Here is a 230,686-nt window from a genome sequence, read left to right on the forward strand (position 1 = left end):
GGCGACCTCCTCCTGGGGCAGGCACACGCCCACCACGCGCATGCCGTGGTAGACCTCGCCGCGGAACCGGCGGACCAGGTCGCGGACGGCCACGCGATAGCCGACGACCACGACCCCGCTCATGCACTGGCCCGAACCGCGGCGCCGGTGCAGGGCCTTGCGGCGCGCGTACCTCAGGCCGAGGGTGAGCAGGAGGATGAGCGGCAGGGTGACGAGCGCGTAGCCGCGGGCGAGGTCGAAGCGCAGGGCGTAGGCGCCGACGGCGACGGCGGCGGCGAGGGCGATCCCGGCCGTGGCGACGCGGCGGTACTCCTCCGTGCCCACGCCCAGGAAGCGGCGGGCGTAGCCGCCGCCCAGGTAGACGAAGAGGACCCACACGGGGGGCAGCAGGAGGGAGAGGGCCAGGTAGGGCAGGGTGGTGACGGTTCCGAGGGCGGAGGGGAAGCGGACCGCCGTGCCGCTGAGGGCGGCCGTCAGGGCGGCGGCCAGGTCCAGGCCGACCAGGCTGACGACATAGGGACGCACCCAGGCGCCGTTGGTTCCGCCGCCGGAGGGGACCGCCGCGCGCCGCCCGGTGGCGCCCGTGGTTCCTGGGATTCCCGGGACCCCTGGGGCACCGGGGTCGACCACGATCCGCGTCGACTGTTCGTGGACGGTCTTCGTCCGGCTGGTTGTGACCACGTACACTCCCCCAAGACCCACGACTCTTGCAGCTCACACGGCATAGCTCCGCGCGCCGTGGGAGAGCACTCTGAGGACGTGAGCGGGGCAGGTGCGCCGGGCGCGGAGACCAACGCCCCGAACATTAACCAAAAGTAGTGGAAAAGTCGCGCAGTGTTGCGGCTTGTTGGGTAAGGAGGCCTGTTCAACACAAGAATGTGTCTGTGCCGAGGTCCGTGCGGTCACGCAGGGGTGACCTGATGGGGACACCGGTGGGCGCGCAGACGGCACGTGCGCCGGTTCAGACGTACCCGGGGACCATGGCACCGGCCAGGCGCAGGTGCGGCTCGGCCAGTCCCCTCTCCCCCTGCCGCTGGAGCGTGCGGCCCAGGAGCAAGCGCGCGTACGCGTCGTCCGGGCTCCGCGCCACCAGCACCTCCAGCGTTCGGCGGGCGCGGCCCAGCTGCGCGGAACGGTAGTAGGCGCGGGCCGCGAGCAGGCGCACGTTCCGGTCCGCCGCGTGCTCGTCGAGCATCGGCCGGAGCAGGGTGAGCGCGCCGAGGGGGTCACCCCGCTCCAGCAGGGACTCCGCCTGGCGGAAGCGCTCGACCTCCTCTGGGAGTCGGCGCGGGGCGCGCCCGGAGGCTCCGGCCAGGAAGTCGCGGATCGCGTCGGGGTGCTGGGCGCCCTCCAGGGCCCGGCCGTCGACCACGAGGGTCGGGGAGGTGCGCACGCCCACGGCCCTGCCCCGCAGGAGGAGTTCGCGGACCGCCTCCTCCCCGGCGCCCGCGGCCAGGAGTCGGCCGCCGTCGGGGAACCCGGCCTCGCGGGCGACACGGTCCAGGACGTCGGCGGAACCGATGTCCTCAGCCACCGTGAAGTGGGCGCGCAGGACGCCCTCGGCTGCGGCGTCCTGGAGTCCGGGGCCGCCGACCTCCAGGGCCAGGGCCAGGAGACGGTGGGAGTCGTGGCTGCTGACCCTCCATGCCGCGCCCCAGCGGGGACCGAGCCCCTCGGCCGCGGCGACCTCGGCCACGCGGACGCGGTTCCGAGCCGGGGTGAGGTCCGGCGCGCAGGCCCGCAGAGCCGTGTCCACGAGGGGATCGCGCAGCAGGGGCTCCAGGGGCTCGGCCACGGCCGGGGCGGCGGGGTCGATCCGGTAGGGGCGCCAGACCACCTCGACCTCCTCGCGGAGCGCGTCGTCGAGCCCGGCGAGCGCCCGCTCCAGGCGCCGCTTGCCGATGTACGTCCAGGGGCAGACCGTGTCGGCCCAGATCTCGATCCTCATGGGGACAACATAAACGACATTCGTTGCTTAAACAACAGGTGTCCGTGAAAGACAGGTGTCGTATACTGCCTCCGTGAACCCCGACGACCCCCGCGTCCAGCGCACCCGCGAGCGCCTGCGCGCCGCCCTGCTGTCCCTGACCGCGGAGAGCCCGTCCGGCCCGGTCACGATCTCCACCGTGGCCAGGCGGGCCGGGGTCAACCGCGCGACCGTCTACCAGCACTACGCCGACCTGGACGCGCTGGTCGCCGACGCCATGGAGAGCGCCGTCGCTCACGTGGCACGCTGCGCGGCGCTGTGCCCGCTGGACGCGCCCCGCGACCGGGCGCCGCGGCCGCTGGTGGACCTGTTCGGACACGTGGCGGACAGCGCGGTGCTCTACCGCCGGATGCTGTCGGACCACGGCAGCGCCCGCTTCACGAACCGGCTGCGGGGACGGCTCGCCGAGGAGCTGGCCGCGCGGTTCGCGCGGGGGGCGCGGCCGCCCGGGTTCGACGACGTGCCGGTGCGCACGCACGCCGCCTACGTGGCGGGGGCTCTGGTCGGTGTGATCGCCGACTGGGTCGGCGTCGGGGGGCCCGCAGAGGCGGACGGGACGGACAGGGCCGCCGCGCCGCAGGAGGCCGCGCTGGCCTTCTGGCGCCTGGTACGCGGTTGAGGCGGGCCCCCTCCCGGTCCGGTCACCCCTGCCGGTCCGGACGGAAGAGCCGGGCCGGTACGGCGTCGGCCATGGCGGCCATGCCGGCGTCGTTGGGGTGCAGGCCGTCGCCGCTGTCGTAGGCGGGCAGCAGGCTCAGCGGGTCGGCCGGGTCGCGCATGACCTCGTCGAAGTCGATGACCGCGTCGTACTCCCCGCTCATGCGGATCCACGCGTTGACCGCCTGGCGCTTGGCCTCGTTCTCCTGTGTGTGGAAACCGAGGGTGTCGCCCTTGAACGGCAGGATCGTGCCCCCGTAGACCCGCAGCCCGGCCGCGCGGGCGCGGGCGATGATCCGGCGGTGGGCGCCGATGACCTCCTCGGCCGTGACGGTCTCCGACACCGGGGCCACGGTGCCGGGGTGGCCCAGGTCGTTGACCCCCAGCAGGACGACGACGTGGCCCACGCCCGGGTGCGCCAGCACGTCCCGGTCGAAGCGGCGCAGGGCGCTCTGCCCGAAGAAGGCCGCGAAGTCCTCGGCGTCGCTGCCCTCGGGCGGGTTGGGGTCGTGGAGCAGGCGGTTGCCCCCGATCCCGGCGTTGAGCACGCCGGTGTGCGGCAGGCGCCGGGCGAGCAGGTCCGGCCACCGGTGGTTGGCGTTGACCTCGGTCTCGGAGCCGTCGGTGATGGAGTCGCCCAGGGCCACGACCGCGTCGGCGAGCCGCGTGCGCGAGCGCACGCTGACCCCCGACAGGAAGTGCCACTGGGTGAGCGTGCGGGTGGCCTCGACGGACGTGTCGCCGGTGACGTCGCCCGCGGCCACCACGTTCTCCTGGAAGGAGGAGGCGTGCAGGGTGGTCACCGGCGTCTCCTCCGGCAGGTGGACGCTCACGACCAGGTCGGAGCGGGCGGGCAGTTCCAGCGGCACCGGGTCGCTGACCACGGGGGCGCCCGCCGGGACGGTCACCGACGTACGTCCGCCGAAGGTGACCGTGCGGTCGGTGGCCGGGTCGATGTCGGTGCCCGAGTCGCCCGCGCGCAGGGCCACGTGCACCTCGCCCACGCGCAGCGCGCTCTCCCCGAACTCGTTGGTCAGGCGCAGCCGCAGCCGGTCGCCGCCGACGCTGGTGCGCACGACCTGCCGGACGGTCTCGTCGTGCAGGACCGGGGTGGCGGTGGCGGGCGCGGCGGTCGGCGCGGCCGCCCAGGTGCCGACCCAGTTCCCGGCGTCGGGCTCCGGATCGGCGGCGGCGGTGGCGTTCCAGCCGCCGAGCAGGAGCAGTGTGCCGGCCATGGCGACGGCCATGCCTCTCCGGGCGCGGGTGGGGGACATGGTCTTCTCCTCGGAGGTGGGGGGCGTGCGCGCCGGGCGGGCGGCCTCGGGAGCCGCGGCGCCCCGGGCGCGACCGAGGGCGGGTAGGACGGAGAGGACACGGCCGCGCGTCCGTCGGGGGCGGTGGTCACACCGGCCCCTTGGGCGCGGAGCCCGTAAAACTTCCGGAAGATTCCGGTTAAATCAGCCTAAGGAGCGCCGCGCCGGGGTGTCAACGCCCTCCCCCGGACGCGCTCACGGCGGCGGGGCGGTGCTGTCGCGCACGACGAGTTCGGTGGCCAGCTCGACCCGCGGGCTCTCGATGGTCTCGCGCTGCACCAGGCGGTGCACGGTGCGCACCGCGAGCCTGCCCATGTCCGACAGCGGCTGGCGCACGGTGGTCAGGGACGGCGAGGACCAGCGCGCCTCGGGCAGGTCGTCGAAGCCGACCACGCTGACGTCGGCGGGCACCCGCAGGCCGCGGCGGCGCAGCGCCTCGTAGACGCCCAGCGCCATCTGGTCGCTGGCCGCGAACACGGCCGTGGGCGGATCGGCGAGGTCGAACAGCCGCTCCCCCGCCCGGAAGCCGGACTCGTAGCCGAACTCCCCCGGCACGACCAGCTCGTCGTCGACCGCGAGCCCGGCCGTCTCCAGGCCCGCCCGGTAGCCGTCGAGCCGGGCCCGGCTGCACCACAGCTCGGGGCGCCCGGCGACGAAGGCGATGCGCCGGTGGCCGAGGTGGATCAGGTGCTCGGTCGCGCTCAGGCCCCCGGCCCAGTTGGTGACGCCGACCGTGGGGGTGTCCAGGTCCGGGACGCCGACCGGGTCGACGACCACGGCGGGCACGTGGAGCTCCCGCAGCTCCTCGCGCAGCTCGGGGTCCAGGTCCGTGGTCACGAGGATCGCCCCGTCGGTGGCGCGCGAGCGCACGTTCTCCAGCCACTGGCGGGTGGAGCTGACCCGGCGGTGGATGGCCGACACCACGATGCCGGTGCCGCTCTCGTGCGCGGCGTCCTCCACCCCGCGGATGATCTCGACCGCCCACGGGCTGTCCAGGTCGTTGAAGACGAGGTCGAGCAGGCCGACGCGCTCCCGGGGCCGACCTCCGCGGCGCCGGTAGCCGTGGGCGCGGATCAGGCTCTCCACGCGCTCGCGCGTGGCGGGGGCGACGTCGCCCCTGCCGTTGAGCACGCGCGAGACCGTCGGCGCGGAGACGCCCGCCTCCTCGGCGATGGCGGAGATCGTGACGTCTCGGGACGGGGTGTCGGGCATGGTCCTCCTTCGTGCCCACCCAGAGTACGAGCACAGCTGGCGGGGCGACAGCGCCGAGACGGGATCTTGACGCTGCGCCCGGCGGCGACCTAGGGTCCATTGACCCTCACATGTTACGGAACTTTCCGGAAGTTCCGTCGGTCGCCAGATCGGAGATCCCCCCATGAAGCCGCTCCGCCTCGTCACCGCCGTCCTCGCCGCGACGGCGCTGGCGGTCCCCCTGGCCGCACCCGCGGCCGCCGCCCCCGGGCACGACCACGGCGACGGCCACCGGTCGCCGCACCACCCCCGCCACGCCAAGCCGGGCACGCTGCGCTGGGCCGCGCCCGAGGGCCTGGTCATCGGCACCGCCGTCGCGGGCGGCGGGCACCACGTGGACCAGGACTACCCCGACCCCTTCACCTCGGACCGGCGGTACCGCCGGATCCTGGCCCGGGAGTTCAGCTCGGTCTCCCCCGAGAACCAGATGAAGTGGGAGTACATCCACCCCGAGCGGGGCGAGTACGCCTTCGGGATGGCCGACAGGATCGTGGACTTCGCCGAGCGCCACGGCCAGGACGTGCGCGGGCACACCCTGCTGTGGCACAGCCAGAACCCCGACTGGCTGGAGGAGGGCGACTTCACCGACGAGGAGCTGCGCGAGATCCTGCACGACCACATCACCACCGTCGTCGGCCGCTACGAGGGCCGGATCTCGCAGTGGGACGTGGCCAACGAGATCTTCGACGAGTCGGGGCGGCTGCGCACCGAGGACAACATCTGGATCCGCGAGCTCGGGCCGGGGATCATCGCCGACGCCTTCCGCTGGGCGCACGAGGCCGACCCGTCGGCGGAGCTGTACTTCAACGACTACGGCGTCGAGGACGTCAACGCCAAGAGCGACGCCTACCACGCGCTGGTCCAGGAGCTGCTGGCGGACGGCGTGCCGGTGCACGGGTTCTCCGCCCAGGTGCACCTGAGCATGCGGTACGGATTCCCGTCCGGTCTGGAGGAGAACCTCCAGCGCTTCGACGACCTCGGCCTGGGCACGGCGCTGACCGAGGTGGACGTGCGCATGGAGGTGCCCGGGGGCGGGGAGCCGACCGGGGAGCAGCTGGAGCGGCAGGCCGACTACTACGGCCGGGCGCTGGAGGCCTGCCTCGGGGTGGAGGGCTGCGACTCCTTCACCATCTGGGGCTTCACCGACAAGTACTCGTGGGTGCCGGTGTTCTTCGAGGGTGAGGGAGCGGCGACCGTCATGGACGGCGACTTCGACCGCAAGCCCGCCTACTTCACCCTGAGGTCACTCCTGGGGGAGGCCGGGGACGACGGGCGGGGACGCCCGCCCTGGGCAGGCGGCGGCCGGTAGCCGGGTACCGCGCCCCCGCCGCCGCGCCCGTCGGCGTTCCCGCGCCGGCGGGCGGGGTGCCGCAGCCTGACCCCCCGGGGGGTCAGGCTGCGGTGTGGTAGATGTTCTGCGCCCGGCCCAGGCCGTCGGTGAGCACCGTGCGCACCGCGTCGGCGGCGCGCTCGACGTTGAGGTCCAGCTCGGCGCGCTCGGTGGAGGAGAAGTCCTTGAGCACGTACGCGGCCGGGTCCATCCGGCCCGGCGGGCGGCCCACCCCGAAGCGCACGCGGATGTAGTCCGGGCTGGACAGGGACGCGGTCATCGACTTCAGGCCGTTGTGCCCGCCCGGCCCGCCGCCCTTCTTGAGCTTGAGCGCGCCGAAGTCGATGTCCATCTCGTCGTGCACCACGACGATCCGCTCGACCGGGACCTTGTAGAAGCGGGCCAGGCCGGAGACCGGGCCGCCCGACAGGTTCATGAAGCTCCGCGGCTTGGCCAGCACCACGGGGACGCCGTCCAGGCGGGTCTCCACCACCTCGGCGTGCGCCTTGTGCGCCTTCCAGCGCTCGCCGCCCGCGAGCGCCTCCACCACCAGGAACCCGGCGTTGTGCCTGTTCCCGGCGTACTTGGGCCCGGGATTGCCCAGCCCCACGACGAGCCAGCGCTCGGTATCGGCCATGTCCTCGTTCTCTCCGCCGACGCTTGTGCCCCCGGCGCTCCGCGCGCCGGGGCCCCTGCCGCCGAACAGCCTGCCCCACCAGTTGCCCATGGGGCACGACCCTACCGGGACGGCGGCTGACACGACGGACGCGCGGCCCCTGTCGGGAGACCGCGCGTCGTCGTGTGTGGCCTGCGGCCGCCTACTCGGCGGCGGCCTCCTGGGCGCCCTCGTCGCCCTCGGCGGCCTGGGAGGCCTCCTCGCTGGTCTCCGGCTCCTCCTCCACGCGCGGGGCGGAGACGGTGAGCAGGATGGCCTCGGGGTCGGTGGCCAGGGTGACGCCGGAGGGCAGCTTGATGTCGGCGGCGGTCGGGTTGGCGCCGATCTCCAGGTCCTCGATGACGAACTCGACGCCCTCGGGGATGTGGGTGGCCTCGGCCTCGACGGCCACGGTGACGAGCTCCTGGTTGAGCACACCCGGGGCCTTGACCTCACCGATCAGGTTGACCGGGATCTCGACCTCGACCTTCTCGCCCTTGGAGACGACCAGCAGGTCGATGTGCTCCAGGAAGCCCTTGATGGCGTCGCGCTGCACGCTCTTGGGCAGGGCGAGGTTGTCCTTGTCCAGGCCGTCGAGGCGGATCAGGACGTTGGGGGTCTTCAGGGCGAGCATGAGCTCGTGGCCCGGCAGGTTCAGGTGGCGGGGCTCGGTGCCGTGGCCGTAGAGGACGGCCGGCACCTTACCCGCGCGGCGGGCGCGACGAGAGGCGCCCTTGCCGAATTCCGTGCGGGGCTCGGCAGCGATACGTACCTCGGACACGACAAAACTCCTCGGGTTCAACCCCGCAGAACGGGGAACACGGCTCCAGTAGCACGAACGATTCCCGCCCTCGGCGGGGAATGCGGCGGGGACTGCCCTCAGGCAGGGACGCGACCGCCCTGGTTCCAGGCGTGCCCGGCGAGCCGCCACCGGACCCGCCCGGCCCGGGAACGCTCGTCGCGCACCCCTGCCCGCCTTCCGAACGCAGCCTTCTTAGGGCTCCGCCTGGGCACGGGGACACTCGGTCAAGTCTAATGGCTTCGCCGACGACTCCGAACATGGCCCGCGATTCCCGCCCCGGTCCGGACAAGCCCCCAGAGAAACCCGCTGGCCGGGCTGCCTCGGCGCGGACGCCGACGAGGGGTCCGCCCCGGCGGCGGGGCGCCCGTCCGGCCCTCCAGACCGCCCTCGGGGGCCCGGGGGCACGGATCCGGACGCCGACCCCGGAAAGCGCCGGTCAGCGCACTGGAGACCGCCTGCGCCGCCTCGCGCCGCACCGCCCCCGCCGGCCGCGGCCCCGGAGGCGGTCCGGAAACGACGCGGACCTCCCGCGGCGGCCCGCGGGGGCGGCCGCGGGAGGTCCGGGCGAAGGGGCGCGAGCCCCGCTTACTCGAACAGGCTCGTGACCGAGCCGTCGGTGAAGACCTCGCTGATGGCGCGGGCCACCAGCGGCGCGATCGAGAGCTGGGTCAGCTTCTCGAAGGAGCGCTCCTGCGGAACGGGCAGCGAGTTGGTGATGACCACCTCGGAGATCCGCGAGTTCTGGAGGCGCTCGGCCGCCGGACCGGACAGCACGCCGTGCGTGGCGGCCACCAGGACCTTGGCCGCGCCCTGCTCGAACAGGGCCTCGGAGGCCTTGACGATGGTGCCGCCGGTGTCGATCATGTCGTCCACCAGCACGCAGACGCGGCCCTTGACCTCACCGACGACCTCGTGCACCCGGACCTGGTTGGCCACGTCCGGGTCGCGGCGCTTGTGGATGATCGCCAGCGGGGCGCCGAGGCGGTCCGCCCAGCGGTCGGCGGTGCGCACCCGGCCCGCGTCCGGGGAGACCACGGTGATCTCGGACTGGTCGACCCGGCCGGCGATGTGGTCGGCCAGTATCGGCAGCGCGAACAGGTGGTCCACCGGGCCGTCGAAGAAGCCCTGGATCTGGTCCGTGTGCAGGTCGACGGCCATCATCCGGTCCGCGCCCGCGGTGCGGAACAGGTCGGTCATGAGGCGGGCCGAGATGGGCTCGCGGCCGCGGTGCTTCTTGTCCTGCCGGGCGTAGCCGAAGAACGGGGTCACCACGGTGATCCTCTTGGCGGACGCGCGCTTGAGCGCGTCCACCATGATCAGCTGCTCCATGATGGACTCGTTGATCGGGTCGGAGTGGCACTGGATGACGAACGCGTCCGAGCCGCGCACCGACTCCAGGTAACGGACGAAGATCTCACCGTTGGCGAAGGTGTCGAACCGGGTGGGGACCACGTCGATCCCCAGTTCCTTCGCGACCTCCTCGGCCAGGCTCGGGTGCGTGCGCCCCGAGAAGAGCATCAGGTTCTTCTGGCCGGTGGCCTTCATCCCGGTCACGTGTTTCTCCCCCACAGTCACTGCTTGTCGTCGGCTCTGTGCCGATCGGCCTGCTCCGCCGCCTCGGCGGAGGGCGTGCCCGGGCGCTTGCGCCGGGTCCAGCCCTCGACGTTGCGCTGGCGGTGCCCCTCGGAAACGGCGAGGGCACCGGGCGGCACGTCGTCGCGGACCACGGTCCCCGCCCCGGAGTAGGCGCCGTCGCCCACGCGGACCGGGGCGACGATGGTGTTGTCGCTGCCGATCCTGACGTGGTCGCCGATGACGCTCCGGGACTTGTTGACCCCGTCGTAGTTGACGAACACCGAGGAGCAGCCGATGTTGCTGCCCACGCCGATGTCCGCGTCGCCCACGTAGGTCAGGTGCGGGATCTTGGACTCGGCGCCGACGTTCGAGTTCTTGACCTCGACGAAGGCTCCGGCCTTGGACCGCTCGGCCAGGCGGGTGCCCGGCCGCAGGTAGGTGTAGGGGCCGACGGAGGCCCCGGGGCCGATCTCGGCCCGGTCCGCCGTGGTCTCGCGCACCGCGGCGCCCGCGCCGACGACCGTGTCCCTCAGGTCCGCGCGGGGGCCGACCACGGCGTCCTCGCCGACGGAGGTGGCGCCCAGCAGCCGGGTCCCCGGTTCGATCACGGTGTCGCGGCCGATGGTGACCTGGGCGTCGATCCAGGTGGTGGCGGGGTCCACGACGGTGACCCCGGCGAGCATGTGCTCGTTGACCAGCCGGTCGTTGAGGACGCGGCGGGCCTCGGAGAGCTGGACGCGGTTGTTGACGCCCTGGACCTCGTGCCAGTCGTCCGCCGCCCAGGCGCCGACCCGGTGGCCGTCGCCGCGCAGCAGGGAGACCGCGTCGGTCACGTACTCCTCGCCCTTGGCGTTGTCGGTGGACAGGCGCTGGACGACCTCGGACAGCAGGGCGCCGTCGAAGGCGTACATGCCCGAGTTGATCTCGTCGATCGCGTGCTGCTCGGGGGTGGCGTCGGCGTGCTCGACGATGCCGGTGAAGTCGCCGTCGGCGTCGCGGACGATGCGGCCGTAACCGTGGGGGTCGGGTACCCGCGCGGAGAGCACCGTGACGGCGTTGCCCTCCTCGTCGTGGGCCGCGACGAGCTCCGCGAGCGTGGAACCGCGCAGGAGGGGGGTGTCGCCGCAGGTCAGGACCACGGTGCCGCTGAGCTTGACGCCCTTGGCGGCCAGGTCCTCGATCGCCGTGCGCACGGCGTGGCCGGTGCCGTTCTGCTCCTCCTGGACCGCGGTGGCGGCCTGGGGGGCGATCTCCTCCAGATGGGATCTGACCTGCTCACGCGCGTGGCCGACGACCACGACCGCGTGCTGGGGGTCGAGTTCCCGCGCCGCCGCGAGCACGTGGCCGAGCATGCTGCGGCCGTTGAGCTCGTGGAGGACCTTGGGAAGCTTCGACTTCATTCGGGTGCCCTCGCCCGCCGCGAGGACGATGACGGCAGCCGGACGGTTCACGCTCACTGAGGAGTCCCTCGTGGTAGCTGGTGGCTGAGATGTCGGCTCACCCTCGGCGGCGCGACCCGCATGCCGCACGGGCGGCCGTCGGATGACCAGCGGCCGACATGGGAAGGATACATGCGCGTCACCGGCGCCCCACGGGCGCGTGACGCGGGGGTGAGCGGCCGTTGGCCGCGCCGCGCCTGTGGCGGCGGTTTCCGGGGGTTCGGTGTGAGATGCACCGCTCGGCGGGGGTCCGCAGGGGTGCGTCCGTCGCGCGGGGACGCTCGGCGCCCCGCGCGTGTGCGCGCGCGACACCGGGGTAGCTCCCGGACCAGGGCTCGAACCTGGACGATGGGGACCAAAACCCCACATGCTGCCGATTACATCATCCGGGAACGCGCGGGGCGGAGCACACCGCCCGTACGCCAGCCACCAACATAGCGCCTTCGACGGAGGGCTTGCCAAACCTACGGCATCGTAGGTTACGGTTACGTAGGAATAGGTTGGGTCGTCGCGGCGGTCACTCAGGTGCCGTTCGGACGCCGTCCTGACCGCGACGACGTTGCCTGACCGCCTGACAGCGAGGAAGAACCCATGACCGCTGCTCCCGAGCTACCGACCAAGACGACAGAGCCAAAGCGCGAGGCGATCCCCGAGTACGAGCCCGAACTGCGCGGCAAGGCCGAGCGCTACACGGTCTTCGCGTTCGTGTTCGTGCCGCTGATCGCCCTGCTGGCCTCGCTGCCCTTCTTCTGGGGCTGGGGCCTGACCCTGACCGACATCGCCATCGCCTCGGTCTTCTACCTGATCAGCGGTCTGGGCATCACGGTCGGCTTCCACCGCCACTTCACGCACGGCTCCTTCAAGGCCAAGCGCCCGCTGCGCATCGCGCTCGCGATCGCCGGTTCGATGGCCATCGAGGGCAGCGTCATCAAGTGGGTGGCCGACCACCGCCGCCACCACAAGTACGCCGACGCCGAGGGCGACCCGCACTCGCCGTGGCGCTTCGGCGACGACTGGAAGTCGGTCGCCAAGGGCCTGTACTACGCGCACATGGCGTGGATGTACCTGGACGACAAGAAGACCTCGCCGCGCCGCTTCGCCCCCGACCTGCTCAAGGACAAGGACATCGTCCTGGTCGACAAGCTCTTCGGGCTGATCGTGGTCTTCTCCCTGGGCGCCCCGGCGCTCATCGGCGGCCTGGTCACCATGTCCTGGTGGGGCGCGTTCACCGCCTTCTTCTGGGCCAGCCTGGTGCGCATGGCCCTGCTGCACCACGTCACCTGGTCGATCAACTCCATCTGCCACACCATCGGCGAGGAGAACTTCGAGGTGCGCGACCGCTCCCGCAACGTGTGGTGGCTGGCCATCCCGTCCTTCGGCGAGTCCTGGCACAACCTGCACCACGCCGACCCCACCTGCGCCCGCCACGGCGTGCTCAAGGGTCAGATCGACATCTCCGCCCGCGTCATCTGGGTCTTCGAGAAGCTCGGCTGGGCCTCCAAGGTCCGCTGGCCCAACAACGAGCGACTCGCCGCCAAACGGGTCAGCGTCTAGGATCGGTAGCCATCATGGGATCAGCCGACAGCGGTCAGAAGATCCGTGTGCGCCGCAAGCGCATGACGGGCAAGGAGCGTCGGCAACAGCTGTTGGAGATCGGCCGGGAGCTGTTCGCCGAGCGCGGGTTCGACGCGGCCTCCGTCGAGGAGATCGCCGCGCGGGCCGGTGTGTCCAAGCCCGTGGTGTACGAGCACTTCGGCGGCAAGGAGGGCATCTACGCGGTCGTGGTCGACCGTGAGATGCGCACCCTCCTGGCGATGATGGGCGAGGCCCTCTCCGCCGACGGCGCCCGGAGCAAGATCGAGAACGCGGCCCTGGCCCTGCTGCGGTACGTGGAGGAGAACACCGTGGGGTTCCGGGTGCTGACCCGGGACTCGCACGCGGCCTCCGGCACGGGGAGTTTCGCCAGCCTGCTCAACGACATCGCCAGCCAGGTCGAGCACATCATGGTCGACGAGTTCGCCGAACGGGGTTACGACCCGGCGCTCGCCCCCATGTACGCCCAGGCCCTGGTGGGGATGTGGGCCCTGACCGGCCAGTGGTGGCTGGAGGTGCGCAGGCCCAAGCGCGAGGTGGTCGCCGCGCACCTGGTCAACCTGGCCTGGAACGGACTGTCGAGCCTGGAGCCGAAGCCGAAGCTGAGCCCGGGCAAGCGCAGAACGGGCTGACGCGGGGCGGTCCCGGTGACCTGTGGGGCGGGTGTGCACGGCATACCCGCCCCACTATCTTGATGTCAAGAGATAAGCTGTCCCCATGCGCGATGAGGTGGATGGGCTGATCGAGGCGTGGCGCTCCGAACGCCCCGACGTGGACGTGACGCCGTTGGAGGTGTTCAGCCGGGTATCGCGGCTCGCGCGCCACCTGGACCGTGCCCGGCGCACCGTCTTCACCGAGCACGACCTGGAGCCCTGGGAGTTCGACGTGCTCGCCGAGCTGCGCCGCTCCGGCCCCCCGTACGAGCTGAGCCCCGGACGGCTGCTGCGCGCCACCCTGGTGACCTCGGGCACCATGACCAACCGGGTGGACCGGCTGGCCGCGGCCGGGCTCGTGCGGCGCCGACCCGACCCCGCCGACAAGCGCGGGGTCCTGGTCCGGCTGACCGAGCGGGGCGCCGAGCGCATCGACGCGGCCCTCAGATCGCTCCTGAGCTACGAGGAGACCCTGCTGGCGCCGATGGCCGACGGCGACCGCGAACAGCTGGCATCGTTACTCAGACGCCTCCTGGCGCCCCTCGACCGGGGCCCCGAGGGCCAGCAGGGCTAGACCGGGCGGTGCCCGCCCCCCGGGGGCCGGGCGTCCACACGAACAGGGCGGGCGGCGGACCCGCCGTCCTCGCCGAACGGGCCCGCTGACCGGCGCGTACTCCCCCGCGCCCCCGAAGAGGCGTCCGCCGCCGTGTGTCGGACGCCGCACGGCCGTACCGCGTGAGAACCGCGCGTGCCGGGGTAGTCCAGCCCCGGTACGCGCAGTCGATCGTTCGGGGGAAACACGTGCGGGTCCGTTGGATGGCCGTGGCGGCCGCGGCCGTGCTGGTCGCGGGGTGCTCGGGCAGCGGTGGCGGGAGCGGTGACGGCGGAGGCTCCGGCGGCGGAGAAGGCGGCGGGGCGGACTCCGGCGGCCGCTACCTGTCCCTGGGCGACTCGATCAGCGTGGGCGTGCAGCCCGACGGGAACGGCCGACCGGTGGAGACCTCCGAGGGCTACACCGACGTCCTGTACCGCACCCTGAAGGAGGAGCGCCCGGAGCTGCGGCACGAGCGGATGGGGTGCGCGGGAGAGGACACCACCACCTTCATGGAGGGCGGGCTGCCCGGCTGCGACCCGCGCTACGAGCACGGCTCGCAGCTGGAGGAGGCCGAGGCCTTCCTGGCCGACCACCGGGGCGAGGTGGACCTGGTCACCCTGACCATCGGCGCCAACAACTTCACCCGTTGCGTGCGGGGGATCAACACCCCCGAGGGGCAGGCCCCCGACTCCGGGGACGTGGACATCGACCGCGCGTGCGTGGAGGAGGGCCTGGACCGGCTCCGGGAGGAGACCCCCGAGATCGCCGAGCGGCTGCGCGAGGCGGCGGGGCCGGACACGCAGATCATCGGGATGACCTACTACAACCCGTTCCTGGCCTTCCTGCTGCTGGACGGGGACCCCGCCCAGCAGGCGACCGCGTCGGCGGAGGAGGCCGAGGAGCTCTTCCCCGAGACCGAGGCGCGCGGGGGCCTGGCCGAGGAGGCGGTGGACATCCTGCTGGAGGTCAACGGGACGATCGCCGACGCCTACCGGGCGGAGGGGATCGACGTGGCGGAGGTGGACGCGGTCTTCGAGTCCACCAACCAGGAGGTGCCCCGGGGCAGTGAGACCGGGCTGCCCGCCAACCTCCAGAACGTCTGCGACCTGACGTGGATGTGCCACGGCGAGCGGGGCCCGGACATCCACCCCAACGAGGAGGGCGCGCGCGAGATCGCCGCCGTCTTCGCCCGGCAGGTCGGCTGAGGCGGCCGGAACGGCCGACCGGCGGGTCCGGCGGCCGCGTTCGGGGGCGGGCCGCCGGGGGACGGGCGGGAGCGGCTTGGGCTATCCCGCGCCGCCGGGGAGCGCCTTCTCGATGAGCGCGGTGATCCTGGGGTCGTCGGGCTCGGTCGAGGTGCGGAAGCGGTGCACGGCGCCGTCGGGGAGGACGAGGAACTTCTCGAAGTTCCACTTCACCTTCCCGGCCTTGCCGTCCTCGTCCGCGGCCGAGGAGAGCGCCGCGTAGAGCGGGTGCTGCTGCCTGCCGTTGACCCTGGCCTTGGCCGTCATGGGGAAGGTGACGCCCCAGGTGGCCGAGCAGTACTCGGCGATCCTCTCCTCGCTGCCGAGCTCCTGGAGGAACTGGTTGCTGGGGACGCCGAGCACGGTGAACCCCCGGTCGCCGTACTGGTTCTGGAGCTTCTCCAGCCGCTCGTACTGCGGGGTGTAGCCGCAGCGCGAGGCGACGTTGACCACCAGCCTCACCTTGCCGGACCACTCGCCGAACGTCGTCTCACGTCCGTCGATCAGGGTCACCGGGATCTCGTCCAGGTCGCTCATGCGTGTTCGTCTCCTTGCTTGCCGGGGCGCCGACGCCCACCGCGCGGCGCGGTGCTTCACGGCGTATTCGGAGCACACGCCGCCGTGGTTCGGATTCTTTCTCAGGAAGGGGTCCCGGTCCAGCGGTACCGTCGGCGCACCGCCCTCGCGGCGACCCGTTCCGGACGCGTCGGGGGCGGCATTACCTCCAGTCCGGTTCCGCGCTCTCCGTGGGGCGCCTGATCCGCTATGCCCCGTTCTGCTGGCCGTCGCTGCCCGACGCCCTGACGGGCCCTCGGCGTTTCTCCCGCCGGACGCCCTCCGGCGTCGGATGCTTGCTCCTGCACGCAGCACAATCCGCCCCGACTGGCGGACAGCGGTGGAGGCCGCCGTCTCCGGTACGGACATCGAGGGAGAGACACCGTGGCCCAGACCGCCTACTTCGCGTTCAACGGCTTCCACGACGGAAGCCCCGAGTTCGTCTTCGAGCTCATCGACGAGAAGAAGATCGCCCACGCGCGCCGCATCCTCTCCGGGGAGGAGGAGCACGAGGTGCATGTCATGGGCAGGCTCAGGAAGAACACCAAACCCTACAACCCCAAGTACAGCTTCCACCTCGACCCCCAGACCGTCGAGTTCTTCGAGGTGGCGATCGAGGTGTGCGATGCCAGTCCCATCTACGTCGAGGACCACCTGGACGAGGCGGGCGGCGCCTTCCTGCCCGGCCTGCACTGGTGCCCGTGGGCGTCGAGGCTGACCCGCGAGGTCAAGCCGTAGGTCCGACACCGCGCGTCCTCTCCTGGCCCCCGGGGCCGCGAGAAGGGACACGGTGGGAACCGGCGAACCGCGGTGGCCCACGAGACCGAACGCCCGGCCGGAATGCTCCGGCCGGGCGTCCTTCGCGGTACGCCGTACTACGGCCTCACTCGCCGACGAGTTCGGCCTGCTCCAGCCAGACCTCCTCCAGCTCCCCGCGCTCGACGGCCAGGGCCTTGGCCTCCGCGTCGAGTTCGGCGAGCCGGGTGTAGTCCTCGGCCGCGGCGGCCATCAGCTCGTGCAGCTCCGCCTCGCGCTTGGCGATGCGGTCCATGCGCCGCTCGACGCGCTGCATCTCCTTCTGCGCGGCGCGCCGCTCGGCCGCCGACACCGCGGGCTGCTCCGCCGGGGCCTGGGCCGCGGCGGCCTCGGAGGCGCCCAGCGGCACGGTGGCCTCGCCCGCGCTGGCCGCGCGGCGCTGGAGGTACTCGTCCACGCCCCCGGGCAGGAAGGCCAGGCCGCCGTCGCCCATCAGGGCCAGCACGCGGTCGGTGATGCGCTCCAGGAAGTAGCGGTCGTGGCTGACCAGCACCAGGGAGCCGGGCCAGCCGTCGAGCAGGTCCTCCAGCTCGGTGAGCGTCTCGATGTCCAGGTCGTTGGTGGGCTCGTCCAGCAGCAGCACGTTGGGCTCGTCCATGAGCAGGCGCAGCAGCTGGAGGCGGCGGCGCTCACCGCCGGACAGGTCGCCGATCGGGGTCCACTGGCGCTCCCCGCGGAACCCGAACCGCTCCAGCATCTGGCTGGCGGTGTAGTCGCGCTTGCCGATGGTGATGTGCTCGCGCACGTCCATGACCGCCTGGAGGGGGCGGGCGGCGGGGTCGAGTTCGGCGACGTTCTGGGACAGGTGGGCGAGCTTGACGGTCCGGCCGGTGCGCACGGTGCCGGAGTCGGGCTCGCGCTCCTCCGCCAGGACCTTGAGCAGGGTGGACTTGCCCGCGCCGTTGACCCCGACCAGGCCGACCCGGTCGCCGGGGCCCAGCTGCCAGGTGAGGTGGTCGAGCAGGGTCCGGTCGGGGACGGCCACCGACACGTTCTTGAGGTCGATGACGGTCTTGCCGAGCCGGGAGCTGGCGAACTTGACCAGTTCGACGGTGTCGCGGGGCGGCGGCTCGTCGGCGATGAGCTGGTTGGCCGCCTCGATGCGGAACTTGGGCTTGGAGGTGCGGGCCGGGGCGCCGCGGCGCAGCCAGGCCAGCTCCTTGCGCATGAGGTTCTGGCGGCGCTCCTCGGACGCGGCGGCCTGGCGCTCGCGCTCGGCCTTGGCCAGGACGTAGGCGGCGTAACCGCCCTCGTAGCGCTCGACCGCGCCGCGTCCGACCTCCCAGGTGCGGGTGGTGACGGCGTCCAGGAACCAGCGGTCGTGGGTGACGACCACGAGCGCCTCGGGACGGGCGCGCAGGTGCTCGGCGAGCCAGGCGATGCCCTCGATGTCGAGGTGGTTGGTGGGCTCGTCGAGCACGATGAGGTCGTGGTCGCCGACCAGGAGCCGGGCCAGGCCGGAGCGGCGCCGCTCGCCGCCGGACAGGCCGCTCATGGGGGTGTCGAGGGCCCAGCCGCCGAGGAGTCCGCGCAGGATGTCGCGGACGCGGGCGTCGCCCGCCCACTCGTGCTCGGCCCGGTCGCCCAAGACGAACTCCCCGACCGTGGAGTCGGGGAAGGTGTCGCGCTGGTGCAGGAAGCCGATGCGCAGCCCGCGGTTGTGCACCACCCGGCCGGAGTCGGGCTGGGTGATGCCCGAGAGCACGGAGATGAGCGTGGACTTGCCGCCGCCGTTGCGGCCGACGACGCCGATGCGCTCACCCTCGTCGACGCCGAGCGACACCTTGTCGAGGAGTACGAGCGGCCCGTAGGCCAGGGACACGTCCTGAAGATTGACCAGATTCATCGCTCTCCATTGTGGCGGCAGTGCCGTGGTGCGCTGACCGCCGCCGCTCCCCCGGGGCGGCGACCGGACCCCTCACTCCCGTTCCGCCGGCTCCCCGTCGAGCAGCAGCCGGGCCACGGCGTCGTCCGTCACCAGCGTGGACACCAGGCCGCTGCGCAGCGCGGCGCCGATCGCCCTGGCCTTGGCCTCGTCCCCGGCGCCGGCGACCGCCACCACCTCGGGCACCCGGCGCAGCTGGTCGGCCCGGACGCTGATGACCCTCTCGTCCAGGTCGGAGTGCACCTGCTGGCCGTCGGCGTCGAACAGCTGGGCGGACATCTCCGCGCACACGCCCAGCGCGGTGTACCTGGCCCGCGAGTCCGGGTCCAGCGCCTGGAAGACGGTCGAGTTGCGCTCGTCCCAGCCCCCGATGGCCACCACGGCCGTCGTGAGGCGGTCGAAGTGCGCGAACGCGGAGGCGATGCCCGGGTCGGCCCGCAGCGTCGCCGCCGTCGCGGCGTCCGGCAGGATGAGCGGCGCGTAGATCGGGTACGCCGGTCCGCCCGAGAGCGCGGCCGCCCGGCGCACCGTCTCGACCGACCCGCCGCCCTCCGCGTGCTCGGACAGCACGCCGTTGAGCTGCACCACCGTGCAGCGCGGCAGGTCCACCATGTCCAGGCCCATCAGCTGGAGCGACCTGCTCCAGGCCAGCCCCAGCACCTCGTCGGGCCGCACGATCTCCGACAGCAGCCGCGCCGCCACCGACCCCAGGGCCCGGCGCGTGTCCCGCGGGTCGTCCAGGGCGTCCACGACGATCGCCCGGCGCAGGCCGAAGGCCGCGCGCATGCGCTCGGACAGCTCCCCGTCCAGCCGGGCGGGCAGGCGGATGTCGATGCGCACGATCCCGCTGCTGCGGGCGGTCTCCAGGTCGCGGGCGACCTTGAACCTGCTCAGGCCGAACTCCTCGGCGATCTCCACCTTGGACCGCCCGTCCAGGTAGAACCTGCGGGCGATGGCGGCGAGCCGCACCATCTCCGCGGGGCCGCTGGGGGCCGCCTCCTGAACCTCACCACGCTGATCGCTCATACGTGCAGGAGTGTACTCGAATGTGCCCGATCCATTGACAGCGCGTTTCCGATGGGCGTTCAATGTTCGAAACATCTGTGACTCATGTCGCTCACATGAGCGCTCTACGGGAGGTCCCAACCGTGCGTGCCGCCATCATCACCGAACCGGGCTCCGTCACCGTGGGGGACCGCCCCGACCCGCACCCCGCCGCCGACGGCGTGGTGGTCCGGGTCGGCGCCTGCGGGATCTGCGGAACGGACCTGCACATCGCCGACGGGGAGTTCCCGCCCAGCCCCTACCCGCTGGTGCCCGGGCACGAGTTCGCCGGAACCGTCACGGCCGTCGGCGAGAACGCCCCGGGGGACCTGCGCCCCGGCGACCGGGTGGCCGTGGACCCCTCCCTGTTCTGCGGGCACTGCGAGTACTGCCGCGCCGGACGGGGCAACCTGTGCGCCAACTGGGGCGCGATCGGCGACACCGTGGACGGCGCGTTCGCCGAGTACGTGGCCGTCCCCGCCGCCAACTGCTACCGCCTGCCCGACTCGGTGAGCATGCGCGAGGGCGCCCTGGTCGAGCCGCTCTCGTGCGCCGTCCACGGCGTCCGGCGCATCGGGGTGGAGACCGGCGAGCGCTTCCTGGTGGTGGGCGCCGGGACCATGGGCCTGCTCCTCCAGCAGCTGTTGCAGAACTCCGGCGCCCGCGTGACCGTGGTGGACCGCAACACCCGCCGCCTGGCCATCGCGACCGACCTCGGCGCCGCCGCCACCGCGACGGACACGTCCGAGCTGGGCGACGAGCGCTTCGACGCCGCGGTGGACGTCACGGGCGCTCCCTCCGCCATCGAGGCGGCCTTCGACTCGCTGCGGCGGGGAGGGCGCCTGCTGGTCTTCGGGGTCGCCGACGAGGCGGCCCGCGTGGCGTTGTCGCCGTTCCGGATCTACAACGACGAGATCACCGTCGTGGGCTCCATGGCCGTGCTCAACAGCTACGGGGCGGCCGTGGACCTCATCAGCAGCGGCGCGGTGCGCACGGCGCCGCTGCTCACCGACGCCCTGCCGCTGGAGAAGTTCCCCGAGGCGCTGGCCATGATGCGCGCGGGCACCGGGGTGAAGGTCCAGGTCGTCCCCGACGAGACCGCCTGACCCGGGAAGGCAGCGAAGTGCACACCACCTACGCCGTCCGGGCGACCGCCGTCGCCGCCTGCGGACTGCTGCTCACCGGGTGCGCCGGGATGGGCGCCCTCCCCTCCGGGGACGGCTCCGTCCGGCTGACCGTCGCGATCGTGTCCAACCCGCAGATGCAGGACGCGATCTCCCTGGAGTCGCGGTTCCGCGCGGAGCACCCCGGCATCGGGCTCGACTTCGTGTCCCTGCCCGAGAACGAGGCCCGCGCCAAGATCACCACCTCCGTGGCCACCGGCGGGGGCGAGTTCGACGTCGTCATGATCAGCAACTACGAGACCCGCCAGTGGGCCGAGTACGGCTGGCTGGAGAACCTGCAACCCTCCATCGACGCCGCCGAGGGCTACGACCACGAGGACTTCATCCCCTCCATCAGGGAGGACCTGTCCCACGAGGGCGACATGTACTCGGTGCCCTTCTACGGAGAGTCCTCCTTCCTCGCCTACCGCGAGGACCTGTTCGAGCAGGCCGGGGTGGAGATGCCGCCCAACCCCACCTGGGAGGAGGTGGCCGACCTGGCCGCCGAGCTCGACGGCGTGGAGCCGGGGGTCTCGGGGATCTGCCTGCGCGGCCTCGCGGGCTGGGGCGAGGTGCTGAGCCCCTTCAACAGCGTCCTGAACACCTTCGGCGGGCGCTGGTACGACGAGGACTGGAACGCCGAGATCGACTCCCCCGAGTTCCGGCGCGCGGCCGAGTTCTACGTGGACCTGGCGCGCGAGCACGGCCAGCCGGGCGCCGCCAACAGCGGGTTCGGGGACTGCCTGAACCGCTACTCCCAGGGCCGGGCGGCCATGTTCTACGACTCCACCTCCATGGTCAGCACCATCGAGGACCCGGACTCGGCGACCGTGGCCGGGCTCAACGGCTACGCCGCGGCGCCGGTGGCCGAGACCGACTACGGCGGCTGGCTCTACACCTGGGCGCTGGGCATCCCCTCCACCTCCGAGCACAAGGAGGAGGCGTGGGCGTTCCTGGAGTGGATGACCGACGAGGACTACGTGCGCACCGTCGCCGAGGAGTACGGCTGGCAGCGGGTGCCGCCCGGCAACCGGCTCTCCACGTTCGAGGTCCCCGAGTACCAGGAGGTCGCCCGGGCCTACGCCGAGCCCATGCTCCAGGGCATCCAGGAGGCCGACCCCGAGGACCCGGGCACGCGCCCGGTCCCCTACGAGGGCATCGGCTTCCTCGCCATCCCCGAGTTCCAGGACCTGGGCACCCGGGTCAGCCAGCAGCTGAGCGCGGCCATAGCCGGGCGGATCACCGTCGAGCAGGCGCTCGAACAGAGCCAGGAGTACGCCGAGGTCGTCGGTGGGACCTACAGGGAGGACGACCGATGAGCGCTGTGACCGCGCCCGTGCGCGAGGCGCCCGCGGCGGCGACGCCGCCCGAGCGGCCGAGGCGCAGCCGCGGCGGGGGCGGATGGGCCCGCCGTGCCCCGCTCCTGCCCGCCCTGGTGTTCATGCTGGTCGTCACGCAGCTGCCGTTCCTGGCGACGGTCGTGTACTCGCTGCGCTCGTGGAACCTGCTGCGGCCCGACTCCCAGGCGTGGGTGGGCCTGGCCAACTACGCGGCGGTCTTCACCGACCGGCAGTTCCTGGGCGCGGCGGCGAACACGGTGCTGATCACCGCCTCCTGCGTGGTGGTGGCGATGCTGCTGGGCATCGGGCTGGCGCTGCTGCTGGACCGCAGGTTCCGGGGGCGCGGCGTGGTGCGCACGCTCGTCATCACCCCGTTCCTGATCCTGCCCGTGGCCACGGCGCTGCTGTGGAAGCACATCATGCTGGAGCCGGTGTTCGGCCTGGTGAACTTCGTGCTGTCGCCGTTCGGGGTCGAGTCGTTCGACTGGGTCTCCCAGGCGCCCGTGCTGTCGGTGGTGGCCGCGCTGGTCTGGCAGTGGACGCCGTTCATGATGCTGCTGGTGCTGGCGGGACTCCAGAGCCAGGGCTCCGACGTACTGGAGGCGGGCCAGGTCGACGGCGCGTCCCGGTGGCAGATGTTCGCCTGGATCACCCTGCCGCACCTGCGCCGCTACATCGAGCTGGGCGTGCTGCTGGGGTCGGTCTACGTGGTCAACACCTTCGACACGATCTACATGATGACCCAGGGCGGGCCGGGCACCGCCAGCTCCAACCTGCCCTTCTACGTCTACCAGCGGACCTTCCTCGGGTTCGACATCGGCCAGTCCGCGGCCATGGGCGTCGTGGTGGTGGTCGGCACCATCATCGTGGCCACGCTGGCCCTGCGGCTGATCTTCCGCACGTTCATGAACGCACAGGAGGCGACATCGTGACCGCCCGAGCCCCCGAACGACCCGCGGGCGCCGCGGGCGGCGCCGTCGCCGCACGCGCGCCGCGCGGGGCCGGCCGCTCCCGGGCCCGGCTGGGGAGCGCCGCCCTGACCGTGTTCACGTGGGCCGTGGGACTGCTGTTCGTGTTCCCGGTGCTGTGGCTGGTGCTGACCGCGTTCAAGGAGGAGAACCAGGCCGCGACCGACCCGCCGACCCTCTTCTTCCAGCCGACCCTGGACCGGTTCACCACCGTCCTGGGCGCGGACTTCCTGCCGTACCTGGGCAACTCGGCGATCGCCACCCTGGCGTCCACGCTCCTGGTGCTGATCCTCGGGCTGCCCGCCGCCTACGCGCTGTCGGTGGCCCCGGTCAAGCGGACCCAGGACGTGCTGTTCTTCTTCATCTCGACGAAGATGCTGCCGGTGGTGGCGGTCGTGGTGCCGATCTACGTCGCCGCCGCGCACCTGTCCATGCTGGACAACGTGTGGACCCTGGTGGTGCTGTACACGGCGATGAACCTGCCCATCGCGGTGTGGATGCTGCGGTCGTTCTTCCTGGAGGTGCCCAAGGCGATCGTGGAGGCGGCCCGGGTGGAGGGCGCCGGGCTGGCGCGCGTGCTGTGGTCGGTGATGATGCCGGTGATGGCCCCGGGCATCGCGGCGACCGCGTTGATCTGCATGATCTTCGCCTGGAACGAGTTCTTCTTCGCCGTCAACCTGACCGCCGCCCGGGCCGCGACCGTCCCGGTGTTCCTGACCGGCTTCATCACGAGCGAGGGACTGTTCGTGGCGCAGCTGGCGGCGGCCGCCGTCATGGCGTCGCTGCCCATCGTGGTGGTGGGCTGGGCGGCCCAGCGCCAGCTGGTGCGCGGCCTGTCGATGGGCGCCGTCAAGTAGAGGAGGCGCCCGGGGCCGCACCACGCAGGGCCCCGGGCGGGTCCGGGTGATCGTCCCGCCCGCCGTGGAGGCGGGAGCCGGGACGCGGGGCCCGCGCCGTCGGGCGGGCCGGAGGCGTGGACCGCCGGCCCGCGCGCGCCGGTGGTCCGCGCCTTCGTGCGCGCGGGCCCGACGCCGGGAGGCCGGTCACACCGGCAAGCGGGTCACACGAGGAAGAAGGCCCGGGCGGACTTGGCGATGCCCTCGGTGTCCAGTCCGTGCGCCTGGGCGTGCTGCGCCGGGGTTCCGTAGGCGCGCACCTCTCGGTCCCGTGCCACGCCCAGGCCCAGGTGGCGGTGGCGCCGGTCGGCCAGCGCCGCAGCGACCTCGTGCGCCGAGGTCCCGCTCAGGTAGGGCTCCACCACCAGCACGTCGGCGTTGCCCGCCGCGCCGACGAGCGTGCTCAGCCCCTCGCGGTCGAAGGGGCGCACGGTGGCCGTGTAGGCGACCGTCACGTCCAGGTCGGCGGTGGCCTCCAGCACCCGGTCCAGCATCGGCCCGACCGCCACCACCACCCCGGCCGAGCGCGGAGAGCCCGTGCGCACCACGCCGAGGCGTCCGTCCAACGGCATCGCCGCGCGGTTGGAGGTCCCCGACAGGCGCACGTACACGCGGTCCTCGCCGGGCAGGGCGGCCTCCAGGGCGGCGCGCGCCTCGTCGGGGTGCCCCGGCGCGTACACGGTCCATCCCGGCAGGGTGTCCAGCAGCGCCACGTCGCCGGGGGCCTGGTGGGTGCGCCCCTCCTCCGCGGCGTCGTAGGAGCCGCCGATGCTCACCAGGACGGCGCCCACGCCCTGGTGGCCCAGGTCCAGTTTGAGCTGTTCGAAGGGCCGCTCCACCAGGAACGGCGCGTAGCTGTGCACGACCGGGCGCATCCCGGTCAGGGCCAGCCCCCCGGCCACGCCGATCATGGCCTGCTCCCGGATGCCCATGTCGATCACGCGGCCGGGGTGGCGGGCGGCGGCTCCGCGGAACATGCCCGTGGAGATGGCGGCCAGGACGACGGCCAGGCGGGGGTCGGTGTCCATGGCGCGGTTGACGGTGGCGGCGAAGGTGTCACGCATGGGGCTCTCCTAGGAACGGACGCGGGCGACGACGGCCAGCGGCCGTCCGGGGTGGGGCCGGGTGAGCGCCCCGTACAGGGCGTCGTGGTCGCGGCCGGAGACGTCGCGGGCCTCCCAGCCCTCGATCGCGAAGCGGGCGCCGATCCCGCCCGGCCACCCGTGGCTGGCGGAGGCGTTGTCCACGGCGACGACGGTGAGGTTGTCCACGCCGAGCCGTCCGGCGACCGCGATGGCCTCGTGGTTGCTGCCCTCGTCGAGTTCGCCGTCGCCGACGAGCACCACGACGCGGGGTTCGGTCCCGTCGGAGCGGCGGACCCTCTGGGCGCGCAGGCCGAGCGCGCTGCCCAGGCCCAGGGGCAGCCCGTGGCCGAGCGACCCGCTGCCGATCTCCGCGCCCGGCACGAGCAGCCGGTCCGGGTGGTGGCCGAGCGGTGAGTCGAAGGCGGTCCAGCCGCGCAGCGTCGGCACGTCCAGGAAGCCCTTGGCCGCGAGCACGGCGTAGAAGGCGGCGGGACCGTGCCCCTTGGAGAGCAGGAACCGGTCCCGTGCGGGGTCGTCGGCGGTCTCGGGGGTGACGGACAGCACACGGTCGTAGAGCACCCACACGATGTCGAGTGTCGAGTGGGCCGCTCCGTTGTGCTTCTCGTCACCCTCCATGAGTCCGATGAGGGCCGGCAGATCGGCGTAGCGCGAGAGAGCGGTTGCGGTGGTCATGTCCACCAGTGTTGAACCTCAACAATGATTGAGGTCAACTGGCGCGGGCCCCCTCCCGCCAGGAAAGTCAGAAGTGATTTAGGTCACAGGACGGTGGCTCCGGGGACGTCCCCGTACGCCGTCACGACCTGTTCGCACAGCCCGCTGCCCTCCAGCGCCGCCACCACCGCGGCCTCCCGCTCCGCGACGACCGACTCCCGCTCGTCACCGCCGCCGACCAGGAAGGCGCAGGTCGGACCGGACCCCGACACCAGGGAGCCCAGCGCCCCCGCACCGGCGCCGGTCTTGAGGGTGCGCTCCAGCTCGGGCAGCAGCGAGAGCGCGGCCTCCTGGAGGTCGTTGGTCAGCGCGGCGCCCAGGGCCGCCGGATCGCCGCCGACGAGCGCGTCGGCCAGCACCCGGTCCAGCAGGGGCTCGGGGGCGTCCGGGCGGATGCGGTCGTACTCGGCGAACACGCTGGCCGTGGACAGGCCGTGCGGCGACAGGGCGAAGACCCAGCGGAACCTTCCCGGACTGGTCATCGGCCGCAGGATCTCCCCGCGCCCCATGCCCACCGCGGTGGCGCCCAGCAGCGCGAAGGGGACGTCGCTGCCCAGGTCGGCCGCGTATCCGAGCAGTTCCTCCAGCGGCAGGCCGCATCCCCACAGGCGGTCGCAGGCCAGCAGGGCGGCCGCGGCGTCCGCGCTGCCCCCGGCCATGCCGCCCGCCACCGGGATGCTCTTGTCCAGGTGGACCGTGACAGGCAGGCCCCGGCCGGTCCGCTCCGCCAGCAGGGTCACCGCGCGCGCGGCCAGGTTGGAGCCGTCCAGGGGCACCCGGGACAGGTGGGATCCCAGCGCGCCGCCCGCGGTCAGTCCGGCGAAGGCCCCGGCCGCCGATCCGACACCGCCGGGCGGGCTCGGTCGGCGCGAGGAAGCCGCCTGGACGGTAACCTCATCGAACAGCGAGACGGCGTGGAACACGTTGACGAGGTCGTGGAACCCGTCCTCACGTCTGGGCCCCACCGCCAACTGGAGGTTCACCTTCGCGGGGACCCGCACGGTTACGGTGGTATTAACGGTCACGAGTCCCCAATCGTAAAGGAACCCCCACCTTGCGTGAACACAGTGCCCTCCGGGGGCTCCGGTGTGTTCACCGCCTCCCGTCGGCGCGTACGCCGTCAGAGGAAAACGGGAACCTCGGACGCGGTTCGGGGATCGTCACCACTGTCATGTCAGTTTCCGCCCGCCCCCAGAACGGCCCAATCAGGCCCGTGAGTGGGAATCCGGGCACAAACACCGCTACCTTGGGGCAAGGCGGAGTTTGGACACCGTCGGGGAGGGTCGCTTGCCGTCGGATGGGCTCCCGAAGAACCTGGAACCGCTGGCCGCCGGGGATCCGGCCACCATCGGTCCCTACGTGCTGTCCGGGAAACTGGGTAGCGGCGGCATGGGAACCGTCTACCTGGGCAGCACTCCCGAGCGCAACAACCAGGTAGCCATCAAGGTCATCCGCCCGGAGCTCGCCTTCGACGAGGCGACGCGGGCGCGCTTTCGCGACGAGATGGAGAACGCCCGCAAGGTCGCCTCCTTCTGCACCGCCAAGGTGCTCGACCACGGGACGTTCGAGAACCGCCCCTACATGGTCACCGAGTACATCGCGGGCACCGCCCTGGCCGAGCACATCGCCGAGAACGGTCCGCTGGACTCCTCGACGCTGCACGGCTTCGCGCTGGGCGTGGCGGCCGCCCTGGCCGCCATCCACCGCACCGGGCTGGTCCACCGCGACCTCAAGCCCGCCAACGTGCTGCTGTCGCTCTCGGGGCCCCGGGTGATCGACTTCGGCATCGCCCGCGCGATGAACACCGCCACCAACCACACCCAGACCGGCATCGTCATGGGCAGCCCCGGCTGGATGGCGCCCGAGCAGCTGCTGGAGGAGAAGGTCACCACCTCGGCGGACATCTTCGCCTGGGGCTGCCTGGTGGCCTTCGCCGGGAACGGCACCCACCCCTTCGGCAACGGCGACGCCATGACGCTGGGCAAGCGGGTGCTGTTCGCCGAACCCCAGATCGGCAACCTGATCAGCCCCCTGGACCGCCTGGTGACGCGCGCGCTGGCCAAGGAGCCGGGCCGCCGCCCCACCGCCCAGGACCTGCTGCTGGAGCTGGCGGGCGGCGAGGACAACAGCAACCCCAACGACATGGTGTCCCACGCGCTGCACCAGTCGTGGCGGCCCAACCTGCCCCCGATGCCCCCGCACGGCATGCCCCGCCCCCAGCAGGGGCCGCACCAGACCATGGCGGGCATGCGGCACCCGGCGCCCGGCCAGTACCAGGGCTCACCGCCCGCTCCCATGCCCCCGCCCGCGCACCAGACGGGCAACTACCCGCGCCCGCAGGGGCCGCCGCCGGGCCATCCGGCCGGTCCCCCGCCGGGGGGCCAGGCGCAGCAGGTGCACCAGGCCCCCGGGGTCCAGGCCCCGGGCGGGCAGCCCCAGGGCGGCCCGGTGCAGCAGTCCCGGCCCGTGCCCGGCCCCGCCCAGGCGCCGCACCCGGCCTCGACCGGGCCGATCCCGATGGTCCCCCCGGCCGACCAGCAGGCGGGCCGCCGGGGTCCGCAGCCCTACGTTCCGCCGGTGCCGCCGCCACCGCACCAGCCCGCCGCGCCCAACCGGCGCAAGGGGACGGTCGTGGCCCTGGTGCTGGGCGCCGTGGCGCTGCTGGCGGCCCTGATCGTCATGGCGACCGTGCTGACCAACCTCAGCGACTGGTCGCTCTTCGGGGACGGCGACTCCCAGGGGGACTCCTCCGGGCAGACCGGCTCCGCCCAGGAACCGCAGGAGCCCGCGCCCGGCGACGAGTCCCCCGGCGGCGCCGACGAGGAGGAGGCGCCCGGCGAGGTGCCCAGCGGGATGTCGGGCGCCTCGGCCGACCGCATGGTCGAGTACCGGATCCGCGGGGTCAGCTGCGGCCTGACCGAGCACAACATCCGCTCGGAGCTGCCCTCGACCGGCCAGTACTGCGTGGTGGACCTGGAGCTGTTCAACGTCAGCGACGAACTGGTGAGGTTCGAGCACACGGCGCAGCAGATGACGACCAGCGGGGAGCCCGTCAACGCCCAGGCGCCGTCCGTGCGCGAGGTCGAGGCCCCGCTGTGGGACCCGGCCGGGATCAGTCCCGGGGTCGCCGCCGGGGGCGAGCTGGTGTTCATACTCCGCGACGACATGGACCCGCGCACGCTGGTGCTCAACCACCGGACGGGCGCGGAGGCCACGGAGATCAACATCGAGCACATCGTGGACTGAGCCCCGGACCGGGGTCGGGCCGCGCCTGTCGCAGGGCAGCACCGTGCCGCCGGGGTGGGGAGCCCCCCTGTATCCAGGACACCGCGTCGGCGCCCCGCTCCGCCACCCCCGGTTCGCGCCTGTGGACGACCGGTGCCCGGGACGGCGCCGCGAAGACGAACGGACGGGCCCGGGGTGACGACGCGTCGTCACCCCGGGCCCGTCCGTCTCCTCGGGGGGCCCGCCCTCCGGGTTCACTCCCCCAAGGGGGCTACTCCCACTCGATGGTGCCCGGGGGCTTGCTGGTCACGTCCAGCACCACCCGGTTGATCTCACGCACCTCGTTGGTGATGCGGTTGGAGATCCTGGCCAGCACGTCGTAGGGCACGCGCGACCAGTCGGCGGTCATGGCGTCCTCGCTGCTGACCGGGCGCAGCACGACCGGGTGGCCGTAGGTGCGCCCGTCGCCCTGCACGCCCACCGACCGCACGTCGGCGAGCAGCACCACCGGGCACTGCCAGATGTCGCGGTCGAGTCCGGCGCGGGTCAGCTCCTCGCGGGCGATCGCGTCGGCCTCGCGCAGGATCTCCAGGCGCTCGCGGGTGACCTCGCCGATGATGCGGATGCCCAGGCCGGGGCCGGGGAAGGGCTGGCGCCAGACCATCTCGGCGGGCAGGCCCAGCTCCTCGCCGACCTTGCGCACCTCGTCCTTGAACAGCTCGCGCAGCGGTTCCACCAGCGTGAACTGGAGGTCGTCGGGCAGGCCGCCCACGTTGTGGTGGGACTTGATGTTGGCGGTCCCGGTACCGCCGCCGGACTCCACCACGTCGGGGTAGAGGGTGCCCTGCACCAGGAACTCGACCTCGGCGCCGGTCTCGCCGCTCTCGGCGACGACCTCGCGGGCCGCCTGCTCGAACACGCGGATGAACTCGCGGCCGATGATCTTGCGCTTCTCCTCGGGGTCGGAGACCCCCGCGAGGGCGGACAGGAACCGCTCCTCGGCGTCCACGACCTTGAGCTTGGCGCCCGTGATCGCGACGAAGTCCTTCTCCACCTGCTCGGCCTCGCCCTTGCGCAGCAGGCCGTGGTCCACGAAGACGCAGGTCAGCTGGTCGCCGACGGCGCGCTGCACCAGCGCGCCGGCCACCGCGGAGTCCACGCCGCCGCTCAGCGCGCAGATGACGCGCTTGTCGCCGATGTCCTCGCGGATGCGCTCCAGCTGCTCCTCGACGATGTTGACCATCGTCCAGGTGGGGCGGCACCCGGCGCCCTCGTACAGGAAGCGGCGCAGCACCTCCTGGCCGTGCTCGGTGTGCAGGACCTCGGGGTGGAACTGGACGCCGAAGAGGTTGCGGCCGGTGTGCTCGAACGCGGCGACCGGGGCCCCCGCGGTGCTGGCGGTCGTGGCGAAGCCCTCGGGGGCCTCCACCACCGAGTCGCCGTGCGACATCCACACCAGCTGCTCGGCGGGCATCCCGGCGAACAGCAGGGAGTCGGTGACCGCCGACAGCTCGGTGCGGCCGAACTCACTGAGGTCGGTCCTGGCGACGGTGCCGCCCAGGGCCCGGGTCATCGCCTGGAAGCCGTAGCAGATGCCGAAGGTGGGCACCCCGGTCTCGAACAGCTCGGGGCCCAGGTTCGGGGCCCCCTCGGCGTAGACCGACGACGGTCCGCCGGAGAGGATGATGGCCTTGGGTTTCTTGGCGAGCATCTCCTCGACGGGCATGGTCGAGGGCACGATCTCACTGTGCACGTGGCATTCGCGGACCCGGCGTGCGATCAGCTGCGCGTACTGCGCGCCGAAGTCGACGACGAGAACGGTGTCGAACGTGCTCTCAGCACCAACGGACACGACGGAGGACCTTCCGCAGGAAGTACAGGGATGTCCGCCCAGTCTAGGGCGTTGCACACGTCCGGAAGGCCCCCCGCCCGTGTGCGGTCCGGCTCAGCACGCGCGGCGGGGCCGCCGGGGGCTCCCTCCGGGGCTCAGGCCGTGAAGCCCGCGGGGTTGGCCGACTGCCAGCGCCACGCGTCGCGGCAGGCGTCGTCCACCGTGCGCACGGCCTTCCAGCCCAGGTCGCGGGCGGCAGCCGAGGGGTCGGCGTAGCACACGGCGATGTCGCCGGGGCGGCGGCCGACCACGGCGTACGGAACCGCGACGCCCGTGGCGCGCTCGAAGGCGCGCAGGCCCTCCAGGACGGAGGTGCCCTGCCCGGTGCCCAGGTTGTACACGCGGTACCCGGGCGCGTCGGCGAGGTGCTCCACGGCGGCCATGTGCCCCTGGGCCAGGTCCACCACGTGCAGGTAGTCGCGCACGCCGGTGCCGTCGGGGGTGTCGTAGTCGTCGCCGAACACGTTCAGCCGCCCGCGGCGGCCCGCGGCGACCTGCGCGACGTAGGGGAAGAGGTTGTTGGGGACGCCCTGGGGGTCCTCGCCGATCAGGCCGCTGGGGTGGGCGCCGATGGGGTTGAAGTAGCGCAGGGCGGTGATCCGCCAGCGCGGGTCGGCGGCGGCCGTGTCCTGGAGGACGCGCTCGGCGAACAGCTTGGTGGCGCCGTAGGGGTTGGTGGCGGACAGGGCGCTGTCCTCGGTGATCGGCACCTGCTCGGGGTCGCCGTAGACGGTGGCCGAGGAGCTGAACACCAGGTCGCGCACGCCGTGCTCGTCCATGACCTCGATGAGCGTGAACAGGGCGTCCATGTTGTTGCGGTAGTAGCGCAGCGGCTGCTCCACCGACTCCCCCACGGCCTTGAGCCCGGCCATGTGGACGACGGCGTCGACGCGGTGCTCGGCGAAGACCCGGCGCATCGCCCCGGGGTCGGCGCAGTCGGCCCGGTGGAAGGCGACGGTGCGCCCGGTGATGCGCTCGACACGGCGCAGGGCCTCCTCGTGGCTGTTGGAGAGGAGGTCCACGACCACGACCTCGTGCCCGGCTTCGAGGAGTTCGACCGCCGTGTGGGAGCCGATGTACCCGGCACCGCCGGTGAGCAGTACGTTCATGTCTCGCTTCCCTGGGTGGAGTGCGCCCGCCGCGTCGCGGGCGCTCCCCAGGATAGGCGCCCTCCGGGAGCGGGCCCGTGGACACGCCATACCCCCTGACCTGCCCTTCGACGACATCCGGGGGCCACGGGACCGCCTTTCGGACGCCCCGGTCTCATGCCGTGGCACGAGGCCCGGCGGCCTCCGCGTCCCTATCGTGGAGGGATGACCGACCTGTCCCCGCGCTCCCTGCTGGACCGCGCCGCGCTCTGGGCGCGCGGGCACGCTCTCGCCGTGGACGCGTTCTGCGCGGCGGTCTGGTTCGGCCTGTCGGCGGTGTCCCTGCCGGTGTCGGGGTGGCACACCGCGGAGTCGTGGGCCTACCTCGGTATGACCGCCGGGTGCTGCGCCGCCCTGGCCCTGCGCCGCTTCCGCCCGCTCCCGGCCCTGGCCGCCCTGGCGGTGCTGCTGGCGTGCCACATCCTGTGGCTGGAGCACCTGACCGCGGCGACGTTGATCAGCGCCCTGGTCGCCGCCTACACGGTGCAGGCCGAACTCCCGCGCCCGTGGCGGGTGGCCGGGTTCGTCCTGCTCCTGGCCGGGGCGGCGTGGGGGGTGCTCGGCGTTCCGGCCGAGGCTCTGTCGACGGACCCGGGGATGCGCCTCAACAGCGTCTTCTCGGCGTGGACGGCGGTCGCGCTGTTCTCCCTGCTCGGAGCGTTCCGCAGGCGCAACCGCGAGGAGTTCGCCCGCGTCGTGGAGCACGCCCGGCTGCTGGAGACCCAGCGGGAGCAGGAGGTGCGCCTGGCCGCGCTCGACGAGCGGACGCGCATCGCCCGGGAGATGCACGACATCCTCGCGCACTCGCTGAACGTCATCGTCGCCCAGGCCGACGGCGGCCGCTACGCCGCGAAGGCCGCCCCGGAGCGCGCGGTGGCCGCCCTGGCCACCGTCGCCCAGGTGGGGCGCGAGTCGGCGGCGGAACTGCACCAGCTCCTGGGCGTCCTGCGCGACGGCGAGGAGCGCGGGGCCGCCCCGGCCCCCGGGGTCGGCGACCTGCCCGGCCTCGTGGAGGAGTACCGCCGCGCCGGTCTGCGGATCCGCCTGGTCCAGCACGGGTCCCCGGCCGCCCCGCGCGGCGGCCGGGCGGACGCCGGCGCCCCGGCGACCCTGCCCGCGACCGCGTCCCTGACGGTCTACCGCGTGGTGCAGGAGTCGCTGGCCAACGCGCTCAAGCACGGGGGACCCGCCGCCGTGCGGGTCGAGCTGACGTGGTCGCCCGGACGGGTCGGGATCGACGTGGCCAACTCCGTCCGCGAGGCCGTACCCGCGGCCCTCACCACGCCTGCGGGCCCCTCAATCCCCGCGGGTTCCTCCGGCACCGAAAGACGCGCCGTCATCGGGAGGCACGTCGGCACCGCAAGCCCCTCCGGCACCGGAACACCCCCTCCCGTCGGAGGCTCCTCCCCGGCGGGGGAGCCCTCCGCCGCCGGGGCGGTCCCGGACGGCGCTCGGCGGGGCCCCGGCCACGGCCTGGTCGGCATGCGCGAGCGCGTGGGCCTGCACGGCGGCACCCTGGAGGTCGGCGCCGACGACGCCACCGGCACCTGGCGGGTGCGCGCGGTGGTCCCCTGGGAGGAGGCGTGATCCGCGTGGGGCTGGCCGACGACCAGGTGCTGTTCACGGCGGGCATGGCGATGGTCATCGACTCCCAGCCGGACCTGACCGTGGCCTGGGAGGCGGGCGACGGGGCCCAGGCCCTCGCCCGGCAGCACTCCGACCCCGTCGACGTCCTGCTCATGGACGTCCAGATGCCCGGCACGGACGGGTTGAGCGCCACGCGCTCCCTCGTCTCCTCCGGGGCGGACTGCCGCGTCGTCATCCTCACCACCTTCGACACCGACGAGTACGTGGTCGAGGGCGTGGAGGCCGGGGCCGCGGGCTTCCTGCTCAAGAACACCCCGCCCGAGGAGCTGCTGGAGGCCGTGCGGACCGTGCACCGGGGCGACTCCGTCATCTCGGCCAGCTCCACGCGCAGGCTGCTCGGGCACGTGCGCCCGCTGCTGGGCGGCCCGTCCTCCCGCCCGGCCCCGATCGACGGGGACACCCGCCGCGCCGTCGCCTCGCTGACCCCGCGCGAGCAGGAGGTCCTCGTCGCCGTGGCGCTGGGGTACACGAACACGGAGATCTGCGAGCGCCTCGTGCTGTCCATGCCCACGGTCAAGACCCACGTCGGCCACGTCCTGGCCAAGACCGGCTCCCGCGACCGGGTGCAGGCGGTGCTGTTCGCGTTCCGCGCCGGGCTGGTGGGCCGCGAGGACCTGCTCCGGGAGGCGTGAACGGGCGGCCCCGGCCAGCCCGCCCCTCCCGACGCCCCGTCCGGCTCCGGGCGTGCGGCCCTCCCCGTGCCCCGCTGCCCCGGCACCGCCCGGCGCCGCGCCTCCGTCCGTCCGGCGCGCCCGCCGCCCCGCGTCCCCTCCTCCTACCGCGGTACGAGCGCGTTTCCCCTCCCCCGGCACGATGCCCTCCTCGGGTCCGGCACCGCAGACTCCTCGGCGGAAGGAGTTCCATGGACCACGTCATCACCACCCACCACCTGACGAAGGCCTACGGTGCGCGCACCGTCGTCGACGACCTCGACCTGCGGGTGCCGCCGGGCTGCGTCTACGGCTTCCTGGGCCCCAACGGCTCGGGCAAGTCCACCACCATGAAGATGCTGCTGTCGCTGGCCCGGCCGACCCGGGGCGAGATCACCGTCTTCGGGCAGCCGATGAACCGGGACACGCGCCCCGCCCTGCTGCGGGAGATCGGCTCCCTCATCGAGGCGCCTCCCGGCTACGCCCACCTGACCGGGCGGGAGAACATGGCGATCGTCCAGCGGATGCTCGGCCTCAGCGACCGGCAGGTCTCCCGCGCGGTCGCCACCGTGCGCCTCCAGGAGCACATGGGCAAGCTCGTCCGCGCGTACTCGCTGGGGATGAAGCAGCGCCTGGGCATCGCGATGGCCCTGGCGCGGGAGCCGCGCCTGCTCATCCTCGACGAGCCCACCAACGGCCTGGACCCCGCGGGCATCGAGGAGATCCGCGAGCTGCTGGTGACGCTGGCCGGGGAGGGCGTCACGGTCATGGTCTCCAGCCACCTGCTCGACGAGATCGACAGGATGGCCTCGGTGCTGGGCATCCTGGGCCGCGGGAAGCTGGTCTTCCAGGGCACCCGGACCGAGCTGTTCCACCGCAGCGTGCCGGACCTGCTCGTGGACACCCCCGAACCCGGCCGGGCCCTGGCCCTGGGCATCCCCGCCGTGCGCGCGGAGCGGGGCGTGCGCCTGTCCGGGTTCGGCGACGAGGACACCGCCGCGCTCGTGCGGCGCCTCGTCGAGGGCGACGTACCGGTCCACGGGGTGCGGCGCGTCCAGCAGTCCCTGGAGGAGGTCTTCATGGACCTCACCGGCCGTGAGGGGCTGCTGTGATCCCGACGGCGGTGGGACTCGAACTGCGCAAGGCGCGCAGGCTCCGGGTCGTGGTGGTCTGCGCGGTCATGGCGGCCGCCGTCGTGGGCCTGTCCTGCATGAACCTGATGTCGGACTCCGCACGGGAGGGCTTCGGCGATCCGGCCGCCCAGCCGTGGGAGGGCCTGCTCATGAGCTACGTCATGATCGCGGCCATGACCTCGCCCCTCCTGGTCTCGGTGCTGGCCAGCAGGCAGGTCGACATCGAGCACCAGGGCCGGGGCTGGACGCTGTCGCAGGTGGCCGGGTTCGGTCCGGGGCGGCTGTGCCGGGCCAAGGTCGCGGTGCTGGGCCTGCTGCTGGCGGTCGCGGTGGCCGTCCAGACCGCCCTGGTCTTCACGGCGGGCCTGGCCGCGGGGATCACCGTGGAGCCGCGCGTCGGGATGTGGGTCTGGTACGCCTTCGGCCTGCTCCTGGTGGACCTGGCGATGCTGTGCCTGCACGTGCTGCTGGCCGCCCGGGTGGAGAACCAGCTCGTCGGGCTGGCGCTCGGGCTGCTCGGCTCGTTCTGCGGGGTGTTCACCCTGCTGATGCCCCCGGCCCTGGCGCGCGCGCTGCCCTGGGGCTACTACGCGGTCGTCTCCCCGCTGGGGATGAGCGACGACGGCTTCGTCGCGATCACGCCCGGATACGGCTGGCTGGCCGCGTTCCTGGTGCTCGTGGCCGCCCTGTTCGCCGTGGCCAGCCACCGCTTCGACCGGACGGAGGCGTGATGGGGATGGTCCTCGCCGAACTCGCCAAGCTGCGCCGCTCGGCCCTGTGGATCGTGGCCGTGGTGCTGCCGCTGCTCGCGGTCATCACGGGGACGGTGAACTACGCGGGCAACGTGGAGGCGCTCTCCTCCGGGTGGGCGTCCTACTGGTCCCAGGTGGTGCTCTTCTACGGCATGGTGTTCATGTCGATGGGGGTCGCGGTGGCGGCGTCGGCCGCGTGGCGCATGGAGCACCGGGGCCACAACTGGAACCTGTTGATGGCCACCCCCGCGCGGGCGTTCTCGGTCGTCGGCGCCAAGCTCGCCTCGCTCGCCCTGGTGGTCGTGACGATGCAGTCCGTGCTGCTGGGGCTGGTGGTGCTGAGCGGGAAGCTCGTCCTGGGCCTGGACGGCTGGCTGCCCTGGCACAGCGCGGCCGCCGCCCTGCTGGGCGTCGTCGCCGCGCTGCCGGTCGCCGCGCTGCAGTCCCTGCTGTCGATGCTGGTCCGCTCCTTCGCCGCGCCCGTCGCCCTGGGCCTCCTGGGCTGCGTCGCCGGGGTCGGCCTCCTCTACTCCGGGGAGGGCGGGGCGGTCTCCTACCTCCTGCCGCAGTCGCTGGTCACCACGTCGCTGAGCCTGGGCAGCACGGCCGTCTCCGACGCGGGGGCCCTCGACCTGCCGACGGCGTTCTCCGTCGTGCTGGCGGCCGCGGCGACCACCCTCGCCCTGTGGGTGCTCTCCGCGACGGTGCTGAGCCGCCGGGACGTGCGCTGAGGGTTCGACCCGGAAAGAAACGCGGAGGCGGCCGGGGGCGGTCGCCTCCGCGCCACGGGGGAGCCGGCTCCCGGCGCGGGGGCGCGCCGGGAGCCGGGCGGGATCAGGGGCGCCCGGGCGGGGTGCCGCGGCGGGTGTCCAGCCACAGCACCTGGGGGTCATGGTCGCTGACCTGGTCGGAGAACTCGGAGTTGATCCGCGCGATGCCGTACTCGACCCGGCCCGCGAGCGCCTGGTTGACCAGGATGTGGTCCAGCGCCTGGGAGTTGCCGTCGAAGACGTAGTTGTAGCGCTCCTCCACGGGCAGGTCCGTCATCGGGTTGTGCAGCGGCCCGTCGGCGGTGAGGATCTCCAGGGTCCGGGAGAACTGGAAGTCGTTCAGGTCGCCCATGACCACCAGGTTGGCCTCGGGGTCCACGGCCAGCAGCTCCTCGGCGAAGTCGCGCACGAGTGCGGCCTGGGCGTGGCGCTGGGCCTCGCTGGTGCGCCGCGGCGGCTGGTGGACGCCGTGCAGGGACTCGTCCCCGCCCTTGGAGTTGAAGTGGTTGGTGACCACGTAGACGTCCCGGTTCAGGGCGCGGAAGTGGCCGACCAGCGGCTTGCGGCTGGAGTCCCAGGCCCCGTCCCGCGGACTGATCCGGCCCGGGGACACCGACAGCTCGGCGCCGCGCCCGCCCTCCACGACCTCCACGGCGGTGGTCGCGTCGCCGCCCTCGCGGTCGACGAACTGCACGCGCTCGGGGTCGAACAGGAACGCGTTGCGGATGTTGCCGCCGGGCTGGCCGCCGTCCTGCTTGTCCTCGGGGTTGATCTGCCGCCACTCGTAGGCGGGGCCGCCGTGCGCCTCCACGGCCTCCACCAGCCGGTCCAGGGTGACGTCGGCGTCCACGACGCCGTCGTCGGTCGGGCCGGTGTTGTCCTGGATCTCCTCCAGACCGATGATGTCGGGCGAGTTCAGGGACTCGACGATCCCGGTCGCCAGCGCGTCGTACCTGGCCTGGTCGTCGCGCCCGCCGAGGTTCTCGACGTTGTAGGTGGCGACGCTGACCTCGTGGCGCCGCGCGTCGCGGACGGCGGTGCGCTCCAGGTCGCCCCGCACGTGCTCGCCCAGGGCGGTGGCGCGGATGAGGTAGCCGCCGAACCGGCTGTAGTAGAGGGGTCCCTCGGTGACCCCGGCGAGGGTGTCGCCCACGTCGGCCTCGGGGAAGGGGTGCTGGTCGCGGTCCAGCAGCGACTCGACCTTGATCCGTCCGGAGTTGGGGTCGTCGTAGGAGCCGTAGCGGGTGCCGCCGTTGACGGTGGGGTTCTGTCCGGGCTTGGTGGTCACCCAGAGCGCGGAGTAGTCGTCGGTGGCGCCGACGACGGGCGCGTCCTCCACACGGGCGAGCATGTGCTCGTGCGCGGCCCAGAAGTCCAGGGCGTACTCCGAGGGCTCCAGGTCGAGCGCGGAGACGTCGCCGCCGGGTTCGGGCGCGTACGCCTCGGGGACGGCGTCCTCGTCGAGCAGGACCGGGTCGGGCACGGGGTGGCCCGAGGACAGGACGGTCCAGCGGGCCTGGTCGAGCTGGGTGATGGTCTGCGCACCGGAGGCGGGACTGTACTCGCTGACCCGTCCGGCGACCAGGACCTCGTCGCCGACGGCCACGTCCGGGGTGGTGGACCCGGTGAAGACGAACAGCCCCTCGCTGGTGCGCGGGTCGCCGTCGCCCTCGGTGTCCTGGAACCAGAACCCCCGCCCGCTACCGAAGGGGTTGACCGCCGTGACCACGCCGGGCAGGCCCGTGACCTGCTGTCCGGCGTAGGGGGAGGTGCGGGTGGCGCCCTGGACGTCGTGGACGCGCAGGTCGCCGGGCTCGACGGGCTCCTCGGGGTCGGCGCCGCCCCCGCCGGGTGTCTGGCCCGCGGCGTTGGTGGGCGAGGGGGCCGCGGCCGTGAAGTCCGCCGCGTTGTCGCCGGTGTCGGTGAGGGCGTCGTCGCGCGAGGCGGACGTGGTGTTGCCCAGCCGGGGCGCGGGCGCGCCCTCGTGGACGACGGCGTCCCCGTAGCCGACGAGGTCGGCGACGGACGCGTCCGCGGTGCACTCCGCGGCGGTCCGGCAGGTGACGGGGTCGGTGCCCCGCACGAGCAGGACCGTGCCGGAGGTGGCGGACATGTTGGTGCCGCCGGTGGCGTCGGGGGCGGGGAGGTCGGTGCTGCCCCCGGCGCCCGCCGCCTGGCGCACGAGGTAGCGCCCGTCCGCGCCGATCTCGCCGTTCAGTGCCGTGACCTGCACCTGGGTGGCGGGCCTGGGGTTGGCGGGCAGGTACTGCACGCTCCAGCCGTCGAGGGAGAACGCCTCGCCGGTGGGGTTGCCCAGTTCGACGAAGTCGTGGCGCAGGTCCGCGCCGCTGTTGCCGCCTCCGCCGTAGACCTCGCTGACCACCGGGGTGGCGGTGTCGGCGAGGGCGGACGGCGCGGACGTGAGCCCGAGGCCCAGGAGCACCGCCGCCGCGGCGGACGTGGACGCGACCAGGCGTCCGGGTCGGTTGGGGGACACATCTTCTCCGGAGGGGAGTGGGGGTTGACGGGCGTGCACATCATGGCCCCTGCGGATGTCCGACCGAAAGAGAGGGCGTGAAAAGGAGGCGAATCGGAACGCCGTTGGTGGGATCGGACCGGTCCGGCGGCGCCCGCGTCTCGTCGGATCCTCCGAAGGGGCGGACCGAGGGCGGCGGTCGCGCGACGTCAGCGCCGCGCGACCGCCGCCCCGCCCGCTACAGCCGGGGGTCGACCGGGACCGACTCCAGGGCCAGCACCGCGAACACCGGCTCGTGCACGCGCCACAGCGGTTCGCGCCGGGCGTGGCGGGCCAGCGCCTCCAGGCCCAGCTTGTGCTCGCGCATGGCCAGCCCGCTCTTGCGGCCCACGTTGCGGTCCTTCAGGACCGCCATCCGCTCGGGGTCGGTGTAGTCGGGCCCGTAGACGATGCGCAGGTACTCGGGCCCGCGCACCTTCAGCCCGGGCTGCGCCAGGCCCTTGCGGCCCGTGGCGCGGGCGCCCAGCAGGGGTTTGACCACCATCCCCTCGCCGCCGGTGGAGACCATCCCGGTCCACCAGTCGGCGGCCGAGGCGCACGCGCTCGGGTCGGTGGTGTCCACGACCCGGTAGCGGGTGGGGTGGACCAGCCCGCTGGCCTCGGCGAGCCGTTCGGCGACCGCCATGTGCCACAGGTGGTCGGCGTCCCCGTACTCGCGCCCCTCGGAGGCCAGCACCGTGAACGGCGCGTACCGGAGCCCGGCGGTGCCGTCGGTGTCCCAGGAGTAGCGCCGGTAGACCCGGCTGAACTCCTCCACCTGCTCCGTCCGGCGCGCGACCCCCTCGATCAGCCCGTCCACGGGCACACCGCGCCCGGCCGCGGCGGCGAGCGCGATCCCGGCGGCGGGCAGGGCCGCGCGGGCGGCGGCGCCCACCGACGCGTACTGCTCGCGGATCAGCGTCCGGGCCTTGGCCGACCACGGCAGCATCTCCCCGTCCAGGGCGACCCAGTCGGTGCCCAGCCGGTCCCACAGCCCGGCGTCGGTGACCGCCTGCCGCAGCTGGTCCACGACCCGCGCCTGGAGGGCCGGGTCGGAGAAGAAGGGCCGTCCGGTCCGGGTGTACACGGTGCCCAGCTCGCCGGGCACGAACCGGCGTTCGGCGGCGTCGGCGTCCCGGCACAGCACGGCCACGGCCCGCGACCCCATGTGCTTCTCCTCGCACACGACCTCGCCGATCCCCGAGCCCCGGAAGGAGGCGAAGGCCTCGTTCGGGTGCTCCAGCAGCCCGGGCTCGGCCGAGGTCGGCGCGGGCGCCATGGTCGGCGATAGGTAGAGCAGCCAGCGCGGGTCCACCGCGAACCTGCTCATGACCTCCAGCGCGGCCAGGGTGCTGCCTCCGTCGACGCGCACCAGGCCGTGCTCGGTCTCCACGGACATGCCCGTGCGGGTGTCGCTGGCGCCGATGTCGGTGACGTCCACGGCGGCGTCGGGACGCGTGGCGGGTTCCCCGTCCGCCGTGTCCGTCAGCGGCCGGGCGGGCTCGTACCAGGTGCGGCGCGCCCGCACGTCGACGATCTCGCGCTCGGGGTAGCGCAGCGCGGTGAGCCTGCCGCCGAACACGCAGCCGGTGTCCAGGCAGAGGGTGTTGTTGACCCACTCGGCCTTGACCATGGGCGTGTGCCCGTAGACCACGGCGGCCCGGCCTCGGTACTCGCGCGCCCACGGCAGCCGCACCGGGAGCCCGTACTCGTCGGTCTCGCCGGTGGTCTGGCCGTACAGGGCGAAGGAGCGCACCCGGCCGGAGGCCCGCCCGTGGTACTCCTCCTTGAGCCCGGCGTGCGCGACGACCAGCGCGCCCCCGTCCAGGACGAGGTGGCTGACCAGCCCGTCGCAGAAGTCCAGCACGCGCCTCCGGAACTCCTCGCTCTCGCGTCCCAGCTGTTCCATGGTCTCGGCGAGGCCGTGCGTGAGCCGGGCCTTGCCGCCCTTGAGCACCCGGACGAGCTTGTTCTCGTGGTTGCCGGGCACGCAGAGGGCGTCGCCGTCGGCGACCATGCCCATCACCAGGCGCAGGACGCCGGGGCTGTCGGGGCCCCGGTCCACGAGGTCGCCGACGAACACCGCCGTGCGCCCCAGCGGGTGGCGGGCGCCGACCGGGCGCCCGAGGTCGTCGCGGGTCAGCTCGTAGCCGAGCGCGCCCAGCAGCTCCTCCAGTTCCTCGCGGCAGCCGTGCACGTCGCCGACGATGTCGAAGGGGCCGGTGAGCTCCCTGCGGTCGGGCCAGGCGCGCTCCAGTTCGATGACGGCGGCGTCGGTCTCCTCGGGCCCCTGGAGCACGTGCACCTTGCGAAAGCCCTCCCTGCGCATGTGCCGCAGGCTCTGGCGCAGGTCGCGCCGCTGGCGGCGGATGACGTGGTCGCCGAAGTCGCGGTCGGGCCGGTCCCGGTTGCGCTCCCGGGCCAGGGCCTCGGGGACGTCGAGCACGATGGCCGTGGACAGCACGTTGTTGTCCTTGGCGATGCGCACGAGTTCCTGGCGGGCCCTGCTCTGCACGTTGGTGGCGTCGACCACGGCGAGCAGGCCCCGGCGCAGCCGGATGTCCACGACGGTGTGCAGGAGCGAGAACGCGTCGGCGGTGGCGGCCTGGTCGTTCTCGTCGTCGCTGACCAGGCCGCGGCAGTAGTCGGAGCTGATCACCTGCGTGGGCGCGAAGTGCCGGGCGGCGAAGGTGGACTTGCCGGAACCGGAGACCCCGACCAGCACGACGAGCCCCATCTCGGGCACGCCGAGCACGCGCGGCTCGGCGGCCCCGTCCCTCTCGGTCGTACTCATCGGACGAAGACTCCCATCTGGGTCGGTGCGCCGGTGTCGGGGTGTCCGGGCCCAACCGGCAGGTAGCGGACGCGGTAGCCGTGCTTGTCGGCGACCCCGTCCGCCCACAGGGTGAACTCGGCGCGCGTCCACTCGAAGCGGTGGTCGCTGTGCCGGAGGGCGCCCTCCTCCAGCCCCTCGTAGTGGGTGTTGTACTCGGCGTTGGGCGTGGTGACCACGACGACGCGGGGCCGGGCGGAGCCGAACACGCTCTCCTCCATCGCGGGCAGGCGCGAGGGGTCGATGTGCTCGACCACCTCCATGAGGACGGCGGCGTCGTAGCCCTCGAACCGCTTGTCGCGGTAGACGAGCGAGCCGACGAGCAGCTCCGGCCCGCGGCCCGCGTCCCCGCGGTCGCGCGCCGCGACGGTGTCGGGGAACAGGGGCCGGTGGCGGTCGCGCCCGCCCGGGCCGCAGCCCCCGCACACCCTGCGGTGGGCGCGTTCGAGGCTGACGACGCTGACGTCCACGCCGGTGACGCGCTCCAGGGAGCGGTCGCGCACCAGGCGGGTGAGCAGCTGCCCGGCGCCGCAGCCCAGGTCGATGACGCTGGTGGCCTTCTCGGCGGCCAGCACCGCCATGACCGCCCCGGCCCGCTGTTCGGCCAGGCCGGGGGCGCGCTCCTCCGGGGGCGGCGCCGCGGAGGCCTCTTCGATCCCGGGGTCGTCGCCCTCCCCGTCCTCGGTCAGGTCGTCGGCCTCGGCCAGGCGGGCCAGCGCGGTCCGCACGTAGCCGTCGCGGCGGTTGAGGTAGCGGCGGACGATCCAGGAGCGTTCGGGGTGCCCGGCGAGCCAGCCGGTCTCGGCGGGCCCGTCGGTTCCGCCGCTGTCAGCGGGCTCACCAGCAGCACCGGTCCCGGTGTCACCGGCGGCGAGCCCACCGGCCCGCAGCAGCTTGTCCACCTCGCTGCGGTCCACCCAGTAGTGCTTGTCGCCGTCCAGGACCGGAAGCAGCACGTACAGGTGGCTGAGCGCCTCGGACAGCCGGACGGTGCCGGTGAGGGTGAGCGACAGGTAGTGGGAGTCGCCCCATCCGGGCAGCCCGGGGTCGAGCGGGACCGGTTCGGCCTCCACCGCCCACCCCAGGGGCTCGAACAGCGACCGCACGCGCTCGGCGCCGCCCCGGCAGGGCACCGCGGGCATGCGCAGCTCCAGCGGGATCGGCGTGCGCGCCAGCTCGGGGCGCTGCTCGCAGTCCCCCCGCAGCGCGGAGCGCATGACCCGCCCCAGCGCCACCGTGAACAGCGACGACGTCGCGTAGGGGCGGTCGTTGACGTACTGGGCCAGTGCGAAGTCGGGCGTGCTCACCGACGTGCGCGTGCGCAGCAGCGCCTGCGCGTCGACGTCGAGCATCAGCGCGGCGGTGCAGCGCTGCTCGGTGGCCTCGGGGTAGAAGACGTGGGCGGTGCCGAAGGACTGCTCGAAGCTCTGCGCCCTGTCGGGGTGCTTGTGCAACAGGAAACCGAGGTCCGTCGCCGGATTCGCCGTGGTCGTGATCGTCAGTAGCACCCGTGCATTGTGGCCGAGCCCCCGCAGCCCTGGCGAGGGCTTTTCGGGCACCGGGGCACGTACGCCCTCAGGAGCGGACCGCGCGGGCGGACCGGCCGCGGACGACCAGCGCCGCGGCGACCAGCGTGACCGCGAGGATGAGCGCGTTGGCGGCGACCAGGCTCCACGTGGATTCGAGCACGGGGTGCAGGAACGAGGTCTGCGGCACCCGGTCGGCCGCGCCGGGCCACAGGGTCCACACCACGACGGCCAGCACCAGGTACACGGGGGCGCAGACCAGCGCCGTGATGCCGGGACGGGGCAGGCGGACGGCCCGGAGCAGCGGCCAGGCCATGACCGGGGCGAGGGGGAAGGGCAGGAGCAGCAGGGCCATCCCGGCGCCGATGTTGGCGTCGGGCGCCGTGTGGGCCGCGTCCATGGCGTGGGCGACGCCCCACCCGGCCAGGTGGGCCAGGGCCACGGCGGCGAGGGCCGCGGCCACGGCGAGCAGGACCGTGCGCGAGACGGGGGCGGGGGTGGAGGCGGGAGAGCGGTGGTTCATGCCCACAGACTGCCCGCTGTGCGCCGCCCGCACCTGAGTAGCGGTACTCAGGTCGCCGCCGGCCCCTGGGTTTCCCGGCCCGGATCGACCCCGAGTTCGGCCATCGCCCGGATCAGTTCGGTGTGGGCGGGGCCGAAGAAGGACCAGGGCACGTCGCACCGCACGGTTCCCACGGCGGTCAGGTGCCAGTGCGCCGCCTGCGCCATCCCGGCACGGTGGAAGGCCCATCCGAACAGGTGGTGGGCCTGGGCGTCGCGCGGGTGCGGCACCGCCCCGGCGGCCCACGCCCGCGCGAGCTCGAACAGCTCCTGGACCGACTCCCCGTGCAGGCGGCCCAGGGCCATGTCCACGATGTAGGGGGCGTTGCCCTCGGCGAGCAGGCGCTTCTGCTCCGCGCGCACGTGCTCGGCGTGGGCGAGGGCGAGCACGGACGGCAGGGGGCTGCCCGCGGGCGCGGTGTCGGCGGCGGCTCCCGCGAACGCGAACATCTCCTCGGTGCTGCCGCCCCGGGCGGCCGACAGGGTGCGTGTGCGGACCGTGTGGGCGGGGAACAGGTGGGGCGCGCGGGCGGTGATCTCACGCCAGATCCGGTCCTTCTCCTCCCGGTCCGCGCCCAGGCCCATCGCGGCGGTCTGGAGCCCGGCCCAGGGCGCCGCGTCGTCGGGGCGCAGACGCGCGGCGGCCTCCAGGGCCTCCCCCGCCTCGTGCAGGGCGGCGGAGGCGGCCTTCTCGTCGGCCCGGGTCCCGCCGGAGGGCCGGACCAGGGCGCGGGCCAGCAGCGTGTGGCCCAGCCAGAGCATGGTGTCGGCCCCGTCGGCGCCGGCCGCCATGAGCCCGACGATCTCCTCGGGCAGGTCGGCGGCGGCCCTGGCGAGCGCCTCGACCCGCAGCACGCGGGTCTCGGGGTCCTCCCGGCTCTCCACGAGCAGGGGGGTGCCGGCTTCGAGGTCGCCCTCGCGGACGGCCTCGCACGCGGTCCTCAGGACCGGGTCGACTCCGAAGGCCTCCGGTACCAGGTGCGCCCCGATGTCGGCGCCCCGACGCGGCACCCTGGCTGGTTTGCGTACGAATCGCCACATGCGACCGAGCGTAGCGGGCCCTCGGGCCCACGGGGCGACGGGCCCGCGCGGGGACCCGCCCGGGGGCGCGCGGGGACCTGCTCGGGGGGCGTCGCCGGTCCACGACGGCGCCCCGTCCCGCGTCCGGACGCCGCTGCGGGGAGGGCGGTGTGGCGCCCTCCCGCCAAAGGAGAATAAGGTAAGGCTTCCCTTAACCGCGCGTGGCGCGGGAGCCCCTACGGCTCCCCCGTGTCCGCCGTGCGGCGCGGAGCAGCGCTTCGCGGCGAGTGAGAGGTGTGCGTAAGTGAGGATTGCACGAGAGCGCGCGGCGGTCGGCCGCGGGAGGCGCCTGGCCGTGGCGGCGATCGCGCTGGCCGTCGCCGTGACCGGATGCGGAACCGGGGCCGGGGAGGCCGACCAGCGGTCCTCCCCCGGCGCCGACGGCTACCCCGTGACCGTCCAGACCCGGCACGGCGGGGTCACGGTCGAGGAGAGCCCGAGCCGGGTCCTGGCCCTGGGCTTCGCCGCGGCGGACGAGGCCATCTCCCTGGGCGTGACGCCGGTCGCCGTCGCCGCCGACCCCGAGACCCTGGAGGCCGCCACCCCCTGGCTGGCCGAGGAGCTGGCCGGGATCGCCGACCCCGGTCTGGTCTCGGCCGACGGCGGACCCAACCTCGAAGCCATCGCCTCGGTGGAGCCCGACCTGATCCTGGCCCAGACCTACCAGGTTCCGGACGCGACCGCGTTCGAGCGGCTCAACGCCATCGCGCCGACGGTCGCCCCGGACTCCGGGGCCCTCAACGTGGACTGGGACGCGCGCCTGCGCACCACCGCCCAGGCGCTGCGCAGGGAGGAGGAGGCAGAGGAGCTGATCACCGGCATCAGCGCGGCGTTCGCCGAGGTCGGCGGGCAGGTGCCCGACATCGGTTCCAGAACCTACCAGTGGGTGCGCGCCGACCCGGGGCAGTACGCCTTCGGCAACGGCTCGGTGCTCGAACTGTTCGGGCTGCGGCCCGCCGACAACCAGGACAACACCCAGACGGGCGATCCGCTGCCGCTGGAGCGCGCCGAGGAACTCGACGCCGACGTGCTCATGGTGTGGGCCCCGACCGGGGAGGACCGCGACAGGCTGGCCGAAGACCCCCTCTTCCAGAAGCTGCCCGCGGTCGAGGCCTCGACCGTGTACTACGCCGACCTGGCCTTCGCCAACGCGCTGAACTCCCCCGCGCCCATCGGGCTGGAGTGGCTCAGGGGCGAGCTGGAACCGGTCGTCGGACAGCTCTCCTGAGGACGGCGGGCGGCCGGTCCCCGGCGGCCCGGCCCGTGGAGGCGCGACCGCCGGAGGCCCGACCGTGCGGCGGTACGGCGGCTCGGCGCCGACCGCACGGGCCCGGACGGGTCGTCGGGCGGCGCGGCGCCTCGAACGCGGGCGGCGCACCCGGCGGCGTTCCCCCGGGTGCGCCGCGCGCTCAGGGCCGCGTGATGCTGGCCTCCGGGACGATCTCCGGGGCGCCGTGCTGGATCGCGTCCGCCTCCTGGTCGGTGTCCTGCTCCTGCGCCGCGCGCTCGGCCTCGATCCCCTTGCGGTAGTACTCGACCTCCCGCCCGACCTGCTCCTCGCTCCACTCCAGCGGACCGGCGAGCAGTTCGGCCGCCTCCTCGGCGGCGGCGATGCCCCGGTCCCAGGTCTCGAAGGAGATCCGGGTGCGCCGGGACAGGACGTCCTCCAGGTGGCGGGCCCCCTCGGCCTCGGCCGCGTAGACGATCTCGGCGCGCAGGTAGTCCTCGGCGTGCGCGAGCGGTCGGCCCAGGTCGGGGCGCTCCCGGACCAGGTCGAGCAGGTCGTGGACCGAGGCGCCGTAGCGGCGCAGCAGGTGGGTGACACGGGAGACGTGCAGCCCCGAGTCCCGGGCCAGCCGGTGGCGCTGGTTGTACAGCGCCCAGTAGCCGTCCGCGCCCACCAGGGGCAGCCGGTCGGTGACCGAGGCCGGGATCCCGTTGCCCAGGCCGTGCGCGACCGCGTCCACCGCGTCCTTGGCCATCACGCGGTAGGTCGTGTACTTGCCCCCGGCGATGAGGACCAGGCCGGGCACGGGGTGGGCCACCGTGTGCTCGCGGGAGAGCTTGGAGGTCTCCTCCGACTCCCCCGTCAGCAGCGGGCGCAGCCCCGCGTACACGCCCTCGACGTCGTCCCGGCCCAGGGGCGTGCGCAGGACCTGGTTGACGTGGTCGAGGACGTAGTCGATGTCGGCCCGGCTCGCCGCGGGGTTCTCCTTGTCCAGGTCCCACGCGGTGTCGGTGGTGCCGATGATCCAGTGGCGGCCCCACGGGATGACGAACAGGACGCTCTTCTCGGTCCGCAGGATCATCCCGGAGGAGGCCTGGATGCGGTCGCGCGGCACCACGAGGTGGATGCCCTTGGACGCGCTGACGTGGATCTGGCCCCGTCCGCCGACCATCTCCTGGATGTCGTCCGTCCACACCCCGGCGGCGTTGACCACCTGGCGGGCCCGGACGCGCCGCTCGCCGCCGCCCTCCAGGTCGGCGACGGTGGCGCCGACGACGTGCTCGCCCTCGCGCAGGAACCCGACCGCCTGGGCGCGGGAGGCGATCTTGGCCCCCAGCCCGGCGGCGGTGCGCAGCACGCTGATGACCAGGCGGGCGTCGTCCACCTGGCAGTCCCAGTACTGGATGGCCCCGGCGAGGGCGCTGCGCTTGAGCGCGGGGAAGACCCGCAGCGCCCCGGACCTGGTCAGGTGGCGGTGCGTGGGCAGCCCGCGGTTGTTGCGCGAGCTCATGGCGAGGGCGTCGTAGAGGGTGACGCCCGCGCCGATGTAGGCGCGCTCCCAGTGGTGGGCGAACGGGAACAGGAAGGGCACCGGGCGTACCAGGTGCGGGGCGATGGTGGTGAGGAGCAGGCCGCGTTCGTGGAGCGCCTCGCGGACGAGCTCGAAGTCGAACTGCTCCAGGTAGCGCAGGCCGCCGTGGATGAGCTTGCTGGAGCGGCTGGAGGTGCCCGACGCGAAGTCGCGCGCCTCGACCAGCGCCGTGGACAGTCCGCGCGAGACCGCGTCCAGGGCGATGCCCGCCCCGACGATGCCTCCCCCGACCACGAGGACGTCCAGTTCCTCGTCGGCCATCGACGCGAGCGTCTCGGCGCGCCCCTTCGGTCCCAGCCAGGTGGTAGTCATCCGTCTCCTCCGTCTCGATGGGTCTCCTCCCAGGCGCATACCCGCCCCGGGCCCGCGTCCATCCGAGAGGGCCCCAGGCTAACCGGGGGCGATGATCACACCGGGTGTCCGGCACCGGCGTGTCACGGGGAGTTCGGCTGGGGCGGGCCGGGGACGGGAGGCGTTTCACCTCCTCGGCGGGGCCGGGGCGAGGAGGGCGGCGGCTGTCGGCGGGCAGGGCGCGCGGCGCCCCCGCGGGCGGGCCGGGGACGGCCCGCCCGCGGGGAACGACCGCCGGGTCGGATCACCAGAACAGGAGGCCGGGTCAGGCCGCGTCGGCGTAGGCGTGCGCGTAGGCCAGGACGTCGGCGACGTACTCGTCGGAGCGGTTGTACTCCAGGATCGCCGCCTCCCAGTCGGCCGCGACGGTCAGGTCGCGGCCCTCCGCGCACAGGTACCGGGCCGCGGCGAGCGCGGCGTCGTCGATGTTGTGCGGGTCGGGGTCGCCACCGGACGGGGAGTCGCCCCAGCGCTCCCAGGTGTGCGGAATGAACTGCATCGGGCCGATCGCCCGGTCCCACTCGGTGTCGCCGTCGTACCGGCCGCCGTCGGTGTCCGGGATGGCCCGGGTCCGGTTGGTGCCGTCCAGCGGGATGCCGATGATGTCGACGGTCGTGTTGCCGTCGTCGCCGATCTCTCCCCCGGCGTAGGTGCCGTGGTGCGACTCGATGTAGCCGATCCCGGCCAGGGTGGGCCAGGACAGCTGGCAGGAGGGCTGGTCCCGGGCGACCACCAGCTGCGCGCCCGCGTACCCCTCCAGGGCCCGGCGCGGGATCCCGGTCGCCTCCGACACCTGGTCGAGCCACTCGGCGCTGGGGCGCGACTCCGGGACGGCGGGGGACTGGCGCTCGTCGGCGCCCGCCTCCTCGGGTGCGGGGTCGCCCTCCTCCGGGGCCACGTCCGCGGGCTCCGGCGGGCCGGTGAGCTCGTCGTGGGGCGGGGTCTGGATCGTGCCCGCCGGCGGCTCGACGCCCGAGGCACTGGGCGGCGACCACTCGTTGAACGCGTCGGAGATCCGGTTGACCAGGACGACCACTCCACCGGTCAGCAGCAGGCACACCGTCAGCGTCACGCAGACGGCGACCAGCGGGCCACGACTCCGGCGCCCCTCGGCCCCGGACGTGCGTCGTTCACCCATGGGCTCTCCACATCGTCAAGGAAACGTCAATTCCACATCACGCCGGAACCAAAGTACGCGACCGGCGACCCCTCGTGCCCGGCGCCCTCGGGCACGGGGAGCCGCCGCGCGATGGGGCCGCACACGCCAAGGGCCGCGCCGGCTGGGGCCGGCGCGGCCCTTTCAGGTCCGTGTCCTGGGCGAACGCACCCCGCTAATGCGGGTTGACCACGACCTCGACCCGCTGGAACTCCTTGAGGTCGGTGTAGCCGGAGGTGGCCATCGTGCGACGAAGAGCACCCATCAGGTTCATGGAACCGTCGCTGGTGGAGGCCGGGCCGTGCAGGATCGACTTCAGGTCGCCGATCGTGCCGACGTGGAGGCGCTCGCCGCGCGGCAGCTCGCTGTGGTGCGCCTCGCTGCCCCAGTGGTAGCCGCCGCCGGGCGCCTCGGTGGCGCGCGCGAGCGGGGAGCCCACCATGACGGCGTCGGCACCGCAGGCCAGGGCCTTGGCGATGTCGCCGCTGCCGGTCATGCCGCCGTCGGCGATGACGTGCACGTACCGGCCGCCGGACTCGTCCAGGTAGTCGCGGCGGGCCGCGGCCACGTCGCCGATGGCGCTGGCCATCGGCACGGCCACGCCCAGCACGGAGCGGGTGGTGTGGCCCGAGCCGCCGCCGAAGCCGACCAGCACGCCCGCGGCGCCGGTGCGCATCAGGTGCAGCGCCGCCGTGTAGGTGGCGCAGCCGCCGACCACGACCGGCACGTCCAGCTCGTGGATGAACTGCTTGAGGTTGAGCGGTTCGGCGCGGCCGGACACGTGCTCGGCCGACACCGTGGTGCCGCGGATCACGAAGATGTCCACGCCCGCGTCGACGACCGCCTTGTGGTACTGGGCGGTGCGCTGCGGCGACAGCCGGGCGGCGGTGACCAGGCCCGCGTCGCGGATCTCCTCGATCCGGCGGCCGATCAGCTCCTCCTGGATCGGTGCCGCGTAGATCTCCTGGAGCCGCTGGGTGGCGGCGACGTCGTCGAGCTCACGGATCTCCTGGAGCAGCGGATCCGGGTCCTCGTAGCGGGTCCAGAGCCCTTCGAGGTCGAGCACGCCGAGGCCGCCCTGCTCGCCCACGGCCACGACGGTCCGGGGCGAGGCCACGCTGTCCATGGGGCTGACCACGAGCGGGGTCTCGAACCGGTAGGCGTCGATCTGCCAGGCGATGGACACCTCCTCCGGGTCCCGCGTCCGCCGGGCAGGCACGATCCCGATCTCGTCGAGCTCGTAGGCCCGGCGTCCGTTCTTGCCCAGCCCGATCTCCACCTGAGCCAACGTTTCGATCCCCTCTGACGTGCCTCGCCGGACGGTCTACCGGCGCGTTTCCTGCCGCCGTGAGTCTATCGACCCCGGAGGGGGGCGGCGCCGGGCCGCCCGGCCGCCGCGTCAGCGGGCGTTGTAGTTGGGCGCCTCGACCGTCATCTTGATGTCGTGCGGGTGGCTCTCGCGCAGACCGGCGCTGGTGATGCGCATCAGCTGACCGCGCTCGCGCAGCTCGGTCAGCGTACGGGTCCCGGCGTACCACATGGACTGGTGCAGACCGCCGACGAGCTGGTGGGCGACCGCCTGGAGCGGGCCGCGGAAGGGCACCTGGCCCTCGATGCCCTCGGGGACCAGCTTGTCCTCGCTGGCCACGTCGGCCTGCGCGTAGCGGTCCTTGGAGAAGGAGCGGCCGCGCATGGCGCCGAGCGAGCCCATGCCCCGGTAGGCCTTGAACTGCTTGCCGTTGATGAAGATCAGCTCGCCGGGGCTCTCCTCCACGCCCGCGAGCAGGCTGCCGAGCATCACGGTGCTGGCCCCGGCCGCGATGGCCTTGGCGATCTCACCGGAGTACTGGAGTCCGCCGTCGGCGATGAGCGGGACGCCCGCCGGGCCGCACGCCCTGGCGGCCTCCAGGATGGCGGTGAGCTGCGGGGCGCCCACACCGGCCACGACCCGCGTGGTGCAGATGGAGCCCGGGCCCACACCGACCTTCACGGCGTCGGCCCCGGCGTCGATGAGCAGCTGCGCCCCGGCGCGGGTGGCGACGTTGCCCGCGACGATGTCGGCGCGCGAGTTGGCCTTGAGCTTGGCGATCATGTCCGCGAGCCCCGAGGAGTGGCCGTGGGCGGTGTCCACGACGATGAAGTCGACACCGGCCTCCACGAGCCGCTTGGCGCGCTCCTCGGCCTCGGCGCCCACGCCCACGGCGCCGCCGACGACGAGGCGGCCGTCGGCGTCCTTGGTGGCGTCGGGGTACTGCTCGCTCTTGATGAAGTCCTTGACGGTGATCAGGCCGCGCAGCCGGTTCTGGCCGTCGACCAGCGGCAGCTTCTCGACCTTGTGCCTGCGCAGCAGGTCGAAGGCCTGCTCGCGGCTGACGCCCACGGGGGCGGTGACCAGGTTCTCCGTGGTCATCACGTCGCGGACCAGGCGGCTCCGGTCGCTCTCGAAGCGCATGTCCCGGTTGGTGACGATGCCGACCAGGATCCCGGCGCCGTCGGTGACGGGCACGCCGGAGATCCGGTAGTGGGCGCACAGGCGCTCGACCTCGGCGAGGGTGTCCTCGGGCTGACAGGTGACCGGGTCGGTGACCATGCCCGCCTCGGAGCGCTTGACCAGGTCGACCTGGCTGGCCTGGTCCTCGACGGAGAGATTGCGGTGCAGGACGCCCGCGCCGCCCTGGCGGGCCATCGCCACGGCCATGCGGGCCTCGGTGACGGTGTCCATCGCCGCGGACAGCAGCGGGATCCGCAGCGTGAGGTTGCGGGACAGGCGGGTGGTGGTGTCGACCTCGCCCGGCTGGAGATCGGAGTAGGCCGGGACCAGGAGGACGTCGTCGTAGGTCAGTCCGGGGGGAAGGAGTTTGTCCCCGTAGTCGCTGTACTCCTGGCTCTGGCCCATGACACAACCTCCGCTTTCCCGGCACACCTGCGCGGTCTCGCCCTCGCGTGTCGTCTCATCCTAGGTCGTGGTCCCGTGCGCCTCCGGTGGAACAGGGTGTTTGACCCGTCACCCCGGGCCGAAAGTGACCAGCCTCACGGTTTGCGCGACCCTCTCTCCGCCCCCGCCGCGCACGCGGTTTCCCCTGCGCCCCAGGGGGTCCGGGCCCCCGCTCCCGCCGTCCCCGGAAGAGGGGAAGGCGGTGGCCGGGGCCGTTCCGAGCCGTCACCGCGGCCCCCGGGGGCGGTCGCCGCGCAACAGGTCACATGAGGTGGTCACCCCATGACCCGACCCGTGGCACGCGCCTCGGGGGACGGGCGGCTCTAGGGGCGGAGGTAGCCCGACGGCCCGAGGGCGCGGCAGTATCCGCGCACCCGGGGGCGATCGGGGCACCGGCGGCGTCCGGGCCGGGGGCGTCCGGAGTGCTCAGGGGACGAGGCGGTTCGCCACGGCCACCTGCCGAAGCCGAGCAATAGCTCGGTGCTGGGCAACCCGTACCGCTCCCGCCGACATTCCAAGAACATGTCCCGTCTCATCCGCCGTAAGTCCTGCGATGACCCTCATGATCAGCAGTTTGCGCTGTTGTTCGGGCAGCTCGTCGAGAAGCTCCCGGGCCCGCTGGGCCTCGATCACCCGCACCGCCGACTCCTCGGGCCCCGGCCCCTCGTCGGGGCGCTCGGGCACGGAGTCGGTGGGCACCGTCTCGACCCTGCCCGCACCGCGCAGGGTGTCGGCCACCTTGTGGGCCGCTATGCCGAACACGAAGGCCGCGAAGGGGCGGCCGCGGTCCTGGTAGCGCGGTATCGCCGAGAGCAGGGCGATACACACCTCCTGGGCCACGTCGTCGGAGTAGTGGGCCAGCCCCGAGACCCGGGCCAGGCGGGCACGGCAGTACCTGACCACCATGGGGCGGACCTCGCGCAGCAGCGAGTCCATCGCCCCGTCGTCCCCCCGGACCGCCAGCGATCCCAGATGGTTCAACCCCGTGTGGTCCCGCTGCCCCCGGGCGCCTGCATCCGTCACCGTCACGCTAGGAATGATGCCCCCACCGCCGGACTGAACCACTCGGATCGGCAACTACAGAATGGTCACGTTTCGGGAAAATCACCCGAAAACATCTGCGCCGCCGAGGGAAACCTGTGACGTGCGTGATAGTGCGCGGGGGCGGAGCAACCGCTCCGCCCCCGTCGCGGCCGGGCCGTGTCCGCCGGACGCGTCCCGGCCGCCGTGGCCGTGCTCCGGGGTTCCCCGGGTCCGCAAGGCCCGGGGGCCCCGGGATCCGCGGCCCCCGGAGGGCCCGGCCGCCGTGCCTAGTGGCTGTGGCCGTGCCCGTCGTCCTCGTCGTCCTCGGGCTTGTCCGCCACCAGCACCTCGGTGGTCAGCAGCATGCCCGCGATGGAGGCGGCGTTCTGCACGGCGGAGCGGGACACCTTGACCGGGTCGAGGATGCCCTGCGAGGTCAGGTCGCCGTAGGTGCCGGTCGCGGCGTTGTAGCCGTGGCCGACCTCCAGCTCCGACACGCGGTGGGTGACCACGTAGCCCTCGGCGCCCGCGTTCTCCGCGATCCACCGGGCGGGCTCGACCAGGGCACGGCGCACGATCGCCACACCGGTGGCCTCGTCGCCCGTCAGGCCGAGGTCGTTCGAGTCCAGCACCTTGGAAGCGTGCACCAGGGAGGCGCCGCCACCGGCGACGATGCCCTCCTCGATGGCCGCGCGGGTCGCCGAGATGGCGTCCTCCAGGCGGTGCTTCTTCTCCTTGAGCTCGACCTCGGTGGCCGCGCCCACGCGCAGGACGGAGACGCCGCCCGCGAGCTTGGCCAGGCGCTCCTGGAGCTTCTCGCGGTCCCAGTCGGAGTCGCTCGCCTCGATCTCCTTGCGGATCTGGCGGACGCGGTCCTCGACCTCGGACTGCTCCCCGGCGCCGTCCACGATGGTGGTGGCGTCCTTGGTGATCGTGACGCGGCGGGCGCCGCCCAGCGCGTCGAGGTCCACGTTCTCCAGGGTCAGGCCGACCTCCTCGGCGACGACCTGGCCGCCGGTGAGGACCGCGATGTCCTGGAGCATGGCCTTGCGGCGCTCGCCGAAGCCGGGCGCCTTGACGGCGGCGACGTTGAGGGTGCCGCGGATCTTGTTGAGCACCAGGGCGCCCAGGGCGTCACCGTCGATGTCCTCGGCGATGATGAGCAGGGGCTTCTTGCTCTGGACGACCTTCTCCAGCACGGGCAGCAGGTCGTTGAGGCTGCTGATCTTGCCCTGGTTGATCAGGATCAGCGCGTCCTCCAGCACCGCCTCCTGGCGGTCGCCGTCGGTGACGAAGTAGGGCGAGACGTAGCCCTTGTCGAACTGGAGGCCCTCGGTGAAGTCCAGGTCCAGACCGAAGGTCGGGGCCTCCTCCACCGTGATGACGCCGTCCTTGCCGACCTTGTCGAACGCCTCGGCGATCAGGTCGCCGATCTGGGCGTCCTGGGCGGAGTTGGTGGCGACGTAGGCGATGTCCGCGCGCTCCTCGACGGGGCGGGCGCGCTCCAGGAGGACCTCCGACACCTTGGCGGCGGCGGCGTCGATGCCCTTCTTCAGGGACATCGGGGAGGCGCCGGCGGCCACGCTGCGCAGACCCTCGCGGACGAGGGCCTGGGCCAGAACGGTCGCGGTGGTGGTGCCGTCACCGGCGGCGTCGTTGGTCTTGGTGGCGACCTCCTTGACCAGCTGGGCGCCCAGGTTCTCGTAGGGGTCGTCCAGCTCGACCTCACGGGCGACGGTCACGCCGTCGTTCGTGATGGTGGGGGCGCCGAACTTCTTGTCGATGACGACGTTGCGACCGCGCGGGCCGAGCGTCACCTTGACGGCGTTGGCGAGGCGGTCGACGCCCCGCTCGAGGGCGCGACGGGCGTCGTCCTCGAACTCCAGGATCTTCGGCATGTGGGTGCTTCCTCTTCAGGCTGGTCGAAAGAGAGCATCCCGCCCGCCCGGCTGTGCGCCGACCGGTGCGGGATGCGGATGGCTCCGGGCCCGATGGAGCGGGCCCCGTGGAGACCTACTTCTCGACGACAGCGAGAAGGTCGCGGGCGGAGAGCACCAGGTACTCCTCGCCGTCGTACTTGACCTCGGTGCCGCCGTACTTGCTGTACAGGACGACGTCGCCGACCTTCACGTCCAGCGGGATGCGGTTCTCGCCCTCGTCGTCCCAGCGGCCCGGGCCCACGGCCAGGACCTCGCCCTCCTGGGGCTTCTCCTTGGCGGTGTCCGGGATGACCAGACCGGAAGCGGTGGTCTGCTCGGCCTCCAGCGTCCGGACCACGACGCGGTCCTCGAGCGGCTTCAGCACGGTCTTGGTGGCGGTCGACACGGTGTGACCTCCCCCTTCAAGGTTTCGGTGTACTGATCTCGGCCCGCACTGGTGCACGGACCGACTGCGAAAAAGGGGCGACCACGGCGGCCTGTCGTCGCGGGTGCCAGACCGGCCTCGTCGCGGTTAGCACTCTACCCCCGAGAGTGCCAGAATGGAAATGTGACCGTGACCCCCGGTCAGGGGACTTCCCCGGGGGCTCCCCTCCGGGGCGGGGCGCGGTCGCGTCCGCACACCGCTCCTTCGACGCCCGGGGGGAACCCATGCGCCTGCCCGCCTTCGAGGCCCTGCTCACCGACGCGGGCCGGGAGGTCCTGGCGGGGGTGGACCCGAAGGCCGCCGCCGGGGACCATCTCGCCGCGGCCTCACTGCTGCGCGGTGATCCGCGCGTGGCGGCCCTCGACCCCGGTCTACCCGTATCCGAGCTGGTAAACGCCGTCCTGACCCAGGTCTCCCTGCGCGAACGCGGGCGGGCCAAGTTCGGCGAACCCGCGCGGCGGATGTTCTTCACGCCCAACGGGCTGGAGCAGTCCACCCGGCGCGTGGTGGCCGACTACCGCGCGGAGCGCATGGCCGGTGCGTTCGGATCGGCCGGGGCGTCGGGGCGGGGCCTGGACGGCGCCACGGCGGGCGACCTGTGCTGCGGGGTCGGCGCGGACCTGCTGGCCCTGGCCGCGCGCGGCGTTCCGGTCGAGGGCGTGGACGCCGACCCCCTCACGGTCGCGGTGGCCCGCGCCAACATCGGGGCCATGGGCCTGTCCGGGTTGGCCCGGGTCCGCGAGGGCGACGCCTCCGCGACCGCGCCCGGCCGGTACCCGCTGCTGTTCTGCGACCCCGCCCGGCGGGGCGGGCGCGGCCGGGTGTTCGACCCCGCGGCCTACTCCCCGCCGTGGGACACGGCCGTGGACCTGGCCGCGGGGGCGGAGGCGGCCTGCCTCAAGGCCGCGCCGGGCATCCCGCACGAGGCGCTGCCCGGGGACGCGGCGGCCGAGTGGATCTCGGTGGACGGGGAGCTGAAGGAGACCGCCCTGTGGTTCGGCGCGCTGGCCGACGGGCCTCGGCGCCGGGCGACGGTGCTGCACGAGCGCGAGGGGCTGCTCGCCCGCGAGGGCGCGGTGGCGCACCTGGACGCCGACCCCGGTCTGGGCCCGGCTCCGGTCGCGGCGGCCCGGCGCTACCTCTACGACCCGGACCCGGCCGTGGTGCGCTCGCACCTGGTGGCGGAGGCGGCGGCCCGGGTGGACGGCGCCCTGCTGGACGAGCGGATCGCGTACTTCACGGCGGACCGCGCGGTGCTCTCGCCGCTGTGGCGGGTGCTGGAGGTGGTGGAGGTGCTGCCGTTCTCGCTGAAGCGGCTGCGCTCGGCGGTGCGCGGCCTCGGGGCGGGGACGGTGACCGTCAAGAAGCGGGGCTCGGCGGTGGACACCGAGAAGCTGCGCCGGGACCTGCGCGCGTCCGGTCCGGAGTCGGTGACGGTCGTGCTCACGCGGATCGGTGAGCGGCCCTTCTGCCTGCTGTGCCGCGAGGTGGGCGACCCGCGGCGGGGTTAGCGGACCGGCCGGTGCGGACCGACGGGTTCCGCCGCAGGTGCGTGTAGGGGACCGCCTCCGCCGGTGCGGACCGACGGGTTCCGCCACCGGCGCGCGTAGGGGACCGCCTCCACCGGTGCTCCTGCCACCGGCGTCACCGTCGGCGCCGATGGTGACGCCGGTGGGGGACCGTTCGCGAGGAGCGCGTGCCGGTGTCCACAGGCCCGACGGGGGGGCTGGCGGGCGGTGGAGGCGTCGGCCTAGGCTGGATTCGGGGGCGCCACGCGTCGCCGTCGGGTGAGTGCGCCGCCCCCGTGTTCGAGTGTCCCTCTCCCCGCGGCCGGGCCGCGAGGACACGTTCCCACCTGTGGACAACCGTGGACGAGGTGGCTGGAGTGCACTCTGGGGCCGCGGATCACGACATCGGGCCAGATCGTTACCTTCCCCACCCAGATCTTTGGCGGTCCCCTGGGGGAGCAGGGGCACGTGTCGTTAAACTGGCGGCGCGAATTCTTTCCCTTCTCATGGATTCACCCGGAAGGTCGTGATCGTTGACCCGCCCCCGCGGTTCAGCAGGAGAACAGGCCTTGCCTCGCGTGTATACGCTCAGTCACACTCCAGTCACGATGAGGCCGTACTGGTGCAAAAACACCGCCCACCCGGGGACCATCGAGAACCCGAGCCGTCCGGAACCCACCGTCCACTCCTCCCGGACGGGTACGGGAGCGCCAGAAAAATAAGGAGCACCTCGGTGGAACAGACCAATCACAACTTCCTCAACGGAGGAGGTCAGGCGGGGATCTCCGACCGCATGCGTGACCTGCTCTCCCAGGCCGCCCAGGAGCACGTCTCCGAGCAGAAGTCGCAGGGCGCCGTCAGCGAGGAGATGCGCCAGCGCCTGGAGGGCATGGAGTGGCTGCTCCGCGAGCTGCGCGAGCGCGAGCTCACCGCCCTCACCGAGTCGGTCGCCACGGTCAACGGCCGCGTCGACGAGTTCCTCGCCCGGCCGCCGGAGTGGGCGGAGACCCTCGCCGAGCACATCGAGGTCGTCGCCCAGCAGGTCAAGCCCCTCTCGGACCTGCCCTCCCTGCGCGCGGACACCCACCGCATCGCCGGTCACCTGGACACCGCGCTCACCCGCCTCCAGCGGATGGCGGAGACGGGCAACCGCACCTCCGAGCAGGTCAACGAGCTGGGCGAACGCCTGACCGGGCTGGACGAGAGCCTCGACACCCGCCTGAACGGACTCGGCGAGACCCTCGGCGCCCGCCTGGACGGGCTGAGCGAGACCTTCGGCGCCCGCCTGGACGCGCTCGACACCGCGCTGGCCTCCCTGACCACCAGGACCGAGGCCGTGCAGGCGTCGCTGTCCGCGCTCTCGGAGTCGGCGGAGAGCCGCCACGAGGCCCTCACCGCCGCGGTCGGTGAGAGCCGCACCGAACTGGCCGAGGCGCTCGCCGGCGGGCGGACCGAGATCTCCGAGGCCCTGGCCGAGGGCCGCACCGAGCTGGCCGAGGCCGTGGCCGCGAGCCGCGAGAGCCTGGCCGCCGCCGTCAACGAGAGCCGCGAGAGCCTCACCGCCGTCGTGAGCGAGAGCCGTGAGGCCCTGGCCGCGGCCGACGCCCGGCTGGGCGAGACCGTCGAGGCCAAGGCTGAAGAGGCCGCGACCAGGGCGGAGCAGGCCAACGGCGAGCTGCGCGCGCTCGTGGAGGAGCGCACCGAGCGCCTGCGCACCTCGATGGAGGAGCGCACCGCCGAGCAGCACGAGACGCTGCTGTCGCGCCTTCAGGAGAACACCGGCGAGCTGGGCGAGCGCACCGCAGCCCTGACCGAGGAGCTGGGCGCCCTGTCCACCTCCTCCGCCGAGCGCCACGAGTCCCTCGCCGCCAAGCTGGCCGAGAGCGTCGGCTACCTCAGCACCCAGGCCGAGGAGAACAACGCCGAGACGACCGCCGCGGTCGCCGACGTCACCGGCGCGCTCGCCAAGCTCCGCGAGGACCACGAGTCGTCGCTCACCGAGCTGCGCACCCACCTGCGCCAGCGCCTGGCCGAGCTCAACGAGCAGATGGAGCTGGGCCGCACCGAGACCCGGGAGCAGACCGAGGCCGCCTCCGAGCGCCTGCGCGAGGCGGTGACCGAGCGCACCGACGCCCTGGGCGCCCGGATCGCCGAGGACGCCGAGCGCGTCACCTCCGACTTCGCCGAGCTGCGGACGTTCGTCCAGGAGAGCGGCGACCGGCTCGCCACCGAGTCCGAGGAGCGTTCGCGGACGCTGACCGAGTCGCTCACCGAGCGGGTGGAGGCGCACCGGACGGCGCTGGACGAGCGTCTGGAGCGCCAGCGCGAGGCACTGACCGGCAAGGTCGACACCCACCTGGCGCAGATCACCGGCAAGGTGGACCACGAACTGGGCCGCCTCACCGACCGCTTCGACACCTTCGAGGGGCACTTCGAGGGAAGCTTCGAGGGGGTCGAGGGCAAGCTCGACCGCATCGACGGCCGCATGGACGGCGTCAATGGCCGCCTGGACGGCCTGGACGGCCGGGTCAACGGTGTCGAGGGCCAGTTCGAGGGCGTCAGCGGGCACTTCGAGGGCGTGGACGGCCGTATGGAGGCCCTCGACGACCGGCTGGAGGCGCTCAACCAGCGGCTCAACCAGCTGCCGCAGACCATGGAGGTCAGCGAGCTGCACCGCCGCCTGACCGAGCTGGTGGAACGGCCGCAGCTGGACCACACCGGCAAGCTGGACGAGATCGACGAGCACGTCACCTCGGCCGTGGCGCCGGTGCTGCGCGAGCTGAAGCAGCGCCCGGACCGGCACGAGCTGGAGGAGACCGTCACCGAGGCGGTCGAGAACTCGCACGACGACATCACCAAGCGGTTCGCCTCCCTGGAGGAGACGGTGCTCGCCCTGGCCGAGGCGCTGCTGCGCCCGGGCCGGGACGGCAAGAAGAAGCGCCGCCGCGACGAGGACGAGGACGACGAGTAGCCGGTAGCGCGGGGTCCGCGTAGGCGGTCCGCCCGGTGGTCGTCCGGCGACCGCCGGGCGGACGCGGACCGGCGGACGGCGGGGGGCCGGGGCACCTCGGGTGCCCCGGCCCCCCGTGCGTGCGGAGGCCGCGCCGGTACGCCGGGGCCCCGCGCCCGGAGCGGGCTCCGAGCACCGGCTACGGCTACGGGCACAGGGTCACCGCAGGTCAGAGGCCGCGCGCCGCGGCCTCCCCGCCGGGCCCGCTCAGACCGTGAAGACGATCTTGCCGAACTGCTCCCCCTCGGCCATCGCCCGGAAGCCCTCCTCGGCCCGCGACAGGGGCAGCACCCGGTCGATCTCGGGCCGGATGCCGGTACGCACGCACATCCGGGTCAGGGCGGCCAGCTCCTCACGGGTGCCCATGGTGGAGCCCAGGACCCGCAGCTGGAGGAAGAACACCCGGTTGAGTTCGGCCGGAGGCGCGTCGCCGCTGGTCGCGCCGCAGGTGATGACGGCGCCGCCCGGCTTCAGGGAGCGCAGCGAGTGCGCCCACGTGGCCTGGCCGACCGAGTCGAAGACGGCGTCGACCCTCTCCGGCAGGCGCTCGCCGGTGGGCAGCGCCGCGTGCGCGCCCAGGGAGAGGGCCCTGGTCCGCTTCTCCTCGCTGCGGCTGGTGGCGTAGACCCGGTGGCCCACCTGCGAGGCCAGCCGGATGAGCGCCGCGGCCACGCCTCCCCCTGCGCCCTGGACGAGCACCGTGGAGCCCGGCCGCAGGTCGGCCTTGCCGAAGAGCATGCTGTAGGCGGTGAGCCACGCGGTGGGCAGGCAGGCGGCCTCCTCGAAGGACAGCTCCTCCGGCTTGGGCACCAGGTTGGCGCGGGGCACCAGGACCCTCTCGGCGAAGGTGCCGTTGTGGACCTCCGAGAGCAGCGACCGGCGGGGGTCGCGCGTCTCGTCCCCTCCCCCGGCGGCAGGGTCGCCGACGACGCCGTGCACGATGACCTCGTTGCCGTCCTCGTCCACCCCGGCCGCGTCGCAGCCGAGGATCATGGGCAGGCGCTCCGCGCTGAGCCCGACGCCGCGCAGGCTCCACAGGTCGTGGTGGTTGAGGGACGCGGCCCTGACATCGACGGTCGTCCACCCCTCGCGGGGCTCGGGGTCGGGGCGTTCGCCCGCCTCCAGGGCGGAGACGGGGTCGTCGGGCGCGAAGCGTGCTGCGGTGATAGCGAACATACCCCGAAGCCAACCACGGAGACCGAATCCGGTTCCACCCCCGGGGCCGAAACGCGCGGGGAGCGGACCGGCCGCTACGGGTCGGTCGGTTTCCTGCCCGCCTCGAAGCGCTCCCGGTACCTGCGCTGCGCCTCCTCCATCACGGCCTCGGAGAGGTAGGCGACCGGCCGCACCCCGTCCAGGAGCGGTTCGTGGTCGGGGCCGTGGGCGACGGTGTCGCCCTGGAGGACCCACCCCACCCGGTCCGGGTCGTCCTCGACCAGGGAGGCGTACTTGCGTACCTGGCGGGAGAGCCAGTCCTCCAGGGGCCGGGTCCACCAGGACTCGGGGGTGAGGACGGTGACCGAGAGCCCGGGGAGTTCGAGTTCGCTCTCGTAGTCCTTGCTCACGACGTGGCGGTCCCGCTCGGGGCCCTCCGAGTAGCGCAGGTAGAGGCGGTCGCGGCCGCGGACGAGGCCGGCCAGCTCGGACAGGCTGGTGACGGTGGGCAGGACTGCCGGTGAGCCGTGGTGCTGAGGAGTCGCGTCCATACGGCCCGACTACCCCGCCCGCCGGGGAGGAAGCCCGGCTCCGCGTCAACACGGAGACAAGGCCGCCGTCCCTGGGCTCGGTGTGACCCAGACACAACCGCACAGCAGCGGACGGGGCACGGCCCCGCGCGTGGACGCGGCGAGCGTCGAGGCGGTCGCGGGCGCGCCCGAGTACGACTCCACCCCACGCCTGAGCTGCGCGGCCTGGACCGACCCGGCCTTTCGCGCGGGACGCCGGCGCGAAAGCCCGCAGCGTGCTCGCCGTCCTGGCCGCGCGCGGGTTCGCCGTCTCCGACGAGGTCCGTCAGCGCGTCGAGTCCCGTGACGGCCCGGAGACCCCGGAGGCATGGGTTCCCAGGGCCGTCACCGGCCCCGAGGACCTGTTCGACTGGGGCGGAGCGCCGCGTGCGGGGGTGGGAGGCCGGAGCTTCCCACTCCCGTTCCTCCCACCCCCACGCCTCACCCCAGGGCCGGGGGCCAGCAGCGCTCCAGGATCGCCCGCGCCTCCATCAAAGCCTCCAGCACGGCCGCGCCCACCTCCTCGGTGTACCGGGGCGTCGGGACCGAGCAGCTCAGCGCGTCCACAGCCGGATCGTCGTAGCGCAGGGACACCGCCACGCACCGCAGGCCCACGACGTTCTCCCCGTCGTCCGTGGAGTAGCCACGTTCGCGGATGAGCGCGAGGTCCTCCAGGAGCGCGTCCACGTCGGTGATCGTCTCGTCGGTGAGCGCCTCCAGCGTGGCGGGCAGCAGGTCGCGCACCTGTTCGTCCTCGCGCTCGGCCAGCAGGGCCTTGCCCAGGGCGGTGCTGTGCGCGGGCAGCCGTCGGCCCACCCGGCTGAAGGGGCGCAGGTAGTGCCGTGACTCCTGGGTGGCCAGGTAGACGACGTCGCCGCCGTCCAGCCGGGCGAGGTGGACGGTCTCCCCCAGCTTCTCGGCGAGGGAGTCCAGGTGGCCGCGCGCCTGGGCCACGCGGGCGTCGGAGTCGATGTAGCCGGTCCCGGTGAAGAGCGCGCGGATGCCCAGCGCGTAGAGGGCTCCGGTGGGGTCGGACCGCACCCAGCCCCGGTTCACGAGGGTCTGCACCAGCGCGTACAGGCTGCTGCGGGGGATGCCCATCTCCTCCGAGAGGGTGCGCAGGGTGACCGGGTCCCGGTAGCGCGCCAGGATCTCCAGGAGTTCGACGGTGCGCGCCGCCGACTTGACCTCTCGGACACCGCCGTGACCTTCCGCGGCCGACACTCGACCGCCTCCTTCCTGCTGCGTGCGGGCCGGGTCGGCCCCCCGGCCGCGGACGGCCCGCCGGGGGCGAGCGAGGACGTCCGCCTCGGGGTCCTCAGTGTAGAACGCCGTTCGCCCGGACACCGTCCCGCGCGCCCCGGAACCCGTGGCGAAACCCTTCCGCCACAGGGGTTTCCGTCGCTCGTGCCCCCGTCCTCCCCCGCGCCCGCTCCCGCGGCGCCACCCGCCGTGCCGCCAGGAGCGTTGCCCGTTTCATCACCCTTTGTGCTCTGCGTCCCAGGTTGACGTGATGTGCCCCCCAAAATAACCTTCGGCTACAGACGAAGATGGCATCTACGTATGGAGACGATATGAGCGATGTCGGCCCGGTCCGCGCTCCGCTGTCCGCGCCCGAGCCCGCCCACCTGGAGGAGGCCGAGCGGCTCCTCGCCGCCGGGCTCGACCCCGCCGCCCGCCTGCCGCGCCGGTAGCTCCCCCCGGGTTCCCCGGAGCGTCAGCCAGCTCCAGGAAACACCTCCGCCACCGGTTCCCCCTCCGGTGCCGCGGCCCCGGGCGCTCCGCCGCGGCGGAGCGCCCGCCCCCTTCGAGACAAGGCCTCCCATGCTCTCCACCATCCACCCCTCCGGCCCCGGGGTGTTCCTCTCCGCGAGCGAAGCCCCCGCAGCGGCCTGGTCCCTCCCGCCGTGGGCCCTCATCCTCACCGTCGCCCTCGGCGTGGGCCTGCTGCTCGTGCTGGTCCTGCGGGCCAGACTGCACGCCTTCGTCGCGCTGCTCCTGGTGAGCGCGGCGGTCGCGTTCGCCGCGGGCCTGCCCCTCAGCGGCATTCCGGGCCTGCTCGAAGCCGGGATGGGCGACACCCTCGGCGGCATCGCCATCATCGTCGCCCTCGGCGCGATGCTGGGCCGCATGATGCAGGAGACGGGCGCCGCCCAGCTCCTGTCACAGCGCCTGCTCGCCCTCTTCGGCGAGGGCCGCGCCCCGCTCGCCATGGGACTGACCGCGCTGCTCCTGGGCATCCCCGTCTTCTTCGACGTGGGCTTCATCATCATGGTCCCGCTGCTGTACGCGGTCGCCGCCCGGACCGGCCGGTCACTGATCAGCGTCGCGCTGCCCGCCGCGGGCGGCCTGGCCATCATGCACGCGGTCCTGCCGCCCCACCCCGGCCCCGTGGCCGCGGCCGAACTGCTCGGCGGACACCTGGGCTGGATCGCCTTCATGGGCCTGGTCTGCGGTCTGCCCGCCTGGTACCTGGGCGCCTACGTGTTCGGCAAGCGGCTGGGCGACCGCACCTTCGTCCCCGTCCCCGCCTCGTTCCAGGGGGAGGGCGACGAGCTGTGCGAGGTCCCCGAGAACGCTCCCCCGCTGTCGCTGACCCTGGCCGTGGTCGTCCTGCCGGTGACCCTCATCCTGCTCAACACCTTCTCCCCGCTGGTGGTCCCCGAGGGTCCGGTGCTGGAGGCCCTGCTCTTCGTCGGCAACCCCGTCACCGCGCTGACGATCGCCACCCTGCTGTCCTTCTGGCTGCTGGGCCTGCGCGGGGGCATGACGCGCGAGCGGGTGGAGAAGGCCGCCTCCGCGTCCCTGGGCCCGACCGCCCTGGTCCTGCTCGTGACCGGCGCGGGCGGGGTCTTCGGCGAGGTCCTGGAGGCGACGGGCGCGGGCGAGGCCGTGGCGGGGATCCTGTCCGCCACGGCCCTGCCCGCCGTCGTGCTGGCGTTCGTCATCGCCACGATCATGCGCGTGGCCCTGGGGTCCAAGACGGTCGCGATCGTCACCACCGCCCCGATCGTGGCCCCGCTCATCGCGGAGGCCGGGATGTCGCAGCCCGAGATCGCGCTCGTGGTCATCGCGATCGCGGCGGGCGGGACGGTGCTCTCGCACGTCAACGACTCCGGCTTCTGGCTGATGAACCGCTACCTGGACATCGACATCAGGACCACCCTCAAGAGCTGGACCGTGATGGAGACCCTCATGGGCTCCATCGCGTTCCTGATCGCCGCCGCCATCAGCGCGGGCCTGGCGCTGGCCGGGTGAGGGACGACAGCGCGACGCCCCGGCACGGAACCGGTTCCGTGCCGGGGCGTCGTACGTCGGCTACACCGCCAGCGGGGAGCTCACCGGCAGGGAGGTGTCCGTGGCCAGGTCCAGGGCGGACGCGGGCAGGCCCGCCGCCACGACCTCGGCGCCCAGGGCGGCGATCATCGCGCCGTTGTCGGTGCACAGGCGCGGGCGCGGGACGCGCAGTTCGACGCCGGCCTCCCGGCAGCGCTCCTCGGCCAGCGCGCGCAGCGCCGAGTTCGCCGCCACGCCCCCGCTGATGACCAGCGTGCTCACGCCGTGCTCCACGCAGGCGTCCACGGCCTTGCGGGTGAGCACGTCCACCACCGACTCCTGGAAGGCCGCGGCGATGTCGGCGACCACCAGGGGCTCGCCCCGGCGGTCGGTGTCCTCCACGTGGCGGGCCACGGCGGTCTTCAGGCCCGAGAACGAGAAGTCGTAGGTGCCGTCGCCCCACTTGCCGCGCGGGAAGCGGATCGCCTTGGGGTCGCCCCGCTGCGCCGCCTTGTCGATGGGCGGGCCGCCCGGGTAGGGCAGGTCGAGCAGGCGCGCCACCTTGTCGTAGGCCTCACCGGCGGCGTCGTCCACGGTGTCGCCGAGCGAGACCACCTCGGTGGCCAGGTCGTTGACCAGCAGCAGCGAGGTGTGGCCGCCCGACACCAGCAGGGCGATCGAGGGCTTGGGCAGCGGGCCGTGCTCCAGCTGGTCCACGGCCACGTGGCCCACGAGGTGGTTCACTCCGTAGAGCGGCTTGCCCAGGGCCATCGCGTACGCCTTGGCCGCGGACACGCCCACGAGCAGGGCGCCCGCCAGGCCCGGACCGGCGGTGACGGCGATGGCGTCCACGTCCGACAGCTTGGCCCCGGCCTGCTCCAGCGCCCGGTGCACGGTCGGGGTCATCGCCTCCAGGTGCGCGCGGCTGGCCACCTCGGGCACCACGCCGCCGAACCGGACGTGCTGGTCCACGCTGGAGGCCACGGCGTCGCCGAGCAGCTCGCAGCCGCGCACCAGGGCCACGCCGGTCTCGTCGCAGGACGTCTCGATCCCCATGACCAGCGGCAGGTCACTCATGGTTCCCCTCCTCGGCGACGCGCCGCATGACGAGCGCGTCCGCCCCGTTGTAGTAGCCGCGCCGCACACCGATCTGCACGAAGCCGAACCGGCCGTAGAGCCTCTGGGCGCGCGGGTTGTCCGAACGCACCTCCAGGAACACGTGGGTGACGCCGCGCCGCCCGGCCTCGGTGAGGAGTTCGGTGAGCAGCGCGCTGCCCACGCCCCGGCCCCAGACCTGCTCGGACACGGCCATGGTCTGCACGTCACCCTCGGGCGGGACGGCGCGCAGCCCCGCGTAGCCGACGACGGCGTCCCCGGACACCGCGACCAGGTAGTGGCGCGTGGGCTCGGCCAGCTCGTCCCTGAGCATGCCCTCGCTCCAGGCGTCGAGGGGGAACAGGGCGTGTTCGAGGTCCATGACGGCCGCGACGTCGTCGGAGGTCATCGCGCGCAGGCTCACGCCGGTCAGGCCCGGCGTCGGCGTCACTTCACCCACTGGCGCACCTTCTTCGGGGCACCGGGCTCCACCGCGTCCGGACGGCGCAGGTAGAGCGGGTTGGGCGCGGGAAGCTCCTCGCCCCGGCCCAGGCGCAGCAGGGCCAGCTCCGCCATGGCGGCGGCGTCCGGGTGCAGCGGGTCGGGCGCGGCGGAACCGGCGCCGAACACGTCGGCGTACATGCGGGCGCCGTCGCCGACCAGCGCGAGCCCACCGGTGTCCACCTCGGCGGGGCGGTCGACGCGCACCTCGCCCACGCGGGTGAGGCGGTCGTCGTAGCGGGCCCAGAACACCTCCTTGCGGCGGGCGTCGGTCATCGCGACGAAGGGCTCGGTCCGCCCGGTGGCGAAGGCCAGCGCGTCCAGGGTGGTGACGCCGTGGCAGGGGACGCCGAGGGCGTCGGCCAGGGCGTGCGCGGTGGCCAGTCCGACCCGCAGGCCGGTGTAGGGCCCGGGGCCGATGCCGACGGCGACGTGGTCGAGGTCGGCCAGGACGATCCCGGCCTCCTCGGTGAGCCGGGCGATCGTGGGGCCGAGCAGTTCGCCGTGGCGGCGGGCGTCCACGGAGCTGGCGCTGGCGCGCAGCGTGAAGGAGCCGTCGGCGCCGGTCTCGCCGACGGCGGCGGTGACCGCCGGGGTGGCGGTGTCGAAGGCCAGGAGGAGCACGGGTGACCGCCTATCGGGGCCCGGCGGCGGTGCCGGGCAGGTCGGCGCCGGTCCACCGGGCGCCGACGGCGCGCAGGTGGACGGAGCGGGTGTCGTCGGGGTGGCGTTCGATGCGGATCTCCAACCGGTCGTCGGAGAGCCCCTCGGCCACGTCCTCGCCCCACTCCACCACGGTGACGGAGTCGGGGAGGGTCATGTCCAGGTCGATGTCGTCGATCTCGTCGGGCCCGCCGAGCCGGTAGGCGTCCACGTGGACGAGGTCGGGGCCTCCGCTCAGGGAGGGGTGGATCCGGGAGATGACGAAGGTCGGCGAGGTGACCGGTCCGCGCACGCCCAGACCCTCGCCCAGGCCCTGGGTGAGGGTGGTCTTCCCCGCGCCGAGCGGCCCGGACAGGATCAGCACGTCACCGGGTCGGGCGAGGGCGGCGAGGTCGCGGCCGAGGGTGCGCATGGCGTCGTCGGTGGCCGCGGTGACCTCGCGGACGGTGGCCGCACCTGGAGTGGTTGCTGTCGCGTCTGTCATCAGATTCGCTGCTCGTGGTCTGGGTGGATGGTGGAACGCGGCGCGCCGGGTCGGGGCGTGCGCGGGCGGGGCCGCCGGAGCGCGCCCCCTTCCACCCAGGTTAGGCCGGATGGAGGAGGTCTGTGACCGGATCGCGATGACCGGTCAGACTCCCGCCGCTGCGCGGGCCGCCGTGCCGTCGCGGTGTGCCGCGCGGTCCGGCGGGACCCGCGGGACCGCGCCGCGCCGGGCTCCGTGCCGCTCGGACGAGCGCCGTGCCGGAGGGGGCACGCTCCCGGAGGGGACGGTCGCGCCGGAGGGGCTCAGGCGCCCCCGCCGACGTACTCGCGCGGGACCCGGGGCCCCACCCGGGTGACGATCTCGTACGGGATGGTGTCCAGGATCTCGGCCCAGTCCTCGGCGGTCGGGGTGTCCGGGTGGTCCTCGGGGTCACCGAAGAGCACCGCGTACTCACCGGCCTCCACCGCGTCGTCGCCGACGTCCACGACGAACTGGTCCATGCAGACCGTTCCCGCGATGGCCCGGCGGCGCCCGCCCAGGAGGACGGGCCCCCGGTTGGTGGCGGCGCGGGGGACCCCGTCGGCGTAGCCCAGCGGCACCAGGGCCAGGGTGGTCTCCCGGTCGGTCACGTAGCGGTGGCCGTAGGAGACGCCGCTGCCCTCGGGGACGCGCTTGGTGAGGGCGAGCCGGGAGCGCAGCGTCATCGCGGGCCGCAGCCCGGTCCCCGTGAGGCCGGGGATCGGGCTCAGACCGTAGCTGGCGATCCCGCCGCGGACGAGGTCGAAGCGGGCCTCGGGGAGGGTGAGCAGCGCGGCCGAGTTGGCGATGTGCCGGACCTCGGGGGTCAGTCCGACCTTGTCCGCGGTCTCCAGGGCCTCGTGGAAGCGGGAGAGCTGGCGTGCGACGGAGGGGTGGCCCGGCTCGTCGGCACAGGCGAAGTGGGACCACACGCCGGTGACGCGCAGGTGCCCCCGGTCCTCGGCGCGGGCGGCGGCCTCGGCCAGGGCGCCCCAGTCGGCGGGGCCCGCGCCGCCGCGGTTGAGGCCGGTGTCGGCCTTGAGCTGTACCCGGGCGGTGCGGCCGACGCGGCGGGCCTCGGCGATCACGGTGTCCAGGACCGCGCGGTCGCTCACCCCGAGGTCGACGTCGGCCTCGACGGCCTCCGCGACCGGCTCGCCGGGCGGGATGATCCAGGCCAGGACGGGCAGGGTCAGTCCGGCGCGGCGCAGTTCGAGGGCCTCGCCGATGAAGGCCGTGCCCAGCCAGGTCGCGCCGCCCGCGATCAGGGCGCGGGCCGCCGGGAGCATGCCGTGCCCGTAGCCGTCGGCCTTGACCACACCCATGAGCGGGGTGCCCCCCGCGGACTCGCGGAGCACCCGCGCGTTGTGGGAGATCGCGTCGAGGTCGACGCGAGCGTGCGCGAAGTGAGACATGTACTCCAGTGTTCCACGTGCGCGGGACCGGAGCGGAGCGACGCCGGAACACGCCCGGCGAGGGGCCGGACACGCCCGGGAGGGCGTGACCGTTTTCCCCGGTGTCCCGGGGCGTCCCGCGTGACCAGGCACGACGCGGGTTTTCTCGGTCACTCGTAGTACATGGGCGGATGCGGGGTAGGGGATCGGCCCAGAGGCACAGTATCTGGGGGTACTGGCATGACCGAGATAGGTAGCGAACGACCCGTCAACACCACGAGGCTGTGGTACGGAGGGATGGCCACCGCCGTGGTGGCGGCGCTGGTGATCTTCGCGGGGGCACTGGTCTTCCGAGGAGTGTTCGGGGTACCGGTGCTCGCACCGGAGGACGCGGGGGCGCTGGGCGACGCGAGCACGGTGGTCTACGCGCTGATGGCCGCCGTGGCGGCGCTGCTGGCCACGGGGCTGATGCACGTGCTGCTGCTCAGCGCCCCGCGGGCGATGAAGTTCTTCGGGTGGATCCTGGGACTGGTCACGGCGATCGCCGCCGTCGCCCCGTTCAGCGAGCCCGTGGACACGTCGAGCCAGGTCAGCACGTCCGTGATCAACCTGGTCACGGGTATCGCGATCATCACCCTGCTGCGGAGCGTGGGGCGCGCCTCCACCCTGAGCGGCAGGGCACCGGGAGACGCCCGGACGGCGTACACGACGCACGAGGCGACCGTGAGGCCCGTCGGGGACCCCGGGCCGGAGCCCAGGGACGAGACGCAGGCCGTGGATCCCAGGGAGCCCGTGCAGGGTGAGGAGCCCGTCCTGCGGCACGAGGGCATCCTGCCCGACGTGAAGCAGGGCGAGTACCGCAAGAACCAGGTCCGCGCCCAGCAGATGGACGCGGAGGCGGAGGAGACCAGGCGGGACCAGCACGGCCGTCAGGCGCCGGGAGACCAGCACGCCGGATGACCGGTGCGCCGGGCGGCCGACGCGCCGTTCGACCAGCCCGCCGGACGGTCCCGACGAGCGGCCGGACCGGGTGACCCGTGACCCCGGGAACCAGAGCGGCGCCCCCTGACCCGAGGCGCACGAGGGGGCGGAGCCGAACGGCTCCGCCCCCTTCCGCATGCCCGGGGCCCGGGTGAGGGGCGGGCCCGGGGCAGGGACCGGGCGCGACGAAGCACCACCAAGCGGGTCACATGCCCACAGCCACCCTGAAAACGCCACCCGGCCCGCATAACTCCTCAACCCCCCTTTTGCGACAAAAAAGCAAAACAATTCCCATCAGGGCGGGGAGAGAGCGAGTCGGGGAAATCATCAGCGAAACCGGTGGCGAGCGTTTCGAGGCGCGTGCGCACGGGAAAAAACAAAGCACAGGAAAGGCGAGGAAAAAGAAAAGGGAACCACCGAACCCGCCCTCCGGAGGCTCCGCGCCCGCCCGCGCGCCTCGAAGCCCCGAACCCCGCCCCTCCTGCCGTTTCTCAGCCCTCCCCCACTCCCCCAAGGACCCGGAGGAGGGTGCCGACCAGCGGGTCGGCGCCCGTGCGCGGAGCCGCCCCGCGCCAGCCCTCCTCCGGGTCCGCGAAGCGGAGATCCGGCCGCGTCCCCACCCTCCAGGACCGGCCGGATCTCCTTTTCCGCAAAGGGCCGATAACGCACGCGAGGGGTTCGGGAGTTTCCGCCCGGAAACCGGTGTCCCGACCGCGGCGCGTCCGGTCCGACGGGTGTTCGGACACACCGGACGCGCGTTCTCGCTTTCCGGGGGCCTGCTCCCTCAGCGGCACCCGCGCCGCGTCCGCGGTCCCGGTGCGGTGCCGCCCCGGGGCAGCGCCCCGGGCTCAGCCGTTGATCAGCGCGTCGGCGTGCTCGGGACTCAGGCAGTGCTCGATCACCATGACCGCCGCGCCGATCACGCCCGCGCTCTCGCCCGCCACGGACGAGACGATGCTCAGGTGCTCGGTGGCCAGCGGCAGCGACCGCTGGTAGATGATCTCGCGCACCCCGGCGAGCAGGTGGTCCCCGGCCAGGGCGAGCGCGCCGCCGATGACGATGACCGACGGGTTGAACATGTTCACCGACGCGGCGAGCACCTCGCCGATGTCGCGGCCCGCCTGGCGCAGCGCGCGCAGGGCGGGCACCGACCCGTTGCGGGACAGTTCGACCACGGCGCGGGCGCCGCTGGCGGGCACGCCCTCGGCGGTGAGCGCGGCGGCCAGCGCGGCGCCGCTGGCCACGGCCTCCAGGCAGCCGGTGTTGCCGCAGCGGCAGGGCCGCTCGTCGCCGCTGGGGACGTGGATGTGCCCCATGTCCCCGGCCGCGCCCTGCGCTCCCCGGTAGACGCTGCCCTCGCTGACGATGCCGCAGCCGATGCCCGTGGCGACCTTGACGAACATCAGGTGGCTGGCCTCGGGCCAGGCCGTGTGGTGCTCCCCGATCGCCATGATGTTGACGTCGTTGTCCACCAGGACCGGCACGTCGAGCCGGTCGTGGACGTAGCCGGGCACGTCGAAGTTGTCCCACCCCGGCATGATCGGCGGGTTCACCGCGCGCCCGGTGGTGTGCTGGACCGGGCCGGGCAGGCCGATGCCCAGGCCGAGCAGTTCGTCCACCCGCCGGTCCGCGCCCTCCAGCAGGCCCCGGCCCCGCTCCACGACCCAGTCCAGGACGCGCTCGGGGCCCAGGGCGATGTCCAGGTCGGCGCGCTCCTCGGCGAGCACGGTCCCCGACATGTCGGTGAGGGCCAGGCGGGCGTGGGTGGCGCCCAGGTCGGCGGCCAGGACCACGCGGGCGTCCGGCTGGAACGAGAAGGTCGTGGGCGGCCTGCCCCCGGTGGACACGGCCTCTCCCGCGGGCCCGATGAGCCCGCTGGCGAGCAGGGCGTCCACGCGCTGGGTGACGGTCGAACGGGCCAGACCGGTGACCGAGGCCAGCTCCGAGCGGGTGCGCGGTCGGCCGTCGCGCAGGAGTCGGAGCAGGGTGCCCGCACCGGGTGCGGCGGTCGGAGCGACGGCCGGGCCGGGTCGTCCCTCCGTGTGGGTCAGCGCGTCTTCCGTCATGCGAACAGTGAAGCACAGGATCTATTGACTGTCCGTCATCCGTCTATTGCAGATAGATCCTACGACTTTTGCTTGACGATCGACAGAAGTCCGGCGTACCGTTCGGTGCATGTCAGTGAGTAAGGTCACAAGCCTGGGTGAGGCGGCCGACCCCGGGTCCACCGCCCCCAACGCCTACCGCGCCGCGGTGATCGGCACCGGCTTCATGGGCCGGGTCCACTCCCACGCCGTCCGCGCCGCGGGAGGCGAGGTCGTCGGGGTCGCGGGCTCCTCCCAGGGCAAGGCCGAGCAGTTCCGCACCGCGCACGGCGTCGCCCGGGCCCACGCCGACGCCCTCGAACTCGTCCGCAGCGACGACGTGGACGTGGTCCACGTGTGCACCCCCAACCACCTGCACGCACCGCTGAGCCTGGCCGCCCTGGCCGCCGGCAAGCACGTCGTGTGCGAGAAACCCCTGGCCACCGACGCCGACACCGCTCGCGAGCTGGTCCGGGCCGCGGAGGAGGCGGACCGGGTCGCCGTCGTCCCCTTCGCCTACCGCTTCCACCCCATGGCCCGCGAGGCGCGCGCCCGCGTGGCCTCGGGCTCCATCGGCCGCGTCAGCCTCGCCCACGGCGGCTACCTCCAGGACTGGCTCCTGTACCCGGACGAGGACAACTGGCGGGTGGACCCCGAACTGGGCGGCCCCACCCGAGCGTTCGGGGACATCGGCTCGCACTGGTGCGACATGCTGGAGTTCGTCACCGGCGACCGCATCACCTCGGTCAGCGCCCAGACCTCGCGGGTCAACGACACCCGCGCCGGACGCTCGGTGGCCACCGAGGACCTGGTGGCCTTCCAGTTCTCCACCGCGGGGGGCGTGGTCGGCGGCGCCGTCATCAGCCAGGTCTCCCCCGGCCGCAAGAACCGGCTCGTGCTGGAGGTCTCCGGCACCGAGGGCACCCTGCTGTTCGACCAGGAGCGGCCCGAGACCCTCTGGGCGGGCGGCCGGGGCCGCAGCTGCACCGTCAGCCGCGACGACCCCGAGCTGAGCGCCGACGCCGCGCGCCTGTCCACGACCCCCGTCGGCCACCCGCAGGGCTACCAGGACTGCTTCAACGCGCTCGTGGCCGACACCGGGGCCGCCATCGCCGGGCGGACCCCCGAGGGCCTGCCGGTGTTCGCCGACGGCCTGCGCGCCGCCGTGCTGGCCGAGGCCGTCCTGACCTCGGCGCGGGAACGCCGCTGGGTCGACGTGCCTGAGGCGGACGGGGCATGAGCGGCCCGCCCCTGCTCCGGATGAGCGGCATCACCAAGTCCTTCCTGGGCGTGCGCGTCCTGCACGGGATCGACCTGGAACTCCACCCCGGCGAGCTGCACGCCCTGGTCGGCGAGAACGGGGCGGGCAAGTCCACCCTGATGAAGGTGCTGGCCGGGGTGCACCGCGCGGACGGGGGCACGGTCGAGCTGGAGGGCGACGCCGTCTCCTTCGAGCACCCCGTCCAGGCCCAGCGCGCGGGCGTGACCACGGTCTTCCAGGAGTTCAACCTCCTGCCCGACCGCACCGTCGCCGAGAACGTCTTCCTCGGCCGCGAGATCCGCCGCCGCGGCCTGGTGGACGGCCGGGCCATGGAGCGGGCCACCGCCGAACTGCTCGCCGAGCTCGGCCTGGAGGGCATCGACCCCAGGGCCCGGGTGCGGTCGCTGTCGGTGGCCGAACAGCAGATCGTGGAGATCGTCAAGGCGCTCTCGCACGACGCGCGCATCATCTCCATGGACGAGCCGACCGCCGCGCTGGCCGACCACGAGGTGGAGGTGCTCTACCGGATCATCGGCCGCCTGCGCGAACGCGGCGTGGCGGTGCTGTACGTGTCGCACCGCATGCGGGAGATCTTCGACCTGGCCGACACCATCACGGTGCTCAAGGACGGCCACCTCGTGGACACCGTCCCCGCCGGTGAGATCGGTCCGGCCGAGCTGGTCCGCAAGATGGTCGGGCGCCCGGTCTCCGCGGTCTTCCCCGAGCCCCTGGAGCCGCACGGCGAGCACGTGGGACGGGTGCGGCTGTCGGTCACCGGAGGCGGCAACACCCAGCTGGACGGGATCGGCTTCGAGGTGCGCGGCGGCGAGATCCTGGGCCTGGGCGGGCTCCAGGGCAGCGGGCGCACCGAGGTCGCCCACGCCCTCTTCGGCGTCGAGCGCTTCACCCGGGGCGAGGTCCGCGTGGACGGGCGGCGGGTGGACCCGCGCTCGCCGCGCACGGCGGTGCGCGCGGGTCTGGTGCTGGTCACCGAGGACCGCAAGACGCAGGGGCTGGCGCTGAACCAGTCGGTGGCGGCCAACGGCCGCCTGGTCCTGGACGCGGTCTGGCCCCTGGGCTCGGCGCGCGGGGCCCGGCGGCTGCCCGGCATCCTCTCCTCCCTGGAGCTGGTGGCGCGCGGCGGCCAGGACCAGGAGGTCCGGTACCTGTCCGGCGGCAACCAGCAGAAGGTCGTGCTGGCCAAGTGGCTGGCCGCCGAACCCGGCGTGATGGTGCTCGACGAGCCCACGCGCGGCATCGACGTGGGCGCCAAGCAGGCCGTCTACCGGCTCATGCGCGAGCTGGCCGCGGCCGGTGTGGCGATCGTGCTCATCTCCTCCGAGCTGCCCGAGCTGATCGGCATGTCCGACCGGCTGGTCGTCCTGCGGGACGGCCGGGTGGCGGGCGAGCTGCCCGGCGGGGCCACCGAGGAGGCGGTCATGGCGATGGCCACCGGATCACCGCACCCGGGCGGATCCGCCGCACCGGTCCCCGGGCGGGACCCGGCCGCCGAGGAGGACCCGGCCACCGGCGCGGCCGCCCGGCGGGACCCGGCCGCCGCTCCACCGCGCTCGGGCGGTCCCACCCCACCGGCCGCCGGGAGCGACCCGGCCGCCGGAACCGACAACGGCGGCTCCCCCGCACGGCACGAGGAGGCCGCCCCGTGACACCCCCACCGACCTCCCTCCTCCGGAGCCTGCGCGCCCGGACGGGCACCACCGGGCTGGTCTACCTGGCCCTGGTGCTGCTGCTCGCGGTCAGCGCGGCCTTCGTGGCCGCCCGGGGCGGCAACCTGTTCACCACCGCCAACACCGTCGACCTGCTCACCCGCAGCAGCCTGCTGGGCTTCCTGGCCATCGGGATGACCCTCGTCATCCTGTGCCGCTCCCTGGACCTGTCGGTCGGCTACGTGGCCGCCCTGTCCACCGTGGTCGCGGCCACCACCATGGCTGGCGACCCCTCCCGGATCGTGCTCGGCGCGGCCGCCGCGCTCGGCCTGGCCGCGCTGATCGGCCTGGTCAACGGGCTGGTGGTCACGGGGCTGCGGGTCAACCCCTTCATCGCCACCCTGGGCATGGGGCTGGTGATCAAGGGCTACCTGGACACGAACTTCCAAGGCCCGGCCGGGGCGGTGCCCACCGCCTTCCAGGCCTTCGGCTACACCCGGATCGGCGTGCTGCCCGTCTCCACCCTGGTCATGCTGGGCGTGGCGGTGGCGGCGGTGCTGTTCCTGAGCCGCACCCGGATGGGCTACCACATCTACGCCGTCGGCGGCGACGCCGACGTGGCCCGGCTCTCCGGGGTCCGCTCCGGGGTGCCCACGGTCACCGCGCACGTGTTGTGCTCGGTCACCGCCGGTGTGGCCGGTCTGCTGCTGGCCGCCCGGTTCGGCACCGGCAGCGCCACCGTCTACTCCGGGGGCTACGAGCTGGAGGCCATCGCGGCCGTGGTGCTGGGCGGGACCTACCTGCTCGGCGGGCGCGGCGGCGTGGCCGGGACGGTGGCGGGGGTGCTCATCCTCGCCACGCTCGACACCGTGTTCAACGTGCTGGCGGTCGACCCGTTCGTCAAGGACGTCCTGCGGGGCGTCATCGTCATCGCCGCCGTGGCCGTCTACGCCCGCGGCGGGCGCTCCGCCGTGCGGACGCGCTTCCCCTCCGGCGGCGCGCCGCCGTCCTCCCCCGTGCCTCGGTCCGCCCCGGACACCGGGACCGCCCCCGATCCGGACCCCGGGACGGGGTCCGCACCGCAACCCCTCGGAGGCCGCCGATGACCCCGACCCCCACCCAGGACGCGCGCGGCCCGGTCGGGCCGTCCGGGCCCGAGTCGCGCGGCCCGGGCCCGCTGGCGGCGCTGGCCGCGCTGGGCCGGGGCGGCACGGCGACCGTCGCGCTGCTGCTGGCGCTGATCTTCGTGGTGATCGCCACCCAGAACCCCTCGTTCTTCGAGGGGCCGCCGCTGATGGCCTTCGCCAAGAAGGCCGCGCCGCTGGTGATCCTGGCCATCGGCCAGTACCTGGTGATCGTCTCCGGGGAGTTCGACCTGTCGGTCGGGTCCCTGGTGGGCGCGCAGGTGGTGATCGCGGCTCGCCTCATCGACGGCGACGAGGCCATGACCTGGCCGGTGATCGGCCTCATGCTGGTCTTCGGCCTGGTCGTGGGCCTGGTCAACGGCCTGGTGACCACGCTGCTGCGGGTGCCGTCGATCATCACCACGCTCGGCACGATGCTGATCCTGTTCGGCGCCGTGCGCTACTGGACCGGCGGGGCGCCCACCGGGGCGCTGACGGAGTCCTTCCGCGTGTTCGGGCGGCAGGGGATCGAGGACGTGCCCGTCCTCGGCGAGATCCCGTGGGCGCTGCTCATCGCCCTGGTGCTGGCGGCGGGCGCGGTGGTGCTCATGCGCTCGCCCTACGGCCGCTCCCTCGTGGCGACGGGCGACAACGACGTCGCCGCCGCGTTCTCGGGGGTGCGGGTGTGGCGGGTGCGCACGACGGCCTTCGTCGGCTCCTCCCTCATGGCCACCGTCGCCGCCGTCCTCATCGGCGGCTACGCCGGGGTCACCGCCCAGGTCGGCGACGGGCTGGAGTTCACCGCGATCACCGCCGTGGTCCTGGGCGGGGTGGTGCTGGGCGGCGGGCGCGGCACCGTGGTCGCCGCCGTCCTGGGCGCCCTGACCGTGGAGGCCCTGTTCACGCTGTTCAACCAGCTGTACCTGCCCTCGACGCTCCAGCCCACGGTGCAGGGGCTCATCATCATCGCCGCGGTGGCCTACGCCGCCCGCCGGGGCGACCTTCGACTGCCGGAGCGCCTGCGACGGCGACCGGACCATCCGACCGAGCGGCCGCTCGGCACTTCCAGGAGGTAACCATGCGCGTCCCCCGCGTGCTGCTCGCCGGCGCCGCCGGCCTGACCCTGATGCTCACGGCGTGTACGACGGACGCCCCCACCGACGCCCCCGAGGAGGCGGGCGCCGAACTCACCCCCGACGGGGAGTGGTTCGACGAGGCCGAGTTCGAGGCGCAGCTGGCCCAGCGCGAGATCACCCCGGAGGGCCCCGAGGACCAGCCCTGGCTCCAGGCGATCGAGCCCGAGTGGATCGACACCTCGGAGTTCACGCACGACGCGCCCGAGGACGCGACGCTGTGCTTCTCCAACGCCTCGGTGTCCAACCCCTGGCGCGTCACCGGCTTCATCACCATGGAGCAGCAGGTGGAGGCGCTCCAGGAGGAGGGGCGCATCGGCGAGTTCCGGGTGTCGGACGCCGCCGACGACGACAACCAGCAGATCTCCGACATCCAGGCCTTCGTGGACTCCGGGGACTGCGACGTCATCATCATCTCCCCCTCCACCACCGCGACCCTGACCCCGGCGGTGGAGACCGCCTGCGAGAGCGGCGTCCCGGTCGTGGTCTTCGACCGCGGCGTGAACAGCGACTGCATGGTCACGTTCATCCACCCGATCGGCGGCTACGCCTACGGCGCGGACGCGGCCGAGTTCCTGGTCGATGAGCTGGAGCCCGGCTCGACCGTGCTGGCGCTGCGCATCCTGCCCGGCGTGGACGTGCTCGAACACCGCTGGGCGGCGGCCCAGGAGATCTTCGCCGACAGCGAGCTGGAGGTGCTCGGCCACGAGTTCACCGAGGGCGACGGCGCCATGATCAAGGACCTGGTCTCCCAGCACCTCCAGCGCGGCGAGGTCGACGGCATCTGGATGGACGCCGGGGACGGCGCCGTGGCCGCCCTGGAGGCCTTCGAGGACGCGGGCCAGCCCTACCCGGTGATCTCCGGGGAGGACGAGCTGAGCTTCATGCGCAAGTGGCAGGAGGAGGACCTCACCGCGATCGCGCCCGTCTACTCCAACTTCCAGTGGCGGACCCCGGTCCTGGCCGCCAGCATGATCCTCGCCGGCGAGGAGGTGCCCTCGGAGTGGATCCTGCCGCAGGAGCCGGTCCGTCAGGACGAGCTGGACGAGTACCTGGAGCGCAACGCGGAGATGCCGTCCCTGCACTACGCGAAGTTCGGCGGCGAGGACCTGCCGGGCTTCCCCGAGGCCTGGACGGACCGCTAGGTGCGCGCGCTGGGGGTCAACACCTGGGTGTGGACGTCGCCGCTGACCGACGCCGCGCTGGAGAGGATCGCGCCCCGCGTGGCGGAGTGGGGGTTCGACGTGATCGAGCTCCCCGTGGAGAACACGGGCGACTGGGACCCCCGGCGCGCCCGGGCCCTGCTGGACGGGCTGGGCCTGACGGCCAGCGTCGTGCTGGTCATGGGGCCGGGCCGGGAACTGGTCGCGACCGACGCGGCCACCCGCTCGGCCACGCAGGACTACCTCAGGCGGGTCGTGGACGCGGCCGCGGCGGTGGGCTCCCCCGTCGCCGCCGGTCCGGCCTACGCCTCGGTCGGCCGCACGTGGCGGATGTCCCCGCGTGAGCGGGCGGGGATCGGCGCGGAGCTGACCGAGGCGCTGGCCCCCGTGGTCGGGCACTGCTCGGCCGCGGGGGTCCGGCTGGCGGTGGAGCCGCTCAACCGGTACGAGACGAGCGTGCTCAACACGGTGGACCAGGGGCTGGAGATGCTGGCCGACCTGCCCGCTGAGCACTGCGGGCTGGCCCTGGACGTGTACCACATGAACATCGAGGAGCGGGACGTGGCGGCGGCCGTGCGGCGCGCCGCGGGCAGGGTGGCGCACGTGCAGGTGTGCGCGAACGACCGCGGCGCACCCGGGGCCGACCACCTGGACTGGAGCGCGATCCTCGGCGCGCTCGGTGACGCGGGGTACGGAGGCCCCCTGGTGATCGAGTCGTTCACGGCGGACAATGCCAGCATCGCCACGGCGGCCTCCGTCTGGCGACCGTTGGCGGCGACCCAGGACGCGATCGCCGTCGACGGCCTGGCCTTCCTTCGCGCCCTGAGCCGACGAGAGGAGCCGCCGTGCAGGTAGGCGGTGCTCCTCGGGGTCCGCGGTCCGCCCCCACGGGTGCGGCCGGGCCCCGCGGGGGACGGGAGCCGGCCGCCGTGTCCGCACCACGGCCGCCGGTGCCCCCGGGCCAGGAGGAAACGTCCACCACCCCCGCTCGGTGCCGCGCTCGCCGGAAAGCGCTGACTGAGGTAGGGCGGCTCCACCCCCACGAGGAGACGTCACCATGCCCGCTCACAAGACCCCCTCCGCCGCCGGATCCGAGTTCCCGGACCCGGTGGCGGACACCCCCGCCACCTGGTGGCTGACCGGGGTGTCGTTCGCGGTGGCCGGTGCCGCCGTCGCCTCCGCCGTGTTCCTCGGCGGTGACGGCGCGAACGGCGCCTCCGCCGCGCCGCAGGCCCCGGCGGACCACCCCGACGCCGAACAGGTCGGTTCGCTGCTCACCCACACCCGCACGGCCCACGAGGGACTCGTCCCCGTGGTGGAGGACATGGAGGAGTTCCTGCCCACCGACGGATCACACCCGCCCCTGGAGTTGACCGAGGCCTCGGTGGTCAACTCCTGGCGCACCGAGGTGCAGGCCGCCTCGGTGCACTTCGGCGAGGTTCCCGAGTCCGGCGGCGCCCACCGGACCGCGCACGCGGGCCTGGTGTCCTCCGTCCGGCTGCTGTCCATGTCGGTCGACACCTACGCCAAGGCCGCCCTGGTCGAGGACGAGGACCTGCGCATGGACGTCCTGCACATCGCCATGGAACTGCGCGACGAGGCTGTCGTGTCGTGGTCGGTGGCGGCCACGCACCTGGACGCGATGAGCGTGGACGCCGGGCACGGCCACGTCCACCTGTACCTGCCCGCCGCCCCCGACAGCGGCGCCCTCGCGCCCGACGGCGCCGGGGCGGACGCGGGGCCGGAGGGCGCCGGGGAGGGCCCCGGCGACGGACACGACCACTGACCACGAGACCCCCCTACTCCAGGAGGAGACGAACATGCCGCGACCAGTCACCCTGTTCACCGGGCAGTGGGCCGACCTGCCCTTCGAGGAGGTGTGCTCCCTGGCCTCCTCGTGGGGCTACGACGGTCTGGAGGTCGCCTGCTGGGGCGACCACCTCGACGTCACCCGGGCCGCCGTGGACGACGACTACGTGCGCGACCGGCTGGACACGCTCAAACGCCACGGGCTGGGCCTGTGGGCGATCTCCAACCACCTGCTGGGCCAGGCCGTCTGCGACGACCCGATCGACCACCGCCACCGCGACATCCTGCCCGCGCGGGTGTGGGGCGACGGCGAGCCCGAGGGCGTGCGCCGGCGGGCCGCCGAGGAGATGAAGACCACCGCCCGCGCGGCCGCCAGGCTCGGCGTGTCCACCGTGGTGGGCTTCACGGGCTCGGCCGTCTGGAAGTACGTGGCGATGTTCCCGCCGGTGGGCGAGGACGTCATCGAGGCCGGGTACCGCGACTTCGCCGACCGGTGGAACCCGATCCTGGACGTGTTCGACGAGGTGGGGGTGCGTTTCGCGCACGAGGTGCACCCCTCCGAGATCGCCTACGACTACTGGTCCACCCAGAGGGCGCTGGAGGCGGTGGGGCACCGCCCGGCCTTCGGCCTGAACTGGGACCCCAGCCACATGGTGTGGCAGGACATCGACCCGGCCGGGTTCCTGTGGGACTTCCGGGACCGGATCTACCACGTGGACTGCAAGGACGCCCGCAAGCGGGTGGGCAACGGCCGCAACGGGCGGCTGGGCTCCCACCTGCCGTGGGGTGATCCGCGCCGGGGCTGGGACTTCGTCTCGACCGGGCACGGCGACGTGCCCTGGGAGGACTGCTTCCGCACGCTGAACGCGATCGACTACCAGGGTCCGATCTCGGTGGAGTGGGAGGACGCGGGCATGGACCGGCTGGTCGGGGCGGCCGAGGCGGTGGAGTTCGTGCGCTCCCACGCCTACGACCCGCCGGAGGCGTCGTTCGACTCCGCCTTCGGGTCGGACTGACCCGGCTCCAGGCGCGGCGGCGGGGCGGCGCGTACCGGGGATCCCCCTCGATCCGAGGCGGGGTCAGATCATCGGGGCGATGACCACCCGGTAGTGCCCCCCGTCCGCGGTGGAGACGTCGCAGCGGAAGTCGTTGACCCGGTTGACGGAGCCCTGCACCGCGCTGTCGCCGAAGGCCGCGGTGTCCACTCCGGGCAGGTGCTCGCGGATGAAGGACACCGCCTCCTGGACGGACATGGCGGTGTCCTTCTGCTCTGGGGTGACACGCAGTCCGTTGTCGGTGAGACGGCTGATAACGACCCGGAACATGTGCTGTCTCCCTAGGGTGCCGGGGGGCGGACACCGGCATTCTGCCCCATCGCCTCCTCGGCTGGGAATCCTCCGGGCGGGCGGGGCGCCGGGGCGGCCCGCCCGGTCAGACCTCCAGGTCCGCCTCGATGCCCTTGAGGCGGTGCCTGGCCAGGGCGAGGTTGCCCCGGGAGCGGTCCAGGGCCAGGTAGAGGAAGAGCCCCTGCCCCTTGCGGCTGGTGAGGGGCCGGATGATGTGGTACTGCCCGGACAGGGTGATGAGGATGTCCTCGATCACGTCGTTGATCCCCAGCTGGTCCATGGTGCGCATCTTCGCGCGGACCACCTCGGTGTTCCCGGCGGCGGCCACGGTGAGGTCGAGGGTGTTGGTGGAGGCGAGGGTGCCCAGCGCCATCCCGCTGCTGTAGTCGACGACGGCGGCGCCCACAGCCCCCTCGATCTCCATCATCTCCTTGAGCCCGGCTTCGATGTTCGGCATGTCCTTCTCTCTCCTTGACGTGGGTCGGCGCGGCGCCCTGCGGTCGGCGATCCAGCGGCGCAGGCCGGAGGCGCCTCGGCGGGGCTGCCCACCGGTCACGCGGCCACCGGCCGGGGGCGGTCGACGGACAGCGTCCGCAGCGCGGTGAGCACGCGTTCCAGCACCTTGCGGTCCACGGACGCGACCGCCGGCGCGGCGGGGCGGGGCAGGTCCCGCCGGGGCGGGCGGTCGGTGTCGTCGCGGGGAGGCGGCACCCTCGCCGTGCGCACCAGGTCGCGCAGCCGCCGCAGGGTGAAGCCGAGGCTGCCCTCCGTGCGGCCCATCCGCACCCGTACGCACAGGTCGGAGCCCTCCAGGACGGCGAACAGCACGTGGTGGTCGGTGTCGGTGACGACGACGTCCTCCACCCGCTGGTCGGCGCACAGGGGACCCTCCCTGACGGCCCTGAGGATCGCCGCCGCGTCCGCGGCCGGATCGTCGGCGCCGGCGTGGGCGAGGACGCGCCCGCGCCGCCAGTCCACGAGGCAGGCACTGCGCACCCCCGGCGTCTGGAGCATCTCCCGCAACTGCTGCTCGAAGCGCACGTCGGTCCTTTGCGAAGGCTGGGGCCGGAACTCGCGTCGGCCCGCGACGAATCAGGCTAACTGTCCTTTGCGGACATCACGAGAATAGGCGTCATACGTTCGCGGCGCAGCCTTTTCAGTGATTTATTGTGTTATGCCTGACCGGAGGGGGTGACGGAAAACCGAAAGGAGGACGAGGGGACACCGGAGCGTGTTTCGCCCCACCGAGAAAGGTGATCGTCCCCGGTGTCGCGCTCGGTCACCTTTTCTCCCTTGCGGGGGTTTCGGGACCTCGGGCCCGGGTGGCACCGGTGCGGGGGGCGGGCGGAGCGGCCCCCGGGGAGGGACGGGGGACGGGGCGGAGTGGCGAGCGGGGTTGACCGGGGGCACGGGTCCGTGGTGGAGCGAACGCGCAGCGGCGCGGGGTCAGAGCCAGCTGACCTCGGAGGTCTCCAGGTCGTAGCGGGCGGGGACCACGTCCAGGAGGCCGGACTCGACCAGCTCGCGCAGGTCGGCGTCCACGCGGAGCTGGTCGGCGATGTACTCGGCGTTGGCCCGGACGCAGGCGTCCACGAAGTCGCCGCCCTCGTCGGGGGTGGCATCGACCACCGGCAGGATCCCCTCCACCAGGTAGCCGACGTGGCCGTGCGGGACCTCCCCGGTCTCGTGGGCCTCCACGGCGGCGCTGACCGCGCCGCACGAGGAGTGCCCCAGGACGACGATGAGCGGGACCGCCAGGTGCACGGCCGCGTAGCTGATACTGCCCAGGACGGACTCGTCCAGGACCTGGCCCGCGGAGCGGACGGTGAACAGGTCGCCGAGTCCGCGGTCGAAGACCAGCTCGGGCGCCACACGGGAGTCACCGCAGGCCAGGACCACGGCGAAGGGGTTCTGTCCGCGCGCCATCTCCTCCCTGCGGGCGGGGCCCTCGTTGGGGTGGCGGGAGTCGTACCGGCGCCAGCGCCTGTTGCCCCGCTTGAGGAGGCGCAGCGCCTCCGCGGCGTCCCCCGGCTGGGGCGCGGGCATGGGAGCCGACCAGGCTGGGGCGGAGACGGCGGTGGCGACCGCGGCCCCGACCCCTCCGGTGAGGGAAACGCGCAGGGCGTTACGACGGGTGATGGCCATGTGGGGTCTCATTCTTGACGTCGACAAATATGGACTTTTGCCGCCAAACGAGGGCCAAATTACTCTTGCCCCACGAACCAGTTCAAGAGTTTTTAACGCGCTCCTAACGCCCTTCCCGGAGGCGCACACTCGGAACGGATGCGGAAAAAAATCCCTTTCCGCGCCGCTGAACTCGCACAACGCCGCGCGCGGGCGTTTTCCCGCGGTTCGCCCGGCCCTCTCCGGGCGTGACGGGACGTGCTCCCCACAGCACTCCACGCGACCGATCGGCGAGGGCGGCCCGGGGGCACCCCGAACCCGGATAGGATGCGTTACCAACCGACCGTTCGTTAAGAAATCCTCGTGGGGCCCGGCGACGGCGGACGCGCCCGCGGCCGTCCCCGCCCACGGGGCCGCTCCCACCAGGTAGATTCGACAACCGTGTCCAGATCTTCCCCTGTCGAACCAGCGCCCTCCCGCCGCGGGGCAGCGGGGCGGCGACGCTCCGGCCGCCCCGGCCACGACGCCGACTCCGTCCTGCGCGTGGCCGCGCGCGTGTTCAACGAACGCGGGTACGACGGCACGAGCATGGAGGACCTGGCGCGCGCCCTGGGCGTGACCAAGTCGGCCATCTACCACCACGTCACCGGCAAGACCGAGCTGCTGCGCCGCTCCCTGGACCTGGCCATGGACGCCCTGTTCGCGGTCACCCGCGAGGAGGCCTCGACCACCGGCCCGGCCATCGACCGCCTGGAGCACGTGCTGCGCGGCAGCGTCCGGGTGCTCGTGGACGAGCTGCCCCACGTGACCCTGCTGCTGCGGGTGCGCGGCAACACCGAGGTGGAGAAGCGCGCGCTGGAGCGGCGCCGGGCGTTCGACCACCTGATCGCCGACCTGGTGCGCGAGGGCGCCGCCGACGGCGACATCCGCCCGGACGTGGACCCCGCCGTCGCGGCCCGCCTGCTGTTCGGCATGGTCAACTCGATCTCGGAGTGGTACAAGCCGGACCGCGGGCTGGACTCCGACGAGATCGCCGACACCCTGGCCAGGATCGCCTTCGCGGGTCTGCGCGCCTGAGGACCCGGACGGATCCGCCGCCGATGTGAGGGCCGGCGGAACTGAGGGTCGCTCCCCTGTTCCCCTGCGTTGCCGCTGGCCACATCAGGCCACACACGTTGGAAAACACCCCTGGCGCATCAGTCTCAGGCCTCCCTACTATCCATGGAACCCGACCGATATGGGACCAAGGTCATGGAAAGTAGTGCGCCGTGCTCGACCACCTCGCCCAGGACTGGCTGACCCCCTCCATCGCCTTCGCGGTCTCGGTGATCGGCTCGTTCCTCGGCTTGTCCTTCGCCTCACGCGCGCGCCGGACGAGCGGACCCGTCCGGTGGCAGTGGCTGTCCCTGGCCTCCCTCTCCCTGGGCGGGGTGGCCGTGTGGTCGATGCACTTCATCGCCATGATGGGCTTCTCCCCGCCCGGCACGGCCATCCGCTACGACGCCGCGCTCACCGTGGTCAGCGGGGTCATCGCCATCGCGGTGATGGCCGTGGCGCTCACCCTGACCATCCGCGGGGGGACGGCCCCCCGGCTCCTGCTGGGAGGTCTCATCGCCGGGACCGGCATCATCGCGATGCACTACCTCGGCATGCTCTCGATGAACGTGCACGGACAGATCCACCACGACCCGCTCTACGCCGCCCTGGCCTGCGTGATCGCGCTGGTGGCCGCCACCGCCTCCCTGTGGTTCGCCTCCCGGCTGCGCGGTCTCCCCGCCATCACCGCCGCCTCCGTGGCCATGGCCGTCGCGGTGACCACCATGCACTACACCGGCATGATGGGCGTCCACTTCACGCAACCGCGCTTCTCCCGGCACAGCCCCCCGGACGGTTCCAGCGCGCCGGACCTGGTGCTGCCCCTGCTCGCGGGCCTGTTCGTCTTCATGCTGATCTGCAGCCTCTTCCTCCTGCTGGGGGTGGAGGAGGAGCGCCCGGACTACTCCCGGCGCGCGCCCGCCCCCGCCGCGTCCACGCCCGCCGCGCCCGCCCCCGCCGCGTCCGCCCCCGGGAGCGAACCGGAGGAGTCCGCCATCGGGGAGTACGTGCCGCGGCACGCCACCGTCCCGCGGACCGCGCCGTCCGACGACGTGTGGACCAGGCGCCGCTGAGCCGCCCCGTCCCCCGGTCCCGGGCCCGCGCCCGCGCCCGGAAAACCCGTGGTGCGCTCCGCCCCGGCGGTCCTACACTCGCGGAGGCGGAGCGCGCCGTGTCCTCGGCGCCGACGACGGAGAGGAAGCAGTGATGACCGTTCCTGCGCATGACTCGAACCCCACCTTCCCGACCGTTCGCGAGCCCTGAGGGGCGCCTCCCCTCCTGACGGCTCGCCGCTCCAGAGAGTCCGTCGTGAACACGTACGACAGCACAGCCGCACCCGCCCCCTCCCCGCTGACCGCGCTGGGGTGGAACCGCCGCGTCGAGCGGGCCTTCGACGCCGCCGCCGCGGCGAGCCCCCACCCGGTGGTCCCCGCGCGCGTCTCCTCCTCCCGCCGGGGCGGGGCGGTGATCCGCCTCCCCCGGGAGGCCGCCGCCGACTACTCCCCCGCCGTCACCAGGGCCGCGCAGGCCGACCCGTCCTCCGCCCCGTGCGGCGGCGACTGGGTCGCGGTGCGCCGCTCCGGCGACACCTGGGTCGTCGAGGCCGTCCTCGAACGCTCCGGCAGCCTCGTCCGCCAGGGCGTGGCCCGGGACTCCCACGACCAGGTCCTGGCCGCCAACATCGACGGCGTCCTGGTCTGCGAGGCCGCCGACCAGGGGCCCAACGTGGGCCGCCTCGAACGCTTCCTCAGCCTGGCCTGGGCGAGCGGGACGACCCCGGTCGTGGCGGTCACCAAGGCCGAACTGGCCGGGGACCGCCTCCCCGAGGTGCTCGAACTCGTCGGCTCGGTGACCGCGGGCGCCGACGTGTACACCGTCAGCGCCCACACCGGCCTCGGTGTCGAGGAACTGGCCGCGCGGTTCCTGCCCGGCACCACCTGGGTCCTGCTCGGCACCTCCGGAGCGGGCAAGTCCAGCCTGGTCAACGCGGTGGCCGGGCGGAAACTGATGGACACCGGCGAGATCCGCCACGACCGGCGGGGGCGGCACACCACCACCCGCCGCCAGCTCCTCCAGCTGCCGGGCGGCGCGCTGGTCCTGGACATCCCCGGGGTGCGGCGCATCGACGTGCCCGGCGACGCGCGGGGCGTGGACCGGACCTTCGCCGACGTCTCCGACCTCGCCGAACAGTGCCGCTTCCGGGACTGCCGTCACGGCGGCGAGCCCGGCTGCGCGGTCACCGCCGCCGTGGACGAGGGCGAGCTGGACGCCCGGCGGCTGGAGCGCTGGAACCGGCTCCGGCGCGAGTCCGAGTGGAACCGCTCCCGGGGCGACGCGCGCCTGCGCGCCGAGCGCCGCAGGCAGTGGAAGGCCGCCGACCGGCGGGGCCGGGAGAACTCCCACCCGTCACCCGCCACCACCCTCAACGGACGCGCTTCGCGCGCAGCCTTCCCGCGCAAGCGGGGCGGCTGAGCGGGGCGGCCGGCGCGCCGCCCACGGCGTGGGCGGCGCGCGGTCGTCGGGGCGGGGTTCCCGCGTTCCCGGTGGGACGCGGGAACCCCGCCGCCGTTCGTGACCGCGTGGACCCGGGTCCGCGGGTCCCGGGGTCAGAACCCGAAGGCGCGTCCCGCGTTGCCCGCGATGATCCCGGCCAGTTCGTCCTCGTCCATGCCCTTGACCCCCGCCAGCGTCCGCAGCGTGTGCGGGATCAGGTAGGGGGCGTTGGGACGGCCCCGGTAGGGCTTGGGGGTGAGGAAGGGCGCGTCGGTCTCCACCAGCATCAGCTCCGGCGGCGCCGCGGCGGCGGCCTCGCGCAGGGACTCGGCGCTGGCGAAGGTGACGTTGCCCGCGAAGCTCATGTAGTACCCGTGCTCGGCGCACACCTTGGCCATGGCCGCGTCGCCGGAGAAGCAGTGGAAGACCACCCTGTCCGGCGCGCCCTCCTCCTCCAGGATCCGCAGCACGTCCTCGTGGGCGTCGCGGTCGTGGATCATCACGGCCTTGCCGTGGCGCCTGGCGATGTCGATGTGGCGGCGGAAGGACTCCTCCTGGGCCCGCGCGCCCTCGGGGCCGGTGCGGAAGGTGTCCATGCCGGTCTCGCCGACCGCCACCACCTGGGGCAGAGCGGCCAGCTCGTCGATGGCGGCCAGCTGCGCCTCCAGCTCCGCCGTCCCGCCGGGCCGGCGGAGCTTGCCCGCCCAGTCGGTGTCGTCCACCTCCACGCCCGGGGCGCCGTCACCGTGCACGACGCGCGGCGCCTCGTTGGGGTGCAGGGCCACCGCCGCCCACACCCTGCCCGGGTGCGCGGCGGCCACCTCGGCCGCCCACCGCGAGGAGGCCAGGTCCACGCCCACCTGGACGAGCGGGGTCACCCCGGCGCCCTCGGCGGCGGCGATGATCTCCTCGACCTCCGGGGTCTGCATGTCCATGTGGGTGTGGCTGTCGGCGACCGGTACGCGCAGGGGTTCGGGTACCGGAGGGGGCGTCTGGTCGTTGCGCTCCCTGACCGCTCTGCCGCTGCGCTTTCCCATGCTCACGTTCCTCCACGAAGAAGCGCCGACGGGCGGTGCCCGCCGGCGCGGTCGTCCTTCTCTCCGCCGCGGCCGGAGCCTACTCGGCGGCGCCCTCCAGGCGGGCCAGCTCCTCGTCCACGACCGACTGGTCGAGCTTGGCGAACAGCGGCTCCGGGCGGCCGAGCGGGGTGCCCACCGCGATCGGCCGCGACTCCCAGCGCGCCTCGTTGTCGGCGTAGTCCCCGGTGATGACCGGGTACTCCACCTCCTCCTCCGAGCCGCCGATCGTGTCGCGCCCGGCGTCGATGCGCGGCATGCCCGTCCAGGTGCCGGTGCCGCCGAGCATCGCGTACACCTTGTTCGCCGACTCGGGCAGGTACGGGGTGAGCAGCGTGTTGGCGTCCTGGACCAGCTGGAGGGCCACGTGCAGCACGGTGGCCATCCGCTCGGGGTCGGTCTTCTTCAGCGCCCACGGAGCCTGGTCGGAGATGTACTTGTTGGCCTCGGCCACGGTGCGCATGGCCTCCTGCAGGCCCGCCTTGAACTGGGACCGCTCCAGCCGCTCGCCCACCCTGGCGAACGCGGCCCGCGAGTCCTCCAGCACCCGGCGGTCCTCGTCGGTCAGCTCACCGGCCGCCGGGATCTCGCCCAGGTTCTTGGCCGCCATCGAGATGGAGCGGTTGACCAGGTTGCCCCAGGCCGCCACCAGCTCGTCGTTGTTGCGGCGCACGAACTCGGCCCAGGTGAAGTCGGTGTCCTGCGTCTCGGGACCGGCGGCCATGATGTAGTAGCGCAGCGCGTCGGCGGAGTAGCGCTCCAGGAAGTCGCGCACGTAGATCACCACGCGCCGCGAGGAGGAGAACTTGCGCCCCTCCATGGTGAGGAACTCGCTGGAGACCACCTCGGTGGGCACCTTCAGCTCGCCCAGCGGGCCGGGCTCGCCGCCCCGGTCCCCCTCGCCGTCGTGGCCCAGCAGGATCGCGGGCCAGACCACCGAGTGGAAGACGATGTTGTCCTTGCCCATGAAGTAGTAGGACCGGGCCTCGTCGCCCTGCCACCAGCGGCGCCAGGCCTCGGGCTCACCGATGCGCCGGGCCCACTCCACCGACGCCGACAGGTAGCCGATGACCGCGTCGAACCACACGTACAGGCGCTTGTTGGCGTTGTCGCTCCAGCCCTCCAGCGGGACGGGCACGCCCCAGTTGAGGTCGCGGGTGACCGCGCGCGGCTGGAGGTCCTCCACCAGGTTCAGGGAGAACTTGAGGACGTTGGGGCGCCACTGCCCCTCCTTGCCCTTGAGCCAGGTGGTCAGGGCGTCGGCGAAGGCGGGCAGGTCGAGCATGAAGTGCTCGGTGTCCACGAACTCCGGCTTCTCGCCGTTGATCCGCGAACGCGGCGAGATGAGGTCGATGGGGTCGAGCTGGTTGCCGCAGTTGTCGCACTGGTCGCCCCGCGCGCCGTCGTAACCGCAGATGGGACAGATGCCCTCGATGTAGCGGTCGGGCAGCGTACGGCCGGTGGACGGCGACACCGCGCCCTTGGTCGTGTGGGCGAACACGTACCCGTTCTCGTGCAGCGCGGTGAACAGCTGCTGCGCGACGGCGTAGTGGTTGCCGGTGGTGGTGCGGGTGAACAGGTCGTAGGACAGGCCCAGGCCCACCAGGTCCTCGGCGATGATCCGGTTGTAGCGGTCGGCCAGCTCGCGGGGGGTCACGCCCTCCTGGTCGGCCAGGACCTGCACCGGGGTGCCGTGCTCGTCGGTCCCGCTGACCATCAGCACGTGGTTGCCCGACATTCGCTGGAAGCGGGAGAAGACGTCGGAGGGGACCCCGAAGCCGGACACGTGACCGATGTGGCGCGGTCCGTTGGCATAGGGCCAGGCGACCGCGGTCAGGATGTGACGATTCGACGACATGACCCAAGCCTAAAGGTACTGCCGCGCCGCGCTGAACTCCATTTCCCGCGCACGGCCCCGCGGTGCGCACGCGGCGCCGCGCACGCCGCGCCGGGCGCGGCTTCCCCGCGCGCGGTCCGGGGCACGGCGGCCCGGCGGTGCGACAGGGGCCGAAGGGACATTCCCCGGGGCTTGCCCCTACCCGTATGCTCTGCTGGACGAGCCGTGCGCCACCGGGACGCACGGTCGGGCAGCACTTCCCTCCCGGTCCTTCCCCGAGGCGGTGGTCACCATGGTTACCGGTGCCCTACCCCGCCCTGCCCGGCACACGACCGCGCTGCTGACCAGCGTGGTCCTGCTCGTCATCCTGTCCTTCCCCGTCGCCTCCGGCGGCGGGCAGCCGGCCGGCCCGCCCCTGCCGCCGCACGGCCTGCTCAGCGCCCCCGAGGGCGCCGCGGCCGCGGCGGCGGACCAGGAGCGGGTGACCCCGCGCGAACGCGCGGACCTGGCCGAGAACCCGATGGTCACCGTCGGGCCGCCCGCCTCCACGTGCGACCACCGGTCGGTGCTGCGCGACCTGCCCGACACCGTGCCCAGCAGCGCACTGCGCCTGGCGGTGTGGGACCAGCCCTGGTGGCCGCTCTCTCCCCCCGCGCCCGTTCCCGTCCCGGACCTGGACGCCCCCGGGGAGCTGCCGCCGACACGGGCTCCCCCTCCCACCGCGAACACCGCCATCTGACCATCCCCGCGCGTACCCCCCTGTCTCCGGCGTGCGTCGGGATCACCCGTATTCGCAGTGAAGAGGTACCAGGTCCTTGTCCAGTCAAACGGGAGCGGGCGCGCGTTGGACACGCGCCCTCATCTCCCTTCTCGTCATCCTCGTCGCGTTCGGCGCGGCGTGGTTCATCCCGCCGCGCCTGGGGCTCGACCTCAGCGGCGGCACACAGATCGTCCTGGAGACCCAGGACGGCCCCGAGGGCACACCCGCCAACTCCGAGAACACCGACCAGGTCGTCGAGGTGCTGCGCCAGCGCATCGACCGCCTGGGCGTGTCCGAGGCGACCATGTCGCGCTCGGGCGAGAACCGGATCATCGTCGAACTGCCCGGTGTGCAGGACCCGGCGGAGGCCGCGCAGATCATCGGCCAGACCGCCCAGCTGTCCTTCCACCCCGTGCTGGGCGTGGGCCAGGCCGGCGGCCAGGGCGTGCAGGCGCCCGCCCCGGGCGACTCCGCCAACGCCCCCCAGGCCACCGCGGACGAGGCGCGCGCCCCGTCCGACGCCGCGGCCGAGGGCGGTGACGGGGCCGCCGAGGGCGGCGGCGAGGAGATGACCCAGGAGCAGCTCGAAGAGCTCATGGCGCAGCAGGGCGGCATGGGAGGCATGGGCGGCCAGCAGCCCCCCGCCGGTCCCAGCGCGGAGAACCCCGAGGACGTCGTGATGACGCTCCCCGACTCCGACGGCACCCAGCTCCAGCTCGGCGAGACCGCCATCAAGGGCGACCAGGTGGCCAGCGCCGAGGCCGCGCTGGACAGCGTCAACCGCGCGCAGTGGACGGTCAACGTCAACTTCCGCGGCGAGGGCGCCGACCAGTGGACCGCGCTGACCGCCGACGCCGCCTGCTACGACCAGGGAGACCCGCGCCGCCGCGTGGCCATCGTGCTGGACGGGCAGATCATCTCCGCACCGGAGGTGAACCCGGAGTTCGCCTGCGACGTGGGCATGCCCGGCAACACCACCACCATCACCAGCCCCGACTTCACCAGTGAGACCGCCAACGACCTGGCCGTGCTGATCGAGGGCGGCTCGCTGCCGCTGCCGGTCACCGAGGTCCAGCGCCAGACGGTCGGCCCGACCCTGGGCGCCGAGGCCATCCAGGCCAGCGCCGTCGCCGCGATCCTGGGCCTGGCCTTCACCACGCTCTACATCACGCTGGTCTACCGGCTGGTCGGCTTCCTGGCCGCCCTGGCCCTGGGCTTCTACACGCTCATCGCCTACGGCGCCCTGGTCGCCATCAACGCCACACTGACACTGCCGGGTCTGGCGGGCTTCGTGCTGGCCATCGGTATGGCCATCGACGCCAACGTGCTGATCTTCGAACGCACACGTGAGGAACACCAGCGCCAGGCGAAGGTCTACGAGGCCAACAAGTCCGCCGGGCTCCAGGACGCCACCGAGGACGAGGCGGCCAGGGCCGAGTCCGGGGTGCTCACCCGCAAGCGGCGCCGGGCGGTGCCGCCGAGCCTGGAGAAGGCGTTCGTCGTGGGCTCCCGCAAGGCGTGGAGCGCCGTCCTCGACACCAACATCACCACGCTCATCGCCGCCGCCCTGCTGTTCTTCTTCGCCTCGGGCACCGTGCAGGGCTTCGGCGTGACCCTGAGCATCGGTACCCTCGTCTCGATGTTCTCCGCGCTGGTCATCGCGCGCGTGTTCGTCGAGTGGGCGGTGCGGCGCGCGGTCGTGCGCAAGCACCCGGCCGTCAGCGGCCTGAACCGCATCGGCGGCGTCCGCACCTGGCTGGTCGACAAGAACCCCGACCTCATGGGCCACCGCACCAAGGGCCTGATCGTGGCGGGTCTGATCGTGGCGGCCGCGGTCGCCGCGCCGCTGATCCGCGACACCAACCTCGGTGTGGAGTTCACCGGCGGCCGCGTGCTGGAGTACGAGGTCAGCGGCGGGGAGGGCGTCTCGGTCGACGAGGCCCGCTCCGTCATCTCCGCGCTGGACTTCCCCGGCTCGGACACGGCCGTGGTCCAGGAGTCCGGTGACGGCGACATCTCGGTGCGCACCGGCAGCATCTCCGACGACGACGCGGCCCGGATCGCCGACGCCCTGGACGAGCGGACCGGCGGCGTGGAACTGGTCAGCGACGAGCTGATCGGCCCGAGCATGGGCGACGAACTGCGCAACCGCGCGCTGATCGCCCTGGGAGCGGCCCTCGCGCTCCAGATGGTCTACCTGGCCTGGCGCTTCCGCTGGTCGTTCGGCGTGTCCACCATGCTGTCGCTGGCCTTCAACCTGGTCCTGGTGATCGGGTTGTTCATCTGGCTGGGCAAGCCGATCGACGGCGTGTTCCTCGCCGCGCTCCTGAGCGTCATCGGCTTCTCCGTCAACGACACGGTGGTGGTGTTCGACCGGGTGCGCGACGAGTGGGCCCGGGACGAGAAGTCGAAGTTCTCCGAGATCGCCAACCGCGCGGTGCTCAACACCCTGCCGCGTACCGTCAACACCTCCATCGGCGCGCTGATCATCCTGGGCTTCCTGACCTTCCTCGGCGGGTCCTCGCTCCAGGACTTCTCGATCGCCATGCTGGTGGGTCTGGTGACGGGCGTCCTCTCGACGATCTTCGTCGCCGTCCCGCTAGCCATCTGGCTCCAGAGGTGGGACAAGACCGACCCGCCCCACGTGGTCAAGGAGCGCAAGGCCAAGCAGAAGGTGGCCGCCAAGGCCGCCCGCGAGGCCGACGACGGCGCCGTCGTCTAGCGCCGCGCACGGGTTCCCGGCCGCGGGGCCGGGAACCCGCCGCGTCTCACACGGCCCGCCGAGCCGCCTCCGGGCGGCGCGGCGGGCCGGACGGAGAGGGCCCCGGGGACGCGCGTCCCCGGGGCCCTCTCCTGTGCCGGGTCAGGACGTCTGGACCGCGACCGGCGCGCCCTCGGAGGCCTGTACCAGGACGAAGCCCTGGCCCTCGAAGGAGAGCTGGAGCGCCTCGCCGCTGCCCCGGCCGATGAGCGCGCCCGCCTTGACCGTGCGGCGCACGCCCGTGCTCAGCGAGCTGGACCAGGCGACCGCGGAGTCGGTGTCCACGAAGGTCGGCTGGTCGACGTTGATCAGCACCGGGGCGCCGTGGCAGGCGATGGCCACCCTGCCCCGGCCGCTGAAGACCGTGTTGAAGAGGCCGCCGGCGGCCATGCCCGCGCCCTCCACACGGCGGATGTCCCAGTTCAGCCCGGCCTCGAAGGCGAGCACGTTGTCGCCGTTGACCGTGAGGTGGTCGTCCTCCAGGTCCACCAGGTGCACGTCCCAGGCGTCGCGGGCCAGGAACACGTCGCCGCGCCCGGACACCTTCATCAGCGGCAGCCCCTCGCCGGTGAAGGCCTTCTTGAAGAACTTGCTGACGCTGCCGGACCCCTCGTAGGAGAAGTCGACCTGGCCCTGGTAGGCGACCATGGCGCCCTGACGGGCGAAGAACTCGCCGTTGAGGCCCACCCGGAGCATCTTGTGGTTCTGGAGGTGCATACCCGGCTGGCTGGTCTCCTGGGCCTGCTGGAAGAGGTGGCTTCGCATGAACGTGTTCCCCATCGACGGTCTGGCTGGTGCACCTGGTCAGACGCCCCGGAAACGGAAAGGTTCCGCCACGGGCGAGCCGTTTTCGGTCAGTCGGCGGACACGACCCCGTGCACCAGGTCGTAGACCCGGCGCTTGGGAACACCGAACTCCCTGGCCACACGGGTGATCGCCTCCTTGCGGCGCACGTCCTCCTCCTCCAGGTCCGAGACCGCGGCGACCAGGTCGGCGTCCCCGACCGTCCCGGGGTCGCGGCGGGCGCCCTCCACCACGAGGGAGATCTCGCCCCGCACGCCCTCGGCGGCCCAGGCCGCCAGCTCCCCGAGTCCGCCCCGGCGCACCTCCTCGTAGGTCTTGGTCAGCTCCCGGCACACGGCGGCGCGCCGGTCGGCACCGAAGACCGAGGCCATCGCCTCCAGGGTGGCGGCGACGCGGTGGGGGCTCTCGAAGAACACCATCGTGCGGCGCTCGGCCGCCAGGTCGGCCAGGTAGCCCGACAGGCCCTTGCGGGGAGGGAAGCCCTCGAAGCAGAAGCGGTCGGTGGGCAGGCCCGAAACCACCAGCGCCGTGGTGACGGCGGACGGGCCCGGGATGGCGGTCACCGGGATGCCCTCTCCCGCGCAGGCGGCGGCCAGCCGGTAGCCGGGGTCGGACACCCCCGGCATCCCGGCGTCGGTGACGACGAGGACGTCGCTGCCCGCGCGCAGGTCGCCGAGCAGCTCGTCGGTGCGGCGGCTCTCGTTGGCGTCGTAGTAGGACACGACCCGGGCGCCCGCCTCCCCGCCCAGGCGCACGTCCGCGCGGGAGGCGAACTGGCGTAGCCTTCGGGTGTCCTCGGCCGCGATGACGCGGGCGCCCTCCAGGGCGCGCAGCAGCCTGGGCGGCGCGTCCTCCACGTTCCCGATGGGCACACCGGCGAGTGTCAGAGTTCCCGTCCCCGCACTCGTCCCAGCTCCACCCTCAACCACTGTGATCCCCGTCCTGTCGCGCTACGGTTGGCTCGTCACGCCATCCGAAACCTGGTTTCGTGGTCCGTCCGCAAAGGACAACCATCTCCGACCCCAACCTACGAGCCGAGATGACCACCACCGCACCTTTCTCCGAGGCAGAGCCCTCGCCCCCGCCGCGGTCGGCGCGGATCCGCGCCCGCTTCCTGCCCGTCAACCCCGCGCCCCGCTGGCTGGGCTGGCTTGGCGCCTTCGCCGTCGCGCTGTTCGCCGGGGTGCTGAGGTTCTTCAACCTCGGCCAGCCCGACCGGATCTACTTCGACGAGACCTACTACGCCAAGGACGCCTACGGGCTCTGGAACTTCGGCTACGAGCACGAGACCGTCGAGGAGCCCGTCGAGGCCGACGACCTGCTCGCCCAGGGGTACCAGGACATCTTCACCGGCACGGGCGACTTCATCGTGCACCCGCCGGTGGGCAAGTGGATGATCGCCCTGGGCGACTGGCTGTGGTCGCTCCTGCCGTTCGGCACGACCATGACCCCCGAGGCCTGGCGGTTCGCCTCCGCCGTGGCCGGGGTGCTCTCGGTCCTCATCCTGGTGCGGCTGGCCACGCGGATGACCCGCTCGGTGCTGCTGGGCTGCACGGCGGGGCTGATCATGGCGCTGGACGGCCTGCACTTCACGCTGAGCCGCATCGCCATGGTGGACATCTTCCTGACCCTGTGGATCCTGGCCGGGTTCGCCTGCCTGGTGATCGACCGGGACGGCACCCGGGAGCGGATGGCCCGCCTGGCGGAGGCGGGAGGGGACCTGGCGGCGGTGGGCTGGCTGGGGATGCGCTGGTGGCGGCTGGCGGCCGGTCTGTGCTTCGGCATGGCGGTGGGCACCAAGTGGTCGGCCCTGTTCTTCGTCGCGGCGTTCGGCCTGCTCACGGTGGCGTGGGACTACGGGGCCCGCAGCAGCGTCGGCCAGCGCGGCTTCTTCTGGCGGTGGCTGGGCATCGACGCCGTCCCGGCGTTCGTGCAGACCGTGGTGGTCGCGGGGGTCGTCTACCTGGTCTCGTGGTCGGGGTGGCTGTTCACCCGCGGCGGCTACAACCGCGGCTACGCGGACGGCATGGCGCCCGAGTGGGTGCCCGGGTTCCTGCGGCCGCCGGTGGAGGCGCTGTGGAGCCTGGTGGACTACCACCAGCGGATGATGACCTTCCACACCGACCTGACCAGCGACCACGCCTACATCTCCGCGCCGTGGGAGTGGCTGGTCATGCGCACCCCGGTGATGTTCCACTACAACGGCGAGGTCGCCTCGTGCGACACGGGCGACTGCGTCACCTCCGTGGTCTCCATCGGCACGCCGGTCATCTGGTGGTCCAGCCTGCTCGCGCTGGCGGTGATGCTCGGCTGGTGGGTGACCTTCCGCGACTGGCGGGCCGGGGCGGTGCTGCTGGCCGTGGCCGCGGGGTGGCTGCCGTGGTTCGCCTACCCGGACCGGCCCATGTTCCTGTTCTACGCCGTCCCGCTGCTGCCCTTCCTGGTCCTGGCGATCGTGCTGGCACTGGGCCTGGCGATGGGCGCCGGGGAGGACAGTCCGCGCTTCGCCCCCTACACGCGCGCGGTGGGCGGCATCGTCTACGGCGTGGTCCTGCTGTTGATCGTGGCCAATTTCGCCTACTTCTACCCGGTGTTGTCGGCGTATCCGATCGACGAGGGTATGTGGCGTGAACGCATGTGGTTCGACGTGTGGATCTACGGCAACGGCGGTTAGTGAACGGCGCCCCGGCGCGCCCGTGTTCGCCGCGCCCCATTAGTGGTCCGGCGAACGGAAATCAACAGCTGCGAGTAGCCGAAACAGGACAGGGAAAGAGCGCGATTCCCGTGTGGAAGGCCTCGGCAGGGCAGCACCCTCCCTGGTAATGTCGGCAACTGGTTGCTGTTGTAGTTTCCATGGATGCCCGGGGCGCCTCGCGGAACTTCACGTGGGCGCTCGCCGGTGCGGGATTCACCCGTCGGTCAGGCGCCCGGCGGCCCGGGGCCAGCAGGGTGCGGCCCCGCAGTAGTCCCCAAGGGAGTGCACATGGCTCAGGGCACCGTGAAGTGGTTCAACTCTGAGAAGGGTTTCGGGTTCATCGCCGTAGAGGGCGGTCAGCCCGACGTGTTCGTCCACTACTCGGCGATCTCGGGCACCGGCTTCCGGAACCTGGAAGAGGACCAGAAGGTCACCTTCGACATCATCCAGGGCCCCAAGGGCCCGCAGGCCGCTGACGTCAAAGCGGTATAGAGCCGTCCTTTCCACGCGGTCGACGGAATTCCCGGTCGCCCGACGGCACCTTCCGCGTCCGCTTTCCCTTACTTGACGGCGCACCCGAGCAGCCGGGACCGGGTGGAGCGCCCGCGCCCAGCCCTCCGCTCGCCGAGCGGGGGGCTGGCCCGTGTCCACCCCTTTGCGGACGACCGGGGTGAGGTTACCCAAGCCTCCCGATACCGGTTAACCTGCTTGAAGCCGGTCGGTACACCGAAGGACTGAGGTCGCGCATGTTCAACATCAGCGGAGGAGAGTTCGTCGTCCTCCTCCTGCTCGCGCTGCTGATCTTCGGTCCGGACCAGCTGCCCAAGGCGGCCCAGCAGGTGGGCAGGGTGCTGCGCCAGCTGCGGACGATGGCCAACTCCGCGTCCAACGACATCCGTGAGGGGCTGGGCCCGGAGTTCAAGGACTTCGACGTGCAGGACCTCAACCCCCGGCGCTTCGTGCAGAAGCACTTCTGGGAGGAAGAGGAGCAGGAGAGCAAGCCCGCGGCCCGGCTGAACGGCAAGCGCCCTCCCTTCGACGACGAGGCCACCTGACGCGGGCCCCCGGCCAGCGCCCCTCCCGCGCCCCGACCAGCGGCCTCACCCCACGAGCATGAGCACGAACAGGGCCAGGCCCAGCAGGATCACCGAGCCCACGATGATCGCGGGGGACCCGAAGGCCAGCACCAGGACCTCCACCGCCAGCGCTCCGCCGAAGGCCCCGGCCAGCCAGGGCCAGCGCGGGCCCGGCTCCCAGCCGTGGCGGCGCTCGCGGTTGAGCGTGATCAGGAACGCGCCCCCGATGATCAGCCAGAACACCAGGTGGGCGAGCGCGCGGGTCTGCGGATCGACGTAGTCCGCCATCCCGCCGACCACCATCACGTAGGTCGTCGTTCCCGCGAGCAGCCGCCAGTGCCCGCCGGTCCTGCGGGCGGGGATGACCTTGCGCCGGGCCGGTGTGGTGCGCCGGAAGCGCTCCGCCGCGACCGCGGGCTCCTCCTCCACCGGTTCGACCGTGGTCTCACGCGGTCCGGGAGGCGGGGGCTCGGGGGGCGGGGGCTCGTATCCCCCCACGGGTGCGGCCTCCGGCGGTGGCCGGTGCTCCTCCGCCGGGGACACGGGGTCCCCCGGCGTGGCCAGGGGGTCCTGCGGCGGGGACTCTTCGGGGTGGTATCCGCCGGGGTACTTCGGGGAGTCGGACACGGTCCGCCCCTTCACGGTCGCGCGGTGGGCCCCTGCCGGGGCCGGGGTTCGGTGTCCGGATCCCTACCCGGTGCCGCGCTCGGTCAAATCCCCGTCCCGGCGCCTTCCGGGGGCGGTGCGGACCGGACGGTGGAGGCGGGGACGAGGAAAGGACCCGACCGGTCCTCGGGGGTCCGGTCGGGTCCCTGTGCCGGGGTTCGGCGGAACCCTTTCGGCGGACTGGTTACAGCCAGGCCCACCCGTTGTCACGGGCAGTAATCACGCGCGTGGTCATGGCATCTACCTTTCGTGTGGCTTCCAGCCCATCCCACGACCACGATGGCGTAGAGCGCTCTCGGTCCGCAAGCCCCATGGGCGAATGTTCATCATTTTATGGCACGGACACCGCCGAAGCCCGCTGAAGCATGGCCCGAATAGCCGAATCCTGGCTTGTCTTCCCAGCTCAGAAGGGCTTTCATTACCGCTGACAGAACAACTTCCAGCTTGGCGGCCTGCCAAAACAAGACATCAGCCAGGTCAAATCAACACCATGAATATAACGGAGAGCGACGGCGTTCCCATTTCTCCGGGGCGGGAAATCCGGATATCCGGCGGCGCGTTTGGGCGCGACCCCGGAGATCAACACGGGCTGTTACCAGGGAGAACCTACTGAACCTAATGTCGGAAAGCAGAGCTATGCCAGCTTTGCACCATCACATCCGTTCTGTCTGAACGTGACTCTGCGTCATGGCGCCTTCGTCCCCCCTCCGCGGGCGCGCCCGCGGAGGGGGAGTCCCCAGAGCACGTGTTTCGGTCATGTACAAAACCGCATATCCCACTTCCCTCTTCCCGGGCCCATGGTGGCGGCACCCTTCCACGCCGTTCCCGCGGTGTCGTTCGCACCGTTTCCCGCGGGTGCGACCGGGGTAGCGGGCGGTGAGTTCGTCCGTTACCACTCCGCTCACCGAGCGCACATGAGACAATGGGCAGCCCCAGCAGGAGGTCTCCATGCGCATCCGTCTCCCCCGGCCGGCCCTTCTCCTCCTGGCCGGCGGTTGGACATGCCCGCACCGCGTCCGCCCGGACAGACCCGGGTACCCGGTGCGTGAGAGCCCGTCACACGGCCAGGGGCGGGACGGGTAGGAGATCCATGAGCGCACACCCCCTCTTCCCCGCCCAGACCCCCTGTCCCGGGGAGCCCGCCGCTCCGGCCGCCCCGATCCGCGCCATGGTCGTGGACGACCACGCGCTGTTCCGCCGGGGCCTGGTGTCGGTCCTGGACGAGGAGCCCGACATCGACGTGGTCAGCGAGGCCAACGACGGGGAGGAAGCCGTTCGCCTGGCCGCCGAGCTGCGTCCGGACGTCGTCATCATGGACGTGATGATGCCGCACACCAGCGGCATCGACGCCTGCTCGCGCATCCGTGAGGCGGTGCCGCACACCAGGTTCATCATGCTGACCATGAGCGACGACGAGAGCGACCTCTTCGACGCGCTCAAGGCCGGGGCCACGGGCTACCTGCTCAAGGCCATCTCGGTGACCGAACTCGCCGAGGCGGTGCGCGCCATCGTCAAGGGCGACTCGTTCATCAACCCGGCGATGGCGACCAAGCTCATCGGGGAGTTCGCCGAGCTGGCCAAGCAGGAGAGCGCCCCGCCCAGCCGCACGACCATCCCCGAGCTGACCCGGCGCGAGACCGAGGTGCTCAAGCTGCTGGCCCGCTCCCTGAACAACCGGGAGATCGGGGAGCGGCTGTTCATCACCGAGAACACCGTCAAGAACCACGTCCGCAAGATCCTGGAGAAGCTCCAGGTGCACTCGCGCACCGAGGCCGCCATCTACGCCGTCCGGGCCGAGTACGTCTCCGGGCGCTGAGGCCTTCCGGCCGGGTCGGGCCCCAGCGGTCGGCGGACGGCCGCCAGCCGGACGCTGGAGCCCGTCCGGCGTCAGCAGCGCCACGAGTCCCAGGAGTACCGAGAACGCCCGCGTGGACGCGTCCTGTGCGCGGCGGGCGCGCAGGGACGCCGGGCGGGCCTACTCCCCCTCGGAGGGGCCCCGGCCCGCGGCGGAGGGGCCGAAGAGCAGCCCGGCGCTGCGGCGGGTGACGGTGAGCAGGTCGGCGTCGCGGAACAGGTCCCCGAACCCCGAGCCCTCCAGGTTCCCCGTGAGGGAGAGCGTGGCGATGCCGTGCACGACCGACCAGCCCGCGACCATGGCGGCGGCCGCGTCCTCGACCTCCCGGCCCTCCTGGGCCAGGGAGTCCACACCGGCGCGGAGCTCGTCGAAGGCCGCCGTGCGCGCCGCGTTCAGCTCGGCGTCGTCGTCGCTCAGCAGGCTGGGGGCGAACATCACGTCGAAGTGCGCCGGGTGGCCGGTCGCGAAGCGCACGTACTCCACGCCCGCCTCCAGGAAGCCCCCGCCGGACTCGCGGTTGGCCCGCAGCCGCGCGGCCAGTTCGCGGAAGCCCTCGGTGGCCAGGGCGTTGAGCACGCCCTCACGGCTGCCGAAGTGGTGCCGGGGGGCGGTGTGGCTGACCCCGAGTTCGAGTGCCAGCGAGCGCAGGCTGAAGGAGTAGGGCCCCTCCCTGGCGATGACCTCGGCCGCCTTCTCCAGGACGGCGGCCCTGAGGTTCCCGTGGTGGTATCCGTGTGCCATGGCTCCGCACCCTACGACGGCGGGTTTCCACTGTAAAGATTGCGGAGGCCTGCCCCGCCGCGAAGGCGGGGAGTACGCTGGACGGGTACCGGCCGCCCCGCGACAGGGGATAGCCGCTTCGCCGGTGACACTCGGGGCTCCGGTCCGGAAACGACCTCCCGCCGCAGGGAACAGCAGCACCGCCTCCGGACCGGGGCCCGTCCGGCTGTACGCGCCGGGGCGCCGTGCGGGCCCCTCCGCGCCGGGGAAGAGCACGGGACCGCCGCCGGAGATCTCCCGGGGACGTCCCCCGGAACACGGCGAAGGCCCCTCCCGAACCCGGAAGGGGCCTTGCTGTCTGCGGTGGAGCTATGGGGATTTGAACCCCAGACCCCCTCGATGCGAACGAGGTGCGCTACCGGACTGCGCCATAGCCCCGAAGACGAGATCCACATTAGCAGGAAACCCGGAGTGGTCCGAACCGGCTTCTCCCGGTTCGGTCCGGAGGGGACGCGGCCCCGGCCCGAACCGTTCCCGGTCCGGAGCCGGACCGGTCCCGGACCGGATCAGTCCCCGGCCGCCCGCAGCCGGGCGTCCGCGTACTGGTCGTAGACCTGGCTGCGCCGCTCCTTGAGGGCGATCACCTCGGCCTCGCGCTCGGCCTCGCGCCGCCGCTCCGCCTCGTCGCGGCGGGCGCGCAGGACCTCACGGCGGCGGGCCCGCAGGGCCGCCTCCCTGCGCTCGGCGTCGGCCTTGGCGGCCTCACGGAGCAGGACCAGGTGTCCGGCGAACAGCAGCACCGGCGGGACGGCCGCCCACCAGGGCCCCAGCCCGAGGGCCACGGCCACGAGGGTGGCGGCGTTCACCAGGATCAGCGTCGTGGTGCGACGGCGGCGGCGGGCGATGACGCGGGCGCGCGGCCCCGACTCGGCGCGGTAGCGCCCCGGGCGCGGCGCGTCCCCGGCGGGCCCGGGGGCGTTCGCCGGTGCGGTGTCGTGGTCGTCGCGGCGCAGGACCCGGGTCTCCGTGGCGTCCGGGTCCTCCGCACGCCCCTCGGCGTCCTCCCCGGCCTCGTCGGCCTCGGTCCCCGCGGGTTCCTCGTCCTCCCGCGGGTCCTCGTGGAAGGTGTCGGGGTCCTTCCGCAGCAGCATCGGCACCAGGACTATGAGCCACACCACCACGATGGCCAGGTACAGAGGAGAGCTGCTCATCACCCCTCCTCACGATGACGGCCACTGGACGTTGATCGACACCTCGTCGACACCGCGCCGCGTGGTGCCCCCGGGGACGGAGACGTCCCGCCGGGGAGCGCCGCACCCGTCCCTCCCCGGACCCGGGGAGTTTCCGGTGCGCCATATCCACGCGTTGCCCGCATCGTCAATGCGTCTATGTTCCGCACGGTACGACCCCGTGTCCATAAATGCGCCACATTCTGACCGGAGTGTCGCAAGATTGTGGACTCTCAGTTTCGGACGCCCTGACCCCGGGGGTGAAAGTACAGGTCAGCCAACGACTGCGGAGTGCAGTCCCAATTCAACGCAAAGTAATGATTCAATGTCACTAAAGTCAGGTTTAAGTTCCGGATGCTTCTGCGATGTTGGCACGTTCAGTTCGGCTCCGGGTACGGACTCGCCGGATCGTGTGGATCCCGGCCGCCGTTCGGGCCCTGTGGCCCCAAAGCGGAACCAGGGCCGGAACCGGGTTCCCCGGACGGTCCGGAAGAAGAGGACTCGTGGCGCCACCGGTACATCAGCCCCCGGGGGACCTCCTCAGCGGTGATCGCGTAGCAGATGTGGTCGCGCCAGGCCCCGTCGATGTGCAGCTGCCTCCTGCGCACGCCCTCGTCGCGAAAGCCCAGCTTGGCGACCACGCGTCTGCTCGCCCGGTTCTCGGGCCGGACGTTGGCCTCGATCCGGTGCAGCCCGACGCGGAAGAAGGAGTGGTCCACGGCCAGCGCGACCGCGGTCGGGGTGATGCCGAGCCCGGCGTGGGCGCTGTCGATCCAGTACCCGACCTGCGCCGACCGGGCCGAGCCCCACACGATGGCCCCCACCGTGATCTGGCCGACGAACCTGTCGCCGTAGAGGACCGCCCAGGGCATGGACAGGCCCTGCCTGGCCTCGTGGCGGATGGACTGGAGCATCGAGACGTAGGGGGTGAGCCCGGTGGTGCGCAGCGGCATCTCCGGATAGGTGGGCTCCCAGGGGCGCAGCCACTCCTCGTTGCGCGAACGCGTGTCCCGGAGCGCCGCGGCGTCGCGGAGCCGCAGTGGCCGGAGTACGACCGAACCCTCCTGGAGGGTGACGGGCCACCCATGTCTGCGATTCACGACCGTCCCTTCGATGCCCTCGGCACCGTAGCCCAGCGCTGCGACACCGGACGCGGAGGCGTCGGGTTCCCGTCGCCGGTGACGGGCTCCAGTATTCCACTCCCCGGGACGCGGCATGGCTGCGGTAGCCCCAGCGGACAAGAATCGGCTGATTCTTAACTCCAATACTCCCGTACCGAAAACCGGCCCTGTCCCAAGGAATTCTCAACGGTCGGAATGCCCGGGATGTGATTCCGGTCATTGTCCGGTGTCATTCGGAGCGGGCGTGGTCGCCTCCGCGCAGCTGGTCCACCGCGTGCCGCAGCACCGGCGCCAGCACCTCCATCCCGTCGGCGGCACCGCCCCGGGAGCCGGGCAGGTTGACCACGAGCATCCGGTGCCCCGCGCGCTCGGCGACCCCGGCCAGGCCGCGCGACAGGATCGCCGTGGGCACGCCCTTGTCCCGGCCCGCCGCACGCAGCGCCTCGGCGATCCCGGGGATCTCGTAGGACAGCAGAGCGCGCGTCACCTCGGGCGTGTGGTCGTGCGGGGTCAGACCGGTCCCCCCGGTGGTGACGACGGCGTCGAGCCGCTCGTCCAGGGCGCGGCCGATGGCCTGAGCCACCGGTTCGCCGTCGGGGACCACCCATGGCCCCACGACCTCGCAGCCGATCCCGCGCAGCCCCTCGGCCACGACCGGTCCGGAGCGGTCCGGGTACACTCCCGCCGCCGCCCGGTTGGACGCCGTGACGACCGCCACGCGGGGGACGGGGGCGTCAGTCACCACGCCTCCAGTGGCCCTTCCTGCCTCCGGTCTTCTCCTCGACGCGCACCCCGGTGACCTCGGCCGCGGGGTCGATCGCCTTCACCATGTCCACCAGCCCCAGGGCCGCGGCCATGACGCAGGTGAGCGCCTCCATCTCCACGCCGGTGCGGTCGGCGGTGCGGACCGTGGCCCGGATGTCCACGCCCGCGTCCACGACGGTGAGGTCCACGTCCACTCCGTGCACGGCGATGGGGTGGCACAGGGGCACCAGGTCGGGGGTGCGCTTGGCCGCCTGGATCCCGGCGATGCGGGCGACGGCCAGGGCGTCGCCCTTGGGCACCTCTCCCCCGCGCAGGGCGGCGACGGCCTCGGGGCCGAGCAGCACCCGGCCCGACGCGGTGGCGGTGCGCGCGCTCACCGTCTTCTGCGAGACGTCGACCATGCGGGCGGCGCCGGATCCGTCCAGGTGGGTGAACCCGGAGGGGTGGTCGGCCCCCTCCCGCCGTGGGGTGTCGGTCATGGGCCCGCCAACTCCTCCGCTCGGAACGCGGGACGCGGCCGGTCGGCCGCGTCCGGGCGCGCCGGAGCGCGCCACCACGACCGTACGGCACTCCCGGGGCACCCGCTCCACGGGTCCGCGGACCCGGTCGGGCGCGGCTCAGGCAGGTTCGGGCAGGCGCACCACCTCGACGCGGCTGCCCGCGGCCAGTTCGGTCACCTCCTCGGGCACCACCACGAACGCGTTGGCCCCGGCCAGGGCGGACAGCTGGTGCGAGCCCTGGTGCGCGGCCGGGGACACCGTGGACTCGGCGTCGCGCCCGTAGGGGGACTCCTCCAGCACCGCGCGCAGGAAGGAGCGGCGCCCGGGCGGGGAGGTGACCGGCGAGGTGAGCAGGGCGCGCATGCTCGGCAGCGGCCGGGGGTCGAGCCCGCGCAGGCGGCGCAGCGCGGGCCGGACGAAGACCTGGAAGGACACGAAGGCGCTCACCGGGTTGCCGGGCAGCGTGATGATGGGGGTCCGGTCCGGGCCGATCACGCCGAAGCCCTGGGGCTTGCCCGGCTGCATCGCCACCTGGACGAACTCCACGGTGCCCTCACGGGTGAGCACCTCCTTGACCACGTCGTGGGCGCCCATGCTCACGCCGCCCGTGGTCACCACGATGTCGGCGCGCACCAGCAGGTCGTCCAGCGTGTCGCGCACCGTCTGCGGGTGGTCGCCCACGAACCCGTGGCGGTGCACCTCGCACCCGGCGTCGCGCGCGGCGGCGGCGATCATGAAGCTGTTGGACTCCCAGATCTGGCCGGGGCCGAGCGGACGCCCGGGCTCGACCAGCTCCTCGCCGGTGGAGAGCACCATCACGCGGGGGCGGGCGTAGACCGGCACCGAGCGGCGCCCGACGGCCGCCAGGACGCCCATCTCCCCCGGGCCGACGCGTACGCCCGGCCGCAGCACGGTGGCGCCCGCGGTGACGTCGTCCCCCGCGCGGCGCACGGCGTTGCCCTCCTTCACCGGCCGGTCGAAGGTCACGCTGGCCGTGCCGCCGTCGGTCCACTCGACCGGGACCACCGCGTCCGCGCCCGAGGGCATGGGCGCGCCGGTCATGATCCGGGCGGACCTACCCGGCAGGACCGCGGTCGGGGAGGGGTCGCCCGCCGGGATGTCGGCCACGACCGGCAGCCGCACGGGGTGGTCCGGCGAGGCCGACTCCAGGTCCGCGGCGCGCACCGCGTACCCGTCCATGGACGAGTTGTCGAAGCCCGGCAGCGAGACGGGCGAGGTGACGGCCTCGGCCAGCACGGCGCCGTGTGCCTGGAGCAGGTCCAGCTCGGTCGGCACGGGGTCGGGGATGAGTGCCAGGACATCGGCGATGTGCTGTTCGACGCTCTTCACGGGGGTTCCTCCCGGTTCGCGGTTCCTGTGGTGGCCCCGCCTCCCCTCCCTCAGGAGACGGCTCGCGCCCCATTCTTGCCGCGTCCGGCCCCGTATGCGGTGCGCCGGGCCCCGGTCGGGGCGCTCGGGAGTCCCGGTCAGGGGCGCTGGGCCCGCGCGCGGTCGACGAAGTCGCTCAGCCAGGGCAGCAGTTCGTCGGCGAGGTCGGGGCGCCGGCAGGCGAAGTCCACGACCGTGCGGATGTAGTCGGCCTTGTTGCCGGTGTCGTAGCGGCGGCCGCGGAAGAGGACGCCGTGCACCGTGCCGCCGTCCTCGGGCTTGCGCCGGGCCAGCTCGCGCAGGGCGTCGGTCAGCTGGATCTCACCGCCCCGGCCGGGCGGGGTCTCGTGCAGGACGGGGAAGACCGCCGGGTCGCAGACGTAGCGGCCGATGATCGCCCAGCGGCTCGGCGCCTGCTCGGGGGCGGGCTTCTCGACCAGGTCGGTGACGGTGACGACGTCGTCCTCGTCGGTGGGCTCGATGCCCGCGCACCCGTACAGGGACACCTGCTCGGGCTCCACCTCCATGAGGGCGACGACGCTGCCGCCGTGGCGCTCGCGCACCTCGATCATGCGGCGCAGCAGGTCGGCGGACTCGATGAGGTCGTCGCCCAGCAGGACGGCGAAGGGGTTGTCACCGACGTGCGCCTGCGCGCACAGCACCGCGTGGCCCAGGCCGCGCGGCTCGCCCTGGCGGACGTAGTGCACCTGGGCGAGGTCGCTGGACTCGCGCACCGAGCGCAGCCGGGCGTCGTCGCCCTTGGCCTCCAGCGCCTCCTCCAGCTCGTAGGCCCGGTCGAAGTGGTCCTCGATGGAGCGCTTGCTGCGGCCCGTGATCATCAGGACGTCCTGGAGGGAGGCGGCCACCGCCTCCTCCACGACGTACTGGATCGCGGGCTTGTCCACGATCGGCAGCATCTCCTTGGGCGTGGCCTTGGTCGCGGGCAGGAAGCGCGTGCCCAGGCCCGCGGCGGGTACGACCGCCTTCGTGACGGACACGGAACCGGAGGGTCGCTTGTGGTCGGTGGAGTCGTTCATGTCGGCACTTTAGGCCAGCGGTCGGCCGTCTCCGCGCCTGCACACACAGGAGGGCGCCAAGAAGTACGGATGGTTTCGGGTGGCGGAGGGTGGACCGCCACCGCTTGTTCACCGCACGGGGCAACCGGCCGGGTCGGGGCGGTGCCACACTGGGGCCATGGGCGAGAACGGACTGCGTGAGGCCAAGGCCGGGCTGCGGAGGGGTTTCCTGGAGCGGCGGCGCGCCCGGGGTCCCGAGGAGCGCGCCCGGGCCGGGTCGGCGGTCCGCGACGCGCTGCTGGACGTCCCGTGGCTGGCCATGGGCGGGACGGTCGCCTGCTACTACTCCGTGGGCGGCGAGCCGGACACCCGCAAGCTGGTGGCGGCGCTGTGGAAGCGCGGCGCCTACGTGCTGCTGCCCGTGTTCCTGCCCGGCGGCGAACTGGACTGGGCGGCCTTCGACGGGCCGGACTCCCTGGCCCCGGCCGGTCACGGGCTGCTGGAGCCCGTGGGCCGCCGCTACGGGCCCGACGCGCTGGCCCGGGCCGACGCGGTGGTCTGCCCGGCCGTGGCCGTGGACCGGCGGGGGACGCGCCTGGGGCGCGGCGCCGGGTGCTACGACCGCGCGCTGGCCCGCAAGGGCCCGCACACCCCGGCGATCGCCCTGGTCCACGACGAGGAGTTCGTGGAGTCGCTGCCCGCCGAGCCGCACGACCGGCCGGTGGACGCCGTGGTCACCCCGTCCGGCGGGGTGCGGGTCCTCGGCGCGGGCGTGTGGCCGGGCGGACTGGCTGAGCGGGAGCGGCTGAGCCGGCAAGGACTGAGCGGGAGCGGCTGAACGAGAGCGGCCGGACCGCGGGGGCGGGAGGCGCGGGGCGGGATTAACCCGGGCCCCGGGGGCGTTGTCGCTGGCGGTCGCGCTCCGGCGGCGCCCGGCGTCCGGCCGCTCGCGCCCCCGCACCGGTCCCCGTGGGCGAGGCCCTGTCACGGCTCCGGTCGGCGAGCGCGTACTATTTAGCAGTCAACGGGCGAGAGTGCCAGCAAGGAGGACCCGAACAGTGCCTACGTACCAGTACGCGTGCACCGAGTGCGGCGCCCAGATGGAGGTCGTGCAGAGCTTCAGCGACGACGCGCTGACCGTCTGCCCCGAGTGCGAGGGCCGCCTGCGCAAGGTGTACTCCGCCGTGGGCATCGTCTTCAAGGGCTCCGGCTTCTACCGCACCGACAGCGGCAAGTCCTCCAACAGCTCCGTGCTGACCGGCTCGGGCTCCACCGAGGGCAAGGACAGCGGGAACTCGGGCTCCACCGACTCCTCCGCCGCGTCCTCCACCTCCTCGGACGCCAAGGGCTCCTCCTCGGACACCACCACCAGCAGCACCACGGCCAAGGCCGCCAGCACCAGCGCCACCGCCGCGACGAGCTGACCGCCGGGCCGTTGACCGCCCACCGCGCCGCCGACCCCTCGGCGGCGCGCGGCATGTCCGGCCCCGGCGCGGGTGCGCCGGGCAGCCGCCCGCCGCGTCCCCGCCCGGACGCCCCGGTGCGCGGCCCGCGCGATCGGGCCTGTGGACAACCTCCGAACGGCCCCTCCGCGGCCTAGCGTTGAGGTCATGACCAACGCCGCACCCCCGCCCTACCGGCACCGTCGCGCGCTCACCCGGCTCCTGGACCGGCACCGGCGCGTCGTCGCCGCCCTCCTGGCCGCCGCCGCGCTCCTCAGCGCCGTCCTGGCCGTACGCCCCGCGCCCGTACCCGTCACCCGGGTCCTGGTCGCCTCCCGCGACCTCGGCGCCGCGGACCCCCTCACCGAGGGCGACCTCACCGCCCGGGACCTGCCCGCCGGCTCCGTGCCGGGCGGCGCGCTCGCGGCCGACACCGCGACCGCCGGGCTCCGTCTCAACGCCCCGGTACGCCGGGGGGAGGTGATCACCGACGCCCGGCTCGCCGACCCTCCCGCGCGGGCCTACGGCCCCGGCCTGGTCGCCGTTCCGGTGCGGGTGGCCGACCCCGGCGCGGTGGGCCTGCTCTCCCCCGGCAGCCGGGTGGACGTCCTCGCCGCCGGAGGGGGCGACGGCCTCGCGCCCGCCCGTGCGGGCCCCGCCGTGGAGGTGGTCAGCGACCGCCCCGTCCTGGCCCTGCCGGAGGAGGAGTCCTCGGGCGGCGGGGAGGGCGGCGCGCTGATCGTCGTCGCGGCCACGCCCGTCGAGGCCCGGAGTCTGGCGGGCCACGCGGCCGCCTCCCGGCTGTCCATCACCATCCGCGGTTGACCGGCGACGTCCGGTGGGCAAAGCTGTCCGGGCGCCGCGGGCTCCCACCAGGGGGTCCCGCTCCGGCGCCCGTACGGACACCACGAGTATGTAGGGCTTGTATCCATGCAAGGCTTCAAGAAGTTCCTGCTCCAGGGCAACCTGGTGCAGCTGGCGGTCGCGGTCGTGATCGGCGCGGTCTTCGCCAACCTCATCACCGCGTTCACCGAGGGGTTCATCACCCCGCTGATCGGCATCTTCGGCGGGGTCCCCACCTTCGGCGACCTCTACTTCGAGATCAACGGGAGCCGGTTCCTGTACGGGGCGTTCGTCGACGCGCTGATCTCGTTCCTGATCACCGCAGCGATCCTGTACTTCTTCGTGGTCCTGCCCGTGGCCAAGGTGGTGGAGCGCTTCGTCAAGGCCGAGGAGGCCACCACGCGCGAGTGCCCGCACTGCCTCAGCGAGATCAGCAAGAAGGCGTCCCGCTGCGCCCACTGCACCAGCGAGGTGGTGCCCGAGACCGCCGCCTGAGGCGGTCGGACGCGCCGGGGGCGGCCCCGTGCGGGGCCGCCCCGGCAGGCACCGAAGGTCAGCCGGTGTACTCCCAGTGCCAGGGCTCGAAGGGACTGGACTTGGCCCAGGCAGGGTGGTGCCAGCCGAAGTCGGCGCCGTTGGCCTCCATCCAGAGCCAGCGGTCGGACCGGTAGTTCTGGATGCCGCAGCCGAGGTCGATGGCCTGTCCCAGGCCGTGGTTGCTCGTACCGGGGACGGCCGCGAAGCCCGGCGCGACCTGTCCGTAGACGCGGTGCTGGTTGGGCAGGTCGCGGTAGGCGCTGGTGATGCACATGTTCTCGCCGAACTCGTCCACGTACCTGGCGTTGAGCTGGAGGAAGTCCACGGCCGCGTCGGCGCGCAGCTTCTTGTCGTCGTAGAGGTCGCACAGGGAGTTGGCCGGGAGCAGGCCGTTGGCCGCCCCCTGGGCGTTCGCGGCGGCGGCCGGGTCGCAGTCCCCGGCGGCCATGTAGGCCTCCGGATCGATGCCGCGGTCCTCCAGCTCCTGCACCAGCTCGTTCGTGGTCTGCTCGGACCGCTCGCGCAGGGCCTCGATGTCCGCGGCCAGCTCGACCTGTTCGAGCTGGGTGGTGGTCTGGAGCTCCTGCGCCTGGCTCGCCAGCTCGACCTGCTCCTCGCGCAGGTCGGTGGCGTCCTGGATGAGTGCCTGGTTGTCCTCGGAGATCTTCGCCGCGTAGGACTGGATCTGCAGGTCCTCGGTGAGGGACCCCGACGCCAGGACGGCGAGCATGCCGCCGTCGGGCTGCTTGTACAGCGTGCTGGCCAGCTGGGCCAGCGGTTCGCGCATCTCGTTGAGTTCGAGTTCGGTCTGCTGGAGGTCGTAGATGGTCTGGACCAGCTCCGACTGGGCGTCCTCCAGCGCGTCCTGGCGGTCGACGAGGTCCTGGTTGGCCTCCTCCAGCTCCTGGGAGGCGGTCTCGGCCCTCTCCCGGAACTCCTCCAGGCTCGCCTCGGCGGGATCCAGCGCGCCGGTGGACACCGGCGCCACGAGGAGCGCGGTGACGAGCGTGAGCGTCAGCGCCTGTGCGAAGCGGACCCGGTAGGACAGGGCGAAGGCGGTGAGCGCCCCGCCGCCACCCGGTACGCGGGACCTGCGCCGCGCCGCATCAGAAGTGAACGGCACGAATGATCCTCCGGCTGCTTTTCCTCGAACACCTACCCGTGGCCGCAAGGCAACGTACTACATGTCCACTTGCGGCCACGCGAGATCGGTCCACCGGACGGAGCGGGTCGCGGACGGGCCCCACCCCGCCCCGCCGCCCTCTGCTCCGGGCTTCGGTGAAACACCTGGTCACCGCCGGGCTGGTCAACGCCGAGCCCGCGCCCCCGTCGTTATCGAGGGTACATATGCGGCCATAACACGACATGCGCCATGAACAACGTCACACCGCACCAGGACAACCAATCGTAGGTCAGCGTACTCCGCCATGCACGCAGAGTCCCCCAACCGCCCCCGCCGGAGGCGGACCGACACCCCATCCACGTCCATCCTGGGTTAGGCTTGGTCCGGTGACGGGATAAGACATACCCGCGCCAGACCCATGGCTCCGTAGCTCAGGGGATAGAGCACCGCTCTCCTAAAGCGGGTGCCGCAGGTTCGAATCCTGCCGGGGCCGCATGGGATGACCTGCGATGACCTCGCAGAGCCGTCAGGGTGAGAGCCCCGCGGGCCGCAATCACGGTTGCGGCCCGCGGGGCTCTACTCGTCTCTGCACGTCATCTGGGAACGCGCGTCCGACCGGCCACCCGCTGGCGGTCACCGGCGGTCGGCCGCCTCCGTGAAACCCGCGAGCAGCGCGGCCACCGTCCGCCGGACCCGGTCGCCGACCACGGAGTCCCGCGCGCCGGTGAGCACGAGGTGGTGGACCGCGCCGACCACCGCCAGCGCCAGCGCCTCGGGGTCGGCGCTCCCGTGGAGGCGCCCCAGGCGCCGCTCCGCGGCGAGGTAGTCCGCGGCCGCGGTCTCGACCGCCTCCAGACCGGCCGTGCGGTCGCCGAGGACCGCGCGCACGCGTCCGGCCAGCTCCGGCCGGGAAACCATGAGCCTGGTCAGCGCCAGGAGGACCGTCGGCGGGGTCGCCAGCACGGCCTCGGCCAGGTTGTCCGCGACCGCGCCCGTACCGGCGCGCCCCGGCAGGGACGCGGCCCGGGCGCAGACCTGGAAGCCCCGGTCGACGGCGTAGGCGGCCAGGAAGTCGTCGGTGTCCGCGAAGTGGGCGTACAGCAGCCCGGCGGCGACACCGGCCTCGCGTGTGACGGCCCGGCCGCTGAGCCCGGCCGGCCCCTCCCGGACGATCACCCGCTCGACCGCGGAGAAGAGCCGCTGCCTGAGTTCGGGGATGGCGACACCACGTGGCATGCCAGGAAGTCTAGGTCCTCGAACGGCCCCGGCGCGGTCGGCCGCCGCACACCGGGCCACCGGCTTGCGCTTGGTATGAACACGTGCTCATACTTGGATGAACGCTTGCTCATACCAATGTGGTCCGGAGGTCGCGGTGATGAACGACGGGGACTCCTCCCAGCGTGTCGGTGGAGAGGACGGCGGCTCGCCCCCGGGGCGGGCGGTGATCGTCGGCGCGGGCATCGCCGGGCTCGCCACCGCGCTACGGCTCCACCGGGCCGGTTGGGAGACGCTCGTGGTCGAGCGCGCCCCGGCCCGCCGCAGAGGCGGCTACATGGTGAACCTGGTCGGGTGGGGATACGACGCCGCCGAGCGCCTCGGCCTCGTCCCCGCGCTCTCGGCCAGCGACATCGGCCTGTTCTCCACGGTCCTGGTGAGGGCCGACGGTCGGCGCAAGTTCGCCGTCCCCCCCGAGATCGCCAGGGCCGCCCTCGGCGACCGGGCGCTCACCGTGTTCCGGGAGAACCTGGAATCGGCGCTGTACGAGGCCGTGCGCGGTAGCGCGGTCCTGCGATTCGGCACCACCGCCGTGGACGTGGCCCAGGACGCCGACGGCGTCCGGGTCGGGCTCAGCGACGGCACCACCGAGCGCGCCGACCTGCTCGTCGGCGCCGACGGGCTGCGCTCCGGCGTCCGCGCCGCCGTGTTCGGCCCCGAGGCGGACTTCCGCGTGGACCTGGACCACGTCGTGGGCGCGTTCCCGCTCGACCGGCTCCCCGAGGACGTGCCCGAGGGGACCGGCACCACGTTCATCGGGCCGGGGCGCACCGCGGCGGTCGTCAACCTCGGCCCGGGCCGGTCGTCGGCCTTCCTCGCCTACCGCTGCGCGGACCCGGGCGCCGAACTGGCCCGGGGGCCGGTCCGGGCGCTCACCGCGGCGTTCGGCGACCTCGGCGGGGGTGTGCCCGACGTGCTCCGCCAGCTGCGCGCCGACCCGTCCGGCGCCTACTTCGACTCCGTCAGCCAGGTCCGCGTGGACCGGTGGAGCCGCGGCCGGGTCGTGCTGCTGGGCGACGCGGCCTGGTGCCCCTCCCTGTTCGCCGGGTACGGCGCGGCCCTCGCGCTCAGCGGCGCCGACCGGCTCGGCGACGCCCTGGAACGGCACGGCGGCGACGTCACCGGGGCCCTGGCGCGGTGGGAGGCGGGCCTGCGCCCCGAGACCCGCAGGCGGCAGGCGCTCGCCCGGCGGGGGACGCGCCAGTACGCCCCCTCCAGCCGCGCGCACGTGTGGATGAACGACCTGGCGATCCGGGCCGTCCTGCTCCCGGGCGTCCGCGGCCTCGTCCAGCGCCGCATCCGGCGCGCCAGCATCCGGCACGCCGCGGCGGACGGGTGAGGGGCGCGCGGCCCCGGCGGCCGTCCGGCGCGGCCCCGGAGCCGGCCGACCCGTGACCGCGCCCCGCGCGTCCGCGTTCTCCCCGGTCATCGGCGCCGCTTCCCCCACGTGTCGCCATGACACCGGGGGCGGCTCGTCCGATCATGGGGTGGGAGCAGGTACCGGACGGGGGAGGTCACACGGATGGCGCACGCGGAGCACTTCCGGGACGAGCAGGCGGAGGAACCGGACAGAACACCCGCCCGGCAGCGGGGCGGCTCGCCCGCCGCCATCGCCGGTGCGCTCCACCGCACCCCGCACCCGGGCCCCCAGCACTGGGGCGGGCCCCGGCCCCGCAAGACGGACCCGGACCCGTTCTTCCCCAACCGGCTGGGGCCGCCGCCCAAGCGACGCCGCTCCTGAGCGGGCGTCCGCCCGGCGGCCCGCCGAACACGGTCCAACGCCGCGGCCGGAGCACGGGGCCGACGTAGCCGTACTCGTGGCCGTGGTGCTCAGCGGGTGCACGGCGTCCCGGTGGGCGTGGGTCCCCCGGGGGAGGCGGCGCCCCCTCCCCTCACAGGAAGGGCCGCCAGGGCGCCAGCACGGCCTCGCCGAACTTGGCGTACCAGGGGCGGTCCCGCCACTCCCACTCGGTCAGCTCGCGGGCGTTGGCGAGGTCGTTGGCGAAGACCTCCTCCAGGTGTGCGGCCACGCCCTCGTCGAAGATCTCCACGTTGATCTCGTAGTTGCCCGTCAGGCTCAGCCGGTCCACGTTGGCGGTGCCGATCGTGGACCAGCGGCCGTCCACCGTCGCCGTCTTGGCGTGCACCATGGCGTTGCGGTACAGCCACAGGCGCACGCCGCCGCGCAGCAGCACCGAGTACTGGCTGCGGGAGATCCAGTCCGCGACGACGTGGTTGGACTCCTCCGGTACGAGGATGTTGACGTCCACGCCGCGCTCCACCGCCCCGACCAGGGCGTTCTGGAACTCCCGGTCGGGCATGAAGTAGGCCTGGGTGAACAGCACCCGCTCCTTGGCCCGGTCGATGGCCTCCAGGAACATCGCCCGGATGGGGTAGATGAGCATCTCGGGCACGTTGCGGTGCACGCGGAAGTGCGCGTCCCAGTCGGGGTCGCCGAAGTTCTCCAGCTCGGGCTGGAGGGACCGCCGGTTCATGTTCCAGAAGTCGCTGAAGGCGTTCTCCAGCTCCCACACCGCCGGGCCGGTCACGCGCATGTGGGTGTCGCGCCAGTCGGTGGCGTAGAGCGAGCCCACGTTGTACCCGCCGACGAAGCCCACCTCGCCGTCGACGGTGAGGATCTTGCGGTGGTCGCGGCCGGACTTGCGGATGTTCAGCAGCAGCACGCCGGGCCGGAGGGCCGGGTACTCCAGCACGTGGACGTTGGACGGGAAGCGGAAGAAGGACCGGGGCACCACCAGGTTCGCGAAGCCGTCGTAGACGACGTACACCTCGACTCCCCGGTCGGCCGCCTCGATGAGCGCGCGCTTGAACCGCTGGCCCACCCGGTCGTCCTTGATGATGTAGGACTCGAACAGGACGCGGCGCCGGGCCCCCCGGATCGCCGCGATCATGTCCTCGAACAGGTCCTCGCCGTAGGTGTACACGGTCGCCGTGGTCCCGCTGTCGCCCACCGGCAGCTCGGCGGGCGCCATGCGGGGGAAGAAGGCCCGGCGCGGCCGCACCTTCCTGCGCCAGTGGTTGACCCCCATGAGGGTCGCGGCCACGGCGACCTGGGTGGTCACCAGCCCGACGAGCCCCCACTTGGCCACCGAGGTGATGGTGGAGCGTCGCACAGTCGCCTCCCGGGCAGGGACCTCCGCGGTGCCGGGCCCGACCGCGGACGCCCCTGGTACAAAGTGGACGTCAACCGTATCCCGGGACGCCGGCGGACGGCGGCGCGCCCGCCCCGTGTCTCCCGTGACGCGGGACTCTCCTCCTACCCCTGTTCCCGGCGGCGGAACGCCACCAGCTCCGTGGTCGGGCTCTCACTGCGGCCCCGGACCAGGCGCCGCTCCAGCGGGTAGAGCGCCGCGCCCGCGAGCCACCCGGTCGGCGCGGTGAGGGTGGCCGCGCGCAGGGCCCCGCCCCACGCCTTGCGCCAGGGCGCGGGGGCGTCCACCTGGGCGTTCATCAGCATGAGCATGGGCACCCGGCGGACCAGGTCGAACCCGGCCCGGTCCGCGGTGTCGGTGATCCACTCCAGGGTGCGGTTGACCTGGTGCTCGCCGCGCTGCTCGGGGCGGCGCAGGCAGTTCTCGGAGATGACGAGGAGACCGCCGGGGCGCAGCACCCGGGAGAACTCGCCGAGGGCCCGGGTGTAGCGCTCGTCGTCGGTGATGTGGAAGAGCACGTCCATGCAGGACAGCGCGTCGAAGGAGTCGTCGTCGAAGGCGTCGAGGTCGGCGGCGTCCTGGCGGACGAACCTGTGGTCGGGGAACCTGCCGCGCAGGCGCTGCACGGCGGCGTCGGTCATGTCGCACCCGGTGACGTCACCGACGCCCATCCGCTCCCACAGGCGCACGTAGAAGCCGGTGCCGCTGCCCACGTCGAGGACGCTGGCGCCGGACCGGCCGGGGGTCAGCCGGGCGGCCTCGCGCAGGAACACCTCCTCGCGCACCTTGTACATCCACGTGTTGAAGGGGCGGCCCAGGGCCCGGTAGCCGACGCCGCTCTCGGTCCAGTCGCCTTCGAGACGGCGTTCCCAGAAGTCTCGCAGTTCGCTGTGCGTAGCCATGGGACCACTGTCACACCGCGCCCGCGGGAAGTCCCGCCGAAGCGCCGCGACGGCCCCGGAGAGCCGCGTGCGCCCGGTTTTCGGACATCCTCCCTGCCCCGAGGCGAAGGGCCGGATCTCGCGACCCCGCCCGGCCGCAGGACGCGGTGCGCCTCGGACAGGGCCCGGTATCGGTCGGGGACGGGTGCGCGGGGCGAGCGCGCACGGGACGGTGACGGACCCCCCGTCGCCGAAGGGCGGGTCCTGCGAGGCGCCGGACGTCCTGGAGTGCCCGGCCGTGAGGGCGGTGCCGGAGGAGGCCCCGGTGTCGGAGCGGACTGCTATGCATGGCCGCACACACCCTCCGAGACTCCGGGAGCCCCCTTGACCTTCCACGACCACCTGACCGAGTTCGCCGGGCTGCCCGTCGCGAGCTACCCGGAGGCCCTCCGCCTGGAACGGCGCGGGGAGGGCGTCCCCTCCGGCGGCCGGTCCCCGGAGAGGGACGGCCTGGCCGACCCCGGGTCGGTGGCCTGGCGCTTGGACCAGTACGGCGTCGGGGACGACGGCCCCCGGGCCCACCTGGAGGGCTTCCTGGAGTTCGTCGGCGCCCCCGCCTCGGTCCGCGCCCTCGTGGTCGGCAGCCTGGTGGAGGGCTTCGAGGTGGAGTCCTCCGAGGCCGTGTGCGCCGCCCTCGTGGAGGTCGCTCCGCGCCTGCCCGGCCTGCGCTCCCTCTTCTACGCGGACCTGGTCCTCGACGAGTGCGAGGCGTCGTGGATCGAGCACGGGGACCTGTCCCCGCTGGTGAACGCCTTCCCTGGCCTGACCGGGTTCTCCGTGCGCGGCACCACCTGCCTGAGCCTGGAGGCGCTGGAGCACGGCGGGCTGCGCCGCCTCGCCCTCCAGGGCGGGGGACTGCCCGCGCGGCTCACCCGGGAGGTCGTCTCCGCCCGGCTCCCCGCCCTGGAGCACCTGGAGCTGTGGCTGGGCGTGAAGGACTACGGCGGCGACACCACCGCTGAGGACCTCGCCCCCGTCCTGTCCGGCGAGGCCTTCCCCGGGCTGCGCTCCCTGGGCCTGCGCAACGCCGAACACACCGGCGCCTGGGTGCGCGCGCTCTCCGAGGCCCCGGTCACCTCCCGCCTGCACACCCTGGACCTGTCCCTGGGCACCCTTCACGACGAGGACGTCCCGCCCCTGCTGGAGTCGCCCGTGTTCCGCGGCCTCGGGAAGCTGGACCTGCACCGCCACTACCTCTCCGAGGAGGCGGAGGAGGAGGTCCGCGCGGTGTTCACCCGAGCCGGGGTGGAGGTTGACCTGTCCGGACGCGAGAAGCCGGACGTCTGGGGAGGCGGTGTCGTGTACTACCCGGCGGTCTCGGAGTAGTTCCGGGTACCGCCGGGGAGCCCCGGGCCGCCCGGACGCGGGCGGCCCGGGCTGTCGCGGCTCGCTGGTAGGTATGGACGCACACTCCGCCGCACCCCTGGGAGCCCCCGTGGCCTTCGACGCCCACCTGACCGAGTTCGCCGGACTGCCCGTCGTGGAGTACCGCTCCTCAGAGGGGTGGACCCGGGAGGCCGAAAAGGAGCGCGAGAGGGCGAAGTGGCGGGGCGGGAGCTTCACCGACGCCGGCCCCTACCCGCCCCCGGCACTGGCCGCGGCCCTGGCCGACCCCGGGTCGGTGGCCTGGCGCCTCAGCGACGATGAGGAGCCCCTGGACGACTACCGGCGGTTCATCGCGCAGGTGGACCAGGACCGGGTCGCCGCCGTCGTGCTCGGGGACATGCGGGAGACCTTCTCCGTGCAGTGCCCCGATCCCCTCAAGCGCGCCCTCCTGGAGGTGGCGCCGGACCTGACCGGGCTGCGATCCCTCTTCTACTGCGACGTGACCTTCGAGCAGGTCGAGGTCTCGTGGATCGAGCTGGGCGACATGGCCCCGGTCCTGGCCGCCTTCCCCCGGCTGACCGAGTTCGCGGTGCGCGGCACGGGCGACATGAGCCTGCACGTGCCCCGGCACGACTCGCTGCGCCGCCTCACCCTCCAGGGCGGAGGACTGCCCGGAAAGCTCACCCGCGAGATCGTCTCGTCCGGGCTGCCGAACCTGGAGCACCTGGAGCTGTGGCTGGGAGTGGAGAACTACGGGGGCGACACCACCCCGGAGGACCTCGCCCCGGTGCTGTCCGGCGAGGCCTTCCCCGCGCTGCGCTCCCTGGGCCTGCGCAACGCCGAGCACACCGACGACTGGATTCCGGTCCTCGCCGGGGCGCCCCTCACCTCCCGCCTGCACACCCTGGACCTGTCCCTGGGCACCCTCACCGACAGGGGCGCTCGGGCCCTGGTCGAGGCCGCGCCCGCGTTCGGGCACCTGAAGCGGCTCGACCTGCACCACCACTACCTGTCCGAGGAGATGAGCGAGCACGTCCAGGCCGCCTTCGCCGGGACCGGTGTGAACGTGGACCTGTCCGACCGCGAGGCCGGCAGTGACTGGGAGGACGAGGACTTCGACTACGACTCGGCCGGCTTCTACACGGCCGTCACCGAGTAGGGCCCGCGACGTCCATCGTGTCACTCCGGGCTGCTAGATATGTTCCTGCCCGAAACCCCGAGGTAGGAGCCCCCCGTGCCGAACAACCACCACATCACCGAGTTCGCGGGTCTGCCCGTGATCGAGTTCCCCGCGGTCGACACCGAGGAGGGCGGCACCTACACCGAGGACCCGCCCCAGTCCCCCGAGGCGCTGGCCGCGGCGATCGCCGACCCCGGCTCGGTGGCGTGGCGACTGCGCGTCTCGTCGGTCTACCCGGCCGAGGACTTCGGGGACTACTTCGCCCGCTTCCTCGCGGCCGTGGACACCGGCCGGGTCCGGGCCCTGATCGTCGGCGGCTGGGGCGACTTCGAGGAGGAGCCGCCCTCGACCGTCCCGCGCGACGCGCTCATCGCCGACGCCGACGCGTTCCCCGAGCTGCGGGCGCTGTTCTTCGGCGAGATCCTCCAGGAGGAGTACGAGATCTCCTGGATCCACCAGACCGACCTGGCGCCCCTGGTGGCGGCGTTCCCCCTGCTGGAGGAACTGACCGTGCGCGGCACCGGCGACCCCTACCTGGGCGACGGCAAGCTGGAGCTGGCCCTGGCCGAGCACACCGGCCTGCGGACCCTGGTCCTCCAGACCGGCGGCCTGCCCGGCCAGGTCTCGCGCGAGATCGCCGCCTCGCCGCTGCCCTCCCTGGAGAACCTCGAACTGTGGCTGGGCTGCGAGCAGTACCGGGGCGACACCACCCCGGACGACCTGGCGCGGGTGCTCTCCGGCGAGGCCTTCCCCGAGCTGCGCTACCTGGGCCTGCGCAACGCCGAGAAGATCGACGACTGGATCCCCGTCCTGGCCGAGGCCCCCGTCCTGGCCTCCCTGGACGTCCTGGACCTGTCCCTGGGCATCCTCACCGACAAGGGGGGACGGGCCCTGGCGGAGGCCGCGTCCGCGTTCGCGGGGCTGCGCCGCCTGGACCTGCACCACCACTACCTGTCCGAGGAGGTGCGGGAACGCGTCCGCGCCGCCCTGCCCGGCGTGGAGGTGGACCTGTCCGAGCACCGGGAGCCGTACACCCACGGGGGCGGCGAGCCGTACTACTACACCGCGGTCGCGGAGTGACCCCCGGACGCCCCCTGGTCGTGGTGGGGGTCCCCGGCCACCGGCGCCTGGAGCTGTTCGACGCCGCGGCCGGGGCCCTCGGCCTGCCCGGACCGGTGGTCGTGCCGTGGCGCGATCTGGCCGCCGGGCCGGTGGAGCTGCCGCGGGACGCCCTGGTCCGGGTGGACTCCCCGGGCGGCGACGCCGAGACCGAGCGCCTGCTGCGGGGCTGGGAGCACACCCCCGACCTGTACCGGGCCGAGGGCACCGGCGACCAGCACGCCGGGTTCCGGGCCGCGCTGGACCGGCTCGCCGGGGCGGTGCGCGCCACGCCGGGCGCGGCCCTGCTCCAGGAGCCCGCCGACCTGGTGGACATGTGCGACAAGCGGCGCTGCCACGCCCGCCTGGCGGCGGCCGGGGTGCCGGTGCCGCCCGCCCTGCCCGGGCCGGTCACCGGCTACGCGTCGCTGCGCGCGGCGATGGAGGCCCACCGCTGGCCGAGGGTGTTCGTCAAGCCCGCGCACGGCTCCTCGGCCTCCGGCGTGGTGGCACTGGCCACCGCCTCGGGGGGACGGATCCGCGCGGTCACCTCGGCCGACCTGGTCCGGGGCGCCGACGGCTCCGTGGAGCTGTACAACAGCCTGCGGCTGCGCACCTACACCAGCGAGGAGGACGTCGCGGCGGTGGTGGACGCCCTGGCCCCCGACCACCTGCACGTGGAGCGCTGGGTGCCCAAGGCGGGGTTCGCGGGCAGGGCCGTGGACCTGCGCGTGGTGGTGGTCGCGGGCCGGGCCGCCCACGTCGTGGTGCGCTCCTCCTCCTCGCCCATGACCAACCTGCACCTGGGCAACGCCCGGGGCGACCTGGCGGCCCTGCGGGAGTCGGTGGGCCCCCGCGCCTGGGAGCGGGCGATGGCCACGGCCGAGGCCGCCGCCGCGTGCTTCCCGCGCACCCTGTACGCCGGGGTGGACCTGCTGGCCTCCCCGGGGTGGCGGGAGTTCGCCGTGTGCGAGGTCAACGCCTTCGGCGACCTGCTCCCCGGTGTCCTGCACGAGGGCCGCGACACCTACGCCGAGCAGCTGCACGCCCTGGCCACCGGCCGTTTCCCCGTCCCCGAACCCGAGAGCGTATGAACAGCACCGCACCCGACATGAACGCCGTGGTGGGCACGCACGACATCCTGCTGCTCACCCTGGACACCCTCCGCCACGACGTGGCCGCCGAGCTGGCCGAGGCGGGCCGCACCCCGAACCTGGCCCGGTTGCTGCCGGACGGGCGGTGGGAGCGCAGGCACGCGCCCGCGAGCTTCACCTACGCCTCCCACCTGGCGATGCTCGCCGGGTTCCTGCCCACCCCCGCCTCCCCCGGGCCGCACCCGCGCCTGTTCGCCGCCGCGTTCCCCGGCAGCGTGTCCACCGCGCCCGGCACCTGGACCTTCGAGGCGCCCGACCTGGCCTCGGGACTGGCCCGGGCCGGCTACCACACGGCCTGCGTGGGGGGCACGGGCTTCTTCAACCGGCGGTCGGCGGTGGGCTCGGTCATCCCGGACATGTTCGCCGAGAGCCACTGGGAGGAGTCCTTCGGCGTGACCGACCCCCGCTCCTTCGAGCACCAGGTGGCGTGCGCGGCCCGGATCGCCGGGGAGCGCCCCGCGGACCAGCCGCTGTTCCTGCTGCTCAACGTGTCGGCGCTGCACCAGCCCAACTGGTTCCACCTGCCCGGGGCCGTCCGGGAGGACGGCGACACCCGGGAGAGCCACGCCGCGGCCCTGGAGTACGTGGACCGGCACCTGCCGCCGCTGCTGGCCGCGATGTCGGCCCGCCGCCCCTGCTTCGCGATCGTGTGCTCCGACCACGGCACCGCCTACGGGGAGGACGGCTACACCGGCCACCGGATCGGCCACGAGACCGTGTGGACGGTCCCCTACGCCCACGCGTTCCTGCCCCGGGGACGCACCGCTCCCGCCGACGCACAGGAGGCGACCGCGTGACCACCGCCCTGACCCCGCGCCCAGAGCCGGTGCGCGCCGACTCCCCCTACCAGTCCTACGTCTACGCCTACCCGCACAAGAGCGCCTACCGGCCCTTCACCGAGCGCCCCGCCCTCGCCGACCTGTGGCGCGGCGAGGACGTCGGCGCGCTGTCGCTGTACGCGCACATCCCCTTCTGCGAGATGCGCTGCGGGTTCTGCAACCTGTTCACCCGCTCCACTCCCCCGGCCGAGCAGGTCACCGCCTACCTGGACGCGCTGGAGCGCCAGGCGGAGGCGGTGGCCGGGGCGCTGCCGGAGGGCGCCGCCTTCGCCCGGGCCGCCCTGGGCGGCGGCACCCCCACCTACCTGACCGCCGAGGAGCTCACCCGGGTCTACGACCTCACCGAGCGCGCGTTCGGGGTGGACCTGTCGGCGATCCCGGTGTCGGTGGAGACCTCCCCGGCCACGGCCACGCCCGACCGGCTGGCGGTGCTCGACGCGCGCGGCGCCACCCGGATCAGCATGGGCGTGCAGAGCTTCCTGGACACCGAGGCGCACGCGGCCGGGCGTCCGCAGAAGCGCGCCGAGGTGGACCGGGCGCTGGCCGCGATCCGCGAGCACGCCTCGGCCGACCTCAACCTCGACCTCATCTACGGCATCGACCGCCAGGACGCCCGCACCTGGGCCTACTCCCTGGACACGGCGCTGGAGTGGGAGCCCGAGGAGGTCTACCTGTACCCGCTCTACGTGCGCCCGCTCACCGGGCTGGGCCGCCGCGCCCGCGCGTGGGACGACCACCGGCTGGGCCTGTACCGGCAGGGCCGCGACCACCTGCGCGAACGCGGCTACGAGCAGGTGTCCATGCGCATGTTCCGGCGGGCGGACGCCCCGGGGACACAGGCCCCGGACCACTCCTGCCAGACCGACGGCATGGTGGGGCTGGGCTGCGGGGCGCGGTCCTACACCTCCGCCGCGCACTACTCCTTCGACTACGCCGTGGGCGTGGGGCAGGTGCGGTCGATCATCGCCGACTACACGAGCCGCGACCGGGCGGACTTCGGACGGGCCGAGGTGGGGTTCCGCATGGACGGAGGCGAGCGGCGCCGCCGCCACCTGCTCCAGTCGCTGCTGCTCGCGGAGGGGATGGACACCGCCGCCTACGCCGACCGGTTCGGCTCCCGCCCCGAGGAGGACTTCGCCGCGACCCTGGCGGTGCTCGACGGGCGCGGCTGGCTGGAGCGGGACGGCGCGCCGGACCTGCTGCGGCTGACCCCGGAGGGGCTCGCGCACTCCGACGCGGTGGGGCCGATGTTCTTCTCCGCCGGGGTGGCGGCCCTGATGGCCGACTACGAGGCCCGGTGAGCGCGGTGCCCCCTTCCTCTTCGTCCCCGGACCGGGCCTCCGTGCTCCCGCCGCACCTGACCCTGCTCTACCGCGGCCCGCTGGCCAGCTGCGACTACGACTGCCCGTACTGCCCCTTCGCGAAGCGGCGCGACAACCCCGGGACGCTGCGCGCCGACCGCGCCGCGCTGGAGCGCTTCACCGGATGGGTGTCCGCGCTGGAGGCGGAGCACCCCGGCACCCGGGTCTCGGTGCTGTTCACCCCGTGGGGCGAGGGGCTGGTGCGGTCCTGGTACCGGACCGCGATCATCCGCCTCAGCCACCTGCCGCACGTGGAACGGGTGGCCATCCAGACCAACCTGAGCGGCCGCCTGGGCTGGCTGGCCGACTGCGACCCCGCCACCGCCGCGCTGTGGACCACCTACCACCCCGGTCAGGTGACCCATGAGCGCTTCCTGGCCAAGGCGCGCGAGCTGGACGGGATGGGGGTGCGGTTCAGCGTCGGCGTGGTCGGCGAACCGGAGCACCTGGAGGCGGCCCGGCGGATGCGCGCCGAACTGCCCGAGCGGGTGTACCTGTGGGTGAACGCCGCCGAGGGGCGCGCCTACACCGACGCCGAGGCCGAGCTGTGGCAGGCCCTGGACCCCCACTTCCACTACAGCCGCAGCCCCCACCCCAGCCGGGGCCTGCCCTGCCGTACCGGTGACACTGTGCTGTCCGTGAACGGCGACGGCGACGTGCGCCGGTGCCACTTCGTGGACACGCCGATGGGCAACCTCTACGACGGCTCGTTCACCGCCCGGCTCGGCCCCCGCGCGTGCCCGCTGACCAGCTGCGACTGCCACATCGGCTACGTCCACCTGGAGTCCCTGGACCTGTACGACGTGTTCCGGGGCGGGGTGGTGGAACGGATCCCGGCGGCCTTCGGCTCCTCGCTCCCGCTCGTGTGAGACGGGTCAAAACCGCTTCGCAACGTCACCGGGAACAGACATAATGCCCACCATGGTCTTTCCCCGGGTTATCGCGACCGATCTCGACGGCACACTCCTGGACGCGGGAGGCCTGGTCTCCGAGCGCAACCGGCTGGCGCTGGTCGCCGCCGCGGAGGCGGGCGTCAGGGTGGTGGTCTCCACCGCGCGACCGCCGCGGACCACGCAGCACATCGCCGAGCAGCTCCCCTGCGCCGCCGTGCTCTGCGGCAACGGCTCCCTGGCCCACGTGCCCGGCGACGAACCGCTGGTACGCGCCATCTCCCCGGAGGCCGCCCGTTCGGTGGTCGAGAAGGTCAACGCGGAGCTGTCCGGAATCGGCTACGGCATCGAGACCGGCACCGACTTCTTCCACGACGCCGACTACCACCTGGAGCCGTGGCTGTCCGGCGAGTGGGTGCGCGAGGTGCTGGAGGACACCGAGACCCTGCTGAGGCGGGCCACCCCGATCACCAAGCTGCTCGTGCGCTCCCGCGGCATGCGGGTGGAGGAGCTGCACGAGACGGTCGCTGCGGCGGTCGGGTCGCTGGCGGAGGTGACCTACTCGGGCAGCTACAGCCTGCTGGAACTGAGCGCGCCGGGCGTGAACAAGGGCAGCACCCTCGCGATGGTCTGCGAGCGGTGGGGCGTGGCCGCCGAGGAGGTGGTGGCCTTCGGCGACATGCCCAACGACCTGGCCGCGCTGTCCTGGGCGGGCGGGGGGTACGCCATGGCCAGCGGGCACCCGGACCTGCTCGACCCGGCGCTGGGGCTGCGGGTGGCCCCGCCCAGCGACGAGGACGGTGTGGGCCGGGTGGTCGAGCAGCTGCTGGCCGAGCGCTGAACCGCGATGATCCTGTACTCGTAGCCGCTGTCGGCGCTCGGACCTCGCTGTGGGTACAAGATCACGGCGAGGGGAGCGGGCCCCGGGCTGAAAAACGCCTGGACCCGACCCGGGGCCGCCTCCTAGGGTCGCCCCACAGCTACCCGGAGAAGGGCTCACCGTTGCCGCACCCCACCCAGATCGTCTCTTCCCTGGCCGACCCCGACCGCCTGGCGCTCTACGCCCGTGTGGTCGGCGCGGGAGCCGGGGGGCTGCCCGCCGGGGAGGTCCGCGCGGACGGGCGGGGACGCAGGAACCTGGCCCGGCTCTCGGACTCGGGACTGGTGCGCGAGGACGACGGCCGCGTGGTGTGCGTGCCGGAGGTGTTCTCCGCCGCCCTGGAGGAGCACCGGCCCGCGCGCCGGGATCCGGTGGACGCGCTGTTCCACGACGGGCGGCTGAGCGCGCTGCCCGCCAGGCGCGAGCTGCGCGCGCGGGTGTTCGCGCGGATCACCGACCGGTTCTTCGCCCCCGGGGTGACCTACACCGAGAAGCAGGTGAACGCCGCCCTGCGGTCCTGCTGCGACGACCACTCGGCCATGCGCCGCCATCTCGTGGACGAGGGTTACCTGACCCGCGACGACGACGGCAGCGCGTACCGGGTCGTGGAGGCCTGAGCCGCCGCGGGTGAGGGGACGGACGCGGGGCGGCTCAGACCTCCACGCCGTCCACCTGCTCGTGGTAGGTGCGGCGGGTGCGCTCGGTGTGCTCGCTCATCAGCCGCAGCGCCGCGTCCGCGTCACGGCCCTCGATGACGTCGACGAGGGCGGAGTGCTCGTCCCAGGAGGCGGCGCCGCGGACGCGGGCGACCGGGGCGTAGTACCAGCGCACCCGCCGGTCGACCTGCGCGGCCAGCTCGGCGAGCACACGGTTGCCCGAGGCCTCGGTGACGGTGCGGTGGAAGTCGGCGTTGGCCTGGACGACCGCGTCGGTGTCGGCGCGGTCGGTGGCCGCCCGCCCGGCGGCGACCAGGTCGCGCAGCGTCCCGATCTGCTCCGTCGAGGCGTTCTGCGCGGCCAGGCGGGCCGACTCCGTCTCCAGCAGGGCGCGCACGGCCAGGAGCTGGTCGGCCTCGCTCTCGGTGGGGGTGTGCACGAACGCCCCGTACCCGGGCCGCAGGTCCACCCACCCCTCGTTGCTGAGCCGCTGCATCGCCTCGCGGACCGGCTGGCGCGAGACGCCGAGGGTCTGGGCCAGCTCCGTCTCCACCAGGTGCTGGCCGGGTGAGAGCGACCGGTTGGTGATCAGGTCGAGGATGGCCTCGTACACGGCTTCACGCAGCGGCACGGGGCGCTGGACCCGTCCCGCGACGGCGTTCAACCCCTGTGGGGACATAGGGCGGCTCCATCCCGATGCGTGGGCTTTGTAGACAGTGTACAAAAGGCGGCGGCCGCGTGTGTCCTCACGGCAGCTCCACGAGTTCGACGCGCCCCGTCCGGCGGCCGGGCGGCACGACCGCGAGGGCGTCGGCGACGGCGGCGGCGCGCAGGTCGGCCGAACCGGTGCCGGGCAGTTCCACCGCCAGGTCGCGGCTGACGCGCACCGGCACCAGGCGGGTGTCGGTCGGGTGCGGCTGGGTCGGCCCGATGAGCCGGACCCGTCGGCCGAGGTGGGCGGGGTCGCGCCGGTCCGCGCGACCGGCGAGCACCGGGACGAGCAGGGTGAGCGCGGCGGCCAGCGCGGCGCCGGGGTTGCCCGGCAGTCCGACGACCACGGTTCCCGAGGGCAGCACGGCCAGCACCTGCGGGTGCCCCGGGCGGCAGGCCACCCCGTCGACGACCATCCGCGCGCCGAGCCCGGCGAGCACCGGGCGCAGGTGGTCGGCGGGCCCGGCCGAGGAGGAGCCGCAGACCGCGACGACCTCGGCGGGCGGGACCCCCTCCAGGGCGCGGGCCGTGTCCCGGCCGCGGTCGGCGACCGCCAGCGCGGGCAGGCAGCGCCCTCCGGCCCAGGCGACCAGGCCGGGGAGCAGCGGACCGATCGCGTCGCGCACGGTGCCCGGGCGCGGTCTCCCCTCGCGCACGACCTCGTCCCCGGTGACCAGGACGCGCACCGCGGGGCGGACCACGGGCAGCGCGTCCAGGCCCAGACTCGCGGCCAGGCCCAGCAGGGCGGGGGTGACGGGGCTGCCCCGGCGCGCGGCCAGCGCCCCGGCGGGGGTGGTCTCGCCCTTGCGGCGGATGTGCCTGCCGGTCTCGGCCGCGCCGCGCACGCGCCCGGAGGACGCCGTCGCCCGCTCCCAGGGGAGGACGGCGGTGGTGCCCTCCGGCACGACGGCGCCCGTGGCTACCTCCACCGCCTCCCCCGGGTTCAGGCGGACGACGGGACCCCGCCGCCCGGCGAGCGAGCGGCCGAGGACGGTCCAGGGGCCCTCGCCGGCCACCGCGTACCCGTCCATGGCCGCGCTGTCCAGCACCGGGACGTCGACCGCCGAGACGAGGTCGGCGCCGAGGGTGGCACCGAGGGCGCCGTCGAGCGGCTCCTCGGCCATGGGCTGTCCACCCTCGGCGCCGGTCACCCGCGCCAGCTCCCGCGCCTTGGTCCAGGGCAGCGGTGCGCGCGGGCGGCTTTTTCCGTGAAGAAGCGGAGAAGTTTCCGGGGCAACCGGGTCGGGCATTCCTTCTCTCCCTGTCGTCGGGTGAAGAACGCTGCCCTGAAGCATACTGTATACAGTATTTTATGGAAAGGAGTCCTCATGCGAATCGCCGTACTCGGCGCCGGAGCGATCGGCGCCTACGCGGGAGCCGCGCTGCACAGGGGCGGGGCCGACGTGCACCTCATCGCGCGCGGCGAGCACCTGCGGGCCCTGCGCGAGCGGGGAGTCCGGGTCCTCAGCCCGCGCGGGGACTTCGACGCGCACCCCCACGCCACCGACGACCCCACCGAGGTCGGGCCCGTGGACGCCGTCATCCTCGGCCTGAAGGCCCAGCACTACGCGGCCTGCGGCCCGCTGCTGCGCCCCCTGTTGGGCCCCTCCACCATGGTCGTCGCCGCCCAGAACGGCATCCCCTGGTGGTACTTCCACGGGATCGAGGGGCCCCTGGCCGGGCACCGGATCGAGAGCGTGGACCCCGGCGGCGCGGTCAGCCGGACGATCCCGGTCGAGCGCGCCGTGGGCTGCGTGGTCTACGCGGCCACGGAGATCGCCGGACCCGGCGTGATCCGGCACATCGAGGGGACCCGGTTCTCCATCGGCGAGCCGGACCGCTCCTCCTCCCGGCGCTGCCGCGAGCTCCAGGCCGCGATGGAGGCGGGCGGGCTCAAGTGTCCGATCGAGCAGGACCTGCGCGAGGACATCTGGGTGAAGCTGATGGGCAACATCGTCTTCAACCCGCTGAGCGCGCTGAGCCGCTCCACCATGGTGCAGATCTGCCGCAACCGCCCGACCAGGGAGCTGGCCCGCACCATGATGGCCGAGACCCTGGACGTGGCCGCGCGGCTGGGTGTGCGCCCCGCCGTCTCCATCGACCGGCGCCTGGCCGGGGCCGAGCGCGCCGGCGACCACCGCACCTCGACCCTGCACGACCTGGAGCGCGGCCGCCCCATGGAACTGGACGTCATCCTGTCCGCCGTGGTGGAGCTGGCCGACCTGACCGGCGCCCCCGCCCCCGCTCTCCGGGCGGTGGACGCCGTCGCGGGACTGCTCAACGCCCGGATGCTCGACGCGCCCGCCCCCACGCCCGCGGCGCCCTCCGTCGCCGCCTAGCGCGTCAGCGCACCCTTGACCCTTGCCCTCACCGTCTCAATACTGTATGCAGTATCCGCACAATATCGCCGCCCAGCGGCCCGGACGAATCCGGCCACGAACACCATGCGAGGCCACATGCGATCCGACGAACCCTCCGCACCCCTCACCCGACTCACCCAACCCCTCGTCCGTGACGGCGGCGAGCTGCGCCCGGCCTCCTGGGAGGAGGCCCTGGACCGCGCGGCCGCCGGGTTCCGGCGCGGGGTGGCCGAGCACGGTCCCGACTCCTTCGGCATGCTCTCCTGCGCCCGTGCCACCAACGAGATGAACTTCATGGCGCAGAAGTTCACCCGCGTCGTCGTCGGCACCAACAACGTCGACTCGTGCAACCGCACCTGCCACGCGCCCAGCGTCGCGGGGCTGGCCGCGGCCTTCGGCTCGGGCGGGGGCACCTCCTCCTACACCGAGATCGAGGACACCGACCTCATCGTGATCTGGGGCGGCAACCCGCGCTTCGCCCACCCGATCTTCTTCCAGCACGTGCTCAAGGCCGTGCGGCGCGGGGCGCGCCTGTTCGTCGTGGACCCCCGGCGCACCCCCACCGCCGAGTGGGCCGACCGCTGGCTGGGCCTGAACGTGGGCACCGACATCCCCCTGGCGCACGCCATCGGCCGCGAGATCCTGCACGCCGGACTGGCCAACGACACCTTCGTCCAGCGCGCCACCACCGGCCTGGAGGAGTACCGGGCGCTGGTCGAACCGTGGACGCTGGCCGCCGCCGAGGCCGAGACCGGCGTGCCCGCCGAGGCCATCCGCGAGCTGGCGCACGCCTACGCCCGCGCCGAGCGCGCACAGATGTGCTGGACGCTGGGCATCACCGAGCACCACAACGCCACCGACAACGTCCGTTCGCTGATCAACCTGTCGCTGCTCACCGGGCACGTGGGGCGGTACGGGTCCGGACTCAACCCGCTGCGCGGCCAGAACAACGTGCAGGGCGGCGGCGACATGGGCGCCATCCCCGACCGGCTGGTCGGGTTCCAGGACATCCTGGACGCCCGGGTGCGCGCGCCCTTCGAGGCCGCCTGGGGACGCGAGATCCAGCCCGTCAAGGGCCTGAACCTGACCCAGATGTTCGAGGCGATGGACGAGCGCGAGCTCAGGACCCTCTACGTGATCGGGGAGAACCCCGTCCAGTCCGAGCCCGAGACGCACAAGACCACCCGCCGCCTGCGCGGCCTGGACCACCTGGTCGTGCAGGACATCTTCCTGACCCGCACCGCCGAACTGGCCGACGTGGTGCTCCCGGCCAGCGCGTCCTGGTGCGAGTCCGACGGCACCTTCACCAACAGCGAGCGCCGCGTGCAGCTGGTGCGCAGGGCTCTCGACCCGCCGGAGGGCGCCCGCGACGACATCGAGATCATGTGCGACCTGGCCACCCGGCTGGGCCACGACTGGACGCGGCCCTCGGCCGAGGAGATCTGGGACGAGGTCCGCTCGCTCTCCCCCATGCACCGGGGCATGAGCTACGCGCGCCTGGCCGAGCTGCACGGCATCCAGTGGCCGTGCTACTCCGAGGACACCGTGGAGCCGAGCTACCTGCACGCGCGGCTGTGGTCGGAGGACCCGGCCGAGCGCGGCGAACCCGCGCCGTTCGGCATCGTGGGCCACTCGCCGCCGGTGGACCTGCTGGACGAGGACTTCCCCTTCCGCCTGACCACCGGCCGACGGCTGGACGACTACAACACCGGCGTGCAGACCAGCGGGTTCTCCTCGCCGCTGCGCCGGGGCGAGCTGCTGGACCTGTCCCCCGAGGACGCGGCCAAGCTCGGCGTCGCCGACGGGGAGACGGTCCGGGTCACCTCCCGGCGGGGCTCGGTGCTGGTCCCGGTCTCGGTCACCGAGGCCATGCGGCCAGGCCTGGTGTTCATGACCTTCCACTTCCCCGACCAGGTGGACACCCAGCTGCTGACCATCGACGCCACGGACCCCATCGCGGGGACCGCGGAGTACAAGGCCGCCGCCGTGCGGATCGAACGGGTGGAGCGGTCCGCCCGTCAGACCGCCGCCGCGAGCTGAGGGAGGGAAAGAGGGAGGGCCGTGCCGTCGCCCCAGCCCCCTGCGGCGGCGGCACGGCCCGTCATGCCAGGTCAGCGCCCTGCGGTCGCGGTCCGAACACTCGGACGCATCCTTACGCGATCTTACCGCTTACAGGGGTTGTCAACCTGAACACCGCCATCATACTGTTCTCTGTATACAGAATCCTGTGATCTGGATTACACTCGATATGAGGTGACCACGGCGTGGACCTGCGATTCCTGGACGAGACGCCCACCACCGCCGAACGCGAGGCCGTCGAGAGCGTGCTCGGGCCGCCCGAGTCCGGCTGGGACGGCGGCGCCCGCCAGGACGCCGACCTGCGCTACGCGCGGGGCGGCCACTCCGCCCGCGACCGGCGCGACCTTCTCCTTCCGGCCCTGCACGCGGTGAACGACCGCGTGGGCTGGATCAGCCGCCCCGCCCTCGACCACATCTGCCGCAGGCTGACCGTCCCCCCGGCGGAGGCCTACGCCGTCGCCTCCTTCTACGCGATGTTCGCCCTGCACCGCAGGCCCCGCCGGGTCGTGCACCTGTGCACCGACATCGCCTGCGCGGCCGCGGGATCGGACCGGATGCGCGCCCGGCTGACCGAGCGCCTCGGCCCGCCCGGCGGCCACGACGGGGAGGCGGCCTGGCACGAGAGCCCGTGCCTGGGCATGTGCGAGCGCGCCCCCGCGGCCCTGGCCCTGGAGGCGGGCGCCCCCGCCCGGTACGCCGTCGCCGCCCCCGCCACGCCCGAGGCTCTGGACGCCATGGCCGCGCGGGCCCTGCCCGAGACCGGGGCGCCGAAGACCAACGGCCACCGGCCCTCCACCACCTTCGGCGCGGACCCGCTGCCCGGGTCCGCGCCCGAGCCCGACCCCGCGGCGGCCGTGCCCGACGCGGGCTCGCCCGACCACGTGCTGCTGCGCCGGATCGGCACCGTCGATCCCCTGAGCCTGGACGACTACCGCGCTGCGGGCGGGTACGCCGCGCTGCGCCAGGCGCTGCGCCTGGGCCCCGCCGGTGTCATCCGGGAGGTCTCCGACTCCGGTCTCGTGGGCCGGGGCGGGGCCGCCTTCCCGACCGGGCGCAAGTGGCAGGCCACCGCCCAGCAGCCGGACGGCCCGCACTACCTGGTGTGCAACGCCGACGAGAGCGAGCCCGGCACCTTCAAGGACCGGGTCCTGATGGAGGGCGACCCGTTCTCCGTCGTCGAGGCGATGACCATCGCGGGGTACGCCGTGGGCGCGCGGACCGGCTACCTCTACATCCGGGGCGAGTACCCCCGGGCGCTGCGCCACCTGGAGAACGCCATCGCCCTGGCCCGCGGGCGGGGCCTGCTCGGCCCGGACATCCTGGGCTCGGGTTTCGCCTTCGACATCGAGATCCGGCGCGGCGCGGGCGCCTACATCTGCGGCGAGGAGACCGCGATCTTCGGCTCCATCGAGGGGCAGCGGGGCGAGCCGCGCAGCAAACCGCCCTTCCCCGTGGAGAAGGGGCTGTTCGGCAAGCCCACCGCCGTGAACAACGTCGAGACGCTGGTCAACGTGCTGCCCGTCCTGCTGATGGGCGGCCCGGCCTACGCCGCCGTGGGCACCGGCCAGTCCACCGGCCCCAAGCTGTTCTGCCTGTCGGGCGGCGTGCGCCGCCCGGGGCTGTACGAGCTGCCCTTCGGCGCCACCCTGCGCGACCTGATCGAGGCGGCCGGGGGGATGCCCGAGGGGCGCACCATCCAGGCGGTCCTGCTCGGCGGCGCGGCCGGGACCTTCGTGCGCGGGGACGAGCTGGACATCCCGCTGACCTTCGAGGGGGCCCGCGCGGCGGGCACGTCCCTGGGCTCGGGGGTGGTGCTGGTCCTGGACGACACCGCCGACCTGGTCGCGACGCTGGTCCGGGTGGCGGCCTTCTTCCGCGACGAGTCCTGCGGCCAGTGCGTGCCCTGCCGGGTGGGCACCGTGCGCCAGGAGGAGTCGCTGCTGCGGATCAGGTCCGGGGGCGACGCCGCCGCCGAGGTGCCCCTGCTGCGCGAGGTCGGCCTGGCGATGCGCGACGCCTCGATCTGCGGCCTGGGGCAGACCGCGTGGAACGCCGTGGAGTCGGCCATCGACCGGCTCGGCCTGTTCGACGCGACCGACGACACCCACCAGAGCACCGGCCCGGGCACCCGGGCGGCTACCGAGGAGGCCCGATGACCGTCCCCGTACTCCTGGCCCCGCCCAAGCGGCTGATCGACGCGACCATCGACGGGCGCACCGTGCGCGTCCCGGAGGGCACCACCATCCTGGAGGCCTGCGCCGGGGAGGGGACCGAGATCCCCACCCTGTGCTACGGCGACACCCTCACCCCCCGCAACGCCTGCCGGGTGTGCGTGGTGGAGGTGGAGGGCGCGCGCACGCTCGCCCCCGCCTGCTCGCGCAAGCTGGAGCCCGGCATGAGCGTGGCCACGGACTCCGAGCGGGTGCGGCACAGCCGCAAGATGGTCCTGGAGCTGCTCGGCTCCTCCGTGGACCTGTCCACCACGCCCAAGGTGGACGGGTGGATGGAGCGCTACGAGGCCGAGCCCGGACGGTTCGGCCCGCGCGCCGAGGCCGCGGCGCTGGGCGTGCGCGACGCCCGCCACGCGGGCGACCACGAGCCCGGCGACGGCGCGGTCGCGGAGACGGTCGAGCAGCCCGCCAAGGTGGACAACGACCTGTACGTACGCGACTACTCCAAGTGCATCATGTGCTACAAGTGCGTGGACGCCTGCGGCGACCAGTGGCAGAACACCTTCGCCATCGGGGTGGCCGGGCGCGGCTTCGACGCCCGCGTCTCCACCGAGCACGACGTCACGCTGCCCGACTCCGCCTGCGTGTACTGCGGGAACTGCATCGAGGTGTGCCCCACCGGCGCCCTGTCCTTCCGCACCGAGTTCGACATGCGCGAGGCGGGCACCTGGGACGAGGAGGCGCAGACCGAGACCACCACGGTGTGCACCTACTGCGGGGTCGGCTGCAACGTTACGCTGCACGTGCAGGAGAACGAGATCGTCAAGGTCACCTCGCCGCACGACAACCCGGTGACCCACGGGAACCTGTGCATCAAGGGCCGGTTCGGCTTCCAGCACGTACAGCGGCGCGGCGGCGGCTGACCCCCCGCGGGCCCGCTCACGGGCGGGCCCACCTCCGGGGATGAGAAACCGGGCGAAATCAGATAGAACCGGGACAGAGGTACACCGGAAGGCGGTGGAACGGATGGGACGGGTCACGGTCCGGGAGAAGGTGCTCCGGATCAGGGACGGGTCCGCGACCGAGCGCGTGGACACGCTGGTCGTCGAGGAGCCCCTGGAGATCAGGCTGGACGGGGACCCGCTGAGCGTCACCATGCGCACCCCCGGCAACGACTTCGACCTGGCCGCGGGGTTCCTGGTGAGCGAGGGCGTGGTCTCCCGGGGCGAGGAGGTCACCGCGATCCGCTACTGCGCCGGGGCCACCGAGGACGGGTCGAACACCTACAACGTGCTCGACGTGTCCCTGGCCCCGGGGGTCCCCCGCCCCGACACCTCCCTGGAGCGCAACTTCTACACCTCCTCCTCGTGCGGCCTGTGCGGCAAGGCGAGCCTGGACGCCGTGCGCACCCAGGCCGCGTGGCGGGTGGACGGGGACGGGCTGCGCATCGAGGCCGAGACCCTGACCTCGCTGCCCGACCGGCTGCGCGAGGCCCAGCGGGTGTTCGAGCGCACCGGCGCCCTGCACGCCGCCGGCCTGTTCACCGCCGACGGCGAGCTGCTGGCCCTGCGCGAGGACGTGGGCCGCCACAACGCGGTGGACAAGCTGGTCGGCTGGGCGCTGCGCTCGGACCGGCTCCCGCTGCGCGAGACGGTGCTGATGGTCTCGGGGCGGGCCTCCTTCGAGCTGGTCCAGAAGGCGTGGATGGCCGGCATCCCGATGATGGCCGCCGTCTCCGCGCCCTCGTCCCTGGCCGTCGACCTCGCCGCCGAGGCGGGCATCACCCTGGTCGGCTTCCTCCGGGGAACCTCCATGAACGTCTACGCCGGACGGCACCGGATCCTCCTGAAGAAGGCGCACACCGCGCCTTCGGCGGCCACGGGAGGCGTCCGCGGTCCGGGTCGGTAGACGCGGGAGCGGCCGGTGCGCTCCAGCCCCCTGCACCGACCGCTCCCGACATCCGGTCCTCCCTTGAGAGGACCCCGCCCAGGCTTCCCCGAAGGCCCTCCCGCTCCCCGGGAGGGCCGCTTCGCGGTGTCGGCTCCGGGGGCGTCCGGTTCCGCACGCCCCCGGAGGCGCTGCCTAGACGCGTCCCTCGGGGCGCAGGGTGTAGTGCGGGAAGTTGCCGGGCAGGCGCTCGGCCGCGGGTCCCCTCGTGACCGCGTGGACCAGCAGCTCGCCGCCGACGAAGGCGCCCCGCCAGGAGTCGCCCCAGCCGCCGAACAGCTCCTCGCGGTCCCCGCGCGAGCGCGGCCGGTTGACGCCGACCTTGAAGGCCCGCACCCCGGCGGCCAGGCGCGCGGCCGTGTCGGTGTCGTCGCACGAGACCGTGGCGACCAGGGCGCCGTTGCTGGCGTTCATGGCGGCCAGCAGCTCGGCCTCGGTGTCCACCAGCACGATCGAGTCGACCGGGCCGAAGGGCTCGGCGTGGAAGAGCGGCGAGGAGCGCGGCGGCTCCAGGAGGGCCACGGGGGCCACGTAGGCGTCGGTGTTCTGGCCCGGCAGCAGGAGGGCGTCCTCCAGCCCGCCGCGGTACAGCGGCACGGCCCCGCCCGCGACGGCCTCGGCCACCCGGTCGGTCAGCTCCTTGGCCTTGGCCGCGTTGATCACCGGGCCGAAGTCCAGCTCGGGCGGGTCGTCGGCGGCCGACTCCACGGCCAGGGGGTGGCCGAAGCGCACGGACCGGACCGCCGTGAGGTAGGCGTCGAGGAAGGCGTCGAAGCGGGAGCGCTGCACGACGAACCGGGGGTAGGCGGTGCAGCGCTGCTTGGCGTAGTCGAAGGTTTTGCGGATCTGCCCGGAGAGGGTCTCCCAGTCCCCGAACTCCCACACGCCCCAGCAGTTGAGCCCCTCCTGCTCCAGGACGTGCGGCCGCCCCAGGTCGGCGAGGTCGGCCGCCACCCGGCCGCCGGTGTCCCGGCCGCCCACGAAGGACACGCAGCCGATCTCGGGCCCGCGCACCAGCGCCGGGGAGAGGTCGCTGCCGCCTCCGCTGACCAGCGTGAACGGCAGGCCCTCGCGGACCGCCAGGGCCACGGCCAGGGTCAGGCAGACCAGCCCGCCGTCGGTGGGGGTCTTGGCGATCACGCCGTTGCCCGCCAGCGCCTGGACGCACATCGCGTGCGCCAGCACGCTCATCGGGTAGTTCCAGCTCGCGATGTTGCTGACCGGGCCGTCCAGGGGCAGGCGGCCCTCCAGCATGGGCTCGACGCCGTCCAGGTACCACTCGACCCCCGAGATCGCCCGGTCCACGTCCTGGCGGGCCAGCCGCCAGGGCTTGCCGATCTCCCAGACCAGGGCCAGGGCGAGGGTGTCGCGGTGCCGCTCCCAGGACCGGACCGCGGCGCGCACCCGCTCCCGGCGCTCGGCCAGGGGCAGCGCGCTCCAGCGGCGGTGGTCCTCGGCCGCCCCGGCGACCGCGCGGGCCGCGGTGGCGCCGTCGAGCATGGGCGGGCCCGCGATCTCCGAGCCGTCCACGGGCGAGTACGCGGTCCGGGGCTCTCCGTCGGCGCGCCACCGGCCGCCCCAGTGGTTGTGCGTCCGGTCGGGTCCGAAGGCCTCGGGGGCCTCCTCGCGGCAGCGGGTGTACAGGGTCGCCCAGTCGGTGCCGGGCTTGAGCATCGCCGTCATCGCGCCGTGGGCGCCGCCTCGGAGAGGGCGCCCGCCTCCTCTCCGAGGGGAGCCCCGGCCAGGACGGCGCGCACCATCCGGGCCGCTTCGCTGGGGGTGGTGCCGACCTTGACGCCGACGGCCTCCAGCGCTTCCTTCTTCGCCGCGGCCGTGCCCGAGGAACCCGACACGATCGCGCCCGCGTGCCCCATCGTCTTGCCCTCCGGAGCGGTGAAGCCCGCCACGTACCCCACCACGGGCTTGGTCACGTTGTCGCGGATGAACTCCGCCGCACGCTCCTCGGCGTCGCCGCCGATCTCACCGATCATCACGATCACGTCGGTGTCCGCATCGGCCTCGAACGCCGCCAGCGCGTCGATGTGCGTGGTCCCGATGATCGGGTCCCCGCCGATACCCACCGCCGAGGAGAAACCGATGTCGCGCAGCTCGTACATCATCTGGTAGGTCAGCGTCCCGGACTTGGACACCAGCCCGATCCGACCCGGCTTGGTGATGTCGGCCGGAATGATGCCCGCGTTCGACTGACCCGGCGTGATCAGCCCAGGGCAGTTGGGGCCGATGATGCGGGTCTTGCCGCCCTTGGCCTTGGCGTGGGCCCAGAACGCGGCGGTGTCGTGCACCGGAATGCCCTCGGTGATGACCACGGCCAGCCCGATCTCGGCGTCGATGGCCTCGAAGACCGCCTCGCGCGAGAACTTGGGCGGCACGAAGATGACGGTGACGTCGGCGCCGGTGGCGGCCATGCCCTCGGCCACCGAGCCGAAGACGGGCACCTCGGTGCCGTCGAAGTCGACCTTCTGGCCGGCCTTGCGGGGGTTGACCCCGCCCACGATGGTGGTGCCCGAGGCGAGCATGCGCCGGGTGTGCTTGGTGCCCTCAGAGCCCGTCATGCCCTGCACCAGGACTCTGCTGTCGCTGTTCACGAAGATGGCCATGTGTGTTCGTCACTCCCGTCGAGGGTGTCCGGCCGCTGTCAGTTGGCGGCCGCGAGCTCGGCGGCCCGGGCGGCGGCGCCGTCCATGGTGTCCACCTGCTGCACGGCCGGGTGGGCCCGCTTGGTGAGGATCTCGCGGCCCAGCTCGGCGTTGTTGCCGTCCAGACGCACGACCAGCGGCTTGCCGAGCTGGTCGAAGCCCTCGTCTCCGCTGCGGCCCTCCAGCATGTCCAGGGCCCGGACGATGCCTTCGGCCACCGCGTCGCAGGCGGTGATGCCGCCGAAGACGTTGACCAGGACGCTCCTGACCGAGGGATCGCCCAGGATGATCTCCAGGCCGTTGGCCATGACCTCGGCCGAGGCCCCGCCGCCGATGTCCAGGAAGTTGGCCGGTCGCACCCCGCCGTGCGCCCCGCCCGCGTGGGCGACCACGTCCAGGGTGGACATGACCAGACCCGCGCCGTTGCCGATGACGCCGACCTCGCCGTCGAGCCTGACGTAGTTCAGGCCCCTGGCCCTGGCCATGCGCTCGCGCTCGTCGGTGTCGGCGCCGTCGGTGAACGGGGTCCGCTCGGGGTGGCGGAAGGCGGCGTTGCCGTCCAGGGTGACCTTGCCGTCCAGGGCGATGATCCGCCCGTCGGCCGTGCGGACCAGGGGGTTGACCTCGACGAGGGTGGCGTCCTCCCCGACCGCGACCTGCCAGAGCCGGGTGACCACCTGGGCCGCGCAGTCGCGCACCTCCTCGGGCAGCCCGGCCGCGCGGCAGATCGCGAGGGCGGCCCCGTGGTCCACGCCCTCGGGGCCGACCGGGGTGCGCACGACCGCCTCGGGCCGGGTCCGGGCGACCTCCTCGATGTCCATGCCGCCCTCGGCGGAGCAGATGGACAGGAAGGTGCGGTTCGCGCGGTCCAGCAGGAAGGAGAAGTAGTACTCCTCCGCGATGTCGGAGGCCTCCTCGACCAGGACACGGTGGACCGTGTGGCCCTTGATGTCCATGCCGAGGATCTGCTCGGCCCTGGCCTGGGCGTCCTCGGGGCCCTCCGCGACCTTGACCCCGCCGGCCTTGCCGCGACCACCGGTCTTGACCTGCGCCTTGACCACCACCCGGTGGCCGATCCGTCCGGCCGCCAGCCGGGCCTGTTCGGGGGTGTCCGCGATCTCGCCCTCGACGAGGGGGACGCCGTACTCCCCGAAGAGCTGTTTGGCCTCGTACTCGTACAGATCCACCGGGCCTCCTCACGTGCGTGGTTCTCGGTCACCTCCAGTGTTACGCCATACTGTATGCAGTATGCAATAGCCCTTCGGGCAGAAATGTGTTCCCGGTCACCCCTTTCCAGAACGACATGCTCTTTGCATACTGCATACAAGGAGGTGTCGTCATGCGCAGCCGCCCGGCCCCCGATCCGTCCCCCTCCACCCCCTCCTCCTCCCACCCCCTCCCGGAGGAGGTGCGCGACTGGCGCGGCAGGAGCTACGCGGTGGGCCCCTCGGCCCGCGCGCTCACCGGCCGTTCCCGCCGCGCGATCCTGCTCCGCGCGCTGACCGCCGCGGCGGCGGTCGGCGGACTCCAGTTCGGCTACGGCGCCGCGGTCCCCTCGCTGGTGGCCGCGCACGGCTGGTCCCCCGCCCAGGCGCTGGTCCCCTTCCTGGTGTGGACCCTGGTGCAGGGCGCCTGCGCACCGGCGCTGCACCGGCTCCGGGCCCGGGGAGCGGTGCGGGCCGGACCGGCCGTCCAGGCGGGCGCGCTGCTGTGCGCCGCCGCCCTGGTCGCCCTCGGCGTCTTCCCGTCGCTCCCCGCCGCCGTCCTGGGCTACGGCCTCCTGGGCGGCCTGGGCGCGGGGCTGGTCTACCACTCCTGCACCCACCTGGTGGACGGCTGGTTCCCGGACCGGCGCACCGTGCGCTCGGGCGCCGTGGGCGGCGCCTTCGCCCTGGGCTGGGTGCCCCTCCTGCCCGCCGTCGCGGTCGGCGTCTCCCCCTCCGCCCTGCCCGTCGCCTGCGGGGCGCTCGCCCTGCTGGTCGCGGTCCTGGGGCTGGTGGGCGGCGCGGGGCAGCGCCCTGCCCCGCCCCGGTGGTGGCCGCCCGGCTCCGACCCGCGCGCGAGCGCGCTGCTGGCGGGCGCCGACCCGCCGTGGGCCCGCGACCTCACCCCGGCCCAGGCGTGGTCCTCCGGCCGCTCCCTGCCGCTCCTGCACGCGGTGGTCGCACTGTCCGGGGCGAGCGCGCTGTCCACCCTCGCCGTGCTGCCCGTCCTCCTGGCGGACGGCGGCCACCCGGGCGCGGCGGCCGCCCTGGCCGTGACGGCCTTCGCCGCGGGCAGCGGCCTGGGACGGCTGGCCGCGGGCACCGCGGCCGAGCGGGCCGGCCGCAGGCGCACCCTCACCGCGCTGCTGGGGGCGGGGGCGCTCGCCCAGGCGGGGCTGGCCGCCGCCGTCCCGACCGGGCAGAGCGCCGCGCTGGTGCTCCTCGCGCTGGCGGCGGGCGCGTGCACCGGCTCGTGCTACCCGCTGACCCGGGCGATCACCGAGGGCCACTTCGGGCCGCGCTGGACAGCCGACATCCACGGCCTGGTCTACAGCTCCAAGGCGGTCGGGGGCCTGCTCGGGGTCGGCGGGGCCGCGCTGTTCCTGGCCCTGGCGCCGGCCTCCGCGTGGCCCGCGGGCCCGGCCGCGTCCGGCGTGCTCTGCGGCGCGGCGGCCGTTCTGGCGGCCCTGCTCAGGCGCCCGCTTCCGGTCCGGACCACACCCGCCCCACACGGGGTCTGGACAGCGACGCGGCACCGTGCTCCAATGTGATGCACACGGTATACAGTATCCCGCCTACAGAAGACGGTCGCACCACACAAGCCACCGCAGGACACATCCCGCACACCCGCACGAAAGGGGTCGGCGTACCGATGGCCGACAAGGCAACCAGCGAGTCCACCAGCAGCGAGAAGACCACGATCTCCGGCGGCCACCTGGTCGCCAAGGCCCTCAAAGCCGAGGGGATCGACGTCATCTTCACGCTCTGCGGCGGACACATCATCGACATCTACGACGGATGCGCCGACGAGGGCATCGACGTGGTCGACGTGCGACACGAGCAGGTCGCCGCGCACGCCGCCGACGGCTACGCCCGCGTCACCGGCAAACCCGGGTGCGCCGTCGTGACCGCCGGACCGGGGACCACCGACGCGGTCACCGGTATCGCCAACGCCTACCGCGCGGAGAGCCCGATGCTGGTCATCGGCGGCCAGGGCGCCCTGAGCCAGCACAAGATGGGCTCGCTCCAGGACCTTCCGCACGTGGACATGATCAACCCGATCTCCAAGTTCGCCGCCACCGTGCCCCACACCGAGCGGGTCGCCGACCTGGTCTCGATGGCCTTCCGCGAGGCCAACAGCGGCGCCCCCGGCCCGGCCTTCCTGGAGATCCCCCGGGACGTCCTGGACGCCGAGGTGCCCGTGGAGCGGGCGCGCGTCCCCGCCAAGGGCCGCTACCGCGCCTCCACCCGGCAGGCGGGCGACCCCGCCGCGATCGAGCGGCTCGCCGACCTGATCGTGCGCTCCGAGAAGCCCAGCATCCTGCTCGGCAACCAGGTGTGGACCACCCGGGCCACGCAGTCCGCCACCGACCTGGTGCGCGCGCTCAACATCCCCGCCTACATGAACGGCGCGGGCCGGGGCACCCTGCCGCCCGGGGACCCGCACCACTTCCAGCTCTCCCGGCGCTACGCCTTCACCAACTCCGACCTGATCATCATCGTCGGCACCCCCTTCGACTTCCGGATGGGCTACGGCAAGCGCCTCTCGCCCACCGCCACGGTGGTGCAGATCGACCTCAACTACGCCACCGTCGGCAAGAACCGCGACGTGGACCTGGGGCTGGTCGGGGACGCCGACGTGATCCTGTCCTCGGTGCTCCAGGCGACCTCGGCCTACGGGGACAACGGCGCCCAGAGCCGCAAGACCTGGCTGGAGGAGCTGCGCACCCAGGAGCAGGCCGCGCTGGACAAGCGCGCGCACCTGCTCACCTCCGACTCCACGCCCATCCACCCCTACCGGCTGGTCAGCGAGATCAACCAGTTCCTCACCGAGGACTCCATCTACGTCGGCGACGGCGGCGACATCGTCACCTTCTCCGGCCAGGTGGTCCAGCCCAAGTCGCCGGGCCACTGGATGGACCCCGGGCCCCTCGGCACGCTGGGCGTGGGCGTCCCGTTCGTGATGGCGGCCAAGTACGCCCGCCCGGACAAGGAGGTGGTGGCCCTCTTCGGCGACGGCGCGTTCAGCCTGACCGGCTGGGACTTCGAGACCCTGGTCCGGTTCGACCTGCCCTTCGTCGGCATCGTGGGCAACAACTCCTCGATGAACCAGATCCGCTACGGCCAGATCGCCAAGTACGGCGCGGACCGGGGCGAGATCGGCAACACCCTGGGCGACGTCAACTACGCCGAGTTCGCCCGGATGCTGGGCGGCCACGGCGAGGATGTCCGGGACCCGGCCGACATCGCCCCGGCGCTGCGCCGCGCCCGCGAGTCCGGCAAGCCCTCGCTGATCAACGTCTGGATCGACCCCGAGGTCTACGCCCCGGGAACGATGAACCAGACCATGTACAAGTAGCCCTGACCAGGAAGGAGAGAGTCATGGGCAAGGCACTCGACGGGGTCCGCGTCCTGGACATGACCCACGTCCAGTCGGGCCCGTCGGCGACGCAGATACTCGCCTGGATGGGCGCCGACGTGGTCAAGGTGGAGGCGGTCACGGGTGACATCACCCGGCGCCAGCTCCGGGACAAGCCCGGTGTGGACAGCCTCTACTTCACGATGCTCAACTCCAACAAGCGCAGCGTCACCCTCAACACCAAGAACCCCAGGGGCAAGGAGATCTTCCTGGACCTGGTGCGCCGCAGCGACGTGCTGGTGGAGAACTTCGCCCCCGGCGCGCTGGACCGCATGGGCTTCACCTGGGAGGTGCTCGCCGAGGCCAACCCTCGGCTGGTCTACGCCTCCATCAAGGGGTTCGGCCCCGGCGCCTACGCCGACTTCAAGGCCTACGAGGTGATCGCCCAGGCGATGGGCGGCTCCATGAGCACCACCGGGTTCGAGGACGGCCCGCCGCTGGCGACGGGCGCCCAGATCGGTGACTCGGGCACGGGGATGCATACAGTAGCCGGTATCCTCGCCGCTCTGTACCAGCGCACCACCACCGGCCGGGGCCAGCGCGTCCAGGTCGCCATGCAGGACGCGGTGCTCAACCTGTGCCGGGTCAAGCTGCGCGACCAGCAGCGCCTGGCGCACGGACCGCTGGCGGAGTACCCCAACGACGACTTCGGCGACGAGGTCCCCCGCTCCGGCAACGCCTCCGGCGGCGGCCAGCCCGGCTGGGCCGTGCGCACCTCCCCCGGCGGCCCCAACGACTACGTGTACGTCATCGTCCAGCCCACCGGCTGGGAGCCCATCACACGGCTCATCGGCCGCCCCGAGCTGGCGGAGGATCCCGAGTGGGCCACCCCCGAGGCCCGGCTGGACAAGCTCGACAAGATGTTCGCCCTCATCGAGGAGTGGGCCAGCCAACTCCCCAAGTGGGACGTGCTGGCCGCGCTGAACGCGCACAACATCCCCTGCGGGCCGATCATGTCCACCCGCGAGATCATCGACGACCCCACCCTGCGGGCCAACGGGGTCGTCACCACCGTCGAGCACCCCGAGCGGGGCTCCTACGACACGGTCTCCTCGCCGATCCGGCTCTCGGACTCACCGGTGGACGTCGTCCGCTCCCCGCTGCTCGGCGAGCACAACGCCGAGGTCTACGGCGGAGAGCTGGGGCTGTCCGACGAGGACCTGGCCGAACTCGCATCGAACGGAGTGATCTGAACACATGGCCGCCTACACCCCCGACCGCCCCGACCACGACCGCGCCGCGGTCCGCGAGGTGCTCGACCGCGCCAGGGCCGAGGGCAGGACCGCCCTGACCGCCCCCGAGGGCCGCGTCCTCGCCGACGCCTACGGCATCCCCGTCCCGGGCGAGGCCCTGGCGCACTCCGCCGAGGAGGCCGCCGAACTGGCCGGTGAGCTCGGCCTGCCGGTCGTGGCCAAGATCGTCTCCCCCGACATCCTGCACAAGACCGACGCGGGCGGCGTCGAGGTCGGCCTGGACAGCGCCGAGAAGGTCGCCGAGGCCTACCACCGCATCACCGCCAACGCCCTGGCCCACACCCCGGGGGCGCGTATCGACGGGGTCCAGATCCAGCAGCAGGTCGGCGGCGGGCCGGAGGTCGAGGTCCTCGTCGGCGCGACCACCGACCCCACCTTCGGCAAGATCGTGGTCTTCGGGCTGGGCGGCGTCCTGGTCGAGGTGCTGCGCGACGTCACCTTCCGGATGGCCCCGGTCTCCCGTGAGGAGGCGCTGACCCAGATCGACGACATCCGCGCGGCCGAGATCCTGCGCGGCGTGCGCGGCCGCCCCGGCGTGGACCGGGAGCGGCTGGCCGACGTGGTCAGCAGGCTGTCGGACCTGGTCACCGACTTCCCCGAGATCGCCGAGGCCGACCTCAACCCGGTCTTCGCCGGACCGGCCACCGCCGTGGCCGCGGACCTGCGCTTCGTCCTGGACTTCGCGCCGCCCGAGCCGCCCGCGCGGTTCGAACGCGACGAGATCCTCGCCGCGATGAACCGGGTCTTCAAGCCGCGGTCGATCGCGATCGTCGGCGCCTCCAACGAGCCCGGCAAGATCGGCCACTCCGTCATCAAGAACATCGTCGACGGCGGGTACGCGGGCGAGGTCTACCCGGTCAACCCCAAGTCCCCCGAGGTGTACGGCCGCACGGCCTACGCCAGCGTCCTCGACATCCCCGGCGAGGTCGACGTGGCGGTCTTCGCGATCCCCGCCAAGTTCGTGGCGGGCGCGCTGGAGGAGGTCGGCGCGAAGGGGGCCGCCGCGGCGGTCCTCATCCCCTCCGGGTTCGCCGAGACCGGCGAGCAGGAGCTCCAGGACGAGGTGCTCGCCGTCGCCCGCAGACACGGCGTGCGCCTGCTCGGCCCCAACATCTACGGCTACTACTACACGCCCGAGAAGCTGTCGGCGACCTTCTGCACCCCCTACGACGTCAGAGGCGGCACCGCCCTGACCTCGCAGTCGGGCGGGATCGGCATGGCCATCCTCGGCTACAGCCGCAGCACGAGCACCGGCGTCTCGGCCATCGTCGGCGTCGGCAACAAGGCCGACATCGACGAGGACGACCTGCTCACCTTCTTCGGCCAGGACGAGAACACCAACGCCGTCGCCATGCACCTGGAGGACCTCAAGGACGGACGCGCCTTCGTCGAGGCCGCCCGCGAGGTCGTGCCGCACAAGCCCGTCATCGTGCTCAAGGCCGGGCGCACCGACGCCGGGGCGCGCGCGGCCGGGTCGCACACCGGCGCGCTGGCGGGCGACGACAAGGTCTACGACGACATCCTGCGCCAGGCGGGCGTGGTCCGGGCCCCCGGGCTCAACGAGCTGCTGGAGTTCGGCCGCGCGCTGCCGGTCCTGCCCACCCCCAAGGGAGAGAACGTCGTCATCATCACCGGCGCGGGCGGATCGGGCGTGCTGCTCTCCGACGCGGTGGTGGACAACGGGATGAGCCTCTACGAGATCCCGCCGGACCTGGACGCCTCGTTCCGGGCCTTCATCCCGCCCTTCGGCGCCGCCGGGAACCCGGTGGACATCACCGGCGGCGAGCCGCCCTCCACCTACGAGGCCACGATCCGCCTGGGCCTGGAGGACGAGCGGGTGCACGCGCTCATCCTGGGCTACTGGCACACCATCATCACGCCGCCGATGGTCTTCGCGAAGGTGGTCGCCGACGTGGTGGCCGAGGCCAGGGCCGAGGGGATCGACAAGCCCGTGGTCGCCTCGCTCTCGGGTGACACCGAGGTCGAGGAGGCCTCGCGGTACCTGTTCGACCACGGCGTCGTGGCCTTCCCCTACACCACCGAGAAGCCCGTGCAGATTCTCGGCGCGAAGTATCGCTGGGCCCGCGCCGCGGGACTACTCTGACCCAGTGCCCGGTCGGTGCTCCGGCCCCGACCGGGCCCCGTACCAACGCGCACCACCCCTGAACCCGGCGGCCACGGAGCCGCCGCCACACGGCCGCCGGGTCCCCCACCGCGCGACGCAGCCACTACGTCGCGGTGACCTCGCCCGTGCGTCCGGCAGAGAGGAGTCCGCACCATCCGGGGGCGCCATGCCAGCAAGCAGCTCGCATCCGCACAGCCCACAGGGAGTTCCCAGCCATGGATTCCTCACGCCCCGAGACCGGCGGCACGCCCGAACCGGTCCGCCAGTCCCCCACCGACGCACAACCACCCTTCGTCCCCGCCCAGAGGCAGGCCGCTCCCCCCGAGGCCGAGGCCGCCTCCGGCACGGCCGCCCCCGGCGGCGCTCCGCCCGAGGAGCGCGTGTGGAAGGCGGGCCGGCTGGAGCCGATGCCCATCCGCCCCCTGCCCAAGGCGCCGCCCTCGATCCACATCCTGGGCCCCACCGTGTTCCTCGTCGCCCTCGGCGTGGGCATGGGCGAGTCCTACATGTGGCCGAGGCTGGTCCTCGTCTTCGGCCCCGAGATCCGCTGGCTGTTCCTGGTCGGCGTCACCCTCCAGGCCGTGGTCATGCTGGAGATGTCGCGCTACGCGATGGCCACCGGGGAGAGCATCTTCTACGGCGCCGCGCGCGTGTTCAAACCGCTCATGTGGTTCTTCTTCATCACGGCGATGCTGGTCTACATCTGGCCGGGCCACCTCTCGGCGGGCGCCTCCGCCTTCGAACGGGTGACCGGCATCCCCTGGCAGGCCACGGCGGTCGCCGGGATGCTCCTCGTCGGTGTGGTGTTCACACTGGCCAAGGTCATCTACAACCTGCTGGAGAACGTGCTGTCGATCTGCATCGGCATGCTGGTGGTCGGCAGCGCCGTGATCGCGGCCATCGTGGGCGACCTGTCCGACCTGACCTCCACCCTCACCGGGATGTTCGCGTTCGGCTACCTGCCGGAGGAGGCCACCACGGCCCTGTGGTTCCCCGTGATCGTGGGCTCCATCGCCTTCGCCGGGCCCTCGGGCATGCAGCAGATGTGGTACACCCTGCACCTGCGCGACAAGGGCGCCGGGATGGGCTCGCACATCCCCCAGATCCGGGGCCTGCGGCACGCGGGCGACCAGGAGGCCATGCCCACGCGCGGCTTCATGTTCGACACCTCCGACGCCTCGGAGATGGAGAAGTGGAAGGGCTGGCGGCGCTGGGTCACCTTCGACGCGATGGTCCTGTTCTGGGGCATCACGATGCTGGTGACGATCTCCTTCACCGTGCTGGCCCAGGCCTCGGCCCGCTTCGACCCGAACGTGACCGACCTGCTGCGCGACGGCGACCGCGACGCCGCCCTGGACGCCATGGCGGCCTCCTTCTCGGCGGCAGGGAGCCCGGTCCTGGGCACGGTGTTCTTCTGCTTCATCGCGCTCATCGGCCTCAACGCCACGCTGGGGCTGTTCGACTCCTTCTCGCGCGGCCAGGCCGACATGACCTTCAACTTCGTGCCGGGCGCCAAGAAGGTCGGCATGTCGAGGCTGTACGCCCTCTTCCTGTGGGGCCTGATCGCCTTCGGCATCGTCATCCTGCTCTTCGGCCCCGCCGACGGCCCGGCGGCGATCCTGGACGTGCTGGCCTTCCTGTCGGCGTTCGCGATGGGCGCCTACTGCGTGGTGCTGCTGCTGGTCAACAACCTCACCCTGCCCAAGCCGATCCGGCCGGGCATCCTCTCCAACGCCGTCATCGCCTTCGCGGCGGTGTTCTACCTCGGCGCCCTGTTCTACTCGCTGTTCGCCTTCGGGGTCGTGATCGACTGATGGGCGCTCGGGAAGTCCTCCCCACCGGGAGGCCCGTGCTCGACCACGTGGAGATCACGCTGCCGGGCGCGCTGATCGGCCTGGTGGCCGGTCTGTTCGCCACGGCCGTGGCGGTGATGGCCGGGCTGTCCCCGGCGGTCACCCTCGCCCTCGCGGCCGGACTGGGGGTACCCCTGGCCCTGTTCGGCGCCGGGTACTGCGTGCTGCTGGCGCGCGGTGTCTTCCAGGTCGGGGCGGTGGCGCCCATGGCGCTGTACTGGCTGGTGGGGTTCCCCGTCTCGCGGCTGATCGACTCCTACGCCGTGGCGTGGGCGCTGGGCGACGACACCGTGCTGGGGGAGCCGCTCCTGTCCTTCCTGGCCCTCCAGGCGATGCTGAGCCTGGGGTTCACGATCGGCTTCCTGTGGCTCCACGAGCGGATCGCACCGCACTGGCTGCTCCGCGTCCGGGGCCACAACCCCGTGGCGGCGTCCCTGGTCGAACGCTATCTGGAGCACGCCGTCCACCTCGACCGGCGGCGGGGCGGCCCCCGCCGGGGCACCCCCGGGCCCCGTCCTAGCCGCCGCGACCCGCTCGGTCCAGGGCATCCGCGCAGCACCGCCGCTCCCCCGTAACGGCGTAGGGGCCGGACACCGCACGGTGTCCGGCCCCCGCCGCGCGCTGGCGGGACCGGGCGGACGCGGGTCCGCGCTCAGGAGGCGGCGGCCCGCGCGGACCCGTGCGTCCTGCGGTAGGCGGACGGCGTCGTCCCGACCTCCCTCTTGAAGACGGCGCGGAAGTTCGCGGCGCTGCCGAACCCGGTCGCCCCGGCGATCCTCTCCACCGACCAGTCCGAGGTCTCCAGCAGGCGGCGCGCGCCCAGGACCCGTTGCAGGACGCTACGGCCGCCCCGACCCCCAGGTCGCGAGCACCCTGGTCGCCGTCTCCCGGCTGGCCTTCCCCGAACTGCTGGTCGAGATCAGCTTCACCGCCCGTGTGGGGGAAGCGACGGTGAACGGTTCGCGTCTCGGGGATTGACGCGTCCGCCCCCTTTTTCCGCCGCGTGACGGGAGGAAAAGGGGGCGCGGCACAAAGAAACGGGAAAACGACGGGGGGAGGGCGTACCGGCGCCGTTCGCCGCCCGCCTTTCCCCTGTCCGGAACAGCGGAAGGGCGCGTCCCCCTCCTGAGGGGCGGACGCGCCCGGGTCGGGTCCTAGTGCAGGAGCTTGAGCCCCACCACGCCCGAGACGATGAGCACGAGGCACAACAGCTTGGTCCAGGCGAAGCCCTCACCCAGGAAGAACATGCCCACCAGCGCGGTGCCGACGGCGCCGATGGCCACCCAGACCGCGTAGCCGGTCCCGACCGGGATGGTGCGCAGCGCGTAGGCCAGACCGGCCATGCTCAGGAACAGGGTGACCCCGAAGGTCACCGACGGCCACAGGCGGGTGAAGCCCTTCGAGGCGCTGAGCGAGAGGGCCCACGCGGTCTCCAGGAACCCCGAGACCACCAGAACGATCCAGGCCATGATGCCTACCTCCGTGACGTGTGACGTGCGCTGTCCAACGCGCCGTCTTGTCGTCACCGGGTACGGCGCACCTCGTCCGGGGTATCGCGGAACGCGCCGACGCGGACGCCCGCGGCGGCGGTGATGGTGCACAAGCTACAACGCCCGGAGCCGGACGGGCGTTCCGGGTCCGGTGGAGGCGCGTCCCACCACCGAGCACGGCCCCCGGCGCGGCGGAGGACGGACGCTCCCCCCCGGCCCCTCGCAGGACACCGGAACCCCCGAGGCACGGCGCTCCCCACCGGATCCGAGCCCCGTGCGGCGCGTGCGCCGCGGGGCCCGTGGTCTGGACCGGAGCCGCTCGGCGACCGTTCGGCGCGCCAGACGACCGCTCACCGCGCGCTGGGCGACCGTTCGACGCTCCTCCCCCGCGTTCGGCGCGCGTGCGCACGAGCCCCCTCCTTCGCGGTAGTGCCGCTCCTTACAGTGCTCCGTAACGCAGATCACACCAGAGCGGCGCCGTCGCCGCCGGACGCACGCCAATCCCCCCGGAGGTACACCCACCATGTCAACAGACCGGCCAACGAAGGACCCGGCCCCGCCGCCCGAGGGCAACGGGAACGGCGACGCGATCCCGACCGGGGCCTACGTCACCATGCACGGCGACCCGCGCTTCGTCGAGCTCAAGCGGCGGCTGTACAGGTTCGTCTTCCCGGTGAGCCTCGCCTTCATGGCGTGGTACCTGCTCTACGTGCTCATGTCCGCCTTCGGCCGCGACTTCATGGGCGTCGTGCTCTTCGGCAGCGTCAACGTCGCCCTGGTCTTCGGTGTCCTCCAGTTCGCGTCGACCTTCGGGATCGCCATCCTGTACACGAACTACGCGCGCCGCAGGCTCGACGCCCAGGCGGTCGAGCTGCGCGACGAGCTCCACTACAGCGCGGCGAACAAGGAGGGCGGCCGATGAACCTCGCCCAGGAAGCTGTCGAGACGGTCAGCGACAGCAGCCGCGTCATCACCATCGTCCTCTTCGTCCTCATGATCGCGGCCACGCTCGGCATCACCGTCTGGGCCGGCCGCAGCACGCGCTCCGCCACCGACTTCCACTCGGGCGGGCGCGGCTTCTCCCCGCTCCAGAACGGCCTGGCGATCGGCAGCGACTACATGTCCGCCGCCTCCTTCCTCGGCATCGCGGGCATGATCGCGCTGTTCGGCTACGACGGCTTCCTCTACTCCATCGGGTTCCTCGTCGCCTGGCTCGTCGCCCTCCTGCTGGTCGCGGAGCTGCTGCGCAACTCCGGCCGCTACACCATGGGTGACGTGCTGTCCTACCGGATGCGGCAGCGCCCGGTGCGCACCGCCGCGTCGGTCTCCACGATCGTGGTGTCGATCTTCTACCTGCTGGCGCAGATGGTCGGCGCGGGCGCGCTCATCGCCCTGCTGCTGGGCATCCAGCCCGGACAGACCTTCATGGGCATGGACGCCGCCACCGCCAAGATCGTCGGCATCGTGGTCATCGGCCTGCTGATGACCATCTACGTGACCTTCGGCGGCATGAAGGGCACCACCTGGGTGCAGATCATCAAGGCCCTCATCCTCATGCTGGGCGCCGCCCTGCTCACCGTGCTGACCCTGTCCCTGTACGGGTTCAACCTCGGCGCCCTGATGAGCGACGCCGCCGCGGCCAGCGGCAAGGAGGGCTTCCTGGAGCCCGGCCTGCGCTACGGCGTGGAGGTCGCGGGCGACCCGCTCCAGACCCTGTGGAACAAGCTGGACCTGATCAGCCTGGGCCTGGCCCTGGTGCTGGGCACGGCCGGTCTGCCGCACATCCTCATCCGCTTCTACACCGTCCCCGACTCCCAGAGCGCCCGCAAGTCGGTCAACTGGGGCATCGGCCTCATCGGCACCTTCTACCTGATGACCCTGGTGCTGGGCTTCGGCGCGGCGGCCATCGTCGGCCACGAGGCCATCACGGCGCAGGACTCCGCGGGCAACACCGCGGCCCCGCAGCTGGCCCAGGTGGTCGGCGAGCGCATCGGCGGAGAGATGGCGGGCGCGGTCCTGCTGGCGATCATCGCCTCGGCGGCCTTCGCGGCCATCCTGTCCACGGTGGCGGGCCTGGTCATCGCCTCCTCGTCCTCCATCGCGCACGACTTCTACAACTCGGTCCTGCGCAAGGGCAAGGCCACGGGCGCCGAGGAGGTCCGGGTCGCCCGCCTGTCCGCCCTCGGCGTCGGCGTGGTCGCGATCCTGCTGGCGGTGTTCGCGCAGAACCTCAACGTGGCCTTCCTGGTCTCGCTGGCGTTCGCGATGGCGGCCTCGGCGAACCTGCCGACCCTGCTGCTCAGCCTGTTCTGGAAGAGGTTCAACACCCGAGGCGCCCTCGCGGGCATCTACGGCGGCCTGATCAGCGCCGTGGGCCTGGTGTTCTTCTCGCCCGTGGTCTCCGGCAGCGAGACCGCGCTCATCCCGACCGCGGACTTCGCCTGGTTCCCGCTGCCCAACCCGGCCCTGGTGTCGGTCCCGATCAGCCTGCTGTGCGCGATCGTGGGAACCCTGTCGTCCAAGGAGCGCGACTTCGACAAGTTCGCCCAGCTCCAGGTCCGCGCCCTGACCGGCGCGGGCGCGGAGAAGGCGGCCAACCACTAAAGGCGTCCGGCCACCAGGCAGTGCCTCCTCCGGGCCGAAGTCCCGGAGGAGGCCCGAACCACCGGCTCGGGCCGTCGGCGGCCCGCTCCGACCGGGAGCCCACCCTTCTCCCGGCACGGCCGCCGCCCCGAGCGCTCCCCCGGGCCCGCCACCGCTCCCGGTGGCGGGCCCGGCTCCCGTCCGCGGCGCGAGCGCGCATTTGCGTCACGATTCGAAAGGTGACCCCGACCACGTGAGCACCGACACAGTTCGCTGGGATAGGGTCGTTCCGTGTCATACCGGTGGCTGTCGCGGGTGTCCTCCTCCCGACGTCGCCCAGCGTCCTCGGAGCAGCGGGCGAGCGTCGAGCTGATGCGCCAGGTCCACGCCCTCGGCGTCGACCTCCGGGACGGGCTGCACGGCCGGAGGGTCCCCTCGGCCGCCAGGCGGCTGCGCCAGCTCCTGGCCGTGGACGGCGTCGTCCTGGCCGACCTGGACGGCCCGGTCGCCGCGCACGGGACCAGCCCCGCCCCCGCCGAGGTCGAGGGGCTGCTCTCCCAGGTCTTCGAGTACGGGAGCAACGCCCGGCTGCGCCTGCCCGACGGCACGTCGGCGTGCGCGGTCCCCCTGACCGTGGCCGACGAGCTGTCCGGCGCCCTGGTGGCCTCGGGCCACCCCGTGGAGGCCGACGTGGAGGCCGCCGCCGCGCTGGTCTCGGACTGCCTGGACCACGCGGCGCTGCGCCGGGCCCGGGCCCGGATCGCCGCCGCCGACCTGCGCACCCTGCGGGCGCAGATCTCCCCCCACTTCGTGCACAACGCCCTGGCGGTGATCGCCGCCCTGGTGCGCACCGACCCCGACCGGGCCCGCCACCTGCTGTCGGACTTCGCCGACTACCTGCGCTACGGCTTCTCGGAGAAGGGCGACTACGCGACCCTCTCGGAGGAGCTGGAGGCCACCCAGACCTACCTCGAACTCCAGCGGGCCCGCTTCCACGACCGCCTGGACATCACCGTGCGGATGGCCCCCGAGGTGCTGCCGGTGGCCATACCGTTCCTGGTCGTGCAGCCGATCGTGGAGAACGCCATCCGGCACGGGCTGGAGCGCAAGGAGGGCCGCGGCCACATCAGCGTCTCCGGTTTCGGCGAGGGCCCGCTGTGCGTCATCGAGATCGAGGACGACGGGGTGGGCATGCACCCCGACCTGGCCCGCTCCCTGCTGGCGGGCACCGGACCGGAGTCGCGCAGCGTCGGCCTGGCCAACGTGGACCAGCGGCTGCGCGCCGTCTACGGACCCGAGTACGGTCTGGTGATCGAGACCGCGCTGGGGGAGGGGACGAAGGTGACCGTGCGCGTGCCCAGGTTCACCAGGGGGGTGGTGGCGCGTTGAAGCCCGAACTGCGGGTGCTGGTGGTCGAGGACGAGGCCTCCACCCGCCAGGAGATGGCGTCCCTGCTCGGCGACATGCCCGAGGTGGCGGAGGTCCTGGTGGCCGACAACGGCGCCACGGCGGTGCGGCTGCTGGGGACCACCACCATCGACGCCGCGTTCCTGGACATCCTCATGCCCGGTCTGGACGGCATGGACGTGGCCCGGGTGCTGAGCGTGCTGTCCGAGCCCCCGTCCATCGTGTTCGTGACCGCCTCCGAGGCCCACGCGGTGGAGGCCTTCGGCATCGGCGCCGTGGACTACCTGCTCAAGCCGATCCGGCCCGAGCGGCTGGCCGAGGCGGTGGGCCGCATCGCCCAGCTGCGCAGGCCCGGGGGCGGGGCCCCGCCCGCCGAGGACCTGCACGTGGTGCAGATCGACACCGGCAGGCGCACGGTGTTCGTCAAGCGCGACGACGTGCAGTTCGTGGAGGCCCAGGGCGACTACGTGCGCCTGCACACCGCCGACGGCGGCCACCTCATCCGCCTGTCGCTGTCCTACCTGGAGGAGGTGTGGGCCTCGGCCGGGTTCGTCCGGGTCCACCGGGGGTTCCTCATCGCCATCCCGTGGGTGCGCGACCTGCGGGTGACCTCCTCGTCCGGCCTGGTGGCGGGCACCCCGGCCGGGGACGTGCCGGTGAGCCGCCGCCACGGCCGCCACCTGCGCGCCCAGCTGCTGGAGGCGGCCCGGCGCGACCAGCTCGGCCGGTCCGCGAACGCCCAGGGCGGCCCCGCCTCCCGGTCGCGGGACGGCGAGGGGGAGCAGGCGCCGTGAGCCCGCGCCGCGAGAAGCTGACCAGTCCGCAGACCCGGATCGCGCTGGCCCGGGGCAACCGGCCCGCGCAGCACCTGCTGCCGATCCCGGAGCCGGTGGACACCGAGGCGGCCCGCGCGCTGTTCCGGGCCCAGCGGCGGACCGCCGTGCGCACCGTGGCGGTGCTGTCGGTGCTGCTGTTCGGGATGAGCGGCGCGTTCGCGCTCTTCCCCGCGCTGGGGGAGGTCCGGCCGGGCGGGATCCCGCTGTCGTGGCTGCTGCTGACGGTGGCGGTCTACCCGATGCTGTTCGGGCTGGCGCTGTGGCACGTGCGCTCGGCCGAGCGGATCGAGGACCGGGCCGAGAGCGCCGCGGACCGGGCGGGGGCCGCGCGGGCGCCGGAGCACGGAGCGCCGGAGCACGGCCGGGACCCCGGACGCGGGGAGCACGGCTTCGGACGGCCCGGGCGCGGAGAGCCCGGCCGCGAGGAGCCCCGCCGGAAACCCGGAGGCGCGAGGGGACCGGGACGCGCGAGCGGTGAGGACACGGGGCGCACGTGGTGATCGCGGTCCTGGCCATCGGGCTGGTCCTGCTCACCAGTCTGGTCATCGGCGTCTACGGGGTGCGGGCGGCCCGCTCGACCTCCGACTTCCTCGTGGCCTCGCGGCGGATCTCCCCCAACTGGAACGCGATGGCGATCGCCGGGGAGTACCTGTCGGCCGCCTCGGTGCTGGGGCTGGCGGGGCTGCTGCTCAAGAACGGCCTGGGCACCATGTGGTACGCGGTGGGGTTCGCCGCGGGCTACGTGGCGGTGGTGGCGCTGGTGGCCGGGCCGATGCGCCGGTCGGGGGCGTTCACCGTGCCCGACTTCGCCGAGTACCGCCTGGGCGCGCCGCGCCTGCGCAAGCTGTGCGGCTGCGTGGTGCTGGTGATCATGCTGCTGTACCTGGTGCCCCAGTTCAAGGGCGCCGGTGTGGTGCTGGCCCTGGTCAGCGGCACGCCGTACTGGGTGGGGGTGCTGCTCGCCGGGCTGGTGGTGAGCGCCTCGATCGCGGCCGGGGGAATGCGGTCGGCGACCTACGTGCAGGCCTTCCACTACGTCATCAAGCTGGCCTTCATCGCCATCCCGGCGGTCTACCTGGTGGTGCACGCCGGTCCCCAGACCCGGGCGGAGGCGCTCAACCCCGAGTGGGGTACGCACTTCCCCGAGACGACCCCGGTGGAGTTCACCGTGGGGACCCGGTTCAGCCTGGACGAGCCGGTGACGGTGACCGCCTCCGGGGGCGAACGGGTGGAGTTCGCGGCCGGTGAGCACACCGTGGAGGCGGGCGCCGAGTACGTGTTCCCCGAGGGCGCGCCCATCCCGCACCCGGCGGGGCTGCCGGAGCTGGGCAGCGAGCGGTGGAGTTCGCCGCTGCTGAACGTGGGCGGGTACCCGCTGTTCGAGACGTGGTCCACGCTGCTGGCGATCACGCTGGGCTGCATGGGGCTGCCGCACGTCATCATGCGCTTCCACACCAGCCCCACGGCGCGGACGGCGCGCCGGGTGGCGGTGGGCGTGATCGCCCTGCTGGGGCTGTTCTACCTGTTCCCGACGGTGTACGGGCTGCTCGGGCGGGTGCTCACCCCGCACCTGGTGCTGCTCCAGGGCACCGACACGGTCGCGGTGGTGCTGCCCGCCCAGGCGGTGCCGGGCTCGGTGGGAACGGTGCTGACGGCGCTGGTGGCGGCGGGGGCGTTCGGCGCGTTCCTGTCCACCTCCTCCGGACTGCTGCTGGCCCTGGCGGGCGGGCTGTCGCACGACCTGTTCCAGGGCAGCGTGCCGCGGCTGCGCCTGGCGGTGGCCGTGGGCGCGTGCGTGGCGGTGCTGCTGGCGCTGCCCGCGCAGCTGATCGACATCAACGTGCTGGTGGTGTGGGCGTTCACGGTGGCGGCCTCGACGTTCTGCCCGCTGCTGGTGCTGGGCATCTGGTGGCGGCGGCTGACGCTGGCCGGGGCCGCGTCCGGACTGATCGTGGGGGCCGTGACCGCGACCGGCGCGGTGGGGTGGTCGATCCTGCTGCCGCCCCCGGTCGGGTGGCTGTCGGTGCTGCTGGCGCAGCCCGCGGCGTGGACCGTCCCGCTGGCCTTCGGGACGATGGTGCTCGTCTCGCGGCTGACCAGGCCGCCGGACTGGGCCGAGCACGCCGTGCTGCGCCTGCACTCCCCCTGAACCGCGTGGCCGCTCTCCTGCTGCCGACTCCGGTGTCGGCTCCGGCGCTGGAAGCGGGGCCGTCCGTGTCGGGCGGGCCGCTGGGGGCGCGTTCTCGGGTGTAGGGTCCGGACTGACCGCGTACGATCACCCGTAGTGCCGACAGCGACACGAGGAGTCCCATGCCCCCCTCACGCCGTGCTCTGCCCGCGCTGCTGGCGGCGGGCGCGCTCCTGCTCGCCTGCGGCGCCTCGCCCTCGCTCGCCCCGGACGACTCACCCGCCGAACCGCCGGGCACGGTCTCCCTGGTCGGCGCGGTGGACACCGTTCCGCAGGTGAACGCGGACGGCACCGGCGTCAGCGTGGACGACGGGAACTCCCGCGTGGAGGTGGGCCCCGGCGGGGTCCGCGTGGAGACCTCGGGCGCGCTGGTGGACGTCAACCCCGGGTCCTACGTCCTGGTGTGCGCGAACGGCGTGCGGGTCGTGGTGCGCGCGGGCGAGGCGCCGCCGTGCTCGCCGGACCCCGGACAGCCGGAGCCGCCCCCTGAGGAGCCCGGCTACCCCGAACCCGAACCGCCCGCTCCCCCGGCTCCTGGCGAGCCCGAGCCGCCCGCGCCCGGGGAGCCCGAGCCGCCTGCTCCCGGCGAACCCGCTCCCCCGGCCGCGGAGGAGCCCGGAGCGGTGCCGCCCGGGGCGGAGGCCGTCGCCCCGGCCGAACCCGTCCTGGAGCGCGCGGCCCGACCCGCGCAGCCGTCCGAGTCCCCGTCGGCCCCGCCCCCGGTGGAGCGGGCCGTCCGGGAGCAGGTGCTGGCCGACCTCTCCCCGCACTCCGCGCCGCAGGCCGCCGGAGCCTTCACCCCCATGCGCACCATGGTGGTGCTCATGGTCGTCATCGCCGTGGTCGCCGCGGGCGCGGGCCGCGCCGCCACGCGCTCCTCGGGCTGACCGGCTCCGGGGGCGGCGCCGTGACGGGCGCCGCCCCCGAAGCGACCGATCCCGGGTGAGCGCCCCGGCGCGGCCCGCGCCCGATCCGACCGCACCCGCGTCGGCCCGACCGCGCCTGTCCCGGCCCGGCCCGACGCGGCCGTCCGCCGGTGCCCGGAGACGGCGGGCGGCCCCGGACGCATGTCCCCGACCAGGGGGCGCGGCCCCCGCCGCGTGCCACCGGCCGACGGGCCCCGGACACGGCCCCCGAGGACGCGTCCGGGGCCCGTCGGCCCGCTTGTCCCTACTGGGGGCTGAGTGAGGCGTCGATCCGCTCGAACCCGGCCAGCGCGTCCTGGATGGCGCCCGCGTCGTGCGCCAGGGCCCCGTTGTAGGGGTTGCCCAGGTAGAACAGCAGCAGGATCGTGGCGAACACGAACACCAGGTTGGCCGAGGCCCAGAAGTAGGCCACGGTCGAGCCCCGCCGGATCATGGCGAAGGGCAGCACCGCCACCGCGATGGCCGACAGGGCCGCGATGCCGTTGAGGACGGACGGGATGCCGTCCCCGGCCGCGTCGGCGCGCTCGATGCGCGCGTCGCTGAGTTCGGCCAGCTCCTGGCGGGCGGTCAGGCGGTCCAGGCCGTCGCCGGTGTCGGACACCGACAGCGCCCGCACCGACGCGGCCAGGTCGGCCATGGCCTCGTCGCCCTCCTCGCTCAGCTCGCCCTCGGCGCGCATCATCGGCCAGTCCTTCTCCGCGACCGCGGTCATGTAGGCGCGCAGCTGCTGGCGCACCGTCTCCGCCTCCCCCGCGGGGAGGGTGGTGGTGCTCCAGTACAGGGCGTCGGCCGCGCCCGTCTCCTCGGTGATCCCGTCCCCGGCACCGGTGAAGTTCTCCCAGCCGATCACCACCCCCATCGCCGCCGCCGCGAGGTAGAGCGCGAGCACGCAGGGGGCGACGACCACGCTGACGGCGCCCCCCGAGGATTCGTCGTCGACGCGGAACCTGCCTACGGCGAGGACCGCGCCGCCGACCATGGCGGCCAGGACGGCGAGGACGGTCAGCATTGTCATCATGGGGATTCCCAGGGAAGAAGGAGGGACCGGCAGCGAACGGGTCCATCCGTAGCACGCGCGGTGCTTCCTTCTCAGCGGAAAGCAGGAACGTCCGCAAATGTCCCCCCGACGTGGTGACCAGCGCGGACGCCCGAGCGTCTGGGGTCCTCCGGGGCGTCCGAGGCCGAACGCTCCTCCCCCTCCCGGTCGGCTCCCGGGGTTACAGCGGCGCGCCCATCGCGTGGTACCCGCCGTCCACGTGCAGCGTCGTGCCGGTGACGGCGCGCGCGGCCGGGGACATCAGGAACAGCGCGGGACCGGCGACCACGGAGGCGTCCTTGGTGTCCCAGCCCAGCGGCGCGGACTCGGCCCAGCCGTCCGCGATCTGGTCGAACCCGGGGATCGAGCCGCCCGCGAGGGACTTGACCGGTCCCGCGCTGATGGCGTTCACCCGGATGCCGTCGCCGCCGAGGTCGCGGGCCAGGTACTTGGTGGAGTTCTCCAGCACGGCCTTGGCCGACCCCATCCAGTCGTAGACCGGCCAGGCCCGGGAGGCGTCGAAGGTCAGGGAGACGACCCCGGCGCCGTGCGGGGCGGCGGCCATGAGCTCCCGGAACCCCACGGCGAGCGCCTTCAGGGAGTACCCCGAGACGTGGATCGCGGTGGCCACGTCCTCCCAGGAGGTGTTGAGGAAGTTGCCGCCCAGCGCGTCGCCCGGGGCGTAGGCGATGGAGTGCAGCAGCCCGTCCACGTGGTCCCAGTGGGCGGCGACCTTGCCCGCCGTCTCGGTGACCTGCCCGGGGTCGGTGACGTCCATGGGCAGGATGTCCACGGGTTCGGCGGGGAGGCGTTTGGCCACCCGCTCCAGGATGGACAGCTGCCTGCCGGGCGGGTTGGTCAGGATCACCTGGTGGCCCTGCTCCATCGCCTCCTCGGCGATCGCGTAGGCGATGGAGGACTGGGTGGTGATGCCGGTGATGAGGAGGTTCACCTGGGTTCCTTCCGCGCGTAGGTGCTGGCAGGAGGAAGGTACCGGCGCGCGGACGGGTCGTCACCGGCGAATCGGTACAAGGATCGGGCCCGGATTTTGAAACCCCGGGAGGCGGGCGGTACCCGTCCGCCCCGGGACCCGCCGTGAGGAGCGCGTCCAGGTCGGGAGAGGTGTTCACCGCCCGGCGTGCCCGGCGGACCGGTCGCGACCGCGGTCGGGACGGTCGATCTCGAACCAGACGGTGGTCCGGCCGCCCTCGTGGAGCGTGCCCCACCGGCTGGCCTGCGCGGCGACCAGGCGCATCCCCAGCCCGCCCACGCGCAGCGGGTCGGGGGGCCGCACGCACGGTGTGGTGACGGCGTCCTCGCCGATCGGCCCCTGGTCGGTGATCTTGACCTGCACGCGGCCCGGAAGCCGGTGCACGCTCACGATGACCTCGCCCCCGGACAGGCCGCTGCGCGTGTGCGTGATCGCGTTGTTGAACACCTCGCCGGCCAGCTCCTGGGCCGCTTCCCTCGCCAGCGGCGGCAGGGCGGAGAGGGCCGAGACCCTGTGGCGCACCAGGGCGGCCTGATCGGGACGCCCCGCGATGATGAGCGCGGTACCGAGGCTGCTCCAGCGCTGGTCCAGCACCAGGGGTGCCCTGTCGCGGGGTTCCACTCCCCTGCGGGGCAGGGGGAAACGCCCGGTGCCGCCTCCGTCCTGGAAACCGGAACCCGAACCGCCGCGACGCGATTGCATGCTTGTCACTGATCCCAACTGAAATCACCATCCTCCGGAACATAGCCACGAACAGGCCGCAATTACCTGCGGGTTCGTGACCTGTATCCACCCTCGTCACAGGGCCCGGGATATCTCCAGCCTCTGTCGTTTTCCGGAGAACGGATGACAGGGGACGCAACGGCTCTGTAAGTTGTGCGGGGTGACGCAAGATCACTTCTCCTCCCTGCTCACAACGTTTCGCGATTTCTCCGGGAGAACGCAGAAACAGCTGGCCGTGGACATGGGCACGTCACCCGCGTCCGTGTCCCGGTGGGAGTCGGGGAAGTTCACGCCCAGGGTGGAGACCGCCGAGGCCCTGGACCGGATGCTCAAGGCGGACGGCAGGCTCCTCAAGGCGTGGCGCAAGCAGACCTCGGGGACGGAACTGCCGGTGTGGCAGCTGAACGTGGCCCGGTTGCAGGAGCAGGCCGTGGCCATCGACTGCCTGTCACCAGTATTGGTTCCGGGCGAACTCCAGTGCGCTTCCTACGCCGAGGCCGTCTTCAAGGACGGACAGCCGCTCGTTGCCGACGCTGAGGTGGACCGCTGGGTCAACGCTCGCTGCGGACGCCTCAAAACACTTCGCGAGCACCACCACGACCCGGTGGTGACCTCCGTCTTTCCGCACAGCGCTCTGACCTGCATGCCGGATCACATCCGAAGGGAGCAGGCAGGGCATCTGTTGCGGCTGGTGGAAGACGTGCGCGTCGAGGTTCACTTGTTGTCACCGGGAACGTCTCTCATCGGAGTGACCGCGCCAGTCAACCTGTACCGACTCGTTGATGGCGGCCTAGCCGTCTCCAGCGACTTCATCGCGGGGAACGTCATCCTGGAATCCGACAGCCATCCGCGCATGGAGGCGCTGGTAAGAAAGTGTCTGGCGTCCGCGCTGCCCGCTAGAGAGTCCCGGCAGCTGTTGAGGGAATTGGAAGCAGCATGAGCAACGAGTGGCACAAGAGCAGCTACAGCAACACCGGGAGCCAGTGCGTCGAGGTCCGCGAACACGCCTCCGGCGCTGACGTCCGCGACACCGTCCACCGCGAGGCCGGACACCTCACCGTCCCCGGGGACCAGTGGGTGGCGCTGCTCAGCGGCCTGCGTTCCGGCCTGTAGCCGCCTCTAACCGCCTCCAGCCCCCGCGCCCGCTTCGGCCGGGGGCTTTTCCCTACCCCAAAAGCCCTAGGAAAAGACCCTCAAAACCAATCATTCCGGACAATGGAAAAACCTGGCCAGCCAGATTTTCCACACCCCACCCAAGACCCTGACCAGCACGTACGCACCCCTCACGCGCCTTTTTCGAACCCTACTCCCCCGTAGCGTCCTCCACCCCTCCACCCACCCCCTAACCTTTCTCCGAACACACAACTGAACACGAAAGACCCCGCGACGGTTACCTACCGCCCGGGGTCACGGCCAGCAACATTCACCCTTTAAGAACAGGAACTGCCAGCATGCGCCAGTTTAGCGCTGCCCTTCTCACCCGTGCCCTGGCTCTGGTGACATCCCTCTTCATCCCCGCGCGCGGACGCCACTCGGCAGCCGTCCGCCGCCGTTCCACCCGGGTCCGCCGCTACGCCCCGGCTCCCGCTCCCGCTTCCGCGCGGTCCAGCAGGCCCCCGACCCCTCAGCGCAGGACACCGCGTCCCGCTCCGCGCCCGGTGCCCGCTCCGCGCCTGGCTCCCGCCCGGGAGATCTTCCCGGCCGACGACATCGCCCTGGTCAGGCCCTACTACACCGCCCGCGAACACGAGCGTGAGCGCGACCTCTCCCGTGTCCAGGCCGAGGCCGTCATCCGACTGCGCGCGTGGTCGCACGGCTCCGTCCACGTTCCGGCCCAGGCCGCACCTCCGATTCCATCCCCGCTACCGGCCTCCGCGCCCGTCCCCGTCGGCGACCTCCTAGCCGTCGCCCCCGCCCCTGCCCGGTACGCGGAGGTGACGGTATGAACGGCACGCTCGCGCACGACCCGGTACCGTTCCCCGGCCCGTTCGCCTTCTGGGGACACCTCGACTACGCCTGCGACCTGTCCGAACTCACGCGGGTCCGCTCCGAACTCGCCCGCGACCTGGCCGGGTTCGACCCCGACCTGGTCGCGACCGTTCAGCTCGTGGCCAGCGAACTCGTCGCCAACTCCTGCAAGTACGCCCGTTCGGGGGAGGGGGTCACCCGCACCCTGTCCATGCCCGACGAACGCACGCTGCGCCTGACCGTCAGCGACGCGGGCGGCCCCACGCTGCCCCGCATTCCCAACGAGCGCACCGACGAGGAGTGGGAGGCGGCGGAGGGCCAGCGCGGCCTGCTGCTGGTGCGCCAGCTCTCCCGCACGTGGGCCAGCTTCGCCTTTCCGCGCCGCTACGGCCTCGGCACCCACGTCTGGGCCGCCTTCGACGCCGAGCCGCCCCGGAGCCTGCGCGGCGCATGGTGACCGCACAACGAGGGGGCGCGGGCACGACGGTGCCCGCGCCCCCCTTTCCCGGAAGTCACTCCTTCTTCTTGCGGCGCAGTTGCAGCATGCGAGGGGCCACATAGACCGCGAAGAGAATAGCCGTGAGGAGCACGCTCAGAGCGGACCACAGGTAATCGCCCTCCCACGCGCGCCATGCGGCCATGCCGAGGAAAAAGGCTATGCCAACAAGCCTGAACCCGATGAGGGCGCGAAGCTCCTTCTTGGTCGGGTCCTTCGGAAACCTTCCCTCCATGCGCCCTGCTCCCTTCCTTGGTCGTCGATCCGCCACAGCAAGTCCAAGCACAGTTACCCAGTTCCGACCGGGAGGGTTCCGGGCGGGTGAAGCCCATCGTGAACGTGCTGTGGAAGCGGTGGTTCAGGCGCACCGCGCCGCCCTGGAACTGGTAGGCGCCGGTGAAGCCGAACGTGCTCAACGCCGCCGCTGCCTTCCAAAATCAATCAAATCACAAGAAAGTTAATGACAATTGAGACTACCGCCAGAACCCCCAAGACCCAGAACAGCGAAGCAGAACCCACCCCCGATCTTCCATTCTTTCTTTTTGATGCCACATAGAAGCCGAACGACATAAAAGCCAGACAGGAAGCGTACATTATGATTCGAGTCGAACTTTCATTGAGAAACAAAACTTCCAAAGGCTTTCCATACCTCATGACATTGAGCCTATATTATTGAGAAAACCTGCAAGTATATTTTATAGAACCTCACTGCTTGGCCAGCCTTCCCTGGCGAGGCATCTTATTCATTATCCCAGGGGCGCGACGCCCAAGCCGACGCGCCACGATCCAACAACCGCCTACTGGGGCCAGAAAAAAAGGAAACCTGCTATCACCAGAAGAATCAAAGCAGTCAATGAATCAACGTTCCTAATCGGCCTTGAAGTCTTCACCCTGGCCACCATGTAAACCATAACGGCACAGATTATAATTGACGCAAGAAGCTCAAAAACGGGAGATCACCTGCTTTCTCTAGAGATCCTTGAAAGTCGCACGCCGCGTAGGCGTAGTTGTTCGCCCCCTGTCGGGACGGGCCCGGTTGGGTGAATCCCAGCATGAACGTGCTGTGGAAGCAGTGGTTCAGGTGCACCGCGCCGCCCTGGAACTGGTAGGCGCCGGTGAACCCGAACGAGCACGACACCATCAAGCTGGCGTATCCTTTATTTTTCTCGACCTGAGCGGAAGACTCTGAACGACTGACATTCAGAGCCTTCCACTGTTGCAATTCCCACTATCTAGCGGAAGTCTCCCTTAAAAGAGCAGCCAAATAAGGGAAAATAGGAAGCATGCCAGGAAAGAGGATACGATTAGCAAATCGAGCCACTTGGGTGCTGCTGATTTGCGACTGACTAGAAAAACTTTGACCAGTAGGCCAATGGCCCCAATGACCATGAGTGCGAAGGTTGCAGGAATTATCAGCATCTCTCCTAAGGGCCACCAGGGGAGCTTCCTGGTGGCCCGCTTTGCTGGATCAGCGAGTCAGTATCGATAGTGGAGCCAGAGTGCTCCGCATGTTATTCCAACTGCGGCCACGCCGATTGCCCAGAATGCTCCCCAGGGCCCCGTGATGCCAAAGGCCCAGACAAGGATTCCGATCTCCGTTCCGAGAAGCCCAGCTGCTGAGCACATGTCTAGAGCAGTTGAGTTCAGCCCGGTGGGGTCGGTGTTGTTGATGGGGTCGCACTGGGCATAGGCGTAGTTGTTCATCTCCTGCCGGGACCGGTCGGGCTGGGTGAAGCCCAACGTGAACGTGCTGTGGAAGCGGTGGTTCAGATGCACCGTGCCGTCCTGGAACTGGTAGGCGCCGGTGAACCCGAACGGGCTCAACGCCGCCGCCTCGGTCCCCTCCAGGCTCTCAGAGGTGCGCTCACCGTAGGGGCTGTAGTCGTAGACCACGTCCGGGGACTCAGCCTCCGAACCCTCGACTGTCAACGCCAGCACACATGAGAAATCAGGTTCCAGAAAATTAGAATATTACATTATTCTCTATTCTTTCTAATTGCCCCACGCGCAGCCCAGAATATCAGGCCAGACACAGACATTACCGCCAATAGCCCAAGGGTGACCAAAGTAGCCCCCCAGACATTGCCACTCTGTCTAAAGTTTATTATAAAAAACAGGACAAGTATTGCCAATGCCACAAAGGCGAGATAAATATTCCGCATTCGTTCTTTCTTCACATCATCCTTCCTTTGCAGAGGAGCTTCTGCCTCCACTTCCCCGAAGAGAGGTGGAGGCAGAAACCATACTAGGTTGTCATGCTAGCCGAGATTCGACCGCCGCATGCCCGATCGATTGCCTGCACTTGACTGATCACGATGAGCCCGGATCCAATCGCAGCGACAAACCCCATCGGGGTGGCGGCAAAGGGAAACGAAAGCCCCGTGACGATAAGCCCCAGGATGAAACCATTGATCGCTTCGTTGCAAGAATTGAGCCCGGTGGGGTCGGTGTTGTTGATGGGGTCGCACTGGGCATAGGCGTAGTTGTTCAACTCCTGCCGGGACGGGTCCGGCTGGGTGAAGCCCAACGTGAACGTGCTGTGGAAGCGGTGGTTCAGATGCACCGTGCCGTCCTGGAACTGGTAGGCGCCGGTGAACCCGAACGGGCTCAACGCCGCCGCCTCGGTCCCTTCCAGGCTCTCAGAGGTGCGCTCACCGTAGGGACTGTAGTCATAGACCACGTCCGGGGACTCAGCCTCCGAACCCGCAGCCGTCAGCGCCAGCACGGTGTTCTGCTGGTCGAGGGTGTAGTGGAACCGCTCATCACCGTCCCAGGCCACCATGGACACCAACCGCCCGTCGGGGTCGCGCACGAAGCTGGTGCGCTCGCCCTCGGAGGCGATGTTGGTGACCCCGAGCGCGGTGTTGGACAGCTGCCGCTCCACCCGGGTGCCCTCGTGCACGTCGGTGACGCCGCGCATCTGGGTCTGGTCGGTGGTGTCGTAACTCAGCCACGAGGTCAGCTGGCCCTCACCGTCGTTGGAGCGCAGCGTCTGGTTGGTCACCGAGTACTCGTAGACGTACTCACCCCGCGAGGTCATGTTCCCGGCCTCGTCGTGGCCCACCTCGGCCCCGCGAGCGCTGGTGGGCTGGTCGGCGTCGTTGTAGGCGAACTCCTCGCCCCCGGCGCTCAGCAGGTTGCCGACGTCGTCGTAGGTGTAGTCGGTGGTGCCGTCGCTGGTGAGCCGGTCCAGGCCGTCGTAGGTGAAGGTCTCGGTCTCACCGTTGACGGTGCGCGACTGCAACTGGTCGCTGTCGGCGCCGTCGTTGTCGTAGGAGTAGACAGCTTGCACCAGAGCCTGGTCGGCGGCCCCGGTGGTGGTGATGCCGGTCAGGCGCCCGGAGTCGTCGTAGGTACGCTCCTCCACCGCCCCGTCGGGGTGGGTGATGCTGGTGCGGCGGTTGTTGGCGTCGTTGGTGAAGGTGGTCTCGGCCCCGGTGTGGTCGGTGAGCGAGGTGAGCCGGAACGCGGCGTCGTAGCCATAGGAGGTGGTCTTGCCGTGCTCGACCATCTCGGTGACGTTGCCCGCGGTGTCGTAGGCGTAGGTGGTCCTCTCGCTTCCGGCCGAGTCGGTGCGCACGGTTTCGAGCAGGTCGCCGCGGCCGTTGTAGGAGTGCTCCACACTCGCCTGGTCGGTGTGCGTCGTGATCTGGCGGCCGTTGCCGTCGTAGGCGATGGCCTGGAGCAGGTCGCCGCCCTGGGAGATGGACACGATCCGGTCGAGGCGGTCGTAGCCGTACTCCAGCCTCACACCGTTGCCGTCGGTGACCGAGGTGACCCGTGACAGCGCGTCGTAGCCGTATTGGGTGGTGCCCATCGGCCCCGGTTCGTCCATCGCCGTCATGTTCCCGGCGCGGTCGTAGGAGTAGCTGGTGGAGTTGCCGTTGGCGTCGATGACCTGGTTGACCAACCCGTTGGAGTGGTACCGGATGTCGGCCACCTCGATGTCCATCTCCTCCTGGACCGCGGAGGTGAGGTTGCCCGCGTCGTCGTAGGACATCTCCAGCGTGTCCCCGTCGGGGGTGGTCACGCTGGTGGGCTTGGCGGGGTTGGCGGTGTCGGTGAACCCGACCGACGTCGTGGCTCCGGTGGGCAGTTCGGTGCCGATGAGGTTGTTGAACTCATCGTGGGTGTAGGTCACCGAGGCTTGCAGGGCGTCGGTGGTGGTGGCCACGTCCGAGTTCGCCGTCCAGGTCTGGGAGCGGGTGTTGCCGACCTGGTCGGTCGCGGAGGTCTGCCTTCCCTGGTCGTCGAACTCCAGGGTGGACTCACCGCCGCCCGGATCGGTGACCGTGGTCTGGGTGTTGGACCAGGCACCGTCGGCGTAGGAGTAGGCGGTGGTGGCTCCGTCCTCGGTGCCGTCTGGCACGGTCAGGCTGGAGACCTGGTCGTCGGCGTTATAGGCGATCTCCCACACCGCGCCGGTGGCGTCGGTGATCGAGGTCAGCAGGCCGTCGCCGTTGTAGCCGAACTCGATGTCCTGGCCCGCGCGGTCGGTCAGCGCGACCATGCCGCCGTCGCCGTTCCAGGTGAAGGCCGTGGCGGTCTCGCCGACCGGGTCGGTGATCCGGGTCGGCTGCTCCCAGGCGTCGGGGTTCCACTCGAAGGTGGTGACCCGGTCCTGGGTGTCCACGATCGAGGCCAGGTTTCCTTCGGTGTCGTAGCGCATCCGGTGGGTGTGGCCGTTGCGGTCGGCCTGGGAGTACAGCCACCCGTTGGCGTTGAAGGTCCACACCTGGTCGGCGTACTCGCCTCGGTGGAAGGTCAGCGCGTAGTGGCCATTCGACAGCTCCTCCAGTTCGGCGTTGAGACCGGAGGGCGGGGTGAAGGAGCCGTCCTCGGCGATGTCGAAGCTCTCGCAGTAGCCGGAGGGGCCCTGGAAGATGATGCTGTTGCTGAAGATGCTCAGTCCCACGTCCTGGCCGTGGGAGAGGGTCCAGCCGTCGTAGGAGGGCGCGGAGTTGTAGAAGCTGGACACCGACAGGTCCAGCCCCGTTCCGGCCACGGTCAGGTCCCGGTGGCGCACGACGAGGTTGCCGTCCTGGGTGTTGACCGCCAGTTCCATGCGGTCGCTGATCTGGTGGCGTTCCAGCGGGTACCAGGGCCGGATACCGCGGTTGACGCCGTCGTCGCAGGTGCCGACCCGGGTTTCGGGTTCTTCCGAACGGTTCTGGGCCTCGGGGGCGGCTTCGTCTTCGGCTCCGGGTGGGGACCAGGGTTCGTTGGGGGGTTCTCCGCCCACGGGTTCGGTGTTGGCCTCGCCCGGCTCCCAGGTGTCGGGGACCGGGACGGTGCGGTCGGCGGGTGAGTGGGGGTCGGTGTCGGCCAGGGCCGGGGGCGCCGACAGCAGCCCCAGCACGAGGGTGGAGGCGGCCGTCGCGGCCGTCAGGGACCAGGGGATGTGCCTTCTCACGAGGGGGATCGCTCCCAGGGGTGGGGATGTGCACGGGGAACACCCGGACATGACGACCCTGGTCTGAGGGTCCGTCTCCGGGCGGCTCAGGCACCCGGTACGTTACGGAACGCCACCCCGCGAGCACCATGAGCCCAGAGTGAAGAGCGTGACCCTGGGTGAGAGGGACCTTCGGGAAGTTTGACCACGGGCGCAACGGAGAGTGACCGCGTTCGCGCACGTGAACACGTACGCCCGCGGAAACGGAGCGTTGCGTGCGCCGGACGGCGTCCCCGCGACCCGCTGGCCTCGGTGACCGGAACCGGCCCCGACGACAACAATTGCCATAGGGCAACGATCGCGTCCCCCTGCGCCGCCGATGCTGCGCGGCGCATGGTGACCGCACGATCCACCGCGCAAGGGAGGGGCGCGGGCCCCGACGTGCCCGCGCCCCTCCCCCACGGGCCCCGTGCGCGGAAGGGGCCCTGGTCAGGGGGCTGTCACGCCCCCGTCGCGGTCGTTACCGGCTCTCCAGGCGGTCCAGCAGGGCGTGGTACTCGTCCCACAGCTCGCCCGGCAGGTGGTCGCCGAAGGTCTTGAAGAACTCCGGTACCAGCGCGGCCTCCTGCTTCCACACCTCGCGGTCGACGTCGAGCACGAAGGCCATGTCCTCGTCGGAGACGTCCAGCCCCTCGGTGTCGATGCCACCGGCCACGGGCAGGCGGCCGATCGGGGTCTCGACGGCCTCGGCCTCGCCCTCCAGCCGCTCGACGATCCACTTGATGACGCGGCTGTTCTCACCGAACCCGGGCCAGACGATGCGGCCCTCGGCGTCCTTCTTGAACCAGTTGACGTAGAAGATCCGGGGGAGCTTGGCCTGGTCGGCCCCCTGGCCCAGCTTCACCCAGTGGGCGAAGTAGTCGCCCATGTTGTAGCCGCAGAACGGCAGCATGGCGAAGGGGTCGCGGCGCAGCTCGCCCACCGAGCCCTCGGCTGCGGCGGTCTTCTCCGAGGAGACGTTGGCGCCCAGGTAGACGCCGTGCTGCCAGCTGAAGGACTCGGTGACCAGCGGCACGGCGGTGGCGCGTCGGCCGCCGAACAGGATGGCCGAGATGGGCACGCCCGCCGGGTCCTCCCACTCGTCGGCGATGGTCGGCGCCTGCCCGGCCGGGGTGGTGAAGCGGGAGTTCGGGTGGGCGGCGGGCTCACCCGACTCCGGGGACCAGGGACGGCCCTTCCAGTCGGTGAGGCCCGCGGGCGGGTCCTCGGTGAGGCCCTCCCACCACACGTCGCCGTCCTCGGTCAGGGCGACGTTGGTGAAGATGCTGTTGCCCCAGAGGGTCTCCACGGCGTTGGCGTTGGTCTTCTCGCCGGTGCCGGGCGCGACGCCGAAGAACCCGGCCTCGGGGTTGATGGCGCGCAGTCGGCCCTGCTCGTCGAAGCGCATCCAGGCGATGTCGTCGCCCACCGTCTCGACCTTCCAGCCGGGGATGGTCGGCTGGAGCATGGCCAGGTTGGTCTTGCCGCAGGCGCTCGGGAAGGCGGCGGCGACGTAGTGCGACCGGCCCTTGGGCGGGGTGACCTTGAGGATGAGCATGTGCTCGGCGAGCCAGCCCTCGTCGCGGGCCATCACCGAGGCGATGCGCAGCGCGTAGCACTTCTTGCCGAGCAGGGCGTTGCCGCCGTAGCCCGAGCCGTAGGACCAGATCTCACGGGTCTCGGGGAAGTGCGAGATGTACTTGGTGGAGTTGCAGGGCCAGGCGACGTCCTGCTGGCCGGGCTCCAGCGGGGCGCCCACGGAGTGGACGGCCTTGACGAACTCGCCGCGCTCCTCGATCAGGCGCAGGGCGGCGCTGCCCATGCGGGCCATGATGCGCATGGACACCACGACGTACGGGGAGTCGGTGATCTCGACCCCGAGCTGGGAGATGTCGCCGCCCAGCGGTCCCATGCAGAAGGGAACGACGTACATGGTGCGCCCGCGCATGGCGCCCCGGAAGACCTCGCCGAAGGTGGCGCGCATCTCGTCGGGGGCGATCCAGTTGTTGGTGGGGCCCGCGTCGCTCTCGCGCTCGGAGCAGATGAAGGTGCGGTCCTCGACCCGGGCGACGTCGCTCGGGTCGGACTTGCAGTAGAAGCTGTTGGGGCGCTTGTCCGGGTTGAGGCGGACGAAGGTGCCCTGCTCGACCAGCTGGTCGGTCAGGCGGGTCCACTCCTCCTCGGAACCGTCGCACCACACGATCTCGTCCGGCTGCGTGAGCTCGGCGACCTCCCGCACCCAGGAGACGAGCTCCTCGTGTTTGGTCGGCGCGTCCACGTCGGTATCCACGGCAGTCACAGCGGCTCCTTCTCAAAGTCGAGATCTCTCGCATCATGAACGACGATCCCCCGCAGTGACCAATTGGTTTAGGCCAATGGTCTACAGAAGTTATGCCGGAGGAACGGATTCCCCTGCACAGCAAGGGATCCGCGTGGTCTACCACCGGGTACGTACGCGCACGAACCGGGACCGGTCGGAGGCTGTTCCGGTGCTGTTGGGAGCGGGTTCCCCTGTCAGAAGGGGAACCGGGTGCCACGACCGACACACCGTGCTGTTCGTCACACCGTGTGTCCGGGGCCCGGTCGCGGGCTCTGGGCTGGCACTAGACCTGTGCCGCCGCACCCCGGGGACGGAGAGACGTCTTCCCAGGTGGGAGCGGTGGAAGCGGAGCCGGTCCGAAACAGCGGCAGGACCGCGACGACCCGGAACAGGGCGGAACGAGCGGGTCCGGACCAGCGGCAGAACGGCGACGGCCCGGATCAGCGTCAGGACCGCGACGGCCCGGACCAGCCCAGGGCGAGCCGGTCCACATCAGCGCGGAACGAACCGGCCGGATCAGCGCAGGATGGCGACGGGCCCCCTGGCGCCGTGCAGGACGGAGTGGCTCACCGATCCGAGCAGCAGTCCGCGAAAGCCCCCGCGTCCGCGCGAGCCGACCACGATGAGGTCGGCGGGGGTGGCCTCCTCCAGCAGGGCGATCACGGGGTGGGCGCGCACGACCCGGGTGCGCACCGGCACACCGGCGTGGCGCGCGCGGGGTCCGGCCAGCTCCTCCTCCAGGGCCTGCCGGGCGGCCTCGGCGGCGGTCGCGTCGTCGAACAGCTCGGGCGGGATCGGTCCGGTGGCGGCGGCGAAGGCCACCAGCGGCTGCCAGGCGCTCACCGCCACCAGTTCGGTGTCGGCGAATTCGGCCTGCGCGAAGGCGAAGTCCACCGCGCGCCTGCTGGGCTCGGACCCGTCGATGCCCACGATCACCCGGCCCCGCACACCGTGCGCGGAGGCGTGCTCCCGGGGCAGCACGATCACCGGAACGGGCGCGCGGGCGGCCAGTTCGATGCCCACGGAGCCGACGAACGCGGCCACGATCCCGCTCAGCCCGCGCGAGCCGACCACCACGGCGACGGCGCCCTCCGCGGAGGCCTCGGTGAGCAGGGCCTCCACCGGGCGGGCGTAGGACAGGCGCTTCTCCACCCGCAGCTCGGGGAAGAGCCGCGCCACCCAGTCCCCGGCGTACTCCAGCAGGGACTCGGCCCCCTGGGCGTCGGCCTCGTCGGGGAACACGTCCGGGGCGACGTCGGGGTCGGCGTGCCCGTGCCCCGCGAACACGCCGACCGAGGCCAGCGGCCCCGCCGCCGCGACGATCCGGACCCCGAGGCCGCGCAGCATCGCCTGGTGCGCCGACCACTCCAGCGCGTGGCGGCTGGATTCCGTGCCGTCGACCCCCACGATCACCCATCGCGTCGTGGATGCGCCGTCCATGCGTGCGCCCTTCTCGTCGGCCGTCCCTGCCCCGCGTATTCCGCCGGTGTCCCCCGATGATGCCGTGTGAACACGCAACCGTGGATAACGGTGCCGACGCGAGTTGGGTGAGTCGGGGCACCCCGGGTAGGGGATGGCGACACAGGGGTGGGCTCGACCGCGCGCCCTTCGGGGGACGCCTCGGCGGGGGCGCGGGAACTCGTGGAAGGCAGGGGGCACGATGTCGCACTCCACACAGTTGCACTGGGACTACAGGGACGGGAGGGTCGCGGCCGTGGTGGCCGCGCTCGTGTACAGCCTGTGGGTCGTGGAGGTCATGCTGCCCGACAGCAGCGCGGCCCGGGGAGCCCTGGCCGTCCAGAGCTCGGACTTCGCCAGGTTCCTGGAGAGCGCGCACCGCATCGCGGCGATCCTGGTGATGATCGCCGCCGGGATCGGTCTCGGGCTGGGCGCGAGGGAGAGGACGGGCCACCTGCTGGCGGTGTCGTGGTGGTGCATGCTCGTGTTCGGCACGGCGTCGCTGGCCGCCACGTTCTTCCCCGGGCCGTGCGTGGTGTCCACGGACGTCCCGTGCGCGACGGAGTCGCTGGCGGAGGGGCTGGAGGGGGCCACGGCGGCCCAGGCCGTCCTCGCGGCGGTGGCGCTCCTGGCCGCGCTGGCGGGTGCGATCGTGCTGGCCGTGGACCGGCGCAGGGCGGGCGACGGCAAGTGGCCGCTGGTGGCCGCCGTGGCCGCGCTCCAGCTGGTCACCGCCGTCGCCGTCCTGGTCGCGGCGGTACGGGTCTACGCGGGCGGGGGCGACGGCGACCCCGGGGTCGTGTTCAGCGCCCTGCAACGGATCCACCTGGTGGCGGTGGCCCTGTGGCTGCTCGCCGCGGGCCTGCTGCCCAGCCTGTGGAAGCGGGACTGGACGCCCCGGCGCGCCCGCGTCGGGCACTGAGGGACCGGAGCGGGAGCGGCACCCGCGCGGGGCGCCGCGAGACCGGCGGCTGCCCGGGGCGTGCGCACACCCCCGGGCACGCGCACACCCCCAGGACCCACACTCTCCAGGCACGCGCACACCTCAGGGCCCGCACTCCCCGGGCACGCGCACGCCGCCTCCCGGGTCCGGCGGGGCCGGGCGCCCGGCGCACTCCCGCCCGCCGTCACGCCCCGGTACCGCGCAGGGCCTCCGGCAGGGGGCGCGCGTGCACCACGTGCAGGGTGCTCACCGCGCGGGTGAGCACCACGTAGAGCCGGTTGACGCCGCGCTCCTCGGCCTCGGCGATGGCGGCGGGCTCGGCGACCACCACGGCGTCGAACTCCAGGCCCTTGGCCAGGCTCGCGGGGACCGCGACCAGACGGCCCGCGTCCGGCCCGGCGCCCGCCTCCCCCAGCAGCGGCGCGGCCAGCCCCTCGGCTTCGACGGCCTCGCGCAGGGCGGGCAGGTCGGCGTCGGCGGCGATGAGGCCGACCGAGCCCTCCCCCTTGAGCGCGGTGCGGCAGGCGTCGGCGACCGACGCGGCCAGACCGCCCTCGGCAGGGGTGATCCGCAGTGCCCCGGGCGCGCGGCGCACGGCCACGGGCGCGCCCAGCCCGGGCGCGATCGCGGGCAGCAGGCGGGCGGCGAAGTCGATGATCTGGGCGGGGACGCGGTAGCCGCGGTCCAGCACGCTCAGGTGGCCGGTGGGCTTGCCCAGGTGCTCCAGGAGCGTGGACCAGTTGACGGCCGCCGAGGGGCTGGTGCCCTGGGCGATGTCGCCGAGCACCGTGAGTGAGCCGGACACGCAGCGGCGGCCGATCGCCCGGCACTGCATGGGGCTCAGGTCCTGGGCCTCGTCCACCACGATGTGGCCGAGCCCGGCGGGGCGCTCGATGAGCGCGGCGGCCTCGTCCACCAGGGCCAGGTCCTCCTCCGACCACAGGGCCGCCTTGGGACCCCGGGGCCTTCCCGGCAGCAGGACGGCGGCCTGCTCCTCCGCGGTGAGCAGCCCCTCGGCCGCGCGGGCCAGGCGTTCGGGGTCGGTGAGCAGACCGAGCACCAGCTTGAGCGGGTCGGCCTTGGGCCACATGGCGGTGACGGCCGACTTCACGGCGGGGTCGCGGCGCACCTGCGCGTGGGTGCGGTCGTCGCAGACCTCGCCCTGGGCCTCCATGAGGGAGAGCACGGCGTGGGCGATGCGGTGGGAGAGGAGTTCGCGCCCGGAGCCGTAGGCGACGCCGCGTTCGGCCAGCTCGTCCAGGAGGGGGCGCAGGTCCTCGGGGTACAGGCGCCAGCGGCGCGACCCGCGGCGGACCATGACCGCCTCCTCGGGCGTGCGCAGGTGCGACCACAGGTCGCGGCGGACCACCTCGGCCATGCGGGCCTGGCCCTTGATCCGGGCGGCGCGGGGCTCCTCGGTGCGGCGCACCCATCCGGCGGCGGGGCGGGACCGCTCGGGCAGCCCGGCGGTGAGCATCTCGGTGACGGTGGTCTGCTGGACGTCCACCTCGCCCAGGGCGGGCAGGACGTCGCGGATGTAGGAGAGGAAGGAGCGGTTGGGGCCGACGATCGCCACACCGGAGCGGGAGAGGCGTTCGCGCTCGGTGTAGAGGAGGAAGGCGATGCGGTGCAGGCCCACGGCGGTCTTGCCGGTGCCGGGCGCGCCCTGCACGCACAGGGTGGTGGCGAGCGGGGCCCGGACCAGGCCGTCCTGCTCGGGCTGGATGGTGGCGACGATGTCGCGCATGGGCCCGGTGCGGGGGCGTTCGATCTCCGCGTCCAGCAGGGCGCTGGCGCGCTGGCCGGTCCCGGTCGGGACGGTGGTGAGCGGCTCGTCCTCGAAGGCGGTGAGCACCACCTCGGGGTCGGCGTCGCGGCCGTGGTCGATCGTGGTGAAGCCGTAGCGGCGGCGCAGGCGCACGTCCATCCGGTCGCCGGGCGAGGCCCGGTAGTAGGCGACGCAGATGGGGGCGCGCCAGTCCAGGACCATCGGGCGCCCCTCGGCGTCGTGGACGTGGCGGCGGCCGATGTGGATCCGGTCGGGCTCGGCGACGTCGGACACGTCGTCGTCCAGGAAGACGGTGCCCGGTTCGAAGTCGAGGCGGCCGAAGAACAGCGGCGCCCCGGGGACGTCGGCCAGGGCCGCCAGGCGGCGCTCGCGGCCGCGGCGCAGGGCGGCGTTGGTGACCTTGTCGTTGACGACGTCGCCCAGGACGAGTTCGCTGTTCTCGACCTCCGCGCGCATACGCTCCAGGGCGGCGCGGGCGGCGGCGAGGCGGTCGCGTTCGGCCCGGAGTTCGGGGCTCACGGGCGCGGCGGGGGAATCGGTCGTGGACATGCGGCGACCTCGGAGGGGATCGGCGGGACAGGAACGCGGCAGCGCGCGTGCGCGGGTCCCGCCCCGGTCGCCGCGAGGGCCCGGTTCGTTCCGATCCGTGAGAGCGCACAGCACCCGTTCAGGGGGCGCGGCCGAAAAGAGCCACCAGCCTAACCCGCTCCGGGACCCTCACCAAACCGGACCGGAACCCGGGCCCGCGGCCGTGCCGCCGCCGGTACGCGGCCGTCCGGGGAAGAGGAAACCAACACGGGCCCGGAAGCGTCCGAGGAACCGGGAAAGGACGGTACTCACATGCACCACGTTCAGGACGACCTCGTACTGCGGCCCGGTCTTCGGGCGGGATGGGCCAGGTTGGGTGTGGGGGTGGTGACCGGTGTGGTCGTGACCGCCGGCATCGCGTTCCGCGTCGGCCCGGGAGCGGCCCTGGCCACGGGTGTCGCGTGGACCGTGCTGGTCGCGGTGGTGGCCGTGCACCTCCACCGCGCCAGGATCGTGCTGACCGCGCACGAGATCGTCCTCAAGGGGGCGCTCTTCCAGCGGCGCCGGTCACGGTCGCGCGCCGTGTGGACGATCCGCGCGACCGTCGTCCAGCCGCGCGGGGGCCCCTGCGACACCCTGTTCGTCCTCGACCCGCACGGCGGCGTGCTCGTCCGGGTGTACGGCGCCAACTACACGACCGAGGACATGGACCGGCTGGTGGGCGCGCTCGGGCTGCCGTGCAGCGGCCCGGAGGGGCCTGTCACCCCCAAGGAGCTCAACCGGTTCCGCCCCGGCCTCGTGACGTGGTTCGAACAGCACGCCTACCTGCTCGGAATGGCGTTCGCCGTCGCCCTGACCCTGGCCGTCGTGGCGGGCGTGCTGATCGGCTTGGCCCTGACCTCGGGGTAGCCGCGGCGGCCGCGCTGCGGCCCGGCCCAGCGCGGCCGGGCCGGGCCGGTCAGGTCTTGCGCAGCCGCACCCGCCGCACGCGGTGGTCGTCGCCCTTGTACAGGACCAGGGTGGCCCGCCCCCGGGTGGGGCGGATGTTCTCCACGAGGTTGACCTCGTTGATGGTGCGCCAGGTGTTGGCGGCGAACTCCAACGACTCCTCCTCGCCGATGGCGGTGGCCATGTGGTGGAAGTAGGAGCGCGGGTCGGAGAACGCGGTGCGGCGCAGCTCGCGGAAGCGGTCGAGGTACCAGCCGCGGATGTTCTCGACCTTGGCGTCCACGTAGATGGAGAAGTCGAAGAAGTCGGCCACGGCCAGGCGCCCCGCGGAGGGGGCCTGGAGGACGTTGATGCCCTCGACGATGAGGATGTCGGGGCGGTGCACGGTCTGGCGCTCGTCCGGCACGATGTCGTAGTTCAGGTGGGAGTAGACGGGGATGTCGATCCGGTCGGCCCCCGCCTTCATCTCCGACACGAAGCGCACCAGGGCGCGGCGGTCGTAGCTCTCGGGGAAGCCCTTGCGGCGCATCAGGCCGCGCGACTCCAGCACCGCGTTGGCGTGCAGGAAGTTGTCGGTGCTGACCAGTTCCACGTCCGGGTGGTTGGGCCACTGGGCGAGCAGGGAGCGCAGGAGGCGCGCGGTGGTGGACTTGCCGACCGCGACGCTGCCCGCGACGCCGATGATGAACGGCGACGGGCGGTCGGACTCGCCGAGGAAGGCGCGCACGGCGGCGTGCCGCTGCTGGGTCGCGCCCACGTAGAGGTTGAGCAGTCGCGACAGCGGCAGGTAGACGTCCCGCACGTCGTCCAGGGAGGTGGGGTCGGTGGTGCCGCGGAGCTCGGCGAGGTCCGCCTCGGTCAGGGACAGGGGTGTGGAGGCCCGGAGCGCGGCCCAGGCCTCCCGGTCCATCTCCACGTACGGCGTGGAGAAGCCGTTCTTCGTCGTGTGAGACACGAATGACCACCCTAGAGCAGGGGGTCGACCGCGCTGGGCGGCCGGTCCCCACAAGTCCCGCCATGGCACCGTAAACGTGCCGGAAACCACATGTTCACGACACGCACCCCCAAAATTTTGCCTCTCCTTCCCGGAGGGTGGAATCGGTTCCACTCGTTGCCTCCCCATGCCCCCGACCTGCGCGGTCTACTCCCCATGCACCAAATGGTCTATACCGCTACCTGGGAAAACGACCAGTGGTATGGATGCCTGGTTGGTCGATTCGACCGGCTTCTTCGCTTACGCTGGCGGCCATGTGCGGAATCGTTGGCTACGTCGGGCCGCAACCGGCGCTTGAAGTCGTCGTGGACGGCCTCGCAAGGTTGGAGTACCGCGGATATGACTCCGCGGGTGTGGCTGTGCTGGGCGACGGCGCTCTGCGCACCGAGAAGCGCGCGGGCAAGCTCGCGAACCTGCGCCGGGCGCTGGAGGAGCGGCCCGTCAGCGGCGACGGCGCCGGGATCGGACACACGCGCTGGGCCACGCACGGCGCGCCGAACGACGTCAACGCCCACCCCCACGTGGACAACGACAACCGCGTCGCCATCGTCCACAACGGCATCATCGAGAACTTCGCCGCGCTGCGCCTGGAGCTGGAGGAGCAGGGCTGCAAGTTCCTCTCCGAGACCGACACCGAGGTCGCCGCGCACCTGCTCAACGCCGAGCTGGCCCGGACCGGCGAGCTGCCCTCGGCCATGCGCGCCGTGTGCAAGCGCCTGGAGGGCGCGTTCACCCTCGTGGCCGTCTCCGTGGACGACCCCGACCTGGTCGTGGCGGCCCGCCGCAACTCCCCGCTGGTCGTCGGCCGCGGTGAGGGCGAGAACTTCCTGGCCAGCGACGTGGCGGCGTTCATCGCCCACACCCGCGAGGCGGTCGAGCTGGGCCAGGACCAGGTCGTGGAGCTGCGCGCGGACTCGATCACGGTGACCGACTACGAGGGCAACCCCGTCGACGTGCGCGAGTACCACGTGGACTGGGACGCCTCCGCCGCCGAGAAGGGCGGCTACGACTACTTCATGCTCAAGGAGATCGTCGAGCAGCCGCGCGCGGTGGCCGACACCCTCCTGGGCCGCGTGACGGTCGACGGCCAGCTCACCCTGGACGAGATGCGCCTGTCCCCCGAGGACCTGCGCTCGGTCGAGAAGATCGTCATCATCGCCTGCGGCACCTCCTACCACGCGGGCCTGATCGCCAAGTACGCCATCGAGCACTGGTGCCGCATCCCGTGCGAGGTCGAGGTCGCCAGCGAGTTCCGCTACCGGGACCCGATCCTGGACCAGCAGACCCTGGTCATCGCCATCTCCCAGTCCGGCGAGAGCATGGACACCCTGATGGCGGTCCGCTACGCCCGCGAGCAGCGCGCCCGGGTGCTGGCCATCTGCAACGTCAACGGATCCACCATCCCGCGCGAGTCCGACGGCGTGCTGTACACGCACGCGGGCCCCGAGGTCGGCGTCGCCGCCACCAAGACCTTCCTCACCCAGCTGGCCGCCTGCTACCTGATCGGCCTGTACCTGGCGCAGGTGCGCGGGCTGAAGTTCGGCGACGAGATCAACGCCGTGATCGCCCAGCTGGCCACCATGCCCGAGCAGATCGAGCGGGTCCTGGAGACGGCCGAGCCGGTCCGCGAGCTGGCCCGGTCGCTGGCCGACGCGGACACGGTGCTGTTCCTGGGCCGCCACGTGGGCTACCCCGTGGCGATGGAGGGCGCGCTCAAGCTCAAGGAGCTGGCGTACATGCACGCCGAGGCGTTCGCCGCCGGTGAGCTCAAGCACGGGTCGATCGCGCTGATCGAGGACGGCGTGCCGGTCGTCGTGGTGGTGCCCTCCCCCGAGGGCCGCAGCGTGCTGCACGACAAGATCGTGTCCAACATCCAGGAGGTGCGCGCCCGCGGCGCCCGCACCATCGTCATCGCCGAGGAGGGCGACGAGGCGGTCCGCCCGTACGCGGACGTGCTCATCCCCATCCCGGCCGTGCCGACCCTGCTCCAGCCGCTGGTGTCCACGATCCCCATGCAGGTGTTCGCCTGCGAGCTGGCCCTGGCCAAGGGCAACGACGTGGACCAGCCGCGCAACCTGGCCAAGAGCGTGACGGTCGAGTAGCGGCGGGGACCGAGGAGGGGGCGTGTCCGGCGCACGGCGCCGGGCGCGCCCTCCTTCGTGCCCGGAGACCGGTGTGTCCGGGGTCGGCCCGCGCACGGGGACGTGTGACGTCCGAGGTCGGTCCGTATGCGGCTGGGAACCGGATCGGGGGCGCGACCGGGTCCGCTCCCCCCGTGGGAACGCTCCCGTCAGCGCGGCGCGCCGTGCCCCGACCCGTCGTGGGCGGAGCGGGCGGCGGAGACGTCGGGATGGGTCGGCAGGACCGCGCCCAGCGCCAGGACGTCGAGGATGCGGGTCAGCTGGCGCGGGGGGCAGGCCAGGAGAAGGTGGTGCCGTGCCCCCGTGGCGAAGCGCAGGGCCCGCACGAGGGCGTTGACGCCCGAGGCGTCGATGAACTCCACCGCGGACAGGTCCACCACCACGCAGCCGTCGGCGGCGGCGGCCGTGATCCGGGTGAACGCCTCCTCGGCGGTGGCGATGTCGATCTCGCCGCCCAGCTCGACGACGGTGATCCCGTCACAGACGAACTGGTCCTGTTCCGTGTCCAGCACGGTCACGCCTCGCTCCGGGATCGGGTGTAGGGAACTCTGCTCAGGACGCGGTCGGCCAAATGCCGACATGCGTTGACAGCCTACTCTTCCCGGACGGCCCGTCCGGTGCCGTCCACAGCCCCGGAGTCCTTTTCCGGCGTCGCCTCACAGGCGCGCGTCAGCCCTCACCACCGCATATCGCCCACACGATTTTTCCGCGGTCGCGCACCGGTTCCCAGCCCCATTCCCGGCTGAAAGCGGAGACGAGGCCGAGCCCCCGGCCCGACTCCGCGAAATGGTGGGCGTCCACTCTGACCGGCGCTTTCACACTGGAATCGGCGACCATGCACACCACTCCGCCCCGGCCGCCGTCGAGGCGGCGCAGCTGGACCACGACGCGGCCGTGCGGGACACCGCGCTCGGGGAGGGCGTGGCGGCAGGCGTTGCCCACGAGTTCGGAGACGATCAGCCGGACGTCCTCCAGCTCCTCACGGAACCCCCACCCCTCCAGGACCCCGGAGGCGAACTCGCGCGCCCGGCGCACCGACTCCGGCGAGGCCGCGAACGCGCCCGCCGCCGCGTCCCTCGTCCGCGCGCGCTCCCCGACCGAGAGGCGGCCCAGTGGGTCGTCCCACCAGCCGCCCAGGAGTGCCTGGGAGGCCTCCGCGAGAGAGGGGCGGCTCCAGGAGGGCTCGGAGTCGGTCTCCGAGGACACCAGCTCTGCGTTCATCACGGTCCTCACGAGTGCGCTGTCGGTTGACCCGGTCCGCGGGGCCATCGTGGCTTACATCTGTAAGACACAGATGCACGTGCAGCTCAACGTCCGGGCTAGCGTATAGGACGAAGCACCCTTATTGGTAGATCCCCTGCGCAGAATTCACAGACGGGCATCCGTGTTTACATCAGACCCGTAAGGGGCTCATAGGCCCCGGCCCAATCCCCGCTCGCCCCTGTCCGTAACGAAACCCCGTGGGTATACTGAGCGGTCGCCCGCACCAAAGCCGTTACAGCCGTCGCACAGGAGGCGATGTGGTCGCCGAAGAGGCACAGAATCTACAGGTCACCCAGGATTTCCTGGCCAATTCCAGCGGTGGCCCCACCGTGCTGCGCATTCTCCTGGGAACGCAGCTGAGGCGGCTGCGGCAGGAGAAGGGGATTTCGCGGCACGACGCCGGGTACGCCATCCGCGCCTCCCACGCCAAGATCAGCCGCATGGAGCTGGGCCAGGTCAGCTTCAAGCGCCGCGACGTGGACGACCTGCTCAAGCTCTACGGCGTGGACCGGGCGGACCAGCGCGAGGCCCTCCTCGGACTGGTCTCCAGCGCCAACGCCCAGGGCTGGTGGCACAAGTACGGCGACGTGCTGCCGAACTGGTTCGGCGTCTACGTCGGCCTGGAGGAGGCCGCGTCGGTCATCCGCACCTTCGAGGTGCAGTTCGTCCCGGGCCTGCTCCAGAGCGAGGACTACGCGCGCTCGGTCATCCGCCTGTCCCGGACCGCCACGTCCGACGATGACGTGGACAGTCGTGTGCAGATGCGCATGCGCCGCCAGCGCAGATTCGTCGAACCGGACGCGCCCAGACTGTGGGCGGTCATCGACGAGGCCGTGCTGCACCGCCCCTACGGCGACACCCGGGTGATGCGGGAGCAGATCGAGCACCTGATCGAGATGGCCCGCCGCCCCAACATCACCCTCCAGATCGCCACCTTCGCCATGGGCGGCCACCCCGCCGCGGGAGGCCCCTTCAGCATCCTGCGCTTCCCCACCCCCCAGCTGCCCGACGTGGTCTACCTGGAGCAGTTGAGCAGCGCCCTGTACTTCGACAAGTACGACGACACCCACCGCTACGCGCAGACGATGGACCACCTCGCCACCCAGGCGCCGCCGCCCTCCGCCACGGAGGAGATCCTCCGCGGCTTCCTGGAGCGCTACTCCTGACCCCCGGCCCCACCCGAGCACTGCTCCTGGACCCCCGCCCCGCCCCCGCCAGCCGTTTCCCGAGCCCCTGACCGGGGTACCCGCCTCGGGACGCCCTTCCCTCCACCTCCGGATCGCGCCACCGGCCCCCCGCCTCACCGGTCGCCTCCTCCCCGCCGCCGTCCCACGCCTGGTCGCCCTCCGCGCCCGGGCGTTCGCTCTGCGCACACGAAACCGGTCCTCCGATGGCCCCCTTCGGCCACGACCGGGCAACGATCCGCGGAGGCCGAACCCCCCGCTTTCCCCGACGCGTTAGGCGTGACGTGCGCTTCTGTCCCCGAACCGCCCGGCGCGCTTGCATAAGTACTTACCGCCGTAAGTACGAATGCACGTGCATAAGCTACGCTTTGGCTCGCACCGGGGATGAAACAGCCCAACGGGGGACAGGGCCGCCCATGCCCGGGGGTCGTCTTCCCGGTGGGGGCCGGGGGTTCGACACAACGGGCGCGGTGGACTGGACCGCCGCGTGTGGACACACCCCGCTCACGCGTCCCCCACGTTCCAGGAGGTTGAGATGCATCCGATCTACAACGGCGTTCCCGCCAGCCGCCTGCCGAAGGTCGTCTGGACCAAGAGCAGCTGGAGCAACCCGGACGGGAACTGCGTCGAGGTCGCGGCGCTACCGGACGGGGACATCGCCGTGCGCAACTCGCGCGACCCCCAGGGACCGGCGCTCGTCTACACCCCCGCCGAGATCGAGGCCTTCGTGCGCGGCGCCAAGACCGGCGACTTCGACGCCCTCCTGAGCTGACCCGACTCCCCCACCCCTCAGACCATCCCGGAAAGGGTCCGCGTCGAGGGCCGCCGCGACCACCCGAACCCGTCCGGCGGCCCGCACTCCGTCCACGACGCGGACGCGAGCGGAGCCCGGCACCACCGCGGTGCCGGGCTCCGTCTTCGTGTCCGGGGCCGCGCGCGGCGGACGGGACCCGCCCCAGGGACGCTCCAATTCCCCTGGGACGGGACCGCCGTCCGCTCCTTCCTCGGCCTCGGGGCCGGGGACGCGCCGCGCGGCGCCGGTCCGTGGCTACAGGCGGGTGGGATCGACCAGGCCGCCGGGCGCGCCGGCCGGGGGCCGCTCCCACGGCAGGTGGGTGGCGCCCAGGGCGGGCTTGAGGTCGAACAGCCACGCGGCCTTCTCGTCGTACTCGGCGAAGAAGGGCCTGCCGACCAGCTCGGGGTCGCGCGCCTGGATGAAGTGCAGGACGAAGACCTTCTGGCCCGCCACCTCGGTGACGCCGTCCACGCACACCTTGCCCGGGGTCGCCGACATCGACGGGCCGCGCACCGTGCGGGCCAGTCCCGAGACCTTCTTGTAGGCGCCGCGGAAGATCTCGTAGGCCTCCGCCAGCGGCACCGCGAAGTAGTCCTGCGGACCCGTGTCACGCTCGACGAACATGTAGTACGGGACCATGCCGTGCCGCACGTGGGTGCGCCACATGCTCTCCCACACGGCGGAGTCGTCGTTGATCGTGCGGATCAGCGGCGCCTGCGTGCGGATGACGGCGCCGGTCGCGCGGATGCGGCGCACCGCCTCCTGGACCAGCTCGGGCCGCATCTCGTTGGGGTGGGAGAAGTGGGCCATGAACGCGAGGTTCTTACCCGAGGCCACGACCTTCTCGAACAGGCGCAGGGTGTCGTCGGCGTCCGGGTCGGTGACGAAGCGCTGCGGCCAGTAGGCCAGTGCCTTCGTGCCGATGCGGATGGCCTCCAGGTGCTCGATCTCCAGCAGCGGCTCGATGTACTTGGAGATGACCCCCTCGCCCATGATCATCGGGTCGCCGCCGGTGAACAGGACGCTGGTGACCTCGGGGTGCGAGCGGACGTAGTCGACGAGCTGGTCGATCTCGCTGGAGGCGAACTTCAGGTCGGCGTCGCCGACGAACTGGGCCCAGCGGAAGCAGTACGTGCAGTACGCGTGACAGGTCTGCCCCTGCTTGGGGAAGAAGAGCACGGTCTCCTTGTACTTGTGCTGGACGCCGGGGATGGGCTCCTCGTTGGCCAGCTTGGGCACGTTGAGGTCCATCTGGCCCGCGGGGTGCGGGTTCAGGCGTGCGCGGATCTGGTTGGCGGCCTCGTTCAGCTCCTTGCGCTGGGCGCCAGAGCGCAGCAGGTCGGCGATCCGGGACACGTCGTCCTGGGGCAGCATGTCCGCCTGCGGGAAGACCAGGCGGTAGATCGGATCGTCGGGAGCCGCGTCCCAGTCGATCAGCTCGTCGACGACGTAGCTGTTGACCCGGAACGGCAGCACGGTGGCCACCGCCTGCACCGCGAGCCGCTCGTCGGCGGCGAGTCCGGCTCGCGTGGTGAGCTCGTCGAGGTGTTTCGTGGTGTAGGCACGAAACCGACGTCCGGCGGACGGGGACGTTGCCACGTCTGGCGTTACGCTCACGCCTCTCCTCTCTGCGGGTGAGCAGGGTGCCCGGCGGGTTGGTGCGGGCAGCCCTGAGCCGGCGGTTCCGGTGCGCGTGCGCACCGGCGGACCACCGGGAAGGTGTTCGATGTGGTTGTCGCGTGCCGCCGGAGGGTGATCACACCCCGGGGCAGCGAGCGGATATACCCCGTTTGGGGACTTTTATCCATCATGCGGGAAGTCCAGTCCTGACCTGGACATACGGGAAGTATCCTCGCATGAGTAGACGAAAGCGCCCGACCGCGCCGCCACGGCGCGACCCGGTACCGTGTCACCGCGTCCGCCCACCACACCCGTGAGGGAACAGTTGACTGGTACACCCGACGCGGAGGCCTCCGTCGCGCGGCGCTCCTCCCCGCCGATCATCGCCGTGGACGCGATGGGCGGCGACAACGCGCCCGCCGAGATCGTGCGGGGCGCCGTGCTGGCCGTCCGCGAACTCGGCCTGCGCGTCCTGCTCGTGGGGCGGCGCAGCGAGATCGCCGCGCTGCTCGCCGAGGAGGGCGCGCTGCGCGACATCCCCATCGTGCACGCCGAGGACAACCTGGCCATGCACGAGGGCGCCCTGGCCAGCTGGCGGCGGCCCCGCTCCAGCGCGGCCGTCTCCTGCCGCCTGATCCGCCGGGGCGACGCCGACGCCCTGGTCTCGGCCGGTTCCACCGGCGGGATCGTGGCGACCTCCACCGTGCGGCTGCGCACCCAGCCCGGGGTGCTGCGCCCGGCGCTGGCTGTGACCCTTCCCACCGGTGAGACGCCCACGATCATGGTGGACGCCGGGGCCAACGCCGACGCCAAGCCCGAGATGCTGGTGCAGTTCGCGCACCTGGGCTGCGCGTACGCCCAGACCGCGTTCGGGGTGCGCAGGCCCAGGGTGGGCGTGCTCACCATCGGTTCGGAGCCGGGCAAGGGCAACAAGCTCGTGCGCCGGGCGACGGAGCTGCTGGCGGCCACCGCGGAGGGGCCCCCGGCGATGGACTTCCGGGGCAACATCGAGGGCCACGACCTGCTCGCGCGCAAGGTGGACGTGGTGGTGACCGACGGCCACACCGGCAACGTGGCGCTGAAGTCGGTGGAGGGAACGGCCGCGTTCGCGATGGAGGCCGTGCACGCGGCGCTGACCTCCTCGACGGCGGCCAAGGCGGGCGCGCTGTTGCAGCGCAGGGCGCTGCGGAGCCTGCGCGAGCGGCTGGACAGCGAGACCTACGGCGGGGCCGCGCTGCTGGGCCTGAACGGGACCGTGGTGATCGCGCACGGCGACAGCCGGGCCAAGGGCGTGGCCCGCGCCTGCCAGCTGGCCAACGACCTGGCGGGCGGCCGCATCGGGGAGCAGATCCGCCGCCGGGTGCACAGCCGCCCGCCGAACTGGCTGCACCGCCTGGCCCAGTCCGAGGCGCCGGGGCAGCGGAGCCCGGAGCAGACCGAGGAGCGCTGACGGCGGCCCGGAGCACCGGAGCGGCCCGGGACGGGGCGCCGGTAGGCGGGCAGCGCGAAGCGGACGGCGCCTGGGGATCCCCTTGTGTCCAGGTTGTTTCCGGCCGACGCACCGCGCCCACCCCCTCCCGGGGCCTGTGGACGACCGCCCGCCCCGGCCCGCACGGGCCGGGAGGGGCGGCTCCGGTCGGTACGCTTGGGGCATGGCCGACCCGCAGGAAGTACTCTCGCGACGGGTCCAGTCCGCCCTCGGCGCCGCCTTCGGCCCCGAGTTCGCCGACACCGACCCCGTCATCCGCCCGTCCCAGTTCGCCGACTACCAGGCGAACGCCGCGCTCGCGCTCGCCAAGCGACTGGGCCGAAAGCCGCGTGAGGTGTCCGCGGCGATCATGGAGCACCTGGACGTGGCCGACGTCTGCCGCGACGTCGAGGTCAGCGGGCCGGGCTTCATCAACCTGACGCTGCGCGAGGACTGGATCGCCGGGCAGACCCGCCGACTCCTGGACGACCCGCGGCTGGGCGTCCCCGAGCAGGAGCGCCAGAACATCCCGCTGGACTACTCCGCGCCCAACGTGGCCAAGGAGATGCACGTCGGGCACCTGCGCACCACCGTGGTCGGCGACGCGCTCGCGCGCACCCTGGAGTTCCTGGGCCACAACGTCATCCGCCAGAACCACATCGGTGACTGGGGCACGCCCTTCGGCATGCTCATCGAGCACCTGCTGGAGGTGGGCGAGGACTCCCCCGAGGCGGACCTGGTCACCACCGACCCCAACGCCTTCTACCAGGCCGCCCGGACCAAGTTCGACTCGTCGGGCCCCGGCCCCGAGGACTTCGCCGCGCGCGCCCGCCGCCGCGTGGTCTCCCTCCAGGGCGGCGACGAGGAGACGCTGCGCCTGTGGCGCAAGCTCGTCGGCCTCTCCAAGGTCTACTTCAACAAGGTGTACGCCAAGCTCGGCGTGACCCTCACCGACGAGGACCTGGCCGGGGAGAGCAGCTACAACGCCGCGCTCGCCGACGTGTGCGAGGAGCTGGAGGCCAAGGGCATCGCCGAGATCAGCGACGGCGCCCTGTGCGTGTTCCTGGAGGGCTTCACCGGCCGCGAGGACAAGCCCGTCCCGCTGATCGTGCGCAAGAGCGACGGCGGCTACGGCTACGCCACCACCGACCTGGCCACCGTCCGCCACCGCGTGGACGACCTCAAGGCCGACCGCATCCTGTACGTGGTCGGCGCACCGCAGGCCATGCACTTCAAGATGGTGTGGGCCACCGCCCGCGAGGCCGGATGGCTGCCCGAGGGCGTGGAGACCGTCCACGTGCAGATCGGCAACGTGCTGGGCGGCGACGGCAAGATCCTGCGCACCCGCAGCGGCGCCCCGGTGCGCCTCATGGCGCTGCTGGACGAGGCGATCGAGCGCGCCGCCGCGGTGGTCGCGCAGAACCGCCCCGACCTGGACGCCGAGGGCCAGGCCGAGATCGCCCGCCAGGTGGGCATCGGCGCGGTCAAGTACGCCGACCTGTCGGTCGCGCACGACACCGAGTACACCTTCGACTTCGACCGGATGCTGGCCCTGACCGGCAACACCGGCCCGTACCTGCAGTACGCCCAGGCCCGGATCCGGTCCATCTTCCGCAAGGGCGGCCTGGAGCTGTCGCAGGCCAGGGGGGACATCAGCGTCTCCGAGGGCGCCGAGCGCGACCTGGCGCTCAAGCTGCTGGAGTTCGGCGCGGTGGTGGCGCAGGTCGGCGACCTGCTCCAGCCGCACCGGCTGTCCACGTACCTGTTCGAGCTGGCGCAGTCCCTGACGGCCTTCTACGAGCACTGCCCGGTGCTGACCGCCCCGAACGAGGCCGAGCGCGAGTCGCGCCTGGCGCTGGTCGCGGTGGCGTTCCGGGTCCTGGTCCAGGGCCTGGACCTGCTGGGCGTGGAGGCTCCCGAGCACATGTAGCGGGGCCCACGCGGGTCCACCGGACGCGCGTGTGAGAGGAGGCCGGGGCGGTGCCGCCCCGGCCTCCTTCGTGTGCGCGCCGGCGCCCGTGGGCGCGCGGTCCTTCGCGTGCCGTGTCCACCCGCGAACGCGCGGCTGACCGGTTCCGGCCGCCCAGAACCCTCCGGGAGATCTCACACAGCACGAATCGCCTCGTCAGAGGCGGTTCCAACGCGTGCGCGGCCACCGAGTCGAAGATCTCGCCTCCGGCCGGGCCGGAACTCCGTTCCCCGTCGGGGCGTCAGACCTAAAGTATGTGGACAAAAGCCCCATATAAGACAAAAGGGAGAAATAGGTAATGACAACCGCCCCCGCGCAGGTCGGCCCCGAACCCGGCACCTGGTACCTCGACCCCCTGCACTCCAGCCTGATCTTCGTCGCCCACTACCTGCGCTTCGGACGGGTCCAGGGCACGTTCGGCCAGGCCTGGGGCCGTGTCGCCGTCGCCGAGGAGCCCGGACGGTCCGCGGTGGAGGTCGTCCTCGACGCCGCCAGCGTCAACACCGGCGTGGGCGCGCGCGACGCCCACCTGCGCTCCCCCGACTTCCTGGACGTGGACCACCACCCCGAGCTGCGCTTCGTCTCCACCGGGCTGGAACCGGGCGGACGCAACCCCCACGCCTTCCGCCTGCACGGCGACCTGACCATCCACGGCACGACCGTGCCCACCGTGCTGGACGCCCGGTGGGTGGGCGAGGCCCCCGACTACGCCTCCCCCGAGGACACCCACGGCCACTTCTTCTCCGCCACCACCCGGATCCGCCTCTCGGACTTCGGCGTGGGCGACGGCGGTCCGGTGCCCTGGGGAGGCCGCATGGTCGGCGACACGGTGGACATCGTGCTGGAGGTGCGCCTCCAGAACCAGGACCCCGCCCCCTTCCTCCGCCAGATCGGGCACGCGCCCTGAGGAGCGCGTGCCCGAACGGCCAGGGTCCCGCGGGAGCCGGGGAGGGTCGGCGGCGGACTCAGCCGTCCAGCAGAGCCTCGACCTCGTCCCGGGAGGCCATCGACGAACTGGCGCCGTGCCGCTGGACCGAGAGCGCGGCCGCCGCGGCGGCGAACCGCATGGCCTCCTCGGGTGTGCGGCCCTCCGCACGGGCGACCGCGAACGACCCGCAGAAGACGTCCCCGGCCGCCGTGGTGTCCACCGCCTCCACCCGGCGCGCGGGAACGTGCAGCGGCTCGTCCCCTCTGCGACCGTGGAGCGAGCCGTCCTCGCCCAGGGTCAGCAGCACCTCCGGAACCAGTTCCAGCAGCGCGGCCAGCGCCTCGCGCGGCTCGGCGCGGCCGGTGATCGCGGCCGCCTCGTGCTGGTTGGGCACCAGGACGTCCACCGACTCCAGGAGTTCGGCCGGCAGCTCGCGCGCGGGAGCCGGGGTCAGGTAGACCGGGACGCCCAGCTCGCGGCCGGTGCGCGCGGCCGAGACCACCGCCTCCATGGGCAGTTCGAGCTGGAGCAGCAGGGCGGCGCTGCCCCCGATGATCCCGGGGTCGCCCGCGGCCACGCCGGTGACCTCGCCGTTGGCCCCGGGCACGACGATGATCGAGTTGCCGCCCCCGCCGTCCACGACGATGTGCGCCACCCCCGACGCCCCGGGCACCGTGCGCAGACCGGACACGTCGACGCCGCTGCCGACGAGGTTGGCGCGCAGGTCCTCCCCGAAGGAGTCCTCGCCCACAGCGCCGAGGAAGGCCACGTCGGCCCCGGCCCGGGCCGCGGCCACGGCCTGGTTGGCGCCCTTGCCGCCGGGCACCTGGCGAAAGGCCGTGCCCGTGACCGTCTCCCCGCTGGCGGGCACCTGTTCGACGTAGGCGACCAGGTCCATGTTGACGCTGCCGAAGACCGCCACGCGCGGCGCCGCGGCGCTCACTTGTCCGCCTCCCTGGCCACGGCCCCGCCGGTGTCGCCGTCCAGGCCCACGATGACCGGGGCGTGGTCGGAGGCGCCCTTGCCCTTGCGCTCCTCGCGGTCGATGCTCGCGCCGCTGACGCGGTCGCGCAGCGCCGGGGAGGCGAGCACGAAGTCGATGCGCATGCCCCTGCGCTTGGGGAAGGCCAGGCCCTTGTAGTCCCAGTAGGTGTACACGCCGGGACCGGGGGTGTAGGCGCGCACGACCTCGTCGAACCCGGCGCCGACCAGCTTGTCGAAGGCCACGCGCTCGGGCTCGGTGACGTGGGTGCTGCCCTCGAAGGCGGCCATGTCCCACACGTCCTCGTCGCGCGGGGCGATGTTGAAGTCGCCGACGTAGGCGATCTGGGCGCCGGGGTCGGCGGCCAGGCTGGCGGCGCCCGCCTCGCGCAGCGCCTCCAGCCAGCGGAGCTTGTAGGCGTAGTGGGGGTGGTCGACCTCGCGCCCGTTGGGCACGTACAGGCTCCACACCTGCACGCCCCCGCAGGTGGCGCCGATGGCGCGGGCCTCGGCCTCCTCGGGGTCGCCGTAGCCGGGCTGGCCGGGGAAGCCGATCCGCACGTCCTCCAGGCCGACGCGGGAGGCGATCGCGACCCCGTTCCACTGGGACAGGCCGTGGTGGGCCACCTCGTAGCCGCGGTCGGTGAGGACCGAGGCGGGGAACTGGTCGTCCCGGGCCTTGGTCTCCTGGATGGCGAGGACGTCGACGTCGCTCCGGTCCAGCCAGGCGCCGATCCGCTCGGCCCTGGCCCGGGCACTGTTCACATTCCATGTCGCGATACGCACAGCAGAAGGCTAGGCCATGGCGGCGACGGGACCGGCCTCGCAGGGGAACCGGTCCCGCGTGTCCGCTACCGCGCCCGCGGCCCCGCCGGGACCGCGCGGAGCGGGCCCGCCCAGGAGCAGGTCGGACCGGCGCACGTGCTCCAAGCCGTCGTGCCGCCCCAGCCGGTGCTCCCGGTAGACCCGCCGGGTCTCCCCGTCCGCGACGACGGCGCCGTCGGCCTCCGTCGGCATGCTCCGGGCAGACCGGGCGTAGAGGGGGTACGGATCCGTGCGGGGGGTGCCCTCGCCGGGGGCGGGTTCGACGGCGGCCGCCCCCGCGGGAACGCGGACGGGAACGCGAGGGGGAGAGCGGGAGAACGGGCCTGTGGACGACGGGAGCGCGGGGTTCCCGGCGGGGAGAACGCGAGGAGGCGACCGTTCGTGCCCCGCTCCTCGGGGGCGCGGGGCACGGGAACGGTCGTGGCCCCGGTGCGGCCGTCCTCCGCACCGGGGCGTGCGCGACTCCCGGCACGTGCCCGGCGGTTGTTGTCGCGTTCTGTTGGACGGCTTCCCACCCCCGGAGGTTCGCATTGGGTCAAAGGTTTTTCGGCACTCCCCGCCGGTTCGGCGCACGGGCTCCGCGGCCCGGAGGAGCGGACTGTCGGCGGTCGGCGTTACGGTGGCGCAATGGCAGAACCGCACCCCCGCCGCGACGCGGAACTCTCCCTCTCCCAAGCGCGCAGGATCGCGCTCGCCGCCCAGGGGTTCAGCGACCCCCGGCCCGCCGGGAAACCGACCCTCGCCCACCTGGCGCGGGTGGTGCGCAGGGTGGGCATCCTCCAGATCGACAGCGTGAACGTGCTGGCCCGCAGCCAGTACCTGCCGGTCTTCGCGCGCATGGGCGCCTACGACACCGCCCTGCTGGACCGGGCGACCACCTCCGCGGCCGGGTCGGGGGCCGCGCGGCTGGTGGAGTGCTGGGCGCACGAGGCCAGCCTGGTGCCGCCCTCCACCCGCCAGCTCATGCGCCACCGGATGGAGCGCAACCGCGCCCAGGAGCGCGTGGGGTGGATGGACCGCATCCGGGAGGAGAAGCCCGGCCTGGTCAAGGCGGTGCTGGAGGAGGTGGTGCGGATCGGCCCGGCCAGCGCCCGGCGGGTGGAGGCGGCGCTGGCGCACGACGTGCCGCGCGCCAAGGACCACTGGGGCTGGAACTGGTCCGAGGTCAAGAGGTGCCTGGAGTACCTGTTCTGGGTCGGCGACCTGACCTCCAACGGGCGCAACGCGCAGTTCGAGCGGCTCTACGACCTGCCCGAGCGGGTGCTGCCGCCGGAGGTGCACGCGGCGCCGGAGACCACCCCGGAGGAGGCGCACCGGGAGCTGGTGTCGATCGCCGCCCGCGCCCACGGGGTGGCCACCGAGCCGTGCCTGCGCGACTACTTCCGCCTCAAGCACACCGAGTCCCGGGCGGCGGTCTCCGACCTGGTGGAGGCGGGTGAGCTGGTGCCGGTGCGGGTGCGGGGCTGGGACCGCACGGCCTACCTGCACCGGGACGCCCGGGTGCCGCGCAGCGTGCGCGCGCGGGCGCTGCTGAGCCCGTTCGACTCGCTGGTGTGGACGCGCGACCGGGCGGAGGAGCTGTTCGGGTTCCGGTACCGGCTGGAGATCTACGTGCCCGCCGCCAAACGGGTGCACGGCTACTACGTGCTGCCGTTCCTGCTGGGCGAGGACCTGGTGGCGCGGGTGGACCTCAAGGCGGACCGCGCCTCGGGGACCCTGCTGGCGCAGCGGATCACGCTGGAGGACGGCGCGCCCGACGAGACGCTGCCCGAACTGGTCGAGCAGCTGACCGAGATGGCGGCCTGGCTGGGCCTGCCCAACGGCGTCGGCGGCCCGGCGCTGGCCTCCGGCGGACGCTAGGCGCCGCCGTCGGCCCCGGGAAGGGCCATGACCTGACCAGTTGCCACCGGAACGTCCCCTTCGTCCCGAAGGAGGCGGTCGGTCAACCGACCGCCTCCTTCGGGAACGGTTCCGGTGCACGGTTCACCCGTTGCCGCCCCGGCCTCGTCCTCGTCAAGCACCGGTCACGTCTCCGGAAGCAGGGAGAAGCCCTCCATCGCGGCCGCGCCTCGGAGGTTCTTGTCGAAGGCGGCGAAGGTGGAGCACCCGGGGTCCAGCGAACGGATGGCCTTGCCCGAGGCCAACTGCACAGCGTCATACGCGCGCAGGCCGTGGACGGCCGTGAGCCGGACAGCCTCTTCGAGGACCTGCGCCGCCACCGTCACCGGGACGAAACGGGAAGGCCCTTCCGGGACGCCGAAGTAGTCCGCTTCGAACGCCGACACGAGGATTCTCGTGTCCTCGACGCCCAGCTCCCCCATTCTCTGTTTCCGCCAGAGAGCGGCCGGTACCTCGACCCGGGTCAACTGTGACACTACGATCGGTTCCGTCACGCCGAGCATCACGTCACTGCCGTGTTCGACGGCGTACAGCTTGACCACGGCAGAGGTATCCGCGAAAACGCTCATTCACGACCTTCCGCAACAAGGTCCTCCAAAGGAGTCCCTCCAGCGGTCGCCCTGCGTGCCCTCTCGAACGCTTCCCTGCTGGGACGTGTCCGAGGCGTCCCCGAGGAATCGAGGAGCCCCGCCTGGGCGAGCTTGGCACGGATCGCCTCCGCTTCGTCGCCCTCGAGTTCGGGATCGGTCGCGGCGCTCAGCACACGCGTCAGATACTCGTTCATGCTGACGCCACGGCGCTCAGCGGTGCATCTGACCCGTCGGACCAGCTCTTCCTCGGCTCTCCACGTCACCTGGCTCATAAAGGAAGCCTATGTGCTTGCATTCATGCATGCAAGCACACAGGCACCGGAGCTGGAAGGTTCAGACCCGCTCGATGATGGTGACGTTGGCCTGGCCGCCGCCCTCGCACATGGTCTGGAGGCCGTAGCGGCCGCCGGTGCGGTGCAGCTCGCCGACCAGCTTGGCCATGAGCACGGTGCCGGTGGCGCCCAGCGGGTGGCCGAGGGCGATGGCGCCGCCGTTGGGGTTGACCTTGGCCGGGTCGGCGCCCAGCTCCTGGATCCAGGACATCGGCACCGGGGCGAAGGCCTCGTTGATCTCGGTGACGTCGATGTCGTCGATGCCCAGGCCCGCCTTCTCCAGGGCGATCCGGGTCGCCGGGATGGGCGCGGTGAGCATGTACACGGGGTCGTCGCCCACCAGCGAGAGCTGCACGATCCGGGCCAGCGGGGTCAGGCAGTGCCGCTCGACCGCCCGCTCGGAGGCGATCAGGACCGCGCCCGCGCCGACGGAGATCTGGCTGGCCACGGCGGCGGTGAGCGCCCAGCCCTCGCGCAGCGGCTTCAGGCCCGCCATCTTCTCCAGGGTGGTGTCGGGGCGCACGCCCTCGTCGCGCTCCACCCCGGCCAGGGGGGCGATCTGCTCGTCGAAGTGGCCCGCCTCCAGCGCCCGGGCCGCGCGCCGGTGGCTCTCCAGGGCGAACTCCTCCAGCTGCTCGCGCTTGAAGCCCCACTTCTCGCACATGAGCTGGGCGCCGCGGAACTGGGAGATCTCCTGGTGGCCGTAGCGCTCGGCCCATCCGTCGCCGTACAGGCCGAGCCCGTTGTCGAGGGCGTACTGGACGTTGGCCCCCATGGGGACCATGCCCATGTTCTCCACGCCCGAGGCCACGACGAGGTCCTGGGTGCCGGACATGACGCCCTGGGCGGCGAAGTGGACGGCCTGCTGGGAGGAGCCGCACTGGCGGTCGATGGTGACGCCGGGGACGGACTCCGGGAGGCCCGCGGAGAGCCAGGCGGTGCGGGCGAGGTCGAGCGCCTGGGGCCCGACCTGGCTGACGCAGCCCATGATGACGTCCTCGACCGCGGCGGGGTCCACCCCGGTCCGGGAGACGAGTTCCCTGAGCACGTGCGCCCCCAGGTCCGCCGGGTGCACGGCGGCCAGGGCGCCCTTCTTCGTGCCGACGGGGGTGCGTACTGCGCCGACGATGTATGCCTCGGCCACGGGGTCCTCCAAGTGCCTGGATGGCGGTTATGAACCGAACTGTATTCGGTTTCTCGGATCCGGCAAGCCCCGCCCCCACCGATTCCCCGGCGCCCCTCACGCCCGGTGCGCCCCCCGCGCCAGGTGCCCGGCGTCCCCCTCGTCCCCCAGGACGTCGGTGGTGATGCGTTCCAGGGCGGCCACCACCTCGGGGTGCTCCTCGGGCCCGTAGTCGGCCAGCAGCGAGCGCAGCGCGGTGCGCTGGGCCTCGAACATCCCGCGTGCGGCGGACGCGCCGCGCCGGCTGAGCTCCCAGGGCTCGCCTTCACCCGCCAGGTAGCCCGCCTCGACCAGCTCCCGGTGGACCGGCTCCCAGGAGTCGGCGGGCAGCCCGGACATCTCCACCAGCTCCCCGGGCGACAGCGGCCCGGTCACGCCCAGGTGGCTGAGCACCCAGCACGCGCGCGGCGAGACCTCCAGGCCCGCCGCCTCGCGCAGGCGCTCGTACATCTGGTCGGCGCCCTCCCGGCCGCAGGCCCGGAACACCTCCTTCTCCACGTGCGCGACGGCGCTGCGGCTCGCGGCGGCCACGGGCGGGATGGACTCGTCCAGGTCCGGGGAGTCGATGGTGGTGCGCAGCGGGACCTGCCGCAGGAACAGCGCCAGCACGAACCCGGCCAGGGCGACCGGGACCGCGCACAGGAAGACGGTGTCCACGGCGTCCGCGTAGGCCTGGAGGAAGGACGCCTGCGCCTGCGGGGCCAGCTGGTCCAGGCTGCGCGGGTCGCTCTCCAGCGCCGCGGGGTCCACCCCGGGCGGCAGCTGGATCTGCGCGGCCCGCTCGGCCAGGTCGGCCGCCAGCCGCCCGGAGAAGACGGCGCCGAACACCGCCGTGCCGAACGACCCCCCGATGGACCGGAAGAACGTCGCCGCCGAGGTGGCCACCCCCAGGTTCGCGTAGCTGGCGGCGTTCTGCACCACCACGACCACCACCTGCATCACCAGGCCCAGGCCCAGGCCGAGGACGAAGAAGTAGAGCCCCATCCGCGTCATCGAGCTCTCCGGTCCCAGCCGCGAGAGCAGGAACAGGCCGAGGGAGGTCACCGCCATCCCCAGCACCGGGTAGACCTTGTAGTGGCCGGTGCGGGTGACCAGGCGCCCGCTGGTGATCGAGGTCAGGAACAGGCCCAGCACCATCGGCAGCAGGTGCAGTCCCGAGGCCGTGGGCGACAGGCCGTGCACGATCTGGAGGAACAGCGGCAGGAAGGCCATCGACCCCATCATCGCGAAGCCCACGCAGAAGCCGATCGCCATGGCCACCACGATGGTCGGGTCGCGGAACAGGCTGAGCGGCATGACCGGGTCCGGCGCCCGCCGCGCGGACAGCCACCAGCCCACGCCGAGCACCACGGCCGCGGCGCCGAGCCCGAGGACCTGCGGCGACGTCCACGGGTAGAGGCTGCCGCCCCAGGAGGCGACCAGCGTCAGGCAGATCGCGGTGGCGGCCAGCAGCACGATCCCGAAGTAGTCGATGCTCTGGCGGCCGGCCGGCTGGCGGCGCGGCAGCACCACGAGCACCGTGATGAAGGCCAGCACCCCCAGCGGCAGGTTGACGTAGAACACCCACCGCCAGGACAGGTGGTCCACGAACAGGCCGCCGAGCAGCGGACCGGCCACGCTGGAGATTCCGAACACCGCGCCGAACAGCCCCTGGTACTTGCCGCGCTCGCGGGGCGAGACGACGTCGCCGATGATGGCGGAGGCCAGCACCATGAGCCCTCCGCCGCCCACGCCCTGGAGCGCGCGGAAGAGGATGAGCTGGAGCATGCTCTGGGCGGTCCCGCACAGGGCCGAGCCCACCACGAAGACGGCGATGCACACCAGGAAGAACTGCTTGCGGCCGAACTGGTCGCCGAGTTTGCCCCACAGCGGCGTGACGGCCGTGACCGCGAGCAGGTAGGCGGTGATCACCCACGACAGGTGGTTGAGCCCGCCGAGGTCGGACACGATCGTGGGCAGTGCGGTGGACACGATCGTCTGGTCCAGGGCCGCCAGCAGCACGGTGAGCATCAGCGCGCTCATGATCACCGCGATCCTGCCGCTCCGGTGCTCCCTGCGAGCCCGATGCCTGGCCTCGTACTGGACCATGGCCCTCCCCTCCCCCGGCCGGGCCGCACACGGTCCCGCCCCTCGGCTACCGGCTCCGCTGCCGCCACCCTAGGAAGCCGTCGCACCCGCGCCCCGCGGGAACCGCCGGACGGGCTTCCACGGGCACGGGAACTTTGCCGGGGCTTGGACTGTCCCCTTCAAAACCGAATCCTGTTCGGTTACTGTGGCGTCACGCAGGAAACCCCGACACCCCGGAGCAGAGCATGAAGCGGGAACTCTTCGACGCCGACCACGACCTCTTCCGCGCATCGGTGGCCGAGTTCCTCAGGCGCGAGGTCACGCCCCGCCATCCGGAGTGGGAGGAGGACGGGATCGTGCCCCGCGAGGTGTGGACCAGGGCGGGCGAGGTCGGCCTGCTCGGCCACGGCGTGCCCGAGGAGTACGGCGGAACCGGGCTGCGGGACTTCCGCTACAACACCATCGTCAACGAGGAGATCTGCCGGGCACGCGCCAGCGGCCTGGGCGTCACCCTCCAGAACGACGTCATGGCCCCGTACATGGTCGATCTGACCGACGAGGAGCAGAAGCGGCGCTGGCTGCCGGGGTTCGCCAGCGGCGAGCTGATCACCGCCGTCGCCATGACCGAGCCCGGGGCGGGCAGCGACCTCCAGGGCATCGCCACCTCGGCGGTGCGCGACGGCGACGAGTACGTCGTCAACGGGTCCAAGACCTTCATCACCAACGGCGTGAACGCCGACCTGGTGGTCGTGGTCGCCCGGACCGACCCCGACGCGGGCGCGCAGGGCTTCTCGCTGATCGCGGTGGAGCGCGGCGCCGCCGGTTTCACCCGGGGCCGCAACCTCGACAAGATCGGCATGAAGGCGCAGGACACCGCCGAGCTGTTCTTCGACGACGTGCGCGTCCCGGCGGCCAACCTCATCGGCCGGGAGGGCGGCGGGTTCGTCCACCTGATGGAGAACCTGCCCCAGGAGCGGCTGTCCATCGCCACCTGCGCGGTGGCCTCCGCCGACGCCGTGCTCCAGCACACCATCGCCTACTGCCGAGAGCGGACCGCCTTCGGCCGTCCGATTGGGCGCTTCCAGAACACCCGTTTTGTTCTGGCCGAGTTGGCCACCGAGGTGGACATCGCCCGCACCTACGTGGACCGCGGCATCGGCCTGCTCAACCGCGGTGAGCTGACCGTGGAGGACGCCGCCATGGCCAAGTGGTGGACCACGGAACTGTGCAACAAGGTCGTGGACCGGTGCCTCCAGCTTCACGGCGGGTACGGGTACATGATGGAATACCCCGTGGCACGGGCCTGGCAGGACACCCGCGTCCAGACGATCTACGGTGGCACCACCGAGATCATGAAGGAGATCGTCGGGCGCGGCCTGGGTCTGTGACCGCACAACCCCCTCCCCAGAAGGGTCGGAGCTGGAATGAGCGGTGCTTGGGACGGCCTCATCGTCATGGGCCTGCTGGTCGTGCTGCTCGTGATCGGGGTGCGCAAGCTCCGGCCCCGGGTCCACATCCCCTGGACCACCAGCGGGATCGTGGTCTTCTTCGTCTTCCTGTGCCTGCTGCTGTGGGCCTGGTCCTGGCGCTAGGCGGGACCCTCCCCGAGGGGCGGGCCGGTGCCGCGGCCCGCTCCCCCTCCGCGACAGGCGTCAGCGGACCGCCGGCGGCCGCCGAACGGACGGGCCCGGCGCGTCGCGGCTGTTCCGCGACGGCGCCGGGCCCGCAGGCGTCGGGAGGCTAGTCCCGCCCGGCCTTCTCCCCGTCGTCGGCCCTGTGCTGCTCCCCGGTCTCCTCGGAGTGCATGGGCATCTCGAACCAGACCGCCTTGCCGTCCGGGGTCGGCCGCGCCCCCCACCGGCTGGCCAGCTGTTCGACCAGGTACAGGCCGCGGCCGCCCTCGTCGTCGGCGGCGGCGCTGCGGATGCGGGGCAGGCGCAGGTCGTTGTCGAAGACCTCCACCCACACCGTGTTCGCGCCCCGCCGCAGCCGCAGCAGGAACTCCTTCTCCCCGGCCTCCTCGGCGGGTTCGTCGGCCTCCTCGGCCACCGCCTCCAGCAGGTCGGTCCAGTCCTCGTCGAACTCGTCGGCCACCGCGTCGAGCGGGGTCTCGGAGTCCAGCACCCCTCCGCCGGTGAACTCGCGGTGCACCGGGTGCGGGGTGGCGTGGATGACCACGTTGGTGACGATCTCCGAGACCAGCAGGCAGGCCAGCTCGGCCTGGTCGCGGTCCACCCCCCACTCGCTGAAGGTGTGCGCCGCCATGTGGCGGGCCTCTCCCACGGTGGAGGCCTCCGAGGGGAACCAGCCCTCGCGCAGCGCCAGCTCCTCGGAGTGGGTGCGCACGACCAGCAGCGCGGTGTCGTCGTCGTGTTCGCCCGGGACGCTGTGCACGGCCGCCTCGGCGATCTGGTCCACGTCCTTGTCGGCGACCTCGGCCACCCGCTCCGCCAGCAGCGCGAAGGCGCTCTCGGGGTCCGCCCTGCCCCCGGCCGGGCGCCGGTCCACGAGCCCGTCGGTGTACAGGACCAGGGTGGCGCCGATGGGCAGGCGCAGGTTGGCCTGGTGGTAGACCACGTCCTCGCCCGATCCGCCCTTGGCCCGCACGCCCAGCATGCGGTCGGTGACCTCCAGGTCGATCTTCTCCACCGAATCGGAGGTGACCAGCAGCGGGGGCGCGTGCCCGGCGTTGGCGTAGGACAGCTCGCGCGACCAGGCGTCGTAGACCATGTACAGGCAGCTGACGCTGGGGATCCAGGTGCCGCCCTCCTCGTCCACCTGGCCCAGCTGGCGGACCCACTCGTCGAGTTCGCGCAGGATGTCGGCGGGCTCGCGGTCGGCCTGGGCGAAGGCGCGCAGCGCGGCGCGCAGCTGGCCCATGACGGCGGCGGCGTGCGGGCCGCGGCCCTCGACGTCGCCGATGACCAGGCCCACGCGTCCGGCGGAGAGCGGGATGGCGTCGTAGAAGTCCCCGCCGATCTGGGTCTGGACCCCGTACCCGTCGGAGCGCAGCGGCCCCGCGGGCAGGTAGCGGTGGGCCGCGGTCAGCCCGTCCAGCCGGGGCAGGCTGCTGGGCAGCAGGCTGCGCTGGAAGGCCAGCGCGGTGCTGCGCTCCTGCTCGAACAGGCGGGCGTTGTCGATGGCCAGGGCCACGCGGGAGGCGATGGCGCCGACGAGGTCGCGGTCGAAGCCCCCGTAGGTGCTCTTCTGCCTCGGGGAGAGCCCGGACAGCGCGAGGGTGAGCACGCCCAGCACCTCGCCGCGGGCCCGCAGCGGGGCGGCGATGGCGGAGGTGACGCCGACCTGGCGCGAGACCTGGTCGGAGCGCGTGCTGGGCGAGTTCTCGAACAGGTACTCGCTGCTGACCACCGTCTCCATGCGGCGCAGGGCCTGGGTGACGAAGTGGCGTTCGGGGTAGCGGACCTCGTCGCCGACCTCGAACCAGGTGCGCGGCGGGGGCGTCCACCCCTCGGCGTGCACCGACACCTGTCTGACCAGGCGGTCGCGGTCGTAGAGGTCGATGAAGCAGTGGTCGGCGAACTGCGGCACGAGGATGCCCGCGACCCCCCTGACCGTGGAGTCGAACTCCAGGGAGCTGGTCAGGCGGCTGCCGATGCGCTCCAGCAGGCCGTACTGCTCCTCCACCCGTCCGCTGCGCAGGGCCTCCCTGGCGATCAGGGTGATGCCGTCGATCTCGCCGGACTCGTTGTGCATGGGCACGGCCTGGGCGCGCACGTGGATCCAGGTCGAGTCGCCCCGGAGCACCGCGAAGGTGCCCTCCCACGGCTCGCCGCGCAGGACGCGCCGGGCCAGCTGGGAGGCGTGCTCGCGGTCGGACTCGTGGATACCGATGTCGAGCAGGGAGAGGCCGACGTAGTCGCGACCGCCCACGAACCCGAACAGCTCGCGCGCGAAGGGGTTCCAGTAGCGCAGGAGGCTGGCGCGGTCGATGACGACGATGGCGATCTGTGCCTGGTCCGCCACGGCGGCCGCGGCGAGCGCGTCACCCTTGGGGAAGGGCTCACCCCACCGTGTCATCTAGCCGCCACCTCGCCGTCATGAGCTGCATACATGCCCGCTCCGGGTACCCCGAACGACCGCACCTTGGAGCGAGCGTAGCAACACCGTCAACGTTCCCGCAGCGCAATGTGACAATCCTGATGAGCAACCAATCAACGCGTCCGTACGGTTCACGGCTTGGCGACGAAGATGTGCCCGGCGACGAGCGCCGAGAGCTCGGTTTCCCCGGTCTCACCGTCGGTCACGCGGACCCCGTCGTCAGAGGCTCGCAAGACCACTTCCTGTCCCGGTTGTACCCCGGATCGGCGCAAGGTGAGCATGATGTCGGCGTCCGACTGGATCTGCTCGCTGATACGCCGAACAGTGACCGTGGTCTCGCTGTTCCCGGCGACGTCGATCATCGGGACGATCGAGTCGTCGGTGAAGGGCTCGGGGGAGTAGTCCTCCAGGCCCAGCTCGTCCAGGCCCGGGATCGGGTTGCCGTGCGGGCACACCGAGGGGGCGTTGAGCAGCGTGACCAGACGCTCCTCCACGGCCTCGGAGATGACGTGCTCCCAGCGGCAGGCCTCGATGTGCACGTCCTCCCAGGGGAGTCCGATGACGTCCACGAGCAGGCGCTCGGCGAGCCGGTGCTTGCGCATGACGTGGGTGGCCAGACGGCGCCCCTCGGCGGTCATGACCAGGTGCCTGTCGTTCTCCACCCGCAGCAGGCCGTCGCGCTCCATGCGGGCCACGGTCTGGCTCACCGTGGGGCCGCTCTGGTGCAGGCGTTCGGCGATACGGGCCCGAAGCGGGACGATGCCCTCCTCTTCGAGCTCGAAGACCGTACGGAGGTACATCTCCGTGGTGTCGATCAGCCCGTGTGCGGTCAAGTCTCCCCTCCCAAGGCTCTGTGCCCGGCGCGCGGTCACGACGGGCACGGCGGGTCTCTCACAACACAGGCCGGGGCGACGTGATTCCCAGGGGCCGAGTGGGGACCGGGGCGTCCGCAGGACCGCGGGAGCGACCACCGATACACGCAAGCATATCGTGGCGCGGGGCGCCCGGATTTCTGCCCGGTCTCACGATGCGGATACGTTCTCCCCCTGCGGCAAGGGCACTTGGTCACGCAGACGGGGGCCTTCCAGCCCACCGCGTGCGCCGGAGGGGCGTCGGGCCGTCGCCCACCTGCGGGAACGGGCCCCGAACTCCCGTACGAAGCGGCCAAGATCACTCTCGGGAGCGGCGCGCGACGAGCGCGTCACCGAACGGCCCGGTCAGGGCGCCAGGCGCTCCACGCTCCAGGAGCCGTCGGGTTCGCGCAGGTAGCGGAACCGGTCGTGCATGCGGTCGGCACCGCCCTGCCAGAACTCCACCTCGCTCGGCACGAGCCGGAAGCCGCCCCAGTAGGCGGGCCGGGGGATCTGCTCCTCGGCGGCCCAGACCGTGTCGAACTCCCGGTAGAGCCGGTCGAGTTCGGCCCGGTCCGCCACCGGCTGCGACTGGCGCTCGCTGGCCCAGGCGCCCAGCTGGGAGCCGCGCGGGCGCGAGGCGAAGTAGCGGTCGTTCTCCTCGTCGCTGAGCCGCTCCACCCGTCCGGCCAGCAGGACCTGGCGCCGGATGGCGTGCCAGGGGAAGACCGCGCTGGCGCGCGGGTCGGCCTCCAGGGCCCGTCCCTTGCGCGAGGTGTAGTTGGTGAAGAAGCGCAGTCCCGTGCTGTCGTAGCCCTTCATCAGCACGGTGCGGGCGCGGGGCATGCCCGAGGGCTCCACGGACGCCAGGACCATGGCGTTGGGTTCGGCCAGTCCGGAGTCGTAGGCCTCGTCGAACCACAGGTGGAACTGCGTCATGGGGTGGTCGGCGAGCCCGGAGCGCCTCAGGGGCGCGCCCAGGTACGGTTTGCGCAGTTCGGCGGGGTCTTGGTGGTCCACACGGGGCATCCTCTCGTGTCGGGTGCCGCGCGCGCCACCCGGACCCGCGCGTCAGGCGCACGCCGGTCCGGGGTCCACCGTGCCCGTGCTGACCTGGCCGCAGGCGGCGATCACGTGCTGGCGTTCGCCGTCCGAGCCCAGCGGGCCGACCACGACGAGCTGGACCATGCGGTCGCGGTACCAGTTGCCCTCGGAGGGCTCCCCGAAGCCGAGGTAGCCGGAGACGGCGGACAGGTTGTGCGTGCCCTGGATGTTCTCCACGAGCGCCTGCTGCTCCTGCTCGTACCCGGTGTCGGTGCCCAGGAACGGCGAGGGCCGCTCCGTGGGCGCGGCCGAGGCCTCCCGGGGCCCGTCGCTCTCGGGAAGCGGGTGGGGGATGCCCCGCAGCGCGCGTGAGACCACCTTGAGCGCGTCGTGGGCGACGGCGGCGTGGGTGATCGAGGGCATGCCGCCGTCGGCCTCCACGGCCTCGGCGTCGGTCCCCCGCTCCCCTTCCTCCCCGGTCTCCTCGTCCTCCTCCCGGCCGCTGTAGAGCTCCCTGATGAGGGCGTCGGCCTCGGCGTAGAAGGCGCGCTCGCTGCCGCGCGTGTACTGGCTCCAGGCGCCGCTGGCGGCGAGCGGGGTGTAGAAGACGGGGTACCCGGAGGCGTGGCCGAGCGTCTCGGCGTGGTCGGTGACGAACTTGGCGATGTCGTCCCCGCCGAGGATGTCGACCCCGGCCTCCACGCACATCCCCTCCTCCTGGACCTGGTTGTGGAAGTCCATGAAGTCGGTGGAGCGGCCCGCGAAGTAGATGACGTCGGGCGGGTCCTCGGCGCACACCCGTGACAGCTGGTCGGCCTGGGTGGGGCCGCCGTCCTGGTAGGGCAGCACGCCGGGGAAGACACCGGTGCCGCCGTCGGCGAGGGTGACGGGGTGGCCCTCCCCGCCGTCCGTCCAGGACTGGCCGCCCAGGGTGCGGAAGGCGTTCATGAACCGCACCGCCAGGTGGGGGCCGTAGCTCTCCCCCTCCTGGTTGTCGGCGATGGCCACGGCGGTGCGGGCGGGGCCCAGCGACTCGGGCGCCTGCCCCTCGGCCAGCCCCTCGCCCGTCCACGGCACGCCTCGGTAGGCCCACAGGGCGGCCTGGTCGGCCAGGCGGGTGTTGGAGGGCGCCACCGGAAAGAAGTACTGGCTGTACTTGCCCGAGGTCTCCATGGCCACGTCGTCGAAGGTGGCGGTGGTGCCGACCATGGGGATCCGGGCCCCGCTGAGGACGCGGACGGCCTCGGTGTTGGGCTGGACGCTGTGCCCGAAGCCGACGGCGGCCACGGGCCGGTCCATGCCCAGGCCCTCGTCCTGGGCGCGTTCGACGATCGTCTCGGCGGTCTCGCGCGCGTACCGCCAGCCCTCGCCGGTGTTGGCGATCAGGATCTTGATCCGGGGCAGGGAGGCGTCGCCCGACGCGTTGTGCTCGGCCTGCTGGTGGGCCAGGCCCAGCAGCTCTCCCTGGACCCCGGCCAGGGACAGGTCGCTGCCGCCGGTGGTGCTGAGCTCGGCGACGTAGGCGATGGTGACGTGGTTCTCGTCGTCCTCGTCGATCCGCTCGTTCTGCTCGTGGATGCGCTCGGTGACCTCGCGCAGGCGCTCGTGGAAGACGAAGTCGCCGAAGGTCACCCCCACGCAGTCCTCGCCGTGCCGTTCGATGCCCCGGGGCGTCCAGACCCCGCCCGACGCGCACGGGTTGAAGCGCTCGGCCACGACCGGGCCGACCACCCACAGCGCCAGGACGGCGACGGCGGTGGCCGCGGCGGTCGCCGTGGCCGCGACCCCGGTGATCGCACCGGCGGTGAGCACCCGGGCGCGCTCGGGCGGGTCGGGGTTGCCCGCCCAGGCGGAGGGGTCGGCCGGGATCCGCTGGGTGAGCAGCCGGGAGCGGCCCAGCACCCCGGCGGCGTGGCGCTCGCGCAGCCACCGCGACACCGCCTCCTCGGGGCGGCTGCCGTTCTCGGCCTCGGGCAGCGTGGGGTAGCGGGAGACGTCCACCCGGCCATCCACCAGCGGCCGGGTGCCGCGGTCGCGCACCTGCACGACGAGCAGGGGGTCGGGGAAGGCGCGGCGCAGCCGCTCGTCCTCGATGAGGCGGACCAGGTAGCGGCCGACCCGGTCGAGGCGGTCCTGGTCCACGAGGAGCACGGGGCGCTGGCGGCGCCCGCGGCGCGGGGAGAACGGGCGGCGTCCCGGGGAGCCGCCGTGGGTGTGCGCGAGGTCGTCGAGGAAGGCGTTGACGGCGAGCCGGTGGACGCCGGGCGGACGCTCTCCGCGCGGGCGTTCGGCGGTGTCCTCCCTCCCGCGCTCGGTCCGCTCCTGCGGGGGCACGACCGCGACGGCCGCGTGCCGTCGGCGGAACCCGGCCGGGAACGGCCACCAGCCGTCGAGCGCGGGCGTGGTGTCGGGGCGCTCGGGAGGGCGGCCGTCCCCGTTCCCGCCGGGCTCACCGTGTTCTCCGTCGGGCTCGGGGCCGCGGACGAGGCGTCCGGTGAGGCGTCGGCGGTTGAGCAGGTTGAGGACGTGGACGCCGCGGGCGCGGTGGTTGCGGGGAACCGCCTCCTTGTCGTCGCTGGCGGCCTGGGTGTCCACCACGTACCGGTGGTGGTTGAGCCAGCGGTAGGAGCGCCAGGGCAGGACGAGGAAGAGGCCGAGGCAGGCGTAGACGACCGCCAGCAGCAGGCCCACGCCCAACGTGACCAGGTTGTTCAGCCCCTGGAGCACGAGCCCGAAGACACCGGCGACGACACCGCCCAGGATGACGGGCGCGGCCAGGGTGGCGAGGTTGAGGAGGAAGCCCCAGGGGGTGAGCACGTGTGTGTCGGCCTTGCCGAAGGTCACCCGGCCGGTGAGGCGGGCGACGAACACGGCGGTCCGCTGGAAGGCGCGGTCGTAGAGGCCGCGCAGGCCCGAGCGCAGGCGGTGGGGGTAGCGGCGCACGGCCCCGGTGTCCTCCGCCGCCCGGTCGGCGTCGCGGCCCGCGCCCCGGCCGTGTTCGAGCTTGGCCCGGCTCAGCTCGGCGACGACGTAGATCTGCGCCTTGGCGTTGGCGTCGAGGTCGGCCTCGTCCTGGACGACCTCCTCCCCCGAGACCGCGGAGCGGATGGCGCCGAGCCTGCACACGCGCAGCCACAGCAGGGAGCGCAGCCGCGCGAAGCGGGGCCAGGGCGGGGGTCTGCGCCCGCGCTCCTTGGCGGGCCGTACGGCGTCGGCCTCGGCCAGCAGGCCCGACATCAGGTCGTAGAGCTCCTCGGTGGCGGCGTGGGCCTCGTGCTCCCGGGCCCGCGCCCCGGGCGCGGGGGCGTCGGAGGGGCGCAGGGGCAGCCGCCAGACCGGCTGGTCGCCGCAGCGCTCGGTGAGCACCCGCAGCAGGGCGTCGCGGTCGGCGCCCTCCTCCAGTTCCAGGTCGAGCACGGGCGGGGGCTCGGCCACGTCGCCGCGCTGGGCGCCGCCGCGGTTGCCGACGGGGAGCCTGCGGGCGGCCCGCCGCTCCATCCCGCCCATGAGGCGGGTGTCGGCCCGCGTGGGGCGTACGCGCAGGGCGTCGAAGACCCGCAGGAAGGCGCCGCCCTCACGCCCGGGGGCGGCCTCGGGGTCGGACCTGCTGTCGGCCACGTGTGGACACCTCTCCGCATAGCGCGCTGTGTTCTGGCGTTCCCCCCGAAACCCATCCCATAAGACAACACTTGTGGCAGAAAACGCTTCGAATTAACCGAAATGTGGCTGGCCCATACCGGCCAGAACCCCCAGGAACGTGACATCGCGCCCGCTCCCCCGCTTCATTTCAGGCGTCCCAACAGCGGCCCTGACCGGCCCCGCCGCCCCCGCCGCCACTACGCTGGTGGTCGTGACCGACGAGATTCAGATCCCCGCGAACCTGCTGCCCTCCGACGGCCGTTTCGGCAGTGGCCCGTCCAAAGTCCGCCCCGCCCAGATCGAGGCCCTGGCCGCATCCGGCTCCCGCTACATGGGCACCTCCCACCGGCAGAAGCCGGTCAAGTCCCTGGTCTCCCGGGTGCGCTCCGGGGTGAGCGAGCTGTTCTCCCTCCCCGACGGCTACGAGGTGGTCCTCGGCAACGGCGGCACCACCGCCTTCTGGGACATCGCCGCGCACGGCCTGCTGCGCGAGAAGTCCCAGCACCTGGCCTTCGGCGAGTTCTCCAGCAAGTTCGCGAAGGTCGCCAAGGGCGCGCCCTGGCTCCAGGAGCCCACCGTCATCAGCACCGACCCGGGCAGCCACGGCGAGCCCGTGGCCGAGGCCGGTGTGGACGTGTACGCGCTGACCCACAACGAGACGTCCACCGGTGTGGCCGCGCCCATCAGGCGCGTGGCGGGCGCCGACGAGGACGCGCTCGTCCTCGTGGACGCCACCAGCGGCGCGGGCGGCCTCCCGGTCGACATCGCCGAGACCGACGTCTACTACTTCGCGCCGCAGAAGAGCTTCGCCGCCGACGGCGGGCTGTGGCTGGCCGTCATGTCGCCCCGGGCCCTGGCCCGCGTGGAGGAGATCGCGGCGAGCGGCCGCTACGTGCCGGAGTTCTTCTCGCTGCCCACGGCGATCGACAACTCCCGCAAGGACCAGACCTACAACACCCCGGCCGTGGCCACGCTGCTGCTGCTCGCCGAGCAGCTGGAGTGGATGAACGGCCAGGGCGGCCTGGAGTGGACCGTGGCGCGCACCGCCGAGTCCTCCTCGGTCCTCTACGACTGGGCGGAGAAGTCGCCGGTCGCGACGCCGTTCGTCACCGACCCGTCCAAGCGCTCGCAGGTGGTCGGCACCATCGACTTCAGCGACGACGTGGACGCCGCCGCGGTGGCCAGGGTCCTGCGCGCCAACGGCGTGGTCGACACCGAGCCCTACCGCAAGCTGGGCCGCAACCAGCTGCGCGTGGCCATGTTCCCGGCGATCGACCCGGACGACGTGCGCGCGCTCACCGAGTGCGTGGACCACGTGCTCACCGAGCTGTCCTGACCCGTTCGTCCCGCATTGCACAATGGAGGCCGACCCGCGTCGGGTCGGCCTCCCCCTTTTCCCGGCATCTCGCTTCTTCAGGACGGTTCGGCTGTGCGCAGGAACAAGAAGGAAATCCCCATCAAGATCATCTCGCACCGCGGGGCGTCGGGGCACCGCCCCGAGCACACGCTGGCCTCCTACGAGCTGGGGGCCCGGCACGGCGGCGACTTCATCGAGATGGACCTGGTCTCGACCAGGGACGGGAGGCTGGTCTGCCGCCACGAGCAGGAGATCGGCGGGACCACGGACGTGGCCGAGCGCCCCGAGTTCGCCGACCGGCGCACCACGCGCACCGTCGACGGGCGCGAGGTGACCGGGTTCTTCGCCCAGGACTTCACGCTGGAGGAGATCCGGACGCTGCGCGCGGTGGAGCGCCTCCAGGACGTGCGCGCGGACAACGCCGTGATGGACGGGACCTACGGGATCCCGACCCTGGAGGAGGTCATCGAGCTGGCGCTGGCGCTGACCAAGGAGCTGGGCCGCCCGATCGGGATCTACCCCGAGACCAAGCACCCCGCCTACCACGAGGCGCAGGGCCTGGAGCTGGAACCGGTGCTGATCGAGGCCCTGCGGGAGGCGGGGCTGACGGGCCCCGAGCCGCTGGTGCCGGTGTTCCTCCAGTCCTTCGAGGCCGACAGCCTGCGCAAGCTGGCCGTGACGGAGCTGCCGCTGGTCTACCTCATGGGCGCCGAGGAGCACTGGCTGCACCACACCACGCCGGACGGCCTGGCCGAGGTGGCGACGTTCGCGCACGCGATCGGCCCGGCCAAGAGCCTGGTCGTGCCCGTGGAGGACGGGGTGCTCGGGGAGCCGACCGACCTGGTGCAGAACGCGCACGCGGCCGGGCTCCTGGTGCACCCGTACACGTTCCGCAGCGAGAACCACTTCCTTCCCGCCGAGCTGCGCTCGGAAGGCGAACCGGGCGACTACGGCTCCTTCGCCGCCGAGTACGAGGCCTTCTTCGAGGCCGGGGTGGACGGCGTGTTCACCGACTTCTCCCGGCACGCCTTCCTGGCGCGCGAGCACTTCCTGGACCCGCAGCCCGAGGGGTAGGGGTCAGCCCCGTCGGGCCAGCAGGACGATCGCGACGATGACCAGGGCGGCGACCGCGCCGCCGCCCACGATGAAGGGCAGCGCCCCCCGCGTCTCGGGCTCGACGGTCCCGCCCTCCCCCGCGGGCGTCTCCCGCGCGGCGACCTCCCGCACCGGGGGCACCTCGGCGAGGTAGCGGTCCTCCAGCGGGATCCGCCAGACCGGCGCCCCGGGCCCCTCGGTCCCGGCCATGAGGGCGGTGCCGTCGGGGGTGAAGGCGATGGCCTCGCCCTGGTCGGACTCGGGCAGGTCGAAGGCGCCCAGGGAGGAGCCGGGCACGCCCCCGGTGGCGTCGTAGACCGTGGCCCCCCAGTAGGTGCGGACCACGTAGCGGCTGCCGTCCGGGCTGAAGGCGGCGTCGGTGGCGAACAGGGGCGCCGAGTCGATCCGCTCCAGGACGTGCTCGGCCCCCGGTTCGAGCTCCTCGGGCGCGGCGTACAGGCCGCCGGCGAACTCCTTGGTCACCACGTACATCCGGCCGTCGCGGGGGTCGACCATCAGCGACTCGGCGTCGCGTCCCCCGTCCTCGTAGGTGAAGGTGAACACCTGCGGGTCGACCGCCGTGTCGGCGAGCGCCCCGGGTTCGGGGAAGCGGTGGACGCTGACGTCGGGCCAGCCGCCGCCGAAGTTGTCGCCGATGTCGGCCACCAGGACCGACGGCGTCCCGTCGGGGGCCTCGGCGACCGTGATCGCCTCCCAGTCACGGCGGTCCAGGTTCAGCGTGACCGTGGCGAGGGTGTGCCCCTCCTCGTCGACCGCGTACACCTCGTTCAGGTGCTCGCCGCTGTCGTTGTGGGTCCACCACACGCCTTCGTGCAGCAGGGAGGGGGCGATTCCACTGGACTCGGAGATCCTCGGGTCCTGGAACTCGAAGGCGATCTCGGAGCCCTCGGGCCCCTCGCCTCCGCGGGGGTAGTCGACACCACCGGTGCCGGGGTCGCTCGGGTCCTCGGGGAAGGCCAGGGCCGGGGCGGCCGGGAGGGTCGCGAAGAGGGCTGCGGCGGCAAGAACGAGCGGAGTTCTCATGACCGACATCCTGCCAGGGAACGCCACGGATGGCTTGTACCCGTGCGGTAACGGGCACATTGGGCTTACGGAGCGCCGTTAGGAGGGCACCCATGAGGATCGTCGCCTGTCTCAACGGGGACCGCCGCCCCGGAGCGCACCCCGCCCTGCCCGTGTCCGCGGACCAGCTGGTGGCGGACGCGCACGCGGTGGTGGCGGCGGGCGCGACCGAGCTGCACCTGCATCCGCGCGACCCCACCGGGGCCGAGTCGCTGGCGCCCCAGGTGGTGGGCCCGCTCATGGAGCGGCTGCGCGCCGACGGGCCGCGGGTGCCGGTGTCGCTGACCACGTCGCTGTCGGCGGAGTCGGATCCGTGGCGGCGCTACGACCTGGTGCAGCGCTGGGCCTCGTCGGCGCTGCCGGACTCGGTCACCGTGAACCTGCACGAGGCGGGCTCGGTGGACCTGGCGCACCTGCTGGAGGACCGCCGGATCGGGGTGGAGGCCGGGGTGTGGACGGTGGAGGCCGCGCGCATCCTCGTCGCCACGAAGCTCAGGGCGGCGGCGGTGCTGGTGGAGCCCACGCAGGTCGCGGTGGAGGACGCCCGGCGCAACGCCGAGGCGATCTGCTCCCTGCTGGACCGGGCGGGGGCGAACCAGCCGCGGCTGCTGCACGGGGCCGACGCGACGGCCTGGCCGGTCCTGGAGACGGCGGTGGCCTCGGGCTACGACATCCGGATGGGACTGGAGGACACCATGCGCCTGCCCGACGGCGGGGAGGCGCACGACAACGCGGACCTGGTCGCGCACGCGGTGAGCCTGGCCTCCGCCTCCGCGTGACCCGGGGGACGGCGGGGGCGGTCGCGGTGCGGCGGGGTCCGCCGCGCCCGCCGCACGGTCCCGGCGCGGCCCCGGCGGCGTTCTCCGACCGGTGGGGGTCAGCCGGGTCCCCCGCCCGCCCTGGCCTCGTCCAGGTGCCGTTCCAACCGGTCGCGTGTGCGGGTCAGGACGTCGATGCGCTCGCGCACGGCCTGGAGCCTGTTCTCGTACAGCTCGACGGCCTCGGCGCACTCGGGTTCGTCGACCAGGTCCAGGACCAGGCACCCGCGCAGCTCGCGGACGTCGTCCGAGGTGAGCCCGGAGTCCAGGAGCAGCCGGATCCCGTGCACCCGGCTCACCGCTTCGGGCGGGTACTCCCGGTAGCCGTTGGCGGCGCGCTCGCAGGAGAGCAGGCCGCGCTGTTCGTAGTAACGCAGGGCGCGCGTGCTCACACCGGTCCGCTCGGCCAGTTCACCGATCCGCATTCCGCCTCCCGGGGTCGCTCCCGCCCAGGGTAGGCGCGGAGGCGGGCGGAGCGGAGGGCGCCCCGGTGGGGAAGAGCCGTACGGAGGCGGCCATGACCGCGAGCGCGGCCAGCCCGACACCGGTTGCCGTCACCGCCACCCCGGTAGCGCCGTACCCGGAGAGCGCGGCGCCCCCGGCCGCGCCGGCCGCCGCGACGCCGACGTAGAGTCCGCTGGTGTTGAGCGCCACGGCCTCGGTGCCCGCGTTCCCGGCGAGGCCGAGGATCCGCGCGTTCATGGGAGCGGCGAACCCCCAGGCCGTGAAACCCCACAGGGCCAGCAGCGCGGCGAGCGCCGCGACCGGGACGGCTCCCCCTCCCAGGAGGCCGAGCGCGGCCAGAAGGGCGTTGGCCGCGACCAGCCCGGCGAAAGCGGCCAGCAGCACGCGGTCCGCGCCCCACCGGTCGGTGGCGCGGCCGCACAGGAGGGTTCCGAGGGCGCCGGAGACCCCCGCGACCGCGAGCAGCGGGGCCAGCGCGGCGCTGTCCGCGCCCGACAGGGCCCGGGCGAGGGGGGCGATGTAGGTGTAGGCCATGTACCCGCAGCCCGCGCCGACGACCGTACCGGCGACGCAGGCCAGCACCGCCGGGCGGCCGAGCTGGCGCAACTGGCGTCCGGCACCGCTCTCCCGGATACCGGGTAGGCCGGGCAGGAGGAGGGCGGAGACGAGGAGCACCCCCAGGGAGAACAGGCCGACGAAGACGAAGGCCGAGCGCCAGCCGAAGGCGGAGCCCAGAAGGGTGCCGACGGGCACGCCGAGGAAGAGGGCGACGGTGAGCCCGGCCGCGACCGCGCCCATGGCGCGGCCGGTCCGCTCGGGCGGGGAGAGCCGGGCCGCCATGGAGAAGGCCGCCGGGGTCACGGTGGCGGCCACGAGCGCGGTGACCACGCGCAGCGCCATCAGGGCGGTGTAGGAGGGCGCCAGCGCGGTCACCAGGTTGGCCAGGGCGAACAGCCCGAGCCCGCCGAGGACCAGGGCCCTGCGCGGCAGCCGGGCGGTGGCCACGGCCAGCGGAGGAGCGGCGACGGCGTAGGTGAGGGAGAAGACCGTCACCAGCTGTCCGGCCGCGGGGAGGCCCACCCCCAGGTCGCGCGCGATGTCGGGCAGCAGCCCGGCGATGACGAGGTCGTCGGTGCCGATCGCGAAGACGGTCAACAGCAGGCACACCAGCCAGCCCGGGCCACGCACGCGGCCGGTGGCGGTCGTCGAGGAGTTCATGGCGGCACGCTAGAACCCTGACGCTGGTGTCAAGGTCAAGCCCGTCGGCGGCCCGCGGGCCGCCGGTCAGCCGACGAGGGCGCCCAGGAGCACGATGAGCATGATGCCCCCCAGAACCACGGGCAGCAGCCAGCGCTGCTTGCGGTTGTTGGTGAGCATGCTCATGACGTGCTCCGCTCAGGAGGTCGGGTGGGATCCGCCTCCCAGCCTAACCGCCAGGTCCGGACGGTTCGGTAGCGGTCCTCCCGCTCCGGCCTGCTCTCCACCAGGTGTGCCTCCCGGACCGGCCACCCGCGGCCGGGCAGTGCGCCGAGGGCGTCGGCGGTTCCGGTGAGGTCGCGCGCGGGACGGCTGCGGGCCACCGTGACGTGCGGCACGTAGGGGCGGTTCTCGACGGGCACGCCGACTTCGGCGGCGGCGGCGCGCAGTCCGTCGGCGAGGGCGTGGAGGGACGCGGTGTCGCCGCCGAGCCCGGCCCAGAGCACGGAGGCGCGGCGGAGGTCGCCCGGAAAGGCTCCCCAGCCCTCGGCGGTGATGTGGAAGGGCCGGTGCCCGCGGGCCTCCCGGCCGAGGGCGTCGCCGAGCGCGGGCAGGAGGGCCCCGTCCACCTCGCCGAGGAAGACCAGGGTGAGGTGCCACTCGTCGGGATCGGCCCAGCGCAGGCCGGGGGTGTGGCCGCGGCCCCGGTCGACGGCCCGGCGCAGCGCCTGCGCCGTGTCGGGGGGCGGGTCCAGTGCCGCGAACAGTCTCATGTCCCCATTCTCCCCGGGGGGCTGCGGTCTGCCGGGGGCCGCGGGTCCGTTCCCGGGAAAGTCCGCCGGAACCCCGCCGGGCCCGCGTGCGGCCGGTCCGGCGGCGGCAGGGCTCCGAGGGGCCGGAACGGCCGCCCCGGTCGTGCCCCGAGGACGGCGGGGCACGACCGGGGGTCTCAGGTACGGGTGACCGTGTCCGGTCGGGTCCCGTCCTCGCCTGGGACGAGGCGGACCCGGGTGGAGCCGTCCGGGAGGCGCTCGGCGTCCACCCGCTCGCGCTCCGCCTCCGGGGCCTCCTCGCGTCCGCTCCCGGCCTCCGCGGCCTCCTCCTCGGAGGCCTCCTCCTCGGCGGCGGCCTCCGCGTCCGCGGAGGGGCGCCGCCCCGGGAGCACGTCGCGCGGGCGCACGCCCTTGGCGCGGAAGAGCAGGACGGAGATGACCGTGACGACCACGAGGGTCACCGCGCCGCCGATGACCAGGCTCGTCTCCGGGCCGAAGGTGTCGGCGAGCAGGCCCACCACGGGCGCGCCGATGGGCGCCACGCCCATGAACACCAGCAGGAACATGCTCATGACGCGCCCGCGCATACGCGGGTCCACGCTGAGCTGGAAGGTGGCGTTGAGCGTGGTCACGTACGTCATGAAGGCCACACCCATGGGCACCAGCACCAGGACGAACGGCACGTAGCCGGGCATGAGACCGGCGACGACCTGGAGCGCGCCGAAGGCCAGCGACCCGATCAGCACCAGCCGCAGCCGGGGCCGGTCGCGACGGGCGGCCAGCAGGGCGCCGGCGAGGGCGCCGACGGCCAGGAAGGCGGCGGCCACGCCGAAGGCGTCGGCTCCGGCCTCGAACACGTTGTTGACCATCAGCGCGATCTGGTTCTGGCTGTTGGCGCCGAAGAACTGCGTGGCGGCGGCCAGCACCAGCAGCAGGACCAGGTCGCGTCTGCCGCCGATGTAGCGCAGCCCCTCCCGGATCTGCCCCTTGCCCCGGGCCACCCGCTCGGTGGGGTTGAGCTCGGAGGTGCGGATCATCATCAGGGCGAGGATGGTGAACCCGAACGACGCGCCGTTGATGAGGAAGACCGGTCCGCTGCCGATGACGGCGATGAGCAGACCGGCGACGGCCGGACCGGTCACCCGGCCGAGCTGGAAGCTGGCGCTGTTGAGCGCGATGGCGTTGGACAGGTGCTCGCGCTCGACCATCTCCGGGACGAAGGCCTGCCGCCCGGGGTTGTCGAGCACGGTGATCATGCCGAGCACGAAGGCGAACAGGTACACGTGCCAGACCTGCGCGGCCCCCGCGGTGGCCAGGATTCCGAGGCCGACGGCGAGCACGCCCATGGCGGCCTGGGTGCACACCAGCAGCCTGCGCTTGTCCAGCCGGTCGACCAGCGCCCCGCCCCACAGCCCGAAGAGGAGCAGCGGCAGGAACTGGAGGGCGGTGGTCATGCCGAGCGCGATACCGCTGCCCCCGCTGAGCTGGAGGACCAGCCAGTCCTGCGCGATGCGCTGCATCCACGTGCCGGGGTTGGACAGCAGCTGGCCCAGGGCGTACAGCCGGTAGTTGCGGTTGGCCAGGGACCGGAACATGGCGATACGCCGCATCAGTCCCTCCCCTCGGACGTGAGGGGAGGGACTGATGCGGCCATCGGCGGTCGGCTTCGGTCGCGGCCGGGTGGACAAAGCGGGCAAATAAGTAAACGGCGTTGACTCATCACTGGAGTCAACGCCGTTCACCGCCGCCGGAATTCCCGGACTGCCGGAAAGCCGCGCGTCAGCCGATCAGGGCGTTGATCGGCGCCTCGGCGAAGTGGATCAGGAAGACCAGCGAGATCAGCCACAGCAGCGGGTGGACCTGACGCCCCTTCCCCGTGACCAGGCTGACGAAGGCGTAGGTCAGCAGGCCGAACCCGATGCCGTTGGCGATCGAGTAGGTGAAGGGCATCATGATGATCGCCATGAAGGACCCCAGGCCCAGCGCCGGGTCGGTGAAGTCGATGTTGACGACCTGGACCATCATCATGAATCCCACGATCACCAGCACCGGTGTGGCGGCCTCGAAGGGCACCAGGTTCACCAGCGGGGTGAACAGGGTGGCCAGCATCATCAGGACACCGGTGACGATCGGCGCGATACCGGTGCGGGCGCCCTCGCCGACGCCCGCGGCGGACTCGGCGTAGATGGTGGCGACCGAGGCCGAACCCAGGCCGCCCAGGACCGTGCCGATGGAGTCGGCGGCCAGCACCTCGCGGGAGCCCTGGATGTTGCCGTCCTCGTCGGCCAGGTCGCCCTGGTGGGCGACACCGACCATGGTGCCCATGGTGTCGAAGAAGTCCGCGAGCAGCAGCGTGAAGATCAGCATGACCACGGTGGCGATGCCGATGTCGGCCCAACGGGAGAGCACGTTGAGACCGCCGTCGGCGAACATGCCGACGAGCGAGAAGTCGGGGATCGCGACCACTCCCCCGCCGGAGGACAGGGTCGGGACCGTCAGGCTCCAGCCGAGGCGGTTGTCGCCGCCGCCGAACAGCGACTCCACGAGGAGGGCGACGACCGTGGAGGCGATGATGCCGATGAGCATCGAGCCCGGCACCTTGCGCACGTACAGGGCGAGGGTGACCAGCAGGCCGATGACGAAGATCAGGATCGGCCAGCCCTGGAGGCCGCCGTTGCCGAGTTGGACGGGGGTGCCCTCACCGGCCTGCACGAAACCGGCGTTGACCAGGCCGACCAGGGCCAGGAAGAGGCCCACCCCGACGGCGATGGCGACCTTGAGGCCGGGCGGGATCGCGGCGAAGACCGCGGTGCGGAACCCGGTGAGCACCAGGATCAGCAGCAGCACGCCCTCGATGATGATCAGCAGGAAGACGTCGGACCAGGGCATGACCGGCGCGATGCCGTAGGCGACGACGGCGTTGAGCCCCATGCCCGCCGCGATGGCGAAGGGGTAGCGGCTGACGACGCCCATGAGCACGCAGGAGATCGCGGCGACCAGGGCGGTGACGGCGGCCACCTGGGGGATGCCCAGGGTCTCTCCGTTGACGTCCTCGGCCGTACCGATGATCAGCGGGTTGAGGACCACGATGTAGGCCATGGCGAAGAAGGTCGCCAGACCGCCCCGCACCTCGGTGCCGAAGGTGGACCCGCGCTCGGAGACGCGGAAGTAGCGGTCGAGGGGGCCCGACGGCGTCTTGCCGGTGCCGCTGGGGGATGGACCGGTGCCGCTGGGGGATGGACTCGGATTTTTCACGTCGTCAGCCTGACCTGGTCGTACTTACTGGACAAGAAGGATTCTGCGTCAGGTTAGTTGCATGTTCACACAACCCGGGCCACATGTTTCCCCGATTCTTCGGAGGAAAGACCAGAGGGCCGGAGGATCGGCTCCGCGAGTGTGACGAATCCGTCCCCGGGCGGCGGGGCGGCCCGGTGCGCGCGCCGCCCGTTCCGGCGCGCCCGCCCCCTCTCCGGTGCGCGCCGCCTCCACCGCACGCGCGCGCCCTCCCCCGCGGTGAGCGGATAGCCTGGAACCGTGCGCAAACCTCGCCAGCCCGACCCGGACGTCCACGAGAGCGACTACCGCGTGCCCGCCGCGATCGGCACCCTGGCGTGGACGGTGGCGCTCGTGGTCCTCATCGCGATGGGCGACGGGCTGCCCGCGTCCGAGCGCTGGTGGATCGGCGTCTGCGTGACCGGCATCGTGCTGGGCGTGTTCGGGTTCCTGTACATACCCCACCTGCTGCGCAGGCGCTCCGACGCCGCCGAGCGCCGGGCCGACCGCTCCTGACCAGCGCCGGGCACCCCCCGGCGGGGCACCGCGGTTCTGCCCGATAATGGGCGGGTGTCTGAGACGAGATTTCCGCGCGGTCTGGCCGAGCGACTCCGCGGCATCCTCATCGACGCCGACTACACCGTGTCCGGCGTCCGTGACCGCCTCGGCGACGCCGCCGCGCGCGCACTGGCCCGCGAGGAGCTGGTGCCCGCCCTGCGCGCCACCGGCGGCGACGAACGGCTCGGACTGCTGCTGCGCCTGTGGTGGCTGCGGTCGTCCATCCCCGCGCGCGCCGCGCGTTCGATCCTGCCCGTGGACGAACTGGCCGAGGCCGGGCTGGTCACCGTGGAGGAGGGGCAGAACGGGCCCGTCGTGCGCGCCCTGGTGCACCTGGGCCCCTGGGAGCTGGAGGACGGCAGGCCCGGGTTCGTGGTCTCCGACCCCAAGGTGCGCCCCGGAAGCGGCGCGGTCCCCGCTCCCGACCACGTGGTGGGCGCGGGCGGCGCCTCCTCCACCCTGTCCCGGCTGATCGTGGACGGGCCGGTGGAGCGCGCCCTGGACGTGGGCACCGGATGCGGGGTGCAGGCCCTGCACCTGGCCTCGCGGGCGCGCGAGGTGGTGGCCACCGACCTCAACCCGCGCGCCGTGCGCCTGGCCGGGATCAGCCTGGCCCTGTCCGGGGTCGCCGACGCCCGCCTGGAGCAGGGTTCGCTGTACGAGCCGGTCAAGGGCGAGCGCTTCGACCTGATCGTGTCCAACCCGCCGTTCGTGATCACCCCCGACTCCTCCCGGTACACCTACCGGGAGTCGGACCTGCCCGGCGACACCGTGTGCGCCGAGCTGGTGCGGCAGGCCCCGGCGCACCTGACCGAGGGCGGCTGGTGCCAGATCCTGGCGAACTGGGTGCACCGCGACGGCGACGACTGGGAGGACCGGGTCGGCGGCTGGGTGACCGGGACCGGGTGCTCGGGCTGGGTGGTCCAGCGCGACGTGCAGGACCCCGCCGAGTACGTGGAGCTGTGGCTGCGCGACTCCTGTGAGCACGGCACCCCCGAGTACACCCGCCGCTACGACGCCTGGCTCGACTACTTCGAGCGCGAGGGCATCAAGGGCATCGGGTTCGGGTGGATCTGCCTGCGCAACGACGTCGCCCAGGACGCGACCGTGCGCGTGGAGGAGCTGCGGCACGAGATCGAGCGGCCCGTGGGCCCCTACCTGCCCGACGTGGTGGACGGGGCGATGACCGCGCTGCGCCTGACCGACGCCGCGCTGCTGTCCGCGCACGTGGCGCTCGCGCCGGGCGTGGTGGAGGAGAGGGTGGGGCTCCCCGGCGCTCCGGACCCGGAGAAGATCCTGCTGCGCCAGCGCGACGGCCTGCGGCGCGTGGCCCGCGTGGGGACGGTGGAGGCCGCCCTCGCGGGGGTGTGCGACGGCACCATGCCGGTGGGCCCGCTGCTGAACGTCATCGCCGAGCTCATCGGCGAGGACCCCGCGCTGGTGCGCGAGCGCACGCCCGACGCGCTGCGCACCCTCATCGCGGAGGGGTTCTTCCGGGTGGCCCGCTGACCGGCCACCGCCCGGTCCGGGCGTTACCGAACCGGGCGGGTCCCGCTGACCGGGGCCGCACGGGCGGACGGCCCCGGCGGGCTCAGGCCCCGGGCTCCGCGGTGAAGAAGGCCGCGGTCCGCTCCGCCGGGGCCCGGACCTCCTCCGGCCCGGCACCGGCGGCGGCGTCGGCTCCGGCGCCGTTGAGTTCGGCCGTGCGGCCGACCGCGTCGATCCGCTTCCGGACGTCCATGGTGTGCTCTCCCCCGCTAGCGGTCCCGCCCCTCGTCGGCGGACCCTCGGCGTCGGCGCCTTCCCCGGGCCGGTTCGGTCTCCAGAGCCATCAGGCGGGGCTCCCAGCGGGCGGCGAAGCGCCGCAGCCAGGCGTCCACGTCGCGCAGCGGCGAGGGGTCCACCGCGTAGAGCCTGCGGGTGCCCTCCCTGCGCACGGTGGCGAAGCCGTTCTCCCGGAGCACGCGCAGGTGCTGGGAGACGGCGGGCTGGGAGATGCCGAACTCGGCCCGTACGACCTCGGTCAGCTCGCCCGAGGAGTGCTCCCCCTCGTTGAGCAGCTCCAGCAGGCGGCGCCGGACGGGGTCCCCGAGGACGTCGAAGGCGTGCATGACCTCACAATATAAGTAAGTATGTATATAAGCTAGCGTTGATTGAGCGATGCGCTAGCGTTCTCCCATGGCGCGAATCGAGGAACTCGTCCACTACCCGGTCAAGGGATGCGCGGGCACGTCCGCGCGGACCGCCGAGATGACGTCCGCCGGTATCAGGCACGATCGCACGTTCATGGTGGTCGACGACGCCGGGGGCTTCCGCAGCCAGCGCAACGACCCCCGCATGGCGCTCATCCATGCGGGGATCACCGCGGACGGCGCGCGCCTGAGCCTGGGATGGGCCCCCGGGCCGGGGACGGGCGGGTCGGCGCCCCTGGAGGTCGAGGTGGACCCTGAGGGCCCGCGCCTGGACGTGACCATGCACCGGCAGCCGTTCGTCGGCGTGGACCAGGGCCGTGAGGCCGCGGAGTGGCTGTCGGAGGCGCTCGGCGCGCCCAGCCGCCTGGTGCGGGTGCCCGACGACCACGACCGCCACGTGGACGGGCTGACCCCGGGCACCAGCGCGTTCGCGGACAGCACCGCGGTGCTGATGGCGTCGCTGGCCTCCCTCGACCTGCTCGGCGAGCGCATCCTCGCCCGGGGCGCCGAACCCGTGCCGATGAACCGCTTCCGGCCCAACATCGTGGTGTCGGGGTGGGCCGATCCGCACACCGAGGACCGCGTCCGCGCCCTGCGCCTGGGCACCGCGGAGCTGGGCTTCGCCAAGGTGTGCGTCCGCTGCGTGGCCACGACCGTCGACCAGGCCCGGGGCGTCAAGGCGGGACCCGAGCCGCTGCGCACCCTGGCGGACTACCGCCGGGCCCAGGGCGGGGTGGCCTTCGGCGCCAAGTTCGCCGTCACCCGACCCGGAACGCTGGCCGTGGGCGACGAGGTGGAGGTGCTCGCCTGGGAGCGGGCCCGGGACGGGGACGCGGACCTGGCGGGCGCTTCGGCCTGACCTGCGTCCGCCGCACCCGGCGGGTGCGGCGGACGGGCTCCGCGGCCCCGGGACCGGGGCCGCGCCCCTCGTCGTCGGGCCGGGTCCGGAGGCCGGCCGGCCTCCGGGCGCTCCCGTGGGCGCCGGAGGCGGCCTCAGTCGTCCAGGTCGGCCTCGGCCAGCAGCCGCGCCACCGCACCCGGTTCCCGCAGCGCGTCGGCCAGCACGTGCCTCCTGGACCACTGCCCCGCGCGCCAGCACAGCGCCCGGGCCAGCCCGTCAGTGGTCGAGGCGTGCGCCGAGCCGTCCGCGACGTACCACTCCACCTCCACCCCGTCCACCGTGAGCGTCTGGTGGTGCAGGTAGGTGCGGTCGGGCTCCCCCGCCGGGTCGAGGAAGAGGTCCGCCTCGTCCGGAACCTGGCGCATCTGCCCCGCGGACCCGACCCTTCCCGTCACGGCCTCGCTGGCCAGGTCCAGGTCGAGCACGTCCGCCACGGCCTCGGCCGCCTCGGCCGGGGCGAGCACCAGGGCCCGCTCCTGCTCCTCCAGCAGCGGCAGCAGATCCGGGGAGTCCACCACGACCGCGTCCTCGGCGTCGGCCACCACGATCGACCCGCCCCGCACCGCCCGCACGCGGGACGGCGGGGTGACCAGGTCGGCGTCCACCCCGGCCAGGGCGGCCCACACCCTGCGCAGCGACGCGCGGTCCACGTGCCGCTGGGGGTCGGCCAGCCGGGCGAGCAGGTCGTCCGCGCCGTCCGGGTCCGCCAGCACGTCCTCCAGGGTGGTGCGCACGCCCAGGGCGCGGGCGAACTCCGGATCGACGTCGGCGCTCACCTCGTCGTACAGGCCCACCAGGGCGGGGTCGGCGTCCCCCAGCCGCAGCCCCGCGGGCGCGCTCCCGCCCAGCAGGGCCCGCGTGCGCAGCCACCAGGCGGTGTAGGAGGGCACGTCCGCCACGCGGCCGTCGGGCAGCAGTACGCGGGCGGGGGCGGTCACCGCCTCGCGCAGCGGCCCCTCGGCGAGCATGGCCAGGGCGCGGGGCCACTGCTCGTCGGCCACGTAGTCCAGGTCGGCGACGCACACCAGCTCGGGGACGACCGGCGGCAGCTCCGGGTCGCCCACGCGTTCGAGGACCTCGTCGGCCCAGTCCTCCAGGCCGTCCGGGCCCTCCTCACCCGCCGCGCCGTCGAAGACGGAGGCCAGGTCCTCGCCCAGCGCGACCTCCTCGGCGCGGACCGCGGTCAGCTCCCACAGCGCGCCGACGGCGCGCAGGGCCCCGGTCCCGTGCCGTTCCACCAGGTCCGGGTGCACGGTGCCGAAGGGGGCGTCGTCCACGAGGAGGTCGGCCAGGGGCGCGCCGGGCACGAGGAGCTCGGCGGCGACCGAGTAGCCGTCCTCGTCGTCGCGCAGGGCCAGCTCAGAGAGCCAGGGCACGTCGGCGACGCTGATCCCCGAGGCGGACACCAGGCCGAGCACGGCCTCGGCCACGGGGTCGGGGTCGTCGGCGTCCAGGGAGGCGCGGACGGCGGCCTCGGTGCGCCCGTCGCGCAGAACGGTCGCGGCGCTGGCCTCCACCGCGCCCAGGCGGTTGAGGAGCGGGTGCACGGCCTCGGGGTGCACGACGCGCACGCCCAGGGCGGCCAGGGCGTCCAGGGGCCCGCGCTCGCGCCGGTCGTCCCCGTCCCCTCGGCCGTCCCAGGTGTCCCGGTCGTCCCAGCTGTCCCAGTCGTCCTGCTCTCCCCGGTCGTCCCAGCCGTCCCGGTCGTCACCGCGCGCGCCGTCCGCCGCCGACCAGTCCCGCGAGGGCACCAGCAGCGAGCGGGGGCCGCGCACGAGCCTGCCGTCGGCCAGCGGGACGGGCAGGGCGCCGAGTTCGTCCAGGTCGGCACCGCCCCTGCCCGCCCGGTCCAGGGCGGCGTAGAGCGCGGCCCACCAGTGCGGGGGCCGGTCGGTGTCGGCGAGCAGGTCGGCGACGTCGGCCAGGCCGAGGCGGTGGACGCGCAGGGCGGCCAGCGCCGGGTGGCGCGGACTCCAGCTCCCGGGCAGCAGCGGGGGAACGAGTTCGGACAGGACGCGGACGAGGTCGGCGGCGGGGCCGTCGGTCCCGCCCGGACCACCGGTGTCGAGGAGCACGGCGTCGCGCGGGGCGACGGGCGCACCGGCCGCCGTCACCAGGAACGGTGTGTCCTGGAGGGGCTCGGCCACCCGGGCGCGGAAGACGGCGTCGACGGCGCCGCCGCCCACACGGGTCCCGGGCACCAGGTCGAGCGACGCCCGGGGGTCGAAGCGCCGCAGCAGGGCGCAGTAGGCCTCCGCGGCCTCCATGAGCAGCAGGTCGGTGGCGGCCCCGGGCTGGACCGCGCGCCGGTCGCTGCCCAGCGGGAAGGTACCGATGAGGACGGCGGGCAGGTCGAGCTCGGTGTCGGTGGGCGTGGGCGCGTGGACCACGGACTCGACGTCGGCGGGCAGGGCGGCGACCGCGCCGTCCTCGTCCACGGGGACCGCCCACGTCAGCGACCACGACGTGCGGTCCCGTTCCTCGGTGGGCCGGTCGGCGAGCAGGGCGGGGTCGAAGGCGCCCGAGCGTTCGAGGGTCCGCCACAGGGTGGTCCGGGTGCCGTCGCCGTCCAGGTGCGCGGTGACCAGGTCGGCCGTTCCGGCGGCCTCCTCGCGGGTGAGGACGCGTTCGGCGCCCTCGACGTCCACGCGCACCTCGACCAGGCCGGGCAGGGCGAGCAGGAGCGCCTCGCCGGTCCGGTCCAGGAGTTCGCGCACCCGGTCGCGCGCGCGGTCGTCGCGCAGCAGGAGGGTGACGACGGTGTCGTAGCCCTCGGTGCCCTCTCCCGCCTCAGGGGCCTCGGAGGTCGCACGGTTGACGGCCTCGGCGGGGAAGGGCAGGCGCAGCATGGGCACGTGCCCGGAACGGCTCTCCACCTCCCGCGCGAGGCCGCTGTGGGCGCCGTCGTCGCCCAGCAGGTCCGCGACCGCGGCGCGGGCGGCCTCGGCGCTGAAGCGGACGGCCGAGCCGCCGGAGTCGACGGTGACGTCGTCGCTGAGCGCGGCCACCGCGGAGAAGCCCACGCCGAAGCGTCCGGCCGAGCCCTGCTCGCCGCGCTTGGTGGAGGCCCTCAGCGTGGCCAGCGACTCCACGCCCTCGGCGGTCAGGGGTGCGCCGGTGTTGGCGGCGGTCAGCCGGTGGCCGGTCAGCGCCAGGCGCAGCCGGCCCGGGACACCCGCGCGGCGGGCGGCGTCGGCGGCGTTCTGGGCCAGTTCGACCACGACCCGGTCGCGGTAGCCGCCGAGTGCGAAGTCCTCCTCCGCGTTGGCGTCCTCACGGAAGCGCGCGGGGGCGTCGGCCCACGCGGCCAGAACGCGTCGGCGCAGTTCGGCGGTGTTGTAGGGATCGGCCACCGAAGCGGTCAGCGGCTCGGCCATGGCGGTTTCCTCCTGCGCTGCGGGCACGCCCGGCACGGTGCACCCGGGGCGGGATCGGATGCGGTAAACCGACCCTAGCCCACCGGAGCGGAGGGCTGGGGCCGGACCGTGCGGCGCGGCGGCACAGCGTCGGGAGGAGGCAGGTCCCGGGCGGCTCCGGGACGCGGCGGATCCAGACGGTGTCCGAGCTCGGCGTCGGCCTCGGACGGCGTCGGCGTACGCCGACGTCAGGAGTCCGAGGAGACCAGTTCCAGCTCGGCCGTGTCGTCGAAGACGATGTGGTCGTAGCCCATCTCGTCCACGACAGGCTTGACCGGATCGTTGCGCGACTCGGGACGGCGCACCTCGGAATGGGCGCCGCAGCCGTGGTCCATCGAGACCACGCGGCCGTCGTCGGGGGCGTACTCGTTGGTGCACACACCGAACATCTGGCGCAGCTCACCGGCGAGCGGGGTCATGAAACCGCAGGTGAGGCAGCGTGCGGGCGCGGCTGCCGCGATCGGGCTGCGCGGGCCGCCCTCGCCGTTGTACCAGCGCTCGGCGGCCTGCTCGCGTCCGAACTCCGAGAGCACCTGGCGTCGGCCCAGGCCCAGCTCCCAGATCGCCTGCCGGTCCTCGCCCTCGGCGTCCAGCTCGCTGTCGGGCACCTGGGCGTAGCCGGGGACGAGCCGTTCGTCGTCCTCCTCGGCGGGCAGCAGGTCGCCCACGCCGAGGTCGCCGGGGCGCAGGCGCTCCTTCCAGGGCACCCACTCGGGCGGGGCGAGGGCGCCTTCGCCGGGCAGCAGAACGACCTCGTTCACCGTGACCTGTTTGGCGCGCGAGGCGCGGACCACGGTGACGGCGTAGTTCCACCCCGGGTAGGCGGGGTCCAGGCAGGTGAAGAGGTGAGTGACCAGGCGGGTGTCCTCGACCTGGGGGGCGAGGTGCTCACCCACCCACTCGGGTCGCCCGACCTCGGCGGCCACCGAGCGAGCCAGCTCCACCGCCTCGATACATGCCTTGTCCGGTACAGGAGAACGTCGAGTAGGGCTCACGCCCCCATTCTCACTGATCGCGAGCACCGATTTGACCATAACGAGGGTCAAGGTTCGCCCGATACATCCTCCGGAAGAGGTCTCGGAGCCGCGACCGCCCGGGGACCGGGGGCACCGGGCCGGGCCGGGGGCGCGCGGACCGCTCAGGCCTCCAGATCGTCGGCGACCACGCGCAGCACGGAGGCGATCCTGGCCGCCTCGCGGCGTTCGGGGTGGCGTCCCCGGCGGTAGCCGTTGGACAGGCCCTCCAGCAGCTTGATGAGGTCCTCGGTGATCACCACCATCTCGTCCGGCTTCTTGCGCCGCGCCCGGGCGACCGAGTGCTGGTCCTCCAGGAGCCTGACCTGGAGCGCCTGGGCGCCCTTGCGGCCCTCGGCCACGCCGAACTCGACCTTCTGACCGGGCCGCAGCGACGTGGTGCCCGGAGGGAGCGAGGAGGAGTGCACGAAGACCTCACCGCCGTCGTCGCGGGTGAGGAAACCGAAACCCTTGTCGCCGTCGTACCACTTGACCTTGCCGGTGGGCACCTGGGGACCTCATGCTTTCACTGGCGGGTGTGCCGGGAACGGGCCGCGGGCGGGCGCGGTGGGATCCGCGCGGCCCGCGCGTCGCCGGGACACCCCTGGTTTTTCCACGGGTGCCTCCAAAGTAGTGCCCGGGGACTCACCGGCGCGAGGGCATAAACGGCCGCCGGTCCCCGCTCGCGTCCGGCGGGGCGGGGCCTGCCGGAGGCGGCACGGGCCCGGACACGGCGAGGAGGCCCGGATGCGGATCATCCGGGCCTCGCGGCGCCGACTGCGGCCCCGCACCGCTGGGTGCGGAGTGTGGGACGGGACTCGGCGGAGACGTGGGCCGCCTCGGCTGCTGTGGCGACCGGGCTGGAGGCCGGGGCGCCGGTACTGACGCGACCGCCTGAAGCGAAAGAGGCGGTGTACCGACATGACTACCCGAATCCGTGTGTTCGGACGCGCGGTAACGGGCCGACCGGAAAAGGTTATTCCCCAGCGTTTGCCAAGCAATGACCAGCGGGACCAGGCCGTTGAGCTGGGAGGACACCGCACGTGCCCCGCCACGGCGCACGGCCGCGCGCACGCCCTCAGCGCGGTGCCGCGTCCCGCGCGTACGGCGCCGGGCGCGGGAGCCGGGAGTAGAGGTAGACCGCGCACACCAGGGAGGCCGCGCCGAGGCCGATGACCCCGGTGGCGGTCAGGGACTCCTGGACGTACTCGTCGGCGAACTCGGCCTCGCCGCTCCACAGGGCCATGCCGAGCGCGCAGGAGAACAGGGGCAGGCCCACGCCGATCCACTTGTCTCGGGCGGGCCACACCTGGCTGAGCAGGATCAGGGCCGCCCCCAGGACCCACAGGAAGGCCAGGTCCCACCACCAGGGCACGGCCAGCAGCAGCAGGAGCAGGGCCGCGGCCTCGGGCGGGTGGCGGCGCAGCACCGCCACCGGGCCGCCGCGGTCGGGCCGGTCGCGCTGTCCGGGCCGGTCGCCGCGGTCCGCGCGGCGGCCCCGGACGCGCATCTCCGTCTGGCCGGGCCCCTCCAGCAGGGACCTGATCCCGCGGTCGGGGCCGCCCCGCCAGGGCGGCGGCGGCCGGTCGGCGTGGCGCGGCCTGGCGGGGATCAGCTCGTCGTCCTCGACGTCGAGGTCGCGGCCGTCGAGGTCGCGTTCCACCAGGTCCCGGGGTGTGCCCAGACCCCTGAGGATCCCCCGGACGGTGTCCACGTCGTGTCCCGCGGCGGCGCGGCGCGCGTCGATGCGCGAGCGCACTCCGGCGAGGTAGGCGGTGCGTTCCCGCGCGGTCATGCGACCGTGCAGCTCCAGGCCGACCTCGGACAGATAATCCAGTACCAGTTGTTCCGAGCGCTGGTTCATGCCCCCATATTGGCTCAGGATGACCTGGCTTTTAAGCCCTACTTCCCAGTTTCGGTCACCGATTTTCCTTCGGATACGGTCCACGACGGTGTGCCGGAGGCAGTCGCGGAAGCCACAGGGGACGGACGCGAACACCGGGGCCCTGATCGCTTAGCGTTGAACCGATGAGCGACAACGCACCGCCCGACGGGCGCGAACCGGGCACGGGGAACCGCACGGCCCCCGCGTCGGGCCGTCCCCCCACGTTCACCTCCTGGCTGCGCGGCCGGTCGGACGACGCACTCGTCGCCCTGCTGCGGGCCCGCCCGGACCTGGCCCAGCCCGTCCCCGCCGACATCGGCGCGCTCGCCTCGCGGGCCACCACCCGCAACACCGTTCTGCGGGTCCTGGAGCGGCTGGACCGGTTCACGCTCCAGGTGCTGGAGTCGGTGGTCGCGCTCGGTAACGACCGGCTGTCCGAGCCGGTGGGGGTGTCCGCCGCCGAACTGGCCGACGCGCTCGGACCGGTGGGCGGCCACGCGGCCGACCGGGCGGACGCGACGGCGGGCCCCCCGGACGGCGCCCCGGTCGGCGGACCGGCCACGGGGGCGGCCGACGCGCGGACCGGCGCATCGGCGCACGACACGGTGGGCGGACCGGTCGGCGAGGCCCTGGACACCCTGCTGCGCCTGGCCCTGGTCTGGCCCGACCGGGGGCGGCTGCGCCCCGTCCAGGTGCTGCGCGACCTGCTCCCCCAGCCCGCCCAGCTCGGCCCGCCCGCGCGCGTGCTGCTCGCCGCGCTGCCGCACGCCGCCGTCAGGAGGCTCGCCGACGACCTCGCGCCGGGCGGCGGAGGGGACACCCCCGTCGAGGCGGTCGCCGCCGTGCTGTCCGCCCCGCCCGGACCGGTCGGCGACCAGGCCCGGCGGCTGCTGGACAGCATGGTGTGGGGGCCGCCGCACGGGACCGTCTCCGACGCCCGCCGCGAGGTCACCCTGGAGACCGCCGCCTCCCCGGTCGAGGAGCTGATCGCCCGCGCCCTCCTGCTGCCGAGCGGCGACGACACCCTCACCCTTCCGCGCGAGGTGGGGCTGCACCTGCGTTCGGGCCGGCTGTTCCGCGAGGTCACCACCGCGCCGCCGCCCTTCGAGGGGACCGCGCACCCCGCCGAAGCCGTGACACGGGCGGCCGCGGGGCAGGCCTTCACGGTGCTGCGGGCCGTCGAGGAGCTCCTGGAGCACTGGTCCGAGGACCCCGCCGCGGTGCTGCGCAACGGCGGCCTGGGCGTACGCGACCTGCGCCGCGCCGCCCAGACGATGGACACCGACGAGGCCACCGCCGCTCTGTTCGTGGAGGTCGCGTACGCCGCCGGGCTGCTGGGCGCCGACGACCGGGTCGAGGGCGAGTGGCTGCCCACCCGCGAGTACGACCTGTGGCGGGAGCGCGCGCCCGCGCACCGGTGGCTGCGGCTGGCCTCCGCCTGGCTGGAGTCGGACCGCGTGGCGTCGCTGAGCGGGTCGCGCGACTCGGGCGGACGGATGCGCAACGCGCTCGGTCCGGGCCTGGTCCGTCCGGCCGCGCCGCAGGCCCGCCGCGACCTGCTCACGGAGCTGGGCACCGCGGAACCGGGTCTGGCCCCGCTGCCGGACTCACTGTCGGCGCGCCTGTCCTGGCGGCGCCCGCGCCGCCAGTCGCCGGTCTACGCCGAGCTGGTGCGGGCGGCCGCGGCCGAGGCGGCCGCGCTCGGCCTGACCGGGCGCGGCGCGCTGGCCGACCACGTCCGGCCGCTGCTGGACGGCGACGAGGACGCGGCCGCGCGCGTCCTGGGCGGGGAGCTGCCCAAGCCGCTGGACTACGTGCTGGTGCAGGGCGACCTGACGGCCGTCGCGCCGGGCCCGCTGGTGGCCGAACTGGCCCGTGAGCTGGCCCTGGTCGCCGACGTGGAGTCCACCGGCGGGGCCACGGTGTACCGGTTCACGGAGGGGTCGGTGCGTCGGGCGCTGGACGCCGGACGGGGCGTCGCCGACATCACCGCCCTGCTCGAACGCCACTCGCGCACCCCGCTCCCCCAGGCCCTGCGGTACCTGGTGTCGGACGTGGGCCGGCGGCACGGACGGCTGCGGGCCGGTTCGGCGTCGAGCTACCTGCGCTGCGACGAGCCCGCGCTGCTGGAGGAGCTGGTCAGCGACCGGCGGGCCGACGACCTGGGGCTGCTGAGGCTGGCGCCGACCGTGGTGGCGAGCCGGTCGACCCGCGCGGCGCTGGTGGAGCGGCTGCGGCAGCTGGGGTACCACCCGGTGCCCGAGGGCGGGGACGGGTCGATGCGGCTGAGCCGCCCCGAGGTGCGCCGGGCCGACGCGGCGGACGCACCGCCCCCCGCGATGGACGGGTCGGCGGTGTCGCACGCGCTGGCGGCCGCGGCCGTGCGCGCCGTGCGGGCCGGGGACGAGGCCGCCACGGCGGCGCGCACACCGGTCCCGCTGCCCGAGAACGGCCCGCCGGGGTCGCGGTCGGCGGCGGTGCTGGAGGTGCTCGCGGGAGCCGCCAGGGACGGCCGGAGGGTGTGGATCGGCTACACCGACACCGACGGCCGGCAGGTGAGCCGGATCGTGGAGCCGTCGGGTGTGGACGGGGGCTTCCTGACCGCCTACGACGCGACCCGGGCGGCGGTGCACCGGTTCGCCGTGCACCGGGTGACCGCCGTGGCCGAGCTGGCCCCTGAGCCGGGGGAGGAGGCGGGGCGGCAGGAGCGGGTGGAGCCGCGCTAGGACGCACCCGGATTCCTCACGATCGCCCCGGAGGCGGCGGGCTAGTCTGGAACCGAGTTGGTCGACCCACCGACAGCGAGAGAACCCCCATGAGCAACGCATCGCTGCCCCCCGGGGCATCGTCCCCCCGTGAGCACGGACGCGACGACGACCGCGAGCGCCGCAGGTCCCGCGCCCCCGAGCGCGGCGGGGGGCGCGGGGCCGGGAGCGGCCGCCGCGACGACCGCGAGGACGAGCGCGACGGCGGACCCGACGCACGCCGGGCGGCGATCGGGGCCAGCAGTTCGACGATGGCGCTGATCCTGCACGCCCTGACCTTCGTGTGCTGCATGAACTGGCTGTTCGGCGTGGCCGGGATCGTGTTCGCGGTGCGCGCCGCCCACGCCCGCGACCGGGGGCGCGCGGTCCAGGCCGAGACGCTCACGCGCTACTCCTGGTACTGCCTGGGCGCGGCCGGGGTGATGCTCTTCGTGATGCTGGTGCTGACGCTGGTGATGTTCACCCAGGCGGGCTCCTGGATCCAGGGGATCGTCCCGGTCACCAACTACTGAGCCGTGTTTGGCGGGCGGGGCCACCGGGCACCGCGTCTGCACGGAGCGCGGGGGATGACCGGCGGTGACGGCGCCGGGAGCGGTACGAGGCGGGTCCGGCAGGCAGGGGGAGGGGGACGAACGGTGATGAACGGCGGAGGCGGCCCGAAGGCCTTCTGGGAGAGGAAGCACGGCCACACGCCGGGGTCCGTGTCCGGAGGCGGCCGGGGGCGCCCGGCGTCCTCGGCGCCGTTCCGGCTGCCCGGGGCCCCGGTCGCGCCCGGGCAGTTCGGCGCGCCGGGCGCGCCGTGTCCGCCCGGCCCGGGAGGACACGCCACGGGCCCCGCCCCCGCGAGCGCCTCCCCGCTGGCGGCGCACCCCGATCCGGCGCTCCCTCCCGGGGCGGTCGCCCCGGCGGCCCCTCCCGCCCGTGTGGGCGGCGCCGTGGCCGCGCTGGTGGTGGCCGTCCTCAGCGCGGCGGCGTCGATCCTGATGATGTACCTGGGCTTCTGGTTCTTCCTGCTGGCGGTGAACGTGCCCGGGGTCTGGTTCGGCATCGCGGCGCTGCGCGGGCTTCCCGACCCCGAACGGGTGGAGCGGTACATCCGGTACACCTGGACCTGCAACTTCGCCTACTTCGCCCTGTTCGTCCTGTTCCTCATCCCGGTCGTCGTCCTGGCCATGGTGATGCTCCTGTTCACCTCCTGACCGGGCCCCTGCCGGATCCCCCCGCGCCGCGCGCCGCGGTCCGCGGAAGGGGCACGGGCCCCGCGGGCATGATCGGAGGCCCGGATGCGTTGCACCTGTGGCCGCCCCCGCCCCGCGAGATTGAA

The 230,686-nt window shown here is 72.9% G+C and carries 196 protein-coding genes, 2 tRNA genes and 1 riboswitch (1 of these 199 running past the window's edge); of the genes, 97 read left to right on the forward strand and 101 right to left on the reverse strand.

What is annotated here, in order from left to right; all coding sequences use genetic code 11:
• On the reverse strand, positions 1–681 hold the 5' end (the start) of the coding sequence (locus EV372_RS06135) for a sugar transferase (protein ID WP_130395205.1). 879 nt of this gene lie to the left of the window's left edge; only the first 681 of its 1,560 coding nucleotides appear in the window; the start codon lies at positions 679–681; its stop codon lies beyond the left edge, outside the window.
• A gap of 280 nt (positions 682–961) precedes the next feature.
• Positions 962–1,948, reverse strand: a complete 987-nt coding sequence (locus EV372_RS06140) for a DsbA family oxidoreductase (RefSeq protein WP_071622743.1) — start codon at positions 1,946–1,948, stop codon at positions 962–964.
• 73 nt (positions 1,949–2,021) lie between these two features.
• On the opposite strand from EV372_RS06140, the gene EV372_RS06145 reads away from it, so the two are divergent.
• The gene (locus tag EV372_RS06145) at positions 2,022–2,606 is read left to right on the forward strand and encodes a TetR/AcrR family transcriptional regulator (RefSeq protein ID WP_071622744.1); all 585 of its coding nucleotides are present in this window, start codon (positions 2,022–2,024) and stop codon (positions 2,604–2,606) included.
• A gap of 22 nt (positions 2,607–2,628) precedes the next feature.
• Here the strand turns inward: EV372_RS06145 and EV372_RS06150 are convergent, their stop codons facing one another.
• Together EV372_RS06150 and EV372_RS06155 are read right to left on the reverse strand one after the other, a co-directional pair.
• Positions 2,629–3,918: a GDSL-type esterase/lipase family protein gene (locus tag EV372_RS06150; protein WP_130395206.1), complete on the reverse strand. Its 1,290-nt coding sequence runs from the start codon at positions 3,916–3,918 to the stop codon at positions 2,629–2,631.
• Between the two features lie 234 nt (positions 3,919–4,152).
• Positions 4,153–5,169: a LacI family DNA-binding transcriptional regulator gene (locus EV372_RS06155; RefSeq protein ID WP_013154989.1), complete on the reverse strand. Its 1,017-nt coding sequence runs from the start codon at positions 5,167–5,169 to the stop codon at positions 4,153–4,155.
• Between the two features lie 163 nt (positions 5,170–5,332).
• Between EV372_RS06155 and EV372_RS06160 the strand changes: the two genes are divergently transcribed.
• Positions 5,333–6,517 carry an endo-1,4-beta-xylanase gene (locus tag EV372_RS06160; protein ID WP_071622745.1) on the forward strand — a complete coding sequence of 395 codons (1,185 nt, stop codon included), beginning with the start codon at positions 5,333–5,335 and terminating at the stop codon, positions 6,515–6,517.
• Between the two features lie 82 nt (positions 6,518–6,599).
• Here EV372_RS06160 and pth read toward each other — a convergent pair whose 3' ends face one another.
• The 4 genes from pth to glmU form a co-directional block, all read right to left on the reverse strand.
• Positions 6,600–7,265 carry an aminoacyl-tRNA hydrolase gene (pth, locus tag EV372_RS06165; protein ID WP_071622746.1) on the reverse strand — a complete coding sequence of 222 codons (666 nt, stop codon included), beginning with the start codon at positions 7,263–7,265 and terminating at the stop codon, positions 6,600–6,602.
• A gap of 91 nt (positions 7,266–7,356) precedes the next feature.
• Positions 7,357–7,974 (reverse strand): 50S ribosomal protein L25/general stress protein Ctc, encoded by a 618-nt coding sequence (locus EV372_RS06170; protein WP_071622747.1) that lies wholly within the window; start codon positions 7,972–7,974, stop codon positions 7,357–7,359.
• A gap of 606 nt (positions 7,975–8,580) precedes the next feature.
• Positions 8,581–9,549, reverse strand: coding sequence for a ribose-phosphate diphosphokinase (locus tag EV372_RS06175; protein ID WP_130395207.1), 969 nt, complete (start codon positions 9,547–9,549; stop codon positions 8,581–8,583).
• A gap of 17 nt (positions 9,550–9,566) precedes the next feature.
• Complete coding sequence (gene glmU / locus EV372_RS06180; RefSeq protein WP_130395208.1) at positions 9,567–11,027, reverse strand: bifunctional UDP-N-acetylglucosamine diphosphorylase/glucosamine-1-phosphate N-acetyltransferase GlmU; 1,461 nt, start codon at positions 11,025–11,027, stop codon at positions 9,567–9,569.
• 573 nt (positions 11,028–11,600) lie between these two features.
• Between glmU and EV372_RS06185 the strand changes: the two genes are divergently transcribed.
• From EV372_RS06185 to EV372_RS06200, 4 genes are all read left to right on the forward strand, one after another.
• Positions 11,601–12,563, forward strand: a complete 963-nt coding sequence (locus tag EV372_RS06185) for an acyl-CoA desaturase (RefSeq protein ID WP_130395209.1) — start codon at positions 11,601–11,603, stop codon at positions 12,561–12,563.
• A gap of 14 nt (positions 12,564–12,577) precedes the next feature.
• On the forward strand, positions 12,578–13,234 hold the full coding sequence (locus tag EV372_RS06190; protein ID WP_130395210.1) for a TetR/AcrR family transcriptional regulator: 657 nt from the start codon (positions 12,578–12,580) through the stop codon (positions 13,232–13,234).
• Positions 13,235–13,319: 85 nt separating this feature from the next.
• A complete protein-coding gene (locus EV372_RS06195) occupies positions 13,320–13,829 on the forward strand; it encodes a MarR family winged helix-turn-helix transcriptional regulator (protein WP_019609779.1) in 510 nt (169 codons plus the stop codon).
• Positions 13,830–14,071: 242 nt separating this feature from the next.
• Entirely contained in the window at positions 14,072–15,055 is a 984-nt protein-coding gene (locus EV372_RS06200; protein WP_130398786.1) for a GDSL-type esterase/lipase family protein, read from the forward strand.
• Positions 15,056–15,136: 81 nt separating this feature from the next.
• Here EV372_RS06200 and EV372_RS06205 read toward each other — a convergent pair whose 3' ends face one another.
• The gene (locus EV372_RS06205; protein WP_130395211.1) at positions 15,137–15,631 is read right to left on the reverse strand and encodes a glutathione peroxidase; all 495 of its coding nucleotides are present in this window, start codon (positions 15,629–15,631) and stop codon (positions 15,137–15,139) included.
• A gap of 402 nt (positions 15,632–16,033) precedes the next feature.
• Here EV372_RS06205 and EV372_RS06210 point away from each other — a divergent pair, with 402 nt between their 5' ends.
• A complete protein-coding gene (locus EV372_RS06210; protein WP_130395212.1) occupies positions 16,034–16,387 on the forward strand; it encodes a BP74-related protein in 354 nt (117 codons plus the stop codon).
• A 145-nt stretch (positions 16,388–16,532) separates the two neighbouring features.
• Here EV372_RS06210 and EV372_RS06215 read toward each other — a convergent pair whose 3' ends face one another.
• Both EV372_RS06215 and EV372_RS06220 read right to left on the reverse strand, forming a co-directional pair.
• Positions 16,533–18,311: an ABC-F family ATP-binding cassette domain-containing protein gene (locus EV372_RS06215; protein WP_130395213.1), complete on the reverse strand. Its 1,779-nt coding sequence runs from the start codon at positions 18,309–18,311 to the stop codon at positions 16,533–16,535.
• Between the two features lie 72 nt (positions 18,312–18,383).
• A complete protein-coding gene (locus EV372_RS06220; RefSeq protein ID WP_130398787.1) occupies positions 18,384–19,322 on the reverse strand; it encodes a sugar-binding transcriptional regulator in 939 nt (312 codons plus the stop codon).
• A 176-nt stretch (positions 19,323–19,498) separates the two neighbouring features.
• Between EV372_RS06220 and EV372_RS06225 the strand changes: the two genes are divergently transcribed.
• The 4 genes from EV372_RS06225 to EV372_RS06240 are packed head-to-tail and all read left to right on the forward strand — an operon-like array spanning position 19,499 to position 23,722.
• Positions 19,499–20,500, forward strand: coding sequence for a zinc-dependent alcohol dehydrogenase family protein (locus tag EV372_RS06225; protein WP_019609784.1), 1,002 nt, complete (start codon positions 19,499–19,501; stop codon positions 20,498–20,500).
• A gap of 17 nt (positions 20,501–20,517) precedes the next feature.
• The gene (locus EV372_RS06230; RefSeq protein ID WP_130395214.1) at positions 20,518–21,876 is read left to right on the forward strand and encodes an ABC transporter substrate-binding protein; all 1,359 of its coding nucleotides are present in this window, start codon (positions 20,518–20,520) and stop codon (positions 21,874–21,876) included.
• Positions 21,873–22,829, forward strand: a complete 957-nt coding sequence (locus EV372_RS06235; RefSeq protein ID WP_130395215.1) for a carbohydrate ABC transporter permease — start codon at positions 21,873–21,875, stop codon at positions 22,827–22,829. Before EV372_RS06230 ends, EV372_RS06235 begins: the two co-directional genes overlap by 4 nt.
• Positions 22,826–23,722, forward strand: a complete 897-nt coding sequence (locus EV372_RS06240) for a carbohydrate ABC transporter permease (RefSeq protein ID WP_130395216.1) — start codon at positions 22,826–22,828, stop codon at positions 23,720–23,722. Before EV372_RS06235 ends, EV372_RS06240 begins: the two co-directional genes overlap by 4 nt.
• Positions 23,723–23,925: 203 nt before the next feature.
• Here the strand turns inward: EV372_RS06240 and EV372_RS06245 are convergent, their stop codons facing one another.
• From EV372_RS06245 to EV372_RS06255, 3 genes are all read right to left on the reverse strand, one after another.
• A complete protein-coding gene (locus EV372_RS06245; RefSeq protein ID WP_130395217.1) occupies positions 23,926–24,825 on the reverse strand; it encodes a transketolase C-terminal domain-containing protein in 900 nt (299 codons plus the stop codon).
• Between the two features lie 9 nt (positions 24,826–24,834).
• Entirely contained in the window at positions 24,835–25,539 is a 705-nt protein-coding gene (locus EV372_RS06250) for a thiamine pyrophosphate-dependent enzyme (protein ID WP_130395218.1), read from the reverse strand.
• Between the two features lie 83 nt (positions 25,540–25,622).
• The gene (locus EV372_RS06255) at positions 25,623–26,603 is read right to left on the reverse strand and encodes a 4-(cytidine 5'-diphospho)-2-C-methyl-D-erythritol kinase (RefSeq protein ID WP_130395219.1); all 981 of its coding nucleotides are present in this window, start codon (positions 26,601–26,603) and stop codon (positions 25,623–25,625) included.
• Positions 26,604–26,865: 262 nt separating this feature from the next.
• Between EV372_RS06255 and EV372_RS06260 the strand changes: the two genes are divergently transcribed.
• Entirely contained in the window at positions 26,866–28,824 is a 1,959-nt protein-coding gene (locus tag EV372_RS06260) for a serine/threonine protein kinase (RefSeq protein ID WP_130395220.1), read from the forward strand.
• 250 nt (positions 28,825–29,074) lie between these two features.
• Here EV372_RS06260 and guaA read toward each other — a convergent pair whose 3' ends face one another.
• Complete coding sequence (gene guaA / locus EV372_RS06265) at positions 29,075–30,655, reverse strand: glutamine-hydrolyzing GMP synthase (protein ID WP_130395221.1); 1,581 nt, start codon at positions 30,653–30,655, stop codon at positions 29,075–29,077.
• A 134-nt stretch (positions 30,656–30,789) separates the two neighbouring features.
• Complete coding sequence (galE, locus tag EV372_RS06270; protein ID WP_130395222.1) at positions 30,790–31,803, reverse strand: UDP-glucose 4-epimerase GalE; 1,014 nt, start codon at positions 31,801–31,803, stop codon at positions 30,790–30,792.
• A 204-nt stretch (positions 31,804–32,007) separates the two neighbouring features.
• Here galE and EV372_RS06275 point away from each other — a divergent pair, with 204 nt between their 5' ends.
• From EV372_RS06275 to EV372_RS06295, 5 genes are all read left to right on the forward strand, one after another.
• The gene (locus EV372_RS06275; protein WP_130395223.1) at positions 32,008–33,429 is read left to right on the forward strand and encodes a histidine kinase; all 1,422 of its coding nucleotides are present in this window, start codon (positions 32,008–32,010) and stop codon (positions 33,427–33,429) included.
• Complete coding sequence (locus EV372_RS06280; protein ID WP_130395224.1) at positions 33,426–34,121, forward strand: response regulator transcription factor; 696 nt, start codon at positions 33,426–33,428, stop codon at positions 34,119–34,121. Before EV372_RS06275 ends, EV372_RS06280 begins: the two co-directional genes overlap by 4 nt.
• Positions 34,122–34,351: 230 nt before the next feature.
• Positions 34,352–35,251, forward strand: a complete 900-nt coding sequence (locus EV372_RS06285; RefSeq protein ID WP_130395225.1) for an ABC transporter ATP-binding protein — start codon at positions 34,352–34,354, stop codon at positions 35,249–35,251.
• The gene (locus tag EV372_RS06290; protein ID WP_130395226.1) at positions 35,248–36,003 is read left to right on the forward strand and encodes an ABC transporter permease; all 756 of its coding nucleotides are present in this window, start codon (positions 35,248–35,250) and stop codon (positions 36,001–36,003) included. The genes EV372_RS06285 and EV372_RS06290 overlap by 4 nt, the downstream gene beginning before the upstream one ends.
• On the forward strand, positions 36,003–36,755 hold the full coding sequence (locus EV372_RS06295) for an ABC transporter permease (RefSeq protein ID WP_130395227.1): 753 nt from the start codon (positions 36,003–36,005) through the stop codon (positions 36,753–36,755). Before EV372_RS06290 ends, EV372_RS06295 begins: the two co-directional genes overlap by 1 nt.
• A 103-nt stretch (positions 36,756–36,858) precedes the next feature.
• Here the strand turns inward: EV372_RS06295 and EV372_RS06300 are convergent, their stop codons facing one another.
• The 5 genes from EV372_RS06300 to EV372_RS06320 all read right to left on the reverse strand — a co-directional run bounded on the left by EV372_RS06300 (position 36,859) and on the right by EV372_RS06320 (position 45,270).
• A complete protein-coding gene (locus tag EV372_RS06300; protein WP_130395228.1) occupies positions 36,859–39,291 on the reverse strand; it encodes an endonuclease/exonuclease/phosphatase family protein in 2,433 nt (810 codons plus the stop codon).
• Positions 39,292–39,508: 217 nt separating this feature from the next.
• Entirely contained in the window at positions 39,509–42,103 is a 2,595-nt protein-coding gene (locus tag EV372_RS06305) for a polynucleotide kinase-phosphatase (protein ID WP_130395229.1), read from the reverse strand.
• Positions 42,100–43,650 carry a 3' terminal RNA ribose 2'-O-methyltransferase Hen1 gene (locus EV372_RS06310; RefSeq protein ID WP_130395230.1) on the reverse strand — a complete coding sequence of 517 codons (1,551 nt, stop codon included), beginning with the start codon at positions 43,648–43,650 and terminating at the stop codon, positions 42,100–42,102. Before EV372_RS06310 ends, EV372_RS06305 begins: the two co-directional genes overlap by 4 nt.
• A gap of 67 nt (positions 43,651–43,717) precedes the next feature.
• Positions 43,718–44,191: a transporter gene (locus tag EV372_RS06315; protein WP_130395231.1), complete on the reverse strand. Its 474-nt coding sequence runs from the start codon at positions 44,189–44,191 to the stop codon at positions 43,718–43,720.
• A 47-nt stretch (positions 44,192–44,238) separates the two neighbouring features.
• Positions 44,239–45,270: a hypothetical protein gene (locus tag EV372_RS06320; RefSeq protein ID WP_165435967.1), complete on the reverse strand. Its 1,032-nt coding sequence runs from the start codon at positions 45,268–45,270 to the stop codon at positions 44,239–44,241.
• A 283-nt stretch (positions 45,271–45,553) separates the two neighbouring features.
• On the opposite strand from EV372_RS06320, the gene EV372_RS06325 reads away from it, so the two are divergent.
• Positions 45,554–46,537 carry an ABC transporter substrate-binding protein gene (locus EV372_RS06325; protein WP_130395232.1) on the forward strand — a complete coding sequence of 328 codons (984 nt, stop codon included), beginning with the start codon at positions 45,554–45,556 and terminating at the stop codon, positions 46,535–46,537.
• 181 nt (positions 46,538–46,718) lie between these two features.
• On the opposite strand, the gene glpD is transcribed toward EV372_RS06325, so the two are convergent.
• The 7 genes from glpD to groES form a co-directional block, all read right to left on the reverse strand.
• On the reverse strand, positions 46,719–48,440 hold the full coding sequence (gene glpD, locus EV372_RS06330) for a glycerol-3-phosphate dehydrogenase (protein WP_130395233.1): 1,722 nt from the start codon (positions 48,438–48,440) through the stop codon (positions 46,719–46,721).
• 304 nt (positions 48,441–48,744) lie between these two features.
• Positions 48,745–49,617, reverse strand: a complete 873-nt coding sequence (locus EV372_RS06335; protein WP_130395234.1) for a lytic transglycosylase domain-containing protein — start codon at positions 49,615–49,617, stop codon at positions 48,745–48,747.
• Between the two features lie 193 nt (positions 49,618–49,810).
• Complete coding sequence (locus EV372_RS06340) at positions 49,811–50,914, reverse strand: GuaB3 family IMP dehydrogenase-related protein (protein ID WP_130398789.1); 1,104 nt, start codon at positions 50,912–50,914, stop codon at positions 49,811–49,813.
• Between the two features lie 120 nt (positions 50,915–51,034).
• Positions 51,035–52,531, reverse strand: a complete 1,497-nt coding sequence (gene guaB, locus EV372_RS06345) for an IMP dehydrogenase (protein WP_130395235.1) — start codon at positions 52,529–52,531, stop codon at positions 51,035–51,037.
• A 465-nt stretch (positions 52,532–52,996) separates the two neighbouring features.
• Positions 52,997–53,593, reverse strand: coding sequence for a sigma-70 family RNA polymerase sigma factor (locus EV372_RS06350; RefSeq protein ID WP_130398790.1), 597 nt, complete (start codon positions 53,591–53,593; stop codon positions 52,997–52,999).
• 287 nt (positions 53,594–53,880) lie between these two features.
• Positions 53,881–55,491, reverse strand: coding sequence for a chaperonin GroEL (groL, locus tag EV372_RS06355; RefSeq protein ID WP_130395236.1), 1,611 nt, complete (start codon positions 55,489–55,491; stop codon positions 53,881–53,883).
• A 115-nt stretch (positions 55,492–55,606) separates the two neighbouring features.
• Entirely contained in the window at positions 55,607–55,918 is a 312-nt protein-coding gene (groES, locus tag EV372_RS06360) for a co-chaperone GroES (RefSeq protein ID WP_013155030.1), read from the reverse strand.
• Positions 55,919–56,181: 263 nt separating this feature from the next.
• Here groES and EV372_RS06365 point away from each other — a divergent pair, with 263 nt between their 5' ends.
• On the forward strand, positions 56,182–57,468 hold the full coding sequence (locus EV372_RS06365) for a THUMP-like domain-containing protein (protein WP_130395237.1): 1,287 nt from the start codon (positions 56,182–56,184) through the stop codon (positions 57,466–57,468).
• Between the two features lie 730 nt (positions 57,469–58,198).
• Positions 58,199–60,436, forward strand: coding sequence for an apolipoprotein A-IV repeat region-like domain-containing protein (locus EV372_RS06370; protein WP_130395238.1), 2,238 nt, complete (start codon positions 58,199–58,201; stop codon positions 60,434–60,436).
• A gap of 246 nt (positions 60,437–60,682) precedes the next feature.
• Here the strand turns inward: EV372_RS06370 and EV372_RS06375 are convergent, their stop codons facing one another.
• From EV372_RS06375 to EV372_RS06385, 3 genes are all read right to left on the reverse strand, one after another.
• Entirely contained in the window at positions 60,683–61,651 is a 969-nt protein-coding gene (locus EV372_RS06375; protein WP_130395239.1) for a zinc-binding dehydrogenase, read from the reverse strand.
• Between the two features lie 74 nt (positions 61,652–61,725).
• On the reverse strand, positions 61,726–62,181 hold the full coding sequence (locus EV372_RS06380) for a DUF6098 family protein (RefSeq protein ID WP_130395240.1): 456 nt from the start codon (positions 62,179–62,181) through the stop codon (positions 61,726–61,728).
• A gap of 459 nt (positions 62,182–62,640) precedes the next feature.
• Positions 62,641–63,423, reverse strand: a complete 783-nt coding sequence (locus tag EV372_RS06385) for an IclR family transcriptional regulator (protein ID WP_130395241.1) — start codon at positions 63,421–63,423, stop codon at positions 62,641–62,643.
• Between the two features lie 600 nt (positions 63,424–64,023).
• Between EV372_RS06385 and EV372_RS06395 the strand changes: the two genes are divergently transcribed.
• Positions 64,024–65,457, forward strand: coding sequence for a GntT/GntP/DsdX family permease (locus EV372_RS06395; protein ID WP_130395242.1), 1,434 nt, complete (start codon positions 64,024–64,026; stop codon positions 65,455–65,457).
• Between the two features lie 60 nt (positions 65,458–65,517).
• Here EV372_RS06395 and tsaD read toward each other — a convergent pair whose 3' ends face one another.
• From tsaD to alr, 5 genes are all read right to left on the reverse strand, one after another.
• The gene (tsaD, locus tag EV372_RS06400) at positions 65,518–66,552 is read right to left on the reverse strand and encodes a tRNA (adenosine(37)-N6)-threonylcarbamoyltransferase complex transferase subunit TsaD (protein ID WP_130395243.1); all 1,035 of its coding nucleotides are present in this window, start codon (positions 66,550–66,552) and stop codon (positions 65,518–65,520) included.
• Positions 66,545–67,021, reverse strand: a complete 477-nt coding sequence (gene rimI, locus EV372_RS06405) for a ribosomal protein S18-alanine N-acetyltransferase (RefSeq protein WP_130398791.1) — start codon at positions 67,019–67,021, stop codon at positions 66,545–66,547. Before rimI ends, tsaD begins: the two co-directional genes overlap by 8 nt.
• Positions 67,018–67,695, reverse strand: a complete 678-nt coding sequence (gene tsaB, locus EV372_RS06410; RefSeq protein WP_130395244.1) for a tRNA (adenosine(37)-N6)-threonylcarbamoyltransferase complex dimerization subunit type 1 TsaB — start codon at positions 67,693–67,695, stop codon at positions 67,018–67,020. The genes rimI and tsaB overlap by 4 nt, the downstream gene beginning before the upstream one ends.
• A 10-nt stretch (positions 67,696–67,705) precedes the next feature.
• On the reverse strand, positions 67,706–68,218 hold the full coding sequence (gene tsaE, locus EV372_RS06415) for a tRNA (adenosine(37)-N6)-threonylcarbamoyltransferase complex ATPase subunit type 1 TsaE (protein ID WP_130395245.1): 513 nt from the start codon (positions 68,216–68,218) through the stop codon (positions 67,706–67,708).
• A gap of 302 nt (positions 68,219–68,520) precedes the next feature.
• Positions 68,521–69,651 (reverse strand): alanine racemase, encoded by a 1,131-nt coding sequence (alr, locus tag EV372_RS06420; protein WP_130395246.1) that lies wholly within the window; start codon positions 69,649–69,651, stop codon positions 68,521–68,523.
• A gap of 219 nt (positions 69,652–69,870) precedes the next feature.
• Between alr and EV372_RS06425 the strand changes: the two genes are divergently transcribed.
• The gene (locus EV372_RS06425) at positions 69,871–70,590 is read left to right on the forward strand and encodes a DUF6069 family protein (protein WP_130395247.1); all 720 of its coding nucleotides are present in this window, start codon (positions 69,871–69,873) and stop codon (positions 70,588–70,590) included.
• A gap of 869 nt (positions 70,591–71,459) precedes the next feature.
• Here EV372_RS06425 and EV372_RS06430 read toward each other — a convergent pair.
• Positions 71,460–72,677, reverse strand: coding sequence for an ROK family transcriptional regulator (locus EV372_RS06430; protein WP_130395248.1), 1,218 nt, complete (start codon positions 72,675–72,677; stop codon positions 71,460–71,462).
• A gap of 115 nt (positions 72,678–72,792) precedes the next feature.
• Here EV372_RS06430 and EV372_RS06435 point away from each other — a divergent pair, with 115 nt between their 5' ends.
• The 8 genes from EV372_RS06435 (at position 72,793) to EV372_RS06470 (ending at position 81,868) form a co-directional block, all read left to right on the forward strand.
• The gene (locus tag EV372_RS06435; RefSeq protein WP_130398792.1) at positions 72,793–73,935 is read left to right on the forward strand and encodes a Gfo/Idh/MocA family protein; all 1,143 of its coding nucleotides are present in this window, start codon (positions 72,793–72,795) and stop codon (positions 73,933–73,935) included.
• Positions 73,932–75,623: a sugar ABC transporter ATP-binding protein gene (locus tag EV372_RS06440; RefSeq protein ID WP_130395249.1), complete on the forward strand. Its 1,692-nt coding sequence runs from the start codon at positions 73,932–73,934 to the stop codon at positions 75,621–75,623. The genes EV372_RS06435 and EV372_RS06440 overlap by 4 nt, the downstream gene beginning before the upstream one ends.
• Positions 75,620–76,729, forward strand: coding sequence for an ABC transporter permease (locus tag EV372_RS06445; protein ID WP_130395250.1), 1,110 nt, complete (start codon positions 75,620–75,622; stop codon positions 76,727–76,729). Before EV372_RS06440 ends, EV372_RS06445 begins: the two co-directional genes overlap by 4 nt.
• On the forward strand, positions 76,726–77,823 hold the full coding sequence (locus EV372_RS06450; RefSeq protein ID WP_130395251.1) for an ABC transporter permease: 1,098 nt from the start codon (positions 76,726–76,728) through the stop codon (positions 77,821–77,823). Before EV372_RS06445 ends, EV372_RS06450 begins: the two co-directional genes overlap by 4 nt.
• Before the next feature lie 2 nt (positions 77,824–77,825).
• The gene (locus tag EV372_RS06455; RefSeq protein WP_130395252.1) at positions 77,826–79,025 is read left to right on the forward strand and encodes a substrate-binding domain-containing protein; all 1,200 of its coding nucleotides are present in this window, start codon (positions 77,826–77,828) and stop codon (positions 79,023–79,025) included.
• On the forward strand, positions 79,026–79,898 hold the full coding sequence (locus EV372_RS06460; protein ID WP_130395253.1) for a sugar phosphate isomerase/epimerase family protein: 873 nt from the start codon (positions 79,026–79,028) through the stop codon (positions 79,896–79,898).
• A 202-nt stretch (positions 79,899–80,100) separates the two neighbouring features.
• Positions 80,101–80,829 carry a hypothetical protein gene (locus tag EV372_RS06465; protein WP_130395254.1) on the forward strand — a complete coding sequence of 243 codons (729 nt, stop codon included), beginning with the start codon at positions 80,101–80,103 and terminating at the stop codon, positions 80,827–80,829.
• 34 nt (positions 80,830–80,863) lie between these two features.
• Positions 80,864–81,868, forward strand: coding sequence for a sugar phosphate isomerase/epimerase family protein (locus tag EV372_RS06470; protein WP_130395255.1), 1,005 nt, complete (start codon positions 80,864–80,866; stop codon positions 81,866–81,868).
• Between the two features lie 63 nt (positions 81,869–81,931).
• On the opposite strand, the gene EV372_RS06475 is transcribed toward EV372_RS06470, so the two are convergent.
• The 4 genes from EV372_RS06475 to EV372_RS06490 all read right to left on the reverse strand — a co-directional run bounded on the left by EV372_RS06475 (position 81,932) and on the right by EV372_RS06490 (position 84,343).
• A complete protein-coding gene (locus EV372_RS06475) occupies positions 81,932–82,177 on the reverse strand; it encodes a hypothetical protein (RefSeq protein WP_019609838.1) in 246 nt (81 codons plus the stop codon).
• Positions 82,178–82,283: 106 nt separating this feature from the next.
• The gene (locus tag EV372_RS06480; RefSeq protein ID WP_013155066.1) at positions 82,284–82,655 is read right to left on the reverse strand and encodes a hypothetical protein; all 372 of its coding nucleotides are present in this window, start codon (positions 82,653–82,655) and stop codon (positions 82,284–82,286) included.
• Between the two features lie 95 nt (positions 82,656–82,750).
• Positions 82,751–83,239, reverse strand: coding sequence for a hypothetical protein (locus tag EV372_RS06485; protein ID WP_013155067.1), 489 nt, complete (start codon positions 83,237–83,239; stop codon positions 82,751–82,753).
• Between the two features lie 405 nt (positions 83,240–83,644).
• A complete protein-coding gene (locus EV372_RS06490; protein ID WP_130395256.1) occupies positions 83,645–84,343 on the reverse strand; it encodes a carbonic anhydrase in 699 nt (232 codons plus the stop codon).
• 420 nt (positions 84,344–84,763) lie between these two features.
• On the opposite strand from EV372_RS06490, the gene EV372_RS06495 reads away from it, so the two are divergent.
• The 3 genes from EV372_RS06495 to rsgA all read left to right on the forward strand — a co-directional run bounded on the left by EV372_RS06495 (position 84,764) and on the right by rsgA (position 87,889).
• Positions 84,764–85,399 (forward strand): TetR/AcrR family transcriptional regulator, encoded by a 636-nt coding sequence (locus EV372_RS06495; protein WP_475430795.1) that lies wholly within the window; start codon positions 84,764–84,766, stop codon positions 85,397–85,399.
• 191 nt (positions 85,400–85,590) lie between these two features.
• A complete protein-coding gene (locus tag EV372_RS06500; protein WP_130395257.1) occupies positions 85,591–86,490 on the forward strand; it encodes an MHYT domain-containing protein in 900 nt (299 codons plus the stop codon).
• A 235-nt stretch (positions 86,491–86,725) separates the two neighbouring features.
• Positions 86,726–87,889 carry a ribosome small subunit-dependent GTPase A gene (gene rsgA / locus EV372_RS06505; protein WP_130395258.1) on the forward strand — a complete coding sequence of 388 codons (1,164 nt, stop codon included), beginning with the start codon at positions 86,726–86,728 and terminating at the stop codon, positions 87,887–87,889.
• 134 nt (positions 87,890–88,023) lie between these two features.
• Here rsgA and EV372_RS06510 read toward each other — a convergent pair whose 3' ends face one another.
• Positions 88,024–88,947 carry a TatD family hydrolase gene (locus EV372_RS06510; RefSeq protein WP_130395259.1) on the reverse strand — a complete coding sequence of 308 codons (924 nt, stop codon included), beginning with the start codon at positions 88,945–88,947 and terminating at the stop codon, positions 88,024–88,026.
• Between the two features lie 79 nt (positions 88,948–89,026).
• Positions 89,027–90,844 (reverse strand): methionine--tRNA ligase, encoded by a 1,818-nt coding sequence (gene metG, locus EV372_RS06515; RefSeq protein ID WP_130395260.1) that lies wholly within the window; start codon positions 90,842–90,844, stop codon positions 89,027–89,029.
• A 271-nt stretch (positions 90,845–91,115) separates the two neighbouring features.
• Between metG and EV372_RS06520 the strand changes: the two genes are divergently transcribed.
• Complete coding sequence (locus EV372_RS06520) at positions 91,116–91,562, forward strand: hypothetical protein (protein ID WP_130395261.1); 447 nt, start codon at positions 91,116–91,118, stop codon at positions 91,560–91,562.
• A 76-nt stretch (positions 91,563–91,638) separates the two neighbouring features.
• Entirely contained in the window at positions 91,639–94,305 is a 2,667-nt protein-coding gene (gene secD / locus EV372_RS06525; protein WP_130395262.1) for a protein translocase subunit SecD, read from the forward strand.
• Positions 94,306–94,446: 141 nt separating this feature from the next.
• Here secD and EV372_RS06530 read toward each other — a convergent pair whose 3' ends face one another.
• Complete coding sequence (locus tag EV372_RS06530) at positions 94,447–95,109, reverse strand: AIM24 family protein (protein WP_130395263.1); 663 nt, start codon at positions 95,107–95,109, stop codon at positions 94,447–94,449.
• Positions 95,110–95,198: 89 nt separating this feature from the next.
• Positions 95,199–96,077: a 16S rRNA (cytidine(1402)-2'-O)-methyltransferase gene (gene rsmI / locus EV372_RS06535; protein WP_372497238.1), complete on the reverse strand. Its 879-nt coding sequence runs from the start codon at positions 96,075–96,077 to the stop codon at positions 95,199–95,201.
• Positions 96,078–96,187: 110 nt separating this feature from the next.
• Between rsmI and EV372_RS06540 the strand changes: the two genes are divergently transcribed.
• From EV372_RS06540 to EV372_RS06550, 3 genes are all read left to right on the forward strand, one after another.
• The gene (locus EV372_RS06540; protein ID WP_130395264.1) at positions 96,188–97,822 is read left to right on the forward strand and encodes a dolichyl-phosphate-mannose--protein mannosyltransferase; all 1,635 of its coding nucleotides are present in this window, start codon (positions 96,188–96,190) and stop codon (positions 97,820–97,822) included.
• Between the two features lie 309 nt (positions 97,823–98,131).
• Positions 98,132–98,335 carry a cold-shock protein gene (locus tag EV372_RS06545; protein ID WP_013155080.1) on the forward strand — a complete coding sequence of 68 codons (204 nt, stop codon included), beginning with the start codon at positions 98,132–98,134 and terminating at the stop codon, positions 98,333–98,335.
• A 254-nt stretch (positions 98,336–98,589) separates the two neighbouring features.
• Positions 98,590–98,898: a sec-independent translocase gene (locus EV372_RS06550; RefSeq protein ID WP_019609852.1), complete on the forward strand. Its 309-nt coding sequence runs from the start codon at positions 98,590–98,592 to the stop codon at positions 98,896–98,898.
• A 45-nt stretch (positions 98,899–98,943) separates the two neighbouring features.
• On the opposite strand, the gene EV372_RS06555 is transcribed toward EV372_RS06550, so the two are convergent.
• On the reverse strand, positions 98,944–99,546 hold the full coding sequence (locus EV372_RS06555; RefSeq protein ID WP_130395265.1) for a hypothetical protein: 603 nt from the start codon (positions 99,544–99,546) through the stop codon (positions 98,944–98,946).
• A gap of 1,129 nt (positions 99,547–100,675) precedes the next feature.
• Here EV372_RS06555 and EV372_RS06560 point away from each other — a divergent pair.
• A complete protein-coding gene (locus tag EV372_RS06560) occupies positions 100,676–101,401 on the forward strand; it encodes a response regulator (protein WP_130395266.1) in 726 nt (241 codons plus the stop codon).
• 159 nt (positions 101,402–101,560) lie between these two features.
• Here EV372_RS06560 and EV372_RS06565 read toward each other — a convergent pair whose 3' ends face one another.
• The 8 genes from EV372_RS06565 to galU form a co-directional block, all read right to left on the reverse strand.
• Positions 101,561–102,181 (reverse strand): TetR/AcrR family transcriptional regulator, encoded by a 621-nt coding sequence (locus EV372_RS06565; RefSeq protein ID WP_130395267.1) that lies wholly within the window; start codon positions 102,179–102,181, stop codon positions 101,561–101,563.
• 343 nt (positions 102,182–102,524) lie between these two features.
• Positions 102,525–102,598 (reverse strand) — tRNA-Ala (locus EV372_RS06570).
• A gap of 128 nt (positions 102,599–102,726) precedes the next feature.
• A complete protein-coding gene (gene sepX, locus EV372_RS06575; RefSeq protein WP_130395268.1) occupies positions 102,727–103,371 on the reverse strand; it encodes a divisome protein SepX/GlpR in 645 nt (214 codons plus the stop codon).
• Positions 103,372–103,766: 395 nt separating this feature from the next.
• Positions 103,767–104,489 (reverse strand): GNAT family N-acetyltransferase, encoded by a 723-nt coding sequence (locus EV372_RS06580; protein ID WP_130395269.1) that lies wholly within the window; start codon positions 104,487–104,489, stop codon positions 103,767–103,769.
• A 250-nt stretch (positions 104,490–104,739) separates the two neighbouring features.
• Positions 104,740–105,252 carry a MogA/MoaB family molybdenum cofactor biosynthesis protein gene (locus EV372_RS06585; RefSeq protein WP_130395270.1) on the reverse strand — a complete coding sequence of 171 codons (513 nt, stop codon included), beginning with the start codon at positions 105,250–105,252 and terminating at the stop codon, positions 104,740–104,742.
• Positions 105,245–105,754, reverse strand: coding sequence for a cyclic pyranopterin monophosphate synthase MoaC (gene moaC, locus EV372_RS06590; protein WP_019609858.1), 510 nt, complete (start codon positions 105,752–105,754; stop codon positions 105,245–105,247). The genes EV372_RS06585 and moaC overlap by 8 nt, the downstream gene beginning before the upstream one ends.
• 138 nt (positions 105,755–105,892) lie before the next feature.
• Positions 105,893–107,125: a molybdotransferase-like divisome protein Glp gene (gene glp / locus EV372_RS06595; protein ID WP_130395271.1), complete on the reverse strand. Its 1,233-nt coding sequence runs from the start codon at positions 107,123–107,125 to the stop codon at positions 105,893–105,895.
• A gap of 137 nt (positions 107,126–107,262) precedes the next feature.
• A complete protein-coding gene (gene galU / locus EV372_RS06600; RefSeq protein ID WP_130395272.1) occupies positions 107,263–108,201 on the reverse strand; it encodes a UTP--glucose-1-phosphate uridylyltransferase GalU in 939 nt (312 codons plus the stop codon).
• Between the two features lie 157 nt (positions 108,202–108,358).
• On the opposite strand from galU, the gene EV372_RS06605 reads away from it, so the two are divergent.
• The 4 genes from EV372_RS06605 to EV372_RS06620 all read left to right on the forward strand — a co-directional run bounded on the left by EV372_RS06605 (position 108,359) and on the right by EV372_RS06620 (position 110,960).
• Entirely contained in the window at positions 108,359–109,018 is a 660-nt protein-coding gene (locus EV372_RS06605) for a 5-formyltetrahydrofolate cyclo-ligase (protein WP_130395273.1), read from the forward strand.
• 220 nt (positions 109,019–109,238) lie between these two features.
• On the forward strand, positions 109,239–109,604 hold the full coding sequence (locus EV372_RS06610) for an FmdB family zinc ribbon protein (RefSeq protein WP_130395274.1): 366 nt from the start codon (positions 109,239–109,241) through the stop codon (positions 109,602–109,604).
• 186 nt (positions 109,605–109,790) lie between these two features.
• A complete protein-coding gene (locus EV372_RS06615; protein WP_130395275.1) occupies positions 109,791–110,447 on the forward strand; it encodes an SAF domain-containing protein in 657 nt (218 codons plus the stop codon).
• Between the two features lie 105 nt (positions 110,448–110,552).
• Positions 110,553–110,960: an MscL family protein gene (locus EV372_RS06620; RefSeq protein WP_013155094.1), complete on the forward strand. Its 408-nt coding sequence runs from the start codon at positions 110,553–110,555 to the stop codon at positions 110,958–110,960.
• Between the two features lie 58 nt (positions 110,961–111,018).
• Here the strand turns inward: EV372_RS06620 and EV372_RS06625 are convergent, their stop codons facing one another.
• Positions 111,019–112,125, reverse strand: a complete 1,107-nt coding sequence (locus tag EV372_RS06625; RefSeq protein WP_130395276.1) for a M15 family metallopeptidase — start codon at positions 112,123–112,125, stop codon at positions 111,019–111,021.
• A gap of 420 nt (positions 112,126–112,545) precedes the next feature.
• On the opposite strand from EV372_RS06625, the gene EV372_RS06630 reads away from it, so the two are divergent.
• Positions 112,546–112,618: transfer RNA gene (locus tag EV372_RS06630), tRNA-Arg, on the forward strand.
• A gap of 140 nt (positions 112,619–112,758) precedes the next feature.
• Here EV372_RS06630 and EV372_RS06635 read toward each other — a convergent pair.
• The gene (locus EV372_RS06635; protein WP_130395277.1) at positions 112,759–113,361 is read right to left on the reverse strand and encodes a TetR family transcriptional regulator; all 603 of its coding nucleotides are present in this window, start codon (positions 113,359–113,361) and stop codon (positions 112,759–112,761) included.
• Between the two features lie 139 nt (positions 113,362–113,500).
• Here EV372_RS06635 and EV372_RS06640 point away from each other — a divergent pair, with 139 nt between their 5' ends.
• On the forward strand, positions 113,501–114,739 hold the full coding sequence (locus tag EV372_RS06640) for a Rossmann-fold NAD(P)-binding domain-containing protein (RefSeq protein ID WP_486484398.1): 1,239 nt from the start codon (positions 113,501–113,503) through the stop codon (positions 114,737–114,739).
• A 183-nt stretch (positions 114,740–114,922) separates the two neighbouring features.
• Positions 114,923–115,141 carry a calcium-binding protein gene (locus EV372_RS06645; protein ID WP_130395278.1) on the forward strand — a complete coding sequence of 73 codons (219 nt, stop codon included), beginning with the start codon at positions 114,923–114,925 and terminating at the stop codon, positions 115,139–115,141.
• A gap of 151 nt (positions 115,142–115,292) precedes the next feature.
• On the opposite strand, the gene EV372_RS06650 is transcribed toward EV372_RS06645, so the two are convergent.
• The gene (locus tag EV372_RS06650) at positions 115,293–116,534 is read right to left on the reverse strand and encodes a phospholipase D-like domain-containing protein (protein ID WP_130395279.1); all 1,242 of its coding nucleotides are present in this window, start codon (positions 116,532–116,534) and stop codon (positions 115,293–115,295) included.
• 143 nt (positions 116,535–116,677) lie between these two features.
• On the reverse strand, positions 116,678–117,475 hold the full coding sequence (locus EV372_RS06655; protein WP_130395280.1) for a class I SAM-dependent methyltransferase: 798 nt from the start codon (positions 117,473–117,475) through the stop codon (positions 116,678–116,680).
• Positions 117,476–117,838: 363 nt separating this feature from the next.
• Here EV372_RS06655 and EV372_RS06665 point away from each other — a divergent pair, with 363 nt between their 5' ends.
• The 9 genes from EV372_RS06665 to EV372_RS06705 all read left to right on the forward strand — a co-directional run bounded on the left by EV372_RS06665 (position 117,839) and on the right by EV372_RS06705 (position 126,859).
• Positions 117,839–118,840: an STM4015 family protein gene (locus tag EV372_RS06665; RefSeq protein ID WP_130395281.1), complete on the forward strand. Its 1,002-nt coding sequence runs from the start codon at positions 117,839–117,841 to the stop codon at positions 118,838–118,840.
• A gap of 109 nt (positions 118,841–118,949) precedes the next feature.
• Entirely contained in the window at positions 118,950–119,999 is a 1,050-nt protein-coding gene (locus EV372_RS06670) for an STM4015 family protein (protein WP_130398795.1), read from the forward strand.
• A 75-nt stretch (positions 120,000–120,074) separates the two neighbouring features.
• Positions 120,075–121,100: an STM4015 family protein gene (locus tag EV372_RS06675; RefSeq protein WP_130395282.1), complete on the forward strand. Its 1,026-nt coding sequence runs from the start codon at positions 120,075–120,077 to the stop codon at positions 121,098–121,100.
• Positions 121,097–122,212, forward strand: a complete 1,116-nt coding sequence (locus tag EV372_RS06680) for an STM4014 family protein (protein ID WP_130395283.1) — start codon at positions 121,097–121,099, stop codon at positions 122,210–122,212. The genes EV372_RS06675 and EV372_RS06680 overlap by 4 nt, the downstream gene beginning before the upstream one ends.
• Positions 122,209–123,069 carry an STM4013/SEN3800 family hydrolase gene (locus EV372_RS06685; RefSeq protein ID WP_130395284.1) on the forward strand — a complete coding sequence of 287 codons (861 nt, stop codon included), beginning with the start codon at positions 122,209–122,211 and terminating at the stop codon, positions 123,067–123,069. The genes EV372_RS06680 and EV372_RS06685 overlap by 4 nt, the downstream gene beginning before the upstream one ends.
• Complete coding sequence (locus EV372_RS06690) at positions 123,066–124,412, forward strand: STM4012 family radical SAM protein (protein WP_130395285.1); 1,347 nt, start codon at positions 123,066–123,068, stop codon at positions 124,410–124,412. Before EV372_RS06685 ends, EV372_RS06690 begins: the two co-directional genes overlap by 4 nt.
• Entirely contained in the window at positions 124,409–125,341 is a 933-nt protein-coding gene (locus EV372_RS06695) for an STM4011 family radical SAM protein (protein ID WP_130395286.1), read from the forward strand. The genes EV372_RS06690 and EV372_RS06695 overlap by 4 nt, the downstream gene beginning before the upstream one ends.
• A 43-nt stretch (positions 125,342–125,384) precedes the next feature.
• Entirely contained in the window at positions 125,385–126,203 is an 819-nt protein-coding gene (locus EV372_RS06700; protein WP_130395287.1) for an HAD family hydrolase, read from the forward strand.
• A gap of 161 nt (positions 126,204–126,364) precedes the next feature.
• Complete coding sequence (locus EV372_RS06705; RefSeq protein WP_130395288.1) at positions 126,365–126,859, forward strand: DUF2087 domain-containing protein; 495 nt, start codon at positions 126,365–126,367, stop codon at positions 126,857–126,859.
• A gap of 34 nt (positions 126,860–126,893) precedes the next feature.
• Here EV372_RS06705 and EV372_RS06710 read toward each other — a convergent pair whose 3' ends face one another.
• Positions 126,894–127,577 (reverse strand): GntR family transcriptional regulator, encoded by a 684-nt coding sequence (locus EV372_RS06710; protein ID WP_197044369.1) that lies wholly within the window; start codon positions 127,575–127,577, stop codon positions 126,894–126,896.
• A gap of 67 nt (positions 127,578–127,644) precedes the next feature.
• Positions 127,645–128,733, reverse strand: coding sequence for a molybdopterin-binding protein (locus tag EV372_RS06715; RefSeq protein ID WP_197044494.1), 1,089 nt, complete (start codon positions 128,731–128,733; stop codon positions 127,645–127,647).
• A gap of 204 nt (positions 128,734–128,937) precedes the next feature.
• Here EV372_RS06715 and EV372_RS06720 point away from each other — a divergent pair, with 204 nt between their 5' ends.
• The 5 genes from EV372_RS06720 (at position 128,938) to fdhD (ending at position 136,127) form a co-directional block, all read left to right on the forward strand.
• A complete protein-coding gene (locus EV372_RS06720; RefSeq protein ID WP_130395289.1) occupies positions 128,938–129,948 on the forward strand; it encodes a 2-dehydropantoate 2-reductase in 1,011 nt (336 codons plus the stop codon).
• 117 nt (positions 129,949–130,065) lie between these two features.
• The gene (locus EV372_RS06725; RefSeq protein ID WP_130395290.1) at positions 130,066–132,009 is read left to right on the forward strand and encodes a molybdopterin oxidoreductase family protein; all 1,944 of its coding nucleotides are present in this window, start codon (positions 130,066–130,068) and stop codon (positions 132,007–132,009) included.
• Positions 132,010–132,233: 224 nt separating this feature from the next.
• On the forward strand, positions 132,234–134,204 hold the full coding sequence (locus EV372_RS06730; protein ID WP_130395291.1) for an NAD(P)H-dependent oxidoreductase subunit E: 1,971 nt from the start codon (positions 132,234–132,236) through the stop codon (positions 134,202–134,204).
• Positions 134,201–135,142: a 2Fe-2S iron-sulfur cluster-binding protein gene (locus EV372_RS06735; protein WP_013155116.1), complete on the forward strand. Its 942-nt coding sequence runs from the start codon at positions 134,201–134,203 to the stop codon at positions 135,140–135,142. The genes EV372_RS06730 and EV372_RS06735 overlap by 4 nt, the downstream gene beginning before the upstream one ends.
• Positions 135,143–135,245: 103 nt before the next feature.
• A complete protein-coding gene (gene fdhD, locus EV372_RS06740; protein ID WP_130395292.1) occupies positions 135,246–136,127 on the forward strand; it encodes a formate dehydrogenase accessory sulfurtransferase FdhD in 882 nt (293 codons plus the stop codon).
• A 174-nt stretch (positions 136,128–136,301) separates the two neighbouring features.
• Here the strand turns inward: fdhD and EV372_RS06745 are convergent, their stop codons facing one another.
• From EV372_RS06745 to sucC, 3 genes are read right to left on the reverse strand one after another with little or no spacing between them, the layout of a single operon-like run.
• A complete protein-coding gene (locus EV372_RS06745; protein ID WP_130395293.1) occupies positions 136,302–137,849 on the reverse strand; it encodes an aldehyde dehydrogenase family protein in 1,548 nt (515 codons plus the stop codon).
• Positions 137,846–138,784 carry a succinate--CoA ligase subunit alpha gene (sucD, locus tag EV372_RS06750; RefSeq protein WP_130395294.1) on the reverse strand — a complete coding sequence of 313 codons (939 nt, stop codon included), beginning with the start codon at positions 138,782–138,784 and terminating at the stop codon, positions 137,846–137,848. The genes EV372_RS06745 and sucD overlap by 4 nt, the downstream gene beginning before the upstream one ends.
• A 38-nt stretch (positions 138,785–138,822) precedes the next feature.
• Positions 138,823–140,010, reverse strand: coding sequence for an ADP-forming succinate--CoA ligase subunit beta (gene sucC, locus EV372_RS06755; RefSeq protein WP_130395295.1), 1,188 nt, complete (start codon positions 140,008–140,010; stop codon positions 138,823–138,825).
• A 152-nt stretch (positions 140,011–140,162) separates the two neighbouring features.
• Between sucC and EV372_RS06760 the strand changes: the two genes are divergently transcribed.
• The 6 genes from EV372_RS06760 to EV372_RS06785 all read left to right on the forward strand — a co-directional run bounded on the left by EV372_RS06760 (position 140,163) and on the right by EV372_RS06785 (position 149,252).
• Positions 140,163–141,578: an MFS transporter gene (locus EV372_RS06760; RefSeq protein WP_130395296.1), complete on the forward strand. Its 1,416-nt coding sequence runs from the start codon at positions 140,163–140,165 to the stop codon at positions 141,576–141,578.
• Positions 141,579–141,679: 101 nt separating this feature from the next.
• Positions 141,680–143,386: a thiamine pyrophosphate-binding protein gene (locus tag EV372_RS06765; protein WP_130395297.1), complete on the forward strand. Its 1,707-nt coding sequence runs from the start codon at positions 141,680–141,682 to the stop codon at positions 143,384–143,386.
• A 23-nt stretch (positions 143,387–143,409) separates the two neighbouring features.
• The gene (frc, locus tag EV372_RS06770) at positions 143,410–144,639 is read left to right on the forward strand and encodes a formyl-CoA transferase (RefSeq protein ID WP_130395298.1); all 1,230 of its coding nucleotides are present in this window, start codon (positions 143,410–143,412) and stop codon (positions 144,637–144,639) included.
• Between the two features lie 4 nt (positions 144,640–144,643).
• Positions 144,644–146,803, forward strand: a complete 2,160-nt coding sequence (locus EV372_RS06775; protein ID WP_130395299.1) for an acetate--CoA ligase family protein — start codon at positions 144,644–144,646, stop codon at positions 146,801–146,803.
• Positions 146,804–147,039: 236 nt separating this feature from the next.
• Entirely contained in the window at positions 147,040–148,638 is a 1,599-nt protein-coding gene (locus EV372_RS06780) for an Nramp family divalent metal transporter (protein WP_130395300.1), read from the forward strand.
• Positions 148,638–149,252 carry a hypothetical protein gene (locus EV372_RS06785; protein ID WP_130395301.1) on the forward strand — a complete coding sequence of 205 codons (615 nt, stop codon included), beginning with the start codon at positions 148,638–148,640 and terminating at the stop codon, positions 149,250–149,252. The genes EV372_RS06780 and EV372_RS06785 overlap by 1 nt, the downstream gene beginning before the upstream one ends.
• Before the next feature lie 77 nt (positions 149,253–149,329).
• Here the strand turns inward: EV372_RS06785 and EV372_RS06790 are convergent, their stop codons facing one another.
• Together EV372_RS06790 and EV372_RS06800 are read right to left on the reverse strand one after the other, a co-directional pair.
• Entirely contained in the window at positions 149,330–149,461 is a 132-nt protein-coding gene (locus EV372_RS06790) for a helix-turn-helix domain-containing protein (RefSeq protein ID WP_253795105.1), read from the reverse strand.
• A gap of 370 nt (positions 149,462–149,831) precedes the next feature.
• Complete coding sequence (locus tag EV372_RS06800; protein WP_130395302.1) at positions 149,832–150,146, reverse strand: DMT family transporter; 315 nt, start codon at positions 150,144–150,146, stop codon at positions 149,832–149,834.
• Between the two features lie 36 nt (positions 150,147–150,182).
• Positions 150,183–150,249, reverse strand: a riboswitch (guanidine-III (ykkC-III) riboswitch).
• 441 nt (positions 150,250–150,690) lie between these two features.
• Between EV372_RS06800 and EV372_RS06805 the strand changes: the two genes are divergently transcribed.
• The 7 genes from EV372_RS06805 (at position 150,691) to EV372_RS06835 (ending at position 158,068) form a co-directional block, all read left to right on the forward strand.
• Positions 150,691–151,089 (forward strand): DUF485 domain-containing protein, encoded by a 399-nt coding sequence (locus EV372_RS06805; RefSeq protein ID WP_130395303.1) that lies wholly within the window; start codon positions 150,691–150,693, stop codon positions 151,087–151,089.
• The gene (locus EV372_RS06810) at positions 151,086–152,771 is read left to right on the forward strand and encodes a solute symporter family protein (RefSeq protein WP_130395304.1); all 1,686 of its coding nucleotides are present in this window, start codon (positions 151,086–151,088) and stop codon (positions 152,769–152,771) included. The genes EV372_RS06805 and EV372_RS06810 overlap by 4 nt, the downstream gene beginning before the upstream one ends.
• A 351-nt stretch (positions 152,772–153,122) precedes the next feature.
• Positions 153,123–154,139, forward strand: a complete 1,017-nt coding sequence (locus tag EV372_RS06815) for a sensor histidine kinase (RefSeq protein ID WP_130395305.1) — start codon at positions 153,123–153,125, stop codon at positions 154,137–154,139.
• Positions 154,136–154,951, forward strand: coding sequence for a LytR/AlgR family response regulator transcription factor (locus tag EV372_RS06820; protein ID WP_130395306.1), 816 nt, complete (start codon positions 154,136–154,138; stop codon positions 154,949–154,951). The genes EV372_RS06815 and EV372_RS06820 overlap by 4 nt, the downstream gene beginning before the upstream one ends.
• Positions 154,948–155,493, forward strand: a complete 546-nt coding sequence (locus tag EV372_RS06825; RefSeq protein WP_130395307.1) for a hypothetical protein — start codon at positions 154,948–154,950, stop codon at positions 155,491–155,493. The genes EV372_RS06820 and EV372_RS06825 overlap by 4 nt, the downstream gene beginning before the upstream one ends.
• Positions 155,487–157,142: a sodium/solute symporter gene (locus tag EV372_RS06830; protein ID WP_130395308.1), complete on the forward strand. Its 1,656-nt coding sequence runs from the start codon at positions 155,487–155,489 to the stop codon at positions 157,140–157,142. The genes EV372_RS06825 and EV372_RS06830 overlap by 7 nt, the downstream gene beginning before the upstream one ends.
• Before the next feature lie 161 nt (positions 157,143–157,303).
• Entirely contained in the window at positions 157,304–158,068 is a 765-nt protein-coding gene (locus tag EV372_RS06835; RefSeq protein WP_130395309.1) for a hypothetical protein, read from the forward strand.
• 283 nt (positions 158,069–158,351) lie between these two features.
• Here the strand turns inward: EV372_RS06835 and EV372_RS06840 are convergent, their stop codons facing one another.
• The 3 genes from EV372_RS06840 to EV372_RS06850 form a co-directional block, all read right to left on the reverse strand.
• The gene (locus tag EV372_RS06840; RefSeq protein WP_130395310.1) at positions 158,352–159,125 is read right to left on the reverse strand and encodes a bestrophin-like domain; all 774 of its coding nucleotides are present in this window, start codon (positions 159,123–159,125) and stop codon (positions 158,352–158,354) included.
• 199 nt (positions 159,126–159,324) lie between these two features.
• Positions 159,325–160,095, reverse strand: a complete 771-nt coding sequence (gene fabI, locus EV372_RS06845) for an enoyl-ACP reductase FabI (protein WP_130395311.1) — start codon at positions 160,093–160,095, stop codon at positions 159,325–159,327.
• 174 nt (positions 160,096–160,269) lie between these two features.
• The gene (locus tag EV372_RS06850; protein WP_130395312.1) at positions 160,270–160,836 is read right to left on the reverse strand and encodes an ATP-binding protein; all 567 of its coding nucleotides are present in this window, start codon (positions 160,834–160,836) and stop codon (positions 160,270–160,272) included.
• A gap of 181 nt (positions 160,837–161,017) precedes the next feature.
• Here EV372_RS06850 and EV372_RS06855 point away from each other — a divergent pair, with 181 nt between their 5' ends.
• The 4 genes from EV372_RS06855 to EV372_RS06870 all read left to right on the forward strand — a co-directional run bounded on the left by EV372_RS06855 (position 161,018) and on the right by EV372_RS06870 (position 163,282).
• Positions 161,018–161,797 carry a helix-turn-helix domain-containing protein gene (locus EV372_RS06855; RefSeq protein WP_130395313.1) on the forward strand — a complete coding sequence of 260 codons (780 nt, stop codon included), beginning with the start codon at positions 161,018–161,020 and terminating at the stop codon, positions 161,795–161,797.
• Positions 161,794–161,970, forward strand: a complete 177-nt coding sequence (locus EV372_RS06860; protein WP_013155139.1) for a DUF397 domain-containing protein — start codon at positions 161,794–161,796, stop codon at positions 161,968–161,970. The genes EV372_RS06855 and EV372_RS06860 overlap by 4 nt, the downstream gene beginning before the upstream one ends.
• Positions 161,971–162,515: 545 nt before the next feature.
• Positions 162,516–162,803, forward strand: a complete 288-nt coding sequence (locus EV372_RS29335; protein WP_486484101.1) for a hypothetical protein — start codon at positions 162,516–162,518, stop codon at positions 162,801–162,803.
• Positions 162,800–163,282 carry an ATP-binding protein gene (locus EV372_RS06870; RefSeq protein ID WP_130395315.1) on the forward strand — a complete coding sequence of 161 codons (483 nt, stop codon included), beginning with the start codon at positions 162,800–162,802 and terminating at the stop codon, positions 163,280–163,282. Before EV372_RS29335 ends, EV372_RS06870 begins: the two co-directional genes overlap by 4 nt.
• 55 nt (positions 163,283–163,337) lie before the next feature.
• On the opposite strand, the gene EV372_RS06875 is transcribed toward EV372_RS06870, so the two are convergent.
• The 5 genes from EV372_RS06875 to EV372_RS06895 all read right to left on the reverse strand — a co-directional run bounded on the left by EV372_RS06875 (position 163,338) and on the right by EV372_RS06895 (position 172,512).
• Positions 163,338–163,556, reverse strand: a complete 219-nt coding sequence (locus EV372_RS06875; protein ID WP_130395316.1) for a hypothetical protein — start codon at positions 163,554–163,556, stop codon at positions 163,338–163,340.
• A gap of 1,241 nt (positions 163,557–164,797) precedes the next feature.
• On the reverse strand, positions 164,798–165,259 hold the full coding sequence (locus EV372_RS29340) for an RHS repeat-associated core domain-containing protein (RefSeq protein WP_253795122.1): 462 nt from the start codon (positions 165,257–165,259) through the stop codon (positions 164,798–164,800).
• Positions 165,260–165,566: 307 nt separating this feature from the next.
• Positions 165,567–168,734, reverse strand: coding sequence for an RHS repeat domain-containing protein (locus EV372_RS06885; protein WP_486484102.1), 3,168 nt, complete (start codon positions 168,732–168,734; stop codon positions 165,567–165,569).
• A 499-nt stretch (positions 168,735–169,233) separates the two neighbouring features.
• Positions 169,234–171,042 carry a phosphoenolpyruvate carboxykinase (GTP) gene (locus EV372_RS06890; RefSeq protein ID WP_130398798.1) on the reverse strand — a complete coding sequence of 603 codons (1,809 nt, stop codon included), beginning with the start codon at positions 171,040–171,042 and terminating at the stop codon, positions 169,234–169,236.
• 546 nt (positions 171,043–171,588) lie between these two features.
• Complete coding sequence (locus EV372_RS06895; protein WP_130395317.1) at positions 171,589–172,512, reverse strand: universal stress protein; 924 nt, start codon at positions 172,510–172,512, stop codon at positions 171,589–171,591.
• Between the two features lie 220 nt (positions 172,513–172,732).
• On the opposite strand from EV372_RS06895, the gene EV372_RS06900 reads away from it, so the two are divergent.
• Complete coding sequence (locus tag EV372_RS06900) at positions 172,733–173,452, forward strand: DUF998 domain-containing protein (RefSeq protein ID WP_130395318.1); 720 nt, start codon at positions 172,733–172,735, stop codon at positions 173,450–173,452.
• A gap of 205 nt (positions 173,453–173,657) precedes the next feature.
• On the opposite strand, the gene EV372_RS06905 is transcribed toward EV372_RS06900, so the two are convergent.
• Positions 173,658–175,811, reverse strand: a complete 2,154-nt coding sequence (locus tag EV372_RS06905) for a HelD family protein (protein ID WP_130395319.1) — start codon at positions 175,809–175,811, stop codon at positions 173,658–173,660.
• Positions 175,812–176,102: 291 nt separating this feature from the next.
• On the opposite strand from EV372_RS06905, the gene EV372_RS06910 reads away from it, so the two are divergent.
• On the forward strand, positions 176,103–176,699 hold the full coding sequence (locus EV372_RS06910) for a hypothetical protein (RefSeq protein ID WP_130395320.1): 597 nt from the start codon (positions 176,103–176,105) through the stop codon (positions 176,697–176,699).
• A gap of 49 nt (positions 176,700–176,748) precedes the next feature.
• Here EV372_RS06910 and coaA read toward each other — a convergent pair whose 3' ends face one another.
• Positions 176,749–177,654, reverse strand: a complete 906-nt coding sequence (gene coaA / locus EV372_RS06915) for a type I pantothenate kinase (RefSeq protein WP_253797527.1) — start codon at positions 177,652–177,654, stop codon at positions 176,749–176,751.
• A 332-nt stretch (positions 177,655–177,986) separates the two neighbouring features.
• Here coaA and glmS point away from each other — a divergent pair, with 332 nt between their 5' ends.
• On the forward strand, positions 177,987–179,834 hold the full coding sequence (gene glmS / locus EV372_RS06920; RefSeq protein WP_130395322.1) for a glutamine--fructose-6-phosphate transaminase (isomerizing): 1,848 nt from the start codon (positions 177,987–177,989) through the stop codon (positions 179,832–179,834).
• A 188-nt stretch (positions 179,835–180,022) separates the two neighbouring features.
• Here the strand turns inward: glmS and EV372_RS06925 are convergent, their stop codons facing one another.
• The gene (locus EV372_RS06925; RefSeq protein ID WP_013155152.1) at positions 180,023–180,391 is read right to left on the reverse strand and encodes an STAS domain-containing protein; all 369 of its coding nucleotides are present in this window, start codon (positions 180,389–180,391) and stop codon (positions 180,023–180,025) included.
• A gap of 151 nt (positions 180,392–180,542) precedes the next feature.
• Positions 180,543–181,094, reverse strand: a complete 552-nt coding sequence (locus EV372_RS06930; RefSeq protein ID WP_130395323.1) for an ATP-binding protein — start codon at positions 181,092–181,094, stop codon at positions 180,543–180,545.
• Between the two features lie 299 nt (positions 181,095–181,393).
• Between EV372_RS06930 and EV372_RS06935 the strand changes: the two genes are divergently transcribed.
• The gene (locus tag EV372_RS06935; RefSeq protein WP_026338109.1) at positions 181,394–182,302 is read left to right on the forward strand and encodes a helix-turn-helix domain-containing protein; all 909 of its coding nucleotides are present in this window, start codon (positions 181,394–181,396) and stop codon (positions 182,300–182,302) included.
• A 553-nt stretch (positions 182,303–182,855) separates the two neighbouring features.
• Complete coding sequence (locus EV372_RS06940; RefSeq protein WP_013155155.1) at positions 182,856–183,092, forward strand: DUF397 domain-containing protein; 237 nt, start codon at positions 182,856–182,858, stop codon at positions 183,090–183,092.
• Positions 183,093–183,368: 276 nt separating this feature from the next.
• Here the strand turns inward: EV372_RS06940 and EV372_RS06945 are convergent, their stop codons facing one another.
• Positions 183,369–184,610 carry a KamA family radical SAM protein gene (locus tag EV372_RS06945; RefSeq protein ID WP_197044495.1) on the reverse strand — a complete coding sequence of 414 codons (1,242 nt, stop codon included), beginning with the start codon at positions 184,608–184,610 and terminating at the stop codon, positions 183,369–183,371.
• A 451-nt stretch (positions 184,611–185,061) separates the two neighbouring features.
• Between EV372_RS06945 and plsX the strand changes: the two genes are divergently transcribed.
• From plsX to EV372_RS06960, 3 genes are all read left to right on the forward strand, one after another.
• Positions 185,062–186,186: a phosphate acyltransferase PlsX gene (gene plsX, locus EV372_RS06950; RefSeq protein ID WP_130395324.1), complete on the forward strand. Its 1,125-nt coding sequence runs from the start codon at positions 185,062–185,064 to the stop codon at positions 186,184–186,186.
• A gap of 202 nt (positions 186,187–186,388) precedes the next feature.
• Positions 186,389–188,134 carry an arginine--tRNA ligase gene (argS, locus tag EV372_RS06955; protein ID WP_130395325.1) on the forward strand — a complete coding sequence of 582 codons (1,746 nt, stop codon included), beginning with the start codon at positions 186,389–186,391 and terminating at the stop codon, positions 188,132–188,134.
• 337 nt (positions 188,135–188,471) lie between these two features.
• Positions 188,472–189,080, forward strand: a complete 609-nt coding sequence (locus EV372_RS06960; protein ID WP_130395326.1) for a YceI family protein — start codon at positions 188,472–188,474, stop codon at positions 189,078–189,080.
• A gap of 58 nt (positions 189,081–189,138) precedes the next feature.
• Here the strand turns inward: EV372_RS06960 and EV372_RS06965 are convergent, their stop codons facing one another.
• Genes EV372_RS06965 through EV372_RS29345 form a run of 3 tightly spaced genes read right to left on the reverse strand, consistent with a single transcriptional unit; the run spans position 189,139 to position 191,099 of the window.
• The gene (locus EV372_RS06965) at positions 189,139–190,044 is read right to left on the reverse strand and encodes a ribokinase (RefSeq protein WP_130395327.1); all 906 of its coding nucleotides are present in this window, start codon (positions 190,042–190,044) and stop codon (positions 189,139–189,141) included.
• On the reverse strand, positions 190,041–190,868 hold the full coding sequence (locus EV372_RS06970; RefSeq protein WP_197044370.1) for an exodeoxyribonuclease III: 828 nt from the start codon (positions 190,866–190,868) through the stop codon (positions 190,041–190,043). Before EV372_RS06970 ends, EV372_RS06965 begins: the two co-directional genes overlap by 4 nt.
• A gap of 9 nt (positions 190,869–190,877) precedes the next feature.
• The gene (locus tag EV372_RS29345; RefSeq protein WP_253795124.1) at positions 190,878–191,099 is read right to left on the reverse strand and encodes a hypothetical protein; all 222 of its coding nucleotides are present in this window, start codon (positions 191,097–191,099) and stop codon (positions 190,878–190,880) included.
• Positions 191,100–191,534: 435 nt separating this feature from the next.
• On the opposite strand from EV372_RS29345, the gene EV372_RS06980 reads away from it, so the two are divergent.
• On the forward strand, positions 191,535–192,767 hold the full coding sequence (locus EV372_RS06980; protein ID WP_130395328.1) for a winged helix-turn-helix domain-containing protein: 1,233 nt from the start codon (positions 191,535–191,537) through the stop codon (positions 192,765–192,767).
• A 164-nt stretch (positions 192,768–192,931) separates the two neighbouring features.
• Here EV372_RS06980 and EV372_RS06985 read toward each other — a convergent pair whose 3' ends face one another.
• From EV372_RS06985 to EV372_RS07000, 4 genes are all read right to left on the reverse strand, one after another.
• The gene (locus EV372_RS06985) at positions 192,932–193,375 is read right to left on the reverse strand and encodes a type II toxin-antitoxin system VapC family toxin (RefSeq protein ID WP_130395329.1); all 444 of its coding nucleotides are present in this window, start codon (positions 193,373–193,375) and stop codon (positions 192,932–192,934) included.
• Positions 193,372–193,668, reverse strand: a complete 297-nt coding sequence (locus tag EV372_RS06990; protein ID WP_071622804.1) for a transcriptional regulator — start codon at positions 193,666–193,668, stop codon at positions 193,372–193,374. The genes EV372_RS06985 and EV372_RS06990 overlap by 4 nt, the downstream gene beginning before the upstream one ends.
• Positions 193,669–193,729: 61 nt before the next feature.
• Positions 193,730–194,872: an acetyl-CoA C-acetyltransferase gene (locus tag EV372_RS06995; protein WP_130395330.1), complete on the reverse strand. Its 1,143-nt coding sequence runs from the start codon at positions 194,870–194,872 to the stop codon at positions 193,730–193,732.
• Positions 194,873–194,968: 96 nt separating this feature from the next.
• The gene (locus EV372_RS07000) at positions 194,969–196,999 is read right to left on the reverse strand and encodes an MDR family MFS transporter (RefSeq protein WP_130395331.1); all 2,031 of its coding nucleotides are present in this window, start codon (positions 196,997–196,999) and stop codon (positions 194,969–194,971) included.
• 224 nt (positions 197,000–197,223) lie between these two features.
• On the opposite strand from EV372_RS07000, the gene EV372_RS07005 reads away from it, so the two are divergent.
• On the forward strand, positions 197,224–198,366 hold the full coding sequence (locus EV372_RS07005; protein ID WP_130395332.1) for an acyl-CoA dehydrogenase family protein: 1,143 nt from the start codon (positions 197,224–197,226) through the stop codon (positions 198,364–198,366).
• Positions 198,367–198,402: 36 nt separating this feature from the next.
• Complete coding sequence (locus tag EV372_RS28995) at positions 198,403–198,570, forward strand: hypothetical protein (protein WP_013155167.1); 168 nt, start codon at positions 198,403–198,405, stop codon at positions 198,568–198,570.
• Between the two features lie 148 nt (positions 198,571–198,718).
• Here the strand turns inward: EV372_RS28995 and EV372_RS07010 are convergent, their stop codons facing one another.
• The 4 genes from EV372_RS07010 to EV372_RS29000 form a co-directional block, all read right to left on the reverse strand.
• Positions 198,719–201,016: a SpoIIE family protein phosphatase gene (locus EV372_RS07010; RefSeq protein WP_130395333.1), complete on the reverse strand. Its 2,298-nt coding sequence runs from the start codon at positions 201,014–201,016 to the stop codon at positions 198,719–198,721.
• Positions 201,017–201,168: 152 nt separating this feature from the next.
• Positions 201,169–201,870, reverse strand: a complete 702-nt coding sequence (locus EV372_RS07015) for an iron-dependent transcriptional repressor DtxR (protein ID WP_013155169.1) — start codon at positions 201,868–201,870, stop codon at positions 201,169–201,171.
• 384 nt (positions 201,871–202,254) lie between these two features.
• Positions 202,255–202,908, reverse strand: a complete 654-nt coding sequence (gene pdxH, locus EV372_RS07020; protein WP_130395334.1) for a pyridoxamine 5'-phosphate oxidase — start codon at positions 202,906–202,908, stop codon at positions 202,255–202,257.
• Positions 202,909–202,959: 51 nt separating this feature from the next.
• Positions 202,960–206,550, reverse strand: coding sequence for an ABC transporter substrate-binding protein (locus EV372_RS29000; RefSeq protein WP_156095256.1), 3,591 nt, complete (start codon positions 206,548–206,550; stop codon positions 202,960–202,962).
• A 226-nt stretch (positions 206,551–206,776) separates the two neighbouring features.
• Between EV372_RS29000 and serC the strand changes: the two genes are divergently transcribed.
• A complete protein-coding gene (gene serC / locus EV372_RS07030) occupies positions 206,777–207,907 on the forward strand; it encodes a phosphoserine transaminase (protein WP_019607904.1) in 1,131 nt (376 codons plus the stop codon).
• Positions 207,908–208,000: 93 nt separating this feature from the next.
• Positions 208,001–209,002, forward strand: a complete 1,002-nt coding sequence (locus EV372_RS07035; protein WP_130395335.1) for a glycerophosphodiester phosphodiesterase family protein — start codon at positions 208,001–208,003, stop codon at positions 209,000–209,002.
• 3 nt (positions 209,003–209,005) lie between these two features.
• On the opposite strand, the gene EV372_RS07040 is transcribed toward EV372_RS07035, so the two are convergent.
• Complete coding sequence (locus EV372_RS07040; protein ID WP_130395336.1) at positions 209,006–210,067, reverse strand: hypothetical protein; 1,062 nt, start codon at positions 210,065–210,067, stop codon at positions 209,006–209,008.
• Between the two features lie 92 nt (positions 210,068–210,159).
• On the opposite strand from EV372_RS07040, the gene EV372_RS07045 reads away from it, so the two are divergent.
• Entirely contained in the window at positions 210,160–210,885 is a 726-nt protein-coding gene (locus EV372_RS07045) for a 3-keto-5-aminohexanoate cleavage protein (RefSeq protein WP_130395337.1), read from the forward strand.
• Positions 210,886–210,983: 98 nt separating this feature from the next.
• Here EV372_RS07045 and EV372_RS07050 read toward each other — a convergent pair whose 3' ends face one another.
• From EV372_RS07050 to EV372_RS07070, 5 genes are all read right to left on the reverse strand, one after another.
• Positions 210,984–211,349: a MerR family transcriptional regulator gene (locus EV372_RS07050; RefSeq protein WP_130395338.1), complete on the reverse strand. Its 366-nt coding sequence runs from the start codon at positions 211,347–211,349 to the stop codon at positions 210,984–210,986.
• Positions 211,336–212,607, reverse strand: a complete 1,272-nt coding sequence (locus EV372_RS07055) for an MFS transporter (protein ID WP_130395339.1) — start codon at positions 212,605–212,607, stop codon at positions 211,336–211,338. Before EV372_RS07055 ends, EV372_RS07050 begins: the two co-directional genes overlap by 14 nt.
• A 161-nt stretch (positions 212,608–212,768) precedes the next feature.
• Complete coding sequence (gene thpR, locus EV372_RS07060) at positions 212,769–213,359, reverse strand: RNA 2',3'-cyclic phosphodiesterase (protein WP_130395340.1); 591 nt, start codon at positions 213,357–213,359, stop codon at positions 212,769–212,771.
• A gap of 176 nt (positions 213,360–213,535) precedes the next feature.
• Positions 213,536–214,969, reverse strand: coding sequence for an MFS transporter (locus tag EV372_RS07065; RefSeq protein WP_130395341.1), 1,434 nt, complete (start codon positions 214,967–214,969; stop codon positions 213,536–213,538).
• A 169-nt stretch (positions 214,970–215,138) separates the two neighbouring features.
• A complete protein-coding gene (locus EV372_RS07070) occupies positions 215,139–216,614 on the reverse strand; it encodes an NCS2 family permease (RefSeq protein WP_130395342.1) in 1,476 nt (491 codons plus the stop codon).
• 279 nt (positions 216,615–216,893) lie between these two features.
• Here EV372_RS07070 and EV372_RS07075 point away from each other — a divergent pair, with 279 nt between their 5' ends.
• Positions 216,894–217,148, forward strand: a complete 255-nt coding sequence (locus EV372_RS07075) for a DUF2530 domain-containing protein (protein ID WP_130395343.1) — start codon at positions 216,894–216,896, stop codon at positions 217,146–217,148.
• Between the two features lie 54 nt (positions 217,149–217,202).
• Complete coding sequence (locus EV372_RS07080; protein WP_130395344.1) at positions 217,203–218,699, forward strand: DUF7059 domain-containing protein; 1,497 nt, start codon at positions 217,203–217,205, stop codon at positions 218,697–218,699.
• Between the two features lie 82 nt (positions 218,700–218,781).
• Here EV372_RS07080 and EV372_RS29220 read toward each other — a convergent pair whose 3' ends face one another.
• Positions 218,782–218,931 carry a hypothetical protein gene (locus EV372_RS29220; RefSeq protein WP_197044371.1) on the reverse strand — a complete coding sequence of 50 codons (150 nt, stop codon included), beginning with the start codon at positions 218,929–218,931 and terminating at the stop codon, positions 218,782–218,784.
• A 16-nt stretch (positions 218,932–218,947) separates the two neighbouring features.
• Positions 218,948–219,301, reverse strand: a complete 354-nt coding sequence (locus tag EV372_RS07090) for an ArsR/SmtB family transcription factor (protein WP_130395345.1) — start codon at positions 219,299–219,301, stop codon at positions 218,948–218,950.
• A gap of 67 nt (positions 219,302–219,368) precedes the next feature.
• On the opposite strand from EV372_RS07090, the gene EV372_RS07095 reads away from it, so the two are divergent.
• Positions 219,369–220,241, forward strand: coding sequence for an MOSC domain-containing protein (locus tag EV372_RS07095; protein WP_130395346.1), 873 nt, complete (start codon positions 219,369–219,371; stop codon positions 220,239–220,241).
• Positions 220,242–220,375: 134 nt separating this feature from the next.
• Here EV372_RS07095 and EV372_RS07100 read toward each other — a convergent pair whose 3' ends face one another.
• The 4 genes from EV372_RS07100 to EV372_RS07115 all read right to left on the reverse strand — a co-directional run bounded on the left by EV372_RS07100 (position 220,376) and on the right by EV372_RS07115 (position 226,576).
• Positions 220,376–223,660 (reverse strand): sacsin N-terminal ATP-binding-like domain-containing protein, encoded by a 3,285-nt coding sequence (locus EV372_RS07100; RefSeq protein ID WP_130398801.1) that lies wholly within the window; start codon positions 223,658–223,660, stop codon positions 220,376–220,378.
• 227 nt (positions 223,661–223,887) lie between these two features.
• Positions 223,888–224,643 carry a DUF3027 domain-containing protein gene (locus tag EV372_RS07105; RefSeq protein WP_019607894.1) on the reverse strand — a complete coding sequence of 252 codons (756 nt, stop codon included), beginning with the start codon at positions 224,641–224,643 and terminating at the stop codon, positions 223,888–223,890.
• 194 nt (positions 224,644–224,837) lie between these two features.
• Positions 224,838–225,221, reverse strand: a complete 384-nt coding sequence (locus tag EV372_RS07110; RefSeq protein WP_019607893.1) for a cold-shock protein — start codon at positions 225,219–225,221, stop codon at positions 224,838–224,840.
• A gap of 569 nt (positions 225,222–225,790) precedes the next feature.
• Positions 225,791–226,576 (reverse strand): hypothetical protein, encoded by a 786-nt coding sequence (locus tag EV372_RS07115; protein WP_130395347.1) that lies wholly within the window; start codon positions 226,574–226,576, stop codon positions 225,791–225,793.
• 164 nt (positions 226,577–226,740) lie between these two features.
• On the opposite strand from EV372_RS07115, the gene EV372_RS07120 reads away from it, so the two are divergent.
• From EV372_RS07120 to EV372_RS29350, 3 genes are all read left to right on the forward strand, one after another.
• A complete protein-coding gene (locus EV372_RS07120; RefSeq protein WP_130395348.1) occupies positions 226,741–229,323 on the forward strand; it encodes a helicase-associated domain-containing protein in 2,583 nt (860 codons plus the stop codon).
• An 89-nt stretch (positions 229,324–229,412) separates the two neighbouring features.
• Entirely contained in the window at positions 229,413–229,874 is a 462-nt protein-coding gene (locus EV372_RS07125) for a hypothetical protein (protein ID WP_130395349.1), read from the forward strand.
• A 123-nt stretch (positions 229,875–229,997) separates the two neighbouring features.
• On the forward strand, positions 229,998–230,561 hold the full coding sequence (locus EV372_RS29350; RefSeq protein WP_486484103.1) for a hypothetical protein: 564 nt from the start codon (positions 229,998–230,000) through the stop codon (positions 230,559–230,561).
• The last annotated feature ends 125 nt before the right edge of the window (positions 230,562–230,686 follow it).

The sequence above is a fragment of the Nocardiopsis sp. CNZ308 genome, assembly GCF_004217075.1.

Excerpts from the sequence above, each read along its gene's own strand:
- EV372_RS06875 (WP_130395316.1), bottom strand. The coding sequence starts at position 163,556 with ATGGAGGGAAGGTTTCCGAAGGACCCGACCAAGAAGGAGCTTCGCGCC.
- galU (WP_130395272.1), bottom strand. The coding sequence starts at position 108,201 with ATGAACGACTCCACCGACCACAAGCGACCCTCCGGTTCCGTGTCCGTC.
- EV372_RS07095 (WP_130395346.1), top strand. The coding sequence starts at position 219,369 with ATGGCGCGAATCGAGGAACTCGTCCACTACCCGGTCAAGGGATGCGCG.
- EV372_RS06620 (WP_013155094.1), top strand. The coding sequence starts at position 110,553 with ATGCAAGGCTTCAAGAAGTTCCTGCTCCAGGGCAACCTGGTGCAGCTG.
- thpR (WP_130395340.1), bottom strand. The coding sequence starts at position 213,359 with ATGAGACTGTTCGCGGCACTGGACCCGCCCCCCGACACGGCGCAGGCG.
- EV372_RS06430 (WP_130395248.1), bottom strand. The coding sequence starts at position 72,677 with ATGACGGAAGACGCGCTGACCCACACGGAGGGACGACCCGGCCCGGCC.
- EV372_RS06930 (WP_130395323.1), bottom strand. The coding sequence starts at position 181,094 with ATGAACGCAGAGCTGGTGTCCTCGGAGACCGACTCCGAGCCCTCCTGG.
- EV372_RS06320 (WP_165435967.1), bottom strand. The coding sequence starts at position 45,270 with ATGTGGCGATTCGTACGCAAACCAGCCAGGGTGCCGCGTCGGGGCGCC.
- EV372_RS06185 (WP_130395209.1), top strand. The coding sequence starts at position 11,601 with ATGACCGCTGCTCCCGAGCTACCGACCAAGACGACAGAGCCAAAGCGC.
- tsaD (WP_130395243.1), bottom strand. The coding sequence starts at position 66,552 with ATGAGTGACCTGCCGCTGGTCATGGGGATCGAGACGTCCTGCGACGAG.
- EV372_RS06870 (WP_130395315.1), top strand. The coding sequence starts at position 162,800 with ATGAACGGCACGCTCGCGCACGACCCGGTACCGTTCCCCGGCCCGTTC.
- EV372_RS06160 (WP_071622745.1), top strand. The coding sequence starts at position 5,333 with ATGAAGCCGCTCCGCCTCGTCACCGCCGTCCTCGCCGCGACGGCGCTG.
- EV372_RS07090 (WP_130395345.1), bottom strand. The coding sequence starts at position 219,301 with ATGCACGCCTTCGACGTCCTCGGGGACCCCGTCCGGCGCCGCCTGCTG.
- EV372_RS07050 (WP_130395338.1), bottom strand. The coding sequence starts at position 211,349 with ATGCGGATCGGTGAACTGGCCGAGCGGACCGGTGTGAGCACGCGCGCC.
- EV372_RS07045 (WP_130395337.1), top strand. The coding sequence starts at position 210,160 with ATGAGGATCGTCGCCTGTCTCAACGGGGACCGCCGCCCCGGAGCGCAC.
- EV372_RS06940 (WP_013155155.1), top strand. The coding sequence starts at position 182,856 with ATGCATCCGATCTACAACGGCGTTCCCGCCAGCCGCCTGCCGAAGGTC.
- EV372_RS06980 (WP_130395328.1), top strand. The coding sequence starts at position 191,535 with ATGGCAGAACCGCACCCCCGCCGCGACGCGGAACTCTCCCTCTCCCAA.
- EV372_RS06375 (WP_130395239.1), bottom strand. The coding sequence starts at position 61,651 with ATGTTCGCTATCACCGCAGCACGCTTCGCGCCCGACGACCCCGTCTCC.
- EV372_RS06140 (WP_071622743.1), bottom strand. The coding sequence starts at position 1,948 with ATGAGGATCGAGATCTGGGCCGACACGGTCTGCCCCTGGACGTACATC.
- fdhD (WP_130395292.1), top strand. The coding sequence starts at position 135,246 with ATGGGACGGGTCACGGTCCGGGAGAAGGTGCTCCGGATCAGGGACGGG.
- pth (WP_071622746.1), bottom strand. The coding sequence starts at position 7,265 with ATGGGCAACTGGTGGGGCAGGCTGTTCGGCGGCAGGGGCCCCGGCGCG.
- EV372_RS06530 (WP_130395263.1), bottom strand. The coding sequence starts at position 95,109 with ATGCGAAGCCACCTCTTCCAGCAGGCCCAGGAGACCAGCCAGCCGGGT.
- EV372_RS06905 (WP_130395319.1), bottom strand. The coding sequence starts at position 175,811 with ATGTCCACGACCGATTCCCCCGCCGCGCCCGTGAGCCCCGAACTCCGG.
- EV372_RS06285 (WP_130395225.1), top strand. The coding sequence starts at position 34,352 with ATGGACCACGTCATCACCACCCACCACCTGACGAAGGCCTACGGTGCG.
- EV372_RS06895 (WP_130395317.1), bottom strand. The coding sequence starts at position 172,512 with ATGGACGGCGCATCCACGACGCGATGGGTGATCGTGGGGGTCGACGGC.
- frc (WP_130395298.1), top strand. The coding sequence starts at position 143,410 with ATGGGCAAGGCACTCGACGGGGTCCGCGTCCTGGACATGACCCACGTC.
- EV372_RS06765 (WP_130395297.1), top strand. The coding sequence starts at position 141,680 with ATGGCCGACAAGGCAACCAGCGAGTCCACCAGCAGCGAGAAGACCACG.
- EV372_RS07005 (WP_130395332.1), top strand. The coding sequence starts at position 197,224 with ATGAAGCGGGAACTCTTCGACGCCGACCACGACCTCTTCCGCGCATCG.
- EV372_RS06425 (WP_130395247.1), top strand. The coding sequence starts at position 69,871 with ATGACCGAGATAGGTAGCGAACGACCCGTCAACACCACGAGGCTGTGG.
- EV372_RS06235 (WP_130395215.1), top strand. The coding sequence starts at position 21,873 with ATGAGCGCTGTGACCGCGCCCGTGCGCGAGGCGCCCGCGGCGGCGACG.
- EV372_RS06200 (WP_130398786.1), top strand. The coding sequence starts at position 14,072 with ATGGCCGTGGCGGCCGCGGCCGTGCTGGTCGCGGGGTGCTCGGGCAGC.
- EV372_RS06815 (WP_130395305.1), top strand. The coding sequence starts at position 153,123 with ATGCGCCAGGTCCACGCCCTCGGCGTCGACCTCCGGGACGGGCTGCAC.
- guaB (WP_130395235.1), bottom strand. The coding sequence starts at position 52,531 with ATGGGCCAGAGCCAGGAGTACAGCGACTACGGGGACAAACTCCTTCCC.
- groL (WP_130395236.1), bottom strand. The coding sequence starts at position 55,491 with ATGCCGAAGATCCTGGAGTTCGAGGACGACGCCCGTCGCGCCCTCGAG.
- EV372_RS06275 (WP_130395223.1), top strand. The coding sequence starts at position 32,008 with ATGACCGACCTGTCCCCGCGCTCCCTGCTGGACCGCGCCGCGCTCTGG.
- EV372_RS06335 (WP_130395234.1), bottom strand. The coding sequence starts at position 49,617 with ATGGGTGAACGACGCACGTCCGGGGCCGAGGGGCGCCGGAGTCGTGGC.
- EV372_RS06550 (WP_019609852.1), top strand. The coding sequence starts at position 98,590 with ATGTTCAACATCAGCGGAGGAGAGTTCGTCGTCCTCCTCCTGCTCGCG.
- EV372_RS06720 (WP_130395289.1), top strand. The coding sequence starts at position 128,938 with ATGCGAATCGCCGTACTCGGCGCCGGAGCGATCGGCGCCTACGCGGGA.
- EV372_RS06775 (WP_130395299.1), top strand. The coding sequence starts at position 144,644 with ATGGCCGCCTACACCCCCGACCGCCCCGACCACGACCGCGCCGCGGTC.
- EV372_RS06305 (WP_130395229.1), bottom strand. The coding sequence starts at position 42,103 with ATGAGTACGACCGAGAGGGACGGGGCCGCCGAGCCGCGCGTGCTCGGC.
- EV372_RS07040 (WP_130395336.1), bottom strand. The coding sequence starts at position 210,067 with ATGAGAACTCCGCTCGTTCTTGCCGCCGCAGCCCTCTTCGCGACCCTC.
- EV372_RS06545 (WP_013155080.1), top strand. The coding sequence starts at position 98,132 with ATGGCTCAGGGCACCGTGAAGTGGTTCAACTCTGAGAAGGGTTTCGGG.
- EV372_RS07010 (WP_130395333.1), bottom strand. The coding sequence starts at position 201,016 with ATGACACGGTGGGGTGAGCCCTTCCCCAAGGGTGACGCGCTCGCCGCG.
- EV372_RS06655 (WP_130395280.1), bottom strand. The coding sequence starts at position 117,475 with ATGGCTACGCACAGCGAACTGCGAGACTTCTGGGAACGCCGTCTCGAA.
- EV372_RS07115 (WP_130395347.1), bottom strand. The coding sequence starts at position 226,576 with ATGAACCAGCGCTCGGAACAACTGGTACTGGATTATCTGTCCGAGGTC.
- EV372_RS28995 (WP_013155167.1), top strand. The coding sequence starts at position 198,403 with ATGAGCGGTGCTTGGGACGGCCTCATCGTCATGGGCCTGCTGGTCGTG.
- EV372_RS07120 (WP_130395348.1), top strand. The coding sequence starts at position 226,741 with ATGAGCGACAACGCACCGCCCGACGGGCGCGAACCGGGCACGGGGAAC.
- EV372_RS06205 (WP_130395211.1), bottom strand. The coding sequence starts at position 15,631 with ATGAGCGACCTGGACGAGATCCCGGTGACCCTGATCGACGGACGTGAG.
- EV372_RS06835 (WP_130395309.1), top strand. The coding sequence starts at position 157,304 with ATGCCCCCCTCACGCCGTGCTCTGCCCGCGCTGCTGGCGGCGGGCGCG.
- EV372_RS06715 (WP_197044494.1), bottom strand. The coding sequence starts at position 128,733 with ATGGCCGAGGAGCCGCTCGACGGCGCCCTCGGTGCCACCCTCGGCGCC.
- EV372_RS07000 (WP_130395331.1), bottom strand. The coding sequence starts at position 196,999 with ATGGTCCAGTACGAGGCCAGGCATCGGGCTCGCAGGGAGCACCGGAGC.
- EV372_RS06250 (WP_130395218.1), bottom strand. The coding sequence starts at position 25,539 with ATGACCACCGCAACCGCTCTCTCGCGCTACGCCGATCTGCCGGCCCTC.
- EV372_RS06215 (WP_130395213.1), bottom strand. The coding sequence starts at position 18,311 with ATGAATCTGGTCAATCTTCAGGACGTGTCCCTGGCCTACGGGCCGCTC.
- EV372_RS29345 (WP_253795124.1), bottom strand. The coding sequence starts at position 191,099 with ATGCCGACGGAGGCCGACGGCGCCGTCGTCGCGGACGGGGAGACCCGG.
- glpD (WP_130395233.1), bottom strand. The coding sequence starts at position 48,440 with ATGACTACCACCTGGCTGGGACCGAAGGGGCGCGCCGAGACGCTCGCG.
- EV372_RS06395 (WP_130395242.1), top strand. The coding sequence starts at position 64,024 with ATGCTCTCCACCATCCACCCCTCCGGCCCCGGGGTGTTCCTCTCCGCG.
- EV372_RS06245 (WP_130395217.1), bottom strand. The coding sequence starts at position 24,825 with ATGCGTGACACCTTCGCCGCCACCGTCAACCGCGCCATGGACACCGAC.
- EV372_RS06685 (WP_130395284.1), top strand. The coding sequence starts at position 122,209 with ATGAACAGCACCGCACCCGACATGAACGCCGTGGTGGGCACGCACGAC.
- EV372_RS06470 (WP_130395255.1), top strand. The coding sequence starts at position 80,864 with ATGCCGCGACCAGTCACCCTGTTCACCGGGCAGTGGGCCGACCTGCCC.
- EV372_RS07125 (WP_130395349.1), top strand. The coding sequence starts at position 229,413 with ATGAGCAACGCATCGCTGCCCCCCGGGGCATCGTCCCCCCGTGAGCAC.
- EV372_RS06440 (WP_130395249.1), top strand. The coding sequence starts at position 73,932 with ATGAGCGGCCCGCCCCTGCTCCGGATGAGCGGCATCACCAAGTCCTTC.
- EV372_RS06725 (WP_130395290.1), top strand. The coding sequence starts at position 130,066 with ATGCGATCCGACGAACCCTCCGCACCCCTCACCCGACTCACCCAACCC.
- EV372_RS06190 (WP_130395210.1), top strand. The coding sequence starts at position 12,578 with ATGGGATCAGCCGACAGCGGTCAGAAGATCCGTGTGCGCCGCAAGCGC.
- EV372_RS06810 (WP_130395304.1), top strand. The coding sequence starts at position 151,086 with ATGAACCTCGCCCAGGAAGCTGTCGAGACGGTCAGCGACAGCAGCCGC.
- EV372_RS06490 (WP_130395256.1), bottom strand. The coding sequence starts at position 84,343 with ATGGCCATCACCCGTCGTAACGCCCTGCGCGTTTCCCTCACCGGAGGG.
- EV372_RS06450 (WP_130395251.1), top strand. The coding sequence starts at position 76,726 with ATGACCCCGACCCCCACCCAGGACGCGCGCGGCCCGGTCGGGCCGTCC.
- EV372_RS06220 (WP_130398787.1), bottom strand. The coding sequence starts at position 19,322 with ATGGTGCGGCTCGCCGCCATCGCCCGCAGGTTCTACCTGGACGGGCGG.
- EV372_RS06475 (WP_019609838.1), bottom strand. The coding sequence starts at position 82,177 with ATGTTCCGGGTCGTTATCAGCCGTCTCACCGACAACGGACTGCGTGTC.
- EV372_RS29220 (WP_197044371.1), bottom strand. The coding sequence starts at position 218,931 with ATGGACGTCCGGAAGCGGATCGACGCGGTCGGCCGCACGGCCGAACTC.
- EV372_RS06520 (WP_130395261.1), top strand. The coding sequence starts at position 91,116 with ATGGTTACCGGTGCCCTACCCCGCCCTGCCCGGCACACGACCGCGCTG.
- EV372_RS06605 (WP_130395273.1), top strand. The coding sequence starts at position 108,359 with ATGGGCGAGAACGGACTGCGTGAGGCCAAGGCCGGGCTGCGGAGGGGT.
- EV372_RS06910 (WP_130395320.1), top strand. The coding sequence starts at position 176,103 with ATGCACCACGTTCAGGACGACCTCGTACTGCGGCCCGGTCTTCGGGCG.
- tsaE (WP_130395245.1), bottom strand. The coding sequence starts at position 68,218 with ATGACAGACGCGACAGCAACCACTCCAGGTGCGGCCACCGTCCGCGAG.
- EV372_RS06480 (WP_013155066.1), bottom strand. The coding sequence starts at position 82,655 with ATGCCGAACATCGAAGCCGGGCTCAAGGAGATGATGGAGATCGAGGGG.
- EV372_RS06560 (WP_130395266.1), top strand. The coding sequence starts at position 100,676 with ATGAGCGCACACCCCCTCTTCCCCGCCCAGACCCCCTGTCCCGGGGAG.
- EV372_RS06900 (WP_130395318.1), top strand. The coding sequence starts at position 172,733 with ATGTCGCACTCCACACAGTTGCACTGGGACTACAGGGACGGGAGGGTC.
- EV372_RS06155 (WP_013154989.1), bottom strand. The coding sequence starts at position 5,169 with ATGCCCGACACCCCGTCCCGAGACGTCACGATCTCCGCCATCGCCGAG.
- EV372_RS06150 (WP_130395206.1), bottom strand. The coding sequence starts at position 3,918 with ATGTCCCCCACCCGCGCCCGGAGAGGCATGGCCGTCGCCATGGCCGGC.
- EV372_RS06455 (WP_130395252.1), top strand. The coding sequence starts at position 77,826 with ATGCGCGTCCCCCGCGTGCTGCTCGCCGGCGCCGCCGGCCTGACCCTG.
- EV372_RS06985 (WP_130395329.1), bottom strand. The coding sequence starts at position 193,375 with ATGAGCGTTTTCGCGGATACCTCTGCCGTGGTCAAGCTGTACGCCGTC.
- EV372_RS06645 (WP_130395278.1), top strand. The coding sequence starts at position 114,923 with ATGGCGCACGCGGAGCACTTCCGGGACGAGCAGGCGGAGGAACCGGAC.
- moaC (WP_019609858.1), bottom strand. The coding sequence starts at position 105,754 with ATGACCGACACCCCACGGCGGGAGGGGGCCGACCACCCCTCCGGGTTC.
- EV372_RS06710 (WP_197044369.1), bottom strand. The coding sequence starts at position 127,577 with ATGTCCCCACAGGGGTTGAACGCCGTCGCGGGACGGGTCCAGCGCCCC.
- EV372_RS06295 (WP_130395227.1), top strand. The coding sequence starts at position 36,003 with ATGGGGATGGTCCTCGCCGAACTCGCCAAGCTGCGCCGCTCGGCCCTG.
- argS (WP_130395325.1), top strand. The coding sequence starts at position 186,389 with ATGGCCGACCCGCAGGAAGTACTCTCGCGACGGGTCCAGTCCGCCCTC.
- EV372_RS06635 (WP_130395277.1), bottom strand. The coding sequence starts at position 113,361 with ATGCCACGTGGTGTCGCCATCCCCGAACTCAGGCAGCGGCTCTTCTCC.
- EV372_RS06640 (WP_486484398.1), top strand. The coding sequence starts at position 113,501 with ATGAACGACGGGGACTCCTCCCAGCGTGTCGGTGGAGAGGACGGCGGC.
- galE (WP_130395222.1), bottom strand. The coding sequence starts at position 31,803 with ATGAACGTACTGCTCACCGGCGGTGCCGGGTACATCGGCTCCCACACG.
- EV372_RS06510 (WP_130395259.1), bottom strand. The coding sequence starts at position 88,947 with ATGGGAAAGCGCAGCGGCAGAGCGGTCAGGGAGCGCAACGACCAGACG.
- sepX (WP_130395268.1), bottom strand. The coding sequence starts at position 103,371 with ATGAGCAGCTCTCCTCTGTACCTGGCCATCGTGGTGGTGTGGCTCATA.
- EV372_RS06195 (WP_019609779.1), top strand. The coding sequence starts at position 13,320 with ATGCGCGATGAGGTGGATGGGCTGATCGAGGCGTGGCGCTCCGAACGC.
- EV372_RS06380 (WP_130395240.1), bottom strand. The coding sequence starts at position 62,181 with ATGGACGCGACTCCTCAGCACCACGGCTCACCGGCAGTCCTGCCCACC.
- EV372_RS06850 (WP_130395312.1), bottom strand. The coding sequence starts at position 160,836 with ATGCAATCGCGTCGCGGCGGTTCGGGTTCCGGTTTCCAGGACGGAGGC.
- alr (WP_130395246.1), bottom strand. The coding sequence starts at position 69,651 with ATGTCTCACTTCGCGCACGCTCGCGTCGACCTCGACGCGATCTCCCAC.
- EV372_RS06840 (WP_130395310.1), bottom strand. The coding sequence starts at position 159,125 with ATGATGACAATGCTGACCGTCCTCGCCGTCCTGGCCGCCATGGTCGGC.
- EV372_RS06805 (WP_130395303.1), top strand. The coding sequence starts at position 150,691 with ATGTCAACAGACCGGCCAACGAAGGACCCGGCCCCGCCGCCCGAGGGC.
- EV372_RS07100 (WP_130398801.1), bottom strand. The coding sequence starts at position 223,660 with ATGGCCGAGCCGCTGACCGCTTCGGTGGCCGATCCCTACAACACCGCC.
- EV372_RS06540 (WP_130395264.1), top strand. The coding sequence starts at position 96,188 with ATGACCACCACCGCACCTTTCTCCGAGGCAGAGCCCTCGCCCCCGCCG.
- EV372_RS06700 (WP_130395287.1), top strand. The coding sequence starts at position 125,385 with ATGCCCACCATGGTCTTTCCCCGGGTTATCGCGACCGATCTCGACGGC.
- EV372_RS06780 (WP_130395300.1), top strand. The coding sequence starts at position 147,040 with ATGGATTCCTCACGCCCCGAGACCGGCGGCACGCCCGAACCGGTCCGC.
- EV372_RS06785 (WP_130395301.1), top strand. The coding sequence starts at position 148,638 with ATGGGCGCTCGGGAAGTCCTCCCCACCGGGAGGCCCGTGCTCGACCAC.
- EV372_RS07065 (WP_130395341.1), bottom strand. The coding sequence starts at position 214,969 with ATGCGGCGTATCGCCATGTTCCGGTCCCTGGCCAACCGCAACTACCGG.
- metG (WP_130395260.1), bottom strand. The coding sequence starts at position 90,844 with ATGTCGTCGAATCGTCACATCCTGACCGCGGTCGCCTGGCCCTATGCC.
- EV372_RS06315 (WP_130395231.1), bottom strand. The coding sequence starts at position 44,191 with ATGAACCACCGCTCTCCCGCCTCCACCCCCGCCCCCGTCTCGCGCACG.
- EV372_RS07055 (WP_130395339.1), bottom strand. The coding sequence starts at position 212,607 with ATGAACTCCTCGACGACCGCCACCGGCCGCGTGCGTGGCCCGGGCTGG.
- EV372_RS06465 (WP_130395254.1), top strand. The coding sequence starts at position 80,101 with ATGCCCGCTCACAAGACCCCCTCCGCCGCCGGATCCGAGTTCCCGGAC.
- EV372_RS06735 (WP_013155116.1), top strand. The coding sequence starts at position 134,201 with ATGACCGTCCCCGTACTCCTGGCCCCGCCCAAGCGGCTGATCGACGCG.
- EV372_RS06800 (WP_130395302.1), bottom strand. The coding sequence starts at position 150,146 with ATGGCCTGGATCGTTCTGGTGGTCTCGGGGTTCCTGGAGACCGCGTGG.
- EV372_RS06960 (WP_130395326.1), top strand. The coding sequence starts at position 188,472 with ATGACAACCGCCCCCGCGCAGGTCGGCCCCGAACCCGGCACCTGGTAC.
- EV372_RS06745 (WP_130395293.1), bottom strand. The coding sequence starts at position 137,849 with ATGACGGCGATGCTCAAGCCCGGCACCGACTGGGCGACCCTGTACACC.
- EV372_RS06565 (WP_130395267.1), bottom strand. The coding sequence starts at position 102,181 with ATGGCACACGGATACCACCACGGGAACCTCAGGGCCGCCGTCCTGGAG.
- EV372_RS06860 (WP_013155139.1), top strand. The coding sequence starts at position 161,794 with ATGAGCAACGAGTGGCACAAGAGCAGCTACAGCAACACCGGGAGCCAG.
- EV372_RS06990 (WP_071622804.1), bottom strand. The coding sequence starts at position 193,668 with ATGAGCCAGGTGACGTGGAGAGCCGAGGAAGAGCTGGTCCGACGGGTC.
- glmS (WP_130395322.1), top strand. The coding sequence starts at position 177,987 with ATGTGCGGAATCGTTGGCTACGTCGGGCCGCAACCGGCGCTTGAAGTC.
- EV372_RS06760 (WP_130395296.1), top strand. The coding sequence starts at position 140,163 with ATGCGCAGCCGCCCGGCCCCCGATCCGTCCCCCTCCACCCCCTCCTCC.
- EV372_RS06615 (WP_130395275.1), top strand. The coding sequence starts at position 109,791 with ATGACCAACGCCGCACCCCCGCCCTACCGGCACCGTCGCGCGCTCACC.
- EV372_RS06365 (WP_130395237.1), top strand. The coding sequence starts at position 56,182 with ATGCGCCTGCCCGCCTTCGAGGCCCTGCTCACCGACGCGGGCCGGGAG.
- sucD (WP_130395294.1), bottom strand. The coding sequence starts at position 138,784 with ATGGCCATCTTCGTGAACAGCGACAGCAGAGTCCTGGTGCAGGGCATG.